This window comes from Microbacterium sp. Z11_20 (assembly GCF_057197605.1).
In genome coordinates this window covers 679,238-905,656 of the sequence record NZ_JBXVOQ010000001.1, presented here as the reverse complement: position 1 = coordinate 905,656, position 226,419 = coordinate 679,238, and the positions used below count along the sequence as shown (strand labels likewise).

The following is a 226,419-nucleotide window of genomic DNA, read 5'->3' as shown; positions in this document are numbered from 1 at the left end:
GTCGGGGTGGTCAATCCCGCGGCGCTGCCGTTGCCGACCACGTGGGACGGCCCGCCTTCGTCCGCGTGAGGGTCACCGCTCGTTCTGCCGCGGGATGACCACCTGGCGGTAGATGATCAGGATGCTCGCGGCCACGGGGATGGCCACGAGCGCTCCCAGAAGACCCAGCAGCGAGCCGCCGGCCAGGGCTGCGATCACGACGACGGCGCCGGGGATGGCCACCGCACGGTTCATGATGCGCGGCGCGATCACGTAGGCCTCGATCTGCATGTAGATGAGGTAGTAGATCGCGGCGATGAGGGCGGTCGTGGGGGAGCTCAGTCCGAGACAGGTCAGGACGATCAGCGTGGACCCGGTGAGCGTGCCCACGAGCGGGATGAGTGAGAAGAAGAACGCGATGACGGCCAGCACCGCCGGGAACGGCGCACCGATGATCGTCAGCAGGATCGCGCTGAGCACGCCGTTGATGACGCCGAGGCTTGCCTGACCGATCACGTAGTAGCCGACCGAGTCGGTGATCTGCTCGGCGAGATCGATGAATCGCGCCCGCTTGGACGCGGGGACGAGCTGGTAGACGGCGGCCTTCAGCGACGGCGTGGATGCGGTGAAGTAGATCGTCAGGATGAGCACGATGAACGCTCCGCCCAACCCGACGACCACGGCCCCGCCGACGGCGAAGATGCCGCTGCCGATGTTGGTGGAGATCTCGCCGAAGTCCAGCGACCCCCACCAGTCCTCGATATATCCCCAGACGACGTCGATGTCGAGCGCGGGGAAGACGGACTGGGCCCATTCCCGCGCGGCGGGCAGGGCGTCCTCCCAGTCGATGGTCCGCGTCGTCTCCTCGATCCGTTCCACCAGCTGGGCGATCTGGTCCACGATCACCGGAACGATCGTGAGGATGATGCCGGCGAAGATCCCCAGCACACCGAGGATCGTGATCAGCACAGCGGCCCAACGGCGGAGCTTGCGTCGCTCGAGCCACGAGATCACCGGATCCAGGCCGAGGGAGAGGAACAGCGCCGTCCCCACATAGAGCAGGATCGTCGACAGCGTCTGGACGCTGCTGATCAGCAGAAGACCGACGCCGACGCCGAGCGTCGCGACCAGTGCGACGCGGAACGGGTTGTGGATCTTCACGGCTCTCCTGTCCGGGGGCGGCCGACAGCCGCAATCTCTTCCGTCAGAATACGCATGCCGCGCCTCCGATCACGGGAGGGACTCCCTCCTGGGCAACTTTCAGGTCGTTCCCGCTAGTCTGAAATGTCGTATGCGTGGCCCGACCCGACGGGCCGCCATCGGGAAGGTTTGGATTTCGTGCGTTTCGTGTGGGCTGTCGTGGCGTTCATCCTTGCCGCGCTCATGATCGGCGCGGGCATCGCCTCGCGCACGGTCTTCGAGGCTCCGGAGGCGGGGAGTGCCACTCTCCCCACCGCCGGGGATGAGGCATACACCCTGGTGGATGGGGCGGTGCTCAACATCCTCCCCGGGTCGCAGACGCTGACGGCGGAGGGTGACGGCACCGTCTTCGCCGCGTACGGCCGCACCGCTGATGTGCAGGCGTGGCTGTCGGATGTGCCGTACAACCACGTCACGGTCGGCACCGACGGCGAGTTGGACAGTGAGGTCGTCGAGCCGGAGGCGGTCGACCCTGCGGCGACGGCCGCTCCCACCGACGCCGACGCCGATGTCGCTGCCGCCGATGCCACTGCCGCCGAGCCGGCGGATGCCGCCACCGAAGCGACGGAAACACGCACGCCCGTGGGTTCAGACCTCTGGCTCGACGAATTCCAGCAGGAGCGACGGCTCTCCACGCCCTTGCAGCTCCCCGAGACCATGAGCGTCCTCCTCGCCTCGGACGGCACCGCGCCGGCCCCCTCCCAGGTCACGCTGACGTGGCCGGTCGAGCGGAGCACGCCCTGGGCGGGTCCGCTCATCGTGGGCGGCAGCGTCGTGCTGGTGATCGGCGTCATCCTCTACCTCCTCGGCATCCGTCATGCGCGGCGTTCCCGCGGGCCGCGTCGCAAGGGCCTCCCCATGCCCGTCACGGAGCCGATCGACGTGGCCGTGGAGGGCGCCGACAAGGGTGTGATCAGCGCCGGACGACGGCGCGCCCTGCCGGGACGTCGCTCGTTCACGGTGATCCCCGCGGTGGCGGTGTGGGCGCTGCTGTTCGCCGGCTGCTCCGCCGATGCGTGGCCCGACCTCGCCCCCTCGCCCACCCCGTCACCGACGGCATCGGTGATCGTCCCGGAGGGCCAGCAGTCGCCCGCGGTGACCGAGACGCAGGCCGAGCGCATCCTCACGCGGATCTCCAGCACCGTCGCCGAGGCGGATGCCGCGGTGGACCCGGAGCTCGCCGCCGCGCGGCTGGAGGGTCCGGCCCTCACCGAGCGGCAGACCAACTACACCCTGCGCGGCCAGCTGCCTGAGCAGACGGCGCTGGCGCCGATTCCGGACAGCCCCGTCGAGATCGTTCTGCCGCAGGCCTTCGACGGGTGGCCGCGCTCGTTCATGACCGTGGTGGAAAACCCGGACGATTCGACGGTGGCCCCTACGATCATGGTCATGACACAGGCCGATCCGTGGTCGGACTACAAGGCGCGCTTCATCGCCAGCCTCGAGGCCGCGACAACGCTTCCCGAGCTGCCGGCGGAGTACGTCGGCACGGTCCTGGCGCCGCCGGACTCGCCCTTCCTGCGGCTGCGTCCCGACGAGATCGCCGGTGCCTACTCCGACATCATCAACAACGCCGAGAACAGCCCGTACTGGGGCGACTTCGACATGACCGGCGACCTGCTTCTGGCCAGCATCCGCCAGAACCAGCAGGAGCGTCTCGACCTGCTGAACCAGACCGGTGCGGAGACGTCGACACTGGAGTTCACCTCGGCCCCCGGGGTCACGGCGCCGCTCGCGCTCACGACCCAGGACGGAGGCGCCATTGTCGCCGTCGACGTCCACGAGAGCGACGAGGTCAAGCCGACCAACCCCGACGCGGTCATCCGGTTGCCGGAGAACCCCGCCGTCCGGGCGCTCACCGGTGTCGAGCAATCGGCCACCGGGTTCCGCACGACCTACAGCGACCAGCTGTTCTTCTACGTGCCGCTGGAGGGGACGAACGAACCGATCCGCCTCCTGGGCTACCGATCCAACATCCTGGAAGCGAAGGTGATCGAGTGAGTACTCCTCAGCCCGGCTCCGTCCTGCGTGGCGCCGTCGACCTGTCCACACTCCGAAACCGCCCGCAGGCGCCCGCCGCGCCCGCGACCACGGGTTCGGCCGCCCCCGCCCTCGGCGGGGGAACCGTGCCGTCGCTGGTCATGGACGTCACCGACGAGACCTTCGGGCAGGTGCTCGAGCTCTCCCGCACGGTCCCGGTGGTGGTCGACCTGTGGGCGGAGTGGTGCGGGCCGTGCAAGCAGCTCAGCCCCATCCTGGAGAAGGTCGTGACCGAGCTCGGCGGACGCCTCGTCCTGGCCAAGGTCGACGTCGATGCGAACCCGCAGCTGGCCCAGGGATTCCGCGCCCAGTCGATCCCGATGGTGGTCGCGCTCGTCGGCGGCCAGCCGGTGCCGCTGTTCACCGGCGCCGTCCCCGAGCAGCAGGTCCGCGAGGTGTTCGCGCAGCTCCTCCAGGTTGCGGCGCAGAACGGCGTGAGCGGCACGGTCACCGTCGCCGACACGGACGGCGCCGATGCTCCCGCCGATCCCGCTGAGGCGCCGCTTCCGCCGCTGCACGCAGAGGCGTTCGAGGCGATCGAGAGCGGCGACTACGCCCGCGCCATCGCCGCCTACGAGCAGGCGCTGGCGGAGAACCCCCGCGACGAGGATGCCCGGGCCGGGCTCGGCCAGGTACGGCTGCTCGACCGCATTCAGGGCGCCGACCTGCAGGCGGCCCGCGATGCGGCCGGCGCGGATCCCACAGATGTGGAGGCGCAGTTCGTCGTCGCCGACCTGGACCTCGCGGGCGGCCACGTCGAGGACGCGTTCGACCGCCTCCTCGACCTGTTCGCCGCCCTTTCGGGGGACGCGCGGCCCCCGGTGCGCGAACGGCTGCTCGACCTCTTCGGTCTCGTCGGAGACGCCGACCCGCGCGTCATCCGCGCCCGCAGCAGGCTCGCCTCGCTGCTCTTCTGACACGGGCCACCCGGCAACAACACCTCGGGCCGGCGAGAATCCCGCACTGCGCGGTGTTCTCGTCGGCCCGAGGTGGTCTCGCGAAGGCGATCAGCCCTTGCCGGTGGCAGGGAGGCGGGCGGCGTCTTTGCGGTGGTGCAGCCACAGCACGCCCAGTGGCGGGAGCGTCAGCACCGCACGGCCGTCCTCCTCGGCGCGGACCAGTCCGAGGTTTCCGATCCCCGAGCCGCCGTACTCGGAGGCGTCGGTGTTGAGGATCTCACGCCACACGCCCCCCTCGGTCAGCGTCAATTCGTATCCGGTGATGGGCTCGCCGGAGAAGTTGCACACCACTGCGACCGTGTTCCCGTGCCAGTCGCGCCGGGCGAAGGCGAGCACATTCGTGTTCCACGAGGGCCCACCCAGCCGGGTGAACGCCGCCCCGTCCGAGTCCCGCGACCACAGTGCCGCCTGCTCGACGTAGACGCGGTTCATCGCCCCGACGAAGTCGTGCAACTGCGCGTGCGACGGCTGCTCGAGCATCCACCAGTCCAGCCCGCGCCCCTCGGCCCACTCGGACATCTGTCCGAACTCCTGACCCATGAACAGCAGCTGCTTACCGGGGTGGCCCCACATGTACGCCAGGAACGCGCGCATGTTGGCGAGCTTCTGGGCGTGGTCGCCGGGCATCCGTCCGAACAGGCTCCCCTTGCCGTGCACGACCTCGTCGTGACTGATCGGCAGGACGAAGTTCTCGCTGAAGGCGTAGACGAACGAGAACGCCAGCTCGCCCTCGTGGTGCGCGCGGTAGAGCGGGTCGCGCGCCATGTACTGGAGCGAGTCGTTCATCCAGCCCATGTTCCACTTCAGCCCGAAGCCGAGACCGGCATGATCGGTGGATGCGGTGACACCGGGGAAGCTCGTGGACTCCTCGGCGATGATCGCGATACCGGGGTAGCGCTTGTACGCGGTGCCGTTGACCTCCTGCAGGAACCGGATCGCCTCGAGGTTCTCCCGCCCGCCGTACTGGTTCGGAGCCCACTCGCCGTCGTTGCGGGAGTAGTCCAGGTACAGCATCGAGGCGACGGCGTCCACGCGGAGGCCGTCGACATGGAACTCCTCCAGCCAGTACAGGGCGTTGGCCACGAGGAAGTTGCGCACCTCGTTGCGCCCGTAGTCGAAGATCAGCGTGCCCCAGTCCTTGTGCTCGCCGCGCCGCGGGTCGGGGTGCTCGTAGAGAGGTTCGCCGTCGAAGCGGGCCAGGGCGAAGGCATCCTTGGGGAAGTGCCCCGGAACCCAGTCCATGATCACGCCGATGCCCGCCTGGTGGAGGCGGTCGATGAGGTAGCGGAGGTCGTCCGCCTCGCCGAACCGACTCGTCGGCGCGTAGTAGCCGGTGACCTGATAGCCCCAGGAGCCCCCGAACGGATGCTCGGAGAGGGGGAGGAACTCCACGTGCGTGAAGGCCTGCGCCGTGACGTACTCGATGAGCGGATCGGCCGCGTCGCGGTACGACAGCCCCGGACGCCAGGAGCCGAGGTGGATCTCGTAGATCGACATCGGGGAGGACAGCGGTGTGGTGCGCGCACGCTTGGCCATCCACGCGTCGTCCTCCCACACGTAGGTGGAGTGCGCGACGACGGATGCGGTGGCCGGAGGCTTCTCGGCGTACCGGGCCATCGGGTCGGCCTTCTGGATCCATCCGCCGCGGCGGGTGAGGATCTCGAACTTGTACGTCTCGCCGGCGCCGATCCCCGGGACGAACAGCTCCCACACGCCGCTTCCGCCCATGGAGCGCATGGCGTGGCCGGTGCCGTCCCAGCCGTTCATGTCGCCGATCACGCGGACCGCCCGCGCATCGGGGGCCCACACGGTGAACGCCACACCACGGGAGCCGTCGATCGTGCGGACGTGCGCACCGAGCACGCGCCACAGCTCTTCGTGACGGCCCTCGCCGATGAGGTGCAGATCCATCTCACCGATCACGGGAAGGTGCCGGTACGGGTCGTCGACGGTGTACTCGGAGCCGTCTTCGTAGGTCGCCGTCACCGTGTAGGCGCGCGGGTGGCGGGGGAGGGCGGCCTCCCAGATGCCCGCGCGGAGGTGCTCGAAACGCACCTCGGTGCCGCCGGCGAGGTTCGCGACGACGGTGGTGGCCAGCGGCCGGCGGGTGCGGATCAGCCACGTCCCGTCGTCGGCGGTCTGGACGCCGAGAACGGCGTGCGGGTCGTGGTGGGTTCCGGCGGCGACGGCGTCCAGCAGGCCGGCATCGGGAGTGGTCACACCGGTCATCGGAGCTCCTTCACGTGCAGGATGTGCACCGGTTCGGTGAAGGCATCCAGGCGCACGTAGTTGTGATCGGTCCAGGTCCAGACGGCACCGGTGACGAGGTCCTCGACCTCGTACGGGGTGCCGGGCGCGATGCCCCAGACGGTGGTGTCGAGGTGGATCGTCGTGTGGCGCACGGAGTGCGGGTCGACGTTGGCGACGACGAGGATCGTGTCCGAGACCCCGGTCGGGGACAGCGCGGCATCCAGGTGCTTGGAGTAGACGAGGATGGCGTCGTCGTCGCTCCAGTGCACTGACAGGTTCCGCAGCTGCGCGAGCGCGGGATGCGCGCGGCGGGCGCTGTTGAGCATCCGGAGGTAGGGCGCGAGCGATTCGCCGCGCTCCTCGGCGCCCTCCCAATCGCGGAGCTTGTACTCGTACTTCTCGTTGTCGATGTTCTCCTCGGACCCCGGGCGGGCGACGTTCTCGTACAGTTCGTACCCGGCATAGACGCCGTATGTGGGGGCCGCGGTGGCGGCGAGGGCCGCGCGCACCTTGTAGGCGGCGTGGCCGCCGAACTGGAGGTACTCGGTGAGGATGTCGGGGGTGTTCACGAAGAGGTTCGGCCGGAGGAAATCGTCCGTCTCGGTGGCGAGGGAGGTGAAGAATTCCGCCAGCTCCTCCTTGGTGTTCCGCCACGTGAAGTAGGTGTAGCTCTGCTGGAAGCCGGCCATCCCCAGGCCCTGCAGGGGCGCCGGACGGGTGAACGCCTCCGCGAGGAAGACGACATCGGGATGCTCCGCATTGACCGTGGCGATCAGCCACTCCCAGAACTGCAAGGGCTTGGTGTGCGGGTTGTCCACCCGGAAGATCTCCACGCCCTGGGCGATCCAGTGGCGGACGATCCGGAGCACTTCGGCGCGGATCCCCTCGGGGTCGTTGTCGAAGTTGATCGGATAGATGTCCTGGTACTTCTTCGGGGGATTCTCCGCGTACGCGATCGAACCGTCGGGGAGGGTTGTGAACCACTCGGGGTGCGCCGTCACCCACGGATGATCGGGCGAGGCCTGCAGTGCCAGGTCGAGTGCGACCTCGAGGCCTTCGGCACGGGCCGCCCGGACGAACGCGCGGAAATCGGCGAGCGTCCCGAGGTCGGGGTGCACGGCGTCGTGACCGCCCGCGGACGATCCGATCGCCCACGGGGAACCCGGATCCTCCGGTCGCGGGTCGAGGGTGTTGTTGCGGCCCTTGCGGTTGGTCGTGCCGATCGGATGGATCGGCGGCAGGTAGAGCACGTCGAAACCCATCTGCGCGACGCCCGGTAGCCGACCGGCTGCCGTACCGAACGTCCCGGATTCGATCGTGCCGTCCTTCAGCGTGCGGGCGCCCTCGGAGCGGGGGAAGAATTCGTACCACGAGCCGACGCCGGCTCGCTGCCGCTCCACGAGCAGCTCCAGGTCGTCGCCGACCGACCCGAGGGTCGCCAGCGGTCGCTCGGCGAAGTACCCGGCGATCGTGGGGTCGCCGACGATGCCCAGGGCCGCCTCGTCGGTGATCGCCGGGTCGCGGAGGGCCGCTGCCGCGCTCTGGAGCGCGATGCGCTCCGCGCGCGGTCGGTTCCTGTCCGCGACGGCGCGATCGAACAGCAGCGCACCGGTCTCCCGCATGAGCGCGGGGTCGACGCCGGCGGCGATCTTCACTTCGGCGGCGTGCTGCCAGGTGGCGAAGTCATCCGAGAAGGTCTCGAACCGGAAGCGCCAGATGCCCTGCTCGAGGGGCACGATGAGCGTCGACCACTGGTCGAGGCCGTTGTCCAGCGCGGACACACGGTGCAGCGACTCATCGCCGGAGGGGGAGAAGAGCCGGACGTGGACGCCGATGAGATCGTGCCCCTCCCGGAACGCCGTGACGGTGAACGGCACCGCCTCCTCGACGTAGGCCGATGGCCGGTACCGGCCGCCGGGCACGGACGGCCGCGGGGCGACGATCGGGAGGCGCGGTGTCACGGTGAGCGAGGCGGTGGAGACCGCCGGGCGCTCCGGGATGGCACTGCCGCTGCGCCACGGACGGGGAATCGGGGATCGCGTCTGAGGAGCCACGTGTCGAACTTACCGCGGGCGTCGCGGCCGACCGGGAGCACCGCGGACGGTTGACAAGCGACCGGTGGTGCGATCAGTGGACGCGGAACAGGTGCATCGATGTGCCCGGCATGGTCACGACGTCGCCTGGTGCGTACGCGTTCGCGTCCGTATGCGGGCGTTCGTCCGCGCTGGACCAGAGCGAGACGAACCGCTCCGCGCCGGCGAGCTGCGGGAGGGTCACGTCCACAGGCGCCTCGATCCCGTGGACGGCGAGCAGGATGCGGTTGGGCGCCTCGTGCTCCGGGGTGGATGCGGCGACGTACTGCAGCGTCCGGTGAGCGGGGTTCGTCCATCGCTCGAGCGACATGGTCTCGCCGCTCTCGTCGAACCACTCCATGACAGAGGCCGAGGGGGTCCGCTCGCCCACACCGGCGAACCGTATCGGGCGCAGGGCCGGGTTGTCGCGGCGGAGCTGAAGGAGGCGCTGCGTGTGCGCGAAGAGATCGTCCTGCCAGGGCGCGTGCTGCCACGACAGCCAGGTCAGGGGCGAATCGTGGCAGTACGCGTTGTTGTTACCTCGCTGGGTGCGGCCGACCTCGTCCCCCGCGGTGAGCATCGGGATGCCGGCCGACAGCAGCAGCGTTCCGAGGAGATTGCGCATGGCCCTCCGGCGCGTGGCGAGGATCCGCTCGTCGTCGGTGCGCCCTTCGATCCCGTGGTTGAAGGATCGGTTCGTGTCCGCACCGTCGCGGCCCTGTTCCCCGTTGCCGAGGTTGTGCTTGACGTCGTAGGAGACCAGGTCGTGCAGCGTGAAGCCGTCATGGGCCGTGACGAAGTTGACGCCGGCGAGGGGACCGCGCTCGGTGCCGAACGTGGTGGAGGAACCGGCAAGGCGGGTGGCCAACCCGCCGATACCCGCGGGGGACGTGTCGGCGCGGCGGGCGTAGTCGACGTCGCTGAGCCAGAAGTTGCGGACGTCGTCGCGATAGCGGTCGTTCCACTCGTGCCATCCGGTGCCGAAGTTGCCCGTCTGCCAGCCGCCCAACCCGACGTCCCACGGCTCGGCGATCTTCTTCACTCCCGCCAGCGCCGGGTCATCGATGATGGCGCGCAGGAGCGGATGGTCGGGGGTGAACACGTGTCCGGCGTCGCGTCCGAGCGTGGCGGCGAGGTCGAAGCGGAACCCGTCGACCTGCACGTCGTTCGCCCAGTAGCGGAGCGAATCCAGCACCAGTCGTGCGGCGGCATCGGTCGCGGTGTTGACGGCGTTGCCGCATCCGGTGACATCCACATACGTGCCGTCGTCGGTCTGCCGGTAGTAGGAGCGGTTGTCCAGTCCCCGCAGGCTCGTCCGCGGACCGCCGACCCCCTCCTCCGAGGTGTGGTTGTACACCACGTCGAGGATGACTTCCAGACCCGCCTCGTGGAGGAGGCGCACCATCCCCTTGAATTCGCGGAGCACGGCTTCGGGTCCTCCGCGCTGGCTCTCGGACGTGGCATACGCGGAGTGGGGCGTGAAGAAGTTGAGGGTGTTGTACCCCCAGTAGTTGGCGAGCCCGAGGTGGAGCAGACGGGGCTCGGTCACGAACGCGTGGACGGGGAGCAGCTCGACGGTGGTGATCCCCAACCGGAGGAGATGGTCGATCATCGCGGGGTGCGCGAGCCCCGCGTACGTCCCGTGAAGGGCGGGCGGGACGCCCGGGTGCTTCTTGGTGAGGCCCTTCACGTGGCCTTCGTAGATGACGGTGCGATCCAGCGGCACGCCCGGTTTCGTCACGCCTCCCCAATCGAAGGACCCGTCGACCACGACGCCCCGGTGGTCGCCGTAGCCGCCGGTCACGATGCCGCGCGCGTAGGGATCCAGGAGGAGGGATTCGCGGTTGAACAGCTGGCCCGCGCCCACCGGGCCGTCGGCGCGCACCGCGTACCGGGCTCCCGGGCGGAGGAGCTCCGTCGTCACCGTCCACACGCCACCGCCGACGTCGGACAGCGGGAGGGCGGCCACCGCCCAGTCCAGGTCGGTGTCGTCGAAGATCACGAGTTCGATCGCGTCGGCATGGGCCGACCACACGCGCAGGGTTCCGCCGTCGGGACCCTGCCTGACCCCGAGGTCGTCCAAGGCGGCGCTCTCCACGCCCACCGGAGCGGGTCGTCGCGCAGGGGGGTCGAGCCGCTCCATGCGTTCTACAGTAGTTACGCCGTGGGTCGGGCGCGTTACGGCGGGAGGTGGCGATGTCGGTCTATCTGGACCATGCCGCGACGACGCCGCTTCGGGATGAGGCGCGCGACGCGTGGCTCGCGGCCGCATCCGTCGGCGGCAACGCGTCCTCGATCCACGGTGGCGGTCAGGCCGCCCGCCGCCTGCTCGAGGAGGCCCGCGAGCGCCTGGCGGCGGTGATCGGCAGCGACGCGGTGGAGGTGGTCTTCACCTCCGGCGGTACCGAATCGATCAACACGGCCGTCAAGGGCCTGTGGTGGGGACGCGGCGACCGCCCGGGCACCGTGGTCCTCCCCGACGGTGAGCACCACGCCACCCTGGACGCGATCGCGTGGCTGGTCGCACACGAGGGCGCGGTGCTCTCACGGGTCGCGCTGGATGCGGTGGGCCGGATCCGCCCCGACGCCTTCGGCGCCGCCGCACGGGATGCGGCCTTCGCCACTGCTCTGGTCGCCAACAACGAAGTCGGCACCGTGCAGGATGCCGCGGCGCTGGCCGCCGCATCCGCCGACGCGGGCGTGCCCCTGCACCTGGACGCCGTCTCGGCGTTCGGTCATGTGCCCATCGATTTCGCGGCGTGGCGGGGAGACGCCCCGGACGGTGCGGGGCTGGTGGCGCTGAGCTTGTCGGCGCACAAGGTCGGCGGACCGGTCGGTGTGGGGGCGCTCGTGGCGTCGCGTTCGGTGCGACTGGGTCCGCTCGTGCACGGCGGCGGCCAGCAGCGGGGCCTCCGCGCGGGAACCCAGGATGTGGCCGGAGCCGTTGCGTTCGCCGTGGCGGCCGAACTGGCGGAAGCGGAGCGGGAGGCGGAGGCCGCGCGTCTGTCGGCCCTGCGCGACACGCTCCTCCGGGGCATTCGGGAGCGCGTGCCCGGCGCCGAGGTGCTGGGAGATCCTGTGGACCGGTTGCCCGGCAACGCGCACGTGCTGTTTCCGGATGCGGCGGGGGAGACGCTGCTGTTCCTCCTGGATCAGGCCGGGATCGCCGTCTCGACGGGATCGGCGTGCCAGGCCGGCGTCGCCGAACCGTCGCACGTCGTGCTGGCCCTCGGACGCACCGACCGAGAGGCGCGCTCGGTGCTCCGCCTGACGCTGGGGCGCACCTCCACCGACGCCGATGTCGCGGCGTTCCTCGCGGCCCTTCCGGACGCGTACGCGCGCGCCGCATCGGCCGCCGCCCGCGCTCGCCGCTGATCCCTGGCCGCCGCCCGCGCTCGCCGCTGGCCCCTGGCCCCTGGCCGCTGACGCCCCGCCGGACACGTTCAAAATTCAGGAGACACGCCGAGGGGATGGGCCGGACGGGCCGGTACAGCGCCGAATCTCCTGAGTTTTGAACGGCAGCGGCCGAGATGATCCGGCCGCGGCCGGGCACGCCGGGAGCTGGCGGCGCACCCGGCGCCCGTACAGGGGTGCCGCTCGTAGACTGGGAGTCATGCGGATCCTGGCGGCGATGAGCGGTGGCGTCGACTCCGCCGTCGCGGCCGCGAGGGCCGTGGAGGCGGGACACGACGTCGTCGGCGTGCACCTGGCCCTCTCCCGCGCCGGGGGGACCCTTCGTGCCGGCAGCCGCGGATGCTGCACGATCGAGGACGCGATGGATGCGCGCCGCGCGGCCGATCGCCTCGGCATCCCGTTCTACGTGTGGGACTTCTCCGAGCGCTTCCGCGAAGACGTGATCGACGATTTCATCGCCGAGTACCGCGCGGGTCGCACACCCAACCCCTGCATGCGGTGCAACGAGCACATCAAGTTCGCGGCGCTCCTGGAGCGGGCGCTCGAGCTCGGTTTCGATGCGGTCTGTACCGGGCACTATGCCGCTCTGGTCGACGGGCCCGACGGCCGCGAGCTGCATCGGGCATCGGATGCGGCGAAGGACCAGTCCTACGTCCTCGGCGTCCTCACCGCCGAGCAGCTCGCGCACACCTACTTCCCCCTCGGGGACACGCCGTCCAAGGCCCTCGTGCGTGCCGAGGCCGAGGCGCGCGGCCTGACGGTCGCGCAGAAGCCCGACAGTCACGACATCTGCTTCATCCCCGACGGCGACACGCGGGGGTGGCTCGCCGAGAAGGTGGGCGCCGAACAGGGCGCCATCGTCGACCGCACCGGCGCGGTGGTCGGCTCTCACGAGGGCGCCGCCGCGTACACCGTGGGGCAGCGCCGCGGACTGCAGCTGGGCACGCCCGCTCCCGACGGCAAGCCCCGCTTCGTGCTCGAAGTGCGCCCGGTGAGCAACACGGTCGTCGTGGGGCCGAAGGAGGCCCTGGCCACCGCGGAGATCTCCGGCAGCCGGTACACGTGGGCGGGCCGCGCGCCCCGCGAAGGCGCCTTCGCGTGCCACGTGCAGATCCGGGCGCACGCCGATCCCGTGCCCGCACGGGCGGTGTGGGCCGACGGCACCCTGGCGGTGACGCCCGACGAGCCGTTCGATGGCGTGGCACCCGGGCAGACCGCGGTGCTGTATGACGGCACCCGCGTGATCGGTCAGTTCACGATCGACCGCACGGTTTCTGCGGTACCGGTTCCCGCCTGAGCCCGTGCCCCGCCGGCGCGGTTCCCCTGCCGCCCGCGTTCGTCCGCCCGGCGGTGCCGGCCCGCGCCATCCATGTCTCACCAATTGCAGTGTGCGGGCCCGATTCCGGCGAATAGTGAGACATGTGGTGCCGGAAGTGAGACATGTGGTGCCGGAAGTGAGACATGCGGTGCCGGAAGTGAGACATGTGGTGCCGGAAGTGAGACATGCGCAAGGGCGGGGTGGCGTCGGTGGCCCTCCCTAGACTGGCCGGGTGGCGAACGGTGACCAACTCCCCGACCTGACCCTCGACGAGGCGCGCGCGCAGGCGGCAGAGCTCACCACGCGCATCGTCGACGCGCGCGATGCCTACTACGGGCGTGACGCCGAGATCGTCGACGACGCCACTTATGACGAGTGGATGCGGCGGCTCGAGCAGATCGAGCGGCTCTATCCCGAACTCCAGGGGCAGGACAGCCCCACGCAGTCGGTGGGCGCCGCCGAGAGCACGATGTTCGCGCCGATCGAGCATGCCGAGCGGATGCTGAGCCTGGACAACGTCTTCAGCTCCGACGAACTGCGTGACTGGTGCGTCAAGACCGCGGCCTCCGCGGGCCGGCCGATCCGCTGGCTCACCGAGCTCAAGATCGACGGACTCGCGATCAGCCTGCGCTACGAGAACGGCGTCCTCACCTCCGCCGCCACCCGCGGGGACGGGCGCGTGGGCGAGGACGTCACCGGAAACGCGCTGCAGGTGGCAGGGATCCCGCAGCGCCTCTCCGGTACGGGCCATCCGCCGCTCGTGGAGGTGCGCGGGGAGGTGTTCATCCCGGTAGCGGCCTTCGACGAACTCAACGCTCTTCAGGCTCGCCTGCGTGAACGGGTCTTGGCGGACTCCCTCGCCCGCGGCGGCGACGAGGAGAAGGCGACCCGCAGCGCCGCTCGACGGTTCCCCGCCTTCGCGAACCCGCGCAATGCCGCCAGCGGCGGACTCCGGCAGCAGCTGGAGAAGAAAAGCGGACTGGAACTGGAGGCCGGGAGGGCTCGCCTGCAGTCGCTGCGGCTGTTCGTGCACGGCATCGGGGCGTGGCCGGCGCCCCCGGTGTCGTCGCAGAGCGAGGTGTACGGCCTGCTGGCGGAGTGGGGACTGCCGACGAGCCCCTATTTCCGCACCTCCGATGACATCGACGGCGTGCTGGAATTCGTCACCGAATACGGCGAGCACCGCCACGCCGTCGAGCATGAGATCGACGGCGTGGTGGTGAAGGTCGACGAGCTGGCGCTGCATGACGAGCTGGGCGCCACCAGTCGCGCGCCGCGCTGGGCGATCGCGTACAAGTACCCGCCGGAGCAGGTCAACACGAAGCTCCTGGACATCGTGGTGTCCGTGGGGCGCACCGGCCGCGCGACGCCGTTCGCCGTGATGGCCCCCGCCCGGGTCGCCGGCAGCGTCGTGCGCCAGGCCACGCTGCACAACCAGGACGTCGTCAAGGCCAAGGGAGTGCTCATCGGCGACACCGTGGTGCTGCGAAAAGCCGGTGATGTCATCCCGGAGGTGCTCGGCCCCGTCGTGGAACTGCGTGACGGCAGCGAACGCGCCTTCGTCATGCCCACCGAGTGCCCGGAATGCGGCTACCCGTTGAGCCCGGCGAAAGCGGGCGACATCGACCTGCGCTGCCCCAACACGCGGGCGTGCCCCGCTCAGGTGCGCGGACGGGTGGAGCACATCGGCTCGCGCGGCGCGCTCGACATCGAGGCGCTCGGCGAGGTGACCGCGGCCGCCCTGACCCAGCCGAGCGTGCCCGAGGAGCCCCCGCTGGAGACCGAGGCCGGGCTGTTCGACCTCACGCTCGACCAGCTCGTGCCGATCGAGGTGATCGTCCGCGACACCGAAACGGGCGAGCCGCGTGTGGATGAGAAGACCGGCGATCCCGTGCGGCGGGCGCCGTTCCGGCGCAATCCCAGTGCCGCGGAGAAGAAAACCGGCGCGACCGGACCGCAGCCGTCGGCGCAGGCGGTGACGCTCCTGGAGGAGCTGGAGAAGGCCAAGACCAAGGAGCTGTGGCGCTTCCTCGTGGCGCTGAACATCCGTCACGTCGGCCCGGTCGCTGCGCGCGCCCTCGCACAGTGGTTCGGGTCGGTCGATGCCATCCGCGCAGCCTCGCGGGACGAGCTCGCCGCCGTGGAGGGCGTGGGCGGCATCATCGCGGATGCGGTGACCGACTGGTTCGCGGTGGACTGGCACCGGGAGATCGTCGAGCGCTGGACTGCGGCGGGCGCGCAACTGACGACGCCCGGCCACCCCGGGCCCGGAGCGGCGGCCGAGGGCGGCGGGGTCCTCGACGGGGTCACGGTGGTCGCCACCGGCTCGCTCGAGGGGTATACGCGCGACGGCGCCCAGGAGGCGATCCTCCGCGCCGGCGGCAAGGCGGCATCCAGCGTCTCGAAGAAGACCGACTTCGTCGCCGCGGGACCGGGAGCGGGGTCGAAGCTCGGCAAGGCCGAGGAACTGGGCCTGCGCATCATCGACGCCGCTCAGTTCCACGTCCTCGTGACGGAAGGTCCCGCAGCGCTCGACGCGATCGCACCGGACGCGGGCTGACGGGCCGGACCCTTCGACGGCTCAGGGACCGGCCTCGGCGTTTCGGGGGACTGGCCTGGCCCTTCGACAGGCTCAGGGACCGGCCGGGGTGTAGCGGGGGAGGGAGTGGGTCGCTGAGCTTGTCGAAGCGTCCGACGTTGCCGCTCTAGAGGTCCGGCCGGGCCCGTCGACAGGCTCAGGGACCGGCCGGGAGCACGACGGGCCGGACGTGTCCGAGCGGCCGGCGTCAGCGACCGGAGGTGAGAGCGAGGAGCCTCTCCCGCACCTGGCGGCGCAGCACCTTGCCGATCATCGAACGCGGCAGTTCGTCCACGACGAAGATCCGCCGAGGCACCTTGTAGGCCGTGAGGATGCTGCGCGCGAACGTGCGGATGGCCTCCACGTCGATCTCGCCCTCGCCGTCGGCGACGACCGCGGCGACCACCTCTTCGCCGGAGTGGTCGCTGGGCAACCCGACGACGGCGACGTCCGCCACGTGGGGGTGCTGCCGCAGGGCCGACTCGACCTCGGTGGGGGCGACGTTGAATCCGCCCGTGATGATCAGCTCCTTGATGCGGTCGACGATGCGGACGAAACCCTCGTCGTCGATCGTGACGATGTCGCCGGTGCGGAACCACCCGTCGACGAAGACCTCCTCGCTCTCTTCGGGTTTGCCGTAGTAGCCGCTGAACACCTGCGGCCCGCGCACCAGGAGTTCGCCCCGTTCGCCCGGCGCGACGTCCACCCGCGGGTCCTCCGGGTCCACCACACGGCACTCGGTGCCCGGAATCGGGAGCCCGACGGTTCCCGGCTTGCGGTTGTCCGCGACGGGATTGGCCATGAGCACCGGCGAGCACTCGCTGAGGCCATACCCCTCGACGAGGTAGCCGCCCGACGCATCCTCGAACGGCACCACGAGCTCATGCGGGAGAGCCATGGCGCCCGAGATGGCGATCCCGGTGCCGGCGATCGGAATACCCTTCTCCCGCGATGCGGTCAGGAGGCGCTCGGCGATCGGAGGGACCAGCGGCAGGAACGTCGCCGGATGCTTCTTGGTCACGGCGAGCACGAGATCGGGATCGAAACGCGGGAACAGCACCAGTCGCGCGCCCATCGACATCGCGAACGTCAGGCACAGGGTCAGGCCGTACGCGTGGAACATGGGCAGCACCGCGTACACCACGCATCCCTCGCCGCGGCGGATCAACGGCACCCATGCCCGCACCTGGGCGGCATTGGCGAGCAGGTTGCGGTGGGTCAGTGCGGCGCCCTTGGGTGTGCCCGTGGTGCCGCTGGTGTACTGGATGATCGCGAGGTCGTCGGTCGCCGGCTGCGGGTAGCTCGCCGGGAGCGGCTCCGCGTGCAGCAGGTCTTCCCACGTCATGGTCCCGGAGACCTTGGCGTGGAGAGCAGCACGCGATTCGCGGGCCCGTGCGATGGGCAGACGCAGCGCGGCGCGCGTGCGAAACGGCATGGCACGCGTCACGTCGATGGACACGAGGGTGTCCACGCGCAGGTCGTCGGGGAACTGCTGAACAGTGCCGACCACCTTGCTCCACACGATCGCGTGCTTGGCACCGTGATCCTCGAACTGCTTGCGCAACTCACGAGGGGTGTAGAGCGGGTTGTGCTCCACGACCACGCCGCCCAGGCGCAGCACGGCGTAGAAGGCCACGATGTGCTGCGGGCAGTTGGGCAGCACGATGGCGACGGGGTCGCCCGCGCGCACGCCCCGAGCGCGCAGGCCTGCCGCGGCGCGGGCGATCTGGTCCTCGAGCTCGCGGTAGGAGCTGGTGCGCCCGAAGAACTCCAGGGCCGGGGCATCCGGGTAGTCGCGTGCGGATGCTGCCACGATGTCGCCGAGTGATCCGGAGACCGGGTCGAGGTCCGCGGGCACACCCTCCGCGTAGCTGCGAATCCAGGGCCGCGGCGGATCGTAGGTCATCGTCATCCAGCCACCCTATTTCGTCCGCGGGGAGCCCCCTCCGGGCGCGCGGGGGCGCCGAGCGTGCATCGGAGCGATCGCGGCCAGAACCTAGACTGGGAGCGTGTCTGAAATCACCCCCGATCTCGTGCGCCACCTCGGTGTGCTCGCCCGGATCCAGCTCAGCGACGAGGAGGTCGAGCGCCTCACCGGTCAGCTCGACGTGATCGTCGACAACATCGCGAAGGTGTCGGAGGTCGCCACCCCCGACGTCGTCGCGACCAGCCACCCGATCCCGCTGCAGAACGTGTTCCGCACCGACGTGCCGAGCGACGTGCTGAGCCTGGACGAGGTGCTGCAGAACGCCCCGGATGCGGCGGATAACCGCTTCCGCGTGACCGCGATCCTGGGGGAGGAGCAGTGACCGACGACCTCACGCGCCTGAGCGCGTCCGACCTCGCCGCGCGCCTGTCGGCCGGGGAGGTCTCCAGCGTGGAGGCCACACAGGCGCACCTCGACCGGATCGCCGCCGTCGACGGCGACCTGCACGCCTTCCTGCACGTCAACGCCCGAGCCCTCGACGTCGCCGCCGACATCGACCGCCGTCGCGCGGCCGGCGAGGAGCTCGGCCCGATCGCCGGCGTGCCGCTGGCCATCAAGGACGTGCTGGTCACGACCGACATGCCCTCCACGAGCGGCTCGAAGATCCTCGAGGGGTACCTCTCGCCGTACGATGCGACGGTCGTCGCGCGCTCTCGCGCGGCCGGCCTCGTGCCGCTGGGCAAGACGAACATGGACGAGTTCGCCATGGGGTCCTCCACCGAGCACTCCGCCTACGGCCCGACGCGCAACCCGTGGGACCGCGACCGGATCCCCGGCGGCTCCGGCGGCGGATCGGCGGCGGCGGTGGCCGCGTTCGAGGCGCCGCTGGCCCTCGGCTCCGACACGGGCGGCTCCATCCGCCAACCCGCGCACGTCACCGGAACGGTCGGGATGAAGCCGACCTACGGCGGCGTCAGCCGCTACGGCGCCATCGCGCTGGCCTCGAGCCTGGACCAGGTCGGGCCGGTCACGCGCACGGTGCTGGACGCGGGGCTCCTGCACGACGTCATCGCCGGACACGATCCGCACGATGCGACCTCGCTCACCGACTCGTGGCCGTCGTTCGCCGACGCCGCGCGCGACGGCGCCACCGGGCAGGTCCTGAAGGGACTGAAGGTCGGCGTCATCCGCGAACTCCCCGACAGCGGCTTCCAGGCGGGAGTGGCGTCGTCGTTCCGCGATGCGCTCGCGGCGATGGAGGCCCAGGGCGCCGAGATCATCGAGGTCAACGCGCCGCACTTCGAGTACGGCGTCGCCGCGTACTACCTGATCCTCCCGGCGGAGGCCTCCAGCAACCTGGCGAAGTTCGACTCGGTGCGGTTCGGGATGCGGGTCACCCCGCACGCCACTGCCACCGTGGAGGAGGTCATGGCCGCCACCCGCGACGCGGGCTTCGGCGACGAGGTCAAGCGCCGCATCATCCTGGGCACCTACGCGCTGTCGGCCGGATACTACGACGCGTACTACGGCAGCGCCCAGAAGGTGCGCACCCTCATCCAGGGCGACTTCGACGCCGCCTTCGCGCAGGTGGACGTCATCGCGACGCCCTCGGCCCCGACGACGGCCTTCCGCTTCGGCGAGAAGATCGATGACCCGCTGCAGATGTACCTCAACGACGTCACGACGATCCCGGCGAACCTCGCCGGCGTGCCGGGGATCTCGATCCCCTCCGGCCTGGCCGCGGAGGACGGGCTGCCCGTCGGCATCCAATTCCTCGCTCCGGCGCGGGAGGATGCCCGCCTGTACCGCGTGGGCGCCGCTCTGGAGACGCTGCTCGTGGAGGAGTGGGGCGGTCCGCTGCTGGACCGCGCACCTGCCCTTCTAACAGCTCAGGGACCGAACGGAGGGAGCCGCTGATGGCGAAAGACACGCTGATGGGCTTCGATGAGGCACTGGAGCGGTTCGAGCCCGTGCTCGGCTTCGAGGTGCACGTCGAATTGAACACGCGCACGAAGATGTTCTCCGGAGCGCCGAACCCCGCCCACTCCGACAACCACGACGCTGCTCCCAACACCCTCGTCGCACCGGTGGACATGGGGCTCCCCGGTGCGCTGCCGGTGGTCAACGAGCAGGCGGTGCGGTTCTCGATCTCGCTCGGGCTCGCGCTGGGGTGCTCGATCGCTCCCTCCAGCCGCTTCGCTCGGAAGAACTACTTCTATCCCGACCTCGGCAAGAACTACCAGATCTCGCAGTACGACGAACCCATCGCCTTCGAGGGCTCCGTCGAAGTGGAGCTGCCCGACGGCACCCTCGTGACCGTGCCGATCGAGCGCGCCCACATGGAGGAGGATGCCGGCAAGCTGACCCACGTCGGCGGCTCAACCGGTCGGATCCAGGGCGCGGAGTACTCCCTCGTGGACTACAACCGTGCCGGTGTGCCGCTCGTGGAGATCGTCACCAAGCCGATCTTCGGCGCCGAGCATCGCGCACCCGAGATCGCCAAGGCCTACGTGCAGACGATCCGCGACATCGTCCTGTCCCTCGGCATCTCCGAGGCCCGGCTGGAGAGGGGCAACCTGCGCTGCGACGCGAACGTCTCCCTGCGTCCGCGCGGCCAGGAGAAGCTCGGCACGCGCACGGAGACGAAGAACGTCAACTCGATGCGATCGGTCGAGCGCGCGGTGCGGTACGAGATCCAGCGCCAGGCGGCGATCCTCGCCGCCGGGGGCACGATCATCCAGGAGACCCGTCACTGGCACGAGGACACCGGCACCACGTCGCCCGGCCGGCCCAAGTCGGACGCCGATGACTACCGGTACTTCCCCGAGCCCGACCTGCTCCCCGTCGCTCCTTCCGAGGAGCTCATCGAAGAACTCCGCGCGGCCCTCCCCGAGCCGCCGGCCGCCCGCCGCCGCCGGTTGCAGGGCGAGTGGGGCTTCGCCGACATCGACTTCCAGGGTGTCGTCAACGCGGGCCTGCTCGCGGAGGTCGGTGCCACGGTGGCTGCCGGCGCGTCGCCCGCCGCGGCGCGCAAGTGGTGGATGAGTGAGATCAGCCGCATCGCGAACGCCCAGAACCGTGAGGCGACCGACCTCGTCTCGCCGGAGAACGTCGCCGCCCTCCAGAAGCTCGTGGACGCGGGCACGCTGACCGACAAGCTTGCCCGCCAGGTGCTCGAAGGCGTCATCGCCGGGGAGGGCACCCCGCAGGAGGTCGTGGATGCGCGCGGCCTGGCGGTCGTGTCCGACGACGGCGCGCTCCTGGCAGCCATCGACGAGGCCCTGGCAGCCCAGCCCGACGTGCTGGCGAAGATCCGCGACGGCAAGGTTCAGGCAGCCGGCGCCGTGATCGGCGCGGTCATGAAGGCCATGCGGGGCCAGGCCGACGCCGCGCGCGTGCGCGAACTCGTCCTCGAGCGCGCCGCGCAGTAGCCCGCGTCAGAAGAACGCCCGCTCAGGAGTAGCCGGAATCATCCGGCCCTGATCCGGGCGTTCTTCCTGCCCCGGTGCGTCGCCGAGTGTCGGCGGCGGCGGGGAGAATGGATGCATGGGACGCGGTGACGGCACGGGGCGGATCGTCTCCGCCGACGGCGCCGACGACACCGGCGCGGGCATTCTCCACGTCGACATGGACGCCTTCTACGCGTCGGTCGAGGTGCTCGATGACCCCTCCCTCCGCGGCAAGCCGATCATCGTCGGAGCACCGGAGGGGCGGGGCGTGGTCTCCAGCGCATCGTACGAAGCCCGTCGCTTCGGGGTGCGCTCGGCGATGCCGGTGTCGCAGGCGCTCCGGCTGTGTCCGACCGCCATTGTGGTCATGCCCCACTTCGACCGGTACACCGAGCTCTCCCGCCGCGTGATGGCGATCTTCCGCGACTTCACCCCGCTCGTGGAGCCCCTGTCGATCGACGAGGCGTTCCTCGACGTGCGCGGCGCGCGCCGACTGTGGGGGAGCCCGCGTCAGATCGCCCGGATGCTGCGTGAGCGAGTGCTCGACGAGACCGGCCTCACCTGCAGCGTGGGCGGGGCATCCACCAAGCACGTGGCGAAGATGGCCTCGACGATCAGCAAACCCGACGGCGTGCTCATCGTCGCCGCCGCCGACACCCTGAGCTTCCTCGCCGCCCGGCCGGTGCGCGCGCTGTGGGGGGTGGGACCGAAGGCTGCCGAAGCGCTCGAGGGCCGGGGTATCCGCACCGTCGCCGATGTGCTCGCCTCCCCGCGCCCGATGCTCGACCGCGCACTCGGTCCGGCGATGGGCGAGCGCGTGTGGCAGCTGGCTCAGGGCATCGACACCCGTGAGGTCCACACCGAGCACGTGGAGAAGAGCATCGGCCACGAGGAGACCTTCGCCGACGACATCTCCGACACCCGCGTGCTGCACGTGGAGCTGCGCCGGCTCGCCGATCGGGTGGGCACCCGACTGCGCCGCCAGGGGGTGGAGACGGCGACGGTGGCGATCAAGGTGCGCTTCTCCGACTTCACGACCCTGAGCCGATCCCGCACGCTCGCCGAGCCCACCGCGGTGGGGCAGCGCATCGGGGAAGCGGCCATCGAGCTGTTCGACGGCATCGCCCGGCCGCTTCCCGTGCGGCTGGTGGGCGTGCGCGGAGAGAAGCTGCGCTCCGCCGCGGGACCCCTCGGCCTGTGGGACGACGACGAGGAATGGCGTGCCGTGGAGGATGCGCTCGACGGAGCCGCCGCGCGCTTCGGGCGAGGCGCCGTGACCCGCGCGGCGCTCCTGGGCCCACGGCGCGACGGCGGCTCGTTACCGTCGCATCCGCTTCCCCCCTCAGGCGACTGACCCTGGGCAGGTGGAGCCGCGGACGGTACGGTGGAGCCATGCCCAACATCGCACTGGACCTCGGCTCGCAGGCTGCACAATTCGGCGTCACCGCCGCCTACGGAGAGCAGCAGGACGTCGACGGCGTGCGGCTCGTGCCCGTGGCTCTCACGTGGACCGGGTTCGGTGGCGGCGAGGATGAGGCCGGCAACGGCGGCGGTGGTGGCGGCGGGTACTCCGTCCCTGTGGGCGCGTACATCCGCCGCGGTGACGACCTGCGCTTCGAACCGAACGTCGTCGCGTTCCTCGCCGTCGCGATCCCCTTCGTGTGGGTCACCGGCCGCGCCCTGAGCCGTGTCATCCGAGCCCTCAAGAAGTAGGCCCGACCCGTTCGCCCAGGCCCTCACCGCCGCCGTCGACGCGGTGGTGGAGCAGGTTCGTGCCGTCGCGGCTGCCAACCCCGTGGTGCTCATCGACGGGCGCAGCGGAGCGGGCAAGACATCGTTCGCCCGGGCTCTGGTCGCCCGCTGGCCACAGCGGGGGAGGGTGCAGCTGGTCGCCCTCGACAGCCTGTACCCCGGGTGGGACGGACTTGCCGAGGGCGTCGAATACGCGCGCACCTCCGTGCTCGTCCCGCACGCCCGCGGAATGGTCGGTGTCTGGCAGCGCTGGGACTGGGACGGGTCCGAACGCGCCGAGGCCCACGCGGTGGACCCCTCGCTGCCCTTGATCGTGGAAGGTTCCGGGCTCCTGACCCCCCGCACCGCGCTCCTGGGCGACGTGCGGGTGTGGCTCGACGCCCCGGAGCACTCCCGCCGCTCCCGGGCACTGGGACGCGATGGCGACGGGTATCGGCCCTACTGGGGGCGGTGGGCTGCCCAAGAGGATGCGCACCTGGCCGCCGATGACCCGGTGGCGCAGGCGACGGTCACGGTCGCCCTGCCCTGAGGGCCTATCGCGCGGGGTGGCGCTACTGCACCGCGTGGTCGTGGACGGCCGATTCGAGCGTCGTGCCGTTCATCTCCACGTACAGGCGGTGCTCGGTGACCGACACCGTCAGGGCGTTCCGTCGTTCCAGCAGAGCCGCGGCGGCGTCGATGAAGCCGGGGTCGAAGCTGTGGAGGGTGATCGTGCCGGCATCGTGGATGCGCTTGCCGGCCCACGCAGCGGCCACCTTCGCGGGATCGCGGTGGGTGTAGACCTTCGTGCGGTCGGCGAGCTTGCTCCCGTAGTGCAGGCGCGCAGCATCCGGTGCTCCCACCTCGATCCAGGCGGTGAGGCGTCCGGTCGCGTCCCGGACCAGGACGGCCGGTTCGTCGGTGGTCGAAATCCCTTCGCTGAAGGCGATTCCGTCTTCGAACTCGAGGCAGTACGCCAGCACGCGCGTCAGGAGAAACGGGGCGGTCTCGGACGGATGGCGCGCCACCCGCAGCGCGACATCCTCGTAGATCCCGCGGTCGACGTCGGCCAGTTGTACGGCGAAGCTGTGGACTGTCGCACCGGTGGCCATAACCGTCGAGCCTACCGGCAGGAGGCTGCTCAGCCGTTGTCGACGGCGGCCACGAGCGCCTCCAGGCGCTGCCCGAGCCAGTCGTAGAGCACGCCGCGGGGGTCATCGCCCGGGTCGTCGTCCTCACTCTCGATCCCCAGCCGGGAGGCCATCACCAGCCGGACCGCCGCGAGCGTGCGCAGCCAGGCCTGCGTCTCGTCTCCGTCGAGCGTCACCGCGAGCACCCGCAGGGCCGTGCGTTCGTCCAGGTCGTCGACGGCGGGAACAGGTCCGTGCTGCGCCAGCGTGCCGAGCACCGTGCGAGCGTCGCGCGCACGGCGGTCGAGCAGGTCGCCCGTGGTGAGCCGCCGGAAGTCTCCCGACGCCTCCCGGTCGTCGGGGTAGGCGTCGGGTGTCAGCCGAGCCACGGCCGGGTCGGGGGATGCGGCGGCCTCGGGGTCGTCGACGAGTTGGAGGAACTGGCCGGTGATCGCCGCGAGGTGGGCCACCTCGATGACCGTCAGCTCGAGCACCAGCAGGCGCCCCCCGCTCATTCGGGTGCCTTCCGCACGGTGGCCCACAGGCCGTAGTCGTGCATTGCGGAGGTGTGCAGTTCCATCTGCTCCCGAGGTCCCTCGGACACCACGGCATGACCCTCGTGATGAACCGCCCGCATCAGCCGCGTCGCTTCGGCCACGGAGTACCCGAAATACTCACGGAAGACGTGGACCACGTAACTCATGAGATTGACGGGGTCGTTCCATACGACGGTCTGCCACGGACGGTCGGCCTCGGCCGCGCGGTCCAGCCGCACGTCTTCGTCGAGCAGCGTGCCGCTCATGCCCACCCCAGTTCGTGCAGTCTCTCGTCGTCGATGCCGTAGAAGTGAGCGATCTCGTGGACGAGCGTGGTGTGCACCTCGTCGCGCAGTTCCTCGAGGGTGTCGCACACGGCCAGGTGCGACTCGCGATAGAGGATGATGCGGTCGGGCAATTCCCCTGCGCTGCCGTACCGGTCGCGCTCGGTCAGCGACCAGCCGTCGTACAGGCCCAGGAGGTCGAGGGAGCCGTCCTCCGGGCGGTCCTCCACGACGAAGACGACGTTGTCGAGCCCCCCGACCATGTCGTCCGGCAGCAGATCGAGCTCGTCGACGACGAGCTGCTCGAACCGTTCGGCATCCATGGTTGCGGGATCGAACTCGGTCATCGCCCCTCGCGGGACGTATTGGGGTGAGTAACGGGGCTCGAACCCGCGACATCGGCCACCACAAGGCCGCGCTCTACCAACTGAGCTATACCCACCATGCGCTCCGCGGCTGCGGAACAACCAGAATATTCTCTCATACCGAGAAGGGGTACGCCGACACCGCTGCTGCCGCCGCGGCGCGCGCGCCGTCGCTCGTCGGTCCGGGTTCCGGAACGAAGACCGCGGAGCGGTAATACGCGAGTTCTCGGATCGACTCGTGGATGTCGGCGAGGGCGCGGTGGCCGCCGTTCTTGGCCGGTGCGTGGATGTAGGCACGCGGGAACCACCGGCGGGAGAGCTCCTTGACGCTGGAGACATCGACGTTGCGGTAGTGCAACCATCGATCCACGCGGGGCATGTACTTCGCGAGGAACATGCGGTCGGTGCCGATCGTGTTGCCGGCCAGCGGCGCCTTCCCCTCGAGGGGAACGAAGCGCTGGATGTACTCCAGCGCCTGGAACTCCGCATCCGCCAGGGAGACGCCAGAGGGGATCTCCTCCAGCAGGCCCGAGGACCGATGCATGTTCGTGACGAACTCGCTCATGTTCGCCAGCGCGGACTCGTCTGGCTTGATGACGATCTGGAACCCGGCGTCGAGCACCGTGAGTTCGAAGTCGGTCACCACGACGGCGATCTCGACGAGTTCGTCGACGGCGAGGTCGAGTCCCGTCATCTCGCAGTCGATCCACACGAGGCGGTCGTTCTCGGAAGCTCCCACCATGCCGACCATCCTAACGACGGTGGGCGAGCCGGGCCGTGCACGCGTCCCCCAGGCACGATTCGAACGTGCGACAAACGGATTAGAAGGCCGCTGCTCTATCCACTGAGCTACTGGGGGTCGGCTCCCAGGTTACCGATGCGCGGGCGCGGGTGCACTGGTGCCCCCTGCGGATGCGGCGTACGGTCAAAGCGCACCAGGAAGGAAGCGACGATGACGGAAACGACCACGCGCCGACTCTGGGTGGCCTACGGACCGGCCGGGGCGGTCGGCAAGATCCAGAAGGACGCCGCGGGCTACACGGTTCAGATGGCGGGAGCCGCGACGCCGCTGGGGACATATCCCTCGATGGACATCGCCAAGCGCGCGCTGCAGTCGCACCTCAAGCCCGGCGCCGAGCCGCCCGAGTACCGCGAGCACTGAGCCCCCCGCATTCGGCGTCGTCAGCGTCCCCCGACAGGCGGCGCGGCGACGAGCGCCACGCCCCGGCGATCCGCGGGAACGTCGAAGAGCGGCAGCGCGACGTGCACGAGAGGTCCGATGCACAGGGCGAACACGACGGTGCCGATGCCCACGGTGCCGCCGAGCCACCAGCCGAGCACCAGGACGGTGCCCTCGACGCTGAGCCGGCACAGCCAGATGGGTGCCCCGAGGCGCGCGTGCAGCCCCGTCATGAGGCCGTCGCGGGGGCCGGGCCCGAAGTGGGCGCCGAGGTACAGCCCCGACGCGACGGCCACCGACAGCACGCCCAGCCCCAGCATCGAGACTCGTGCGAGGACGCTTTCCGGTTGCCCCACGACGGCGAGGGTGGCCTGGATGCTGGTTCCCACGAGCGCGATGTTCGCGAGCGTGCCGACGCCGGGGCGCTGGCGGAGCGGGATCCACGCCAGGAGCACCGCGGCGCCGAGCAGGTTCGTCACCCAGCCCACCCCCATGCCGGTGCGCCGTGACAGCCCCTCGGCCAGCACCGTCCACGGGTCGACGCCGAGCCCGGCGGCGACGGTCAGTGCGCACCCGAACCCGTACAGCACCAGGCCGACGAGCAGTTGCAGGACGCGGCGTGGCATGCATCCATCTCAGCGGGGGATTGGTCCTTTCGCCAGAGTCCAATTCCGCTACCGTGGCCTCCATGGACTCTCGGATCTCCGCTCGCGCCCTCGCCGCGGCCCTCGGTGGGTGGCGCAGCAGTGAACCGGTCTACGAAGCCCTCGCCGACGCCGTCCGCCTCCTCTGCCTCGACAACCGGCTCGCCGCGCACACCGCCCTGCCGGCGGAGCGGGAGCTTGCCACGGCGCTGGGCGTCAGCCGCACGACGGTCGCCGCGGCCTACCGCAGCCTGCGCGACACCCGCCACATCCGGAGCCTCCGCGGTTCGGGCAGCGTGACGCTTCCCCTGGCGCGCCGCGATCCCGGAATCCGGCCGGGGGTCGACGACGCCATCGACCTGCAGCAGGCGTCCCCGCCGGCGTGGCCGGGCCTGGCCGGTGTCTTCGCCGAGGTCGCCGCCACCGCCACGACCCTCGTCGCCCGGCGCGGCTACGACATCGTCGGCCATCTCGCCCTGCGCGACGCGGTCGCCGAGCGTTATCGGGTGCGGGGCATCCCCACGCGGGTCGACGAGATCCTCATCACCGCCGGTGCGCAGAGCGCGATCCACCTGCTGGCCTCGGTGCTGCTGGGACGCGCCGACCGCGTGCTCATCGAGACACCGACCTATCCCCACGCCGCCGATGCCTTCCGCCGCGCCGGTGCGCGCCTGGTGGGGGTGCCGGTGACCACCGACGGGGGATGGGACCTCGACCGCGCGATGCAGGCGTTCGCGCGCACCCTTCCCGTCCTCGCGTATCTGATGCCGGCGTTTCAGAACCCCACCGGGCGGACGATGACGCCGGCCGAGGTCGAGACCTTCCGCGCTGCCGCCGAGCGGTCGGGCACCCTCGTGGTCATCGACGAGACCACCGCCGACCTCGCCATCGACGTCGACCGCTCCGATCCCTATGCGGGTGACGCGGGCGTGATCCGCATCGGATCCTTGGGCAAGACCGTGTGGGGTGGGCTGCGCGTGGGGTGGGTCAGGGCCCAGGCCGACACGATCCGACGTCTCGCAGCCGCACGTCCGATGCACGATCTGGGCACCCCCGATTTCGAGCAGGCGGTGGCGACGGCCGTCCTCCCGCGCATGGACGAGGTGATCGCGCAGCGGGCCGATCACCTCCGCGCCGGTCGCGATGCCCTGTCGGCGGCTCTGGCCGACCTCCTGCCGGAGTGGCGTGTGCCCCGTGTCGGCGGTGGGCTGGCGCTGTGGGTCGAGCTGGACGCGCCCCTCAGCTCGCCGCTGGTACTCGCGGCGCGCTCGCGCGGGCTCTATCTGTCGGCGGGCTCGCGCTTCGCCGTGGAGGGCGGACACGACCGCCACCTCCGCATCCCCTTCACCGGCCCCGCCGACGAACTGGTGCGGGCGGCGAGCATCCTGGCCGAGACCTGGCCCGATGTGCTGGCCGGTTCGCCGCTCAGCCGGGTCGAACACCTCGACGCCGTCGTGTAGCGCCCGCTCACCGCTGGTAACGCAGGCAGTCCAGGGCCTCGTCGGGGGTCCAGAACTCACCGAGACGGCGGAAGCTGCGCGACGCGGGGGAGAAGCGTTCGGCGGCATATCGCCACCCGCTCTCGGTCATGACGGAGTGGACGTGACCGACCACCCGGCCGGAGCGGTCGGTCACCCTCCATCGGCCGCGCGCGACGCGGCTCAGGCGCGCCCAGGAGGGCGCCTGCAGCTCGGGCGTGTCGGTCCAGATCATGCTTCCACGCTAAGCACCCCCTCCGACATCCACCGCGGTGCGGGTTGCGCGCGTAGCCTGGATGCGCGAGGTCGAGGAGGATGAATGGTCACGTTCGTGCTGGCAGGCGGGTGCTTCTGGTGCCTGGATGCGGCGTACCGCGCGCTTCGCGGCGTGACGGCGGTGGTCTCGGGCTACACCGGGGGAGTCACCGACGCCCCGACCTACGAGGAGGTGTGCTCCGGGCGCACCGGGCATGCCGAAGCGGTCGCGGTGACCTTCGACCCCGAGGAGATCTCGGCCGAGGTCATCCTGGACGCCTTCTTCACCATGCACGACCCGCGTCAGCTGAACCGTCAGGGCAACGACATCGGCACGCAGTACCGCAGCGCCATGTTCCCCGCGGATGACGAGCAGCGGGCGCTGTTCGAGGCGGCACGCGATCGGGCCACGTCGTGGTGGGACGGGGGCATCGTCACGACGATCGAGCCGCTCGGCGCGTTCTTCCCGGCCGAGGATGCCCACCAGGACTTCTTCGCCAAGAACCCCACGCAGGGGTACTGCCTCGCCGTGGCGCTCCCCAAGGTCAACAAGGTGCGTGCGCGCTTCGCGGACTATCTCGTCGACGTCTGATCCTCCTCCACAGCGACGCTCCGGGAGGCGGTGTCCCCAGGAGTGCGCTTCGCGCGGGTTCGCACGGCGGGATGCCGAGACGATGGTCGCAGCTCCGGTGTCCGACGGGCACGCGGTCACCGGAGCATCCGAAGAGAGGATGCGACATGACCGAAATCATCACCGTCACCGGCAACATCGCCACCGAGCCCGAGCAGCGGACCGTCTCGGAGGGGGTGCGCGTCACCTCGTTCCGCGTCGCGTCGCCCCATCGCCGGTACGACCGCGCGTCGGAGAAGTGGGTCGAGCAGTACACGAATTTCTTCACGGTGTCGGCTTTCCGCGGGCTGGGCGAGCATGCGTATGCGTCGCTGCACCGCGGCGACCGCGTCGTGGTCACCGGTCGGCTGCGGCTCCGCGACTGGGACAACGGCACGAGACGCGGCACCAGTGCAGAGATCGATGCGGACGCGATCGGGCACGACCTGTTGTGGGGGACCACGGCCTATCGGAAAACCGACGGCTCGGCGTCCGAAACCCCGTCGCAGGCCTCGGACCACCCCGGCGAGCGGGCCACCACGGGAGCCACGGACGAGAGCGGCTGGGCCATCCCCGCCGCGCCGCCGTCCCTCGTGGGGGCGGAGGCGGGGGCGTCCCGGCCGGGTGGGGGCGGGGACGACACTCCGTTCTGAAGCCCGCCTAGACTCGTGGCGTGGCCCGAACGCTCATGCACCGGCGTGTCTTCGCGCTCCTGTCAGCGGTGATCGCCGTCGGGGTCGTGAGCGGGTGCGCGCCCGAGCCGGCGCCCACGCCCACGGCGTCACCCGATCCGGTGGTTTCGGCGCCGGCGCCCACCCCGACGGGGCCCATGCTGGCCCCCGAGGGCACGGCCGCGGACAACCTGCCCTACTTCACGGACATCGTGCGCTCGGTGTGGTCGGGGCCCGAGCAGGTGGCCGGACGCGCGTACGTCGATGCGCTCACCGCCGCCGGCTTCGACAAGGCGGCCATGCAGGTGACCCCCGACCAGACGACGGTGGGCAATGCGGCCGAGAGCATCCAGTTCTCGGTGCGGTGGGGCGAGGAATGCCTCATCGGGCAGGTCGGGCCGGCCACCGGCGAACCGGTCACCGCGGTCATGCCGGGGTTGCAGTCCGGCGGGTGTCTCGTGGGTAACACCCGCCCGATCGACTGGTGACGCGACGGCCCCGGGCCGCCGGACCGTAGACTGGACAGGTTATGGCGGAATATATCTACTCGATGGTGCGCGCCCGTAAGGCCGTGGGCGACAAGCTGATCCTGGACGACGTCACGATGGCGTTCCTCCCCGGCGCGAAGATCGGCATGGTGGGCCCGAACGGGGCCGGCAAGTCGACGATCCTCAAGATCATGGCCGGGATGGACGTGCCGTCCAACGGGGAGGCGAAGCTCAGTCCGGGGTACTCCGTCGGAATCCTCATGCAGGAGCCCGTGCTCGACGAGTCCAAGACCGTGCTGGAGAACATCCAGGACGGCGTCGCGATCAAGCCCAAGCTCGACCGCTTCAACGAGATCTCCGGCCTCATGGCCGATCCCGACGCCGACTTCGACACGCTGCTGGCCGAGATGGGCACGCTCCAGGAGGAGATCGACGCCGCCGACGGCTGGGACCTCGACTCGCAGTTGGAGCAGGCGATGGACGCGCTGCGCACCCCTCCGGGCGATGCCGCCGTCGCCCCGCTCTCCGGTGGTGAGAAGCGTCGCGTCGCGCTGGCGAAGCTGCTGCTGCAGAAGCCGGACCTGCTGCTCCTGGACGAGCCGACCAACCACCTCGACGCCGAGAGCGTGCAGTGGCTCGAGCAGCACCTCCAGGCGTACAAGGGTGCGGTCATCGCCGTCACGCACGACCGGTACTTCCTCGACCACGTCGCCCAGTGGATCGCCGAGGTCGACCGCGGCCGCCTGATCGGGTACGAGGGCAACTACTCGACGTACCTGGAGAAGAAGGCCGAGCGCCTGGACGTCCAGGGGAAGAAGGACGCCAAGCTCGCGAAGCGCCTGAAGGACGAACTCGAATGGGTTCGCAGCAGCGCGAAGGGCCGGCAGACCAAGTCGAAAGCGCGCCTGGCGCGGTACGAGGAGATGGCCGCGGAGGCCGATCGCACGCGCAAGCTCGACTTCGAGGAGATCCAGATCCCCCCGGGGCCGCGCCTGGGCAGCGTCGTCATCGAGGCGAAGAACCTCAAGAAGGGTTTCGACGGCCGCTCGCTCATCGACGGCCTGAGCTTCAGCCTTCCGCCGAACGGGATCGTCGGCGTCATCGGTCCGAACGGTGTCGGCAAGACGACGCTGTTCAAGACGATCGTCGGCCTCGAGCCGCTCGACGGCGGCGACCTGAAGATCGGCGAGACGGTCAAGATCAGCTACGTCGACCAGACGCGATCGAACATCGACCCGAACAAGTCGCTGTGGGAGGTGGTCTCCGACGGCCTGGACATCATCACGGTCGGCAAGATCGAGATCCCCTCGCGGGCGTACGTGTCGAAGTTCGGCTTCAAGGGGCCCGACCAGCAGAAGAAGGCAGGGGTGCTCTCCGGTGGTGAGCGCAACCGGTTGAACCTCGCGCTCACCCTCAAGGAGGGCGGCAACCTGCTGCTCCTGGACGAGCCGACCAACGACCTGGACGTCGAGACGCTGTCGAGCCTGGAGAACGCGCTGCTGGAGTTCCCCGGATGCGCCGTAGTGATCACTCACGACCGGTGGTTCCTCGACCGGATCGCGACGCACATCCTGGCGTACGAGGGCACCGAGGACGCCCCCGACAAGTGGTACTGGTTCGAGGGCAACTTCGAGTCCTACGAGGCGAACAAGATCGAGCGCCTCGGACCGGATGCGGCCAACCCGCACCGCTCGACGTACCGCAAGCTCACGCGTGACTGACGGGCCGAGGCTTCACGTCCCCATCCACCTGCGGTGGGGCGACCTGGATGCGCTCGGGCACGTCAACAACACGTCGATGCTCAAGGTGCTCGAAGAAGCCCGGTTGCGCGCGTTCTGGCGGGGCGACGGCACCGATGCGCCGCTGCCCACCGCCGTGTTCGACATGGACGTCCTCGAAAACGGAGGACCGCGCGCGACGCTCATCGCCCGCCAGGAGATCGAGTACTACCGGCCCGTTCCGTACGGGCAGCGGCCGCTGGATGTGCAGCTGTGGATCGGCCGCATCGGCGGGTCGAGCGCCGACGTGTGCTTCGAGGTGTACAGCCCGCTGGGGGTGGATCCGCCGGTGCTCTATGCGCGGGCGACCGCCGTCGTCGTGATCGTGGACACCGCCACCGGTCGTCCGATCCGCTGGAGCGACGAGGAGCGCGCGGCCTGGACGCCGTTCCTGGGCGACCCGATCGACTACCGGCGCCGCGGTCAGTCCTGAGGGACCCGCACCATGATCTCCTGCGCCACGCTCGCCGCCAGCACGCCGTCGCGCGTATAGATCCGTCCGGTGGCAAGGCCCCGCCCGCCGCGCGCGCTGGGGGACTCCTGCACGTACAGGAGCCACTCATCCACTCGCGCGTCGCGGTGCCACCACATCGCGTGGTCGAGGCTCGCGACCTTCAGCCCGGGGCGGGACCACGCGACCCCGTGAGCGCGGAGGATCGGCTCCTGGATGGTGAGGTCGCTGAGGTAGCCGAGGGCGGCGCGGTGCAGGAGGCGGTCATCCGGGAGGCGCCGGCGCGCTCTCATCCACACGGCCTGCCGAGGGGCGGCATCACCGTCCACCTCGAAGTAGATCGGCGACGGGATGTGCCGCAGGTCGACCGGCCGCTGGGCGAACACGTGCTTCGTCATCGGATGCTGCGCCTCGGGCCCGAGGGCGGGATCGGGGAGGTCTTCCGGTGCCGGTACGTCCGGCATCGGCTCCTGGTGGTCCACGCCGGGATCGTCGTCCTGGAACGAGGCGATCATGGAGAAGATCGGCACCCCCGCCTGGAACGCCTGCGTGCGGCGGGTGGAGAAGGACCGGCCGTCGTGGATGCGATCGACGGAGAAGGTGATCGCGGAGTTCACGTCTCCGGGGCGGAGGAAGTAGCCGTGCATCGAGTGGATCATCCGGTCGGCCGGGAGCGTCCGTGCCGCGGCCACCACCGACTGCGAGAGCACCTGTCCGCCGTAGACCCGCCCATTGGGCATCGTGTGCGATGGTCCGGTGAAGATGTCCTCCGTGGTCCGGGCGCCGGCATCCTTCAGATCCAGCACGTGAAGCAGCGCTCCCACCGGATCGACCGCGTCCGACACTCGTCCTCCAGACTTGGGGTTTGCGCACCCGCCCTTGCTAGTTTAGGGCGGGTGTCCGCGCGCCTCGTCTTCCCCGATGCCCACGCGGCAGCCGACCTGCTGACGTTCGCGTCGCGGGCCGCTCCCCTCGGCGACGGTGCGGTGCGGCTGCGCGCGACCGGCGGGACGCTGGTGGTCACCTCCGCCCCGCTCGCGCCCCGCGGGCTGCTGGATGCCACCCCGACGGTGCTCGGGATGCGCGCGATGGCGGTCGATCCCGACCTCGTCTGCGATCTCATCGTGACCGCCGAGGCCCTCGCCCCGGCGCTGGACGACGCTGCCGCCATCGCCCTGCCCGAGACGGCGGTGTCCGCCGCCTGGGCGGGTGTCTCACCGCCCCGCAGCGGGTGGGAGCCTGCCGGCGAGCTGACGGCGTCGGTGCTGGCCGCCCGTGCGCAGTGGGGGATGGCGGCGGTCGCCGACCGTGTTCCCACCGATGCCGGGGAGGACGTCGTCCGCGCCGTCCGCGCTCAGGTGTGGGGCCCGCGCGACGAGGCTCTGTCGGACCTCCCGCTCGGCGTGGCGTTCGCGGCCTTCGCGCTGGGGTTCATCGCGGGGGAGGAGCAGGCCGTCCTCCGCACGGCCGGCCCCTGGACGCGGCTCACGCTGACCCGCGGGCATGTCCTCGTCCGCGGCCCCGTCCGCTCCGGACTGACAGCCGTGCGGCGTACCGGCCCCGCGTAACCCGCCCCAAGCCCGTCAGGCGTGAACGGCGCCGCAGGCGCGCGGCCGCGGGGCTACGCGACAGCAGCAGCGGCGGCGCGGCCGGCCGCACGGCCGGAGAAGAGGCACCCGCCGAGGAACGTGCCCTCGAGCGCCCGGTAGCCGTGCATTCCGCCGCCGCCGAAGCCGCTCGCCTCCCCGGCCGCGTACAGGCCGGGCACGGGTGAACCGCCCGCGGTGAGGACGCGCGCGGCCAGGTCCGTCTCCAAGCCGCCGAGCGACTTCCGCGTGAGGACGTGGAGCTTCACCGCGATGAGCGGCCCGGCGCCGGGGTCGAGGATGCGGTGGGGTGCCGCCGTGCGGATGATCCGGTCGCCGCGGAACGCCCGGGCCGACCTCAGCATCGCGATCTGCGCATCCTTCGTGAAGTCGTTCGCCATCTCGCGGTCGCGCGCCTCCAGCTCGGTCCGCACGCGTCCCGGGTCGAGGGTGTCACCGCCCGGGAGTTCCTGCATACCGGCGATGAGCGCATCCAGGTCGTCCCGCACGACGAAGTCCTCCCCGTGATCGAGGAATGCCTGCACCGGACCGCTCGCCCCCTTGCCGAGCCGCGAGCGCAGGAGCAGCCCGACGTCCTTCCCGGTGAGGTCGGGGTTCTGCTCGCTCCCGGAGAGGGTGAACTCCTTCTCCACGATGCGCGAGGACAGCACGAACCAGGAGTGGTCGTGTCCGGTGGCGCGCAGGTGCGCGAGCGTTCCGAGCGTGTCGAAGCCGGGGAACAGGGGCGAGGGCAGGCGCGACCCCGTGGCATCCAGCCACACCGACGACGGGCCGGGCAGGATGCGGATGCCGTGATCGGCCCACACCGGATCCCAGTTGCGGATTCCCTCCACGTAGTGCCACATGCGGTCGCCGTTGATCAGCCGTCCGCCGGCGGACGCGGCGATCGGGAGCATCGAGCCGTCGACGTAGGCGGGCACCCCGGCCACCATGGTGGCGGGCGGGGTGCCGAGCCTGGTCGGCCACTGCGCGCGCACCATGTCGTGATTGCCGCCGATTCCGCCGCTGGCGAGGATGGTCGCTCCCGCGGCGACCTGGAACGTGCCGATGACCTCACGAGAGGATGCCGCGCCACGGGGCGATCCGCTGGGGGCGAGGATGTCGCCGGCCACTCCCGTGACGATGCCGTCGGACGTGACCAGCTCGGTTACCCGATGACGGGGGAGGATCACCGCGCGGCCCTCGCGCTCTGCCTCCTCGACCGCGGCCTGGAACGGTGCCACGACCCCTGGCCCGGTGCCCCACGTGACATGGAAGCGCGGAACCGAGTTGCCCGGCCCCGTGGCGGTGTACCCGCCGCGCTCGGCCCACCCGACGATCGGGAAGAACCCGACGCCGAGCTCCTTCATCCACGCGCGCTTCTCACCGGCCGCGAACGCGAGGTAGGCCTCGGCCCACTCGCGCGGACGGGCGTCCTCGGGTCGGTCGAAACCCGCCGTTCCGAACCAGTCCTGACGGGCCAGCTCGATCGAGTCGCAGATCCCCATGCGGCGCTGCTCGGGCGAGTCGACGAAGAAGAGCCCGCCGAAGGACCACCACGCCTGCCCGCCCAGGTTCGTCCGGGGCTCCTGGTCGACGAGGGTGACGCGTTTGCCTGCCAGCAGTGCCTCACGGGCGGCGACGAGTCCGGCCAGGCCCCACCCGATGATCAGAACGTCGGTGTGGTGTGTTCGGCTGCTCAAGGCGACTCCCTCGTCGTCGTGCGGTCAGCGGCGGTCGTCCCCCGCCAGCGGAATCGCCGGTCGTCCGCCCTGCACAGCGGCGGCGTCGACCGAGTTCACCATCGCAGACGCCGCCCGGGAGAGGTAGTCCCACAGGGTGGCCTCGTGCAGCGGGGGAAGGGCCAGCTCGTCCACCGCGGTGCGCATGCAGCGGAGCCACCGGTCGCGCGCGTCCGCATCGACGGTGTACGGCATGTGCCGCATCCGCAGCCGCGGGTGCCCGCGTGCCTCGCTGTAGGTGGTCGGGCCGCCCCAGTACTGCATCAAGAACAGCGTCAACCGCTCCTGCGCCGGCGCGAGGTCTTCCTCGGGGTACATGGGTTTGAGCACATCGTCGCGGGCCACCTCGCGATAGAAGATCTCCACCAGGCGACGGAAGACCGGCTCCCCGCCGATCTCGTCGTAGAACGCGAGCGGCTCGCTCATCCGGCTGGCTCCTCGGGCTTGTCGGTCGACTTCTTCTTCGGCGACCGGTTGGCGGGCGGTGTCTTGGGACCGGGCGCGGAGGGAGAACCGACCGGAGCACCGTCTTCGGATGCCCCCGCCTCGCGCTTGCGGCGCGGTTTCCACACCGGACGCTCGGGCACGGGAACCGCGGTCGGCTTCGTCCGCGGCGGGTTCGCACCGCGCACCCGCTGCGCGCCCTCCAGCCCCGTGAGCACGATGGAGTTCAGCTGCGGAAGCTTCAGACCGAGCTCCTCCATCGCATGCTTGAGCCGCATCCGCAGTTCACGGGCGACGTCGTCCTTGGCGTTCGAGCGGGTCTTCAGGACGATGCGGATGACGAGAGCGTCGCCGCTGATCGACTCGAGGCCCCACACCTCGGGCTGCTCGATGACGCGGGTGCGCCACTTCGAGTCTTTGGTGAGCGACTGCCCGGCCTCGAGCATGGCGGCCTCCACCTGGGAGACGTCGGCATCGGCGGGGACGGTGAGGTCGATGATGACGCGCGACCACCCCTGCGACATGTTGCCGATGCGGGTGATCTCGCCGTTGCGGACGTACCAGAGCGTGCCGTTGACGTCGCGCACGTGCGTGATCCGCACGCTGACGTATTCGACCACGCCCGTGGCCAGCCCCAGGTCGACGACGTCGCCGATGCCGATCTGGTCTTCAGCGACGATGAAGATCCCGTTCAGGACATCCTTCACGATGTTCTGCGCGCCGAAGCCCAGGCCCGCGCCGATGGCGGCGGTGAGCAGCGTCAACGACGCCAGCACATCCGGGGCGATGATCCCGGCGATGAGCACGAGCGCCACGATGACGATCGCGACGTTGACGATGTTCTGCAGGATCGTTCCCAGCGTCCGCGTGCGCTGCACCAACCGGACCGCGGCGAGCGGCGAGCGGTCGAGGGCTTGGGTGTCGTCGACGTTCGCCCTGCCCTTCGCCCCGTTGACGATCCGGCTGACGACGCGGTGGATGACGAAGCGCAGTCCCCACGCGATCAGACCGCTCACGACGATCACGACGATCACGTTGAGGGCCCGGAAGCCGAGACGGACCGCCTCCTCACCGACTTCCGTCCACATGGCGGGATCGGTCATGTCCGGGAGCGAGGGCACGGCGAAGGAAACAGACATCTCAGCCATGCTAACGACGGATGCCTCGACGACGGCTGAGCGCCGAGGCATCCCATGCGCTACTCCGCGTCCCGGTCCTGCACCGACAGCGCACGCTCGACCCCGGCGAGGTTCTCGTGCACGAGGCGGCGGAGCGCTGGCGGTGCATCCGGGTGCTCGGACAGCCACGCCCGCGTCGCGTCACGCAGGGCCACATCGGCCAGCGGCGCAGGGTAGAGGCCCACGATGAGGTACTGCGCGATCTGGTACGAGCGCGACTCCCACACCGGCAGCAGCATGTCGAAGTAGGGCTTCACGAAATCCGCGAGCGCGTCCACCGTCGCGGGGTGTACGAAGCCGGCGGCAGCCGCGCGCACGATCGTGTTGGGCGCGTCGTCGGTGGTGACGAGGGATTCCCACGCCGCACGCTTGGCGTCGGCTCCCGGGAGGGCGGCCTTCGCCTGCGCGGCGAACTCCCCGCCCTTGGCGGTGTTGTCGGCGGCCAGGGCGACGTCGATGTCTCCGACATCCACCAGGCCGCCCGCGGCCAGGGAGACCAGGAGCTGCCACGACAGGTCGGTGTCGACCTCGAGCCCCGCGAGCACCGTCTCGCCGTCGCGGAGGGCGCGGACGCGACCCCACTGCTCGGCGGTGGATGCGGCGGAGGCGAACGCCGTGACGAACTGCAGCTGGCTGTCGCTTCCCGGCTCGGCTGCCTGTGCGAGTGACCACAGGCTGTCGGCGACCCGTTCGCGCGTGGCATCCCGTGTCTCGGGGCTGACGTAGGCGTTGGCGGCGAGCTGGAGCTGCGCGAGGGTCGTCCGAACCGTGGTCGATTCGGTCTCCGACCCGATGTTGCTCAGCACCAGGTCGACGTAGTCGCTGGCGGAGGCTTCCGCATCGCGGGTCTGGTCCCATGCCGCACCCCACACGAGGGAGCGGGAGAGCGGGTCGCTGATGTCCTTGAGGTGCGCGATCGCCGTGCGCAGCGACCGGTCGTCGAGGCGGATCTTGGCGTACGCGAGGTCGCGGTCGTTCAGGAGCACCAGATCCGGGCGCTTCTGACCCTTCAGCTCCGGCACGTCGGTGCGATCGCCGTCGACATCGAGCTCGAGGTAGTGCACCTGCTCGAGCGCGCCGTCGGTGAGGGCGTAGAACCCGACCCCCAGGCGGTGCGGGCGGATGGTCGGGTAATCGGCGGGCGCGGTCTGCACGATCGCGAACCGGGAGATCGTCCCGTCGGAGGCTTCGTCGATCAGCGGCGACAGCGTGTTCACGCCGGCGGTCTCGAGCCACTTCTTCGACCAGCCGCCCAGCTCGCGTCCGCTGGTGCGCTCGAGTTCGGTCAGCAGATCATCGAGCTCTGTGTTGGACCACTCGTGCGTGGCGAAGTAGGCCGCGACCCCGGCGAAGAACTGCTCGATCCCCACCCATGCGGCCAGCTGCTTGAGGACCGAGCCGCCCTTGGCGTAGGTGATGCCGTCGAAGTTGACCTGGACATCCTCGAGGTCGTTGATCTCGGCGACGACGGGGTGGGTCGACGGCAGCTGGTCCTGCCGGTACGCCCACGTCTTCTCCATGGCGTTGAAGGTCGTCCACGCCTCGGTCCACTCGGTGGCCTCGGCCGTGGCGATGGTCGACGCCCACTCGGCGAACGACTCGTTCAGCCACAGACCGTTCCACCACTTCATCGTCACGAGGTCGCCGAACCACATGTGCGCGAGCTCGTGCAGGATCGTGACCACGCGCCGCTCGCGGATCGCGTCGGTGACCTTGCTGCGGAAGACGTAGGACTCGGTGAAGGTCACCGCGCCGGCGTTCTCCATCGCCCCGGCGTTGAACTCCGGGACGAACAGCTGGTCGTACTTGGCGAACGGGTAGGGATAGTCGAACTTCTCCTCGTAGTACGCGAACCCCTGTCGCGTCTTCTCGAAGACGTAGTCGGCGTCGAGGTGCTGCCACAGGCTCTTGCGTGCGTACACGCCGAGGGGGATGACGCGGCCGGAGGCGCTCGTCAACTCGGAGAACGTGGATTCGTATGGTCCCGCGATCAGCGCCGTGATGTACGAGGAGATGCGCGGGGTGGGCTCGAACACCCAGGTGGCCGTGCCGTCGCCGTGGCGCTGGGGATCGGGGGTAGGGGAGTTCGAGACGACCGACCACGGCTCGGGTGCCGTGACGGTGAACTGGAACGTCGCCTTGAGGTCGGGCTGCTCGAACACCGCGTACATGCGGCGCGAATCGGGCACCTCGAACTGCGAGTACAGGTACAGCTCCCCGTCGACGGGGTCGACGAAGCGGTGGAGGCCCTCGCCGGTGTTGGTGTACAGGCACTCGGCTTCGATGACGAGCTCGTTCTCCGCCTGGAGGCCGCTGAGCGCGATGCGCGAGTCGGCGAACGCACTGGTCTCCACCGTCCGGCCGTTGAGGGTGATCCGGTGCACCTCGCGCGCGATGAGGTCGACGAAGGTGTCGGCACCCTCGGCGGCGCCGAATCGGATGACCGTTCGCGACCCGAACGTCTCGGCGCCGCGGGTCAGATCGAGGGCGACCTCGTACGAGTGCGTGTCGACGACGGCGCGGCGTTCCTGCGCTTCGAGGCGGGTGAGGTTCTCTCCAGGCACGTGCTAGCTCCCAGGGGTGTCAGGGCGGGATGTCGCGAACAGCGCTGCTGACGCCGGTGGCAACCGCCCCAGCCTAGCGTCGACGTGCGCGACCGACGAGGGCCCGGTGGACGGTGAGAGGATGGGAGGGTGTCCCACGAAGCCCCCCCACCGCCCCTTGAACCCGCCGAGGTTCCGTACGCCAGCCGTGCCGCGCGCAGTGGGCTGCCCTGGGTCGAGGAGCCCGTGGCGTATGACGCGATCCTTCTCGCCGGCTTCGGGGGACCGGAGGGGCAGGATGACGTCATCCCGTTCTTGCGCAATGTCACCCGTGGACGCGGTATCCCCGATGAACGGCTCGAGGAAGTGGCCCACCACTATCGCCACTTCGACGGTGTCAGCCCCATCAACGCGCAGAACCGTGCGCTGAAGGCCGCGCTGGAGGCCGAGATCGCCCGACGCGGCCTCGACCTGCCGGTGTACTGGGGCAACCGCAACTGGGGTCCGTATCTCGAGGAGGCGGTGCAGGATGCCTCGGCCGCCGGTGACACGACGCTCCTGGCCATCGCCACCAGCGCGTACAGCTCCTTCTCCAGCTGCCGGCAGTACCGCGAGGACTTCGCCCGCGTGCTCGAATCCACGGGCCTGGGCGAGACGGTCACGATCGACAAGGTGCGGCAGTTCTTCGACCACCCCGGCTTCGTCGCCACCTTCGTCGAGGGTGTGCGCACGGCGGTGGCGGGGTTCCTCGCCGAGGGAGTGGCCCCCGATGCCATCCGGGTGCTGTTCTCCACGCACTCCATCCCGCTCGCCGACGCCCAGCGTTCGGGGCCGCGGGACGTGGACTTTGGCGAGGGCGGCGCGTACGCCGCGCAGCATCGCGCGGTCGCGGAACTGGTGATGACAGAGGTCGCCGAGACGACCGCGGATGTCTCGTGGGAGCTCGTCTACCAATCACGCTCGGGCCCGCCGAGCCAGCCCTGGCTGGAGCCCGATGTCAACGACGTCATCGCCGGGCTTCCCCAGCAGGGCGTGAGCGCGGTGGCGATCGTGCCGCTCGGCTTCGTCAGCGACCACATGGAAGTGCTGTGGGATCTCGACACCGAGGCGATGGAGGCCGCTGCCGAGGCCGGCCTGCGTGCGGTCCGCACCCCGACGCCGGGGGTGGAACCGGCGTACGTGTCCGGGCTCGTCGACCTCATCCAGGAGCGGCTTCGCGGCACGCCCGCCGCCGACCGCCCGCACGCGACCTCTTTGGGGCCGTGGTTCGACGTCTGCCGGCCGGGATGCTGCGAGAACGTGCGGGCGGGGTTCAAGCCCGCTGCCGCCGGCGTCGCTCCTTAGGATGACTGGCATGCGCATCCACATCGCCACCGACCACGCGGGTCTGGATTTCTCCACGCACCTGCAGCACCACCTCGCATCGCAGGGGCACGAGATCATCGACCACGGGCCGGTCGAGTACGACGCCGTCGATGACTATCCGGCGTTCTGCATCCGGGCGGCGCAGGCGGTCGTCCGCGATCAGGAGGACGGTATCGAAACGCTGGGCGTCGTCTTCGGCGGATCGGGAAACGGCGAGCAGATCGCCGCGAACAAGGTGCGCGGAGTGCGCGCAGCCCTCGTGTGGAGCATCGCGACGGCGGAACTGGCCCGCGAGCACAACGACGCGAACGTGATCGCGATCGGCGCCCGTCAGCACACCTTCGACGAGGCCGCCACATTCATCGATCGCTTCATCGCCACGCCCTTCTCCAACGAAGAACGGCACATGCGGCGCATCGCACAGATCGCCGCGTTCGAGCTGGACGGGGCGCTCGCTCCCGACCCGCGCGCGACCGTCGGGGGCCCCGACGTGCTCGCGGATGGTGACAGCTTCGATCCTGAGGCAGGCTGATGGCCTGCCTCAGGATCTTCGACGCTCTGCTGGTTCGACCGGGTGCAGGCTGATGGCCTGCCTCAGGATCTTCGACGCTCTGCTGGTTCGACCGGGTGCAGGCTGATGCCCGAAGGGCATTCCGTCCACCGCATCGCTCGCCAGTTCGACCGCAATTTCGTCGGGCGCCCGGTGGCGGCATCCAGCCCCCAGGGGCGGTTCGCCGAGGGCGCGTCGCTGCTCGACGGACGCGTCGCCCTCGCCGCCCGTGCGGTGGGAAAGCAGATGTTCCTCGAGTTCGAGGGCGACCTGTGGCTGCGCGTGCACCTCGGCCTGTACGGCGCGTGGGACTTCGCCGGCGAGATCCTCGTCGACCCCACGATCGCATCGGCCAACGGCCGGATGGGCCAGACCAACCAGCGGGGCACCGACCTCGACGAGGCCTCCGTGGCGGATGCTGCGCCGATCCTCGACAGCGCCGGGGAGAACTCGCTGTCCTCCATCGGAGCCCCGCGCAAGGCGCGCGGCCGCATCCGCATGTCCGAGCAGACCACCGGCATGCAGGAGGAGACCGAGTGGCCGCCTCCCGTGGTCGGCCAGGTGCGTCTGCGATTGCTCACCGACGTGACGTGCGCCGACCTCCGCGGCCCCACGGCGTGCGCCCTGCAGACGCCCGACGAGGTCGCCGCGTCGATCGCCAAGCTCGGCCCGGATCCGCTGGTGGACGGCGCCGCCGCAGGTGAGGAGCGGTTCGTCTCCGCCGTCCGCCGCAAGGCGACCCCGATCGGGCTCCTGCTGATGGATCAGTCGGTGGTCAGCGGCATCGGCAACGTGTACCGGGCTGAACTGCTCTTCCGCGCCCGGCAGAACCCGCACATCCCCGGACGCGACGTGCCGGAGGAGGTCGTGCGGGGACTCTGGCGCGACTGGGTGCGGCTGCTGACGATCGGTGTGGAGACCGGTCAGATGATGACGATGGACGACCTCGACCCCGACGCGTACCGACGCGCCATGGCGAGCCGCGACGACCGGCACTGGGTCTATCACCGCGCCGGGCTGCCCTGCCGGATCTGCGGCACCGCGATCGTGGTCGAGGAGGCCGCGGGCCGAAACCTGTACTGGTGCCCGAGCTGCCAGGCCTGAACCTCGGCGAGAAACGATGTTCCGGATGAGACGCACCGCCGCGCGTCGTGTCTCATCCGGAATGTCGTTTCTCGGGGCGGGTGGGCGCTGACCGTGGGGCGGCGAGCGCGCAAATAGGCTGGGGGCATGCGGCAGAACCCGAGCTCCGTGATGACGGATGACCCCACCGTTGCCGGGCGTGTCGGCGCATGATCGGCGAGCAGATCGGCACGCTCCGTGGCGTGCGTGTGGCCGGCGCCGGACGCGAAATGCTCGTGGACGACGAACCGGTCGATGTCTTCCTCGCCGGCGGTCGCATCCGCGACATCGCGCCCACCGGCGCTCTGCCGTCGGTCGGTGCCGTCATCGAGGGGGAGGGCGGGTGGCTCGTTCCCGGACTGTGGGACCATCACGTCCACGTGCTCCAGGCCGCGATGGTGGCGGTGCGCGTGCCGCTGAGGGAGACCGGCTCGGCAGCCGAAGCGGCAGCGGTCATGGGGGCGGCGCCGCAGACGGGGGGTCGCCGCGTCGGCACGGGCTTCCGCGACGCGTTCTGGCCGGATGCCCCGACCCTGGAGGTGCTCGATGCGGCCACCGGCGACATCCCGACCTACCTGATCAACGCGGACGTGCACAGCGTGTGGCTGAACTCCGCCGCCCTCCGCCGTGAGGGTCTGCCGGCCGATGCCGCGGGCATGCTCCGCGAGGAGGACGCCTTCGAGATCTGCCGGCGATTGAACGCCGTGGATGCTGCGACCTCCGACCGCCACGTCGCCGCGATCGCCCAGGAAGCCGCCTCGCGCGGTGTCGTCGGGATCGTCGACCTGGACATGGCCTGGAACCACGCGGCGTGGGTACGTCGGGTCGCCGCGGGATTCGACCGCCTCCGGGTCTCGTACGGGATCTATCCCGAGCACCTCGACGCGGCCGTCGCGGAGGGACTGCGCACCGGCGACCCGGTGCCGGGGAGTACCTCCGGGCTGGTGCGCGTCGGGGGCCTGAAGGTGATCACGGACGGATCGCTCGGCACCCGCACAGCGGCGTGCTCCCACGCGTACCCGGACGGCGATCACGGCACCCTGACGGTGGGCGCGGAGGCGCTGCGGGAGCTGATGACCCGGGCGACCGGCGCCGGCCTCGCCTGCGCCGTCCACGCGATCGGCGATGTCGCCAACACCTCCGCGCTGGACGCGTTCGCACTCACCGGCGCGACCGGTTCGATCGAGCACGCGCAGCTCGTCGCGCGTGCGGACATCCCGCGGTTCGCGCGCCTGGGGGTCGCGGCGAGCGTGCAGCCCGAGCACGCCCTGGATGATCGCGATCTGACCGACACGCTGTGGGCGGATCAGACGGCCCAGCCCTACCCGCTGCGCTCGCTCGCCGACGCCGGTGCCAATCTGCGATTCGGGTCGGACGCGCCGGTATCGCCGCTGGACCCGTGGGCGGCGATCGCGGGGGCCGTCTTCCGCACGCGAGGTGGCCGCGACCCGTGGCAGCTGTACGAGGGGATCGACGTGGACACCGCGCTGGCCGCATCCACGGCGGGCGGTTCCACCCGCGGCGCGCGCGTGGAACCGGGCGGTCTCGCCGACCTCGCCCTGTGCGAGGGCGACCCGCGGACGGTGGACGAGTCGGGGATGCGGGCGATGCGCGTGCGGGCGACGCTCCTGGCCGGGCGCGTCACGCACAGCGCGTGAGACGACGAAGCCCCCGGTGCGACCGGGGGCTTCGTACGGAAGGCGTTACGCGGCGAGGTGCGCGAACAGGAACCAGCGGTCCTTGTCGAGGCCCCGCTTGATCTCGATCGCGACGTCCTGCGTCGACAGGTCGAACTCGTCCAGTCCGTCGATCGCCGCCTGCAGCTCGACCAGCACGGCATCGATGTCGGAGATGACGGCGCGGATGATGACGTCGGACGGGGCGAAGCCCGCCGGCACAGCGGTCTCCTTCGCCTTGGCCGCGACGGTCTGCAGCCGCGAGTCCACGGGAAGGCCGAGGGCGACGATGCGTTCGGCGGCGAGGTCGGCCCACTCCTGAGCGTGCGCGACGATCGTGTCGAGCAGCTCGTGCACGCCGACGAAGTTGGATCCGCGCACGTGCCAGTGCGCCTGCTTGCCGTTGACGACGAGGGCTTCGAGGCCGAGCACGACGGGGGAGAGGAACTGCGCGGTCGCGGCGGCCATCGTGGTGTCGGCGGTGGTGGCGGTCGGGGTCTCTACGTTGCTCATATGTCCTCCTCGGAGCCCCAGGGCGGGCCCACTGGCGTCAACGCTACTCAGCGCCCGACATTCCGCAAGCAAGCCAAGGCTCGGCTTACACCCGCGTGAACGCGCGGAAATCCCGGCACCGTGCGCCGGGTCGACTACCGTCGAGAGGTGCCCTCCGCCGATCCTGCTCCCGTGCCCCAGAATCTCGGCGAACCCGCCGAGGTGCGCCGCCGGTTGCCCGCCGACCGGTCGCCCGAGCACGCCGAACCGGCCCGCTTCCTGCCGCACGTGCAGGGGCTGCGCGCCATCGCGGTGCTGTTCGTGGTGCTCTACCACTTCTGGCCCGGGCGCCTCCCGGGCGGGTACGTGGGCGTGGACATCTTCTTCGTCATCTCCGGCTTCCTCATCACCGGCCACCTCATGCGCGAGCTCACCGCCACCGGCACGGTCCGGCTCGGTCAGTTCTGGGCGCGCCGGGCGCGGCGCCTGCTCCCGGCCTCGCTCCTCGTCCTCCTCTTCTGCGCGATCGCTGCGCTGTCGCCGTACCTGACGCCGACGTCCGCGCTCCCGAACGAGGTGCAGGAGATCCTCGCGTCGACGTTCTACGTGGAGAACTGGTTCCTCGCATTCACCTCGGCCGATTACCTCGGCCACGGGGGCGAACCCACCACCGTGCAGCACTACTGGTCGCTGTCGCTGGAGGAGCAGTTCTATGTGATGTGGCCGCTGCTGATGCTGCTGGCCGCATGGATGGCGGTGAAGTGGTTCCGCGGACGCACGGCCCGCACGGTGCTCGTCGTCCTCGGAGCGGTCTCCCTCGCCTCCTTCGTGTTCTGCGTCGTGTTCACCCTCACCGACCCGGCGCCGGCCTACTTCGTCACCTTCGGTCGGATGTGGCAGTTCGGTGTGGGCGCCATGCTCGCCCTCGTCCCGCTGCTGCGGGTGGAGCATCCGGTGATCAGCTTCGTTCTCGGCTGGGGCGGCATCCTCGTGCTGCTGTTCGTGGCGTTCCGCTTCGACGGTCAGACCCCGTTCCCCGGCTACGCCGCGGCGCTTCCCACCCTCGGGGCCGCCGCGATCATCGCCGCCTCCAACACCCGGCGCTGGTGGTACCCGACGCGCATCCTGTCGCTGCGGCCCGCGCAGTTCGTCGGCAACATCTCGTACTCGCTGTACCTGTGGCACTGGCCGCTGATCGTCATCGCCCCGTCGGTGCCGTTCTGGGGCCTGACGATCTATCATCGCGTCGCGCTGCTCGTGCTGTGTTTCGTGCTCGCCTGGCTGACCAAGAGGTTCGTGGAGGATCCGGCCCGGTCGTGGCGTGCGCTGACATCGCGCCCGGCGCGGGTGACGCTGTGGTCGTCGCTGGCCGCGATGGTGCTGGTGGGGGCCGTGGCGGGGACGGCGTGGGCGGTGAACGCGCCGGCGTACCGTGACGGCGTGCAGGCGCTCGAGCAACTGCGCGACGACCCGCCCGCCTGCTTCGGGGCCGCCGCGGTGCTGGAGCCGCAGTGCGCGGCGACCGACTGGGAGGACACGATCCTGCCCTCCACCGGCTTCGCGGGTGTGGACCGCCCCGCGGACGAGCAGTGCTTCGTGCAGCTGAACAACGCGGAGGCCGTGTCGTGCGAGTTCGGTTCGGACGCCCCGGATGCTCCCACCGTCGCGCTCGTCGGCGACAGCCACGCGTACCAGCTGCTGCCGACCTTCCAGCGCATCGCCGAGCGCGAGGGGTGGCGCCTGACGACGTTCTTCAAGGGTGCCTGCCCGTGGAACACCACGCCGCTGGCGACGCCCGGTGCGTTCGGGCAGGCCTGCACCCAGTGGCGGGACGAGGTCGGAGCCGAGTTGGAGCGCGCCGACGTGGACGCCGTCTTCACCGCGGCCCTCGCCACGACGCCGTACTCCTCTGCCGGGTACGACTCGTCGTACGAGGCGGCCGTGGCCGGCTACCGCGAGGCATGGGCCACCATGACCGATCGGGGCATCCCCGTGATCACCGTGGTGGACAACCCCGTGTGGGAGACCGACCCGAACAAGTGCCTGCGCACGCGGGACGCCGCCACGTGCGACGCCCCGCGCGCGGACGTCCTGGTGGCCGATGACCCGCTCCGTGCGGCGGCGGAGGGGGCCGACGGGGTCACGCTGCTGGACTTCACCGATGTCTACTGCACCGACGACTCGTGCTCACCGGTCGTGGGCGGCGCGAACGTGTACCGGGATCAGGACCACCTGACCGTGACGTTCGCCGACACCCTGGCTCCCTGGATCACGGGGGCCGTCGCGGGCGCGCTCGCGTCGCCTCGCTAGGCTCGCACCATGACGATCGCCGCCGACGCCACCGTTCTCGCCCTCCCCGGCGCCGCCCCCGCGGTGGACGCTTCCGCCTTCGTCGCCCCCGGCGCGCGCGTGATCGGCGACGTGACACTCGCCGGCGAGGCGAGCGTCTGGTACAACGCCGTGCTGCGGGCCGACAGCGCGCCGATCACCGTCGGCGCCGGGAGCAACCTGCAGGACAACGTGTCGGTACACGTGGATGCGGACTACCCGGTGCGCATCGGCGAGAACGTCTCCGTGGGACACAACGCCGTGGTGCACGGCTGCACGATCGGGGACGGTTCGCTCATCGGCATGGGAAGCGTCATCCTCTCCGGCGCCGTCATCGGAGCCGGCTGCCTCATCGCCGGCGGAGCGGTCGTGCTCGAGGGCGCGGTCATCCCCGACGGCTCCCTCGTGGCCGGTGTGCCCGCCAAAGTACGGCGTGAGCTGACGGCGCAGGAGCGTGCGCGCCTCCGGGCGAACGCCGACATCTACCGCGGCCATGTGCGCACCCATACCGCCGCGGTGGACGCCGCATCGAGCGCGCCGTAACCTCGCGCCATGCGCATCGATTCGCTGCAGCCCGGCGAGGTCTTCGTCTTCGGTTCGAACGCGTCCGGCGCCCACGGCGGGGGAGCGGCACGCTTCGCGTACGACCGCTTCGGTGCGATCTGGGGCCAGTCCGAAGGGCTGCAGGGTCAGTCGTACGGCATCGACACGATGTCGGGCCTGCGGGTCTTCGCGGAGCAGGCCGCGAGGTTCCTCGACGTCGCCCGGCAGCATCCGGAGTTGCGGTTCCTCGTGACGGAGGTCGGATGCGGCATCGCCGGCTACACGCCCGATCAGGTCGCGGGCTTCTTCGCCGGCGCACCGGAGAACGTCGTCCTGCCGGAGAGCTTCGTCGCCGTGCTCGAGCGGGATTGACGGAGGTCGGAGGTTCTGACCTTCGTCGGAGCATCAGCCGGAGATCCTCCGACCTTCGTCCGATCCTCCGACGGGAGCGGGGCGCGCCGGGGCAGCGCTAAGCGGGGCTCGCCTCACCCGCCGTGTAGGAGTACTCGACCGGGCCTGACAGAGGCCGGAGGTTCTGACCGTGGTCGGAGCATCAGCCGGAAATCCTCCGACCTTGGTGCGATCCTCCGACGTCATCCGCCGTGGCGGACTGGCCGATCGGCGTCAGCTGCGAGGGGGGACCTCGATGACGATGCGTCCGTCCCGGATCTCGCCGGGCCGCTCACCCTCGCCTGGCGAGGGGACGGGTGCCGGGAGCTGCTGCCGGCTCTGCCAGTCCAGCCGCGCATCGTGCGCGGAGGGGTGGAACAGCGCGAAGACGTCCATGCTCTGACGCTAAGGCGCGGGCGCTCGGCGGCACATCATCCGATGGGACGATACCGACCGCCACCGTAGGGGGATGCGGCGCGCCGTGTGGCGGCGCACGCGAGATGTGGAGGGGATGACGGGAATCGAACCCGCACCATCAGTTTGGAAGACTGAGGCTCTACCATTGAGCTACATCCCCGCAACGGCTCACGCCGCAGCATCCCGAGTCTAACGGAACGCGAGACCACCCTCCGACCCGCGACGCCTGCCGCGCACGGATGAATCGGATGCCGGGGTGGTGCGCAGCCGGAGGGCGCTGTCAAGCCCGGGGTGCACAGACCCGCCACGGCCGGATCGACTAGACTTCGGGGGGATGTTCGTCGTGCGCGCACGTGCGCACCGCCCGGGGCGTAGCTCAGCTTGGTAGAGCGCCCGCTTTGGGAGCGGGAGGCCGCAGGTTCAAATCCTGTCGCCCCGACGAGATACCCCACGACCCAGACCTATGACCGCCGCTTCTGCGCGCGGACCAGCACGAGGAGAACGAAAAGGCATGGTCAACAGCACCGTCGAGAAGCTCAGCCCGACGCGGGTGAAGCTGCACATCACGGTCTCACCCGACGAGCTCAAGCCCAGCATCGCGCACGCGTACGAGCACATCGCGCAGGACGTGCAGATCCCCGGCTTCCGCAAGGGAAAGGTGCCGGCTCCGATCATCGACCAGCGCATCGGTCGCGGCGCGGTCATGGAGCACGCCGTCAACGAGGGACTGGACAAGTTCTACCGCGAGGCCGTCGAGGCCCAGAACCTGCGGGTGATCGGCCGTCCCAACGCCGAGATCGTCGAGCTGCCGGAGCTGAAGGACTACTCCGGCGACCTCATCGTCGACGTCGAGGTGGACGTGCGCCCCGAGTTCGACCTGCCCGCCTACGAGGGCATCACGGTCACTGTGGATGCGGTGGAGGTGGACGAGGCCGCGATCGACGAGGAGCTCGACCGCCTGCGCGGCCGCTTCGGCACGCTGGTGACCGTCGACCGCCCCGCCGCTACCGGTGACTTCGTCGAACTGAACCTCGTCGCCACGATCGACGGCGCCGAGATCGACCGCGCCGAAGGCGTGTCGTACGAAGTCGGCTCCGGCGAGCTGCTCGAGGGCATCGACGAGGCCATCGAGTCGCTGACGGCCGGCGAGGAGACCACGTTCCGTTCGAAGCTCGTCGGTGGCGACCACGCCGGCGAAGAGGCCGAGGTCGCCCTCGTCGTCACCGCCGTGAAGGAGCGCGAGCTCCCCGAGGCCGACGACGACTTCGCGCAGGTAGCGAGCGAGTTCGACACGATCGCGGAACTCCGCGAGAGCCTCAAGGACCGCGTCGGCCAGCAGTCCACCTTCACGCAGGGTTCGGCCGCGCGCGACAAGCTCGTGGACGAGCTCCTCGCGCAGGTGGAGATCCCCGTGCCGCCGCAGCTGATCGAAGACGAGGTGCGCACCCACCTCGAGAACGAGAACCGGCTCGAAGACGACGTGCACCGCGCCGAGGTGGCCGAGGCCAGCGAGAAGCAGTTCCGCACGCAGATGCTGCTGGACAAGGTCGCCGAAGAGGCGAACGTGCAGGTCTCCCAGGACGAGATGACCCAGTACCTCATCCAGTCGGCCGCGCAGTACGGCATGGCGCCGCAGGAGTTCGTCGACGCGCTGCAGCAGGGCAACCAGCTGCCCGCGATCATGGGCGAGGTCGCGCGCAACAAGGCCCTCGCCGTGGCGCTCGGCCGGGTGAACGTCGTCGACACCAACGGCAACCCGGTGGACCTCAGCGGCTTCGTGGCCGTCGAGGAGACCGAGTCGGACCCCGAGGACGAGGTCGTCGAGGAGGCCCAGGAGATCGCGGATGCGGCCGCCGAGGCCGACGAGGTGATCGAGGCCGAGGAGAAGCCGGCCAAGAAGAAGCGCGCCCCGGCGAAGAAGAAGGCCGACGCCGCCGAGTAAGACCCTTTCCGGATGCCCCGGTCTCCGCGCACACGCGGGGCCGGGGCATCCGCCATTCACGGCGCTGGGGGCACGGCTGATCTGCCCACGGCGAACACGCGTACCGGGGTCAAATGGCGCCGGTAGATTCGAAGCCAGATCGAACGGAAACAGGAGCACACATGCCCGAACCCCTGGTCGCAACAAGCGTCTTCGACCGGCTGCTGAGAGACCGCATCATCTGGCTCGGCTCAGAGGTGCGCGACGACAACGCGAACGAGATCTGCGCCAAGATCCTTCTGCTGGCTGCCGAAGACTCCGAGAAGGACATCTACCTCTACATCAACTCGCCGGGCGGCTCCATCACCGCCGGCATGGCCATCTACGACACGATGCAGTTCGTCCCGAACGACATCGTGACCGTCGGCATCGGCATGGCCGCCTCGATGGGGCAGCTGCTGCTGACCAGCGGCACCAAGGGCAAGCGGTACATCACGCCGAACGCCCGCGTCCTGCTCCACCAGCCGCACGGCGGCTTCGGCGGCACCGCCAGCGACATCCAGACCCAGGCGCAGCTCATCCTCGACATGAAGAGGCGGCTCGCCGAGATCACCGCAGCTCAGACCGGCAAGCCGGTCGAGCAGATCAACGCCGACGGCGACCGTGACCGCTGGTTCAGCGCCCAGCAGGCGCTGGAGTACGGCTTCGTCGACCACATCCGTGAATCCGCGACCGACGTCATCGGTGGCGGCGGCACCGCCGACAGCGGACCGGCTGCCTGAGACCCGCGTCGAGAGAGTAAGGACATTCCCGATATGCAGACCCCCACTTTCGGCGGCGTGAACCCGCAGGCGCTGCAGTCGCCCGGCAGCCGGTACGTCCTCCCGCAGTTCGAGGAGCGTACGGCCTACGGCTACAAGCGTCAGGACCCGTACAACAAGCTGTTCGAGGACCGCGTCATCTTCCTGGGTGTCCAGGTGGACGATGCATCCGCGGACGACGTGATGGCGCAGCTCCTGGTTCTGGAGAGCCAGGACCCCGACCGCGACATCATCATGTACATCAACTCGCCGGGCGGATCCTTCACCGCGATGACCGCGATCTACGACACGATGCAGTACGTCTCGCCGCAGATCCAGACCGTCGTGCTCGGCCAGGCCGCTTCCGCGGCCGCGGTGCTGCTGGCTGCCGGCGCGCCGGGCAAGCGCCTGGCGCTTCCGAACGCCCGCATCCTGATCCACCAGCCTGCGATGGGCGAGGCCGGCCACGGCCAGGCCTCGGACATCGAGATCCAGGCGCAGGAGATCATGCGCATGCGCACCTGGCTGGAGGAGACGCTCGCGAAGCACTCCAACCGCACGCAGGAAGAGGTCAACAAGGACATCGACCGTGACAAGATCCTCTCCTCCGAGGAGGCCGTCACGTACGGACTGGTCGACCAGGTCCTCACGACCCGCAAGCGCACCCCGGCAGCCCTCACCCGCTGATCCGATCCGAAGCCCCCGTCGTACGTCGACGGGGGCTTCGGCGTTCCCGCGCACGGTGCGCTGATACGGGCCGTCCCAATACGCTCCGATGTCCGCTGCAGCGGTTAGGCTCGAACCACCCTGAACGACCGCCCTGTAGAGGAGAGCCGGATGGCACGCATCGGTGAGAGCGCCGACCTGTTCAAGTGCTCCTTCTGCGGAAAGAGCCAGAAGCAGGTCCAGCAGTTGATCGCCGGACCCGGCGTCTACATCTGCGACGAGTGCGTCGAGCTGTGCAACGAGATCATCGAGGAGCGGATGGCGGAGTCCTCCGCCGGTGTCGTCTCGGAGTTCGACCTTCCCAAGCCTCGCGAGATCTTCTCCTTCCTGGAGGAGTACGTGGTCGGGCAGGATGCCGCCAAGCGCGCCCTGTCAGTCGCGGTCTACAACCACTACAAGCGCATCCGTGCGCACGGCACCCTGCAGTCCGCGGAACAGCGCGCCGAGGACGTCGACATCGCCAAGAGCAACATCCTCCTGCTCGGCCCGACCGGGTGCGGCAAGACCTACCTGGCCCAGACGCTGGCCAAGCGCCTGAACGTCCCCTTCGCGGTCGCCGACGCGACGGCGCTCACCGAGGCAGGCTACGTCGGCGAGGACGTCGAGAACATCCTCCTCAAGCTCCTCCAGGCCGCGGATTTCGACACCAAGCGTGCCGAGACGGGCATCATCTACATCGACGAGGTCGACAAGATCGCCCGCAAGGCGGAGAACCCCTCCATCACCCGCGATGTCTCCGGCGAGGGCGTGCAGCAGGCGCTGCTGAAGATCCTCGAGGGTACGGTCGCCTCGGTGCCGCCCCAGGGTGGCCGCAAGCATCCTCATCAGGAGTTCATCCAGATCGACACGACGAACGTGCTGTTCATCGTGGCCGGCGCTTTCGCGGGCCTGGAGGACATCATCTCCTCGCGGGTCGGCAAGCACGGCGTCGGTTTCGGTGCGCCGCTCTACGACAAGGACGGCGACCAGAACCTCTTCGGAGAGGTGCTGCCGGAAGACCTGCACAAGTTCGGCCTCATCCCCGAGTTCATCGGGCGCCTTCCCGTCGTGGCGTCGGTCCACCCCCTCGACCAGGACGCGCTCATGGAGATCCTCACCGGTCCCAAGAACGCGCTGGTCAAGCAGTACCAGCGGATGTTCGAGATCGACGGCGTGCAGCTCGAATTCGAGCAGGATGCGCTCCGCGCCATCGCCGACCTCGCCGTCGGGCGCAAGACCGGAGCCCGCGGGCTCCGCGCGATCCTCGAAGACGTGCTCGGGCCGATCATGTTCGACATCCCCTCCGCCGACGACGTGGCGAAGGTGATCATCACGCAGGCCTCCGTCGAGGAAGGCGCGACCCCCACGCTCGTGTTGCACCAGAAGCGCAAGACCGCCTGACCTTCGCGCGCGATGTCGGCGGCCGCTCCTACCGTGTGAACACGCCTCTCCGGAGGCGCCTGCCCGCACGCTACGGTAGGCGCCGCCCGCGTCAGTCGGTCAGCCCGCGTCGTTCCAGGAGCGGCTCGATCTCCGCATCCCGCCCGCGGAAATCGCGGTACGCCTCGAGTGGGTCCTTGGAGCCACCGACGCCGAGCAGTCGCGCGCGGAAGCGATCGCCGTTCTCGCGGCGGAGACCGCCGTTCTCCCGGAACCACTCGACGGTGTCGGCATCGAGCACCTCGCTCCAGATGTACGAGTAGTACCCGGCGCTGTACCCTCCGGAGAACACGTGCTGGAAATACGAGGAGGCGTACCGCGGCGGAATGACCGGGTTGTCCAGGCCGATGTCGGCCAACGCCGCCTGCTCGAAGGTGCTCACATCGACGTCTGCGGACGCATCTCGCGCCGACAGTGCGTGCCACGCCTGGTCGATCCAGGACGCGGCGAGGTACTCGCTCGTCGCGAAGCCCTGATTGAACGCCTCCGACGCGTGCAGGCGGTCCACCACGTCGGCGGGCAGCGGCTCGCCCGAGTCCGCATGCCGGGCGTAGTTGGCGAGGATCTCCGGCTCGAAGATCCACATCTCGTTCACCTGACTGGGGAACTCGACGAAATCCCGGAATACGGCGGTTCCTCCGAAGTGCGGATACGTGACCCGGGCGAACAGCCCGTGCAGCGCGTGGCCGAACTCGTGGAAGAGGGTGGTCACCTCATCCAGGGTGAGGAGGGTCGGGGTTCCCGCCGCGGGCTTGGCGACGTTGAGGTTGTTGACGACGACCGGAGTCGTGCGCCGGAGGTCGGACTGCACGACGATGGAGTTCATCCACGCCCCGCCCCGCTTGGTCTCGCGTGTGTACAGGTCGAGGATGTACAACCCCAGCGACGAGCCGTCGGGCTCGAACACCTCGAACACACGGGCGTCCGGGTGGTACGCGGTCAGATCTGCCCGCTCGCGGAACCGGACGCCGTAGAGGCGCTCGGCCGCGAAGAAGACCCCGTCCGTGAGCACGCGTTCCGCCTCGAACCAGGGACGCAGCGCCGTGCGATCGAGGTCGTACTCCGCCGCGCGCACCTTCTCGGTGTAGAACGCCCAGTCGTGCGCCTCGAGGGTGAACGTACTCGGTTCGTGGTCGAGGAGCTCCTGCAGCTTCTGCTCCTCTCGCCGGGCGTTGCGGGCGGCGGGCACAGCGAGCCGGCGAAGCATCGCGTGGACGGCCTCGGGCGACCCTGCCGTCTGGTCGGCGGTGACGTAGGCGGCGTGGCTGGGGTATCCCAGCAGGTGCGCACGTTCCGCGCGCAGCCGTGCGATCTCGTGCAGCACGCCGCGGTTGTCGTTGGCATTGCCCCGGATGCCACGGGCGCGCGAGGCCTCGAGGAGCCGTCGGCGGCTCTCGCGGACGGTCAGGGCGGACAGATACGGGTGGCCGGTGAACAGCGTCAGCGTGACGACGTACTTTCCGGGAAGTCCGCGATCGGCACCGGCTTGCGCGGCCGCGGAGAGCTCCCCGTCCGACAGGCCATCGAGTTCTGCGGCGTCGTCGAACACGACGGCGAGGTCGTTGGTGTCGGCCAGGAGGTTCTTCTCGAACGTCGTCGTCAGCACCGACAGGCGCCGGTTGATGTCCATGAGCTGCGACTTCTCGTCATCGCTCAGGCCTGCGCCGGCACGTGACATCTCCCGGAATCGGCGCTGCACGAGGTACCGCTGCTCGTCGGTGAGGTCGAGGTCGCCGAGGCCGTCGTGAATGGTCTGGATGCGGGCGAACAGGTCCGCATCGAGCGCGATGGAGTCCTGGTGCGCGGACATCAGCGGGGCGAGCGTCTCTTCGATGTCCTGGATCTCCACGCTCGCGTCCGCGGACGACACGGTGTAGAACGTGCGGGCGACGCGGTCCAGCATCTCACCGCTGTCCTCCAGGGCGCGCAGGGTGTTCTCGAACGTGGGCGGCTCAGCCGCTCCGGCGATCGCGTCCACCGCGGAGCGTTGTGCGGCCATGGCCTCCTGGAACGCCGGCAGATAGTCGTCGGCCCGAATGGCGGCGTAATCGGGGAGTCCGTGGGGCAGGCCGCTGGCCGTGAGGAGGAGGTTGGTGCGATCCATCCCGCCAGCGTAGCCAGACCCGGCCGCGTTCCCGGTGGCGGGTGCGCGCCGAACGGGAATGTGCAAGGGCGATGCAGAGCTTGTCTTGCATGCGAGTGCGCGCACGCATTCCGCTGACGGTATCACCGGAGGATCCTGACATGACTGCTCTCGCTGGCGACGGCCTGGGGCGAGACTTCGGCAAGCTTTGGAGCGCAGCGGCCTTCAGCAATTTCGCGGACGGGGTGGGGCGCACCGCGGTGCCGTTGATCGCGACCACCCTCACGAGCGACCCGCTGATCATCTCCCTGTTCGGCGCCCTCGCCTTCCTGCCCTGGCTCGTGTTCGGCCTTCCCGCCGGCATGGTCGTCGACCGCTTCGATCGGCGGATGGTGATGGCCGCGGCGAATGGGCTGCGGGGCGCGGCCGCGCTGTGGCTGGCGGTTCTCGGAGCGACCGGCGACATGACGGTGGCCGCCCTGATGATCGGCACCCTTCTGTTCGGGGTCGGCGAGACGCTCTTCGACAACGCCACCAACGCCGTCGTCCCCAGCGTCGTTCGCCGCGATCAGCTCGAGCGCGCCAACGGGCGCATCCAGGCTGCGCAGGGCACGATCGACAATTTCGTGGCGACGCCCATGGCGGGAGTCCTGTACGCCGTCGCGCTCGCGCTGCCGCTGTGGTTCGGAGCGGCCGGATATCTCGTGCCGGTGGTCCTCGCCCTCTTCCTGCCGTTGACGGCCGCGCGACCGCTCCGCCAGGCCCCTTCGCTGCCCACGGCTGAATCGCCCTCGGTTGAACCGCCCTTGGTCCCGGGCGCGGTCCCTGCGCCCCCCGCGCGAGTCCCGACGCGCGACGCTCTCCGCTATCTCGCGCGGCACCGCTACCTCCGGGCCATGGTCGTGTTCGTCTCAGTCCTCGGTTCGGCGTTCAGCTTCGCGCAGGCGACGACGCTGCTGTACTTCCTCGACGAACAGGGGGTCGCCCCCGGGGCAATCGGGTTCGTCACGGCGGGCCTGGGAGTGGGCGCCATCCTCGGGTCGGTCCTCGCGGCATGGTTCGTGCGCCGCTTCGGCCGCGGCCCGGTCATGCTGGGCGCGAACCTCGTGGCCGTGGCGGGGATGACAGCGATCTGGCTGGCGCCAGGGGTGGTCGTCGCGGTCGTGTCCTTCGCCGTGTTCGCCTTCGCGGTGTCGCTCTGGAACGTCCCCTGGGCCGCCCTTCGACAGCAGATCGTGCCGCCGATGCTCTTCGGACGGGTGCTGGGGGTGATCCGAATGCTGACATGGGGACTCTTCCCCGTCGCCACCGTGCTCGGGGGCGTCGTGGCGCGCGTCGATCTGCGGCTGCCGTTCGTTGTCGCCGCCGCGTTGGTCCTCATCACGACGCTGGGCTCCGCCCGGCTCCTCATCCGCGGAACGCGGGAAGCCGGGGCCGAGGCCGGCGCCCCGGCGGTCGAGGACGACTAAGAGATGCCGGTGTCGTCGTCCTTGCGCACGACGACCTCGCCGTTCGGGTCGACCGTGACGATCACACCGGTGTCCAGTTCGGCGACGGGGCGGTGTTCCAGCCAGGTCAACGTCCAGCGCGGCGCGGGCTGGTGAGCGAGCTGGTCTGCCGGAAGCAGCCGCTCCACCGCCGCGATCTGTGCGTGCAGCGCCTCGGGCACGGCAGCGGGCGGAGTGTCGCCGAAGGTCCAACGGGTTCCGAGTTGCATCAGTTCTCCTGCGTGGCGAGTTGGATGTCGAGGACCGCCGTGGTGTCGGCATCCACGAACGTGAGGGAGGCGATGCGTCCGACGGCGCGGAGGTCGCCCTCCGCGAGACGCAACGCATCCGCGGACGGTCCCGCCAGGGTGATCGCATCCACCGGCGTCTTCTGCGAGACCTTGGCCTCGGTCTTGGCGCGGCGAATCCCGATCAACGCCTCGCCCACGGCGGCCAGCACCGCAGGGTCACCGGCCGTGCCCCCCGTCGTGGTCTGGTCGGGGGCGATTGGCTCCGGCCACGGGGCGGTGTGCACCGAACCGTCGTTGAACCACGACCAGGCTTCCTCCGCCGCGAAGGCCAGCACCGGGGCGAAGAGGCGGAGGAGCGTCGACAGCGCGAGACGGAGGGCCAGGGCCGCGGAGGCCTGGCCGACGTCGGTGCGGTCGTACGCACGCTCCTTGACCAGCTCGAGGTAGTCGTCGCAGAACGTCCAGAAGAACGACTCCGTCACCTCGAGGGCGCGGGCGTGGTCGTAGGCCTCCAGCGCCTTCGTCGCCTCGTGCACGACCCCGTCGAGGGTGGCCAGCATCGAGGCATCCAGCGCGTGGGTCACTTCCGCCCCCTCGGGGACAGGGAAGGACAGGACGAACTTGGCGGCGTTGAGCAGCTTGATGGCCAGACGTCGGCCGATCTTGATCTGCGTGGGATTCTGCGGATCGAACGCCGCATCGGTGCCGAGCCTGCTCGACGCCGCCCAGTAGCGGACCGCGTCGGAACCGTGCTGGACGAGGATGTCGGCCGGGGTGACCACGTTCCCCTTCGACTTCGACATCTTCTTGCGGTCGGGGTCGACGATGAAGCCGGAGATCGCCGCATCCGACCAGGGCGCCCGGCCGTCCTCCAGTGCGCTGCGCAGCAGGGTGGAGAAGAGCCACGTGCGGATGATGTCCTGGCCCTGCGGGCGAAGGTCGAACGGGGCGACGGTGTTCCACAGCTCCTCGTCCCGCTGCCATCCGCCGGCCAGCTGCGGCGTGAGGGACGACGTGGCCCACGTGTCGAAGATGTCGCGTTCGGCGTCGAACCCGCCCGGCACGCCGCGCTGGCCTTCGGTGTAGCCGGGGGGGACGTCGGTGGTGGGGTCGACCGGGAGTGCCGCGGCGTCGGGGGTCAGCACCCGGTCGTAGTCGCGGTCGCCGTTCTCGTCCAGGCCGTACCAGACCGGGATCGGAACCCCGAAGAAACGCTGGCGCGACACGAGCCAGTCGCCGGTGAGCCCGTTCGTCCAGTTCTCGTAGCGGACCCGCATGAAGTCGGGATGCCACGCGATCTCCTGGCCGAGCGCGATGAGACGCTCACGCAGTGCGGCATCGCGGGCGCCGTTGCGGAGGTACCACTGGCGCGTGGAGACGATCTCCAGCGGCCGGTCGCCCTTCTCGAAGAACTTCACCGCATGGGTGAAGGGCTTGGGGTCGCCGATCATGTCGCCGGATTCCTGCAGCAACTCCACGATGCGCTTCTTCGCACTGAACACGGTCTTGCCGGCCAGCTCCGCGTACGCGGCCTTCGCCGCATCCGTCTCGATCACATCGGGGGCATCGGCGAGGACCCGGCCATCGCGGCCGATGATCGTGCGGTTGGGGAGGTCGAGTTCGCGCCACCAGATGATGTCGGTGACGTCACCGAAGGTGCAGATCATCGCGATGCCCGAGCCCTTGTCGGGCTGGGCGAGCGGGTGGGCGAGCACGGGCACTTCCACGTCGAACAGGGGCGTGCGCACGGTCGATCCGAAGAGCGCCTGGTAGCGCTCGTCGTCGGGGTGCGCCACGAGTGCGACGCACGCCGGCAGAAGCTCGGGGCGCGTGGTCTCGATGAAGACGTCTCCGTCCGCGCCGTGGAAGGCGAGGCGGTGGTAGGCCGCGGGCTGATCGCGATCCTCGAGCTCGGCCTGGGCGATCGCGGAACGGAAATCGACATCCCAGAGGGTCGGAGCCAGTGCCTGGTAGGCCTCGCCGCGCTCCAGGTTACGCAGGAACGCCAGCTGGCTGCTGCGCATCGTCTCGTCGGAGATCGTGCGGTAGGTCTGGGTCCAGTCCACGCTCAGGCCGAGGGAGCGCCACAGCGCCTCGAAGGTCTTCTCGTCCTCGACCGTCAGGCGCTCGCACAGCTCGATGAAGTTGCGGCGGCTGATGGGCACCTGGTCGGCGGCCTTGCTCGACTTGTTGTCGCCTCCCTCGTAGGGCGGGGCGAAGCCCGCGTCGTACGGCAGGGACGGGTCGCAGCGCACCCCGTAATAGTTCTGCACGCGCCGCTCGGTGGGCAGGCCGTTGTCGTCCCACCCCATCGGGTAGAACACGGTCTTGCCACGCATGCGCTCGAAGCGCACCTTGACATCGGTGTGCGTGTAGCTGAAGACGTGGCCGATGTGGAGACTCCCGGAGGCCGTCGGCGGCGGGGTGTCGACCGAGAAGACGCCCCCACGACCGGCCTCCACGGCGCGGACCCTGTCGAACAGGTACGTGCCCTGCTGGGTCCACGCGGCATCCCACTTCTGCTCGAGACCCTCCAGGGCGGGCTTGTCGGGAATGTGCGCGTCGGTCACGGAAGGCTCCTCGATATGTGCGGCACCGTGTGAACGTGCCTGAGTGTGGGATCGCCTCGATTCTACCGTCCGCTCCGGACCCCCTCCGGCTCGCCCGGCCCCTGCGTCCCCGACTCGCGCCGGGGCCTGGGCGGGGTTTCGCGCCGGGGCCTGGGCCGCGGAAATCGAGGAGAACCCGAGGATCGAGGAGGCTTCGCCGCATCCGGATCCTCGATTCCCGTGATCCCCTCGGAACGCGCGTCAGCGGGCGAGGTGCAACCCTTGCGCGACCGCGCGCATGACCAGAGCCTGCACCTCGTGCCAGCGGTCGATGACCTGGATGTAGCCCACTCGGACGACGTGGTAGCCGAGGGTGGCCAGGAGTGCGTCGTGGGCGATGTCCTCTGCGCGCTGCTGGCCGACATGGTGCGCCCCGTCGATCTGCAGCACCAGCCGGTCGCCGATGAGGAAGTCCACTCGGTGCCCGGCGATCCAGGCCTGCGGCACGATCGGCAGATGGAGCCATCGGAGGCGCACCAGCACGAAGGTCTCCAGACCCGAGTCGCTGAACGGGGTCGCGACGTCGAGGATCTCGCGCGCTCGACCGGTAAAGGGGAGGCGGCGGAGCTGATGCAGATCGACCATCCCCGACTGGATCGCCGACTCCCAGGTCGCGAGCGCGCGTTCATACGGCTGGCAGGCGGCCACCAGCGCGAGCATGTTCTCCGCCGCATCGGTGAGGGAACCGGGTACACGCGGCACGATGGGTGTGGCCCAGTGCACGTGGGCGCCGCGGGCTCTCACGGCGCCGGCCGAGGCCGGTGCGGCGACGTGGTGCTCGTCTCCGTCGCGCAGCACCCACAGGCCGAGCCGGGCGGCGAGCGTGACGCACGTGAGGACGACACCGGCACGGGCCGCCGCGATGAGCACCGGATCGGCGTAGGGGAGGGCGACCCACCCGCCGCGGGGACGGATGAGCTGCCCGGAGGTGACGTGCTCGCGGATGCGGTACTCGCTCGCGCCCGCCCGACGCAGGTCCGTCGTGCGTACCACCCCGCCGCGCGCGACCACCCATCCGAGGACATCCATGCAGGGATCCTCGGCCGAAGAGTCGCAGAGCGTGCGCGGCTGAGGCGTGGCCGTGCACAACTCTCCGCGGAGGAGAGGTGGGGAGGGGGAGTGGTATCCGCGCATCATGGACTCGCCGGCCTCGAGTGCCCGCGGGAATCGAGGAGATCGCGGGAATTGAGGAGCGGATGCGGGTGGCCGCTCCTCGATTCGCGAGATCCCCTCGATACCCGCGGTCGCTCGATCTGAGATCTCTCGATTCGCGAGATCGCCTCGATCCGCGACATACCCGCGATGGCAGAGGGAATGCCGCCGGGGCCGCCCGCGTTGTTCGACTCCGTCCACCAATCCGATACGGTGGACCCGCCGTCCCTTCCTTCGTCTCGAGGTCTTTCATGCCCGCTCACCGACTGGGCAGGCTTGTTCCTGCCGCCGCTCTCACCCTCGTCGCCGCCATCGCGCTCAGCTCGTGCTCCGGCGGCGGCAGCGCCGACGACGACGGCGGCGGCGAGGTGGTGTGGGCGATCGAGGGCGCGAACCTGTCGGCCGGGCACATGGACCCGCAGACCAGCCAGCTCGATGTCTCCGCCATGATCCAGCGCTCCGTGCTGGACTCGCTGGTCTTCCAGGAGGCCGACGGGACCTTCTCGCCCTGGCTGGCCGAGGAGTGGGAGATCCAGGACGACGGCGCCGCCTACGTGTTCACCCTCCGGGACGACGTCACCTTCCACGATGGCGAGCCCTTCGATGCCGCAGCGGTGAAGGCGAACTTCGACCGCATCGCCGACCCGGAGACGGCCTCCGCGCAGGCGGCGAGCATGCTGGGCGGCGAGTTCTACGCCGGCACCGAGGTGATCGACGACCGCACGGTGCGTGTGAGCTTCACGCAGCCGTACGCGCCGTTCCTGCAGGCGGCGAGCACATCCCTGCTCGGGTTCTACTCACCGGCGGTCCTCGAGGACGCCGCCGACCAGCTCAGGGCCGGCGGCCCCGGCGTCACCGTGGGGACCGGTCCGTTCGAGCTGACCGAGTACACCCCCGACCAGGAGCTCGTCTACACCCGCAACGACGACTACGCGTGGGGGCCGGACGGCCAGGATGCTGCGCCGTTCGAGACCCTGCGGGTCGAGATCCTCCCCGAGGCCGCCGTGCGCGCGGGGGTGGTGGAAAGCGGCGAGGCCGACCTGGCCAGCAACATCCCGCCGAACCTCGCCGCCGAGCTCCCCGACACGCTCACCGTCGACGCCAACGAGTATCCCGGGCTGCCCTACTCGCTCTACCTCAACGAGGCGTACGGGGTCTTCGCCGACGAGCGCGTGCGGCAGGCGTTCTCCCGGGCCATCGACGTCGACACCGCCGTCACCGAGATCTTCTACGGTCAGTTCCCGCGCGCCTGGAGCGTGCTCGGCTCCACGACCCCGGGGTACGACGCGTCGCTCGAGGGGACCTGGGAGTTCGACCCCGAGCGGGCGAACCAGCTCCTGGACGAGGCGGGATGGACCGGGCGGGATGCCGACGGCTACCGGACGAGGGACGGACAGCGGCTCTCGGCTCGCTGGATCGCCTGGACGCCGGTGCCCGATGATCGCGTCGCGCTGGCCAACGCCATCCAGTCCGACCTCAGGGACGTCGGCTTCGAGGTCGTCCGCGAAGTGCTCGAGCCCGGCGCCTACAACGAGCAGTACGAGCCCAGGACCTTCGACCTGACGGACTGGGGCTTCTCCGGCGTGGATCCCGACCTGCTGCGCAGCCACCTCCACACCGACGGCTTCCAGAACGCGTCGCAGGTGAGCGACCCCGCCGTGGACGCGCTCCTAGAGGAGGGCGTGGCATCCACGGATCAGGATGCGCGCAACGCGGTCTATGCGCAATTGCAGCAGTGGAACGCCCAGCACGTCGCGATCGTGCCGCTGTACAGCCCGTCGCTCATCACGGCGGTGGGCGAGACGATCTCCGGCCTGACCTACGATCTCTACGGGCGCCCGCTGTTCTATGACGTGACCGTCGGCTGACGCCGGCGCGCGGTCCTTCCTCACCCGGGCGCGGAGAGCAGATGGACGACGGCAACCGCAGCCGCGTGGTGCTGGCGCGCCTGGGGAGCGCGGTCATCTCGGTGGTCGTGGTGCTCTGGGGGGCGGCGACCCTCGCCTTCCTGGCGTTCCGGGTCATCCCCGGCGACCCGGTCTCCGTGATGCTCGGGCCCCAGGCGCAGGTTAGCGACGCGGTCAGGCAGGGTATTCGCGAGGAACTGGGCCTGGACCGCCCGCCGATCGAGCAGTACCTCGGCTACCTCGCCGGACTGCTGCGCGGCGACCTCGGAGAGTCGTACCAGCTGCGGATGCCGGTGACCGAGGTGATCGGGCGGCAATTGGGCCCGACCCTCCAGCTGACGGCGACCGCGCTCGTCGTGGCGGCGATCGTGGCCTTCGCCGTCGTGCTCGTCGCCCGCAACCCGATCGCCCGGGGCATCGTCGCGACGGTGGAGCTGATCATCCTGTCGTCGCCGGTGTTCTGGATCGGGCTGCTGCTGCTGAGCGTGTTCGCGTTCGGCCTGGGGTGGTTCCCCGTGTCCGGATCGCGGAATCCGGCGACCATCGTGCTCCCCGCCGTGACGCTCGCGCTGCCGGTGGCGGCACTGCTGGGTCAGGTCCTCCGCGACGGGATCGAGTCGGCGGAGCGGCAGCCGTTCGCCACCACGGTGCGGGCGCGCGGGGCCGGCCCCACCTGGCTGACCGTCCGCCATTCGCTCCGCCATGGCTCGACGGGCGCCGTCACCCTCGCGGCCTACTTCGTCGGGTCGCTGCTGGGGGGCGCGGTGCTGGTGGAGACGGTCTTTGCCCGACCGGGCCTCGGCCGCGTGACGCTCGCGGCCATCTCCGACCGCGACCTCCCCGTGATCACGGGCATCATCCTCCTGAGCGCGGTCGTCTTCGTCGTGGTCACCCTGATCGTCGAACTGGTCTACCCGCTCCTGGATCCGCGGCTGCGCGACGCGCGCACCGATGCGGCTCGCACCCGGAGGGTGTCATGACCGGCGGTCGGCGCGTGCTGGTCGGTGTCGCCGTCGCGGTGCTCACGCTGGTGGGCCTCGTCGCCCTCGCCCCTCAGCTGTTCGCGACGCATGATCCGCTGCAGACCGAGGTGACGCAGGCACTCCTCCCGCCGAGCGGCGACCATCTGTTCGGCACCGATCAGAGCGGGCGCGACGTGTACTCGCGCGTCGTGTACGGCGCGTCGCGCTCGGTGGGGATCGGACTGCTGGCCACGGCGTTCGCCTTGGCCGTGGGGCTGGTGGTGGGCTCCCTCTCCGGCGTCGCGCCGCGGCTCGTGGATGCGGTGGCGATGCGAGCGACCGACGTGCTGCTGGCGTTCCCCGAGTTCCTCATCGCCCTGGTGGTCGTTGCGATCCTCGGGCCGGGCCCCGCCAATGTCGCCGTCGCCGTCACCATCGCCGCGGTCCCGGTGTACGTGCGACTCGCGCGCGCCCAGACCCGGAGCCTGGGCACCGCGGAACACGTGGAGGCCGCCCGCATCCTCGGGGTGCCGGCGCCTGCCGCCTTCCTCCGCCACGTGGTACCGGGCGTGTTCGGGGCGCTGAGCGTCCTGGCGACGATCGGCATCGGCTCCAGCATCCTGGCCGCGGCGGGGCTGAGCTTCCTCGGTCTCGGGCCCACCGAGCCCACGCCGGAGTGGGGCCTGATGCTCTCCGGCGGGCGCAACGTGCTCGGCCAGGCGTGGTGGGTGGCGGTGTTCCCTGGTGCGGCGATCACCGTCACCGTGGTGGCGGCGACGGTGCTCGGCCGCGCCGTGCGGGCGCGCAGCGAGGGACGTCCGGCATGAGCGGTCTGCAGGTGCGGGGGCTCCGGGTAGCGTTCGGCGCGACGACCGTCGTGGATGGCGTCGACTTCGCCGTCGCGGCGGGGGAGTGCCTGGCGATCGTCGGTGAATCCGGCGCGGGCAAGTCGCTCACGGCGCGCGCACTCCTCGGCTTGGCTCCGGACGGCGCCGCCGTGACCGCGGACGAACTCGTGGTGGACGGCACCGACACCCGAGGATTCGACGACGCGCACTGGCGAAGGCTCCGCGGGGCGCGGATCGCTCTGGTGTCGCAGGACGCGCTGGTGTCGCTGGACCCGCTCCGGCGCATCGGGGCCGAGATCGAGGAGCCCCTGCGGCTGCATGAGCGAGGGATGCGCCGCGCCGCGCGCCGCGCGCGGACCCTCGCCCTCCTCGCCGACGTCGCCATGCCCGACCCGCAGCGCCGCGTGCGCCAGTACCCGCATGAGCTGTCCGGCGGCCAGCGCCAGCGGGCGCTCATCGCCTCCGCTCTCGCGGCGCAACCCGCCATCCTCGTCGCCGACGAGCCGACCACCGCGCTCGACGTCACGGTGCAGGCACGCGTCCTGGATCTGCTGCGCGGAATCGCCGACACGGGGGTGGCGGTCGTGCTCATCAGCCACGACCTCGCCGCCGTCCGCCGGGTCGCCGATCGGATCGCGGTCATGCGCGACGGCCGGTTCGTGGAGACCGGTCCGGCCGCAGCGGTGCTGGGGGAGCCCCAGCATCCCTACACTCAGGCGCTCGTGGCGGCCGCCCGCCACGACCCGCGCCCGGCATCGGCCCCCGCGGGCGCGCCGGTGCTGACGGTTCGGGGCGTATCCAAGGCGTTCGACCGTCCGGCCGTGAGCGACGTCTCCTTCGACCTGCACGCGGGGGAGACCCTCGCCGTGGTGGGGGAGTCGGGGTCGGGCAAGACCACCCTCGCCCGACTCGTGGTGGGTGCATCCCGCCCCGACGCCGGCGAGGTGCGCATCGGTGGTATGTCCTGGGGGAGCGGGCACGATCGTGCGCTCCGCCGTCGCGTGCAATTCGTCCACCAGAACCCCCTCGGCGCCTTCGACCCGCGGTGGACGGTCGGCAGGTCGCTGCGCGAAGCCCTCTCCGCCGGCGGGATGCCACGGCGCGAGCGCGCGGCCGCCGTCGCAGGCCTGCTGCGCGAGGTCGACCTCGATCCCGCGCTCGCCTCTCGCAGACCCGTGCAGCTTTCCGGCGGACAGCGGCAGCGGGCTGCGATCGCACGCGCGCTCGCGCCACGCCCCGACATCCTGGTGCTGGATGAGCCGGTGTCGGCCCTCGACCCGACCGTGCGCGAGCTGGTGCTCGCGCTGCTGCAGCGGCTGCAGGCCGAGCGGGGACTCAGCATGATGTTCATCTCCCATGACCTGGACGTCGTGGCATCCATTGCCGACCAGGTTCTGGTCCTGCAGGACGGTGTTGTGGTCGAGGCCGGCGCCACCGGGTCGGTCTTCGCCGATCCGCGGCATCCCTTCACCCGCGAGCTGCTGGCGGCGCGGTAGCCCCGGGCGGGTAGACTCGTGGGCAAGAGCACCGATCCGGCCATCACCGGGGAGCTCTCGGAAGAACGGGGCACGAGCCCTCAGTAGAACCGAGCGGGTCAGGCCCGTCACAGCCGCAGTGAGAGTGGATTTCTCCGCCCCGCCGCAGGGGTGGAGGAGTCACGCGGGGTGGTACCGCGGCCCGGAACGGTCGTCCTCGCAGGGAGAACACGACCTGCTGGAGAGACATGACCTACCCGAAATCCGCGTTCGGACCCGCCGCCGACGCTTCGCCGAGCTCAGGGCAGGCGGGCGCCGCGCCTGTCGTGCCGAGCCCGCGGTTCCCTGCGATCGAGGACGACACGCTCGCGTTCTGGGCCGCGGACGACACCTTCCGCGCATCCATCGCGCAGCGAGAGGGCGCCGAGGAGTGGGTGTTCTACGACGGGCCTCCCTTCGCGAACGGCCTCCCGCACTACGGCCACCTCCTGACCGGTTACGCGAAAGACCTCTTCCCCCGCTTCCAGACGATGCGCGGCAAGAAGGTCGACCGCGTGTTCGGGTGGGACACGCACGGCCTTCCCGCTGAGCTCGAGGCGATGAAGCAGCTCGGGATCACCGAGAAGGACGACATCGAGCGCATGGGGGTGGCCACCTTCAACGCGAAGGCACGCTCGTCGGTGCTGCAGTACACGCGCGACTGGGAGGAGTACGTCACGCGCCAGGCGCGCTGGGTCGACTTCGAGCGCGGCTACAAGACTCTCGACCCCACGTACATGGAGTCGGTGCTGTGGGCGTTCAAGAGCCTCCACGACAAGGGTCTGGCCTACGAGGGCTACCGCGTGCTGCCGTACTGCTGGCGGGATGAGACGCCGCTGTCCAGCCACGAACTCCGCATGGATGACGACGTCTACACCTCGCGCCAGGATCCGTCGGTCACGGTGACCTTCCCCCTCGTCGGGGCGAAGGCGGAGGTGCTGGGCCTCACCGGCGTCCGCGCCCTGGCATGGACCACCACGCCGTGGACGCTGCCGACCAACCTCGCGTTGGCCGTGGGCCCCGGCATCCGTTATGTCGTCGTCCCCGGCGGCCCGGACGGCGCCGCCGACGTTCACCGCCCTTCGACAGGCTCAGCGACCGAGCAGGCCGACGACGCGATCGAGACGTCGGCGCACCGGTACCTGCTCGCCGAGGAGCTTCTGCCCGGCTACGCCAAAGATCTCGGGTACGCCTCCGCCGAGGATGCGGCAGCCGCCGTGCAGCAGACGGTCCTCGGCTCGGAGCTGGAGGGCGTCGCGTACGACCGCCTCTTCGACTACTACGCCGACGCCGACACGTGGGGCACGGGCGACGCGTGGCGCGTGCTGGTCGACGACTACGTCACGACCACCGACGGCACCGGCATCGTCCACCAGGCCCCCGCCTACGGCGAGGACGACAAGCGCCTGGCCGACGCCGCGGGCATCCCCACGATCCTGTCCCTGGACGACGGCGGACGGTTCCTCCCCGCCGTCGGCGATGTCGCCGGGATGCTGTGGATGGACGCGAACACGCCGCTCATCCGCCTCCTCCGCCAGAGCGGACGCCTGGTCCGCGAGGCCAGCTACGAGCACGCGTATCCGCACTGCTGGCGGTGCCGCAACCCGCTCATCTACAAGGCGGTGTCGAGCTGGTTCGTGCGCGTCACCGACATCAAGGACCGCATGATCGAGAACAACGCTCAGATCACGTGGGTTCCCGACAACGTCAAGGACGGTCAGTTCGGCAAGTGGCTCGAGGGAGCGCGGGACTGGTCGATCAGCCGCAACCGGTACTGGGGCTCGCCGATCCCCGTGTGGAAGAGCGACGACCCCGAGTACCCGCGGGTGGATGTCTACGGTTCGCTCGCCGACATCGAAGCCGACTTCGGTCGTCTGCCCCGCAACGCCGAGGGCGAGGTCGACCTGCACCGCCCGTTCATCGACGAGCTGACGCGCCCGAACCCGGATGACCCCACCGGGCGCAGCACGATGCGCCGCATCGAGGACGTGCTGGACGTGTGGTTCGACTCCGGGTCGATGCCGTTCGCCCAGGTGCACTATCCCTTCGAGAACCACGAGTGGTTCGAACAGCACGCACCGGCCGACTTCATCGTCGAGTACATCGGGCAGACGCGCGGCTGGTTCTACGTCATGCACGTGCTGTCGACCGCGCTGTTCGACCGGGCGGCGTTCAAGGCGGTGTCCGCGCACGGCATCGTGCTCGGCAACGACGGACAGAAGATGTCCAAGTCGCTGCGCAACTACCCCGACGTCCGCGAGGTGTTCGACCGCGACGGCTCCGACGCGATGCGGTGGTTCCTCATGTCGAGCTCGGTGCTCCGCGGCGGAAACCTCGTCGTCACGGAGGAGGGGATCCGCTCCGGCGTGCGGGAGTTCCTGCTGCCGCTGTGGAACGCGTGGTACTTCTTCGCGACCTACGCCAACGCAGCGACCGCCGACGGCTCTTCGACGGGCTCAGGGACCGGGGGGTACGAGGCCGAATGGCGCACCGACTCCACCGACGTCCTCGACCGCTACATCCTCGCGCTGACCGGAGAGCTCGTCCGTGGCGTGGCGGCCGATCTGGAGGGGCTCGACTCGACGACCGCGAGCGAACGGCTGCGGGACTTCGGCGAGGTGCTGACCAACTGGTACATCCGCCGCTCGCGCGACAGATTCTGGCTCGGTGTCCGCGAGGACGACCCGACCTCCCGGGAGGCGTTCGACACGCTGTACACCGTCCTGGAGACCCTCACGAGAGTCGCGGCGCCGCTCCTGCCGCTCGTGACCGAGCGGATCTGGCAGGGCCTCACCGGCGGACGGAGCGTCCACCTGACGGACTGGCCGGACGCCGACGCCTTCGGGGCAGCCGAAGACATCCGCGCGGCGATGGATGCCGTCCGTGATGTCTCCAGCGCGGCCAACGCACTGCGGAAGAAGGAGGGCAAGCGGGTCCGGCTCCCGCTCCCGCGTCTGACGGTGGTCATCGAGAACGCGCACGCCCTCGCCCAGTTCGAGAACATCCTCGCCGACGAGCTCAACGTCAAACGCGTCGACCTCGTCGAACTGCAAGCCGCCACCGCCGCCGAGTACGGCATCACCCACCGGCTGACGGTGAACGCGCGTGCCGCGGGACCGCGTCTGGGAAAGCAGGTGCAGCAGGCCATCCAGGCCGCCCGATCGGGCGACTGGACCGAAGCCGACGGGGTGGTCAGCGCAGGCGGCATCGCACTGGAGCCGGGCGAGTACGACCTGGTGGTCCAGACCACCGGCCGGCCGGAGGGTGAAGCGCTTGCCGTGCTGCCCACGGGTGGGTTCGTGCTGCTGGACACCACCACGAACGAGGCGCTCGAGGCCGAAGGGCTGGCCCGCGACGTGATCCGCGCGGTGCAGGACACCCGCAAGGCCGCCGGATTCGACGTCAGCGACCGCATCCGCCTCGTCCTGACCTTCGACGACCCGGCCGACGCGGCTGCCGTCACGACCGCCTTCGACGTGGCCGACATCGCCGGGGAGACTCTGGCCCGGGAGGCCTGCGTGGTCGCCGACGGCGCCACCGTCCTCGCCCGGGGAACACTGCGCTCCACCCCCGACGTTGAAGCGGAGCACACCGGTCGGTTCGACGCCCGCGCTTACGCCAACGCAGGAGCGTTCCGCGTCGGGGTCACCCGGCTGGCGACGGAGGACAACGAATGAACGATCGCTCACGTGCCGACGCGGTGTACGCCGCCCTCCTCCAGCGGCAGGGGGAGCAGTGGGTGCAGCCGCGCGTGGAGCGCACTCGACGCGTGCTGGAACTGCTGGATGACCCGCAGCGGACGTACCGGGTCATCCATGTCACCGGCACCAACGGGAAGACCTCGACGAGCCGCATCATCGAGAGCCTCGTGCGCGCGCTGGGTCTGCGCACCGGGCTGTTCACGAGCCCCCACCTGGAGCGGTTCACCGAACGGATCATGATCGACGGCGAACCCGTCGCCGATGCCGCGGTCGCCGACGCGTGGGAGGAGATCACGCCGTTCGTCGACCTCGTCGACGCCGAGCTCGCCGCCGCCGGTGACGCGCCGCTGACGTTCTTCGAGCTGCTCACGGTGCTGGCGTTCGTCGTCGCCGCGGACGCGCCCGTGGACGTGCTCGTCCTGGAAGTGGGCATGGGCGGGTCGTGGGACTCGACCAACACCGCCGACGGGGACGTCGCCGTCTTCACACCGGTCGACCTCGACCACACCGATCGGCTGGGCGGAACGCTCGCGGAGATCGCGCGGGTGAAGTCGGGGATCATCAAGGACGGCGCCGCCGTGGTGTCGGCCCGGCAGGACCCGGCGGTCGTCGCGGTGCTGCGTGAGGCGGCCGCGGCACGCGGCGCCACGCTCGCTTTCGAGGGGGAGGAGTTCGCCCTCGCCGAGCACCGGCTCGCCGTCGGCGGCCAGCAGATCTCGGTGCGCGGTCTCGCCGGCACCTATGCCGAGCAGTACCTGCCGCTGTACGGCGCACACCAGGCGGCGAACGCGGCTCTGGCCATCGCCGCGGTCGAGTCGCTCATCGGGGGCGCGACACAGCCGCTGACCGACGAGGTGGTGGGCGACGGACTCGGGCAGGTCACGTCTCCGGGTCGCCTGCAGCTGGTGGGGGCGCATCCCACCGTGGTCGTGGACGCCGCGCACAACCCGCACGGCGCCCGCGCACTCGTCACCGCCCTGCAGGAATCGTTCGATGTGGACGAGTGGGGCGTCGTGCTGGGTGTCCTCAGGGACAAGGATGCGGTGGGCATCATGGCGGCGCTGGCGCCGATCGCCGCCCACGTCTTCGCCACCGCACCGGATTCGGAGCGGGCGAGCGATCCCGACGCGATCGCGGATCTGGCCGAGGCGGCGGGGCTCGCGGTCACGGTGCACCCCGGCCTGGAAGACGCCGCGGACGCCGCACGGGAGTGGGCGGCGTCATCCGATCGCCGCGCGGTCGTGGTCGCCGGCTCCGTCGTGCTGGCCGGCGAGACCGTGCGGGTGTCGGAGATCGAGGGCTGGAAGGACGGGTGGCAGGCGTGACGCCCCGCGAGAGGCGCCCCAGGGGGGCGGCAGAATCCCTGGGTTCGGTCGTCCTCGGGTTCGAGTCGATCGTGGTGTTCCTCGGCGGTCTCGTCGTGTACGGCCTCCGGGCGCTGCCGCCGGGACTCGAACCGTGGTGGGGCGTGGTGGGTGGCACCGTGCTGGCGCTGCTCATGATCCTCACCGCGGGGATGCTGAGGCACCGCTGGGCGATCGCGCTGGGCTGGGTGCTGCAGCTCCTCCTCGCCCTCGGCGCGATCCTGCTTCCGGCGCTGGTGCTGGTCGCGCTCGTTTTCGGTGCCCTGTGGGCGTATGCGACGATCAAGGGGGCTGCGCTGGACCGACGCAACGCCGCCGCTGCCGCGCAGCGGGAAACCTCGAACGGAGAATGAACATGGCGACCGAAGAGACTCTCGTCCTGGTGAAGCCCGACGGGGTGGCCCGTGGCCTGACCGGTGCGATCCTCGCCCGGATCGAGGCGAAGGGCTACGCCCTGGTCGACATCCGTCTGGTGGAGCCGGACCGCGCGCGGCTCGAGCGGCACTACGCCGAGCACGAGGGCAAGCCGTTCTACGAGCCGCTGCTGGAGTTCATGATGTCCGGCCCCGCCGTCGCCATCCGCCTCGCCGGCAATCGCGTCATCGAGGGCTTCCGCTCGTTGGCCGGCACCACCGACCCGACCACGGCTGCGCCCGGCACGATTCGCGGTGACTACGGTCGCGACTGGGGCCTGGCGGTCGCGCAGAACCTCGTCCACGGCAGCGACAGCCCGGAGTCCGCCGCTCGTGAGCTGGGGCTCTGGTTCCCCTGACCCCCAGGCGGCCGCTGGCGTGACTACAGCGACTGGATGACGTGCAGCTGCAGCTCGGCGATGACGGCGATGACGGCGTAGCTGAGCACCGCCAGCAGCGGCATCCACCCCATGAGGGTGCCGGCCGCGCGGCGTACGCCGGCGGGGGCGGGGACGATCCCGGTGCGCAGCACATGCAGGAGCACCGCGTAGAACGACGGGATCGTGACGACCCACGTCACCATGCACCACGGGCACAGCGTCCCCAGCGCGAAGATGCTCTGCCAGATCAGCCAGACCACGAACACGAAAGCCCCCGCCATCCCGAGGGTGAACAGCCACCAGAACCAGGGGGCGAAGCGTGCACCGGCCAGGATCGCCACGCCGACCAGGACGGGCGCCACCCATCCGGTCAGGCCCAGGATCGGGTTGGGGAATCCGAAGATGCTTCCCTGCCACGAGTCGAGGTTCGCCCGGCACTGGATGAGGACGCTGAAGTCGCACGATGCCGCCGCTCCCGGGTTCGCCAGCAGGTGCAGGCGCTCCATGGTGAGCGAGAACGCCGCCCACCAGCCGACCGCCCCGGCCAGGATCAGCCAGACGGCCAACGCGGTCGGGCGCGCGGGGGAGTGCGTGGTGCTCATGCGTCGGATTATGGCATCGCAGGCTGGACGAATTGTCGCCGCCCATCGGGGGAAAATGCGGCCGGCTCGGAGCGGTGACTGCAGGAGGCGGCAGGAAGTGCGATAATGGAGGATGATGCACCGCGGCCGCGCCGCAACCGCATCACGACAGACTTCGGGCGATGGACGCCCTTCGCAGTACGAGCTTCGAGCCGACTGCAGACCGCGAGAGTTGGTGGCACCGCCGGGTGCGGCGCCGCATGAGTTCCGGGCGACGCGCGGCGTCGCCCACAGGGAGTTAGCCAGAGATGGCCGATGCAACAGAAAACCAGCCGGAAGCCTCGGACGAGACCGTCGACGCTCCGAACCTCACCGACCTGTCGCTTGCGGAGGCGGAAGCCGCCGCGGTGATCGAAGCAGTCGCTGCCGTCGAGGGGGATCCGGGCGCCCCCGCGGCGCTCGGCCTGCCGGACGGGGATGACGCGGATGCCGCGCCCTCCGAGAGTGCGCCGCCCCCGGCGTTCGAGGAGTTCGCGCCCGCCGAGCCCGACGCGGCCGGATCCTCTGACGAGCCGCCCGCGGCGGCCGAGCCCGCCGCCCCTACGGGGCCGCCCACCGCGGTGTCGCTGGGTCTCCTGCCGGAGACCTTCGTGTCGACGGTGAGCACCGCGCTGCACTTCTACGCCCCCGAGGTCCCCGTGCTGCCGCCGTCCCTTCCGGTGGAAGAGGAGGTCAGCCTTCCCGCGAACGCGCGTCGGCGCAACCGCCGCCGCGGAGCGGGTGCGGACGAGCCGGGCGAGCAGGAGCAGCCGCCGGCACCGCGTCAGCGCACCGTCGAGTACATCACCGAGCCGCAGCGCATCAAGGGCTCCACGCGGCTGGAAGCCAAGAAGCAGCGCCGCCGCGACGGCCGCGAAGCCGGTCGTCGGCGACCCGTGGTGACCGAGGCCGAATTCCTCGCGCGCCGGGAATCCGTCGATCGCGTCATGGTGGTCCGCTCCAAGCACGGCCGCGTGCAGATCGCCGTCCTCGAGGACAACGTGCTCGTGGAGCACTACGTCGCGCGCAACCAGGACGCCTCGCTCATCGGCAACGTGTACCTCGGCCGCGTCCAGAACGTTCTGCCCAGCATGGAGGCGGCGTTCGTCGACATCGGCCGGGGCCGTAACGCGGTCCTCTACTCGGGCGAGGTCGATTGGGATGCGGCGGAGACCGGAAACCAGCCGCGCCGTATCGAACTGGCCCTCAAGTCCGGCGACCGCGTCCTCGTGCAGGTGACCAAGGACCCGGTCGGGCACAAGGGCGCCCGGCTCACGAGCCAGATCTCCCTTCCCGGTCGCTACCTCGTGTACGTACCCGGTGGCGCGATGAACGGGATCTCCCGCAAGCTCCCCGACACCGAGCGGGCGCGCTTGAAGAAGATCCTCAAGGAGGTGCTCCCCGAGTCCTCCGGCGTGATCGTGCGAACGGCGGCCGAGGGCGCCACCGAGGAGCAGCTGACGCGCGACGTGCAGCGGCTCACCGCGCAGTGGGAGCACGTCTCGAAGCAGGTCGAGTCGATCCAGGCGCCCGCTCTCCTGCACTCCGAGCCCGACCTCCTGGTCAAGATCGTCCGTGACGTCTTCAACGAGGACTTCACCAAGATGCTCATCCAGGGAGAGGACGCCCAGCAGACGATCACGTCGTACCTGGCCGGCGTTGCCCCCGACCTTCTCGAGCGTGTCGAGTCCTACGACGCCGACGGCGATCCGTTCGACGAGTTCCGCGTCACCGAGCAGATCGAGAAGGCCCTCGACCGCAAGGTGTGGCTCCCCTCGGGCGGTTCCCTCGTGATCGACCGCACGGAGGCGATGACGGTGGTCGACGTCAACACGGGGAAGTTCGTCGGCTCCGGCGGAAACCTCGAGGAGACGGTCACCAAGAACAACCTCGAAGCCGCGGAGGAGATCGTCCGGCAGCTCCGTCTGCGAGACATCGGCGGCATCATCGTGGTCGACTTCATCGACATGGTCCTGGAGTCCAACCGCGATCTGGTGCTGCGTCGCCTCGTGGAGTGCTTGAGCCGCGACCGCACCAAGCACCAGGTCGCCGAGGTCACGTCCCTCGGCCTGGTGCAGATGACGCGGAAAAAGCTCGGCCTGGGGCTGCTCGAGACCTTCAGCGAGCCGTGCGAGGTGTGTGCAGGACGCGGTGTCGTCGTGCACCACGACCCGGTCGTGAAGCACCGCTCCGGTGGCGCTGCCGCGTCGAGCGGGTCGTCCAACCGGCGCGGACGCACCAACGGCAACGGCAACGGGAGTGGCAACGGCGGCTCCACCGGCACGCACGTCATCACCGAGGGCGTGAAGTCGGCCCTCGCGCAGATCGCCGCATCCACGATCCAGGCGGTCGTCGGCGGTGCCCCGGAAGCGCCGGCCGAACCGGCCGTGGCAGAGGAGGCGCCCGACGATCAGATCGTCGAGGCCCCCGCGCGCAAGGCGCGCAAGAAGCGGCCGGACTCCGCGGCGAAGACGCAGCGCACGGAGAAGGACCTGCTGCTGGACTCCGTCCTGCAGGCCCTCCCCGAGCCGAAGGCACCGGGTCAGGGGCGCTCGCGTCGACGGGTCACCACGGCGGCTCTGAGCGGCACCCCCGTCCAGGCGGCCCAGGTCGACGAGTCCTGAGCGGTCAGCGGTTCCGGCGCCGATCGCGCGCCGGAACCCGCAGGCCCGACGCGAGGAGCCTGCGGACCAATTCGTGCCCGTCGACGGACTGGGCGCCCCCCGCGACGAGCCGCTGGTGCTGGTCCTCGGGGACGTCGTAGTGGTCGAGGTCGAACCCGCGGCGGGGGATGCCGTGCTGCCGCGCGAACGCGTGGAGCTCGTCCAGATCCGTGTCGCTGACCAGGTGCGCCCACAGCCGCCCATGCGCCGGCCACATCGGCTCGTCGATCAGGATCACCACGCCAGCGATCCTATTCGGAGGCCCTCGACACGCGGCGAAGCCCGCCGCTTTGCCACTCGTCCGGGCATCAGCTAAACTCGACCCTTGGTGCGTTGTGTTCGCCTCCTTCGTGGCGGCGATTTCGCGGTTCGTGGACAAGCCGGTAAACGGTGAGACGAAAAACCGCACCGAGTCTTCCGTCATCAGACAACTTGGAGCAGTGCGCTCCCGAATGAAACAGGTGTGAAGTGGTTTACGCAGTTGTGCGCGCCGGCGGCCGGCAGGAGAAGGTAGAGGTCGGCACGGTTGTCGTTCTCGACCGCCTCGCCGCGTCGGTGGGCGACAAGGTGCAGCTTCCCGCGGTGCTCCTCGTCGACGGCGACGCTGTCACGACCGACGCCGACAAGCTCGCGAAGGTGACCGTTACCGCCGAGGTCCTCGGTGAGGAGCGCGGTCCGAAGATCGTGATCCAGAAGTTCAAGAACAAGACCGGCTACAAGAAGCGCCAGGGGCACCGTCAGGACCTCACGCGCGTCAAGATCACCGGCATCAAGTAAGCCAGGGAGACGTAGAGATGGCACACAAGAAGGGCGCAAGCTCCACTCGGAACGGTCGCGACTCCAACGCCCAGCGACTGGGCGTCAAGCGCTTCGGTGGCCAGGTCGTCGGTGCAGGCGAGATCATCGTCCGCCAGCGCGGCACTCACTTCCACCCCGGCGCCAACGTGGGCCGCGGTGGCGACGACACGCTGTTCGCTCTGTCGGCCGGCGCTGTCGAGTTCGGCCGCAAGGGCGGCCGCAAGGTCGTCAACATCGTCGTCGCGGCGGAGTGACCCGGAGCATAGACACGGTTTCCCGAGGGGGTGGGCGTACGCCCACCCCCTCGCTCCGTTGCCCGCCCCCATCGCTTCGCCCCGCATCCGCCTCTCACGCACGAAGGGAACCCACATGGTCACGTTCATCGACCAGGTGACGCTGCACCTGCGCGCGGGCAAGGGCGGCAACGGTTGCGTCTCGGTCAAGCGCGAGAAGTTCAAGCCGCTCGCCGGCCCCGACGGCGGTAACGGCGGGCACGGCGGAGACGTCGTTCTGGTCGCCGACCCGCAGGTCACGACGCTGCTGTCCTACCATCACTCGCCGCATCGCTCCGCGGGCAACGGCGGCTTCGGGATGGGGGATCACCGCTCGGGTGCGCTCGGCGAGTCGCTGGAGCTTCCCGTGCCCGTCGGCACGGTCGTGAAGACGGCGGACGGCGAGACGCTCGTGGACATGATCACGCCGGGCATGCGGTTCGTCGCCGCCCCCGGTGGACAGGGCGGGCTCGGCAACGCCGCGCTGGCCTCCACCAAACGGAAGGCTCCCGGATTCGCTCTCCTCGGCACACCCGGGTGGGAGGGCGACCTCGTCCTCGAGCTCAAGACGGTGGCCGACGTCGCGTTGGTCGGATTCCCCTCCGCGGGCAAGTCGAGCCTCGTCGCCGCCGTCTCGGCGGCGCGGCCCAAGATCGCCGAGTACCCGTTCACCACGCTGCATCCCAACCTCGGCGTCATCCAGGCCGGTGACGTGCGGTTCACGATGGCCGACGTCCCCGGGCTGATCGAAGGCGCAAGCGAGGGGCGCGGGCTCGGACTGGAGTTCCTTCGCCATGTCGAGCGTTGCACCGCCCTCGTGCACGTGCTGGACTGCGCCACCCTCGAGCCCGGTCGCGACCCGCTCACCGACCTCGACGTCATCCTCACCGAACTGGCCGCCTACCCGGTTCCCGAGGGACAGATCCCGCTCCTCGAGCGACCGCAGCTGATCGCCCTGAACAAGGTGGATGTTCCGGAGGCGAAAGACCTCGCGGCCCTCGTCCGTCCCGATTTGGAAGCGCGCGGGTTCCGCGTGTTCGAGATCTCCACCGTGTCGCGCGCGGGTCTGCGCGAACTCACCTTCGCCCTCGGCGAGCTCATCGAGCAGCACCGGGCAGAGCTGGCTGCGGCGGAACCCGCCGAGCGCATCGTCATCCGCCCCCAGGGCTCCGACCGTGACTTCACCGTGCGCGTCGAGGGTGGCACCTACGGACCGGTGTACCGCATCCTGGGCGCGAAGCCCCTGCGGTGGGTGCAGCAGACCGACTTCCAGAACGACGAGGCCGTCGGTTACCTCGCCGATCGTCTCGAGCGCCTCGGCGTCGAAGACGAACTGTTGCGCGTAGGCGCGACGCCCGGCGCCACCGTCGTCATCGGCGAAGGCGACGGGGTCGTCTTCGACTGGCAGCCCTCGCTCTCGTCGGCGGCCGAGCTCATGACCGCACCGCGCGGCACCGACCCTCGTCTGGATGAGAGCACCCGCCGCAACACGGCGCAGCGCCGCGCGCGCTACCACGAGCGGATGGACGCCAAGGCCGATGCGCGCGCCGAACTCGAGGCCGAGCGGCTGACGGGACGGGACGGACAGGGCGCATGACCGCGCTCACGCGCACCGATGTGCCCGGCGCGAACCGGGTCGTGGTGAAGGTCGGGTCCTCCTCGATCAGCGGCGACAACGCCCACCGCATCGACACGCTCGTGGAAGCTCTCGCGTCAGCGCACGCCCGGGGCACCGAGATCGTCCTGGTGTCGTCGGGGGCCATCGCCACGGCGCTGCCGTTCCTCGAACTCGCCGGTCGCCCGAGCGACCTCGCGACCCAGCAGGCGGCGGCGGCGGTCGGCCAGAACGTCCTGATGTGGCGCTACCAGACCTCGCTCGACCGCTTCGGGCTGCTCGCCGGCCAGGTGCTGCTGACGGCCGGAGATCTGGAGAACCGCACGCCCCGCTCGAACGCCCGCCGGGCCATGGAACGGCTGCTGGGGCTGCGCGTCCTCCCGATCGTCAACGAGAACGACACCGTGGCCACGCACGAGATCCGCTTCGGCGACAACGACCGTCTCGCGGCGCTGGTCGCCGAGCTCCTCGGTGCGGACGCCCTCATCCTGCTGAGTGACATCGAATGCCTGTACACGCGTCCGCCGGGGGAGCCGGGGTCACGCCCCATCCACACCGTCGAATTCGGCGACGATCTGCAGGGGTACCAGTTCGGGAGTGTCGTGGTGAACAGCGTCGGCACCGGGGGAGCGGCGACGAAAGTGTCGGCGGCCCGTCTGGCGGCGTCCTCCGGAGTCGGGGTGCTCGTCACCAGCGCCGACCTGGTGGGAGACGCTCTGGACGGTCGCGACATCGGCACCTGGTTCGCTCCCGACCCGCAGGCTGGCACCCCCGCGCCCACGGGCCCCGTCGGAACGGTCGCCACGCCCCGTCGGTAGACTGTGCGGATGACCATCGTCGCGACATCGGCCCGCGAGCGGATGCTGCTCGCCAAGGACGCGGCGCGCTTCATCGGCCTCCTCGACGGCGACCGCAAGCAGGCGATGCTCCGCGCCATCGCGGCGCGCCTGGAGGCGGATGCCGCACTGATCGTGGCCGCCAACGCGGAAGACCTCCAGCGTGGGCGTGACAGCTCGATCGGCGACGCTCTGCTGGACCGGCTGCGTCTGGACGAGCCGCGGGTGGCCGCCCTCGCCGCTGCGGTGCGGGACATCGCCGACCTTCCCGACCCGGTGGGCCGCGTGCTGGACGAACGCACCCTGCCCAACGGCCTGCGCCTGCAGAAGGTCACCGTTCCCTTCGGCGTGGTCGGCACGATCTACGAGGCACGCCCGAACGTGACCGTCGACATCGCCGCGCTCGCCCTGCGCTCGGGGAACGCCGTGGTGCTGCGCGGCGGCAGTGCCGCCGAGCAGACCAACGCCGCTCTCGTCCGCAGCATGAGGGCAGCCCTCCTGGAGTCGGGCGTCGATGCCGAAGCCGTACAGACGGTCGACGAGTTCGGACGCGAGGGTGCGCGCGCGCTGATGCAGGCGCGGGGCATCGTCGACGTCCTCATCCCCCGCGGCAGCGCACGGCTCATCGAGACGGTGGTCACGCAGTCGCAGGTGCCGGTCATCGAGACCGGCGCGGGCGTCGTCCACATCGTTCTCGACGCCAGCGCCCGGGCGGACTGGGCCCGCGACATCATCGTGAACGCCAAGGTGCAGCGTCCCAGTGTGTGCAACGCCGTGGAGACCGTGCTCGTGCACCGCGACGCGGCCGACCGCGTGCTGCCGGACGTTCTCAGCGCCCTGGAGGACGCCGGCGTCACCGTGCACGGCGATGACGCCGTGGTGCGCCTTCATCCCAGCGCCGTGCCCGCGACGGAGGAGGACTGGGCCGCCGAGTACCTGAGCCTCGACGTCGCCATCCGCGTGGTCGACGACCTCGACGATGCCCTCGCTCACATCCGCCGGTACTCGACCCACCACACCGAGTCGATCGTCACGGACGATGCCGGCAGCGCCGAGCGATTCCTCGCCGAGGTGGACTCGGCCGTCGTCATGGTGAACGCCTCGACCCGATTCACCGACGGCGGAGAGTTCGGCTTCGGTGCCGAGGTGGGCATCTCGACGCAGAAGCTCCACGCGCGCGGGCCCATGGGACTGGCCGAACTGACCAGCTCGAAGTGGCTGGCGCGCGGCGAAGGGCAGATCCGCGCATGAGCGCACTAAAATGGCAGGGCGCGTCGCGCTCGACCCGAACGGAGACCCGATGACCACCGCCACGTTGATCGCCATCGCTGCTGCGGAGGCGGAGCACCATGGGAACGTCGCCCTGGAGACGTTCTGGTATGGCGCGGTGGCGCTGGCCGTCTTCGCGTTCCTGGGGATCGTGACGCTGTCGTATCGCAACGTGGCCAACCGCCACGCCCCCAAGGCGGAGGCCTACGCGCGCACCCACCCCGCCCCCACCCGCGAAGGACACGGCCACTAGGCCCACTGAATGTCGGGTGAACGCGCTCCGCGGATCGGGGTCATGGGTGGGACGTTCGATCCCATTCATCACGGTCACCTCGTCGCAGCCAGCGAGGTCGCCCAGAGCTTCGGGCTCGATGAGGTGATCTTCGTGCCGACGGGGATGCCGTGGCACAAGCAGGAGGTCACGGAGACCGAACATCGGTATCTGATGACGGTCATCGCGACGGCTGCCAATCCGCAGTTCACCGTGAGCCGAGTCGATATCGACCGGGTCGGGATCACCTACACGATCGACACGCTGCGTGATCTCAAGGCCCAGCGGCCCGGCGCCGAGCTGTTCTTCATCTCCGGTGCCGACGCCGTGGCGCAGATTCTCAGTTGGAGGGACCATGATGAGTTGTGGGACCTCGCGCATTTCGTCGCGGTGTCACGGCCCGGCCACGTTCTGAGCACGGAAGGGCTGCCCACCAAAGACGTCAGCCAGCTCGAGATCCCTGCACTGGCGATCTCGTCGACCGACTGCCGGGACCGGGTGCGCCGCGGACACCCCGTGTGGTACCTCGTCCCCGACGGGGTCGTCCAGTACATCGCAAAGCACCACCTCTATCGGAGCAATGCATGACCACATCAGACCAGCCCGAGACGTCTCCGCTGACCCGCCGTCGCATCCGCGAGATCCGGGCGACCGGCGCCCATCCGATCATCCGGCCCTCCGTCGAGGAGGAGCCGGCGGACGCCGACATCGAGACGCCGACCCCCGAACCCACCGCCCCCGCGCCCACTCCACTTCCACGCGCTGCCGAGCCGGCTGCGGTGTCTCCCGCTCCTGTGCCCGATGCGTCGGTCGACCTGGGGATGGTCGCGCTCACGCGCCGTCAGGCGCGCGCTCAGGAGCGTATCCGCACTGCATCCGTCCCCGTGATCCACGCCGACGCCGTACCGTCCGCCTCGGCGTCCGCGGTGCCCTCCGCCACTGAGGTGCCCGTTGCCGCGGATGTGGAGGAACTGCTGGCTTCCCCGTCGCAAGACCGCGACGACGTGCCCGTGACGCCGGAGAACAGCGCCGAGCACTCCGCCGACGTGGAACTGCTCGAGGCGGAGCTGCAGGACGCGGAGCCGCACGACGCGGAGACGCACGACGCGGAGCCGCACGACGCGGAGCCGCGCGAGGCGGAGCCGCGCGAGGCGGAGCCGGTGGAGGACGCGCCGCAGGACTCCCAGGCCGGGCCGCTCGAGGGCCTGGTCGCGCCGGCCGCCGACCGCGCACCCGTCGCCCCGCCCCTCGTGCACCCCGAGCTGGGCTCCGACCTCCTCGCCGGCCAGGTACCCGCGGTCTCCATTCCGCCGTCTTTCGACCAACTCATCGCCCGGGGCAGCTCGGGGACGGGGTCGGTGGCGACCCCGAACGCCCTGATCCTGTCGCAGACCCCGACCGCGGCACCGATGTCGCCCATCTCCTCGACCGGCGAGGTGCTCATCACCGGGTCGTTCGACCTGCCCGCAGGACTCGGGTCGGTCGGCCACGCGCACGGCACGACCGACGGCAAAGACCTCGACGCGGCGCTGATCGACGGCGAGCTGCCGCCGGCATCGTCGCCCACCCCGATCGCGGCGAGTGCCGCGATCAGTACCGCCCGCCACTCCGGCGAGGAGATCATCCGCCCCCCGGCGCCCGAGAAGGGCAACAAGCTCATGCTGGCGCTCGTGATCACCGCCGGCGTCCTCGCCCTTGCCCTTGTCGGCGTTCTCATCTTCGCCGTGACGACCGGAGTCTTCTGATGGCCGCCACCGATATCTCCCGCGTGATGCTCGACGTCGCCGCGCATGCCGCCGATGCAAAGGGCGGCGAGGATCTCGTCGCGCTGGATGTGTCGGAACCACTTCCGCTCGTCGACATCTTCCTCATCGCCACCGGACGCAACGAACGCAATGTCGCCGCGATCGCCGACGAGATCGAGGCGAAGCTCCTCGAAGCGGGGCACAAGCGCCTGCGCCGTGAGGGACGCGCCGAGTCCCGCTGGATCCTGCTGGACTTCGGCGATCTCGTCGTGCACGTCTTCCACGAGCAGGAGCGCGTCTACTACGGGCTCGAGCGACTCTGGAAGGACTGCCCGCCGGTCCCGATCGACCTGCCCACGCACGCCGAGTAGCGCGCGTCGGCCGGAGTCACTGCAGGCAGAACTCGTTGCCCTCGGGGTCGCGCAGCTGCCAGTACCGCTCGGGCCACGGACCCCAGTCCTGCTCGACGAGGCGCACCACCTCGGCCCCCAGCGCGACGAGTCGATCCTTCTCGGCGTCCAGTACGTCGGGGGCGATCGGATGATGTCCATCCGGCCGGTCGGCGGTGACGTCGATGTGGAGACGGTTGCGCTGCGTCTTGGGCCCGTCCGCGTGATGGAAGAACATGCGGGGGCCGTTGCCCGTGGGGTCTTCCGCCAGACCGCGGTGGGAAAGATCCTCTTCGGTCAGGCCGTTGGTGAGCAGCGTGTCCCGCAGGTCACCGTCGAACTCGACAGGGGGGTACCCGAACACGCCCGACCAGAAGCGCGCGAGCGCGGGCGGGTCATCGGCGTAGATCACAATGTTTCCGAGCGACGGCATGACGGTTCCCTTCGTTGCGAGCACGATATCCGCCGCCTCCGACACCCGCCCCAGTTCGAGGGTGTGCGGGGAATGTAGTAGTCTTGCGTGGTTGCCTCATGAGGCAGCATCCGGGCCTGTGGCGCAGCTGGTAGCGCACCTGCATGGCATGCAGGGGGTCAGGGGTTCGAGTCCCCTCAGGTCCACCGAAGTCTCTTGTGAGGCAGAACGTCCTCGCTCCCGGTCTGGGAAGCGAGGACGTTTTTCTTCCTCTGGAGACGTCTCCGCACCTCGCCATTCGGCGCACGGTGTCCGTGGGTCTTTCGGCCTTAGTGACGTGGTCTTCAGCGCCGTACGGTGGCCGCACAACGTGAGACCGACGAGCTCACACCGGAGGGCCACATGTGCACAGGAGCGAACTACACCACTCGGGATCACTACTTCGGGCGCAATCTCGATCTGGAGTTCTCCTACAACGAGACGGTCACCGTGACGCCGCGGAACTTCCCCTTCGAATTCCGTAAAGCGGCCGCACTCCCGACCCACCACGCGATCATCGGGATGGCCACCATCGCGGACGGGTACCCGCTGTACTACGACGCGACGAACGAGAAGGGCCTGAGCATGGCCGGGCTGAACTTCCCGGACAACGCCGACTACAAACCCGAGGCGCAGGACAAGACCAACATCACCCCGTTCGAGTTCATCCCGTGGATCCTCGGGCAGTTCGAGACCGTCGACGAGGTGAAGACGGCTCTGGCCGGGCTGAGCCTCGTGGAGATCAATTTCAGCGAGACCTTCCCGCTGTCGCCCCTGCACTGGATCATCTCCGACCGCAATCGGTCCCTCACGGTGGAAAGCGTCAAGGAGGGCCTGAAGGTGTACGACAACCCCATCGGCGTCCTCACCAACAACCCCACGTTCGACATCCAGTCGTTCAACCTCAACAACTTCATGCACCTGTCCAAGAACCCGCCGGAGGCGCACTTCTCCGACGAACTGGAGTTCGATGTCTACAGCCGGGGAATGGGAGCGATCGGCCTGCCCGGCGACCTGTCGTCGTCGTCGCGTTTCGTCAAGGCCGCCTTCACGAAGCTGAATTCGGTCTCGGGGGATTCCGAGTCGGAATCGATCAGCCAGTTCTTCCAGATCCTGGGATCCGTCGCCCAGCAGCGAGGATGCGTCGAGGTGTCGCCCGGCAAATTCGAGATCACCATCTACTCCTCGTGCTGCAACACCGACCAGGGGATCTACTACTACACGACGTACGAGAACAGCCAGGTCACCGGCGTCGACATGCACCAGGAAGACCTCGACGGCAGCACGCTCGCCGATTACCCCCTCGTCAAGGGCCAGCAGATCCGCATGGCGAACTGACGGCCGGGCTCAGGCACCTGCGGGCTGACTTCGCCGCCGCGACCCGATGACGAACGCGAGCGCGAGGATCGCCGCCCCCAATGCGGCAAGCGGGATGGCAAGACGTCCGATCCCGAGCGCCGCGGCACCGACGATGGGTGCGAGCGCGATACCGAGATACATCGCCGTCGAGTACCAGGAGAGGGTGACCCCCGCCTCGGCGGGATTGGCGACCACCAGGAGATCCTGGATGCCGACCTGGGGACTCATCGCGACGACTCCCCAGATCGCGTAGATGAGGATCGCCCCGGGGAGGAAGGTGGTCGAGGTCTCGAGCACCACGTACACCACCGCCATCCCGAGAAGACCGATGATTGTGGCCCGTCGTCCGCCGATCCGGTCGACCATGCGTCCCCCGAGCCACGTGCCGAGGAGACTGGCGAGGCCGAAGGCGAGCAACGCGGCGGCCAGCAGGCTGTGCGAGGGTCCGAGAACCGGTGCCAGCACCTCCGCACTGAAGACGTACAGGACGTTGAACGAGAGCGTGACGCACACCATGGCCAGGAGCACGAGGAGGATACGGCGGTCGGCGAGCACAGCCAAGCGGGCGCGCAGCGTCGCCCCCACCGCATCCGGGATACGCGTCAGGGTGAGCCCGATCACGACGGCGAGGACGACGGCGAGCCCCGCAATGATTCCCAGTGCGGTGCGCCATCCGACGGCGCTGGCGAGAGCCGCCCCGAGAGGCGACCCGAACGCGATCGCGCCCGAGAACCCGAACGTCACGATGGCGATCGCCGCGCCGCGGTGGCGGGGGTCGACGAGCGCGGGGGCGGCCGCCGTCGCCGGCGGAACGAGCGCGGCCCCGCCCAGCGCCGCGACGATGCGCCCCGCGATGAAGATCTCGACGGTGCCCGCGACGGCCGTGATCGTGATGCCGATCGCCACGAGGGCCATCCCACCTGTGAGCAGTGCGCGTCGCGGCACACGCGCGAGGAAGGTCGCGACGATCGGTGCCGCAACGGCCACGACGGCGGCGTACCAGGTGATCGCGGTCGACACCACGGCCGTCGTCGCGCCGAAGGAGCGCGCGAGGTCGGGCAGGACGCCGGCGATCACGAAGGCGTTGGTGCCGACGGCGAACATCGCTCCCGCGAGAACCCAGAGCCGCACGAGGACCGACACAGGGATTCGCGACCCCGGGTACGATTGTTCGATGGGTGTCATACGGACAGCTTAGGGAAGAGTTCGACATCTATGAAACGATCGGAGTGACGAAATGCCGGAGTACCCCGTACCGGACATGACAGACGTCAGCATGGAGGGCGTGCTGAAGGCGCTCGGTGACCCGACCCGGCTCGCCATCGTCCGAATGCTGGCCGACGGCGACCCGCGCCCGAAGTCCGAGGTATGGGAAGCGTTCGCGACCTCGAAAGCCACCTGCGCGCACCACTTCAAGACCCTGCGCGAAGCCGGCCTCGTCGCCTACGAGGTACATGGCCGCACGCACGACATCCGGCTGCGCAAGCGCGAGCTCGAGCAGCGGTTCCCCGGGTTGGTCGACGCGGTGACAGATGCGGTGGGGGCCGACCGAGTCGGCTGGTCCGCGTGATCCGAGTCCTCCTCGCACCGTTCGCAGCGGCCGCGGTGCTGCTGGCCGCTGCCGGGCCGGGCGGGAATCCCGCGACCGATGACCTATCGCCCACCCCGGCGACCGGCGGAGAGGTACGCGTCGTCGCCGCGCCGCTCGACGACTCGGCGGCCGACGCGCGGGCCGCCGCCCGCGTTGCGACGATGACGCTGCGCGAGAAGGCCGCGAGCGTCGTGATGGGCCACGTTCCGACCACCGATCCCGCCACGGCGGCCGCCTATCGCGGCGACAACGGGCTCGGCGCTTTCATCCTGATGGGTGCGAACGTCCCCGAGAACGAGGACGAGCTGCGCGCCCTGACCGCCGCCCTCACCCCCGAGCCGGCCTTCCCGACGCTGATCGCGATCGACCAGGAGGGCGGCGACGTGTCACGGCTCCCATGGGATGGCTTCCCCGCCGCTCGCACACTGAAGGATGTCTCGCCCGACGCCGCGCGCGACGCGTTCGCCGCCCGCGCAGCACTCGTGGATCGTGCCGGCATCTCGGTGAACTTCGGCATCGTGGCCGACGTGACCCCCGACCGCTCGATGTTCATCTTCCGCCGGGCGTTGGGGGCCGACCCCGCCGGCTCTGCCGAGCGAGTCGTCGCGGCCCTGACCGGCGAGGGGAGCCAGGCCGCGTCGACGCTGAAGCACTTCCCGGGCCACGGGGCCGCCCCGGGGGACTCGCACGCCGGGATTCCGGAAACGGACGAGACGCTCCAAGAGTGGCGCGCGAGCGATGCGGTGCCGTTCGCTGCGGGGATCGACGCGGGCGCCCCGCTGCTGATGTACGGACACCTCCGGTACACGGCCGTGGACTCCGTGCCGGCATCCCTGTCGCCCGAGTGGCACCGGATCGCCCGCGAGGAGCTGGGCTTCACGGGCGTCTCCGTCACGGACGACCTCGGGATGCTGCAGGCCTCGGGGGAACCCGGATTCGCCGATCCGGTTGCCAACGCCGTGGCGGCCCTGGCCGCCGGCAACGACCTCGTGCTGTCTGTGATGTTCACCACTGCGGACTCCGCGTCGCAGATCGTCGACGGAATCGTCGCGGCGGTGGAATCCGGGACGCTCCCCGCGGGCCGGCTGGACGAGGCGGCGACCCGCGTGGCGGCCCTCCGCCTCGAGCGTGCCGATGCGGGCGGGGGCTTCGTGCCCTGCCCGGCGTGCGACCCCGCGGGCTGATCAGCCCACGACCGCGAGGAGGCGTTCCCGCAGACCCGCCGCCCGTGCGGCGAAGCCGCGCTGCTGCCGCACGTACTCGGCCTTGCCATCGGGGGTCTCGATGGCGACCGGCGTGTACCCCCACGCGGTCAGATCGTAGGGGGAGGCGCGCATGTCCAGTTGCCGGATCTCGCGCGCGAGGGTGAAGCAGTCCAGAAGGAGCTCCCCGGGCACGAGGGGGCCGAGCTTGACCGCCCATCGGTACACATCCATCCCGGCGTGCAGGCACGCCGGCTGCTCGAACGATGCCTGGTGATCCCGGGAGAGCGCGTCGCGGTTGCGCGGCACGGCGTCCGGTGTGAAGAAGCGGAAGGCGTCGAAGTGCGTGCAGCGCAGGTCGTGCGACTCCACGACCTCGTCCGTACCGGCGGCACCCAGGCGCAGGGGAGCGGGATGGCGCACCTCGCTCGTGCGGTAGAGCATCGCCCACTCGTGGAGTCCGAAGCATCCGTACACCGGCGCCCGTCCCGCAGTCGAGCGCAGGAGGCCTTGGATGCCGCGAAGGAGCGATGCCCGCTCGGTGCGGAGGAGCTCGGCGTCGACCACTGCGCTGCCCGGTTCGTCCCCGGCCCGGTACCAGCGCCACGTGGTGCGCTCGGTGGCATCGCGCAGCTGGACGCCCGCCCCCGGGTGCCAGCGGCGCAGGAGCGCCGGCCGGTACGAGTAGTACGTGAAGAGGAAGTCATCGACCGGATGCGTCTCACCCCGGGCGGCCCGTTCGCGGCGACCGGCCGTCAACGCGTCGGCGCGCTCGGCATGCGCGCGTGCGCGCTCGTGCCACTCCTCGGCGTGGAGGACGGGGGGAGGAGCGAGGTCGACGGACACGTTCCGAGGATAGGCGAGGGTCACTCGTCGACGGGTTCGATGAGCTCCGGGCCGTTGTTGCGGACGTTGCCCACAGCCTTCGATACGACATGGTCTTCCAGTGCGTCGGCGACGGCGGGAGCCGCGTCGATCGCCGCATCCAGCACGTCACGGACGTTGTCGGTGGACGGGTCGAGCCACGCGTCGGCGTGATCGGGGTCCATGAACAGCGGCATGCGGTCGTGGATCGAGCCGAGGCGGCCGATCGAATCCCGTGTGAGGATCGTGAAGCTCAGCATCCATCGGTCGGGGTCGTCGTCGGGCAGGGCCGGGTTCTTCCACCACTCGTACAAGCCCGCGAAGAACATCGGAGAGCCCTCGGCGGGATGAATGAAGTGCGGCACCTTGCCCGACTCGGTGGCCTTCCACTCGTAGTAGCCGGACGCCGGGATCACGGCGCGACGCTTCTCCAGTGCCCGACGGAACATCGGCTTGTCCTCGAGTTCTTCGCTCCGGGCGTTGAATGCCCGCGCGCCGACCTTCGGGTCTTTCGCCCATCCGGGCACCAGCCCCCATCGCGCGGGCTCCAGGCGGCGGGTGGGTGGCTCGGTCTTGGCGGAATCCAGCACGATCGCCGCGGTGTCCGTCGGGGCGATGTTGTAGGAGGGTGCGGGCAGGTTCTCGGCCTCGACATCCACCCGGAGCACCCCGACGAGCTCGGAACCGACGTTGGCCACGACGAATCGACCGCACATGCCTCCACCGTACGCGGTGGCGCGACCTCAGGCGTGCGGGTCGCTCGAGATGATTCCCACGTCTTCGAGGCGCTCGAGGAGTCCGGCCCCGTCCGATTCGGTCACCCACGGGACGTTCGCCGCCGAGTGGTCGTCGACGACGGTCCGGCCACCGGCGAGGACGGCTTCGGCGGGGGAGAGGCGGCGGATGGCGACGGCGGCGACCGAGCCGGAGTTCTCGCTGGCGAACTTCGTATAGATCTCGTCGTCGTGCTGTCCGTCATCGCCCACCAGCAGCCAGCGGATCTGCGGGAACTCGGCCGCGAGGCGCTGCAGATTCGAGGCCTTGTGGTCGCGGCCGCTCCGGAACCAGCGGTCGTGCGTGGGGCCCCAGTCGGTGAGGAGGATCGACCCCGGCGGGAACAGGTGCCGGCGGAGGAAGCGGATGAGGGTGGGCGCCACGTTCCACGCTCCGGTGGAGAGGTAGAGCATCGGCGCGCCGGGGTTGTCCCGCGTCAGCCGTTCCAGCAGCACCGCCATCCCGGGCACGGGCTGGCGCGCGTGCTCGTCGACGACGAAGGAGTTCCAGGCCGCGAGCAGCGGTCGCGGGAGGGCGGTCACCATGACGGTGTCGTCGACGTCGGAGACCACGCCGAAGCGCACGTCGGAGGCCACGATGAACACGCGCGTCTCGGCGGGTTCGCTGCCCTCCACCGACATCGTCAGCGTCTGCCAGCCCGGGTCAAGACGTGCCGGCACGACGGTGTCGATGACGCCGCCCCGGTCGGCGACAACCTCGTGCGTGGTGCCCTGCACCGTGATGCGCACCTGCGCGTAACCGACGGGAACGGAGACGAAACTGCGCCAGCCCCGCACGCTCGCGTACTCCCCGGTGGCGTCTTTGCGCATCGGCGGGGCGATCAGCACGCGACCGAGCACGCGCACCCAGTCCTCGCCTCCGTAGCCGGGGAAACCGGCGACCTGCGGGCGCAGCCCTCGCCCCCGCGAGCGCCGTTCACGCCAGGCGTGCAGGCGGCGCTCCAGTCGGGCGAGCCAGAGGACCTTGGTGCGTTGCGGTTCGGCGGAGGACATTCCGTTCAGTGTTCCACGTCTTCGGGCTCGGATGCGTCCAGGTGGCGCCGCTCGACCTTCTCGATGAGCTTCTTGCCGACGAATACCAGCACGAGGAAGACGACGATGACGCCGACGAAGATGTAGCCCGCGAAGTGGATCCGGTCGGCCAGTTCGCGGTACGTGCCCGCGGCCAGCGCGGCCACGGTGATGTAGAGCGTGGCCCACACGACGCACGCCGGGGCGGTCCACGCGAGGAAGCGCCGATAGCTGTACCCGCTCATGCCCACCGTGAGCGGCACGAGGGAGTGCAGTACCGGGAGGAAGCGGGACAGGAAGATCGCCGGCCCCCCGCGCCGCCGTAGGTAGCGCTCCGAGCGCTGCCAGTTTCGCTCACCGATGCGCCTGCCCAACCGGGACGTACGGATGCGCGGCCCCAGGAACCGACCGAGGCCGAACCCGATGCTCTCCCCGACGAGCGCGCCGACCACCACCGAGATGCCGAGGGCGACAGCCTCCCACGGGGACGAGATCGCGGTGCCGGCGACGATGACGACCGTGTCACCCGGGACGATGAGCCCGACCAGCACGCTGGTTTCGAGGAGGATCGCCAGCCCTGCCACGAGCGTGCGGAGAACCGGATCGACGCCCTGAACCGCATTCAGCAGGTCCGTGAGGATCTCGTTCACGGGACAGAGCCTAGAGGCGCCCGCCCCCTCTAGCCTGGGAGCGTGCCGCCGTCTTCCGTCGCCGTCGTGCTGCCGCGGTGGGGGGACCCCGCGGCGGTGTTCGGGCTGCTCGCCGCTTCCCACCCGCACGTGTTCTGGCTCGACGCCGGACCGGAGGCGCAGGAGGGCTGGAGCTGGGTCGGGTTCGGTGTCCCCGAGGCCGATCCCGCCCGGGTGCGTGCCGTGGAGACGACGCAGCATGCCGAGCGCTCCGAAGCCGGCCCATTCCGTGGCGGGTGGGTCGGCTGGCTCGGTTACGAGCCCGGCGCGGCATCGGCGGGCGCGCCGGTGCACGCGGCGGACGAACCGGTACCCGCCGAACTGTGGCTCCGCGTGGACGAGGTCGTCGCGTTCGACCACGCGGCCCGGCGCACGTGGGTGATCGCGCCACCGGACCGGGCGGACGCTCTCGCGGCGCGGGTGGGCGCCGCGGTCGATGTCTCCTCGGCACCGGCCTCGGGACCGGAGAGGCGAACGGCGACGGCGCGGCACACCGCCCCGCAGTACGCCGAGCTCATCGACACGTGCCGTGACAGCATCCGCGAGGGAGACGCGTATCAGCTGTGCCTCACGACACGGTTCACCGTCACCGGCGCCGTCGACCCGCTCACTGGAGAGGGGCGTCTGCGCATGGCTGCCCCCTCCCATCAAGGGGGGCTCGTGCGTTCCGGCGCCGTGGCACTGGCCAGTCCCACCCCCGAGCGGTTCCTCGAGATCTCCGGCGGCACTGTCCGCACGCATCCGATCAAGGGCACCCGTCCGCGCGACGCCGATCCGGGGGTGGACCGCCGGCTCGTGGCGGAACTCCGGAACGACCCGAAGGAGCGCGCCGAGAACGTCATGATCGTCGACCTGATGCGCAACGATCTCTCACGGGTGTGCCGGCCGGGGAGCGTGGTCGTGGAGCGGTTGCTGGAGGTGGAGTCCTACCCGGCCGTCCACCAGCTGGTCAGTTCGATCGCGGGAACCCTGGAGCCCGGCACCACGGTCGGTGCCGTGCTGGATGCGACGTTCCCCGCCGGGAGCATGACCGGGGCGCCCAAGCTGTCGGCGATGACGATCCTGCATTCGCTGGAGGGCGCCCCCCGCGGGGTGTTCGCGGGATGCTTCGGGTGGGTGGGCGACGACGGAGCCGCCGATCTGGCAATGGTGATCCGCAGCGTCGTCACGCACCCCGGTGGTGCGTACGTCGGTGCGGGAGGCGGAATCACCTGGGGATCACGAGTGGATGCGGAAGTGGCCGAGGTCGCCCTCAAAGCCCGCGCACCGCTGGCCGCTCTGGGTGCGGAGCTGCCCCCCGACTGGGCGCGGCAGGGGTCCGGTAATCTGGGAGTGGCGCTCGCGAGGCGCCTTCCGACGCTCCAGATTGGCTCCTCCGTGTCCCAGACCACCACGCCTTCCACCGCCGCCGACAGCGGTGGATTCGATCCGCACGCGATCCAGCGGAAGTGGCAGGATCTCTGGGCCGAACGCGACCCGTTCCGCGCAGGGGGAGAGGACGATTCACGCCCACGCAAGTACGTGCTGGCGATGTTCCCGTACCCGTCGGGCGACCTCCACATGGGCCACGCCGAGAACTACCTGTACTCCGATATCGTCGCGCGGTTCTGGCGGCACCGCGGGTACAACGTCCTGAACCCCATCGGGTGGGACTCGTTCGGTCTGCCGGCCGAGAACGCCGCCATCCAGCGCGGCGCCGACCCGGTGAAGTGGACCTACGCCAACATCGCGCAGCAGAAGCAGAGCCTCCACGACTACGGGGTCTCCTTCGACTGGAGCCGCGTGCTGCACACCAGCGACCCGGAGTACTACCGCTGGAACCAGTGGCTGTTCCTCAAGCTCTACGAGCGAGGCCTGGCCTACCGAAAGGAGAGCCCGGTCAACTGGTGCCCCTTCGACCAGACGGTGCTCGCCAACGAGCAGGTCGTGGACGGACGCTGCGAGCGATGCGGCAACGAGGTCATCAAGAAGAAGCTCACGCAGTGGTACCTGAAGATCACCGACTACGCCGACCGGCTGCTGGATGACCTGAACCAGCTCGAGGGGTTCTGGCCGCAGAAGGTCATCCAGATGCAGCGCAACTGGATCGGCCGTTCCATCGGTGCCGACATCGAGTTCGAGATCGAGGGGCGCCCCGGCACGGTCTCGGTGTTCTCCACCCGCCCCGACACGCTCTACGGCGCGACCTTTTTCGTCGTGGCTCCCGACTCCGACCTCGCCGCCGAGCTGGTGGCGGATGCCTCGCCCGAGGCGCGGATGCGCTTCCAGGACTACCTGGACGGCGTCCGCAAGATCACCGACATCGACCGGCAGTCCAGCGACCGGCCCAAGACCGGTGTCTTCCTCGAGCGCTACGCGATCAACCCCGTCAACGGCGAGCGGCTGCCGATCTGGGCGGCGGACTACGTCCTCGCCGACTACGGGCACGGAGCGGTCATGGCCGTTCCCGCGCACGATCAGCGCGACCTCGACTTCGCCCGGGCCTTCGATCTGCCGGTGCGGGTCGTCGTCGACACCACGGCGCCGGTGACCGGCGCGATCCCGGTGATCGAGGTGGACGAGGACGGCGTGCCGATCGACCCGCTGCAGGGTCAGTTGGACGAGCTGGATCCGCGGCGGACGGGTGTGGCACTCACCGGCGAGGGGCGGATGATCAATTCCGGTCCGCTGGACGGGCTGTCCAAGCGCACCGCGATCGCCCGGGTCATCGACATCCTCCAGGCCAGCGGCCGCGGCCGTGCGGCCAAGACCTACCGCCTGCGCGACTGGCTCATCTCGCGCCAACGCTTCTGGGGCACGCCCATCCCGATGGTGCACGGCGAGGATGGCCGCATCATGCCGGTGCCCGAGGATCAACTGCCCGTTCGCCTGCCGGACGTCGAGGGCCTCGATCTGACGCCGAAGGGCACCTCGCCCCTGGGCGCGGCCACGGGCTGGGTCGAGACCGTCGACCCGGAGACCGGTGCACCCGCGCGACGCGACCCCGACACGATGGACACCTTCGTGGATTCGTCGTGGTACTACATGCGTTTCCTGTCACCGGGAGATGAGACCCAGCCGTTCTCCAGCCGCGAGGCCGACAAGTGGGGACCGGTCGACTTCTACATCGGCGGCGTCGAGCACGCGATCCTGCACCTGCTGTACGCGCGGTTCATCACCAAGGCCATGTTCGACATGGGCATGGTGGAGTTCACGGAGCCCTTCTCGAACCTCATCAACCAGGGCATGGTGATCCTGGGCGGGACCAAGATGTCCAAGAGCAAGGGCAACCTCGTGCTCTTCCAGGAGGAGCTCGACACCCACGGCGCCGACGCGCTGCGGGTCGCCCTGGCCTTTGCCGGCCCGGTGGAGGATGACAAGGACTGGGACGACGTGTCCACGACGGGGGCTGCGAAGTTCCTCGCCCGGGCGATGCGCGTCGCGAACGACGTCGACAGCAGCCCCGACGTCGTGTGGGCCGAGGGTGACGCATCCCTGCGCCGCGTGACGCATCGCCTCCTCGCCGACGCCCCCGGGCTGGTCGAGCAGACCAAGTTCAACGTCGTCGTCGCGCGCCTGATGGAGCTGGTCAACGCCACCCGCAAGGCGATCGACTCCGGGGCCGGTGCAAGCGATCCGGCGGTGCGGGAAGCGGCGGAGGTGACGGCCATGGTGCTCGACCTCTTCGCGCCCCACACGGCGGAGGAGATGTGGGCCGTGCTCGGCTACGAGCCGTTCGTCGGACTCGTGCCGTGGCGGTCGGCTGACCCCACCCTCCTCGTCGAGGAGACCGTCACCGCGATCGTGCAGGTGGACGGCAAGGTACGCGCCACCCTCGAGGTTCCGGCCCGGATCGATGCCGCAGCCCTGGAGGAGCTCGCTCGCTCCGACGTCAAGGTTCAGCGGGCTCTCGGCGACCGGGATGTCGTCCGGGCGGTCGTGAGGCCGCCGAAGGTCGTGAGCTTCTCCACGAAGTAGCCTCCTCCCCACCCGTCGTGCGGGAAGGCCCATCCACGGGACGCCGGAACGGGCCGCGGCCGCGGGGCCGCGCCGCCTAGCGTGGCGCGGGTGGCTTCGGAATCCGAGGGAACCCGCGCCCGCCGCCGGATCGGGGCGGGCGCGGTCGTCGTGCTCGTTCTCGGTGCGTTCGCCCTCACGGTGGCCATCGGCATCCTTCGTGGATCGCCCGGCGCCGCCGAGACCGTGACCTCCGCGCCGGCGCCTTCCCCGGCTACCGCGCCGCCGACGAAGGTCTACGTGCACGTGGCCGGGGCGGTCGCGGCGCCGGGCCTGTACGCGCTGCCCTCCGACGCGCGGGCGGTGGATGCCGTGGCCGCCGCGGGCGGTTTCGCGGCCGACGCGGACCGGGGCGCCGTGAACCTCGCCCGCACCGTGGCGGACGGGGAGCAGATCGTCGTGCCCGTCGTGGGAGCTGCCCCGCCATCGTCCGGGGCAGGGAGCAGCGGCCAACCGTCGGGCGAGGGCGTCGTGGATCTCAACTCCGCGGATGCAGCGGCGTTGGAGGAGTTGCCCGGCATCGGGCCGGCACTGGCCGAGCGCATCCTGGCCTGGCGGGAGGAGAACGGGCGCTTCGCGAGCATCGAGGATCTGCTCGCGGTGCCGGGCATCGGTGAGAAGCTCCTGGCCGGGATGCGCGATCAGGTGCGCGTGTGAACGCGTCGCGACGCGGGCTTCGACTGGTTCCCGTGGCGGCGACGGCGTGGGCGGCGGCCGCGGTCGCCGTTCTGCTGCCCGATTCGGCCGGTGCGGCCGCCGTGGCCTGCTGGTTCCTCGCCGTGGTCGCCGTCGCCGTCGCGGTGGTGCTTCGGCGCCCGCGGAGGTGGTTGGCCGTCGTGGCGGTCTGTTTCGCCGTCGCCGGGGGAGCGTGCGCGCACGTGGCCGGGGTGCAGCCCGCGCGTGAGGCGACGGGTGTCGTGGCGGGGCCCGGGGGTCGGTTCGTCGAGGTGGAGGCCACCGTGACCGGCCGCCTGGACCCCGGGCCCTCGGGCGACGTCTGGTTCGACGCCACGGCCCACCTCCTCCGTTCCGGCGCGCGAAGTGTCGCCGGCCATCTGCCCGTCCGCATCGGCGTCGCCGCCGACGACCGCGACGCCGCCACGCGCGGCGTGGATCTGGGCGCCCGCATCCGCGTGTCCGGTGCAGCGCTGACTCCCGACCCCGGAGACCGGGAGGTCGTGGTCGTCCGGGTCTCCTCGGGTATCGACGTCATCAGTGCCCCGACGGGTGTCTGGGAGCTGCTGTGGCGCCTGCGATCGGAGTTCGCGGCATCCGCTGCTCGCCTTCCCGGTCCGGGAGCCGCACTCATCCCCGGGCTCGCGGTGGGCGACACCGCGGCGGTGGGGACGGCGCTGGATGACGCGATGACCGACGCCTCGCTGTCACACCTCACCGCCGTCTCGGGCGCCAACTGTGCCATCGTCGTCGGGCTCGCGTTCGGGTGCGCGGCTCTCTGCGGTGCGCGGCGGGGAGTCCGCGTGGCGGTGGGGATGGGTGCTCTGACACTGTTCGTCCTCCTGGTCACCCCCGAGCCGAGCGTCGTGCGCGCCGCTGCGATGGCGTCGATCGCGATGCTGGCGCTGGCGCTCGGCCGCGCAGGTTCGGGAATCGCCGTTCTCAGCATCGCCGTCGCGGTCCTCCTGCTCCTGGATCCGTGGCTGGCGCTGGCGTGGGGGTTCGCGCTGTCGGTGGCGGCGACGGCGTCGCTGCTCGTCCTCGCCGGTCCGCTCGCGATGGCGCTGGGGCGAAGGATCCCACGTCCGCTGGCGCTGGCCGTCGCGGTGCCGCTGGCTGCGCAACTGGCCTGCGCCCCGCTCCTGATCCTCCTCGACCCGCACGTGCCGGTCCTCGGCGTGGTCGCCAACATGCTGGCAGGACCTGCCGCTCCGATGGCGACGGTGGTGGGGCTCTTCGCCTGCCTGGCTGCACCCTTTCCTGTCCTGCAGGAGGGCCTCGTCGCTCTCGCGTGGATCCCGGCGTCGTGGATCGCCGGCGTGGCCGAGACGATGGCGGGCATTCCCGCGCAGAGAGCACCGTGGCTGGAGGGACCCCTCGGGGTCGCGACGCTCGCGGTGCTGTGTGCCGCGGTCACCGCCGTCATCCTCATTCCGCGCGACGACGTCCGCCGGTGGCTCGTGCTCCGATCCGCCGGATTCCTCGTGGTCGCCGTCGCAGGCGGGCTCGCTGCGGGCCAGGCGGCGCTGGTGAGCGTCGCGGCGCCGTGGACGGTGCCGGTGGGCTGGCAGGTCGCGATGTGCGACGTCGGTCAGGGCGATGCCGTCCTGATGCGCTCGGCCGGCGCGGTCGCGCTCGTCGACACCGGACCCGACCCGGAGCCGTTGCAGACCTGCCTGGAGCGATTCGCCGTATCGCGCGTCGACCTGCTGATCCTGACGCACTTCGATGCCGATCACTCCGGGGGAGTCGAGGCACTGCTCGGACGGGTGGAAACCGTCTGGCACGGGCCGCCGGATGCCGACGGCGCGCGGACGCTGGCGGCACTGGAGGAGAGCGGAGCGTCGCGACGGCAGGTGTCCGCCGGTGACCACGGGTCGTTCGGCGACGCGGAAGTGCGCGTGCTCTGGCCCGCCGCATCCGTTCGTGAGCCCGGCAACGACGCGAGCGTCGCCATGGATGTGGGCGGCGGGGGCCTGCCACGCAGTCTCCTCCTGGGAGACCTGTCGGAAGAGCCCCAGACGCGGATGCGCGGCGCGGCTCCGTTGAGCGGGTATGACATCGTGAAGGTCGCCCACCACGGGAGCGCCGACCAGGACCCGGCGCTGTACGACGCCGCCGGTGCGCACGTCGCCCTCATCCCCGTCGGACGGGGCAACGACTACGGCCACCCCCGCGAGACGCTGCTGGACATCCTTCGGGCGGAGGGCACGCGCATCGCGCGATCGGACACCGACGGAGCGGTCGCGGTGTGGCGGGAGGGGGAGGCGCTGCGACTGTGGCGCGAGCGCAGCGTCTCACCCGCTGGTTAGGCTGGAGACATGGCCCCGACACCCCGCCGCAGCGCGCCGGCGAAGACGCGCTCGGCGATTCCGCAGGTGTCGTGGCGTGATCCGCAGCCGGCACCGATCGTGCTCGTTTCGGGCCCGGAGGAAGTGTGCGCGGAGCGCGCGATCGCCGGTATCCGCGAGTACTTGAGGGCGGAGGACCCGAGCCTCGAAGTCAGCGATGTGCGCGCCGACGATTACGTCGCGGGAACACTTCTGGGAGTCAGCTCCCCGTCCCTGTTCGGTGAGCCGCGCCTGGTTCGCATCTCGGGCGTCGAACGCTGCTCCGACGTGTTCCTCGCCGAGGCCATCTCCTACCTCTCCCAGGTGCAGGAGGGGGCGACGGTCGTGCTGCGGCACACCGGTGCCAGCGTCCGCGGTAAGAAGCTCCTGGACGCCGTCCGCGCGGGTCAGGGTGGTGGCATCGAGATCGCGTGCCCGGCGATCAAGCGCGACTCCGACCGGTACGACTTCGCGGCGGGGGAGTTCTCCGCCGCACGCAAGCGGATCGCTCCCACGGCGCTGCGCGCGCTCGTCTCCGCGTTCGCGGATGATCTGACCGAGCTGGGCTCGGCCTGCCAGCAGCTCATCTCCGACGTTCCGGGCGACATCGACGACCGCATCGTCGAGCGCTACTACGGCGGCCGGGTGGAGACCTCGGCGTTCACCGTCGCCGACTTCGCCATCGCCGGGCGCTACGGCGATGCGCTGCTGGCCTTGCGCCATGCGCTCGCCTCCGGCGCCGATCCGGTGCCGCTCGTGGCCGCGGTGGCGATGAAGCTGCGGACGATGGCACGCGTCGCCGGCAACCGAGAGCCGTCCGGGGCTCTCGCTGCCCGGCTGGGGATGAAGGACTGGCAGGTGGACCGGGCGCGGCGCGACCTCGTCGGATGGTCGCAGGTGACGCTGGGGATGGCGATTCAGGCCACCGCCCGTGCCGATGCCGAGGTGAAGGGCGCCTCGCGCGACCCGATCTTCGCGCTCGAGCGGATGATCACCGTCATCGCGACCCGCGCCCCGTTCGCCGCCTGACAAGCGAGCCGGGGTACGCCGAAGGCCCGCCCCGCGAACGGGACGGGCCTTCGAAACGGTCTTAGAGAGCCGCGACCTGCTTGGCGATGGCCGACTTGCGGTTCGCCGCCTGGTTCTCGTGGATGACGCCCTTGCTCACAGCCTTGTCGAGCCGCTTGGTCGCCGTTGCGAGTGCCTTCTCCGCGGCGGCCTTGTCGCCAGCGGCGATGGCCTCGCGGGTGCGGCGCACCTCGGTTTTCAGCTGGCTCTTGACAGCCTTGTTGCGCGCACGGGCCTTTTCGTTGGTCTTGTTGCGCTTGATCTGCGACTTGATATTCGCCACGGTCGACGTCTTTCGTTCGGAGTGATCTGGTCAATGCCACGTGACAGTAGAGGGGTGCCACGCGGCGGTCGTGAGGGGTGGGACCCACACGCAAGCCAATCACCGAGTCTATCAGTCTTGCTCTATGGTCGTGATCGCCAGGTTGAGGAGGGCGTTGAACACCTCCGGACGCATGGCCGAAACCAGGTGCGTCGTGCGGGGGACGACGACGAGTTCGGCCTGAGGCGCGACCTTGCGGAAGAGCCGCTCGTTGATCCGCAACTGGTCGTACTGGCCGTTGACGAACCACAGCGGTACGCGGATGCGCTGGAGCGCTGCGAGCAGGTCGAGCACGGACAAGCTGGCCATGGCGCTGTCCTGGGCGTCGAACGCGTAACCGCCCGCGCCGAAGTCGCCGGCGGTCTCGGCGGGAAGGGTCTTCTGCAGCATGTACTGCGTGATCCGCAGCCCTCGGCCGGGGAGGGCGTCGAAGCCGCGGGCCAGCGCCCGGTAGGTGGCCAGACCGATGCCGCGGGGGATGGCGGTGCAGGATGCCGCGATGAAGCCGTCGATCGGAGGCGTGTCCTGGGCCCCGGCGTACTCGATGCAGAGGAGTCCGCCCATCGAATGCCCCACCAGCAGGACGGGGCCATCCGTGGCGGCGGCGCGGACGGCGGCGTCGATCGTCTCGAACGCCCCGTCGAGGGTGAACGTCTCGGCCATCCTCGAGCCGTGACCGGGGAGGTCCACGGCTGTCGCAGGAGTACCGCGCTCTTCGAGGTAGGCGACCTGCGCGCGCCACATGGTCGCCGATGTCCGGATCCCGTGCACGAACACCACGTGGACCGACATGCCTCCACGATACGACGCGGCCCCGGCCTCTCCGCACGGGAGACCGGGGCCGCCTTGCACGCGTCAGCGCGACGCGGCGGTCCGGCGCCGGAGGACGAACGCCAGGCCGCCGGCCACCAGCAGGAACCCGCCCGCCAGGGCGACACCCCACGGCAGTTCCGCACCGGTGACCGCGAGGGCGCCGGATCGGAGGACGGTGACGCCGACCTGGATGGGGTCGAGTCCGGCTGTCGTGATGACCAGGCGGTGCGCGCCGAGGTCGAAGTCGGCGGGGATCGCGATCGAGAACGACGTGACGCCGGAGGCGTCGGCCGCGGGGATGCCGGTGACGACGATCGGGTCGCTGAACAGGGTCGCGGCGATCTGCTGCCCGGGGTCGAGGTCGCTGACGGTGACCCGCAGCACGCCGCCCTGTTCGACGCGACCGCCGTTGCTGAGCGTGACATCGGCCCAGTCGCGGCCGGTCTGCTGGCCCCCCGCCGGCGGGGTGCCGCCGGGGTCGACGGGCGTCGGCGGCGTCCCCGGGTTCTGACCCGGGTTGCCGACGGGGGACACGATCGCGCGACCGAGGGGCGCCGGGTCGACCACGTCGAACGCTTCGAAGTACGCCAGCGTCGCGTCGAGGTCGACCTGACCGGTGTCGGTGCGGTCGGTGCCCTCGGCGAAGGTGGTGAATCCGTCGCCGCCGTTGGCGAGGAACGAGTTCGTCACGACCGTGAAGGTATCTGTCGGAGCGATCGCCTCACCCTGATAGCTCATCGAGACCACCCGCCCGCTCCGCGGTGCGGCCTGCCCGGGAGGCGGGGCATCCTCGACGTACTCGTAGCTGAACCCGTCCGAGACCCCCAGGTGCAGCTTGGGCCGGTCGCCGGTCGCCTTCCACTGCTGCTGCAGGATCTCCTGGATCTGCGCGCCGGTGAGGGTGACCGTCACCAGGGTGTTGGCGAAGGGTTGTACGAGGGCCGCTTCCTTGTAGGTGACGATGCCGTCCTCGCCGCGGAGCAGGTCCGCTCGCAGGCCGCCCGGATTCATCAACGCGATCTGGGCCGGGGTGCCCGCGAACTGCGGGTTGTCACTGGTGGCCCACAGGTACACGTCGGCGACCCAGTTCCCCATCGACGACTCCACCCCGCGGTCATCACCGGGCTTGGCGCCGCCGCGGAGGATGTCGCCACTGATCTCCCCGACCGGCACGGCCCCGCGCACGTCGGCTTCGGCGACGTACGCGTCAACCGTCGCCTGGATGTCCGCGTCGGCGGGGTACCGGCCCTTCAACGGGAACGTGCTCCCATCGATGGAGACCATTTCGTCGCGGACCCGGTCGTAGGCGATGTCGAGCTTGCCCATCGCCTTGCCGTACTCGGCCGCTTGAATCACCGGACGAGTCTGACCGTCGGTGCCATCGACGGGCACGTCGCACGCGTAGGTCTGGTGCGTGTGCGCCGACACGATCGCGTCGATCTCCGCCGACGCGCCGGTCGCCAGCGCCCCGAACCCGGCCTGATCGGCGGCGAGGGCCGCGCAGTCGCCGGAGGTCGCGGCGCCGGAGTGGGTCAACAGCACGATGACGTCCACATCATCCCGCGCTGCCAGTGCGGCGGCGACCCGGTTGGCCGCTTCCAGTTGGTCCCCGAACTCGATGGTCGCGACCCCGGCGGGGTCGACCATCGTCGCCGTGTCCGGTGTCACCGTCCCGATGAACGCGACGCCCACACCGTCCTGCTCCTTGATCACGTACTCGGGAAGCACCGGGTCGGTGGTGCCCTTCGCGTACACGTTCGCGCCCAGTCCGTAGGCCTCACCGAGTGCACGCTGCCCGGCGGTGACATTCGCCGGGTCGGTGTTCCCGCCGAACCGCGGGAGCACACGGTTCACGAGGTCATCGAACCCCCGGTCGAACTCGTGATTACCCACCGCGCTCACGTCCAGCCCCGATGCCACCAGGGTGTCGATCGTGGGGTTGTCGTCCTGAATCAGCGACGTGAACGTCGATGCCCCGATGTTGTCACCGGACGACACGAACAAGGTGTTCGGATTCTCCGCCTCGTGCGCCTTCACGGCCCCGGCGATCACCGCAGCACCCGCCTCGTCACCGGACGGGTTCGCCTCCAGGCGACCATGGAAGTCGTTGATCGTCAGGATGTCGATCTCGACCGGTGCTTCCTGGGCGGCGAGGCCGACCGTGACCGGGTCGTGGTCCGATGAGCGGTGCGGGCCGGGCTCGTGGAAGAGGCTGCCGTGGTTGTTGTAGCGGCTGTACTCCAGCGCGACCGACTCGCCCGAGTTGATGTTCCAGATGTCGGCGCCGGTGGCGCGTGCGAGCGCCGCGTCGTTCAGCAGAACGTGGTCGAGTGAGCCCGAGAGTCCCTGGAACGAGTAGCTCGACTCGCCGAGGTCGAAGGCAGCCTCCGCGTCGGTGTAGCCCCCCGCGTAGAGCACCTGCAGCGGGTCCTCCTGGCCGTAGGAGTTGAAGTCTCCCGCCAGCACGACGGAGGCGGTGTCGCCCTGGATGTCGGTGACCCAGTCTCGCAGCGCGGTCGCCTGCGCCACGCGGGAAGCGTTCGATGCCCCCTGTCCATCACCGCTGTCCTCGTCGCCGGGGAGCGGTCCGGCCGATCCCTTGGACTTGAAGTGGTTCACGACGAACAGGAACGGGTCGCCTCCGGCGAGGGGCTCGAAGACCTGACCGATCGGCTCGCGCGCGTTGCCGAACGCCTCGTCGCTCTCGCTCAGGGTGCCCAGGGCGCGCGACGGTCCGACGGGTTCGACGAGCGCCGGCTGGTAGATGATCGCGTTGGTGATGAGGTCCTGCTCCGTGACGGGCGGCAGCTCCTCCGAGGATCGGACGTAGTCCCACGTGCCTGCTCCGGCCGCGTCGTTCAGCGCGTCCACCAGCGATGCCGTGGCCTCGTCGGGCGTCTCACCGAGCGCCGCGGAGTTCTCGATCTCCATCAGCCCGACGACGGAGGCGTCGAGGGTCGTGATGGCCGAGACGATCTTGTCCTGCTGACGCTCCAAGTCCGCCGCATCCCACGCGCCGCGCTGCAGGCATCCCTCGTCCACGTTGTTGCCGTTGCCGGTGCGGTCTATGAATGGTTCGCACGACGGGTCACTGTCGCCGAGCGTCGTGAAGTAGTTCAGGACGTTGAAGGATGCGACGCTCACAGCGCCGCCCACGCGGGCGGGGGCCGCCGTACGGGGATTCGAGAATTCCACACCGTCGCCGTCGCCCGAGCCGTCGCCGACCAGCGCGCGCGGGGGGTTGAGCTTCCACGCGCCATTGCGCCAGTCGACGATGACGGGTTCGGCGAAGCGCGCCGCACCGCCGACGACCACCGGCTCCGTCAGAGACACGTAGGGCGGGGTCAGCCCGCTGTTCGCGGCGCTCAGGAAGTTGGTCGACGCACCGTCGTCGAGAGCCACCGCGCGCGCAGCATTGTCGGCTGCGATCGCCGCCGCCTCGTCGCTGCCCGGGGTCGCGGCATCCGTCGGCTGGCGCAGCGGTTCGTCGCCCGCTGCGAGTCCGACTTCGCCGTACTGGTTGGTCGTGAAGGTGTTCGTGACGGTGAAGGCGCCCAGCGGCTGCACGAGCATCGACTCGAGCGCCTCCCGCTGGGCGTCATCGGTGGGCCACCCCACCGTGGCGGGCACAGGGCCGCCGGCGCCGGCGATGACCTGCGCGTTGCCGGGCCCGACGGTCAGCTCCGTCAGGCCGTTGAATTCGCTGACCACTCCGGTCACGCGGACGGTCTGCCCGAGCGCGACCTCCGAGACCGCCTGCGGCGCGAACACGAACACCGCGGTGGACGCGGTGTGCGTGGCGAGATCCAGCGCGCCGCCGGTGCCGGGGGTCTGGATCACGTAGCCGTTGAAACCGCCCGTGGGGTAGTGCGCCGTCACAACACCCTCGGTCGTCACGGTCTGACCCCCGAGCGGACTCGACGGTCCTGTGCCCTGGATGCCGGCGATCGTCACGACCGCCGGGTCCGTCGGCGTGGGCTCAGGTGCGGGTTCGGTGGGTGTGGGGTCCGGGGTCGGCTCGGGGCTGGGTGCGGCGGCCCCCTGCGAGTTCCGCGGGGTGGGGGTGCCCGCGGTGAAGTCCGCCGCGTTGACGGCGGTGTTGGTGTGCGCCGCATCCCGCGAGACGCTCGTCGTGTTCGTCGTCCCCGGCGCGGGGGTGCCCGCCGCGGGAGTGGCGTTCGATCCCCACGCGACGTAGTCGACGACGTTCGCCGCATCCGGGCCGCTGACCGCCGTGGTGTCGGACGCGAGGGCCACCTTGCCCGCGGTGCCCCCGAGCGCCAGCGACCCGGTGGCGTCCGGGGTGGGCAGGGGAGTGGTTCCGCCATCGCCCGCAGCGAGTTGAACGAGGAAGTGGCCGCCTGCGGCGATGGTGCCCGTCAGCGGGAACTGCTGGGAGAACGCGCCCGTGGCGGAGGCGTACTGCAGCGTCCAGCCCGTCAGCGCGGCCGGTGCGTCGCTGACGTTGACCAGCTCGACGAAGTCGTGGGTCAGGGTGGCGCCGTTGTTGCCGCCACCGCCGTACACCTCGTTGATGACGACCGGGGCATCCGGGCTCACTGCGGCCGAGGCGGGGACGCCGAGACCGACCGCGCCGAGCGACAGCGCGCCGACGAGCGTGGCCGAGAGCAGGGAGCGGATCGTCCCCCTCCGGTGGGAGTCACGCAGAACCGGGACCGAGGGATGCGTCGTCACAGACTCTTCTCCGAGATTCTGAGCGCACGCGAGCATCGCGATGCGCCCGGGGTGGGCACCGTGGGGAGGTCGGGGGGACCTGCCTCCGATCATAGGGACGGCCGCGGACACCGGGTTTCCGGGGTGTGAACAGTCCGTTCCCGGCATCGAAAGGATGCTCGTCGGCGGGTTGCCCGCGCCTGGGTTCGGAGATGGGCGGCGCCCCCTACGATGGCGGCATGCCGCACGTCTCCGCGCACATCGACGATATGCCGGGGTCGGGCGTACGCCGGATTCTGGAGATCGCGCTGCGGCGGCCTGGGACGATCATCCTGTCCGTCGGCGAGCCCGGGGAGGCCGTCGCGGAGCGGATCCGCGCGGCCGGCGCGCAGGCGTGGACGGATGGTGCGACCCGCTACACGCCCAACGGCGGCATCCGGCCGCTCCGCGAGGCGATCGTCGCGAAGCTCGCACGCGAGAACGGCCTGGATGTCGACGTCGAGCAGGTCTGGGTCACGGTCGGTGGAACGCAGGCGCTGCACCAGGCGATGACGCTCGTCCTCGCGGCCGGGGACGAGGTTCTCCTTCCCGATCCGGGTTACACCACCTTCACGATGAGCGCCCACATGCTGCAGGCGCGACCCGTACCCTACCGGTTGGAAGCCGCGCGGGGCTTCGCCCCCGACCCCGACGCGCTCAAGCGGCTGGTCACGCCCCGCACCCGGGCGATCGTGATCAATTCGCCCTCGAACCCGCTCGGGGTGACCTACGCGCCTGAGCTCATCGCCGACCTCGTCGCGTTCGCCAGCCGGCACGACCTGTGGCTCATCAGCGACGAGGTGTACGAGCGATTCACGTGGGGATCACCGCACGCCAGCGCGGCGACCTTCGACACCGACGGGCGCGTGCTCACGGTGTTCTCGACGTCGAAGACCTACGCCATGACCGGCGCGAGGGTCGGATGGCTTGTCACTCCGCCCGAGATGACCGAGGTGATGCTGCGCGTGCAGGAGGCGGCGATCAGCTGCGTCAACACCGCCGCGCAGTACGCGGCGCTGGCGGCGCTCTCCGGGCCGCAGGACGGCGTCGAGGAGGCCGGCGCGCACTACGCGGAAAACCTCCGAGCCGCCACAGCCGTGCTCGACGAGCGCGGATTCACGTATCTCGAGCCCAGCGGCGCCTTCTACCTCTGGATCGACATGTCCCACGCGACCGAGGGGAACGTCGCTGCGTGGTGCGAACGATTCCTCGACGAGCGTGGCGTCGCCGTCGCGCCGGGGTCGGCCTTCGGAGCATCCGGGGAGGGCTGGATCCGCGTGTGCGTCGCGAGCGACCGCGAGGAGCTCGTCGAGGGCGTCCGGCGTCTGCCCATGCCTGCCGCCGCGCGCCCGTAGAATCAAGGGGACATGTCACCCCTCGCCCTGCAGCCTCTCGCGCCGTCCGCGACCCCGCCCGAGCTGATCCGCAACTTCTGCATCATCGCCCACATCGACCACGGCAAGTCGACGCTGGCCGATCGGATGCTGGGGATCACCGGCATCGTCGCCGACCGCGACATGCGCGCGCAGTACCTCGACCGCATGGACATCGAGCGCGAGCGGGGCATCACGATCAAGAGCCAGGCGGTGCGCATGCCGTGGGCCCTCAGCCGGGGTGATGGCACGACCGAGACCTACGCGCTCAACATGATCGACACGCCCGGACACGTCGACTTCACCTACGAGGTGAGCCGGTCGCTCGCCGCCTGCGAGGGCGCTGTCCTGCTGGTGGATGCGGCGCAGGGGATCGAGGCGCAGACGCTCGCGAACCTCTACCTCGCGCTCGAGAACGACCTGCACATCATCCCGGTGCTCAACAAGATCGACCTGCCCGCCGCCGACCCCGACAAGTTCGCTGCCGAGCTCGCCGGCCTCATCGGCGGCGACCCCGATGACGTGCTGCGGGTCAGCGGGAAGACGGGGCAGGGTGTCGAGGAATTGCTCGACCGCATCGTCGCCGACATCCCGGCGCCCCAGGGCAAGCCCGAGGGCCCCGCCCGCGCGATGATCTTCGATTCGGTGTACGACGCCTACCGCGGCGTCGTCACCTACGTGCGCATGGTCGACGGCAAGCTCGGGCCGCGCGAACGCATCCAGATGATGTCGTCCAAGGCCACGCACGAGCTGCTGGAGATCGGCGTATCGAGCCCCGAACCCGTCCCCACCCAGGGACTGGGCGTGGGGGAGGTGGGCTACCTCATCACGGGTGTGAAGGACGTGCGCCAGTCCAAGGTCGGTGACACGATCACCACGCACCGCAAGCCCGCCACCGATGCACTCCCCGGCTACACCGACCCGAAGCCGATGGTGTTCTCGGGCATCTACCCGATCGACGGCAGCGACTACGCCGAGCTCCGCGAGGCGCTGGACAAGCTCAAGCTCTCCGACGCATCCCTGCAGTACGAGCCCGAGACCTCCGTCGCCCTCGGGTTCGGGTTCCGTGCCGGATTCCTCGGCCTGCTGCACCTGGAGATCATCACGGAGCGCCTCTCGCGCGAGTTCGGCCTGGACCTCATCACGACCGCCCCATCGGTGACGTACGAGGTGACGACGGATACCGGCGAGACCGTGACGGTGACCAACCCGAGCGAGTACCCGGATGGCCGCGTGGCCTCGGTGTCCGAGCCGGTCGTGAAGGTCGGCATCCTGCTGCCCAAGGACTACGTCGGGACCGTCATGGAGCTCTGCCAGGGACGACGCGGAACGCTGCTGGGCATGGATTACCTCAGCGAGGACCGCGTCGAGCTGCGGTACACCATGCCGCTCGGGGAGATCGTGTTCGACTTCTTCGATCATCTGAAGAGTCGCACCCAGGGCTACGCGAGCCTCGACTACGAACCCGCCGGATCTCAGGAGGCCGACCTGGTCAAGGTCGACATCCTGCTCCAGGGCGAGAAGGTGGATGCGTTCAGCTCGATCGTGCACCGGGAGAAGGCCTACGCGTACGGCACGCTGATGACCGAGCGGCTGCGCAAGCTCATTCCGCGCCAGCAGTTCGAGGTGCCCATCCAGGCCGCCATCGGCGCGCGCATCATCGCCCGTGAGAACATCCGCGCGATCCGCAAGGACGTGCTCGCCAAGTGCTACGGCGGTGACATCACGCGCAAGCGCAAGCTCCTCGAGAAGCAGAAAGAGGGCAAGAAGCGCATGAAGATGGTCGGCCGGGTCGAGGTCCCCCAGGAGGCGTTCATCGCGGCGCTCTCCGGCGACGTCGACGGCAAGTAGCCGTTCCCCCTCCTCCGCACCCGAATCCCCGAGAATCCACCCGCGCGGCGAGAATCCCGCAGCCGGCCGGATTCTCGCCGGGCCACCGGATTCGTGCGGAGGCGATGGCGGCGGCGCGGCGGCTCGGGCGCAACGCACGGAAAGCCGAAGTACCCTGGACTCATGCGCCGTGGGACCTTTCGAGACGAGACGGTCGACTACGCCGCCGTGGGGGGCACGCAGGCGTCCGATCTGATGCAGTACCCGCCGGAGCGGTCGATTCCGGCCGAGGAGAGCTGGCGGATCGGGAGTGGCCAGGAGCGCTTCGCCGGGGCCAGCGAGGCGCTGCTGTCGTGGTCGGCGCAGCGTGAGGGCGGCCTCACGCTCACCGACGTGCGCCCCGCTCAGGGACCGATGTACACCGGCGTGGGGTATGACGCCGAGGGGAACCCGGTCGCTCCGAGCCGGCTCGAGACCGACCAGCACTTCGACGCCGACGGCACCCCGTTCGTCGCCCCCGGGACCACCGTGCGCCTGCGCGGTCGCGTGAACCGGATGAGCGCGGAAGGCGAGCTGCGCGTCATCTCCGTGATCGAGGAGCCACGACGGGTGGGGTTCACCCTCGGAACCGTCGGCGAATCCGTGGTCAGCGGGGAGGAGTTCTTCCTCCTGGAGTGGCGCGACAACGACGAGGTCTGGTTCACCGTCCGCGCCTTCGACGCCCCCGCCGCGCTCGTGTACCGCCTCTACCCGCGTCTCGTCCGCCACCGCCGGCGTGAGCTCTTCCAGCGATACCTGCGCGCCATCTCCCCGCTGTACGCGACGTCCCGCTGATGGGCGCTGCCCTTCCCCTCGGCGATCCCGCTCCCCTCGACGGGGCACTGCCCGCGGACATCCGTACCGATCCGGCCGTCGACTTCGGCGTGTATCTGCACGTGCCGTTCTGTCGTGTGCGCTGCGGCTACTGCGACTTCAACACCTACACCGCGTCCGAACTGCGCGGGGCGCGGCAGGACCAGTACGCCGACACGCTCGTGCGGGAGATCGACCAGTCCGTGGGCGTCCTCGCCGCGACGGGCCCGCTGCGGCCGGCCTCGACGATCTTCTTCGGCGGCGGCACACCGACGCTCCTGCCGCCCGGTGACCTGGCGCGGATGCTGGGGGGAGTGCGCCGGGCCTTCGGGGTGGCCGACGGAGCCGAAGTGACCGTCGAGGCCAATCCCGACACCGTGACGGATGCGGTCGCGAACGAGCTGGCATCGGCCGGGGTGACCCGGATGTCGATCGGCATGCAATCGACCCGCCCGCACGTCCTCGCGGCCCTCGATCGCACGCACAACCCGGCCAATGTCCGCACCGCGGTCGCCGCGGCCCGAGCCGCCGGGCTCGACGTCAGCGTCGATCTCATCTACGGCACCCCGGGCGAGTCGCTCGAGGACTGGCGGCTCTCGCTCGAGGAGGCGATCTCCCTCGAACCCGATCATCTCTCCGCGTACGCACTCATCGTCGAGGACGGCACGCGGCTCGCGCGGCAGATCCGGCGCGGCGAACTCGCCCAGCCCGACGACGATCTGCAAGCCGACATGTACGAGCTGGCCGACGATCTGCTCGGTGCCGCCGGACTCGAGTGGTACGAGGTCTCCAACTGGGCGCGCACCCCGCAGCACCGCTCCCGGCACAACCTCGCCTACTGGCGCGGCACCGACTGGTGGGGTTATGGCCCCGGTGCGCACAGCCATGTCGGCGGGATGCGGTGGTGGAATGTGCGCCACCCCGCCGCCTACGCGGCGCGGCTCTCGCAGGGGGCATCGCCCGCGGCCGGGCGCGAGCGTCCCGATGCCGAAGCGCAGCGGCTCGAGGCCGTGCTGCTGCGCTCGCGCATCCGCGAGGGGATCCCCGTCGCGGAGTTGCTCGCAGAGGGCCGGCACGCCGTCGCCGGGCTCGTGGCGGACGGCCTCGTCGAGGGCACCGACGCCGTGCGCGGGCGCGTCGTGCTGACCAGGCGGGGCCGGCTCCTCGCCGACGCCGTCGTCCACACGCTCACCCAGTGAGCCTCAGGCTGAGATCCGGCCTCATCCGCTAGAATTGGCACTCAACGACAACGAGTGCCAACGGTCGCGGGGGAGGGGTGCCATGGTCACGGAACGCGGGCTCCAGGTGCTGCGAGCCATCGTGCAGGACTACGTCGATACGCATGAGCCGGTAGGCAGCAAGGCGATCGTCGATCGCCACGCCTTCGGGGTGTCTGCGGCCACCATCCGCAACGACATGGCGCTGCTGGAAGACGAAGACCTCATCGCCGCGCCGCACACATCGTCCGGACGCGTGCCCACCGACAAGGGGTACCGCGTCTTCGTCGACCACCTGGCGGACCTGCGGCCCCTCTCCCAGGCCCAGCGCGCGGCGATCGCGTCGTTCCTCGGCGACTCCGGAGATCTCGACGATCTGCTCGGGCGCACGGTGCGCGCCCTCACCCGGCTGACCGGGCAGGTGGCGATGGTGCAGTATCCGTCGTTTGCCACCGCGAATGTGACGCACGTCGAACTGGTGGGTCTCGGCGGTGGGCGGATGCTCGTGGTCGTCGTCACCGACACCGGACGTGTCACCCAGCGCATCGCCTTCTCCCGGGAAGAGCCGAGCGACGCCGATCTCGTGCAGCTGCGCGCTCGGATCGGAGCCCTGCTGGTCGGCCGATCGGTACGCGACGGCGCCGAACGACTGGGCGGGCTCCTCAGCGAAGCGCCGCCGACCGGTGGCGGCCTGGACGCGATGGCGTACCCGATCCTGCGTGTCCTCGCCGAAGAGCTCGAGGAATTCCGTCAGGACCGTCTGGTCATGGCCGGGGCGGCGACGCTGGCGCGCCGCGAATCCGACTTCCGTGGCAGCATCTACCCGCTCCTGGAGGCGATCGAGGAGCAGGTGACGCTGCTGCGCCTCATGAGTGAGATGGTCGCCGACGATCAAGGCCTGTCGGCGAGCATCGGGCGCGAGAACGAGCCGTTCGGGCTGCCCGAGGCATCCGTGCTCATCGGCCACTACGACGCGCCGGCCAGCGGCGCCCGCGTGGGCCTGCTCGGCCCCACGCGGATGGACTACCCCTCAAACCTCGCGGCGGTTCGCGCCGTCGCGCACTATCTGACCCGGATGCTCGAAGAGGACGAGAACGGCCGCTGAGGCGCATCCGGTCTTCGAACGGTCCCGCTGTACGCGGGCAGGAAGGCGATTGTGGCTGACCATTACGAGGTCCTCGGCGTCGCGCGCGACGCGTCTGCGGACGACATCAAGCGCGCCTACCGGCGGCTTGCGCGCGAACTCCACCCCGACGTCAACCCCGGCGAGGGTGCGGCCGAACGATTCAAACTCGTCACACACGCGTACGACGTGCTGAGCGATCCGGACCAGCGTCGCCGCTACGACATGGGCGGCGACTCGAACCCGTTCGGGGGTGCCGGGGGCGCGGCGGGGTTCGGCGGGTTCAGCGACATCTTCGAGACGTTCTTCGGCGGCGCCGGCGGCGGAGGCCGGGGCGGGCGTCCCCGGTCTCGCCGTGAGCGCGGTCAGGACGCCCTGGTGCGCGTCACGCTCGAGCTCGGCGATGTCGTGTTCGGAGTGCACCGCGACCTCGACGTCGACACGGCCGTGCTGTGCGAGACCTGCCAGGGGTCGTGCTGTCAGCCCGGTACGTCGGAGGTGACGTGCGACATCTGCCACGGAACCGGAAACGTGCAGCGCACCGTGCGGAGCCTCCTCGGCAACGTCGTCACCTCTCAGCCCTGTGCCACATGCCAGGGCTACGGGACGACCATCCCTTACCCGTGCGCCACCTGCCAGGGGCAGGGACGCGTGCGCGCACGCCGAACCGTGTCCGTCGACATCCCCGCGGGCGTCGAGACCGGCTTGCGCCTGCAGATGCCCGGGTCGGGCGAGGTCGGCCCCGCGGGAGGCCCGAACGGAGATCTCTACCTGGAGATCAACGTCGCCCCGCACGAGGTGTTCAGCCGAGAGGGCGACGACCTTCTGGCGACCCTGGAGGTGTCGATGCCCGACGCGATCCTGGGCACGGAAACCACGATCGAGGCGCTGGACGGCGAGGTCGAACTCGAGGTGCGCCCCGGTGTGCAGTCCGGCGACGTGCTCACGATCAAGGGCCGTGGCGTCACCCCGCTGCGGGGAACGCAGCGCGGCGACCTGCGCGTGGGCGTGCACGTGGTCACACCCACCCGTCTGGACGCGAAGGAACGGGCCCTGATCGAGGAGTTCGCGCGCCGCACCAAGTCGCCGTCTCCGCATCTGGCCGAATTCCACCAGGGACTGTTCTCGAAGCTGCGCGACCGCTTCCGGAACGGCTGAGCCGTGGCGCTGCACTTCCTGGCCGAGGATGCCTCCGACGCGCAGCCCGGCGACGACGTGGTGCTCAGCGGCACCGAAGCGCATCACGCCGCGAACGTGCGGCGTCTGCGGGCGGGCGAGACGGTGACCGTCGGCGACGGGCGCGGCACGTGGCTCGAGGGCGCGGCCGCGGCGGTGTCGGCGCGGGAGGTCGTCGTGCGCGTGGCGACCCGGACCGAAGTCGCGGCGCCTTCACCGACCCTCACCCTCGTCCAGGCCCTCGCCAAGGGCGACCGGGACGAGCTGGCGGTGCAGGCGGCGACCGAGCTCGGCGTCGACCGCATCATCCCGTGGCAGGCCGAGCGCAGCATCTCGCGGTGGGACGGCAAGGTCGACAAGGCTCTCACCCGGTGGCGGACGATCGTGCGCGAGGCCGCCAAACAGGCCCATCGCGCGTGGCTTCCCGAGGTGGCTGACCCTGTCGACACGGCCGCACTGACCCGGATGACCGGGTCGATGCGGATGCTGGTGCTCGAACCCTCCGCATCCCGTGCGCTGACCGGCCTCGACCTGCGTGCCGGACAGCGTGATATCGCCGTGGTCGTCGGCCCGGAAGGCGGCGTCTCCCCGGCGGAGCTCAGTGCCCTCTCGACCGCCGGAGCGGAGCCGGTGCGGCTGGGGGCGACGATCCTGCGCACGTCGACGGCAGGCGCGGCCGCCCTGTCGGTGGCGAACGTCGCCCTGGGACGCTGGTGATCGCCCGCCTGGGCGTGGTGCCCCGTCGATAGACTGGATGAATGACCGAACCGTCGATCTTCACGCGCATCCTCCAGGGCGAACTCTCCACGGAGATCATCGCGGAGACGGAGAACGCGTTCGCGATCCGCGACATCGCCCCGCAGGCACCCGTGCACCTGCTCGTGATCCCCAAGACCGCCCAGTACCGCAACGTCGTGGAGCTGGCCGCCGGCGACCCCCAGCTGCTGGCCGAACTCGTGGGTCTTGCCAGCTCCGTGGCAGCGGAGAACGGCGGGGGTGACTTCCGGCTCGTGTTCAACACCGGTCCGGGCGCCGGGCAGACCGTCTTCCACGTCCACGCCCACGTGCTCGCGGGCGATCTCGATGAAAAGAGCCTCGGTGGCCGATGATTCCGGCATGATCGTCGACCGCGTGTACGCGGATGGCGTGGCGATGGTACAACTCCTGGGCCCCCAGGATCGGCTCCTCCGCGTCGTGGAGAAGGAACACCCCGACGTGGATGTGCTCGTCCGCGGCAACGAGATCACCCTGACCGGCCTCGCCGACGCCGTCGCCCGTGCGCGCGCTCTCGTGGATGAGCTGCTTGCCATGGCCAAGGCCGGGCAAGGTCTCGACCCCTCCGACGTGTCCAGCTCCAGCCGCATCCTGCGCTCCGCGGAGGACGCCGGCGGCGGCACGCGGCCGTCGGAGGTGCTGGGGGAGGCGATCCTGTCGTCGCGCGGCAAGGTGATCCGGCCGAAGACGATGGGCCAGAAGGCGTACGTCGACGCCATCGAAGAGAACACGATCGTCTTCGGCATCGGCCCCGCCGGAACCGGGAAGACCTACCTCGCCATGGCCAAGGCCGTGCAGGCCCTCCAGCGCAAGGAGGTCAGCCGCATCATCCTGACCCGTCCCGCCGTCGAGGCAGGGGAGCGACTGGGGTTCCTTCCGGGAACCCTGACGGACAAGATCGACCCGTACCTGCGCCCGCTGTATGACGCGCTCAACGAGATGATGGACCCCGAGATCGTCCCCAAGCTCATGGCGAGCGGGACGATCGAAGTGGCGCCCCTGGCCTACATGCGCGGTCGCACGCTGAACGATTCGTTCGTCGTGCTGGATGAGGCGCAGAACACCACCCCCGAGCAGATGAAGATGTTCCTCACCCGTTTGGGGTTCGGCACTCGCATGGTGGTCACCGGCGACATCACCCAGGTCGATCTCCCGCAGGGGTCGTCGGGCCTGCGTCTGGTCACCCGCATCCTGTCGCACGTCGACGACATCTTCTTCTCCTATCTCACCAGCGACGACGTGGTCCGCCACACCCTGGTGGGCCGCATCGTCGATGCCTACAGCGAGTACGACGAGAAGCGCCTCGTGACGCGTCGGGAGCGCGAGGAGGCGACGGAGTTCGCCAACCGCGCCGAGCGGCGCACGGGTCGCGCGCCGGCTCCGCGCGACCACCTGCCCAGGCGAGGACGCTCATGACGATCGAGATCAACAACGAATCGGGGATGACCGTCGACGAGCAGGTGCTGCTGCGTCTGATGGAGTACAACCTCGAGGAACTGCATGTGAGCCCCGACGCCGACGTGGCGATCGTGCTCGTGGACGAGGGAGCGATGGAGGCCCTCCACGTGCAGTGGATGGATGAGCCCGGTCCCACCGACGTCTTGAGCTTCCCGATGGACGAGCTTCGCCCCGGCACCGAGGATTCGCCGACCCCGGCCGGGCTCCTCGGCGACATCGTGCTGTGCCCGCAGGTGGCCGAGGGTCAGGCCGTGACGGCGAAGCACTCCACCCAGGACGAACTCATCCTGCTGACCACCCACGGCCTCCTGCATCTCCTCGGATTCGACCACGCCGAGCCGGAGGACGAGCGGGAGATGTTCTCGCTGCAGAAGGATCTGATCATCGGCTTCCAGTCGGCCGAGCGTCGCCGCCGCACATGACCGAAGCGCTTCTTCTTCTCGCCGCCCTCCTGCTGGTCGCCTTCGGCGGGCTCATGGTGGCCGTCGAAGCCGCCCTGGGCGTGACGTCCCGCTCCGACCTGGCCGATCTGGCCGATCTGGCCGCCGGAGGGCGCAGCGCGCTGTCTCTTCGACGCATCGCCGCCGATCCCGATGCCCACGCCAACGCGGTCTCCTTCATCCGGGTACTGGCGGAGACGACGGCTGCGGTGCTGGTGACCGCCGCCTTCGTCGTGCTGATCGACAACATCTGGTGGGCGGCCCTCGCGGCCGCGGTCATCATGACCGGGGTCTCGTTCGTCGCGGTGGGGGCGAGCCCCCGCGCGGTAGGTCGCCAGCACGCCCGCGCGCTGCTGCGCGCCACCGCCCCTGTCATCCGCGCCCTGCGGATCCTGCTGGGCCCCCTCGCGTACGCACTGGTCGCGTTGGGCAGCCGGGTGACGCCCGGCGTCGCACCCGGGTCGTCGTTCGCGTCGGAGGAGCAGCTGCTCAGCATCATCGACGAGGCGGCGGAGAACGAGCTGATCGAGGAGGACGACCGCGAGCTCATCCACTCGGTGTTCGACTTCACCGACCGGTACGTGCGCGAGGTGATGGTGCCGCGCACCGACATGGTCTCGGTGGACGCGGCCGCCACGACCCGGCAGGCGCTGTCGCTCTTCCTGGAGAAGGGCATCTCGCGCATCCCCCTGATCGACGACGAGGCCGACGATATCGTCGGGATGCTGTACCTGAAAGACCTCGTGCAGTTCGGCTTCCGCGATGAGCAGGGATGGCGCGACGCTCCGATCCGCCGCATCGCGCGACCGGCCGTGTTCGTGCCCGAATCCATGCGCGCCGAGACCCTTCTGCAGCAGATGAGACGCGACGCCGTCCACGTGTGCCTCGTCATCGACGAGTACGGCGGGGTGTCGGGGCTCGTCACGTTGGAAGACCTCATCGAAGAGCTCGTCGGCGATATCTCCGACGAATACGACGCGCGATCGTCCGAGATCGCCGAACTCGAGCCGGGGCGCTTCCGCGTCAGCGCACGCCTCGGGCTCGATGAGGTCGGCGACCTGTTCGGCCTCGAGCTCGACGACGAAGAGGTGGATTCCATCGGCGGACTCCTGGGTAAGGCGCTCGGCCGCATCCCGCAGCCCGGCGCCACCGCCGAGTACGACGGACTCGTGATGACGGGCGGCGCCTCGCGCGGACGCGGACGGGGGATCGCGACGGTCTTCGTCGAGCGCGCCGAGGAGCCGGAGATCGCCGATGAGGTGCCCGGACGACCGCGCACCGGAGAGATCCGCGTGCCACGGAAGGAAGAGCGCGATGAGTGAACCCCGATCCGGATTCGTCACGTTCGTGGGGCGGCCGAACGTGGGGAAATCCACGTTGACCAACGCCCTGGTCGGGGAGAAGGTCGCGATCACCAGCGACAAGCCGCAGACGACCCGCCGCGCCATCCGCGGCATCGTCAACCGGCCCGGCGGGCAGCTCGTGATCGTGGACACCCCGGGAATCCACCGCCCGCGCACGCTTCTCGGTCAGCGACTGAATGACCTCGTGGAACAGGTGCTGGGCGATGTGGACGTCATCGCGTTCTGCGTCCCCGCCACCGAGAAGGTCGGCCCCGGCGACCGCCGGATCGCGGAATCGCTCAGCAACTATCCGCGCGCGAGGAAAGTCGCCATCGTCACCAAGACCGACGCCGCCTCGCGGGAGCAGATCACCGAGCGTCTGCTGGAGGTCGACGCGTTGCGGGAGGACTGGCACGCGGTCATCCCGCTGTCGGCCCTCACCAACGATCAACTCGACGTGCTGGCCGACGAGCTGCTCCCGCTGATGCCGGAGGGTCCCGCGCTCTACGAGGAAGGCGTCGTCACCGACGAGTCGCTGGAGGACCGCATCGCCGAGATCATCCGCGAGGCCGCTCTCGAGGGAGTGCGCGACGAGCTTCCGCACTCGATCGCGGTCACGATCGAGGACATCTCCCAGCGCGACACCGGCTCGATGACCGACGTCTTCGCCAACGTCGTCGTCGAGCGCGACAGCCAGAAGTCGATCATCATCGGGCACAAGGGCTCACGGCTACGCGACGTGGGCGCTCGGGCGCGGGCGCAGATCGAGCCTCTCGTGGGCACGAGGGTCTTCCTTCAGCTCCACGTGCGCGTGGCCAAGGAGTGGCAACGGGATCCGAAGCAGCTCGGCCGCCTGGGCTTCTAGCGCTCCAGCACCCGGGCGTAAGCCGAGACTCTGCTGTGCATGCTTCCTACCCGACTGTCCGTATGCGTACGATTTGGGACACACCGTCATCCGCCCTCCGACTCCGACGGCAGGCCGCTCGTCCGCCATGCCGACACGACGACTGTAAGGAACGACTATGGCAGCACAATCCCCCACCCCTATCCCCCTCGCCCCCCTCGCGGAAGCGATCGACGGCCGGCTCCTTGTGCCGGGCGACGCCGACTTCGAACAGGCCGCAGCCATCTGGAGCGCACATCCGGCGGTCAGACCGGCCGCGATCGCGATCGTCGCGAGCGCGACCGATGTGCAGCGCGTCCTCCAACTCACACCGGACGACGTCCCCCTCAGCGTTCGCGGACGGGGCCACGACTGGGCCGGACGGGCCATCGCCGACGGCGGGCTCGTCATCGATCTGTCGGCGCTGCGCGAGGTAACCGTAGACCCGCAGGCGCGGACAGCCCGGGTGCAGGGCGGTGCCACGCTGGGGGACGTCGTGGATGCCGCGGCTGCCCACGGCCTCGCTGTCGCTGTCGGACCCGTCAGCGAGGTGGGCTTCGCGGGTCTCGCGTTGGGCGGCGGCTACGGTCCGTATCTCGGGATCGCGGGCCTCGCAGCGGACAACATCCTCGCCGCCCAGGTCGTACTGGCCGACGGGCGTGTGGTGACAGCATCCGAGACCGCGGATGCCGACCTGCTCTGGGCGCTCCGTGGCGGCGGTGGGAACTTCGGCGTCGTCACCGAGCTGGAGGTGAGCCTGTTCGAGCTTCCTTCCGTGCTCGCCGGAATCGTCATGTTCCCCGCGGACCAACTGGAGCCGGTGCTCACCGGGCTGAACTCCCTGCTGCCCGAGATGCCCGACGAACTGGGGGTGCGGCCGACGATCGGGAGCGGCCCGGACGGCAGCTCTGCCTTGCTGCTGTCGCTGCTCTGGGCCGGCGACGCCGACCGCGGGCAGGACTGGGTCGAGAGGATCTCGGCTCTGGGAACCCCGGCGCTCGTCCAGGTCGACTCGACCACCCCGGCCCAAGCGGCGCACGCGCTGGACGGACTCTTCCCCGCGGGGCTGCATTACACCCTCCGAACCGTCTCTCTGCCGGGCTTCACACCGGAGATCTCCGCCGTGCTGGCCGACGCCGAGCGTCGCCGCACGTCGCCGTACAGCGCCGTCAACATCCATCACTTCCATGGAGCGGCGACCCGCATGCCGGCGGAGTCATCGGCGTGGGGGCTGCGTGAACCGCATTTCATGGCCGAGCTCATCGCCACCACGGGGGAGCGGGAGGGGCACGACGAGCAGGTCGCCTGGGTCGATGAGCTTCTCGAGCGACTTTCTCCGTACGCTCTCGATGCGGGCTACCCCAACCTTCTGGGCGACGAGGAGTCGGACCGGGCAGCGGCGAACTTCGGCGGCAACCTCGATCGGTTGCGGAGCGTGAAAGAGCGCGTGGATCCCGGCGGGCGTTTCATCGGCATCCCCACCGGTCTCCCACGCTGAGGCCCGACGCCCTGCGCCCGCGAGCAGCTCGATACCCGCCATCGAGGCGGCAGCCGAGCCGCTCGCGGGCGCACTCGCTCGCGCACCCCTGCTAGCATTCCGGTATGCGCTTCGGTGGGCTCCTTCTTCTTAGCCGCCGCGACGAGGCCTCGTTCTAAGGGCCTTCCTCGTCGCGGAGCTTCTCGTCGGCCCGACTCCTCGACAACCGGAAGCGACCCTCTCATGAAGAACACCCAGAAGCCGTCGGGGATGCCGACGCACAAGTACCGTCCGTTCCACGAGCAGATCCGCGTCGAACTGCCCGATCGCACGTGGCCGGATGCCCGGATCACGACTGCGCCCCGCTGGTGTGCGGTGGACCTGCGTGACGGAAACCAGGCGCTCATCGACCCGATGACCCCCGAGCGCAAACGCGTCATGTTCGAGCTGCTCGTTCGGCTGGGGTACAAGGAGATCGAGGTCGGCTTCCCCAGTGCGAGCCAACTCGACTTCGACTTCGTCCGGCAGCTGATCGAGGAAGACCTGATCCCCGACGACGTCACCATCCAGGTGTTGACGCAGGCGCGTGAGCACCTGATCGCCCGCACGTACGAGTCGCTCGCCGGCGCCCAGCGCGCCATCGTGCACCTGTACAACTCAACGAGCGTCGTCCAGCGCGAGGTCGTGTTCCGCACCGACAAGCAGGGCATCATCGACATCGCGCTCGAGGGGGCGCGCCTGTGCCGGCAGTACGAGAAGACCGTCCCCGAGGCCGAGATCTTCTACGAGTACTCGCCGGAGAGTTACACCGGCACCGAGCTCGAGTTCGCCGTCGACATCTGCAACCAGGTGCTCGAGGTCTTCGAGCCCACCCCGGAGCGCAAGGTCATCATCAACCTGCCGGCGACGGTGGAGATGGCCACGCCCAACGTGTACGCCGACTCCATCGAGTGGATGTCGCGGAACCTGAACCACCGCGAGAACGTCATCCTGTCGCTGCATCCGCACAACGACCGCGGCACGGCCGTGGCCGCGGCCGAGCTGGGCTACATGGCCGGCGCCGACCGGATCGAGGGCTGCCTGTTCGGCAACGGGGAGCGCACCGGCAACGTCGATCTCGTCGCGCTCGGCGTGAACCTGCTGACGCAGGGCGTGGATCCGCAGATCGACTTCAGCGACATCGACCAGATCAAGCGCACCGTCGAGTACTGCAACCAGCTGCCCGTGCCCGAGCGCAGCCCGTGGGCAGGCGATCTGGTCTTCACCGCGTTCAGCGGGTCGCACCAGGACGCCATCAAGAAGGGTTTCGAGGCGATGGAGGCCCGCGCGCAGGCGGCCGGCGTCAGCATCGACGAGATCGAGTGGGCGGTGCCGTACCTGCCGGTCGACCCGAAGGACCTCGGCAGGTCGTACGAAGCCGTCATCCGCGTCAACTCGCAGTCGGGCAAGGGTGGCGTGGCGTACCTGCTGAAGAGCGATCACGCGCTGGATCTGCCGCGGCGACTGCAGATCGAGTTCTCCGGCGTCATCCAGGCCAAGACCGACGCGGACGGCGGTGAGGTCACGAGCGCGCAGATCTGGGACGTCTTCACGGACGAGTACCTCCCCACCTCCGTCGCGGACAACCGGTGGGGCCGGTTCGAGCTGGTCGGAACGCGAACCTCGAGCGATCTGAGCGGTGACGTCGAACTCAACATCCGCCTGCGCGACGGCGACGAGGTCGAGGAGGCCACCGGCCACGGCAACGGACCGATCGCGGCCTTCCTGGGCATCCTGCGCGAGCGAGGCTTGGACATCTCGCTCTACGACTATGTCGAGCACACCCTCAGCGCGGGCGGCGACGCTCAGGCGGCGGCGTACGTCGAACTCCAGGTCGACGACCAGCGCCTGTGGGGGGTCGGCATCGACGGCGACATCTCGACGGCGTCGCTCAAGGCCGTCGTCTCCGCCGTGAACCGCGCCATCCGCGCGCGCAGCGACTCGCCGACGCTCGCCGCCGTCTGACTCGTCGCGCCGCACCTCCGCGCGGGGCGACGGCGCGAGACAGGGGATTTCCGGCGAGACGCCCCGCGCCGCGGTCCGTCTGGGCCGGAATGTCGTTTCTCGGCGCGGCGGGGGCGGCGGGCGTGCGTGCGGGCGGGGTTACTCGGGGGAGTCGCCGGGGCGGACGACGGGGATCGCGGAGGTCTCCACGGCGACCTTGCGCCGATGCAGCATCCGCTGTTCGGGGAGCGAGACGTCGAAGATCACGGCGAGGATCCGGATAACGGTGGTCACCACGACCCCCACGATCGCGGCGACGGGAAGAGGAGCGCCCACCTCAACGGCTATGACCAGGATGGCGCAGCCCGCCCCCGCCGCGACGGCGTAGAGGGAACCGACGTGCATGATCGCCACGGGCAGGCCCATCAGCATGTCGCGGAGCACCCCGCCGCCCACCGCGGAGCAGACGCCGACGAACACGGCCGGCACTGGGGGAAGGCCGAGTGCCAAAGCCTTGCTGGTGCCGAAGGCACCGAACAGACCGATGACGAGAGCGTCCAAGGCCACGATGACCTTGTTCAGCCGTGCGAAGATCCCCGCCAGCAGCATCCCGACCAGGGCAGCGCCCGCTGCCGTGAGGAGGTACCAGTTGCTCTGGAGCGTCGTGGGAACCGTCCCCAACAGGAGGTCGCGGATGAGGCCGCCCCCCATCCCCATCACGATGCCGATGATCGCGACCCCCAGCAGATCCAGCCGGGTGCGCCCCCGGAAGCCTGAGGCGAAGAGGGCGCCCTGAACGCCGCCGAGCCCCACGGCGGTGAGGTCGGCCCACAACGGGATGACGAGCATCTGGGAGTCCACGGTCCCATTCTGGCCGCGCGCGCCGACGACGGGGGAGCAACCCACGGCGGATAATGGGGGAGTGCCCACCTATCGCGACGAGGTCGTGGTCCTGCGTACCCACAAGCTGGGGGAAGCGGACCGCATCGTCACGATGCTCGGGCGGCGGCACGGAAAGATCCGGGCGGTCGCCAAGGGCGTTCGCCGCACCTCGTCCCGATTCGGCTCGCGGCTGGAACCGTTCATGGTCGCCGATGTGCTGCTGTACGAGGGCCGCTCGCTCGACATCGTGCAGCAGGCCGAGTCGCTCGGCGCGTACGGCGCCGACATCGTCACTCAGTACGACCGCTACACCACGGCGAACGCCATGGTGGAGACGGCGGACCGCCTGAACGAAGCCGAGGCCACGCCGCAGCAGTACCTGCTGCTGGTGGGCGGGCTGCGTGCCCTCGCGCGCGGCGAGCACGCGTCGCGCAGCGTGCTTGATTCCTACATGCTGCGCGCCATGGCGCTGTCGGGGTGGGCGCCCGGCCTGGATGAGTGCGCCCGGTGCGGCACGGCCGGCGAGCACGAGTCTTTCGTGGCGCAACTCGGCGGCATGGTGTGCGCGAACTGCGCGCCCGTGGGCTCCGCGCGCATCGCGCCTCCCACCGCCTCCCTCCTGCGGGCGCTGCTGCGCGGCGACTGGACGCAGGTCGATGACGCCGCCCCGGCCGCCACCTCGGCCGCATCCGGGCTCGTCGCGGCCTACGCGCAGTGGCACCTGGAACGCGGCATCCGCTCGCTCGCCCACGTGGAAACGGGACGATGACTCCCAAGCCCTACACGCATCGCGACGCGGTGCCGTTCCGGCCCCTCGACTGGACGGGGGAGTATCCGCCCGCGTTCGGCAAGGGTGCGGTTCCGGAGCACGTCGCCATCGTCATGGACGGCAACGGCCGGTGGGCCAATCGGCGCGGGCTCTCCCGTGTGGAAGGACACCGTGCCGGCGAGGCGTCCCTGCTCGACGTCGTCGCCGGGGCGATCCAGGCGGGGGTCAAGCACCTCTCGGTGTATGCCTTCTCCACGGAGAACTGGTCGCGGTCACCCGACGAGGTGCGGTTCCTGATGGGGTTCAACCGCGACGTGCTCCACCGCCGCCGCGATCAGCTCAATGAGTGGGGCGTACGGGTGCGCTGGGCCGGGCGCAAGCCGCGCCTGTGGGGCTCGGTCATCAAGGAGCTCCAGTTCGCCGAGCAGCTCACGGCGGGCAACGACGTGCTCACCCTGACCATGTGCGTGAACTACGGGGGCCGCATCGAGCTGGTCGATGCCATGCGCCGGATGGGCGAGGAGATCGCGGCGGGGCGGCTGAAGCCGTCGGCTATCAGCGAGAAGCTCGTGCGCCGTCACCTGTACCAGCCCGACATGCCCGACGTCGATCTCTTCGTCCGCTCCAGCGGTGAGCAGCGCGCGTCGAACTTCCTGCTGTGGGAGTCGGCCTATGCGGAGTACGTCTTCCTCGACACCCTGTGGCCCGATTTCCGGCGGACCCACCTCTGGGAGGCGATCGGTCTCTACCTCGACCGCGATCGCCGGTTCGGCGGCGCCGTGGATGCTCCGGGCACCTGACATCGCGCCCCCGCCCGCGCGCGATGCGTCTCGCATGCGCCGGGCGGAATGTGATCGGCCGGGGCGTGGTTGCACCCCGTGTGAGTGAACCCATCAAGATCGACGTGTGGAGCGACATCGCCTGCCCGTGGTGCTACATCGGCAAGCGCAATCTGGAGACGGGTCTGGCGGCGACCTCGGGCGACGATGATGCGCCGCAGGTGGAGGTGGAGTTCCACTCCTTCGAACTGTCCCCGGACACACCGCTCGATTTCGAGGGCAGCGAGGTCGATTACCTGGCCGAGCACAAGGGCATGTCCCGCGTGCAGGCCCAGCAGATGATGGAGCGGGTGACCGGCGTCGCCGCCGAGGCGGGCCTCGGGTACCGGTTCGACCTGCTCCACCACACGAACACGGTGAAGGCGCACGAGTTGCTGCACTTCGCGAAGGCACAGGGCCGCCAGCTCGAACTGGCCGAACGCCTCATGTCGGCCTACTTCATCGAAGGGCGCCACCTCGGACGCGACGACGAGCTCGTCTCGCTCGCCGCCGACGTCGGGCTGGATGCGGGCGACGCTCGCGCGGCGCTGGCCGCGCACCACTACCTCCCCGACGTCCGGGCAGACCAGGACCAGGCCGCCGCCTACGGGATCACCGGCGTGCCGTTCTTCGTCATCGACGGCCAGTACGGCGTGAGCGGGGCGCAGCCGGCCGCGGCATTCACGGACATCGTGCGGAAGCTGTGGGCGGAGCGCACAGCCCTCGCGGCGGAGCCGGCGGGCGAGCCCGCACCGGTCGCCGCGGGCCGGGGATGACTCAGCGGGGGAGCGCGCCCTCGATGACGGAGACGATGGTGGGATCATCCGGGGTGACGTTGGGTCGGAACCGGTGGACATCACCCGAAGGCGTCACGACGAACTTCTCGAAGTTCCACAGGATCGGTCCGCGCTTTCCCTCCTGATCCTTGGCGCTCTTGAGCGCCTTGTACAGGGGAGCCGCGCGCGATCCGTTCACTCGGATCTTGTCGAGGATCGGAAAGGTGACGCCCCAGGTCGTCGAGCAGTACTCCAGGATCTCTTCCATGGAGCCCGGCTCCTGACCCATGAACTGGTTGCAGGGGAAGCCCAGCACCGTCAGACCCCGGTCGCCGTAGGTCCGCTGCAGCTCCTCGAGCTTCTCGTACTGCGGCGCGAGGCCACACCGGGACGCGACGTTGACGAGCAGCACGACTCCGTCGCCGTAATCGTCGAGGGTGGCCGTGCCCCCGTCGGCGGTGGTGAACGGGATGCCTCGCACGTCTGTGGACGTCGTCGTCATCTCCTCAGGTTATGCCCTCCTCGGGGCATGGCACCCCGTTCGTCTGGGAGAATATGGACGTGACTACCGCCCTCGCCCCGACGCGCCCGCTGCGCATCGGCCCCCTCGAGCTCGACGCTCCGGTCGTGCTGGCGCCGATGGCCGGAATCACCAACACCGCATTCCGGCGCCTGTGCCGCGAGTACGGCGCCGGACTCTACGTCAGCGAGATGATCACCACCCGCGCGCTGGTGGAGCGCAACGCCACGACGCTCCGGCTGATCCGCCACCACGAATCCGAGACGCCGCGCTCGATCCAGCTGTACGGCGTCGACCCCGCGACGGTGGAGGCGGCCGTCCGCATCCTCGTGGAGGAAGACCGGGCCGACCACATCGACCTGAACTTCGGATGTCCGGTGCCCAAGGTCACCCGCAAGGGAGGGGGCGCGGCGCTCCCGTGGAAGACCGACCTGTTCCGCGACATCGTCACCCGTGCGGTGCGCGCCGGTGGCGACATCCCGGTCACGGTGAAGATGCGCAAGGGCATCGACGACGACCACCTGACGTTCTTGGAAGCCGGACGCATCGCGGAGGACGCGGGGGTCGCCGCGGTCGCCCTGCACGCGCGGACGGCGTCGCAGTTCTACTCCGGCACTGCCGATTGGGCGGCGATCACCGCGCTCAAGGAGGCGGTCACGAGCATCCCCGTTCTCGGAAACGGTGACATCTGGTCGGCGGAGGACGCCGTCCGCATGATGACCGAGACCGGATGCGACGGAGTGGTCGTGGGGCGCGGATGCCTCGGCCGGCCGTGGCTCTTCGGCGACCTCGCCCGGGCGCTGGCCGGCCCGTCGGCCACCGCGGGGACGGCTGCCGGCGCGCCGGTGGACGCGACCCTCGGTTTCGTCGCCCAGGCCTTCCGCCGGCACGCCGAACTCCTCGTGGAGTTCTTCGAGGACGAATCCCGTGGCTGCCGCGACATCCGCAAGCACGTCGCGTGGTACCTGAAGGGCTATCCCGTCGGCGGGGAGCTGCGCGCGCGCCTGGCCACGGTGTCCACCCTCGCCGAGATCGACGAGTTGCTCGCGCAGCTCGACGCGGATGCCCCCTACCCGGGGGCCGCGGCGGAGGGTCAGCGGGGACGCGCGGGAAGCCCCAAGCGGGCGGCTCTTCCCGACGGCTGGCTGCAGTCGCGAGAACTCGGCGACGCGGCCTCCCGTGACCTCGCCGAGGCGGAGCTCGATTCCAGTGGCGGGTGAAGTCGGGGTCGTCGGCGGCTCCGCTCGACCAGCCGGCTACGACGACGCCGACGCCGCGCGCGTCTCGTACGAGGAGCATCGCTCGCAGCGCGACGACTTCGCCCGCGATCGGGCGCGCGTGCTGCACTCGGCGGCCCTGCGGCGCCTCGCCGCGAAGACGCAGGTGCTGAGCCCCGCGAGCCCCGCCGATTTCGCGCGCAATCGCCTCACCCACTCTCTCGAAGTGGCTCAGGTCGGGCGCGAGCTCGCCACTGCGTTGCAACTCTCGCCCGACGTGGTCGACACCGCGTGCCTGAGCCACGACCTCGGTCACCCGCCGTTCGGCCACAACGGCGAGCGGGCGCTGAACGAGTGGGCCGAAGACATCGGCGGCTTCGAGGGCAACGCGCAGACCCTGCGCATCCTCACCCGGCTGGAGCCGAAGGCGGTCGACGCCGACGGGCGCAGCCACGGTCTCAATCTCACGCGTGCGAGTCTCGACGCGGCCTGCAAATACCCGTGGACGGCCGACCACCCCGTGCCCGATCCGGGGGGACGGTTAAAGTTCGGGGTGTATCCGGAGGACGAGGAGGTCTTCCGCTGGATGCGCGAGGGCGCTCCGGGGCGCGTGCGATGCGTGGAGGCGGAGGTCATGGATCTCTCCGACGACATCGCGTACTCGGTGCACGACTTCGAAGACGCGATCGTCAACCGTTACCTGGACCCGGCCCGCCTCGCCGACAACGGCGAGCACCGGGCGCTCCTCACGGCGATCCAGACGTGGGTCGGGTACGACTTCGCGCGCGACGAGCTGGAGGATGCGCTGTACCGGCTCATGCGCCTGCCGGAGTGGATCGGGAGCTTCGACGGCACCCGCCCCGCGTTGGCACGCCTGAAGAACCTCACGAGCGATCTCATCGGACGTTTCGCGCGCGCGGCGACCACCGCCACGCGCGAGGCCTACCCGTACGACACGCTCACGCGCTACCGTGCGCACGTGGTGGTGCCGCGCGTGATCGAGGCCGAGATGGCCGTGCTCAAGGGCATCATCGGCGCCACCGTCGTCTCGATCGAGGGGCGCCGATCCCTGTACAAGGAGCAGCGGCGCGTGCTGAAGCGTCTGGCGACAGCCCTGTGGGACCAGCCGGATGCGCTGGACGCGTTGCACGCGGCGGATTTCGCCGCGGCCGACGACGAGAGCGCGCGCAAGCGTGTCGTCGTCGACCAGGTCGCCAGTCTGACCGACCAACTCGCCCTCGCGTGGCACAGCCGCCTCGTGGGCGAGGTGGACGCGGCGTCCATCGGCATCTGGGCGCCCGGATTCTCCGCGGCACCGGAGGTGGGGCCCTGATGGCCGGCCGCATCCGTCAGAGCGACATCGACGAGGTCAAAGCCCGCACGAACATCGGCGACGTCGTGGGAGAGCGGGTCGCGCTCAAGCAGGCCGGCGTCGGCTCCCTGAAGGGCCTCTGCCCGTTCCACGACGAGCGCAGCCCGAGTTTCCATGTTCGCCCGCAGGTGGGCTACTACCACTGCTTCGGATGCGGCGAATCCGGGGACGTCTACTCGTTCCTGCGCGCGATGGACCATGTCTCCTTCACCGAGGCGGTCGAGCGGCTGGCCGCGCGAGTGGGCTACACACTGCACTACGAGGACGGCGGTGCCGCGCCGGAGACGAGCGGCCGTTCGCGGCTCTACGCCGCCAACGCCGCCGCCGCCGAGTTCTACCGTGCCCGCCTGTCCGATCCCGACGCCGAGGCGGGCCGCCGGTTCCTGGGCGAACGGGGCTTCGACTCCGGAGCCGCCGCGCACTTCGGGGTCGGCTACGCGCCCAAGGGGTGGTCGGCGCTCACCGACCACCTGCTGGCCCAGAAGTTCACCCGGGAGGAGATCACACAGGCAGGACTGGTCTCCCAGGGGCAGCGCGGGGTCTACGACCGCTTCCGCGGGCGGCTCGTGTGGCCGATCAGGGACGTCACCGGCCAGGTCATCGGATTCGGCGCGCGCAAGCTCTACGACGACGACAACGGACCGAAGTACCTCAACACGCCCGAGACGCCCATCTACCGCAAGGCGCAGGTGCTGTACGGGCTGGACGTGGCCAAACGAGAGATCTCGCGGGAGCGCCGCGTCGTCGTGGTCGAGGGGTACACCGACGTCATGGCGTGCCATCTCGCGGGGGTCACCACCGCCGTGGCCACGTGCGGTACGGCCTTCGGCACCGATCACATCACGGTTCTGCGACGCGTCATGGGCGACGACTCCTCCTCGGGAGAGGTCGTGTTCACCTTCGACCCGGATGCAGCCGGTCAGAAGGCGGCGCTCCGCGCGTTCGGCGACGAGAAGCGCTTCGCCGCGCAGACCTACGTCGCCGTCGCGCCCGGAGGCCTGGACCCGTGCGACCTGCGCCTGGAACGCGGCGACGGGGCGGTGCGCGGGCTCCTGGATGCCAAGGTGCCCATGTACGAGTTCGTGATCGACTCCCGCCTGGCCGGCTTCGACCTGGCCACGGTCGAGGGACGGGCGGGGGCGCTGCGGGCCTCCGCTCCCATCGTCGCCGAGATCCGCGACCCGTCGCTGCGGCCCGGTTACACCCGTGTCCTGGCGCGCCGCCTGGGGCTGGACCTGCCCGAGGTGTCTTCGGCTGTCGAGCGTGCGGCCCGTGGTGCGGCCCGGGCCGCAGCATCCGAGCAGGCGACCACCGAGCGCGGCGCGGCGGCCACGGACGCACCGCCCGTCGAGGTGCGCGTGTCGATCGCGACCCTCTCGCGCGATCGCGACACCGCGCTGGAACGCGATTCGCTCATGGCCTTCCTGCAGTATGGGCATCGGGTGGACCCCGACATGCTCGCGCGAGCCCTCGCGGTGACGTTCCGCTCGCCCGCCCTGGAGGCGGTCCGGGCTGCCATCGCCGGTGCCATGGGCGCCGCACGCCCCGGGTGGGCCGCAGATGTCGTCGGGTCGGTGCGAGAACCCTTCCGCACGCTGGCCGCCGAGCTCCTCACGGCCGACTTCCCCGCCCGAGACGAGGAGCACGCCGTCGCATCGGCCAACGACCTCGCGCGGAGGCTGATCGCCCGATCGCTCGAGCGGCAGAAGACCGAGCTTCTCGGGGCGATCCAGCGGGTGTCCGCCGACTCCGAGGAGGGCCGCGGACTGCGCATCCGGCTGCGCGAGATCGACCGCGAGCGGCAGCGCCTCGTGGAGGCGCAGTAGCGCGGCGGGCGCCCGGCACGGCAGGATGAGGGGATGCGTCGCCTGACCGAAGCGGACACCGCCGTCCGCGCCGACGACCTCTCCGTCGCTCGGGCTGGCGTCCGCATCGTGGAGGGCGTCTCGATCGTCCTGCCCCGACGCGGGGTTCTCGCGGTGATGGGTCCGACCGGTGCGGGCAAATCCACGCTCGCATCGTTCCTCGCCGGACGCACCGATGACGGGATCACCGCCGTCGGCGGGTCTGCCCGGGTCGAGGGGATCGACGCCCGCAGGCCCGGCCGCGCGCGCCGGCAGCTGACGTACGTGGTGGGTCATATGCCGCAGCGCGCGGGTGCGGATCTGCCCTCGCGGCTGACGGTGTCCGAGGTGATCGGCGAGCCGATCACCAGTCGCGATCGTCACGTCAACGCGCGTGCGCTGGCGGTGCGGGTGGCCACGCTCCTGGATGAGATGCAACTGCCCCTCGGCGCGGCGGCGAAGTACCCGTACGAACTGTCGGCCGGGATGCGTCAACGCGTCGCGCTCGCTCGCGCCCTCGTCACGGACCCGCGCTTGCTGGTGGCCGACGACCCCTATGCGAACCTCGACCTCGAGGTGCGGATGGCCGCGCGCGACGCGATCCTTCGCCGCCGGGACGGGTACGGGATGTCGACTCTGATCGTGACGAACGACGCCGAGGCCACGCGGGAACTGGGGGCGGATGTGCTGGTGCTCCGCGGCGGACATCCCGTCGCGTACGGCCGCGGGGCCGACGCACTGCTGTGGACGCCCGACGCAGCCGATCCGCGGCGCGCGGTGCCGCGCTGAGTGCGGAACACCTTCGATGCTTTGCTAGGATGGTGGGGTTGCGCGCGCAGCGCGGAACATATTCCTCGGTAGCTCAATTGGCAGAGCAATCGGCTGTTAACCGATAGGTTCTTGGTTCGAGTCCAAGCCGGGGAGCGAGAGTACCGCGTCATCTAACGTGGCTCTCACTTAAGGCCCGGGCTTCCACCCCGGGCCTTTCCTCTTGCCCCGTCGCCTCCCTGCGCCGCGGCCGCGATCGATCGGGATAACCCCTCGTGTGTCCCTCTCAGTGCCGGGCTGGTTGCCCGGTACCCTGAGAACCGGCGGAAGGGGTGCGGCGCATGGGGGAACGCAAGGTGCGAACGAAGGGCATTCGGGTGCCGCGGCACGGGCACGCGTTCGTCGCCGTCACCGCGCGTGACGCGAACGGGTTCGTGCATCACTTCGACGAGATCGAGGCGCCGCTGGGCGCCCTCCACGAGGCCATCGCCATCTTGCAGTTGCAATCCACGGCCATGGAGGCTGCGCACCGCGACGCACACACCGCCTGACGCGAGGAGCGTTCAGGCGGCGCCGATGTCACGCTGCGCGCAGCGGGAGGATCTCCCCGGCTCGGGGCGACTCGTCGGCCGGATGCTCGACGAGCGCGATGACCCGGTTCGCCATGAACCGGGCAGACCGCACGGGCGTACCCCCACGGGTCACTTCCGACACCTCCACGAGGCCGCGACCGTGGGTCACGTCCAGCCGCCGCCCCGCCCGGCTCGCCTCAATCTCGTACGTGCGCGCCACGCCGCCTCCGGCATCCACGACGATTTCTACTCGATCACCTTTCATGCGATCTCCTCTCGCGCTGTAAAACACGCCAGGTCAGCCCGGTATTCCGTCGCTTAGCGAAGGAGGGAGCCCTCGTGCTGCAGAAGGTCGGCGACGCCGTCGTAGACCGCGACAGCACCGGCGGCGAGCAGTTCGTCCCGGCCGGTGCCGCCGGTGAGGACGCCGATGCACCGGACGCCCGCGCGGCCGGCGGCCTCCACATCCCATACGGCGTCGCCGATCATCACGGCGTTCTCCGCTGACGTTCCTGCCCGTTCCAGCGCTACCTGCAGGATGTCGGGCGCCGGCTTGGCTGTCTCGGCGTCTTCGGCCGAGGTGACCACGTCGAGGGTGTCACCCATGTCCAGCACCCGCAGCAGCGGCTTCAACTCTTCCTCGGGCGCCGAGGTGGCAAGCACCACGGTGTGGCCACGCTCGGCGAGTTCTCTCAGCACCTCCCGTGCGCCCTCGAACGGGCGCAGCCGGTCGGACATGCCGGCGTAGATGCGCGCGTGCGCCTCCTTCGCGCGGGGGCCGACGCTTTCGGCCTGGTCGCCCAGGAGCTCGTCGAGGAGTATGGACGAATCCATGCCGATGCCGCGGTGGATCCGCCAGGTATCCACGGGATGCCCCGCTTCCGTGAACGCGCGCGACCAGGCGTCTACGTGGAGGTAGTTGGAGTCGACGAGAGTCCCGTCGATGTCGAACAGGACGGTCTGGGGCATCGGCGTATCGGACATGCCGACAGCTAACCGCGCCGGTGCCGGCCGAGCGACGGGGTGGCGCACGCAGGCGGGATGTGACATGCACCTGGGTGGCGACCACCTCTGCCCTAGGCGTCGAGGTCGTCGACTCCGGGTAGCCACGACTGTCCGGGGCGCCCCCAGCCCCGTTTGCGGGCGATCTTCTGGGTGGTCTTCCAGTCGCTGTCGTCGAGGCGGTCGATGTACAGCACGCCGTCCAGGTGGTCGAACTCATGCTGCATGATGCGTGCCCGCCAGCCGGACACCTCGATGCGGACGGGCTGGCCGTCCAGGTCGGTGCCGGTCACGAGCACCTCCTCGGAGCGCCGCAGCGGGAACCGTTCGCCCGGGAACGACAGGCAACCCTCGGCCTCGTCTTCGGGATCGGGCGAACCCGGCTCCATCGGCCGCATCCACAACTCCGGATTGATCACCACGCCGCGCCAGGGCGCGCCGTCGTCGTCGCGATAGCTGTAGACGTAGAGACGCAGCGCGACGCCCACCTGCGGCGCGGCAAGCCCGACGCCGGGGGCAACATCCATGGTCTCGAACATGTCGGCGACCAGTTGGCGGACCTCGTCGGTGATCTCGTCGACGCGGACGGCGGGAGCGTGGAGGACGGGGTCGCCCATGATGCGAATCGGAAGAACGGCCACGCCTTGAGCCTACCGACGGGCTCGGCCGGTTAGTGTCGAACCATGATCGGCGTGGACGTATCGCTGGGCGGTGTCACCGACGAACTCGTCGGCATTTTCGGCAATCCCCGGATCCTGCTCGGGATCCCGCTGGCGCTGCTGGGTGCGGTTTTCATGTCGTTCGGCGCGCAGTACCAGTACCGTGGCGTGGCCAAGGTGGAGCGTCTGTCCGGCCAGGCCGGCACGTCCGGTCTCAACGGCTCGCAGCTGCTCGGACTTCTGCGGCGACCGTCATGGGTGGTCGGCACGGTTATGCTCGCGCTGGCGATCATCTGCCAGCTCGCTGCGCTCTCGCTGGCACCCTTGATCCTCGTCCAGCCGCTGGGCGCCGTGGCCCTCGTCGTGACCACTCTGCTGAATTCGCGGCTGTCGGGCCACAGGCCGACCCGGCAGTCGATCATCGCGATCGTCGCCTGCATCGGTGGCATCTTCACCTTCGTCGTGATCGCGGCATTCTTCGCCACGGAGCATGCGGTCACGGTCCGCGAGTTGTTGATCATCCTCGCCATCCTCGCCGTCGTTCTGGTCGCGTTCGCGGTGTTGTGGGTGTGGCTGCGCAAGCGCATGCAGGCGCTGTTCTACATCACGGCCGCGGGTGTGATCTACGGCTTCGTCGCGACCCTCGCAAAGGTTGTGATCAGCCGCATCCAGAGCGGCGACTTCGAGTGGTTGACTCTGCTGTGCGTCATCGCGATGCTGGCCGCCGTGGGAATCGGCGCGTACTTCGTGCAGACGGCGTACTCGGTCGGCCCGCCCGACCTCGTCATCGCCGGCCTCACCGTGATCGATCCGCTCGTCGCGGTCCTGATCGGTCTGCTGGTGCTCGGGGAGGCGTCGAGCGCGCCGCTGTGGGCCCTCATCGGATTCGCGATCGCCGGGGCGGTGGCGGTCTGGGGCGTCATTCAGCTGACCCGGCACCACCCCCAGATCGTGAGCGCCTCGCAGGAGCTTCCCATTCCCCGTGGTGGCGGCGGCAAAGACCGACAGGGCTGATCCCGCCCATCGGTGCGCAGCCGGGCGGGTGTCGCCGGGCCCGGGCCGGTAGGCTCTAGGGCCAGGGGGCGGTGGCCAAGCTGGTGAAGGCAGCGGGCTCATAACCCGACGATCGTGGGTTCAAGTCCCACCCGCCCTACAAAAGGTGCCCGGTTTCCGCGTCAGAACCGTCCCCGGCAGTTGCAGGCAATCGCGCACCCATGGACCGCGCATGTCATCGGCATGACACGAACACGTGGTTCCCGACCCTCGGTCCTGGGTGGCCCGCGGTCGCGAAGGATGCCGGGTTCGGGCGCGGGCCGCATTCTGTACTGGCCGATATAGAATTCCCCACGGACGGATCCACCGTTCTTCGTGTCGAAGGAGAAGACCGTGGGAAAACTCACTGGACAGACCGCATTGGTGACGGGCGGAACTGCGGGCATCGGACTCGCCACCGCGAAGCGATTCGTCGCTGAGGGCGCGAGCGTCATCATCACGGGGCGGCGCCCCGCCGAGCTGGAGCAAGTCGTGCGCGACCTCGGCCCCGCGGCGACGGGCGTCCAGACAGACGTCGCTGACCTCGAGCAGGTTGCTCGACTGTTCACCGCGCTCGCTCGTGACGGGCGGGAGATCGACGTGTTGTACGCGGGCGCCGGCGGGGGCGCGTTCGCAGCCCTGGGCGGCATAACCGCGGAACACTATTCGGATACGTTCGACAGCAATGTCCGCGGCACTCTCTTCACGGTGCAGGAGGCGCTTCCACTCCTCAAGGACGGCGCCCGCGTCATTCTCCTGGGATCCTCGGTGACGTTCGGGGGCACGCCGGCATTCGGCGTGTACGCGGCGTCCAAGGCGGCGGTTCGCTCGTTCGGCCGAACATGGGCGGCGGAACTGAAGGATCGCAAGATCAGAGTGAACACCCTCATCCCGGGCCCGACCAATACCCCGGGCCTTCGTGGGTTGGCTTCCAGTGAAGAGGAGGCGCCCGCGCTCCTGGAGTTCATCGCCGGTTCGGTGCCGATGGGCCGTCTCGCCGAGCCGGAGGAGATCGCGAATGCGGCGCTCTTCCTTGCGACGGATGAAAGCAGCTTCATGACGGGCGGAGAGCTCATCGTGGACGGGGGCGAGGTCCATATCTAACCCATGCAGAGTGCCCGGCCTCCCGGTGGGGAGGCCGGGCACTCTGTGGGCCTCGGTGATCGTTCCTGCGTTTTATCCTGGACAGTATGAAAAACTCGGGCGAGGCGATCACATGGTGATGCGGGGGAGACCCCGGGAGTTCGACATGGACCACGCACTCGACCGAGCCATCGAAGTTTTTTGGCGGCACGGCTACGAGGGAACGACGTTGGATGATCTCACCAACGCCATGGGCATCACTCGGCCCAGCCTTTACGCGGCGTTCGGCAATAAGGAGAGCACCTTCAAGCGGGCGGTCTCGCGCTATGCAGAGGTCGACATGGCGTACGTCGGCGAGGCGCTTGCGGAGCGGACGGCGAGGGCGGTTGCGGAGCACTATCTGCGAAGCAACGTGGCTGCCATCACCACGCCGGGGCGGCCTGCCGGATGCCTGTCGATCCAGGGTGGGCTGTCGGGGAGACCGGAGGACGAGCCCATCGTGGCGTTTCTGAGCGACAGTCGTCGCGCAGGCGAGACAAGACTGGCCGAACGATTCGAACGAGCGATCGCCGAAGGAGATCTCTCCGAGGCCGAAGACCCCGCCGAACTGGCCAAATACCTGTCAACGGCATCAGCAGGGTTGGCGGTCCAGGCGGCCGGTGGCGCCTCCCGGGGGCAGCTCGCAGCGGTCGCAGAGCGCATGCTCCGTGCCTTTCCTGCATGACCCCTGCCGCCTTGCGCCCCCAGCCGGGTCTGCTACCGGGGCGCCGATGGGCAGCCCGACGCCACCTCCCTCAGCGCGGAGGCGAAGGCGCTCACCGCGGGGGTTCGTTCCGTCTCGGTCACGACGAGCGTCGTCCGATCCATCTCCATTCCAGGATCGTTGACGCGTAGCCGCTTCACGCCTTGCGGCACGCTCTCCGCCACGAATCCCGGAAGGAGCGAGATGCCGAGTCCTGCGGCAACGAACCCTAACCGGGTCTGCCAGCTTCGAACCTGGTGAGCGATCCGCGGGTCGGGGAGAGTGGGCCAGGCGCCGAACTGCGGCTCGTTCTCGCTGCCGGCGCCGACGATCCAGAGTTCGTCCGCGATGTCATCGATGTCGACCTCGTCCCGTGCGGCGAGCGGGTGCGCCGAGCCGACCGCGATGCCCATTCCCCCCAGTGGACCGATGGCCTCGGTCCGCAATCCGGTCAAATCGTATGCGGGCAGTCCATCGCCGACGGCCACCACCGCCACCTCGATCCGGCCCGCGCGCAGCCGTCGGAGTTGAACGGGGCTGCCCGATTCCCACAGCGCCACGGTCAGGGCCGGGTGCGTCCGTTGAGCGACGGCGATCGCGCGGGGGAGGAGAACGGCCGCAGCGGTCGGGTAGGCGCCGACGACGAGTCTGCCGGCGATGCGGTCGCGGAGGCCGGCTACCTCGAGCTCGGCCGCGGACACCTCGGCCAGGACGCGACGAGCATGACGGACCAGGGCTTCACCGACCGGGGTCAGCCGCACGCCGCGGGGCCGGCGTTCGAAGAGGGGCGCTGCGACGGCGTCCTCGGCCGCGCTGATCTGCCTTGACACCGCCGATTGCGTGTAACCGAGAGCCTCCGCCGCCGCGGTGAAAGACCCGCGCTGCGCGACCTCGACGAGCACGCGCAGGCCGGTCAGCGTCAGGTCGGACACGGGGGAACTCTAGTACCGGTCGCTGCTCGTCGAGGAGATGGAGAGCACAGTGGGTGCCCCAGCGGCTGCTGGCGGTCCGGCGGGGCACCCACTGTCGTCTCAGGGAGCCGGCCGGAACTCCGCGTCAGCGGCGTACGCAGCGTCCCGCCGCGCCTCGAGGGTCGCCAGGCGCGCCCGCACGGTGGAGGTCACTGCCTCGTACGCGTCGGAGTTGATGAGCAGGCGAAGCGGCGGGTCCTCCGAAAGCGCGGCCTCGATGGTGGCGTGGGCCACGCCCGACTGGCTGGCCGGCATGGTTTCGACCGGAATGGGCGGCACGTCGGCGGGGCCGCCGACGTACGGCTGGCTGACCGGAACCCTTTGCGCGGTGTCGTAGAAGGAGGTCCGGACCATTCCGGGCTCGACGAGAATCGTCTTGATCCCGAAGGGGGCGACCTCCGCCGCCACCGCCTCCAGGAATCCCTCCACCCCCCACTTCGTCGCGTGATAGATCGACAGCCCCGGGAAGGTGATGTGTCCGCCCATGCTCGACATCTGCACGAAGACGCCGCCGCCCTGGTCCCTCAGGTGCGGGACCGCTCGCTGGACGAGGTGGATCGAAGCGGTGAGATTGGTGGCGATCGCCCGCTCCACGTCGTCGTCGCTGAGGTCCTCCGCGACACCGTACAGACCGTAGCCGGCATTCGACACGACCACATCGATGCGCTCGTGGTCCGCGAAGGCGTTGCCGACCACCTCCTCCATCTGCGCTGTGTCGGTGACATCGAGGGCCTGTCTCCAGAGGCGGTCTCCATACGCGAGCGCGAGGTCGTCCAGTTGTTCGGGTCGGCGCAGCGTGGCGGCGACGCGGTCGCCGCGGGCGAGGATCTGCTCCGCGAGCTCCCGTCCGATTCCGCGCGAGGCGCCGGTGATGAACCAGGTCTTCATGGTGTGACTCCTTCGAACGTGAGTGCGGCCGTCGGGTCAGGCCCCGGTCGCAGCGTTGACAGCGCGGGTGGCCGCGTCCGGCGAGACGCGGAGGGCCTGGTACACGTCCTCCGTCGTGTCGGCGTGCAGCTCGAGCTCGTCACGGGCCAGTGCCGTGAAGAGCTCGGCGACCGCGTCTGCGGCAGACACTTTCGCGTCCGAGTTCACTCCCGCGGAGAAGGGCGTGTCGACCAACGGGGCCATGAACTCGAAGACCTTGACGTGCGACCCGTTCTGCTCCAGTTGCAGCCGCACCGACTGGGTCAGCGAGTGGAGGGCCGCTTTGGTCGCGCTGTACGTCGGGTTGGTGATGTCCGGCGCGAACGCCACTGCTGACGTCGTGACGATGAGCGCGGGGTCCGGCTGTCTGTCCAGCAGCGGGACGAGTTCGCCGATCAAGCGGACAGCGGAAAGGTAGTTCGTCCGCATCTCGATTTCCGCATGCTCGACCATCTCCTGCACGTCATGGAACAGGCGATAGGTGTGGGTGACCGCGGCATTGAGCAGAACGGTGTCGAGATCGGAATGCTCGGTCGTGAGGAACGTGACGAGGTCGGCAAGCGCGGCGGCATCGGAGATGTCGGAGGCGAACGGGACGGCCCCGGGCAGCTTCTCCGCCTCACGCTGCAGGCGTTCGGCGTTGCGGGCCACCATCACGACGGCCGCACCCTCCCGGCTGAACCGCCGTGCGGCCTCCAGGCCCATCCCGGTCCCCGCGCCGGTGACGAGGACCTTCTTCCGATTCGTCTTCACGCTTCGTTCCCGTCCTTCTCGATGTCGGCTGCGAACAGCGGCCAGAGGGTGATGGTGGCGAGTGGCTCTTCGAGCAGCGGACGGGACTCCTCGACACTGCCGTTGTCGACCGCGACCTGCTGATGACGCCGCGCATCCTCGACGGTCGCCCAGGTTTCGATGGCGTACAGCGTCGAGCGGTCGGAGTCGTCGGCGTACACGTCGTAGGTGATGACGCCCGGTTCTTCGGTCACAGCGCGGGCGGCGGTCTTCAGGCGCTGTGTCATCGCCTCTGCCGCCTCGGCGTCTCTCATCGCGAACCGCGTCAATAACACGACGGGCCCGCTCGCCCCCCGTGTCGATGGCCGGATGTGGGTCCGGGCATCGTTCTGGTCACGCGAACGGTCCATGCGAATCTCCAGCTCGTTCGGGTCCGTGGAGGGGCGCCTCCAATCTGGCTCTCCTCGGAATCCCGCACAAGCGAGGGTTTCGCACGCCAGACATGCGCAGACCGCATACCTCAGCGGGCGCCCGGCAGCGTCACCGGGCGGTGCGTCGCCGGCCGCAGGCGGGGCTCACGTCCGCGCCGGGGTGGCGATCCCGATACTTCGCCGCTGAACTCCTGACCGCTGCGACAGCGGTCAGGGCATGGCATTGCCGATGTAGGAATACTTGACGAAGACCTCCGACGCGAGGCCGGCTTCCTCGAGGACGCCTTGCACGGCGCCCAGCATGTAGCGGGAATCCCACCCCATGTAGAGGTAGTGGTTCTCATCGAGCGCGTCCCACTGGCCGTTCCAGGACTGCGCCGCGTAGACCGGGCCGCCCCGTCGAGCGCTGAAGGCGATCACGGACTCCCGCGAGTCCGCCCACAGGCGCTTGAAGACCCGGTTGAAGAGGTACTTGACGTCGTAGACCTCCCAGTGCTCACCCCGGTACTCGACGTAGTCCCACTCGCGCTGCCATCCTCGCGGCCAGCCACGACGGCGCTTGGCATCCAGGATCGGCGTCAGGTCGTCGTCGTCGATGGCGACCACCGGGGGCTTGGCCCAAATGTCGAGGAACCGCTCGCTGAGAGCGGCGGAACGGGCCGAGATCGCGGCGGTGTTCCACGCATCGACATCGGCGAGCTCCCGGGCCAGGACCACGGAACTGCGCGGGTACACCGCATCCCGTTTCTCGGGGAAGGAGCGGTCGGCAGCCCTTTCGGCGAGCCCTTCCTCCAGGAGCGTGAGGTTACCCAGAGTCTTGGCGAGCGCGCGATGACTGTTCTGCTCGTCGTCGCTGTACTCCGACCAGGCACGTGTCCCGTCGCCGGTCCAGGCGTCGCCCGGGGCGAGCGGGAAGATGTACTCGAGTTCGAGGTCGGCGGGGTTGTCGACGTCGGCGAGACGGCTGAGCACGTAGGCCGGATGCGGCAGATCGCTGTACTTCAGCCCGACCCGCACGCGCTCGTCCGACGGAGTGATCCGCGAGATCGCTCGCTCGAGGGCGTCGTTGCCGGCCGCGCGGGCACGGCACAGGCGCGCGACCAGCCGCTCGTTGCTGAGACCGGACACCGTGCGGCGAAGGAGCAGCGCCTGCACGTACAGGATGGTGCGGAGGAGCTCGGCCTTCGGCAGCGACCCGGCGGTGAAGTCGCCATAGGCCTGCATGACCAGGGGGTACATCCCCCGTCCGAAGACGTTCAGATACTCCAGCTCGCGCGAGATCTCCGCATCCGAAGCGTGCGCAGGCTCCAGAAGCACCCGGTAGATCTCCGAGTACGCCTTCCACTCCGCCGCCGCCACGAGCAACTGCTCGCGCTCCAGCCGGGGGAACTCGGCGCGGAAGGCGTCGTAGACGCCGCGTTCGCCGACGCTGCTGACTTCGCGTCCCGTGCGCATGACGAGGTAGTGACGCCAGAACGCGGCGATGGACTGGCCCGTGTTCTGCTCGATGGGCAACCAGTACTCGTCTTCGATCTCGATCTGCTCGGCGTGCGTGAGACCCATCAGGACGTAGTTATGGATGAGCTCGTGGTCGCGCAGCGGCTCCCCGGTCGAGTTCAAGCTCTCGAAGATCTGCTGCGCGTTGGCGCCGGCACCGAGGGTGATCGCAACGTGCTCGAGCTTCTGCAGCCCTCGCCAGATGCGGGGGGCCTCCTCGAGGCTCACCTGGCTGCGGAAGAACGAGTAGTTGTCGTCGAAGCGAGAGTCGCGGTCGGCGCCGTCGCCATGCCGGTCGAGGACGACCGCTTCGAACAGGGCAGCCCACGCACGGTGCGGGCGGAGCTTGGTGCGCGCGGGGCCGGCGGCGCGCACCAGCACGCGCTCCAGCTGCGCGGCGAGGTCGGCGTCGCTGGCTCGTACGGTGTGGTGCAGGGCCGCGACGAGGAGCATCAACGTCGTGATCCGCTGCTGGCCGTCGATGAGGACGAGCTCGGGGGCGCCGTCCGCGCCGTCGGTGTTGGCTGCGGAGAGGATCGAGCCGATGAAGTGCATCGTGCGGTCGTCGGCATCGGCGACGGCACGGATGTCGGCAAGGAGCTGTTCGCACCCGCCGATGTCCCAGCGGTACTGGCGCTGATACACCGGCACGACGATGTTCGTCTCGGGGGAGGAGAGCCAGCCCACCGTGTTGACCGCTTTGGCATCGACGTTCGTGGCGCTGACCATCATCCCGTTCCGACCTCCACCCGCGAGAAAGCCCGCGTGCTCTCCGAGGTCGGCGCACGAAAGCCCCCGAGAGTCTAACCGAGGCCGCCTGGGCGTTCGGGGCGCCGGGCCCTTCCCCGGCTCGCCTCCCCGGGAAGGATCGGGTGCCGCAGGTAGGCTTGCCTTACCAGGGCCTGGAAAAACGTACTGGCCCCCTACGGAAGGCATGACTCACCTCATGGGTTACATCAAGTCCGCCGCTCTCGAAGAGACCGGCTACGTCGTCCTCGACCGCTACAACCAGGAACTCGACCCCAAGGAGTGGCTGGACCTCGAGTACGTCGATTGGAAGTCGTCCGGTGACACCCGTTTCGCCCCGCTCGCGTCGAAAGACGGCGAGATCGAGTGCGGCGGGTTCTGGAGCGGAAAGACGCCCCGCACCGACAAGGACGGCATCTGGATTCCTTCTCAGGTCGAGAAGGCCCCGAACCTCGTTCGCCGGGCGCTGGAGCCGGGCGCCAACGTCGGCCGCTGCCGCATCATCGAGCTGCAGCCGAACACGTACGCCGACTGCCTGTACAACCTCCATCAGGATGACAACAACCGCCTGAACCCGGACGGCACGGGGTGGGTCGTGCGCGGCTTCTTCAACCTGACCGACGACAAGGACAGCTACTTCGTCTTGCGCGACAACCGCACCGACCCGAGCGTGGAATATCGGATCGCGCTTCCGGCCGGCGCGCAGCTCATCGTCGACACGCAGCGTCTGTGGCACGCCGCCACGCACCCCGGTGACGAGCCGCGCTACTGCCTCATCACCTCGTGGGAGTCGGGTCCGGAGCTCGACGCCTACATCGAGAAGCACAACGGCCGCCCCCGCGTGCCCAACTACGAGGTCTCCCAGGATCTCCTGGATGCAGGCCAGGCCGAGCAGACCCGCCGCCTCGCTGCCCGCGCCGCGGCCCTCGCCGCGCGTGGTCAGGTCGAGCAGACGGTCATGAGCGAGGCCTGAGCCTCGCCCGACAGATGAGAGGGGCGCTCCGGTCGGACCGGGGCGCCCCTCTCTCGTCTGCGGCGACCGCTGACGCGTCACCGGGTGAGGTGGGATGCTGCGGAGGCCGCTGCGATGATCGCCGCCATGTCGATCGGCTCCGTCGTGGGCAGCACCGCGCTGCCGGGAAACAGGGGGTCCTCGCCGGCCATGGGTAGCCGTGTGGCTCGGTACTGGTTCATGGCGATCTTTCGCGGGTCCCCGGGTGCCCGGGGACAACGGTTATGAGGTGCTCTTGCCGATGGTGATGCTCCGGGGGGATGCACCACCGGTGAGGGGGACGGTGACCTTCAGGACGCCCTTGTCGAAGTTCGCGGCGATCCCGTCCTCGTCCGCCTGCTCCGGAAGGAGGATGCTGCGGTAGAAGCTCGTGCTGCTCTCCCGGACGACGTACTTCTTGTCCTTGTCCTCCTCCTTCTCACGCCGCTCCGCTTGGATCACCAGGGCGCCCTGATCGACCGTGACGTTGATGTCCTTCTCCTCGAAGTTGGGGAGGTACGCATCCACGACCAGTGTCTTGTCACCCTCGGTGTAGACGTCGGTGGTGGGCAGCGTCGCGCGCGGGGAGGGCGACAGGTCATTGAAAAGCCCTCTGCGGAGGGCGTCGAGGCCCATGAAGGGGTCGAACTTCGTCACACTGCGAGCCATCGTCTCAGTCCTTTCACCGTGTGCAGAACGTGGTGAGCCCTGCCGCGCCACCGGTAGGTGGGCGCACCGCCACACTCCGCCTGAAGCCGTTCGGCGGGTAGTGTCTTTGGTCCTCCCACGGGCCACACCTCGACGCCGGGGCCGGGCGCACCCTCGCGATCGACCTGAGCCGGGCGCCCTTGCGGGCCGATAGCAGGCGCCTGAGGATGAGCACCATGGCGCACCCCCCGCACCCGCCCCTCCTGGCGGGCATACCCGACCCCGCCCGAACGAGCTGCGCGGCACCTGCGCCCGCGACGGCCTGGTAGGTGAACGCCGGAAGGACCAAGGCCCCTGGCTCCCGCGTCGTCCGTCGCAGACAGTGGTGCTGTGCTCCGCGTGCGCGGATGCGGACGATGCGAGTCGGGAGTGCGGGTGCGGTGGGAAGGCGACGGCGAAGCGCGGCACGACGCCGCGCAGTCGTGCGCGCAGCCGCCGACCACCGACATCTACACGGGGAGCGACGAGTCTCTCGTGATCGAGATCCACCTGCCCCATTTCCGGGAGCGGGAGATCACCGTGCGGGTCCACCACGGCGGAGTCGTGGTCGAGGCGGAGGAGCGGGAAGGCGAGCATCGGCACCGTCGCTACGTGACGCGGGAGTCGGCGGGGGAGTTGTATCACGCGATCTCCCTTCCCGACCACTTCGATCTCCGAGCGCTGGATGCCGTCTTCGCCGACGGCATCCTGCGGATCCGAGTGCCACTGGCCGGCGGCGCGGCGGCTCGTGACATCGCGGTCGGCTACAACGGCGACGCACCCCCGGCGTCCAGCCCGGTCCCTCAGCTGCCAGGACCTTTTGCTCTGGCCGAACCCGGCGAACGCGGCGGAAGGTGGGTCCACGGAAAGGACGCATGATGGACCCCAGCTACTCACTGCTCGTCGCCTGCTTCGACGACGAAGCGTCGGCGCAGGGTGATTTCGCGGAGATGAAGTCAGCCGACGACCTCAACGTGGTCGCCGCGGTGGTGCTCACGAGCGACCCGGGGGGCCGGGTCGAAGTGACAGAGCACGGAGGGAGGCTCGCTGTGTACGGCACTGCGCCTACGGCTGTCGCCGGCCTGGTGGTGGGCCTGTTCGCCCCGGGGCTCCTGCCCTCGGCGGGCGTCGGCGTACCCCTCGACGCGGACGCGGGCGCGGTCGACGAGAGCCACGAGGAGAAGCAGTTCGGGATGGACGCCGCGGAGTGGCTGCCGGCGGGGTCGTCCGCGATCGTCGCCGTCGTCGACGACGTCTACCTGCACCGCTCCGACGCGGGATTGCAGGGCGCGAGCAAGACCGCCAGCACGGCCATCGAAAAGGGCGCCTACGAGCGGGTGGTGGACGCGGTCCACAGCGGCGACGAGATGATCGTCGAGGCGATCCCAGTCACCTGCTGACCGCGCACATCGGCGCGGAGTGTGGAACGTGGCCGTCTCCGACGGCTTCGGCGCGCGTCCTTGTGATTCCGGCACCGGACGGCGATAATGGCGGCAGCACAACTGAAAACGCCGGTATCCCGGTCAGGTCGTAGGGGAAGACGTACCTGACGAAGGAGAGACGATGGCGAGCACGTTTTCGCGCGGGGTGATTCTGATTCACTCTGCGCCGCGCGCGTTGTGCCCACACCTCGAGTGGGCGGTGGGCCGCAGCCTGGGCCGCGCCGTGAACTTCGAGTGGACGGATCAGCCGGTACTCACCGGCGCCCGTCGGACGGAGTTCTACTGGGAGGGCCCGGTGGGAACCGGCGCCGCTCTGGCGACGTCGATCCGCGGGTGGGAGCACCTGCGGTTCGAAGTAACAGAGGACCCGACCCCGCGCAGCGACGGCGGACGCTGGATGCACACGCCCGGGCTCGGCATCCACTACGCCCAGACCGACTCCGCGGGAAACGTGGTGATCGGGGAGGACCGCCTCCGGTACGCGATGGAGGTGGCTGCCGGCGACCCCATGGAACTCCGCCACGAACTGGAGGTCGCCCTCGGCGCGGCGTGGGACGAGGAGCTCGAGCCGTTCCGCCACGCCAGCGACGACGCATCCGTGGTCTGGTTGCACAAAGTGGGGTGACCCGCAGGCTTCGGGCCGAGCGACGCGTGGGTACCGGACGCCGGTGAGTCTTCCCGGCGGCCGGGACATCGTGTCCTCGCCCGATATCACGAAGACCCCGCGCCCGAAGGCGCGGGGTCTTCGTGGTGAGGCGGGGTGTCAGACGCTCGCGAACGCCACCACGGCGTTGTGCCCGCCGAAACCGAAGGAGTTGCTGATGGCGAGGTGGTCTCCGCCGCCCAGTTCAACCGGTGTGCCGGTGATGGCGAAGGGCACGTCCGGATCCTGCTCGGTGAGGTTGATCGTCGGCGGTGCCACCCGGTCGCGCAGAGCGAGCACCGTGAAGATCGCCTCCAGCGCGCCGGTTCCGCCGAGCAGGTGACCCGTCGACGCCTTGGTCGCGGAAAGCGGGATGTCATCGACGCGAGACCCGAACACCAAGCGCAGCGCCTGGTACTCGTTCGGGTCACCCACCGGGGTGGAAGTGGCGTGCGCGTTGATGTGCGTGACGTCGTCCGGCGATGCATCCGCCATCTCGAGGGCCAGACGCACGGCCCGGGCTGCGCCATGGCCTTCCGGGTCGTTCGCAGTGATGTGGTAGGAATCGGCGGTGACGCCGCCGCCGACCAGCACGCCGTAGATCTGTGCGCCGCGTGCCCGGGCGTGCTCTTCCGTCTCGAGGACCAGCGCGGCGGCTCCCTCGGCCATCACGAAACCGTCGCGATCGATGCTGCCGGGACGCGATGCGGTCTCGGGCGAATCGTTGCGGCGCGACAGCGCCTGCATCGAGGAGAACGCGGCCAGGGTGATCGGGTGGATCGCCGACTCCGTCCCACCGGCGATCACGATGTCGGCATGGCCGGCGCGGAGATGCTCGAGGGCGTTGACGATCGACTCGGTACTGGAGGCGCACGCGCTGGCGACCGTGCGTGCATACGCGCGCGCGCCGAAGTGCAGGGAGAGGTTGCCGGCAGCGGCGTTGGGCATGAGCATGGGCACCGTCATCGGCATGACGCGGCGCGGGCCCTTCTCGCGCAGCGTGTCCCAGGCATCCAGCAGGGTCCAGACGCCGCCGATGCCGGTGGCGAAGTCCACACCGAGGCGCTCGGGGTCCACCTCGGGGCTCCCCGCGTCGGCCCAGGCCTCCATTGCGGCCACCAGAGCCAGCTGCGACGCGGGGTCCAGTCGCTTGGCGACGGGGCGTTCGAGCACACTGTCGGGGCGCACCATCGCCTCTGCCGCGAAGGTGACCGGGAGCTGGTACTCATCGACCCAGTCGTGCTCGAGGGTGTGCGCGCCGGATTCCCCGGCGAGCAGCGCGGACCAGCTCTCCGGTGCGGTCCCGCCGATGGGGGTGGACGCGCCGATGCCGGTGACGACGATGCGGGAGGTGCTCATATGAAGGATCCTCAGGGGGGAGCCGGTGGGGGCGAGCCCCCACCGGAGGAAACGGTTACGCCTGGTTCGACGTGATGTAGGTCACCGCGTCGCCGACGGTCTTGAGGTTCTTGACCTCGTCGTCGGGAATGGTCACACCGAACTTCTCCTCGGCGTTCACGACGATCGTCATCATCGAGATCGAATCGATGTCGAGGTCATCCGTGAAGGACTTCTCCAGCGCGACCTCGTCGGCCGAGATTCCGGTCTCGTCCGTGATCAGTTCGGCGAGTCCGGCGAGGACCTCGTCGTTGGTGAATGCCATGGGTTTCTCCTGTTCGTTCTTCGGGTTCGCGAGCCCCGCAGGGCCCTGTTCAGTCTAGGGTCCGGGTCGCGGGGGCTACGGGAGGACGACGACCTGCGCGCCGAAGACGAGTCCGGCTCCGAAGCCGATCTGCAGCACCAGGCCGCCGCTGACTTCGGGGTGCTCCTCGAGGAGGCGGTGCGTGGCCAGCGGGATCGACGCCGCGGACGTATTGCCCGTCGTGGCGATGTCGCGGCCGATGACGACCGTGTCGGGAAGGCCGAGCTGCTTGGCGAACTCGTCGATGATGCGCATGTTGGCCTGGTGGGGCACGAACGCCGCGAGATCGGAGGCCTCGACGCCGGCGGCCTCCAGCGCCTGGCGCGCCACCTTGACCATCTCCCAGACGGCCCACCGGAACACCGTGGGTCCCTCCTGGCGCAGGGTGGGCCAGGGGGCGAGGCCGTCGCGGAACTCGATGAGGGTGTGGTTCATGCCCACCGCGTCCGACTTCGACCCGTCGGAGCCCCAGACCGTGGGGCCAATCCCGGGCGTGTCGCTGGGGCCGATCACGACGGCGCCCGCCCCGTCGCCGAGGAGGAAGGAGATGCTGCGGTCGGTGGGGTCCACGATGTCGCTGAGCTTCTCGGCGCCGACCACGACCGCGTGGCGGATGATGCCCCCGCGGATGAGGGCGTCGGCTTGGGCGACGGCGTAGGCGAATCCCGCACAGGCGGCGTTGACGTCGTATGCGGCGGCGGGGGTGGCCCCGATCCGGTCTGCGACGATGGCCGACACCGACGGCGTCTGCTTGGGGTTGCTGACCGTGGCCACGATGACGGCGTCGATCTCGGACGCGGGGACCCCGGACCGCTCGATGGCCTCCGCCGCCGCATCGGCGGCGAGATCGATCGCCGAGGTGGTCGCCTCGGCGCGCACGCGCGTGATGATCCCCGTGCGCTGCTGAATCCACTCGTCGCTGGAGTCGATCGGCCCGACGAGGTCGTCGTTGGGCACGACCCGCTCGCCGCGGGCGGCACCGTAGGAGTAGATCCGGGTGTGCGCCGGACCCTGGGGCTGCGTGAGGACGGCGGTCATGCTGCCTCTCCCTTCAGCAGCGCAACGGCTGCAGCGATGTCGTCGGGTGTCTTCACCGCGACGGTGGGTGTGCCACGGAGGCCGCGCTTCGCGAGCCCCGTGAGGGCACCGGCGGGCGCGAGTTCGATGATGCCGGTGACGCCGTGCGCGCCGAACGACTCCATGCACAGGTCCCAGCGCACCGGGGAGGCCACCTGGGCGACGAGGAGGTCCAGGGCGGTACGGCCGTCCGAGACGACCGAGCCGTCGGCGTTCGTCCACAGGGTCGTGTCCGGGTGGGCGGGGGACAGGCCGTTCGCGGCGGAGCGCAGGGCCGCCACGGCGGGCTCCATGTAGCGGGTGTGGAAGGCGCCGGCCACCCGCAGGGGGATGACGCGGCTGCCCGCGACCGGCGTGTCGGCGAGTTCGGCCAATGCCGGCAGGCTCCCCGCCGCGACGATCTGTCCGCCGCCGTTGTGATTGGCCGGGGTGAGGTCGAGGTTCTGGAGGCGGGCGGTGACCTCGTCCGCGTCTCCGCCGACGATCGCGCTCATGCCGGTCTGTTCGAGAGCGGCAGCGTCCGCCATCGCCCGCCCGCGGAGGGCGACCAGGCGCATCCCCTCATCGTCCGAGAGCACCCCCGACGCCACGAGTGCGGCGATCTCGCCCACGGAGTGACCGGCGACGCCATCAGGGCGAGTGCCGGCGGACGCGGTCACGGTCGCCCACGACACCAGGCTCGCGGCGACGATGAGGGGCTGAGCGATCTTCGTGTCGCGGATCTGGTCGGCGTCCCACTGCGTACCGGCGGCCACGAGGTCGATTCCGGCCGCGTCCGAGTAGCGCTCGAGACGGTCGCGCGTCCCGTCCACCTCGAGCCAGGGAGCAAGGAAGCCGGGAGTCTGCGAACCCTGTCCGGGGAAGACGGCGATGATCATCGTTCCATCCTGTCAAGGATCGGAGGGCGACCTTCGGAGATCGCCGGACAAGAATGGGCAGAACCTTTGTGCCTAACCCACATCAGTGCGCCGCCCGACGCAGGGTGGTGGGGCGGCGACGGGTGGCGTCGGTGCCGATGGCGCCCAGGATGAGCGCGGTCTGGAGGATGAGTGCCTCGCGAGGACCGGTCGCATCCCACCCGATCACCTCCGACACCCGCTTGAGGCGGTAGCGGACGGTGTTGGGGTGGACGAACAGTTCGCGCGCGGTCGCTTCCAGCGACCGGCCGTTGTCCAGGTAGCTCCACAGCGTCGAGACCAGGTCGGTGCTGTGGGTCTGGAGCGGTCGGTAGATCCGCTCGACCAGGGTTTGCTTGGCCAGGGGATCGCCCGCCAGCGCACGCTCGGGAAGCAGGTCGTCGGCATCGACGGGCCGGGGGGCGCCGCGCCAGGCGCGCGCCACCGCGAACCCGGCGAGGGCCGCACGGGCGCTCTGGCCGGCGTCGACGAGGGCGGGAACGGTCGGCCCCAGCACGAGGTGGCCTTCACCGAAGCCGGGTTCCAGTCGTCGGGCGATCTCGGGGAACGGCAGCTCCGGCGCAGCGTCCTCGGTACGGGCGGCCTGGGCTCGGCCGACGACCAGGACCAGGCGGATCCCCTGCACGCCGATGAGGACGTCCACGCCGAGCTTGCGTGCCGTGCGGCGCAACTGATCCACGTCCAGCTGTGGGGGAGTGGTACCCACGAGGACGGCGACCTCGCCATGGCCGTGCCAGCCGAGGGCGGCGATGCGGCTGGGGAGCTCCTCGTCGGCCTCGCCGGTGAGGATCGAGTCGACGACGAGCGCCTCCAGGCGCGCATCCCATAGGCCGCGTGCTTCGGCTGCGCGCGCGTAGACGTCGGCGGCGGCGAAGGCGACTTCGCGGGAGTACAGCAGGATCGCGTCGCGGACATTGCCGCTTCGCCCCTTGACGCGTTCCTCGGTCACCTCGACCGTCGCCCGGATCAGCTGCAGCGTCTGCTGCAGGCTGACGCTGCGCAGCAGCTCACGAGGCGCCGCGGCGAAGATGTCGGCGGCGATCCAGGGAGTGGACGTCGGGTCGTCGTACCACTGGATGAACGACGTGATCCCTGCCTGTGCCACCAGGCCCACCGCGGAGCGGCGGGCCGGTGGCATCTCGGCGTACCAGGGGAGCGACTCCTGCAGCCGGTTGATCGTCGCTGTAGCGAGATCGCCCGAAATACGACGCAACCACGCGAGCGTCTCGGCCTTGTCCGCCGGGGTGGCGCTGCGCGCGTCCATCCCGAGGTCAGCTCTCCCCGCCGGCGTTCCCACTCGTGCCGGCCGTCACATCGTGCAGACGGTACTTCTCGATGGCCTGCGCCGACAGCCCTGCGTCAACGGCCCCTTCGGCCGCCAGCGCCTGGAGCGTCTTGACCACGATGGAGGGGCCGTCGATGTTGAAGAACCGACGGGCCGCCGGACGGGTGTCGGAGAATCCGAAACCGTCTGCGCCGAGGGTGTGGAAGTTGTGCTGCACCCAGGGGCGGATCTGCTCCTGCACCGCGTGCTCGAAGTCGCTCACGGCGACGACCGGGCCGGGGGCTCCCGCGAGCTTGTCCGTGATGTACGCCGTCTTCGGCGCATCCTCGGGGCGGAGGAAGTTGTGCTCGTCGGCGGCCAGACCGTCGCGGCGCAGTTCACCCCACGAGGTGACCGACCACACGTCCGCTCCGACGCCCCAGTCCTCCCTGAGGAGCTTCTGCGCCTCGAGCGCCCACGGCACACCCACACCAGACGCGAGGATCTGTGCGCGCGCGCCGTCGCCCTCGCCGGCGGAGATGCGGTGGATGCCGCGGACGATCCCGTCGACATCCACACCCTCGGGCTCTACCGGCTGCACGATCGGCTCGTTGTACACCGTCAGGTAGTACATGACGTTCGGATCCGGGTGGTTGCCGCCATACATCCGCTCGATACCGGAGCGGACGATGTGGGCGATCTCGTACCCGTAGGCGGGGTCGTAGGTGACCACGGCGGGGTTGGTGGATGCCAGCAGCGGCGAGTGGCCGTCGGCGTGCTGCAGCCCCTCGCCGGTCAGCGTCGTGCGCCCGGCGGTGGCCCCGATCAGGAAGCCGCGCGCCATCTGGTCGCCGGCGGCCCACAGGGCATCACCGGTGCGCTGGAACCCGAACATGGAGTAGAAGACGTAGACCGGGATGAGCGGCTCGCCGTGCGTCGCGTACGACGTGCCGGTCCCGGTGAAGGCGGCGAGGGCGCCCGCCTCGTTGATCCCCACGTGGATGATCTGGCCCTGCGGACTCTCCTTGTACGCCAGGAGCAGCTCGCGGTCGACGGAGGTGTAGTGCTGACCGTTGGGGTTGTAGATCTTCGCGGTCGGGAAGTAGGCGTCCATCCCGAAGGTGCGCGCTTCGTCGGGGATGATCGGCACGATGCGGTGGCCGAAGTCCTTCGCTCGCAGCAGGTCCTTGAGTAGACGCACGAAGGCCATGGTGGTGGCCACTTCCTGCGTGCCCGACCCCTTCTTCGGCAGCGCATACGCGTCGTCCCCGGGGAGGGTCAGCCCGACGTGGTGCGAGCGACGCTCGGGGAGGAAGCCGCCGAGTGACCGGCGCCGCTCCAGGAGATACTGGATCGTCTCGTCCTGCGCACCCGGGTTGTAGTACGGCGGAAGGTAGGGGTTCTCCTCGAGCTTGGCGTCGCTGATGGGGATGTGCATCGCGTCGCGGAAGAGCTTGAGGTCATCGAGGGTCATCTTCTTCATCTGGTGGGTCGCGTTGCGGCCCTCGAAATGCGGACCCAGACCGTAGCCCTTGATGGTCTTGGCGATGATGACGGTGGGCTGGCCCTTGTGCTCGACGGCGGCCTTGAAAGCCGCGTACACCTTCCGGTAGTCGTGGCCGCCGCGCTTGAGGTTCCAGATCTGCTCGTCGGTGTAGTCCTTGACGAGAGCGGCGGCGCGCTCGTCGCGGCCGAAGAAGTTCTCGCGGACGTACGCGCCGCTTTCGGCCTTGTAGGTCTGGTAGTCGCCGTCGGGCGTCACGTTCATGAGGTTCAGCAGTGCGCCGTCGGTGTCACGCTTGAGCAGGTCGTCCCACTCGCGGCCCCACACGACCTTGATGACGTTCCAGCCGGCACCCCGGAAGAAGCTCTCCAGCTCCTGGATGATCTTGCCGTTACCGCGCACCGGGCCGTCCAGGCGCTGCAGGTTCGCATTGACGATGAAAGTGAGGTTGTCCAGGCCCTCGTTGGCGGCGACCTGCAGCTGGCCGCGGCTTTCCACCTCATCCATCTCGCCGTCGCCGAGGAACGCCCAGACGTGCGAGTCACCGGCATCCTTGATGCCGCGGTTGGTGAGGTACTTGTTGGTCATCGCCTGGTAGATGGCGTTGATGGGGCCGAGCCCCATCGACACGGTCGGGAACTGCCAGAACTCCGACATCAGGCGCGGATGCGGGTAGGAGGGGATGCCGTTGGGCGCCGCGGACTTCTCCTGGCGGAATCCGTCGAGCTGGGCTTCGCTGAGACGGCCCTCGAGGAATGCCCGTGCGTAGGTGCCGGGGGAGGCGTGGCCCTGGATGAAGATCTGGTCGCCGCCGGAGGGGTGATCGTGCCCGCGGAAGAAGTGGTTGAAGCCCACTTCGTAGAGGGCGGCGGATGACGCGTAGGTCGAGATGTGGCCGCCGACTCCGATTCCCGGCCGCTGTGCACGGTGGACGGTGATCGCGGCGTTCCAACGGACCCACGCACGGTAGCGGCGTTCGACCTCCTCGTCCCCGGGGAACTCGGGCTCGTTCTCGGGCGCGATGGTGTTGATGTAGTCGGTGGTGGGGACCATCGGCACGCCGAGGTGAAGGTCTTTGGAGGCCTTCAGCAGGCTCAGCATGATCTCGCGACCACGGCCGTGTCCCTTGGCCTTGACCAGCTGCTGGAGCGACTCCTGCCACTCCGCGGTCTCATCGGGGTCGCTGTCGAGCGCATCCTGCGAGTACGGATCCTGATCGTGAACAGTCACGGGAAGGCCTTTCTACGGCTGGCAGATCATGCCAGGGAATCGCCAAGGGTGCGCGCAAGGCGTTGTCCGCGGTGTACAACGCACCTCTCCCAGCCTAGCGAGTCGGGAGAGATCCGGACGGCATGGACCGACACGCGCACCGCTGACGGATCGCGCCGTGTCGCCCCTTTACCTGGCGGGTGGAGACCGGTAACGTCTGACGTGAGACGGAACCGAGTTCTGCCTCACGGAACATAAGATCCGCGATTGACGAAGGTGTCCCCCGTGAACGAGAACGCAGTGGTCCTCGACGCCGACCGGCTGGCCGCCTGGGCCCGCGCGCTCCTGGAGTCGCTCGGTGCGCCGGCAGACACGGCGGACCCCGTCGCGGGCTCGCTGGTCGAAGCCGACCTACGCGGTCACGATTCTCATGGAGTCCGTCGCCTCGCCCCGTACGCGCGCCTCATCCGGGAGGGCAAACTCGACCCCGCGGCCACTCCCGTGGTGCTCGAGTCTTCGGCACCTGCCGCCGCGCGCATCGACGGGGCGAACGCGTTCGGGCAGGTGACCGCCCGCCTCGGAGCGGACGAGGCCGCCGACCGCGCTGCCCGTTACGGCATCGCGACCGCTGTGCTCAGCCGCTGCCAGCACGTGGGGCGGCTGGGGGAGTACGTCGAGCGGATGGCGGCGCGAGGTCTGGTCGGATTCGCACTCGCCAATGCAGACCCGACCGTCGCCGCGTGGGGTGGTCGCACCCGCCTGCTGGGCACCAATCCGCTCGCATGGGCCGTCCCGGGCGCGGGCGGTACCGCGCCCGTGGTCGTCGACTTCGCCACGTCGGCGACGGCCGAGGGGAAGCTCGCCGTCTCGGTGGCCAACAGTGCGCCGATCGCCGAGGGGCTCATCGTCGACTCCGAAGGCCGGAGCACCACCGACCCCCGGGATTTCTACGCGGGGGGCGCCCTCCTTCCGTTCGGCGGCCACAAGGGGTACGGACTGGGCCTCATCGCCGACATCGTCGCCGGGCTGCTGAGCGGGACGGGCAGCGGCAGTTCCGCGGGTTACGACGGAACGTTCGGCACCGTCCTGATCGCCCTGGATGTGGCGGCGTTCGTCGACGTGGACACCTTCTCCGCCGAGGTGGAACAGCTCCGCGAGCGCGTCCACGGGTCGGAACCCGCCGAAGGATCCTCCGGCATCCTGATGCCCGGCGAGCCCGAATGGAACACCCGCAGGCAGCGCCTCGCCTCCGGAATAACCATTGCCCCCGGCACGGTCGACGCGCTCGATCAACTCGCCGGCGAGCAGAACGTCTCCCCCCTGTCCACCCTCAACGAGGAGAACCGAGCATGAGCTCTTCACCCAGCGGCAATGCTGCCGCGACCGCGCCACGGACCACACCGACCAGCCCACGCGACCTGCGCCGTGTGGTCTTCGGATCCGTGGTCGGAACCGCACTGGAGTGGTACGACTTCTTCATCTACGGCACCGCGTCCGCGCTGGTGTTCGCGCCGCTGTTCTTCCCCGACAGCGACCCTGCGATCGGGGCGATCCTCGCTTTCGCCACCTTCGGCGTCGGGTTCGTCTTCCGCCCTCTCGGCGGCATCCTCTTCGGGCACATCGGCGACCGGATCGGGCGCCGCGCCACCCTGGTCATCACCACCCTCGTGATGGGGGTGTCCACCGGCGTCATCGGATTGCTTCCCACCTACGAGTCGGTCGGCCTGCTGGCCCCGCTCTTCCTCGTGATCCTCCGGGTCGCTCAGGGTCTGGGTGCCGGCGCGGAGTTCGGCGGAGCATCCACTCTGCTCGCCGAACACGCGCCGCACGCGAGGCGCGGGTTCTTCACGTCGTTCGCGCAGACCGGCGTGCAGATCGGGCTCCTGCTCGGCACCGTCGTCTTCCTGATCGTCGGCACGATGCCCGACGACGTGCTGCTGTCGTGGGGGTGGCGCATCCCGTTCCTGTTCAGCTTCGCGCTCATCGGCGTCGCCCTGTACGTGCGCCTGCGGGTGGAGGAGTCCCCGATCTTCCTCGAGATGCGCAAGACGCAGAAGATGGTCAAGCTGCCCGTCCTGGATGCGGTGCGCCAGTACCCGAAGAACATGCTCATCGGCATCGGCGCACACATCGCCGACACCGCCCTGGTCTACCTCTGCGCGACCTTCGTCGTGAGCTACGTCACCGGCACCCTGGGGCTCCCGCGGTCGACGGCCCTGACGGGCGTGATCATCTTCTCGGTGGTCGTGATCGCGTTGCAGCCGGTCTACGGCGCGCTCTCCGACCGCATCGGCCGAAAGCCCCTGAACCTCTTCAGCGTCATCTTCACGGCGGCTTTCGCCTTCCCGTTCTGGCTTCTCATCGAGACCGGCGAGCCCATCCTGATCTGGCTCGCGCTTCTGCTGGCCACGTCTCTCGGGCTTGCACCGATGATCGCGGTGCAGCCGGCGTTCTACGCCGAGCTGTTCGGCGCTCGGGTGCGCTACTCCGGGTTCGCGACGTCGCGGGAGATCGGTGCCGCCCTCGCCGGGTTCACGCCGCTTGTGGCCGCCGGGCTCCAGGCGCAACTCGGAGGGGAGCCGTGGCTGATCGCGGGGCTGTTCGTCTTCCTCTCCCTGGTCTCGCTCGTGGCGTTCGCCGCTGCGAAAGAGGGCAAGGACGTCGACATCGAGGACCTCGGACCGGGCGACCCCCAGCCGCGATGACGCCGTCACGGACGCAGGTGCACCTGGGCGCGGGTGCGTTCGCCCGCGCCCACACCTGGGTGGGCACCGCGCGTGCCGGGCAGGCGGGCGACCCCGACAGCTGGGGGGTGGTGGCCGTCGCGCAGCGATCCGAGGAAGTGATCGGATCGCTGCGCGACAACCACTGGGCGTACACGGTGGTGGAGGCCGATGCCGAGGGCGCCAGGGCGGAGCGGGTGGAGGTCGTGACCGGCGGCATCGTCGCCCGGCGTGAGCCGGAGGCGCTTCTCGCCGCCCTCGCCGACCGCCGCACGGAGGTCGTCACGATCACCGCCACCGAAGCGGGGTACCCGCGGACGCCCGACGGGGCACTCGACCGGAACGTCATCGCCGACGACCTGGACGATGGGGGCACGCGGAGCCTTATCGGGCAGGTCGTGGCCACCGCGCGCGAACGCGAGCGCACGGGAGCCGGAGCCGTCAGCTTCGTCGTGTGCGACAACATCCTCAACGGCGGCGAGGTGCTCCGCTCCCTCGCCGTGGAGTTCGCCGAGGCGCGCGGCGAGGCTCGCGCGGCCCAGTGGCTCGCGGAGAGCGCGGCGTTCCCCAACGCCGTCGTCGACCGGATCGTCCCCGCACCGACGGACGAGACCGTGCGTGAGGCGCAGCGCGCCACCGGTGCGGACGACGGGGGGCTGGTGGCCACGGAGCCCTTCTTCCGCTGGATCCTTCAGGACGACTTCGCCGCGGGCCGCCCGCGGTGGGAGCGCGCGGGCGCGCTGTTCGTGGACGACGTCGCGCCGTGGCAGGCGGTCAAGCTGAACCTGGTGAATGCGCCGCACTCTCTCCTGGCCTACCTGGGCCTCCTCGTCGGCCACACCACCACGCACGCCGCCGTCGACGATTCGGTGCTCCGCCGAGGGCTGGAGTCCGCTTTCGCGGACGACCTCATTCCCGCCATCCCCGAGAGTCCCGGCATCTCGCCCGCCGCCGAATCGGAATCATCGGTACGGCGCTTCGCCAACCCGCGCATCGACCACCGTCTCGACCAGATCGCCGCCGGGGGTGCCCATAAGCTCGCCCAACGTCTGGCCGCTCCGCTGGAATACGCCTCCGAGCACGGGCGCGGCGGCCAGTGGCTCGCCCTCTGCCTCGCCGCTTGGGCGGAGTGCGCCGCGCGCGGACTCGTGCGGGAGCCCGGCCTGCTCAGGCCCGGTACTCCGTTGGACCAGGCGCGGACGATCGTGGAAGCAGCGGGTCTGGACAACGCCGCCCCGGCCGCATTCATCGCCGCGGTGGCGGACAGACGGGACACACTCACACGGTGGGGGGCGCATGCCGCCGTGACCGAACTGCTCGACCAAGGAGAATCATGACCGAGAACTCCGACCGCGTCGCGGTCATCACCGGCGGCGGGACGGGCATCGGCGCAGCGATCGCCGAGGGTCTTCACGCGGCGGGCTTCACGCGGCTCGTCATCACCTACAACGGCTCCGCCGACGCTGCTCAGCAGACGGTGAGCCGGCTCCAGGAGGCGGGGGCGCAGATCATCGCGGTACGCACCGACGTGCGTGACGACGCGCAGGTGCGGGAGTTGGCGAAGCGCTGCGAGGAGGAGTTCGGCCGCTGCGACGTGCTCGTCAACAACGCCGGCACGACGCGGTGGATCCCGATGGATGACCTCGACGCGCTCGACGAGGACACCTGGAGCGAACTGCTCAGCGTCAATGTCATCGCCGCCTTCCGCACCGCCCGTGCGTTCGCCGGTCTGCTGAGGGCCAGTGACGGCGTCATCATCAACATCGCCTCGATCTCCGCCTATCGCGGCATCGGGTCATCCATCCCCTACGGGGTCAGCAAGGCGGCGCTCCTCCAGCTGACGCGCACCCTGGCCGCCACCCTCGGTCCGGAGATCCGCGTGAATTCGGTATCGCCCGGCACCGTGTCGACGCGGTGGCAGCTCGATCACCATGGCGACGCCTTCGCCGAAATAGCCGCGCGCGAGCGCGCCGTCGCGCCTCTCGCGCGGACGCTCGGCCCGGAGGACGTGGCCGAGGCGGTCGTGGGTCTCGTCGGCGCACGAGGGGTGACCGGGGTCGATGTCATCGTCGACGGGGGCAAGCACGTAACGTACTGACACCGTTCTAGAGTGTCGGGGGAGGCAGTAGTGGACGATGGGCAGCGCGGCAACGCGACCTCGAAGGTGCTCGCCGTCCTCGAAGCCCTAGGCGATCACCGCCGATTCGCGGACCTGGTGAACGCCACCGGGTTGCCGAAATCGAGCGTGCACCGCATCCTGCAGGATCTGGTGCGATCGGGATTCTGCACCATCGACGACGCCGGCGGCTACCTGCCCGGCCCGAAACTGATGGGTCTGGCTGGGCGGGTGTTCGGTCGCCTGGACACCTTCTCCAGCGCCGATCCGGCTCTGGAGCGCCTGCGGGCTCGAACCGGGGCCACCGTCCATCTCGCGGTGCTCGCCGGCGACGAGGCTATTTACGTGCGCAAGCTCGAAGCCAGCAAGCCCTATCGGATGGCGTCGCGTATCGGAATGTCGATTCCGCTCCACTGCACCGCCATCGGCAAAGCGCTCCTGGCCGGCCTCCCGCGTCCGGACGTGCGAGAGATCGTGACCCGTACCGGGCAGGCCAAGCGCACCCCGAACACGCGCACCACGCTGGACGCGCTCGCCACGGATCTCGATGTCTCCGCGGGTCGCGGGTGGGCCCTCGACGACGAGGAGAACGAGATGGGGGTGGTGTGCGTCGGTGCTGCCGTGCGAGACGCGACGGGCCGCGTCGTCGCCGCCGTGAGCGTTTCCCAGCTGGTCAGCGACCTCGAGGAGATGCCGCCCGAGCTGGCCGGCCCGCTGGTCGCCCAAACGGCGCGGGAAGTATCCGAGAGCATCGGCTGGTCCTGAGCCCTGCGCTCACGACGCCGAGCGTGCCGCGGTCGCCGCGTGCTCCTGCGTCTCGGCCAGGGTCGGCAGGTGCCCGGTTCCGCCCTGCCCGCGCAGTGAGAGCGCCGCAGCGGCGCCCGCGAGCGTGATGACGTCCTCGTCGAGGGGGCCGCGTGACAGGCACGCCGCGAGCGTCCCGGCGAAGACGTCCCCGGCGCCTGTCGCGTCGACGATGACCGGAGCGGCCGAGGGCGGGACCCGGCGCACGCGCGTTCCATCGTGATAGAGCACGCCCGCCGCCCCCTGGGTGACGCAGACGTTGGCTGCTCCCAGTTCGAGGGCTCGCTCGGCGGCGGTGAGGGGATCATCGGTGTCCAGGAGGGCGCCGCTGTCGGTGGGGCAGGACGGGAGGACGAGATGACAGTGGGGTGCGATCGCCCGGAACGCCTCGCGTGCGGCGTCGACGCTCGTCAGGCGACGGCGGAAGTTGGGGTCGTAGATGACCCGGCCCCCGGCCTCCGAGACCTCCCGCACGGCGCGGAGCACCGTCGCCGCTGCCGACTCGGAGATCGCCATCGTGATGCCGCTGACCAGGAGCACCTTCACCTCGGACAGCACCAGCCGATCCAGGTCGCCCGGCGACAGCCGGGATGCCGCGGACCCGGCCCGCAGGTAGACGAAGTCGCGAGTGCCCTGCGGGTCTGCTCCGACGAGATAGGCCCCGGTGTGCTCCGAGGCCGCCATGACATGCCGGGTGTCGATGCCGAGGGCGCCCATGTACCGCCGGAGGCGACCGCTCACCTCGTCCTCGCCGAGGCGCGTGAGGACGGCGGTGTGCGCACCCGCGGCAGCCGCGGCGGCGGCAGAGTTGAGGGCATCACCCGAGAACGACAGCGAGAAGGTGTCTGCGGTGTCCAGTGGCGACGATGCGGACAGCTCCACCAGCGGCTCTCCGACGACGAGCACCTCGATGGCTCCGCTCATCGGTTCACGAGCCCCGATACCGCGTTCGGGTCGTCGGCGAGCCGGCGGATGAGAGCGGACCCCACTCCGACGGCCACTGCCCCTGCCGCGAGCCACTCGTCCACCTCGTCCATCTCGATGCCGCCGGTCGGAACGATCCGCGACCCGGGGACCACGGCGAGCACGCTGCGCAGGTACTCCGGTCCGCCCACGTGTGCGGGGAAGAGCTTGGCGATTCCGCCCTCCAGCGCCGTGGCCAGTTCGGTCGGGGTGAATCCGCCCTCGATGAAGGGGATGCCCCGCCCGGCCGCGATGGCGCGGACGTCGGGGGCCAGACGGGGTGAGACGAGGAAGTCCGCCCCGGAGTCGAGCGCGGCCTCAGCGGTCTCCGCATCCACGACCGTGCCCAGGCCCAGGAGGATGTCCAGCGAGCGGAGTTCCTCCAGGGCGCTTCGCCACTCCGGGGTGGTGGCGGTGAGCTCGATGGTTCGAAGGCCGGCATCGGCCAGCAGTCGCGCATGGGCGACCGCTTGGGCGGCGTCTGCGGTCCTGAGCACGGGGAGCAACGGCGTCGTCGCCCACGCGGCCTCCAGCGCTCCGAACACGTTGGTTCCGTCAGGCGGGATGTCGTATCGTTCCACGAAACCAGCCTAGGACGCTTCGCGCGGCATGTCGACGGGGTGCCCATAGACTCGAAGGGCGGGCCTTTAGCTCAGCTGGTAGAGCGCCACGTTTACACCGTGGATGTCGTCGGTTCGATCCCGGCAGGGCCCACACCGCGATTTCCCGTCTTCTTCAGAGACCCTGACCGAGCGACCACAGCCGATCGGTCCGGCCCGAGATCGCCTCCGAGAACGCCGTCGCCTGAGCGTCGGTCAACGATGCGACGTAGTCGAGGATCCCTCGCGCCTGCGACAGACGGTGCACCTCGTCGCTGGGCAGGCGCGTGTCCTCGTCGGTCTGTGCGCGTTCATACCCGTGGCGGGCGAGCTCGATGAGTTCGCGCAGACGCCGAGGCGCCCGGTCGCGATCGCGCTCGTCCTCCAGCCACTCGACGAGTGCATGGACCGAACGGGTGAGCACGCGGCCGAGCCCCCGCTGGTAGATCGTCAGGTCGGGTCTGCTCAGGACGAAGTGCTTGTGCACGAACTTCAAGACCTCGACGTGATGCCAGGCCGTCGGCGACAACCGCACGGGGCCCGACCGCGCGTCCTCGGCCGTGGTCGCCACCACCGAGACTTCGAGGGCTCGGATCCAGCGGTCGGTGAATGTCGCAAGCTGGCGTTCGGCCGTCAGCGAGCCGTCGAACGGGCGAGCGAGGAGCTCTTCGACGAGCTCCCTGTGGACCGTCGCGACCGCGTCGTGGAAGGCATCGTCCTCCGCGATCCACGCGTCGTCGCGTCGCATCTTGCGTCGGACGCGCTCCAGGGCCGCCCCGTGGGCGGTGTCGCCACGGAGGTCTGCGGCATCAGCCCGTCGCCACTGGTCGGGCGCGGCCAACCAGCCATCGAACTCCGCCGCGATCGGTGCATGGTTCAGGATGCCCGCGCGATAGAAGTCGTCGACGTCGTGCACGGAGTAGGCGATGTCATCGGCGATATCCATAACCGCGCCTTCGACGGACTGGCGGAGCGGTGGGATCGCGAGGTGGGATCGGGCCTGCTCGAGGTCGGCCCCGTCGATGTCGTACGCCGAGTACTTGAAGATGCTCACGCCTCCGTCGGAGCGAGCTCTCATCCCGCGGGGGAGGCCGTGCTCTGCGCGTTGAGCGAGACGGACGGAGGGCGTCCAGGGATACTTCGCGGTGGCGGCCCGCACCGCCGCCGTGAGGTTGAGGCCCTGCGGAACGTGTTCGGTGACGTCGAGAGCCGTCAGGATGCGGTAGGTCTGGGCGTTGCCTTCGAAGCCGTCGCGAAGCCCGAGGTCCTCCCGGGCAACACGGTTGAGCACCGACTCGCCCAGATGACCGAACGGCGGGTGCCCGAGATCGTGCGCGTGGGCAGCGCACTCCACGACGGTGACGTCGCAGATATCGTTCCCGCCCGTTCGGCGGGAACGGTCGTTGAGTTGCAACGCCACGGCACGGGCGATCGCACTCACCTTCAAGGTGTGCGTCAGGCGGTTGTGGACCGGTGCACCGGAGATCGACGGAGACACCACCTGCGTGACCGCGGACAGCCGGGAGAAATAGGGGGAGAACTGGATGCGCTGAAGATCCAGCGCGAACGGATCGCCGAGATTCCGGTCCTGCTCGGGGTGCACACGCCCCGTGGTGTCGTCGTCGGCGGTCATGGCCGGAAGTGTAGCCAGTCGCCTTGTGAAGGGAGGGGCGAGGCCGCGGCTCTCGGCGTGTCACGGGGCGGAGGTAGGTTGGTCGAGTGAACGCCGACCCTGCCGACCAGCGCCGATTGCTCGATCTCGCCGACCTCGATGTGCGCATCCGCCGCGCCGATGCGGCCCGGACCAATCCGCCGCAGGCCGCGCGCGTGCAGGCGCTGCTGGCCCAGCGCATGACGCACACGCAGGAGCTGAGCCGCCTCGCCGGCACCCGCGACGATCTCCGCGCCGAGCTGGCTCGGATCGAAGCGGATGTCGCCGTCGTGGATGCGCGGGCCGAACGCGACGCGCAACGGCTGGCAACGAGCGCCAACGCCAAGGAGGCGCAGGGCCTGGAGAACGAGCTCGCCTCGCTCGCTCGCCGGAAGAGCGATCTCGAGGACGCGGAGCTGTCGGTGATGGAACGCCTCGAAGCGGCGGACAGCGCCGTCGCCGCGGCGGAGAAGCTGATCACCGAGGTCAACGACGAGGGCGGCCGGCTGAGCGCCGAAGCCAAAGCCGCCGTCGCCGACGCGACGCGCGACTTCGACACCGCCCAGCGCGATCGGGCCGCCATCGCCGGCGCTGTCCCGGCCGACCTGCTCGCGCTGTACGACCGCATCGCGACCCGGGGAACCGCCGCGGCGCTCCTTCGCCGCGGCACCTGCGAGTCGTGCCGGATGGTGCTCTCGGGCACCGATCTCAGCGCGGTGCGCCAGGCCGCGGCCACTGCTGTGGTGACCTGTCCTGAGTGCGGGGCGATCCTCGTGCGCACGGAGGAATCGGGTCTGTGACGACCCTCGTGGTCGAAGCCGACGGCGGCTCGCGCGGCAATCCGGGAGTGGCCGCAGGCGGTGCGGTCGTGATCGATGCCGAGGGCCGTGTCGTCTCCGAGCTCGGCGTCTACGTCGGCATCGCCAGCAACAACGTCGCCGAGTACAACGGGCTGCTCGCCGGCCTTGCTGCCGCCTATGACCGCGACCCGGACGCCACCGTGCACGTGCGGATGGATTCCAAGCTCGTCGTGGAGCAGATGACGGGGCGCTGGAAGGTGAAGCATCCCGCCATGCAGCAGCTGGTGCAGAAGGCGCACGCGATCGTGGCCGGCCGCCCCGTGACCTACGAATGGGTTCCGCGGCTCTCCAACGCCCGCGCCGACAAGGCGGCCAACGAGGCCATGGACCGCCGGGAGAGCTTCCGCCGCGACGTCGAGCCCGGTGGACAGGCCTGAGCCCGCCTGGATCGTCCTCGCTCGCGCGGGCGACCGCATCGTCGCTGTCGAGCTGGCCGACAGTGGCGCGGAACAGCGGCGCAGCGAGGTCGACCAGGCCGGGCTGAGCAGCTGGGTGGCGGCTCGGGAGCGAGCGGACGCACCGCGATGGGTGTGGCACGACACCCCGGCGTGGTACGACTCCCTCCTGGCGGCCGGGGTGCGGGTGGCCCGCGCACACGACCTGCGACTGACACACGCGATCCTGCGTGACGCCGCGGCGGTCACCGACGACGCCGACCTGCGCGCGGCGCGGGCATGGGATGCGCCGGTGGCCGAGCACCGCTCGGATGACGCCGCCCTCTTCGACATCGGTGAGCGCGCGGACGGTGTGCCCGGCGACCTCACCTCGGTGCTGGCGGAGTTCGCTCGCCAGCAGCACGCTCTGGCGCGTGCTCACACCCCCGGGCCTCTCCGCCTGCTGATCGCGGCGGAGTCCGCCGGCGCGCTGCTGGCGTGCGAGCTGCGCGCAGCCGGTCTTCCGTGGGACCCGGCGGAGCACGACGCGATTCTGCGGCGGATGCTGGGGGAGCGGACGGGCGGAGGGCTTCCCGAGCAGCTGCAGCGGCACGCGGACGATGTTCGGGCCGCGCTCGGAGACAGGGCGACGAGCCTCGACTCCCAGCCCAAGCTCCTGCGGGCTCTTCACCGTGCCGGCATCCTGGTGGAATCCACCAGCCGGTGGGAACTCCAGCGGCACGAGCATCCCGCCATCGCACCGCTGATCGAGTACAAGAAGCTGATGCGGTTGTACACCGCGAACGGATGGGCGTGGCTGGCGGAGTGGGTGCACGACGGGCGCTTCCGACCGGTCTACGTGCCGGCAGGAGTAGTGACCGGCCGGTGGGCGTCGTCCGGCGGGGGCGCCCTGCAGATCCCGCGCCAGCTGCGCGCGGCCGTCCGCGCCGATCCGGGGTGGTGCCTGGTCATCGCCGACGTCGCGCAGCTGGAACCGCGGATTCTCGCTGCGATGGCCCGTGACACCGCTCTGGCGGAGGCGGCGCGCGGCCGGGATCTGTACGAGGGGATCGTGGCTCGTGGTGCGCTCGCCTCGCGTGCGGAAGCGAAGGTCGCGCTGCTCGGTGCCATGTACGGCGCCACCAGCGGCGACAGCGGACGCCTCGTGCCGCGCCTGCGCACAGCGTTCCCGCGTGCCATGCGGTTGGTGGATGACGCCGCCCGCATCGGTGAGGACGGCGGGTCGGTCTCCACCTGGCTCGGCCGCACGTCGCCGTCGCCGTCGGGGGGATGGGCGCAGGCGCAGTCGCAGGCGACCGGTGCCGAGGCGAGCGAGGCCGACCAGGCGCAGGCCCGGCGGTCGGCGCGCGACCGAGGGAGGTTCACGCGCAACTTCGTCGTGCAGGGCACGGCCGCGGAGTGGGCCCTCGCGTGGCTCGCCGACCTGCGCGGCAGGCTGGCGGCGCTTCCCGAGGTGCCGGAGGAGGACGGGGCGCCTCGATCAGGTCCGGGATTCGCCCGTCGCCCGCATCTGGCCTTCTACCTGCACGACGAGATCATCGTGCACACCCCCCTCGGATACGCCGATGAGGTCGCCACGTGCGTGACCGAGGCCGCCGCATCCGCGGGCCGTCTGCTGTTCGGTGACTTTCCGGTGGACTTCCCGTTGGACCTGCGCATCGCCGACAGCGCCGCGAAGGACTGAGCGTCGCACAGCGCACCCCGCTATAGTCGGCGGTGCGAATGGGTCGGCTGGACGGTCGCGTAGCGGGGTTTCCCGCGCCGAGGAACGTCCGGGCTCCACAGGGCAGGGCGGTGGGTAACACCCACCCGGAGCAATCCGCGAGACAGTGCCACAGAAAACAGACCGCCGCACCGGTCCCTCAGTTCATCGAAGGGTCGGCCGCGGTAAGGGTGAAACGGTGGTGTAAGAGACCACCGGGGCCGTGGTGACACGGCTCGCAAGGTAAACCTCGCCCGGAGCAAGGTCAGACAGAGGATGTTGACGCGGCTCGCCGAGTCCTCGGGTAGACCGCTGGAGCGGCACGGCAACGTGTCGCCGAGAGAGATGACCGTCCACGGAGCTTCGGCTCCCGGACAGAACCCGGCGTACAGGCCGGCCCATTCGCTTAGTTCGGTGAGGTCCGCACCTCGCCCCGGTCCGCCCCAACCGAGCCCGCGGGTACATGATCGACTCTGGCTTCGGAGTACCTGGGCCCAGTACCGTCGTCCACATGCACGCCGCCGCCAAGGTCGCCGCCGGAGTCACGGTGCTCGTCGTCGGCGGCCTCATCGCCCTCGCCGCGCCGACCGTATCGGCCGTCTACGCCGAGGCGTCGTCCTGGGCGATCTTCCAGCCGACGGAGGAGCCGAGCGAGGAACTGGCGACCGCGGGGGAGGACCTGACCGGCAAGACCATGACTGATGAGCTGGGCGACGGCTATGTGTACGTCGGGAACGGCACCGCGATCCCGAAGGGCAGTCCTGCCGGGTGCGAGGACCCGGAATGGCTCCACGTCGGCGGGATGAGCGCGAGCCTGAGCGGGGACCTGGTGGACCGAGGAGCACGCGACCTCGCCGCGGGCACCGCGGGCCTGGACGACGGCGGCCGGATCGTGACCTACACCGTCGCGCCCGGCGACGCGCTGTACGCCATCGGTGAGCGGTTCTGCATCGCGAACGCGCTGGCCATCGCGATGCAACCACACTCGAATGATCCAGCCGGGTGAGGTGCTGCTGCTTCACCCGGACAGCTCGATCCCGTGGGTGCCATACTTCAGCCCGGACAACGCGCCCGCCGGATACCAGCAGATTCCCTACCAGCTCGCCGTGGAGGCGATGAGCGCTGCAGCCGCTGCAGGCGACATCGACGCCATGCGCACGATCTTCGCCGACGGTCTGTCGGGCCTGTTCCCGAACCCGGCCCATGCCGACGTGATCGCGCAGGCGCTCGACGCGGGAGACCTGAACGTGCTGCGCCAGATGTTCGCGTAGCTCTCCAGAGACCACCGAAGGTCGCGGGCCTGCCGAATTCGGAAGACGGGCCCTCGCCGAGGCCGGCGCTAGTTCGTCATCCCGGACCGGATCCAGTTCTGCATGCACCAGATGACGTTGTACAGGTTCAGCGGTGCACGGTCATAGGTGTCCCACCGCTGGCCCACCCGAGCCGTCCAGGCCGGGATGCGTCCGCAGCAGACGCGGTGCCCAAACAGGCGGAACAAAAGGTCGCAGAGCATGCCACGCACAGGGGTGTCCCCTTCGTCGTCGCCGCCCCCGGATGGGGCTAGCGTTGCCTGCTCATACCTCGATCGTAGAGCGGCCAACGCCGTGTGCGCCTCCTCGCCGTGAAGATCGCCTCCGCTACGCGCCGACCGCCGGCAGCGCCTCGGGCACCGCCAGTCCGAGAGCTGCGGCACCGATGATGCCGGCGTTGTTGCGATGCACCGCCGGGATGATGGGGGCCTTCAGCTTCAGCAGGTGCAAGAACTCGTCCGCGTGCTTGGAGACCCCGCCACCGACGATGATCAGGTCGGGGCTGAAGAGGAACTCGACGTAGTCGTAGTACCACTGCAGACGAGCAGCCCATTTCTCCCACGACAGGCCCTCGCGCTCCATCGCGGAGTAGGCGGCATACCCCTCGGCGTCGCGCTTGTGGTTCGCGCGCTGGAGGTGTCCGAGTTCGCTGTTCGGGATGAGCACGCCGTCGTAGATCATGGCGGAGCCGATCCCCGTGCCCAGCGTCGTGAGGATCACCAGGCCGTCGACATCCTTCGCCGCACCGAAGCGGACTTCCGCGATGCCGGCGACGTCGGCGTCGTTGGCGAAGTGGATGTCGCGGCCGAGCCCGTCCTCGAAGAACTTCTCGGCCTCGAAGCCGATCCACTTCTCCGACACGTTCGCCGCCGACAGGGTCCGCCCGTTCTTCACGATCGCCGGGAATGCGACCCCGAGCGCGAGCGAATCGTCGTCGGCGACCCCCAGCCGGTCGAGCACCTCGGTGACGGCGGCCAGGACGTCTGTCGGCTCGGCACCGGCGGGCGTCGGCACCTTTATGCGGTCGCTGACCAGCTCACCGGCCTCGAGGTCCACCACCCCCGCCTTGATGCCGGTTCCGCCGATGTCCACTCCGACCGCGCGCGACGCCTTGGATGCCATGCGTCCAGCCTATCCAGCGTCGCGGCGCGCATCAGTAGGATCGAATGTGGCACCGGCCGATCCGGGGCGCACGCGAACGCAGGGAGTCACGGTGAGCGGCGACAGCGAAAAGTACTGGTACAACCTCACGACCGGTTCGGTCGAGCGCGGGTTCGCGTCTCCGGCGGTTGACCGTGCGGGCCCGTTCGACACGGCCGAGGAGGCCGCGCGAGCGCCCGAGCTGTTCAAGGAACGGGCGCGCGCGTGGAGCGAGGACGAGGCGCGAGACGACACTTGGGGCGCCGAAGGCTCCCGGAACTAGTCCGGGAACGAAGGGGAGACATGGACAAGCAGCGGGACTTCGTACTGCGCACGATCGAGGAGCGCGGCGTGAAGTTCGTGCGCCTGTGGTTCACAGACGTCATCGGCACACTCAAATCCGTCGCCATCGCGCCGGCCGAGGTGGAGGGCGCCTTCGCCGAGGGGCTCGGATTCGACGGATCGGCGATCGAGGGGCTGACCCGGTCGTACGAGTCGGACCTGCTCGCCCACCCCGACCCCACGACCTTCCAGATCCTGCCGTGGCGGGGAGAGATCGACCCCACCGCGCGCATGTTCTGCGACATCACGACGCCCGACGGCGCACCGGCGGTCGCCGACCCGCGGCATGTGCTGAAGCGGACGCTGGCCAAAGCGGCCGACGCCGGGTTCACGTTCTACACCCACCCCGAGATCGAGTTCTACCTGCTGAAGTCCTCCACCGTCGGACCCGACGGCCGGCCCGAGCCGGTGGACTCCGCCGGCTACTTCGACAACGTCCCCGGCGGTACCGCGCACGACTTCCGTCGGCGTTCGGTGCGGATGCTGGAGGACCTCGGCATCTCCGTGGAGTACAGCCACCACGAGGGCGGTCCGGGACAGAACGAGATCGACCTGCGGTACGCCGACGCGCTGACCACCGCCGACAACATCATGACCTTCCGCACGGTGATCAAAGAGGTCGCCATCGAGCAGGGCGTGTACGCGACGTTCATGCCGAAGCCCCTCAGCGGTCAGCCCGGCAGCGGCATGCACACGCATATGTCGCTGTTCGAGGGCGACCTGAATGCCTTCTATCAGGAGGGTGCGCAGTACCAGCTGTCCAAGGTCGGCCGTCACTTCATCGCCGGTCTGCTGCGTCACGCCAACGAGATCTCGGCGGTGACGAATCAATTCGTCAACTCCTACAAGCGGCTGTGGGGCGGCGACGAGGCGCCGAGCTTCATCTGCTGGGGCCACAACAACCGCTCGGCCCTCGTGCGCGTTCCGCTGTACAAGCCGAACAAGGGCCAGTCCTCACGCGTGGAGTATCGGGCGCTGGACTCGGCGGCCAATCCCTACCTCGCCTACGCGCTCATGCTCTCGGCCGGGCTCAAGGGCATCGAAGAGGAGTACGAACTCCCCGCCGAGGCCGAAGACAACGTCTGGTCGCTCTCCGACGCCGAACGCCGTGCTCTGGGGTACGCGCCGCTTCCGCAGAGCCTGGATGACGCGCTGGGGTACATGGAGGAGTCCGAGCTGGTCGCCGAGACGCTCGGCGAGCAGGTCTTCAACTACGTGCTGCTCAACAAGCGCCGCGAATGGCAGGAGTACCGCTCGCAGGTGACGCCGTTCGAGCTTCGCAGCAACCTCGAGATGCTCTGACGCAGGGGCCGGCGATGACGTCGGGGGAACGCACCGGTGCGCTCACAGCGCTCGCCCGCCGCGGATTCACCCGGTTGGGTGAGGCCGACGAGTTCCTCGCGGAACTCTCGGACGCGGTCGGTCGGAGCCGCGACGAGCTCGCCGACATGGCGTCGCTGGGTGCCGACCCCGACGGCGCACTGAGTGCCGTCGTGCGCATCGCCCGGCGCGACGCGGATGCCGTGCGCGCGCTCGCGTCGGACGCACAGGGGTGGCCGGCGCTCTGGCGACTGGTGGGCGCATCCACGGGTTTCGCGGACTTCTACCAGCGGCATCCCGACGAGCTCGCGCATCTGCGGGGGGCAGGCGATCACCTGCCGGATGAGGGCGAGCTTCGCGACGGGATGCTGGCGGCCGTCGGCGCCGCGGAGGGTTTCGCCGCATCGGGAGCCGACGAGTCGTGGGTGGCGCTTCGGGTGGCCTACCGCCGCGCGCTGGCGCGGATCGCGGCGTTCGACCTCTCGCAGCCCGATCCCGCCGACGTCGTCGACGAGGTGGCCGCGCGACTGGCCGATGCCGCCGGCGCCGCCCTGGAAGCCTCGCTCGCCGTCGCACGGGCGCGCGTGGCGGGGGCCGGCGGCTCCCCGGCGCTTTTCCCCCGCGCGCAGGTGGCGGCCACGCGGCTGGCGATCGTGGCAATGGGGAAGGCCGGAGCACGGGAGCTGAACTACGTCAGCGACGTGGACGTGATCTTCGTCGGGGGAACCTCGGATGAGGCGACCGTCGCCGAACCGCGGGCGATCGACATCGCCACCCGCCTCGCGGTGCAGACGATGCGCGGCATCTCCGGTCCGGAGATCGAACCCCCGCTGTGGGAGGTCGACCCGAACCTCCGGCCCGAGGGGAAGCAGGGTGCGCTCGTCCGATCCCTCGCCTCGCACCTGACCTACTACGACCGGTGGGCGAAGAGCTGGGAGTTCCAGGCCCTCCTGAAGGCGCGCCCCATCGCCGGTGACACCGCCCTCGGCGACGAGTACGTCGGGGCCGTGCAACCCAAGGTCTGGACCAGTGCCGCCCGCGAGAACTTCGTCGACAGCGTGCAGCGGATGCGCGAACGCGTCACCGACAACATCCCCGCCGACGAGGTCCCCCGTCAGGTGAAGCTCGGTCCGGGCGGAATCCGTGACGTCGAATTCACCGTGCAGCTCCTGCAGCTGGTGCACGGGCTCACCGACGACCGCATCCGGCAGCGCGGCACGCTCCAGGCCCTCGATGCGCTGGTCGCCGAGGGCTACATCGGACGCGCGGAGGCGGGGGCGTTCGCGACGGATTACCGGCTGCTCCGGGTGATCGAGCACCGTCTTCAGCTGCGCGGCCTGCGCCGAACCCACCTCATGCCGTCGCGCCCGGACGAGCTGCGGGTGCTCGCGCGGGCCACGCGCATCGCCGATAGCGGCGCCGGCGTGCAGGAGCGCTGGGAGGCGATCAAGCGCGAGGTCCGCGACATCCACGTGCGGCTCTTCTACCGGCCGCTGTTGAGTGCGGTCGCGGGACTGGGCGAGGAGGAACGCACGCTCTCGCCGGAGCAGGCGCACGACCGCCTGGCGGCCATCGGGTTCCGCGATCCGGCCGGGGCGCTGCGTCACATCGCCGCCCTCACGACCGGGCTGAGCAGGAAGGCGACGATCCAGCGCCACCTCATGCCGATCATGATCCGGTGGTTCGCCGAGGGCGTCGATCCCGACTACGGGCTCCTCGCCTTCCGGCGCATCAGTGAGCGCCTGGGCGACACGCCCTGGTTCCTGCGGATGCTGCGGGATTCCGCGGGTGCGGCGGAACGGCTCACCCGCCTCCTTTCGGGGTCGCGGTACGTCGGCGAGCTCATGGAGTGGATCCCCGAGTCGGCCGCGTGGCTCGACGACGACGCGCTCCTCCGCCCGCGTAGCGGTATCGCCCTCCAGGAGGAGGCCCGGGCCATCCAGACCCGGCACACCTCGATCGAGGACGCGATGCGCTCGGTGCGCACCCTGCGCCGGCGGGAGATGCTCCGAACGGCCATGGCGGCCGTGCTCGGCGTGCTGACCATCGACGAGTTGGCCGGTGCCCTCACCACGATCACGGAGGCGACCATTCAGGCGACCCTCCGTGCCGTGTGGCGCGAGGTCGTGCCGCCCGAGGACGAGGCACTGGATTTCGCGGTGATCGGCATGGGCCGCTTCGGCGGCCGCGAGCTCGGGTTCGGCTCCGACGCCGACGTGATGTACGTGTACCGGGCCAACGGCGTCGACCCGCAGCGCGCCCACGAGTTGTCGCTCCAGCTGGTGGCGGGGCTGCGCAGATACTCCGAGGATCATCGCCTGCCGCTGGATCTGGATGCGGGACTCCGCCCGGAAGGACGCAACGGTCCGATGGCGCGCTCGCTGGAGGCCTACGCCGAGTACTACCGGCGCTGGTCCCTGTCGTGGGAGGCGCAGGCGCTCCTGCGCGCCCGGGGTGTGGCCGGGAGCGTCACGCTGATCGCGGAGTTCACCGCCCTCGCCGATGAGGTGCGCTACCCCGCGCAGGTCGACCCCCATGGCCTCCGTGAGATCAAGCGCATCAAAGCACGCGTGGAGAACGAGCGCCTCCCGCAGGGCGCCGACCCGGCGCGGCACTTGAAGCTCGGACCGGGCTCGCTCAGCGACGTGGAGTGGCTCGTGCAGATCCTGCAGCTGCAGCACGCTCACGCGGTGCCGGCCATGCGCACCACGTCCACGCTCGACGCTCTGGAGGCGGCCCGCCAGGCCGGGCTGGTGGGCGACCCCGAGGCGGCGCGGCTGGTGGCCGCGTGGCGCCTGGCGAGCCGCCTGCGCTCTGCCGCGACGCTGCTGTCGTGGCAGACGAGCGACGTGCTCCCCGTCGATCGCGCCAAGCTCGACGGTATCGGGCGGATCCTGGAGTATCCGCCCCGCTCGGCCACGCAGATCGAGGAGGACTACCTCGCCACCACCCGCCGCGCGCGACGGGTCTTCGAGAAGCTGTTCTATGGCTGACGCGCACGAACGCCGAGCGGTCATCGCCGGCGCCAGCGGTTTCGTGGGTCAGGCGCTCAGCCGGTCGCTCACCGCTCGCGGCTACCGGGTCCAGACGATCGGTCGCCGCGGCGACGCCGTGTGGGGGGAGCAGGAGCGACTGGCCGCGCTGGTCGACGGTGCGGACATCCTCATCAACCTCGCCGGTAGATCGGTGAATTGCCGCTATACCGACGCGAAGCGCTACGAGATCCTCCGGTCGCGGGTGCAGACGACCCGCGACCTCCGTGAAGCGGTGGGCGCTGCCATGCGACCGCCGCGGGTATGGCTGAACGCGTCCACCGCGACGATCTACCGGCACGCCCTCGACCGGCCGAACACCGAGCGCGGGGGAGAGGTGGGCACCGGATTCTCCGTGGATGTCGCCACCGCGTGGGAGCGGGAGTTCTTCGCGGGACAGCTGCCGGAGACCCGGCGCGTCGCGCTGCGGATGGCGATCGTGCTCGGCGATGGGCCGGCCACGCGGACGCTGCTACGGCTCGCCCGCACCGGACTGGGCGGCCCGCAACGGGACGGATGGTGGTTCCCGCACAGGCGGTATCGCGGCATCGGCCTCTCCCGCAGCGGTGACGGGCAGCCACCGAACCGCCGCACCCGCGGCCGCCAGATGTTCAGCTGGATCCACCTCGACGACGTGCTCGCCGCCGTGCATTTTCCTGGTGCAGCACGACGAGATCTCCGGGCCGGTGAACCTCGCAAGCCCGCATCCGGTCGACAACCGTGCGCTGATGCGGACGCTCCGTCGTGCCGTGGGAATGCCCGTCGGCCTTCCCGCCTACCGGTGGATGCTGGAGCCGGCGATGTGGGCGCTGCGGACCGAGCCCGAACTCGTGCTCAAGAGCCGCTGGGTGCTGCCCCAGAGGCTCACGGACGCCGGTTTCACCTTCCAGCATCCGTTCCTCGACGACGCGGTCGCGGATGTGGTGAGGCGCTGAGCCTCACGCAGCGCGGTCGAGGGCTGCCGGAATGAGCGACGACCATGCCTCGGGTGCCTCCGCGGCGGGCGCGGCGGGGAGCGTCCCCGTGCCGTCCGGGTGGGGGATGGCGGCGAGCAGGTCGCGTGTGTACGGGTGTACGGGGTCGGACCAGACCAGCGGCGTCGGACCGGACTCCACGATGCGGCCCCGGTACATCACCGCGACACGGTCGGCCATGAGCCGCACCACCGACAGGTCGTGCGAGATGAACAGCATCCCCGCGCCCGACCCCAGGCAGAGGGTGCGCATCATCCCGGCCACCGATGCCTGCGCCGAGGCGTCGAGGGCGGAGATGGGCTCGTCCGCGACGATGAGGTCTGGCCGGGCCGCCAGGGCACGGGCGATCGCCACGCGCTGACGCTGCCCGCCGGAGAGCTGGTGCGGATAGCGGGTTGCGAAGGATGCTGTCAGGCCCACCGCCTCGAGCCACTCCTCCGGGCGGGGGGAGGACACGCCGCGGATGCGCGCCGCCCGGGCGCCGTCGGCGATCTGCTGCGCGACGCGCGTGCGCGGGTTCAGCGACGAGTTGGGGTCTTGGAAGACCATCTGGATGGCCGTCAGAGCGCTGGGTCGCGTACGCAAGCCGAGCGGCGGCACCGAGGCGCCGCGGTACGACACGGTGCCTGCGCGGGGGCGCTCCATGCCTACGACGGCTCTCGCGGTCGACGACTTGCCGCAGCCGCTCTCGCCGACCAGCGCCAGAACCTCGCCGGCGGCGATGCACAACGACACACCATCCACCGCGCGCACGGCGGCGCGGCCGCCGTACTCGACGACCAGGTTGTCGACGTCCAGGATCGGTCCCGTCATCGGTCGTCCTCTCCCGTGATCCGGATGTCCACGAGCGGCTCCTGCGCGTCGGGCATGGCAGCCAGCAGCTCGCGCGTGTAGTGGTGCCGAGGCGCGGTGAACACCTGCGCCCGCGTTCCCCATTCGACGATGCGCCCGTGGCGCATGACGGCGACATCATCGGCGACGGCGCTCATGACGCCGAGGTCGTGGGTGACCAGCAGCACGGCGAGATCCCGCTCGGTGGCGAGGTCGCGCAGCAGGTGGAGGACCCCCGCCTGCACGGTCACGTCCAGCGCGGTCGTGGGCTCGTCGGCGAGCAGCACCTCGGGGTCGCACGCCAGCGCGATGGCGATCGCGACACGCTGGCGCTGACCGCCGGAGAACTGGTGGGGGAATTTCTTCAGCGCCGCATCCGGCTCCGGGACCCGGACGCGATCGAGCAGTTCGGCGGCCCGTGTCCGGGCCTGGGCGCGGGAGAGCCCGAGGTGGGTGCGCATGACGTCGGTCAGCTGGGCACCCACGGTCAGCTGGGGGTGCAGGCTCGCCGACGGGTCCTGGAACACCATCCCGATCCGCCGGCCGCGCACGGAGCGGTACCGCCGCCGCGGCATGCCGACGAGCTCCTCGTCTCCGAGCCGGATCGAGCCCGATGCCGTGCCGGCGGCGGGGAGCAATCCGAGCACGGCCAGCGCGGTCATGCTCTTGCCCGACCCCGATTCGCCAGCCAGGCCCTGGATCGCGCCCGGGCGCAGCGTGAGGTCGATGCCGCGCACCACCTCGGTGCGTGCGCCGCGTGGGCCGAGCTCGACCCGCAGATCGCTGATCGTCAGGGCGTTCACCGCACCGCCTCCTTCGCATCGGAGGGGGCGGTGCCCACAGCATCCGGCGTCGCGCTCTCGGCGGCGCGCTCCCGGGCCGCGAGGGGGTCGAGGGCGTCCCGCAGCGAGTCGCCGATGAAGTTGAACGCCATCACGACCGTGAGGATCGCCAGGCCCGGGAAGAGTCCCAGCCACCAGGCGTCGATGTGCTGCATGGCGGCGGAGATCATCGCGCCCCACTCCGGGGTGGGCGGCTGCGCCCCCAGCCCCAGGAACGACAGCCCGGAGAGCAGAAGGATCGCCGTTCCGATGTCGAGGGCGGCCAGCACGAGCACCGGGCCGCCGATGTTGGGCAGGATGTCCACGCGGAGCGACCGCAGCGGCGAGTAACCCAGTAGGCGACCGGCGACGACGTAGTTCTGGTTCCGCAGGCTCAGCACGAGCGAACGCGTGATGCGGGCGTACTGCGGCCACGCGACGATGATGCCGGCGATCACCGCGTTCATGATCGACGGGCCGAGGGCCGCGGCGATCACCATCGCGAGGATCACGGTCGGGAACGCCATCACCATGTCGGTGACCCGCATGAGCACCTCGTCCACCCAGCCGCCGACGTATCCGGCGACTGCGCCGAGGACCGTGCCGATGAGCATCGCGCACACGACGAGCACAAGCGCGAGGGGGATCGTGGTCTGAGCCCCGGCGATGAGGCGCGAGAACACGTCGCGGCCGTTCGCGTCGGTTCCCATGATGGCCTCGCCGTTGGGGGCGGTCAGGCGCGGCAGTTCCTGCGCGAGCGGGTCGTAGGGCGAGATCCACGGCGCGAGCAGCGCCACGATGATCCACCCGGCGGCGATGACGACGCCGATCACCGCCAACGGGGTGCGCCACGCCGCGGGGAGGCGTCGTCGACGCCTGGGCGCGACGCTCACCGGAAGCAACAGGTTCATGACAGCCTCACCCGGGGGTCCAGCGCGCCGTACAGGATGTCGATCACGAGGTTGATGACGAGATAGATCACGCCGATGACCAGGCCGACGCCGGTGACGGCGAGCAGGTCCAGGCCCTTGGCGGCGTTGTACGCATACGTGCCCAGCCCGGGCCACGCGAACACGGCTTCGACGAGCACGGTGCCCGACAGCAGCGTGCCGAACGCGATCCCCACCATCGTGAGGATGGGGAGTGCCGCCCCGCGCAGCACGTAGCCGAACACGACGCGGGTGCCGGTCAGTCCCTTGGCTCGGGCTGCGCGCGCGTAATCGGCGTCGAGGACTTCGAGGACCGATGTGCGGATGAAGCGGGTCAGCAGCGCGATCGTGAAGAGGCTCAGTACGAGCACCGGGAGTGCCAGATGACTGACGGCGTCGAAGAACCCGACGGAATCCCCATTGAGGAGGAAGTCGATCGTGTAGAAGCCCGTGACGCCGGGTGGGGGAGTGATGGTGGGCGACAGTCGGCCCGAGCCGCGCACCCAGCCCAGTTCGAGGAAGAAGAAGTTGTACGCGAGGATCGCCATCCAGAAGGTCGGGATGCTCAGTCCCACGAGCGAGACCACGCGCACCACCTGGTCTGTCGCCTTGCCGCGGCGGTACGCGGCGAGTGTGCCGAGGACGATGGCCACGCCGAGGCTCAGGATGATCGCGTAGAACGCGACCTCACCCGTGGCTGGGACGGCCTTGGCCAGGTCGGCGGCGACGGGGCGGCCCGTGCTGATCGAGGTGCCCAGATCGCCCTGCAGGAGGTTGCCGAGATACAGCCCGAAGCGCTCAGGCACCGACTTATCGAGCCCGTACTTGGCCTCGTATGCCGCGACCGTGGCCGGGTTGGATGAAGCGCCCTCACCCAGCGCGGCACGTACCGGATCGCCCGGCACCATCACGGTGAGCAGGAACGTGACCAGCACGACGCCGAGCAGGAGGATGACGGAGGTGCCCGCTCGCCGCACCAGGAACCGGGCCAGCGAATGCCGGCCTGCTCCGATGCGACGAGCGGGCGAGGTGGACGACGTCACGTCACTGTGCGGGGGCGAGCGTCGTGAGGTCGAGCGTCCAGGTCGGGTTGTACGTCAGGCCGGTGACGGAGTCGTCGCTGGCGATGTTGTTACCCGGGACGATCAGCGGCACGAACGGGCCCGCCTCCTGCATGGCGGCGGCGAACGAGCTGAAGGCCTGCTCGCGCTCGTCGACGGAGGTGGCGTTGCGGGCCGTTGTCACGAGCTCCGCGATCTCAGCGGCTGCCTCAGCATCCCATCCGGCGCGGAGGCCCACCTTCTCGCCAGGGCCGAACGGCAGGAACGAGGAGGAGTCGGCGTAGTCGGGGCCCCAGTACCACATCGAGAACGCGCCCGTGCCGTTGACGTACGGGTCGATCTCGGTGGCGAAGGGAGCGGGGGCGAGTTCGACGGTGATGCCGACAGCCTTCAGCTGCTCCTGCACCCGCTCGGCGACCGGGGTGAACTCCACGCCACCGACGGGGTTGTCGTTCGGGAACTGCAGCGTCACCGTCTCGCCGGCGTAGCCGGACTCTGCCAGAGCGGCCTGCGCCTGTTCCAGATCCTGGGTGACGCCGTCCTCCACCGCACCGGCGAACATCGGCGGGATGACGCCGGTTGCCTGCGCGGCGCCGGCGCCGGCGAGCTCGAGGATCTTGTCGTAGTCGAGCGCGTAGCGCACCGCCTCAGCGAACTCGGGGCTGGCTGTGGCCGGAGCGACCTCGGGGTTCTGATTGATCAGGAGGAAGATCGTCTCAGCCGACGGCACCGAGTCGACCACGAAACCGTCGTCGAGACCCTCGACCTGGTCGCCGCTGAGGTCCACGGCGACGTTCGAGTCCCCGCCCTTCAGGTTGATCAGCTGGGTGGCGCTCTCGGTCACGTTGCGCACGACGATCTTGTCGTACTCGGCTGAGGCGGGGCCGTTGTACTCGGGGTTCTCCACCAGGACGACCTGGGTCGTCAGGTCGAGCGACTCCAGAAGGTACGGGCCCGACCCCGCCGACGCGCCGTCCAGGAACGACTGAGCCGCGTCGCTGGGGTCCGTCGTGCCGCCGTTGGCCTCGACCTCTTCGGCGTTGAGGATGGACAGCGACGGGTTGGTCACGATCGCCGGAAGCTGCAGCGAGGGCTCCTCTGTCGTGAGCACGACGGTGGTGTCATCGACCTTCTCGACCGTGATGCCGGCCATGAGGAAGTTCGCCTTCGAATCGGTCATGCCCGCGACGCGGTTCAGGGAGAACACCACGTCGTCCGCGGTCACCGGGGAACCGTCCGAGAAGACGCGGTCCTCATCCAGCGTGAAGGTGAACTCCGTCGCCTCCTCGTTCTGCTCCATCGTCGCCAGAGACGGCTGCGGAGTGGTGTCGTCGCCCGTGAGCGTCAGCAGCGTGTCATACACCGCGTGCAGCACCATGTTGCCCGTGGGCACGTAGTTGCGGCCCGGGTCGCCGGTCTCGAGCGAGAAGGCGGTGTCGACGACGAGCGTGGCGGATGCGTCGTCGCCCGCGGAGCCGTTGTCGGCCGAGTTCCCGCCGGAGCAGCCGGCGAGGGCGAGAGCGGCTACCGCGATGAGCGCTGCGGCGGCACGGGGGTGGGGTCGGGCCACGGTGGGTCCTCCTGGGTCGGGTGCTGGACATCTCGAGACTGTCCAGGAGCTTTTCGGGCACTGTATCCGACAATACCCGCCCCCCTTCCACGTTCCGTTGACCAGCGGGAAGCGTGCGGGCATTATGTCCAATATGAGCGAACCGCGCACGGATCCGGCTGGACGATCAGCCGTGCAGATCGACAAAATCGGCTATGACATCCTCAGCGAGCTGCGACGTGACGGTCGTGTTTCGATTGCCGCACTGGCGGCATCCGTGGGAATTTCGCGCGCCAGCGCCTACAGCCGGGTCGAGGCCCTCACGCGGGCCGGGGTGATCACCGGGTACGCGGCCCGCGTCGATCCCGCGAGGGCCGGCCTCGGGGTGTGCGCGCTGGTGTTCTGCTCGGTGCATCCGCAGAGCTGGGAGGAGTTCTTCGCTGCCGTCCGCGGGCTGCCGGAGGTGGAGTCGGCCAAGATCACCACCGGCGAGCACGACATCATGCTCCTCGTGCGCAGCGTCGACGTCGAAGGCATCCATTCGCTCGTGGTGGGTGGTATCGGCTCGCTGCCGCAGGTGGCCCGGGTGGAGACCGTCCTGATCCTCAACGAGGTGTTCGAGCGACCGTACGTGCTGCCCACCGACATCCCCGCGCGCGAGCAGGTGCTCCCCGAGCGCGGGTTGATGCGCTTCGTTGCGACGAGCACCGACCGGCCCGCCGGCTGAACGCTCAGAGTTGGATGCAGATGCTCTCGTGGGCGACGTCGCCCACCGCGAAGCTCTCGACGAGTCGCATCCGGCCGTCGTCGTCGAGCTCGATGCGGCTGTCCGCGCTGCCACGGACCACGGAGCCATCGGCTACCAGTGCATGGGCGAAGGAGATTCCGACGATGTCGCCCTCGACACCGCCGACGAAGCGCCCCTCGGTGACGGTGTCGCCGGTGTATTCGCCCCAGACGAGCCGGCCGTCCTGGTGGTAGGTGAAGGTGGTGGGGGACTGGGGGTCGACGACGCTGGCGGTGGAGGACACCATTGCGAAGCGGAGTCCGTCGAGGTCGATCACGGAGGTAGACACCCCACGAGTATCGCCCGAGCCGGGCGATCGCTGTCAAACCGAAGGACCGAGCCCGCACGGGAGGACGCCATCCCGGCGAGCGATGGTCCGGGGCGGTCCGCTACCCGTGAATCCTGCCCAGGATGTCGTCGACCACTGCTGCGAGGGGTCGCGTCGCATCGATAGCGACACCTCCCTGCGGAGTGTCTGGTCCCGTCCGGTGCAGCTGTTCGATCAACGCGCGCTCCGCCGATCCGGCTCGGCCTCCCCATTCGTCCTCGGGGCGCTCGTCCAGTCGTCGGCCCAGTGTTTCGGTGTCGACGGTCAGTACGAAGACGTCGTCGAAGAGCTTGAGAAAACCAAAGTTCCGTGATCCGCCGCAGAAGAAAGTCACGGGCCGGCTCCGGTCATTGATGAGGGATTCGACCTGATCTACTCGCCAGACGTGGTGATCGTGTGCCGCGACGCCCGTCACGTCGTCCCGTGGCTCGCCTGTATCGGGGTCTCCCTGGTAAGCGAGCTCGCGATCGCCGTTGATGGCGTGATAGCCGCGCCGACGCAACTCGTGGCAGACGGCCGTCTTCCCCGTTCCGGAGACACCCTCGATCAGGTAGTTCTTCTGCCCCATGCGGCGAACATATCTAATCCTCGTGCGCCGAGCGCGCGAAAGAGCCCCCCGAGTGCGTCTCGGAGGTCTCTTTTCGTCAGCCGCTGCGGGCGGACTGCCCGACTTCGGCGCCGCGAGCACCGAGCTGTGGCTCCCCGTGGAGCGGGCCTGATGACGCCTCACGCGACGCGAGTACCCGGTCGCACCTTTCCGTGATCGTTCACCTCGACGACACGGTCACGTTACGCGTGGACGGGAGCGTGGGGGCGTTCGATCCCCCACCCCCCAAGGAGAACAACAATGCGTACTCGCACGCTCACGCTGGCCACCGCGGCCGGCATCGTCGGGCTGTCGCTCGTCGCCACCCCGGCCCTCGCCGCCCAGCCGGAGAAGGTCTCGGTCATCACCACGGCTCACCGCGGTGCCATGGCCTACGCGCCGGAGAACACGCTCGCCGCGTTCGAGGTCGGGATCCGGCAGGCGGCAACCTGGATCGAGTCGGATGTGCAGCTCAGCAAGGACGGCGTGGCCGTTCTGATGCACGACACCACCTTGAGCCGCACCACGAACGTCGAGGAGGTCTTCCCCGACCGCGCGCCGTGGAACGTCGTGGACTTCACACTGGAGGAGATCAAGCAGCTCGATGCCGGGTCTTGGTTCGGCGAGGAGTTCTCCGGCGAGCCGGTCCCCACGCTCGCGGAGATGGTGAAGCAGGTGCGGTCGAGCCGCTCGGGCATCATCATGGAGCTCAAGGCACCCGAGCGGTACCCGGGTGTCGAGCAGGTGGTCGCCGACGTCTTCGACTCGTTCCCCGGCTACCTCACATCCGCCGTCGCGAGCGAGCGTCTCGCGGTGCAGAGCTTCAACTGGGAGTCGATGGCGACCTTCACCGAGCTGCTGCCTGAGGTGCCGGTGGGCCTCCTGGGCACGGTGCCCGTCGCCGACCTCGCCACATTCGGCCAGTGGGCTGACCAGGTCAACCCCAATTACGGTGCCGTGACGGCCGACTACGTCGACGCGGTGCACGAGGCCGGCATGGTCATCAACCCCTACACGGTCAATGAGGCCGCCGACATGGCGCGCCTGCTCGACTACGGCGTCGACGGGATCATTACCAACCGTCCCGACGTGCTGGAAGACCTGCTCGCCCAGCGCAACCGCGAGAAGCGCTAACGATCCTCCGCTTGCGGGCAGCACCGCACATTGTCGCGGATGTTCTCGGAAGCCGAAACTCCTCCGAACTCCCGTGCCGGCGACGGGAGTTCGGAGGAGTGGAGGCCGTCGGAGTCGTTACACCCCGAAGTACAGCTCGTACTCGAACGGGTGCGGACGCTGCGCGATCGGCTGGATCTCGTTCTCGATCTTGTACTCGATCCAGGTCTCGATGAGCTCCTCGGTGAAGACGCCACCGGCGAGAAGGAACTCGTGGTCGGCGCGGAGGGCCTCGAGCGAGTCCAGCAGCGAGTTCGGAACCTGGGGGATGCCCTTGGCCTCCTCGGCCGGCAGCTCGTACAGGTCCTTGTCCACCGGCTCGTGGGGCTCGATGCGGTTGTTGATGCCGTCGATGCCCGCCATCAGCTGCGCCGCGAAGGCGAGGTACGGGTTGCCCGAGGCATCCGGAGCGCGGAACTCGATGCGCTTGGCCTTGGGGTTGGAGCCCGTGATCGGGATCCGGATGGCCGCCGAGCGGTTGCCCGCCGAGTACACCAGGTTCACCGGCGCCTCGAAGCCCTTCACCAGACGGTGGTAGCTGTTCAGCGTCGGGTTTGTGAAGGCCAGGATGGCGGGGGCGTGGGCGAGGATGCCGCCGATGTACCAGCGCGCGAGATCCGAGAGGCCGGCGTAGCCAGTCTCGTCGTAGAACAGCGGCGTGCCGTCGTTCCACAGCGACTGGTGGGTGTGCATGCCCGAACCGTTGTCACCGAACAGCGGCTTGGGCATGAAGGTTGCGACCTTGCCCCACTCGAGCGCCGTGTTCTTCACGATGTACTTGAACTTCAAGATGTCGTCGGCGGCGTGCACCATCGTGTCGAAGCGGTAGTTGATCTCCGCCTGACCGCCCGTGCCCACCTCGTGGTGCGCGCGCTCGAGGATGAGACCGGCATCGATGAGCTTGAGGCTGATGTCGTCGCGCAGGTCGGCCTGCTTGTCGACGGGGGAGACGGGGAAGTAGCCGCCCTTGTAGGGCGTCTTGTTGGCCAGGTTGCCGCCTTCTTCGGCGCGGCCGGTGTTCCACGCGCCTTCCTCGGAGTCCACCGCGTAGAAGCTCGTGTTCTGCTTCACCTCGTAGCGGACGTCGTCGAAGATGTAGAACTCCGCCTCCGGGGCGAAGTAGGCGGTGTCGGCGATGCCGGTGGAGGCGAGGTACTTCTCAGCCTTCTTGGCGACCTGACGCGGGTCCTTCGAGTAGATCTCGCCGTTGCGCGGGTTGTAGATGTCGAAGACCATGATGAGCGTCTTGGCCTCGCGGAACGGGTCGAGGTAGGCCGTGGTCACATCCGGGATGAGCTGCATGTCGGACTCGTGGATGTTCGCGAACCCGCGGATCGAGGAGCCGTCGAACAGCTGCCCGACGGTGAAGAAGTCTTCGTCGACGGTGGAGGCGGGGATGTTGAAGTGCTGCTGCACGCCCGGGAGATCCGTGAACCGGATGTCGAGGAATTTGACGTCCTCGTCCTGGATGAACTTCAGCACCTCGGATGAATCTTTGAACATGTGAAGACTCCAGAGGTAGGGCATCGGGATACGCCAAGCCTGCCAGGGCTGACCCGTCGAACCTACCCAGAGGGCATTGCCCGGCAGTGTCTCCTATGTTTCCGGCATGTTACGCGTGCGTCATTAGGCTGAGGAAATGCCCGAGGAATTTCCCGCCGACTCCTATCCCGGTGAGCGATTGGGGCTTCCCGCGCAGGGGAGCGGCAGCCTTGCGACGCTCGGCAGACGAGTGGGCGCCCTCATCGTCGACTGGGCGTGCGCGGTCGTCATCTCGATCGCGTTCTTCGCTTACGACCCCCTCGCCACGACGGCGATCTTCGTGATCGTGCAGATCCTGTTCATCCCCACGATCGGCGGCAGCCCCGGCCACCGCCTCTTCGGGATGCGGGTGCAGCGCGTCACCGGCGGATGGCCGGGGCTGTGGCGGCCGATCGTGCGATCGGTTCTGCTGGCCGCCGTCATCCCCGCGGTGATCTGGGATGCCGACAACCGCGGTCTTCACGACAAGGCAGCCGGCACCGTGCTGGTGCGGGCCTGACCCGTCAGCAGGCTCAGCAGACGCCTGTGCCCGGGCGGCGGTATGCGTGGATCAGCGGGGACGCGGCGCGCGCACCTTCGTCGGGTCCACGCCCTTGGGGATCGGGAGTGACGTCACCGACTGCGACACCGAGTCGATGCGCTTCATGACGGCGGCCATTGTCGCACGGTCGATCTTCTTGGGCAGCGACTTGATCGTCGCGGCAAGCTTTCCGATGGGGACCTCGCCCTCACCGTGCCCGACATACAAGACGGTCACCGGAACCCCCGACGCGACGCGCTGCACCTTCGAGCGCTCGTCGTTCACGAGTCGAGTGAGACGGCCGCGGGCGCCTTCGCCGATGATGACGACACCGCCGCGGCCCACCGCACGATAGACCGCCTCCTGCGTCCGGGGGTTCACGCCGACCGGCATGTCCGAGGCGCTCCAGCTGCGGCCGAGACCGGTCGACAGGACGTGGCCGGCCGCGCCGGGCATGCCGTCGATCTTCTTGTACATGGCCTTGGTCGACAGGCGCGTCATGGTGATCATCGCGCCCAGGATGCCGGCCATCAGGCCGGTGACGGCCCACAGGATGACGCTCCACACGGCCACCGGCTGGATCAGGAAACCGATCAGGATGCCCAGCCCGATGCCGGCCAGCACGATGCCGATCAAGGCGAAAGGAAGCCAGCGGTAGGCCTCGCGCGTGAACCGGAAGAGGGTACGAAGCTGCGAGAAGAAGCCGGGGCGCTTCTCGGGGGCGGAACTGCGGGCGGCCATGCCTCGATTCTAGCTTCCGCGTCCGCATCATCCGTCCTGCACAACCGATCTTCGCGCGGCGTTGTCCCCGGTTCCGCCGTGCAGCAGCACACGAACCCATCCGTACGACGATGGTGGACGTGTGCGATCACCCGCCATCCCGTCCGCCTACACGGCGTATCCCGGCATCCGCGCGGTCGGGCCGCCCGAGGCCCCGTTCGAGGGAACCCTGGCCCGGTCGCCCGACGGCGGGACGGTTCTCCTCGTCGACCGCACCCTGCTGAGTGACTGGCCGGCCTGGCGCACGCCGCCCGGCACCCACGTGCTCGCGCCGCAGGAGGTGGTGCGCCGGCCCGACGGGCACGACATCGTCCTTCCCGCGGTCGCCGATCGGCTCGATCGGCTGATCGCCCGCCGCCGGAGCGCGGGAGCGCCCCTCTCGGACGGTGAAGCGCTCACGGTGGGCGTCAGCGTGCTGCGCGGGCTGGTCTCCGCACTGTCGGAGGAGCTGGAGAGCGTCACCGCGTCGTGGTGGGTCACCGCCGAAGGGATGCCGGTTCTCGTCTGCGGCCCCGGAGACACCGACGCCACGCGGGCCTCGGTAGACATCGTGGAGATGCTCGTGCATGACGTACACGGCGCCACCCTGCGCGACGCGCTGGCCGAGGTGCACGGCGCACTGACGGAGTCGAGGGTCCTGCCACGCCATGCCGAGCGCTACGAGGACGCCCTGTTCGCCGCCGCCGACCCGGAACCGCTCATGACGGAGGTGATCGGCCCGGTTCGGGCGCGAAGGGAGGTGCCGCCGGAGGAGGCAGGCGCCCCCGAGAGCGAAGAACCGCGCCGCACCTGGTGGAGCGGTCTCGCCTTCGCCGCCGACGCGGGACTGAGCGATGCGGTCTCCGACGTCCTGCACCGACTACGGGTGCGCGGCAAGCGCCCGGGTCGCGGCAGGCTCCGCCCGGTCCTCTGGGCGGGCGGCTTGGCGACCGTTGTCCTGGTGGTGGGGCTGAGCTGGCCCGACGCCTCGGGCTCGACAGCGGCCATCGGTGCGGAGGCCGCCCCGGCATCTGCCGCGCCGTCGCCCGTGCCGGAGACGCCCGCCCCGGGCGCATCGATCCCGCCGGAGGCCGGTCCGGTCGACGCATCCGAGGCGCTGCGGCTCCTGCTGGAGACGCGCGAATCGTGCGCGGACGCGCAGTGCCGCGCCACCTCCCAGGAGGATGCCGACAAGGAGCTCCCCGGCGGCGCCATCGATGCGCCGGAGCGCTCGATCGCGCTGCTGGACGACTTCGGCGGGATCGCGGTGCTGCGGGTGGATGCCCCGCAAGCACCCTCGCAGCTCGTGACCGTTGTCACGACCCCCGAGGGGTGGCGGATCCGCGACGCCTTCGATGTCGCGGATCCGCCTGCCTGATCAGATGCCGAGGTTGCCCTCGAACTGGGCAGCCTCGAGGCGGGACTTGACGGCGGAGAGGAACCGCGCCGCGTCCGCCCCGTCGACCACGCGGTGGTCGTAGGACAGCGCCAGGTACACGTACGACCGCACGGAGATCGCGTCCTTGCCGTCGACGCTCACGATGCCGGGTCGCTTCACGACGATTCCCGTACCGAGGATCGCCGACTGGGGCAGGAACACCAGGGGAGTGTCGAACAAGGCGCCGCGCGACCCGGTGTTGGTGACGGTGAAGGTGCCTCCGGCAAGCTCATCCGGCTTCAGCTTGTTGTTACGGGTGCGTGCGGCGAGGTCGGCGATTTCATGTGCGACCTGCGCGAGATTCTTCGTGCCTGCATCGCGCACCACAGGGGTCAGCAGTCCACGCTCGGTGTCCACTGCGATGGAGATGTTCTCCGTCGGCGGGTACACGATGCTCTCGCCGTCCACCGTGGAGTTGATGACGGGGTACGCCGGCAGCGCCTCGGCGGCGGCCAGCACGAAGAAGGGGAGGAACGACAGCTTGTCGCCCGTCTTCTCCTGGAACTCCGCCTTGACCCGGTCGCGGTACGACGCCAGCTTCGTGACATCCACCTCGACCACCGTCGTGAGCTGAGCGGTCGCCTGCATCGATGCGACGGCGCGCTCGGCGAGCACCTTCCGCAGGCGAGACATCGGTTGCGTCGTACCGCGCAACGGCGACACCTCGAGAGCGGCCGGCGCGGGGGCAGCCGGCGCGGCAGCGGGTTCCTGAGCGGGCGCCTGCGCGGCAGCCTCGGCGGCCTTCAGCACGTCTTCCTTGCGGATGCGGCCACCCACGCCGGTACCGGTCACTGTCGACAGGTCGACACCCTGCTGCTGCGCGAGGCGACGCACGAGCGGCGTGACGTAGGTGATCTCATCGTTGGATGCGGCGAGGGGCTCCGATGACGTCGCCGGGGGCTCGGGAGCCGGAGTCGATGCGGGGGGCGTCGGTGCGGGCTTCTCCGGCTCGGCGGGCGCCTCGGCCGGGGCGGCTTCGGCGGGGGCTGCGTCGGGCTGCGGTTGCGCGGGTGCCTGGTCGGCCTCAGCCGGCTTGTCGACCGACGGCGCCTCCGGTGCGGTCTCCGCGGCGGGAGCCGGTGCGGATCCACTGCCGATGCGGGCGAGTGCCGCGCCCACCGCCACGGTCTCGTCCTCGGCGACGAGCACTTCCTGCAGGACACCGGCCACCGGCGACGGGATCTCGGTGTCGACCTTGTCGGTGGAGATCTCCAGGAGCGGTTCGTCCAGGGCGACCTCGTCGCCGACCTGCTTCAGCCAGCGGGTAACGGTGCCTTCGGTGACGCTCTCACCCAGCTCGGGGAGCACGACCTCGCGGCTCTCGCCGCCACTCTGCGCGGGCTGCTCGGCTGCCGGCGCGGGCTGCTCCGCTGCAGGCTGCTCGGCTGCCGGGGCGGGCTGCTCGGCGGCAGGTGCGGGCGCCGCAGCCGCGGGGGCTGCGGCCTCGGCGGGTGCGGCTTCTGTGGCCGGTGCGTCGTCGCTCGACGCGACGGCGCCATCGCCGATCTTCGCGAGCACGGCGCCGACCTCGACGGTTTCGTCCTCCTGGACGAGGATCTCTTCGATCACTCCGCTGACGGGCGACGGGATCTCGGTGTCGACCTTGTCGGTCGAGATCTCCAGCAGGCCCTCGTCCTCCTGGATCGTGTCACCGACCTTCTTGAGCCAGCGGGTGACCGTTCCCTCGGTGACGCTCTCACCGAGCGCGGGGAGGACGACGGAAGTGCTCATGAGTTTGTCTCCTTCAGAAGCGGATTCGTATCTAGCTTAGTGACGCGCCGCGCGCCTCAGAGCGTGTGCAGCGGCGAGCCCGCCAGAGCGAGGAATGCTTCCCCGAGCGCTTCGCTCTGTGTGGGGTGCGCGTGGATGTACGGAGCCACGTCTTCGGGGTGCGCTTCCCAGCCCACCACGAGCTGCGCTTCGGTGATGAGCTCGCCCACGCGATCGCCGACGAGGTGCACTCCGACGACCGGTCCATCCTTGAGCCGGATGACCTTGGCGACGCCCGACGTGCCGAGGATTTCGCTCCGGGCGTTGCCGGCGAGGTTGTATTCGGTCACCACGACCGCGTCCGCGCCGTGCTGCTCCGCGGCCTGCACCTGCGTCCACCCCACGGACGCCACCTCGGGGTGGGAGTAGGTCACCCTCGGGATGTGGTGTTCGGGCACGCGCACGGGCGCTCGCCCGGCGATCTCCTCGGCGACGAAGATTCCCTGCTGGAAGCTGCGGTGCGCCAACTGCAGTCCCGCAACGACATCGCCGACGGCCCACACATGGGCGGCATCGGTGCGCAGGCGCTCGTCGGTGCGCACGAAGCCGCGCTCCAGCACGACACCGCCTTCCTCCAAGCCCAGTCCCGCGCTGGCGGGCCCACGGCCGACCGCGACGAGGAGGTAATCGGCATCCAGGGCCGTGCCGTCTTCCAGCTGCACCGTCACCGACTCCGACGTCTGGGATGCGGAGGAGAACCGTGTGCCCAGGCGGAAGTCGATGCCGCGCTTCCGGTAAGCCCGCTCGAGCATCTTGCTGGAGGTGGCGTCCTCCGCGGGGACCAGGTGATCGAGGGCCTCGATGATCGTCACTTCGGCTCCGAACGAGCGCCAGACACTCGCGAACTCGACACCGATCACGCCCCCGCCGAGCACCAGGACCCGGCCCGGGATCTCGTCCAGCTCGAGGGCCTGCTCGCTGGTGATCACGCGACCACCGATGTCGAGGCCGGGAAGGGTCCTGCTATACGAGCCGGTCGCGATGACGACGTCCGTTCCGCGGTACACGTCTTCCCCGACGCGGACGGCGGGCCCCTCTTCCAGACGCCCCTCGCCGGAGACGACGGTGATGCCGCGCGCGGAGAGGAGCCCCTCGAGTCCGCGATGCTTCTTACTCACGATGCCTTCGCGATACGCCCGCACGGCGAGGGGGTCGATCCCGTCCAGGCTCGCGCGCACGCCCACCGCGGCGGCATCGCGCGCGGTGTCGGCCACCTCGGCCGAGTGCAGGAGCGCCTTCGTCGGGATGCACCCACGGTGCAGGCAGGTGCCCCCCACCTTGTCCTTCTCCACGATCACCACGGAAGATCCGAGCTCGGCCGCCCGAAGGGCTGCGGCGTAGCCTCCGCTCCCGCCACCGAGGATCACCAGGTCGGCGGTGTGCACGGTCATGCCGTGGCCTCCACGGTGAGCAGTTCGATCAACGCGCGAACCGTCGCGCCCGTCACGCCCTTGTCGGTGAATCCGTGCGGGGCACCCTTGTTCATACCGACCCCGGCGATGTCCAGGTGCACCCACGGGATGCGCGGGGCATCATCGGCATCCGAGGTGCGCCCGACGAAATGCCGCAGGAACAGGCCCGCGAACAGCGAGCCACCGGCGGGGTCGCCCATCTTGGCGTTCTGAAGGTCGGCGATGGGGGAGTCCAGGTCGTCGACCATGTGGTCAGGGAGGGGGAGCGGCCAGGCCGGCTCATCCACGCGGGCTGCGGCCTCGAGGTACCGCGCCACCGCTTCCTCGTCGCCCATCACGCCGGCATGGCGCGTTCCCAGCGCCACCGTGATCGCCCCGGTCAGGGTGGCGACGTCGACGAGAAGGTCGGGGCGTTCGCGGCTGGCCGCGGCCAATCCGTCCGCCAGCACCACCCGCCCCTCCGCGTCCGTATTGAGCACCTCGACCGTCGTGCCGTCGAGCGTCCGCACCACGTCGCCCGGACGCGTCGCCCGGCCCGACGGCATGTTGTCCGCGATGCACATCCACGCGGTCACGCGGACGGGGAGGCGCAGCATGGCGGCCGCACGGACCACCGCGAGCACGGTCGCGGCGCCGCACATGTCGTACTTCATCCCGACCATGGAGGCGGCGGGCTTGAGCGAGAGCCCGCCCGTGTCGAAGGTGATGCCCTTGCCGACGAGGGCCACGGTGCGCTCGGCACCCTCGGGGGAGTAGTCGAGCTTCACCAGGCGCGGCGGCCGGTCCGATCCCTGGCCGACGGCGAGGATGCCGCCATATCCGCCTTCGCGGAGGGCGTCCTCATCCAGGACGGTCACGGTCACGGGCAGGTCGGCGACCGATTCGGCTGCCCGCTCGGCCAGGTCTGCCGGTCCGAGCCATTCCGCCGGAGTGGTGACCAGATCCTTCACGAGCGCGACGGCGTCGGCAATGGCGGTCACCGCCTCGAGGTCGGCGGTCTCCGGGTCGCTGGAGACCGAGACCACGACCTCTGCGGCTCGCGAGGGGGGAGCCGTGCTCTTGTAACCGGCGAAGCGGTAGCCCCCCAGGGCTGCGCCCTCGGCAAGCGCCCGCCACGCCGCATCCGGCGTGGACGGCGCGCCGAGCGCCACGCGAGCGAACCCGGTGAGCTGGCGGATGCCGGTGCCCGCAGCAGCCCGTAGCGCGGCGGGCTGCGGGTCGGAGCCCGCTCCGGCGACGGCCACCGGGGTGGCCGCATCGGGAACGGCGACGCGCTGGAACGAACCGGAGGTGCCGGTGAATCCCACCGCGGCAAGGGTCTCGCGGAGCCCCGGCCAGCCCGGAATCTCGACACCCTCCTCCAGTGACGGCAGGACGAGGAGGACGGCGTCGGCGGGAATCTCGTGCAGGGGTGCGCTGCTGTGAGACACAGAGGGGAACGGCATGCGTCCCATCCTAGGTTCGCGTGTTCGCTGTGAGCGGGACCGGTCCCGGCGCCTCCTGGGGCGATGCGCTCGTAGAGTTGACGTATGCCCTTCCCCGCGTCGCTGTTCGACCGCGCCGTCTCGGCGCCGCCGGTGCCGTCCGGGCTCCCCCTGGTCATCGCACTCACCGGCTTCACCGATGCCGGCTCTGCCGTCTCGCGGCTGATCGATTACTTCCGCGACGATCTGCAGCCCACCCCCTTGTTCGTCTTCTCGAACGACGTGCTGCTGGACTACCGTGCCCGGCGTCCGATCATCTCCTTCGATCAGGACCACCTGACCGGTTACCGTCCTCCGCGTCTGGAGCTGTCGCTCGCGCACGATGCCCTGGGGCAGCCGTTCGTGCTGCTCGCCGGGTACGAGCCCGACTTCGCCTGGGACGCCTTCGCCGAGGCGATCCTCGAACTCAGCGGTGCTTTGCAGGTGTCGTCGGTGACGTGGGTTCACGCCATCCCGATGCCCGTTCCGCACACGCGTCCGATCGGCACGACCGTCAGCGGTACCCGCGGCGACCTCGTCGAAGCCCACTCGGTATGGCGCCCGCACACGCGCGTGCCGGCCACCGTGGGGCACCTCCTGGAGTACCGGTTCGCAGAGGCCGGCGCGAAGGTCGCGGGGTTCGTTCTCCTGATTCCGCACTACCTCGGCGACACGGAGTATCCGGCCGCTGCTCTCGCCGGCATGGACAGCATCACAGTGGCGACCGGGCTGGTCTTCGACGGGGACACGGTCCGCGAGGAGAACCGCGAGTACCTCGAGAAGGTGCAGGAACAGGTCGCCGGCAGCGACGAGCTCACCCGCATGCTCGAGGGACTCGAGGAGCGCTACGACTCCTACATGGCCGGTTCCACGCACGCGACCCCCATCATCCACACGGGGGATCTGCCGAGCGCTGATGAGCTGGCAGCCGAACTCGAGCGGTTCCTCGCGAGCCGTCCCGGCGGGGACGAGGACAAGCGCGGCGGCCCCAGCCTCGGCTGACCCGGGAATACCGGCCCGGGCCCTCGCGTTCTCTCTGGTGTATTCTCTGCGCGCGTCAGGCCGCTGGAGAAGGTATGAGACAATAGAGGACCTGACCCGTTGTCGGTCGTCGGAGGAAGCACCAGCTTCTCGCCGCCGACTTGACAAGGGTCTTACTAGTGTCCGAGAACGACCGGTGGCCGTGGAACGCGTTCCCCCGGTGAAAGGCGAAACGTGGCAGGCACGAACACCAAGACCCGCTCCCGCAGCGGCGAGGACACCGAAGTCGAGACGGTCGAGGCGACCGCCCCGGTAGCGTCGAAGAAGACGCCCGCGAAGAAGGCTGCACCCAAAGGCAAGGCCAAGGCCTCCCCGGCCAAGGCCGCCAAGGGTACGTCCAGCAATGACGACACCGACGAAGAGGTGGACGAGGTCGAGCTGGACGTCGTGATCGAAGACACCGACGAGGTGTCGACCGACGACGTCGTCGACGCCGACGAGGAGACCCCGGATGCTGCCCCCGCAGCGAAGGTCGCGCCCGAGGCCGCCGACGACGAGGACGACGAGGACGCCACCAAGCCCGCGTTCAGCGAGCCCCTCCCCACCGGCGCGATCGTCATCTCCTCGACCGACGAAGACGACGTACCGGTCTACTCCGCCCAGATCACCGGCGCGACGGCCGACCCCGTCAAGGACTACCTGAAGCAGATCGGCAAGGTGCCGCTGCTGAACGCGGCCGAAGAGGTCGAGTTGGCGATGCGGATCGAAGCCGGTCTGTTCGCCGAGGAGAAGCTCTCGCACATGTCGGCGGCGGAGAAGACCAACCAGCTCGGGCTCGACCTCCAGTGGGTCGCCCGCGATGGTCAGCGCGCGAAGTCGCACCTTCTCGGTGCGAACCTCCGACTCGTGGTCTCGCTCGCCAAGCGCTACACCGGTCGCGGCATGCAGTTCCTGGATCTCATCCAGGAGGGCAACCTGGGCCTCATCCGCGCGGTCGAGAAGTTCGACTACACGAAGGGCTTCAAGTTCTCCACGTACGCCACGTGGTGGATCCGTCAGGCGATCACGCGCGCCATGGCCGACCAGGCCCGCACCATCCGCATCCCGGTGCACATGGTCGAGGTCATCAACAAGCTCGCTCGGGTTCAGCGGCAGATGCTGCAGGACCTGGGTCGCGAGCCCACGCCCGAAGAGCTCAGCCGCGAACTCGATATGACCCCTGAGAAGGTCATCGAGGTGCAGAAGTACGGTCGCGAGCCGATCTCCCTGCACACGCCCCTGGGCGAGGACGGCGACAGCGAGTTCGGCGACCTCATCGAAGACACCGAGGCGGTCGTCCCCGCGGACGCCGTCGGGTTCACGATGCTGCAGCGCCAGCTGGAGTCGCTTCTGGACTCGCTCTCCGAGCGCGAGGCGGGCGTCATCCGCATGCGCTTCGGTCTCGGCGACGGCCAGCCCAAGACGCTGGACCAGATCGGCGACACGTTCGGCGTGACCCGCGAGCGGATCCGGCAGATCGAGTCCAAGACGATGGCGAAGCTGCGTCACCCGAGCCGTTCGCAGTCGCTCCGCGACTACCTCGAGTGAGCGGTCCGGCTCATGACCGCTGAGGCCAATGCCGGCAAGGCGTTGACGGTCACCGTCGACGGAGCGACGTACGCCCGCATCCCGATCCGTACGCGGGTCGTGATGCCGGGCGACGAGCTCGACCCGTTCATCCGCGAGTACGCGACCGACGTCGTCCAGCCGGGTGACATCTTCTTCGTGACGGAGAAGATCGTCGCCATCACGCAGGGCCGGTCGTATCTCGTGGAAGACATCCACCCGCGCCGACTCGCGCTGTTCCTGTCGCGCTTCGTGGTGCGGACGCCCTACGGCATCGGCCTGGGCATGCCCGAGACGATGGAGATGGCGCTGCGCGAGTGCGGGGTTCCCCGCATCCTGTTCGCGGCTGCCGTCTCGGCCGTGACGAAGGCATTCGGCCGGAAGGGCGACTTCTACCGGATCGCCGGCGACAAGGCCCGCGCCATCGACGGTCCCACCAGCGGCACGATCCCGCCGTACAACAAGGCGGTCGTGCTCGGTCCGGATAAGCCGCGCGAGGTCGCCCAACATCTTAAGTCGCTGCTCGGCGGGGTGGCGGAGGTCGCCGTGGTCGACATCAACGACCTGGGTGGGAACATCCTCGGTTCGACGCTGGACAAGGCGGGCGAACGCCGCCTCGTGGCGATCCTCAAGGACAACCCGCTCGGCCAGGGACACGAGTCGACGCCTCTCGGCGTCGTCCGCGCGCTCTGACGCTGTGACGCTGGGTTCCCAGCGGCGCTGAGCCGCCCCAACGAGGAAGGGCACGTATGAGTCTTGGTCGCGCCAGCGCGACGATCGCAGCGGGGACGCTCACGTCCCGGGTCACCGGGCTGCTGCGCACGATCGTGCTCGTGGTCGCGATCAACTCGTTCGGGCAGGCACCGGACGCCTTCGCGATCGCGAATCAACTGCCCAACAGCATCTACATGGTGATCTCGGCGGGCGTCCTGACCGGCGTGATCGTGCCCCAGGTGGTGCGGATCAGCGCTCAGCGCGACGGAGGGCACGACTTCCTCGCCAAGCTGCTCACCCTCGGCGCACTCATCATGGGCGTCGTGACCGTAGCGGCGACGGCCTGCGCTCCACTGCTGATCGACCTGTACTCGAACTTCCAGTCGCCGCAGCAGTATGCCCTGGCCACCCAGTTCGCGTACTGGTGCATCCCGCAGCTCTTCTTCTACGGGATGTTCGCGCTGCTCGGCGAGATCCTGAACGCTCGCAAGATCTTCGCGCCGTACGCCTGGGCGCCGATCGTCAACAACTTCGTCTCGATCGCCGGCTTCGTGGTCTTCATCATGCTGTTCGGGCAGAACCGCAACACGCTCGACGGTTGGAACAGCTCGATGGTGATGACCCTCGCGGGTACGGCGACCCTGGGCGTCATCGCACAGCTGGTGGTGCTGGTGTTCTTCTGGCGCAAGGCCGGCATCCCGCTGCGGCTGGATTTCCGCTGGCGCGGCATGGGTCTCAGCCACATGGGCAAGCTCGCGACGTGGACCTTCCTGACCACTCTCATCGGCCAGGCGGTCGGAATCGTGCAGTCGCTCACGGTGACGACGGCCTCGACCGCCGCGGGAGACAACGCTTCGGCGGCGGCCTCCCAGTACGCCTGGCTCGTGTACATGCTGCCGTACTCGATGATCATCCTCGCCATCGGGACGCCTTACTTCACGCGCATCAGCGAGCACTCCGCCGCCGGTCGGCACACCGAGCTGCGCGCCGACGTCGGGCAGTCGATTCGGGTCCTGGGCCTGTTCACCGTCATCGCCGTCGCCGCGGTGTCGGCCGCAGCGGTGCCAGCGTCGCGCGTGTTCACGCACAGCCCCGAGGAAGCGGGCGCGATGGCGCCCGTGCTGATCGCCTACCTCGTGAGCCTGATCCCCATGGGCGTGCTGTTCATCATCCAGCGCACGTTCTACGCCTACGGTGACGCGCGCACCCCGTTCGTGTTCACGATGGTGCAGGGAGCACTCGTCCTGACCGGGACCCTCGCCGTCGCCGCGACCGTTTCGGTCGGCTATCTGGCTGCCGCCGTCGCGCTCGTGCAGTCGCTGGTGGGCATCGTCCAGACGATCATCGCGATCGTGCTGCTCCGACGCAAGCTCGGACCACTCGGCCTCGGCGCCACGTGGTGGGGACTCGCGCGGTTCATTGTCGCGGCGATACCTGCCGGTGCCGCAGGGTGGGGCGTCTTCGTGCTCAGCGGGGGAGTGGGCGGCTGGATGCTCGAGGGCATGCTCCAGGGAGCGCTGGGAGCCGCCCTCATCGGAGTGGTCAGCGTCCTGGTGTATGTCGGCCTCCTGGCGCTGCTGCGCGCGCCGGAGCTGAAGGTCGCCGTCGACACCATCCGCCGCCGTCGCGCCTGATCGTGACCAGGACGGCGGGGCTGGCCCGAACCGGGCCGCTCAGCGCCGGTTGTCGACGATCTCGGCGCCGATGGCGTCGCGGTAGCGGTGCAGCAATCCCGTGCGGATGCCGGAGGCCGAAGGCTTCATCTGGAACACACTGGAGTTGTGGTTGGCCTCGATGAGCGCCGGCCCGTCGGGTGTGATCGCGATGTCCCAGCCGACGTAAGGCACGGTCGGCAGGCGAGCCGCTGCCGCGGCGATCATGCTCACGACCTCGGGGTAGAACGGCACCCGCACGCCCCTGATCGCGGCGCCGGAGATCGGATGCCTGTGGTAGATGTTCGATTGCTTGTCGACGCCGGGATACAGTGCGACACCGTCATCGTCGAGCATCGTGAACATCCCGCCTGAGGCGAAGTTATCGATCACGGCGCCGTTGCCGATCCGCAGCACAGAGGCGATCACGTGCAGCTCGCCGTGCGGGTCGCGGTAGGTGATCATGCGGACGGTGTTGACGCTGTCCGGATAGACGGCGTTGAGGTCATCGTGCTGCGTCAGGACCTGTTCGAGCAGCGTCTGGTCCTTCTCGACCCGCTCCGCTCGCCACGCGGCGACATCGGCGATGTCGGCGGTGTCGAAGATCGCTATCCCGGCACCGCCCTCGCCCGCAGCCGGTTTGGCGATCACGCGCTGGTGACGGCCGAGGAACGCCGAGAGTTCGTCCTCGGTCGCGACCTTCGCATCGATCCATTCACGACCGACCAGATCGGCGAAATCGGTCAGGAACCGAGCCTTGTCCCCCAGGATGACCTTCGAGTCCGGGCCGTTGAGGGTCTTGTTCAGACGGAAGGCCTTCGGGTGCGTCATCCAGGTCGCCCGCTCGCGCGCGTTCAGGATGCGGATGTCCCACACGACGTAGTCGCGGAATCCCATCTCGTAGCGGACGGAGCACCACAGCATGTCGGCGATGATCACCGGGAGAGGGGCCTTCGAAACGCGCTTCACCTGACGGGCGAGTTCGATCAGCTGCGTGGGATCCAGTCGCCGTGCCCGGTCGAAAAGATACCGAACGCGTAGGCGCTTCTGGTCCACCCCGCCAGGCTAGCACGCGGCTCCCCCGGGGCCGGGACGGGGCGAGCGACTACCATGGGACGCCGGACCGTCCACCTCGAAAGGGTCGTTTTGTCTCAAGACGTCGCGCTCAGAGCGCGCCTGAAGTATGTCCTGAAGCGGCTGAGATCGTTCGACATCAGGCGGGTGTGGTCCTTCGCGTCACAGATCGCGAAGGAGCAGGGCACGTGGGCGCCGCGCACCTTCGTCGACATGCTCGTGTGGGCCGCCTTCCACGACACCGCCTACATCGACTACTACGAGGCGGACTTCGCGCTGCTCAGCAGGGCTGAGCGCAAGACCTTCATGACCTCGCTGATCCAGCACCACCTCGCGCAGGCGCTGAACGATCGCACCGATGCGCTGCAGTTCGAGAACAAGCTCACGTTCAACCGCCGTTTCGCCGACTATCTCGGTCGCGACTGGCTGGACCTCGACGAGGTGGATGCCGACGGCCTTCGCGCCTTCGCGGAGAAGAACCCCGTGTTCATCGCGAAGACGCCCGTCGGTCGCGAGGGCAAGGGCGTCTTCCGCTACGACGCGGCCGAGGTCGAGGACTGGAATGCGTTCCGCGACGAACTGCGCGCCAAGGGCCAGCGGCTCATCGAGCAGCGCATCGTGCAGCATCCCTATCTCGCCGAGTACTGCGAGGGCACGGTCAACACCACCCGCGTCACCACGTTCTTCGACGGCGAGAAGGTGCATGTCCTGATGGCTGCGCAGAAGTTCGGCCGCGGCGCTGTGAGCGACCAGTTCACCTGGGGCGGCTTCTTCACGATGATCGACGAGAACGGTCGTTCCTTCGGCCCCGGCCACACCGGCAAGCACAAGTCCCGGTACGAGACGCACCCGGATTCGGGCAAGTCCATCGTGGATTTCGAGGTGCCGATGTGGGATGAGGTCGTGGATCTCGTCACGCGAGCGGCCCGAGAGATCCCGACCGTGCCGTACATCGGGTGGGATGTCGCCGTCACCCCGGACGGGCCGGTGCTCATCGAAGGGAACTGGACGCCCGGGCTGTACGAGACCCGGGTGAGCGCCACCGGCATCCGCACCGGCAGTCGCGCCCGGCACCGCCCGGTGATCGAGGCCAGCCGGAAGTGACGGCGTCCGGCAGCCTCCCGCGCGCGGTGATCTCGCGCAGCGCGCTGCGCGCGTCGGCGCGTGCGGCGGTGGATGCCGGCGGCACGGTCGCCGACCTGCGTGCCGACGCCTTCGGACACGGCGTGCGCGAGGCGGCCCACGTCATCCAGTCGGCCGGCGTCTCACGGGTCGTCGTGGATGAGGTGTCGCTCGCGCCCCTGCGGGGCGCCGGCATCGACGCCGTGAGCGATGGGGTGCCCGACATCGATAGCAACCTGCTGTACGGCCTGCCAGGTTCAGGACACGTGCCGGCGATGGTCCTGACCGGTCGGATGCTCTCGCGGAAGCTGCTGCGCGCAGGGGAGGCGGTGTCCTACGGGTACACGCACAGGGCCGAGCGCGACACCACGATCGCGCTGGTGACGGGCGGATACGCACAGGGGATCGTGCGGGCGCTCGGCAACAGCGCATCTGTCGGCATCGGCGCGGCGCTGCGGCCGATCGTCGGGCGCGTCGCCATGGACGTGTGCGTGATCGACCTGCAGACGCACGACGCTCCGGAGGGCCCGGATGTCGTGTATTTCGGAGCAGGACCGGCGGTGGACGGACTCTCCGCGTGGGCACGGGCTACCGGTCTACGGATGACCGAACTGGTCGCCGTCGCCGGCGCGAAGGCGGTGCGCGAATGGACCCACTGACGGTCCCCGTCCTGGAGCTCTCCGCGTCACAGCTGATCCGGAACGTGTCGCTGGTCAGCACGCACATCGCACCGTCCGCCCTGATGCTGGCCATGAAGGACGACGCCTACGGACACGGCGTCGAATGGGTGCTGGATGCTCTGGCCGACCACGGGGCACTGACCCGTTTCGGCAGCTACGACGTCGAAACGGGGGAGCGCATCCGGGCTCGCAGGCCGCACGGCCGCGTGTTCGCGTGGGCGACCTCGACGGACGAGGAGGTCGCGCGGGGGTTGGATGCCGGCCTCGAGTTCGGCATCGGCGGTGACGACTACCTGCGACGCGTGGTCTCGATCGCGCGGGCCAGCGGCCGTACGGCGGTCGCCCACCTGAAGATCGACACCGGTCTGCACCGCAACGGCGTCCGCCCGGAGGACTGGCCGGCGTTCGTGGCCGAGGCCGCCCGCGCGCAGGATTCCGGCGCCCTCCGAGTGGTCGGCATCTGGAGCCACCTGGCGGAGGCCAGCGACGGCGAGGACGACGCGGCGGCGGCCGAGTTCCGCCATGCGCTCAGCGTGTTGCGTCGGGCAGGCATCGACCCGGAAGACATCCATCTGACCGCATCCGCGGCGTCGTGGTGGCGTCCGGAGCTGCGCGGCACCGTCTGCCGCATCGGCGCGTTCTGCTACGGCATCCGCTCGGCCGATGGTCCTCAGATCCCCGGCATCCGTCCCGTGGCCGCCCTCCGAGCACGCGTGATCGGCGTGCGCGGCAACCGCGTCGACGTCGCCATCGGCGCCCTGCACGGTCTGCCGTCGACGCTCACGGGTGCGTCTATCGGCACCCCCCAGGGGGCCCGCGAGGTGCTCCACATCGGCGACCACCGCACGACGGTCGCGTCATGGGCCGATGCGGCCGTCGGCGACATGGTCACCGTCTTCGGTCGTGGCGAGCAGGGCGAATCCGATGCGACGGCCCTCGCCGTACGGATCGACACGGTCGGCGAGGAGATCGTCACACGACTGACCCCGTCGGTGAGACGGGTCGCAACCGCCTGAAAAAGGCGGAGTCGCGACCCGTCTTATGAGCGGATCGCGACTCGAAACGCCTCGGTCGTCGTCAGACCGACTCGCTGAGGCGAGCGGTCTCGTCGTGCCACGAGGTGGCGATGCTGCGCAGCTTCTCCTCGTACTTGCGTCCGTGGTGCGCGCAGAACAGCAGCTCGCTGCCATTCACCTCTGCGGCGATGTACGCCTGTGCCCCGCACGAGTCACACCGATCAGCGGCGGTGAGACGGTATTCGAGGACGGCGCCGTTGTCGGTCGGTGTCGAAAGCGTATTCATCTCGGTACCCTCCTCCGGTGCTCGCGGTGCTTCGCTCACCTCATACAACCACGGGGCTCCACCCAGGATGCCCGCATGCCCCCGCATTTCGCTCAGCGCGTACGGCGGCCCTCCGGTGCCGTGTGTCTGCAGTCCCACGCCTCCGCGCGCGGTTATCGTGGGAAATTGTGATCGCCGAGTACTCTGCCCACCACCTTCAGGTGCTTGAAGGGCTCGAAGCGGTCCGCAAGCGCCCCGGAATGTACATCGGTTCGACCGACTCCCGTGGTCTCATGCACTGCCTGTGGGAGATCATCGACAACTCCGTCGACGAGGCGCTGGGCGGACACGGCAGCCGCATCGACATCGTGCTGCACACCGACGGCAGCGTGGAGGTGCGCGACCGCGCCCGCGGGATCCCCGTCGACATCGAACCGCGCACCGGGCTCTCCGGCGTCGAGGTGGTCTTCACGAAGCTGCACGCCGGGGGCAAGTTCGGCGGCGGCTCGTACGCCGCATCCGGCGGTCTCCACGGTGTCGGAGCATCCGTCGTGAATGCCCTGTCGGAGCGCCTCGACGTCGAGGTCGACCGCGGCGGCAAGACCTACGCGATGTCGTTCCATCGCGGTGAGCCGGGAATCTTCGCCGGGCCGTCGCCGGATTCGCCGTTCACCCCGTTCGACAACAGCAGCGAACTGCGCGTCGTGGGGAAGGCCCCCAAGGGGGTCACCGGAACGCGCATCCGCTACTGGGCCGACCGGCAGATCTTCACCAAGGACGCCGCCTTCGGGCTCGACGAGCTCGAGCAGCGCGTGCGCCAGACGGCGTTCCTGGTTCCGGGGCTGGAGCTGGTCGTCCGCGACGAACGCACCGCAGAGCCGGTCGACACGACCTATCGCTACGACGGCGGGATCTCCGAGTTCGCCGAATACCTCGCCCCCGACTCCGGCCTCACCGACACGTGGCGCCTGACCGGCTCCGGCACGTTCACGGAGACGGTGCCCGTGCTCCAGCCGACCGGTGCCATGGTGCCCACCGAGGTGGAACGCACCTGCGAGGTCGACGTGGCCCTGCGGTGGGGCACGGGCTACGACACGGTGATGCGCTCGTTCGTCAACATCATCGCGACTCCCAAGGGCGGCACGCACCAGCAGGGCTTCGAGCAGGGGCTCATGAAGACCCTCCGCACCCAGGTCGAACAGAACGCCCGTCGCCTGAAGGTGGGCAACGACAAGCTGGACAAGGACGACATCCTCGCCGGCCTCACCGCCGTGCTGAACGTCCGCCTTCCCGAACCGCAGTTCGAGGGGCAGACGAAGGAGATCCTCGGCACACCCGCGGTGCGCCAGATCGTCTCGTCGGTCGTCACGAAAGAGCTCGCCGCCCGGTTCGCCTCGACCAAGCGCGACGACAAGGCGCAGACGGCCCTCCTCCTGGACAAGGTCGTCTCCGAGATGAAGTCGCGCATCTCGGCGCGCACCCACAAGGAGACGCAGCGCCGCAAGAACGCGCTGGAGTCGTCGTCGCTTCCGGCGAAGCTCGTCGATTGCCGCTCGAACGACGTCTCCGACTCCGAGCTGTTCATCGTCGAGGGAGACTCCGCCCTGGGCACCGCCAAGCTCGCGCGCAACAGCGAATACCAGGCGCTGCTGCCCATCCGCGGCAAGATTCTGAACGTGCAGAAGGCCTCGGTCAGCGACATGCTGTCCAACGCCGAGTGCGCCTCGATCATCCAGGTGATCGGTGCCGGATCCGGACGCTCCTTCGATCTCGACGCCGCGCGCTACGGCAAGATCATCCTGATGAGCGACGCCGATGTCGACGGCGCGCACATCCGGACGCTGCTGCTGACGCTGTTCTTCCGGTACATGCGACCGCTCGTGGAAGCCGGGCGCGTCTTCGCCGCGGTTCCGCCGCTGCATCGCGTGGTGGTCATGAACCCCGGCACGAAGCCGAACGAGACGATCTACACGTACAGCGAGCAGGAGCTGCACGCCCTGCTCACCAAGCTCACCAAGGCGGGCAAGCGCTGGCAAGAGCCGGTGCAGCGCTACAAGGGGCTGGGGGAGATGGATGCCGACCAGCTGGCGACCACCACGATGGACCGCGCCGGCCGCTCGCTCCGCCGGGTGCGCGTCGAGCACGCCGAAGTGGCCGCGAGCGTGTTCGAGCTGCTGATGGGCAACGACGTGGCGCCGCGGCGCGAGTTCATCGTCGAGGCCAGCGACCGGCTCGCGCGCGAGCGCATCGACGCCTGACCCGCGCGGCCCTTCGACACGCTCAGGCACCGCCCTGCGTCACCCGCGCGCCGTGGCCCGGGCGGACCCTTCGACACGCTCAGGGACCGCCCTGTGCGACGTGCTGCCGCTCGGTCGCTGAGCTCGTAGAAGCGTCCGAGCCCCCGCACGCGGTCGCCCGCCGGGGGTTCCTCGAGAATCCACTTGCCCGACGAGGATGCCGCAGGCCGCCGGATTCTCGCCGCGCAGTTGGATTCTCGCGGTTCAGGCGGTCGAGGCGGTCGACGCGTCAGCGGACCGTCGTGCCGACGGCGCCGATCACGCCGTCAACGGGTGACCCGGAGGCGTCGCGCTTCGCCCCGGAGGGCGGCAGCTGGCGCACGGCACCGTCGGGCCCGACCGCACGCGGGTCGGAACCGACCCACGCGACAGTGAGCACGTCTTCGCCGCGGAGGAACCGGTGGGCTCGCACGCCGCCCGTGCCGCGCCCCTTGGCCGGGTACTCGGTGAACGCCGAAACCTTCGCGCTGCCCGCGTCGGTGCCGGGGATCGCGGCGCTGGAACCGGCGACGGTGATGACGACGGCATCGAACGCGGATGCCCCGACGACGGAGAAGCCGATCGCCTCGACCCCGTCGGTCAGGCGCATCCCGGCCATGCCGCCCGCCGCACGCCCCTGGGGACGAACGGACGAGGCGTCGAACCGCAGCAGCTGGGCGTCGGCGGCGACGAAGACGAGCTCTGCGCCGTCGGTTGCCGGCGCCGCTCCGATCACCCGGTCGCCCTCGCGGAGGGCGATGACCGACACGTCGTGCTTGTTCGCCGGCAACTCGGTCGCCGCGACGCGCTTGACCACGCCCTGGGCCGTGCCCAGCGCGATCGGGGGATCGGCCACCAGGGGCACGACGGCGACGACGTGCTCTCCGCCGGAGAGCCCGAGGTACTGGTCGGCTCGCGTGCCGGCGGCCAGCTGCACGGCGTTGCCGGGAACGGAGGGCAGGTCGACGGGGGAGAACCGGATGAGGCGCCCCGCGCTGGTGACGGCCCCGACGTCGCCGCGGGTCGTCGTGTCGACGGCCGAGCGGATCGCGTCGTGCTTGGACCGCCGGGCGGGCGTGACGATGCCCTCGTTCGGCGCGTCGGGGGAGCGTTCGGCGCGCACCATCCGGCCTGTCGCCGACAGGAAGAGCCGGCAGGGGGCGTCCGCGATCTGCAGATCGGCGGCGGCCGCCGACCCCCGCGAGGAGCGCGGAGTGACCGGGCCGCCGTTGAGGAGCAGGGTGCGGCGGGGCGTGCCGAGCGCGTCCGAGGTGGCTTCCAGCTCTCGCGCGACCTGAGCGCGCAGCAGTGCGGGATCGCCGAGCAGCTCGACGAGCGCGGCGATCTCGGCCTTGAGGGAGTCGCGCTCAGCCTCCAGCTCGATGCGCGAGAACTTCGTCAGACGTCGAAGACGCAGCTCCAGGATGTACTCGGCCTGCAGCTGGCTCAGGTCGAAGACGTCCATCAGCCGCCCACGCGCCTGCTCGCCGTCATCCGAGGCGCGGATGACCTGGATGACCTCGTCGATGTCGAGGATCGCGATGAGCAGGCCCTCGACGAGGTGCAGCCGCTCGCGGCGACGAGCGAGCCGGTATTCGCTCCGGCGGGTGACGACCCGGATGCGGTGGTCCAGGTACACCCGCAGCAGCTCCCGCAGCCCGAGCGTCTGCGGCTGACCGTCGACGAGTGCGACGTTGTTGATGCCGAAGGAGTCCTCCATCGGCGTGAGTCGGTAGAGCTGCTCGAGCACCGCGCTCGGATCGAACCCGGTCTTGATGCCGATCACCAGGCGCAGCCCATGGTTGCGATCGGTGAGGTCGGTGACGTCCGCGATCCCGGTGAGCTTCTTGCTCGTGACGGCGTCCTTGATCTTCTCGATCACCCGCTCGGGGCCGACGAGGTAGGGCAGCTCGGTCACGACGAGTCCGGTGCGGCGGGGTCCGAGAGGCTCGACCGACACCTTCGCCCGGGTGCGGAAGGATCCGCGCCCGTTGGCGTACGCGTCGCGGATGCCGTCCAGTCCGACGATGATGCCGCCGGAGGGGAGGTCGGGCCCGGGGACGAACTCCATGAGCTCTTCGAGCGTGGCCTCCGGGTTCTGCAGAAGGTGCACGGCGGCAGCGACCACCTCGATGAGGTTGTGGGGTGCCATGTTCGTGGCCATACCGACGGCGATGCCGGAGGCGCCGTTGACGAGCAGATTCGGGAAGGCCGCCGGCAGCACCTCGGGCTGCTGGAACTGTCCGTCGTAGTTCGGGATGAAGTCGACGACGTCCTCGTCGAGGTCTGCGGTCAGAGCCAGCGCGGGAGGCGCCAGGCGTGCCTCGGTGTAGCGCGGCGCGGCGGGGCCGTCATCGAGCGAGCCGAAGTTGCCGTGCCCGTCCACGAGCGGCACCCGGAGCGAGAAGGACTGGGCGAGGCGGACCAGCGCGTCGTAGATGGGCGCGTCACCGTGCGGGTGAAGCTTTCCCATGACCTCGCCGACGACGCGGGCGCTCTTGACGTGGCCGCGGTCGGGTCGCAGCCCCATCTCCGCCATCTGGTACAGGATGCGGCGCTGCACGGGTTTGAGGCCGTCTCGGGCGTCGGGAAGCGCCCGCGAGTAGATCACCGAGTACGCGTACTCGAGGAACGACCCCTGCATCTCGGCGGAGAGGTCGACGTCTTCGATGCGTTCTTCGACGGCAGGGGAGGGGCGGGAAGAGGGCATGTCCGTTGGGCCTCGGGTCGGCGGTGTCGGTCGCGGCGGTTGCGCCTGGACGCAGGGCCGCTCGCCTGTGCGAGACTGACCCGGATGTCCCTCAGCCTACCGGCGTACCCGCCACGCGCCCGGAGCCTCACCGGCGTGCTGACCGATGTGGTGGCCGCCCTGGAAGGCGGCTCCGACACGCTGCCGCCGGCGCGAAGCGCCATCGTCTTCGTACTCGACGGGCTCGGCGCGCACAACCTGGCTGCCCGGCGCGGGCACGCCCGGTTCCTGTCTTCGCTCGCCTCGCGGTCCGCGGTCGCCCGCACCGTCTTCCCCTCCACGACGGCGGCGGCTCTCACGAGCCTGCTCACCGGGACCGATCCGGGGCAGCACGGGATCGTCGGGTACAAGGTGCGCATCCCGGGCACCGATGCCGCCCCGAACCAGCTCCGCGGGTGGGAGACCGACGGACTCGACCCGCTGACGTGGCAGCGGTCCCGCCCGATTCTCGAGCGCGAGGCCGCAGGGGGACGCCGCACCTTCGTCGTCTCGCGGCCCGAGTATCGGGGGACGGGGTTCACCGAAGCGACGCTGCGGGGAGCGGAGATCCTCGGGATCGAGGATCTCGTCGAGCGGGTGGAAGCCGCCGCGCGGCTGACGGCGGAGCATCCCGGCGCCCTGGTCTACCTCTACGCCCCCGACCTCGACAGCGTCGGCCACCGACACGGCTGGGAGTCCGATCAGTGGTCATCCGCGCTGGAACGGGTGGATGCCGCCGTCCAACGTTTGGCCGACGTTCTCCACCCCGCCACCGGGGCGCTCGTCACGGCCGATCACGGCATGGTCGACGTCCCGGCGCACCGGCGACTGCTGTTCGGGGCCGATTCACCCCTCTGGGACGGGGTCGCCGTCGTCGGGGGCGAGCCGAGGATGCTGCACCTCTACGCCGACCCCGGCCGGGAAGCCGACGTCCACGCGGCCTGGCAGGCCGCCGAGTCGGGCCGGGCGTGGGTGTTCTCGCGCGAGGAGGCCGTGGCGGCGGGTGTGTTCGGCGCTGTCGACCCGGCGGTGCGCGAACGCATCGGCGACGTGCTGGTCGCCGCGCGCGCGGGAGTGGCCTACTACGACGATCGAGAGGTCGAGAAGGGAGCCCAGCGCATGGTGGGCCAGCACGGCTCGCTCACGATCGAGGAGCGCATCGTGCCGCTCCTGCGGCTGGGCGCCTTCGCCTGACGCGTCAGTTCTCGTCGCCGCGGGCGCCGAAGACGATCTCGTCCCACGACGGCATCGACGTGCGCCCCTTGCGGCGGCCGCCTCCGCCTTCGGACGGGGCGGATCCCGACGGTGCGGAATCCGGCTGAGAGCCTGGTTCGTCGTACCCGGGCTCGAGCGCATCGAACAGCGCGACCGGCGCGGTGGGGCGTCGTGATTCCGCTTCGGAGTCGGTGCCGGGCAGCGGCTCGCGCTGGCCGCGCCGCCGGCGCAGCGCCTCGAGCAGGTCGGCCGTCTCCGTCGAGGTCACCGGCGCCTCCGGCGCACGCTTGGCCCCGTCGGCGACCGACCCCGCGAACGGCGAGTCGGGCAACGGTTCGGTGTCGTTTTCCATCCGGCGCGGGCCGAAGGCGCCGCTGTCGAAGCGCGTGTCGTCCTTGGCGAGCGGAACGTCCAGAGCCCGCAGGCGCGGGATGAGCCCGTCCGGGAGTGAGCCCTGCCGCGACAGCTGGATCGCGTCGGCGTTCTGCGGCGACAGCGTGCTCCGGCGCGGGTCGAAGCCCCAGCGGGCATCGTGGTCGATGGAGTTGGCGGTGAACTCGAGCTTGACGATCCAGCCGGTCGATTCCTTCCAGCTGGTCCAGCGCTCACCGGTTGCGTGCGCCTCGGCGAGCTTGGCGCGCACCGCGGCTCCGAAGGTCACGTGCTCGTGCTCCAGCTCACCGCCGAGAAGCACCGGCACGGCGAGGGCCTGCCCCGCGATGTGCTCGCGCTCTGCCAGGACGGGCCGCTCGAACTTCACCACGTCCTCGAGGCGGGCGCCCATGAGCGCGGCCACCTCCTGCGCCGACATTCCGGCTCGGATATGGGCCTGCACTTCGCGCGGGCTCGGCCGAGGGCCCCGTTCTTCTGCGGTCCGTTCGCGACGCGCGCGGCGCATTTCGCCGCGCAGCACCTCATCGACGGCGAGCGTGAACCGCTCGCCGGAGTCCGTCGCCAGGACCAGGAGGTTCTCCTCGGTGCCGATGACTTTGAGCTGTTCCATGCGAAACACCCCTTCGATCTGCGGTCAGCGCCCATGCTGACACAGGCGCCGCCCGCCACCGGGAATATCGCGGGCGCGCCGCGCGTTTCGCCCATATCCCGAACCACCCCGGTGCCCCCGCCCCCGCGTATTTGCTAATCGCCGGTGGGTCATGCAAACTGTGGCCGCCCGATCGGGCGAAGGCACCCCCTGATTTATCCGAAAGAAGAGACGTTCACGCATGGCCACCGATTACGACGCACCCCGCAAGACCGAGGACGACAGCGAGTCGATCGAGGCCCTGAAGGAGCGCGTGCCGGACAAGACGTCGGGTGCGATCGACGTTGAAGACGCCGACAACCCTTCAGGCTTCGAACTTCCGGGTGCGGATCTTTCCGACCTCGAACTCGATGTCGTCGTCCTCCCCCCGCAGGAGGACGAATTCACCTGTTCCAACTGCTTCCTCGTGAAGCACCGCTCGCAGCTCGACCACGAGGCCGGCTCCGGCCCTATCTGCGTGGAGTGCGCGGCCTGACCTGAGCGCGGCGGATCGCCGCCGCCAGCCGATCCGGCGTGCGCGTGGAGATCACCCACGCCGGAGTGGGGTCGTCGGGGTCGGTCACGGGTACCGTGACGACCCCGTCGATCCCGCCTCGCAGCAGCATCCAGGACCGTCCGTCCAGTCGCGCCCCACGCGCCTGACGGGCGTCCTCGCCCGTCACCGCCACGGGCTCTCCGAGAAACTCCGCATCGATGTGCGCCCGTCCCGCGTGCAGGACCCCGTCCCGGATCTCCACCACGGGTGACAGGGCGATGAGAGCAGCCACGACGCCGACGCCGACCACCGCGCCGGCGATCAGGGCGAGCGTCTGGTCTATGGGCGCGAGAACGAGAGCCGCCATCGGACCGCACACGGCGGCGGCCACCAACGCCCACAGGGATGGGCTCAGCCGCTCGCGATAGGTGATTGGGTCGCGGATGCTGCACCTTCCCATCTGCATTACCCTCGTGGGGTGACCGATACCGTCGACGTGCCCATTATCGCCGCCGCGGCTCCCGTGTTCGCGCACCCCGGCGATGCCGGAGCGGATCTGATGGCTGCCGAGGCCGTTCGCCTCGAGCCGGGAGAGCGCGCCCTGGTGGCCACGGGTGTGCGCATCGCGCTCCCCGACGGTCACGTCGCCTTCGTCGTTCCGCGAAGCGGCTTGGCCGCCAAGCACGGGATCACCATCGTCAACGCCCCCGGCACCGTCGACGCGGGGTACCGCGGCGAGATCAAGGTCGCGCTGCTGAACACCGACGCCCGCGAGGCCTTCGAGGTCGCGGTGGGAGATCGCATCGCGCAGCTCATCGTGATGCCCGTGCCCCCCGTCCGCTTCCTCCCCGTCGACACCCTTCCCGACAGCGCTCGGGGCGAGGGCGGATTCGGGTCGACGGGTTATTCGAACCAGCAAGGGAGCCGGGCATGACCGATCTGCCCCCGCAGACACCTGCCGCCAAGGAGTCGCCCAACGACCGCGCGGTCACCGGCCCCTTCGACGAGTCCGAGGCCAACCCCGTCCGCCCCTACATCGACCTGGGGGGCATCAAGGTGCTTCCGCGGGAGGGTCTGAACCTCCGCCTGGAGGTCGAGGAGCAGACCAAGCGCATCGTGGCCGTCGGACTCGACTACGCCGATTCCACGCTGCAGGTGCAGCCGTTCGCGGCACCGCGCACCACCGGCCTGTGGACCGAGACACGCGAGCAGATCCGTCAGCAGGTACGTCAGCAGGGTGGCCGCGTCGAGGAACGAGAAGGTCCCCTCGGCCCGGAGCTCCTCGCCGAGGTGCCCGTGGTCGCCGGGGCGGAGGGCGCCAGCAAGCGCCTCGCCCGCTTCGTCGGTGTGGACGGACCGCGCTGGTTCCTCCGCGGCGTCATCGGGGGAGCAGCTACCGGCGATACGGATGCGGCGGCCAAGGTCGAAGACCTCTTCCGCTCGATCGTCGTGGTGCGCGGCACGGCGCCCATGCCCCCTCGCGATCTCATTCCGCTCAAAATGCCCGCGACACCGGGCAGCGCGTGAGCGATCCCGACGCCCCGCGGGCTACGCCGCCGGACGCCGCGCGCACCTCGGGCACGCCGGAGGTGCCGCCGCCCGCCTCCGAGGCACTGGGAGCGGCGCTGGGCGCCGCAGCCCGCCGCGCGGGGCTCGACCCTGCGGCAGGCTCCTCCACCGGTGCGGCCGTATGGACCGCGATGGGCGGCTGGCGCGGCATCCTCGAATCGGTCCTGCCGAGCCTCGCGTTCGTGATCCTGTTCACGCTCACCTACGACCAGGCCACCGAGCAGGGGAACCTCTGGGTGAGCCTGGGCGTATCCGTCGGCATCGCGGTGGTGTTCACCGTGCTGCGTCTGGTGCAGCGATCCCCGGCCAGCGCCGCCATCGGCGGGCTTCTGGCGACCGCCGCGGCGGCCGCGCTCACCCTGCTCACCGGTCGCGGCCAGGACAACTTCGTCTTCGGATTCTTCACGAACGGCGCCTACGGGGCCGCGTTCCTCATCTCCGCCCTCGTCGGGTGGCCGCTGATCGGCCTGGCCGCCGGTTTCCTCATGAACGAGGGGACGCAGTGGCGGCGCAACGCCCGCAAGCGTCGCGTGTTCTTCTGGCTCTCCATCGCATGGGCGGCGCTGTTCGCCGCGCGCCTGGTGGTGCAGCTGCCCCTGTACTTCGCCGAGAACGTCACGGCGCTCGGAACCCTCAAGATCCTGATGGGCCTGCCGCTGTTCGCGCCGCTCCTGGCCGTCACATGGCTCGCCGTGCGCGCGCTCTACCCGTCGCGCGAGACCTGATACATTTATCTTGACATCGAGATAAATTCTCGCGTCTTCCCGGTTAGGGCAACCTTCCTAGCCGCCGCCGGATACGGCGGGGAAGATGAGAGAGCGGGCCCGGCCCGTATTCGCCGACGAAGGAGACGATCGTGTCCACGGTTGACAGCTTCGGTGCCAAGAGCACCCTGACGGTCGGCAGCACCGACTACGAGATCTACCGGATCGACACCGTCGCCGGGTACGAGAAGCTCCCCTTCAGCCTCAAGGTCCTCCTGGAGAACCTGCTGCGCACGGAGGATGGCGCCAACGTCACGAGCGGACAGATCCAGGCCCTCGGATCGTGGGATGCTGCGGCCGAACCCGACACCGAGATCCAGTTCACTCCCGCCCGCGTGGTCATGCAGGACTTCACCGGCGTCCCGTGCATCGTCGACCTCGCCACCATGCGCGAGGCCGTGGCCGCGCTCGGGGGAGACCCGTCGCGGATCAATCCGCTCTCGCCCGCCGAGATGGTCATCGACCACTCGGTGATCGCCGATCTGTTCGGGTCGGAGAACGCCCTCGAGCGCAACGTCGAGATCGAGTACGAGCGCAACGGCGAGCGGTACCAGTTCCTCCGCTGGGGGCAGGGCGCCTTCGACGACTTCAAGGTCGTCCCCCCGGGGACCGGCATCGTGCACCAGGTGAACATCGAGCACCTCGCGAAGGTCGTGTACGACCGCACCGTCGACGGCGTGCTCCGCGCCTACCCCGACACGTGCGTGGGCACCGACTCGCACACCACCATGGTCAACGGCCTGGGCGTCCTCGGGTGGGGCGTGGGCGGCATCGAGGCCGAGGCGGCCATGCTCGGCCAGCCCGTGTCGATGCTCATCCCGAAGGTCGTGGGATTCAAGCTCTCCGGCTCGATCCCGATGGCCGTCACCGCGACCGATGTCGTGCTGACGATCACCGACATGCTGCGCAAGCACGGCGTCGTGGGCAAGTTCGTGGAGTTCTACGGTGAGGGCGTGGCCTCCGTGCCACTGGCCAACCGCGCCACCATCGGCAACATGAGCCCCGAGTTCGGCTCGACCGCCGCGATCTTCCCGATCGACGACGTCACCCTCGACTACCTGCGTCTGACCGGACGCAGCGACGAGCAGGTGGCACTGGTCGAGGCCTACGCCAAGGAGCAGCACCTGTGGCACGACCCGGCGACCGAGCCCGTGTTCAGCGAGTACATGGAGCTCGACCTCTCCACGGTCGTCCCCTCCATCGCCGGGCCGAAGCGCCCGCAGGACCGCATCGAGCTGTCGCGCTCCAAGGAGCAGTTCGAGCACGACCTCCTCGACTACGCCGACCCGAGCGCGCACACCGCGGTGGATGCGGCGGTGGAGGCCACGTTCCCTGCCTCCGACCCGCTCGGCTTCACGCCCCAGGACGAGACGAGCCAGGGCGAGCCGCCCACCGAGGTCACCCACCAGCACGAGCACGCAGCAGCATCGCTGGACCACGCCCCCTCGGCGGTGTCGAAGCCGACCCCCGTCACCCTCGAGGGTGGCGAGTCCTTCATGCTCGACCACGGCGCCGTGACGATCGCGGCCATCACGTCGTGCACCAACACGTCCAATCCGTCGGTCATGCTCGCGGCGGGCCTGCTCGCCCGCAACGCGGTGAAGAAGGGCCTCAAGGCCAAGCCGTGGGTCAAGACCACGCTCGCGCCGGGATCGAAGGTCGTCACCGACTACTACGAGAAGGCCGGCCTCACCAAGGACCTCGAAGACCTCGGTTTCTACACCGTCGGCTACGGCTGCACGACGTGCATCGGAAACTCGGGGCCGCTCATCGAAGAGGTCTCCGCGGCCATCAACGACAACGATCTCGCCGTCACCGCGGTGCTCTCCGGTAACCGGAACTTCGAGGGCCGCATCAACCCCGACGTGAAGATGAACTACCTGGCCTCGCCGCCCCTGGTCATCGCCTACTCGCTCGCCGGGTCGATGAACTTCGACTTCGAGACCGATCCGCTGGGCACCGACTCCGACGGCAACGACGTGTTCCTCAAGGACATCTGGCCGGATGCTGCCGAGGTGCAGGCGACGATCGACTCGTCCATCAACGAGGAGATGTTCACGCGTCAGTACGCGACCGTCTTCGATGGCGACGAGCGCTGGCAGAACCTTCCCACCCCGACCGGCGACGTGTTCGAGTGGGACGAATCGTCCACCTACGTGCGGAAGCCCCCGTACTTCGACGGCATGACCATGGAGCTCACTCCGGTGCGCGACATCACCGGTGCCCGGGTCATGGCCGCTCTCGGCGACTCCGTCACCACCGACCACATCAGCCCGGCCGGCAACATCAAGGTCGACAGCCCCGCGGGGCGCTACCTCGCCGAGCACGGCGTCGAGCGCAAGGACTTCAACTCCTACGGATCGCGCCGTGGCAACCACGAGGTGATGATCCGCGGCACGTTCGCGAACATCCGCCTCAAGAACGAGCTGGTGCGCGCCGTCAACGACGGGGCGATCGTCGAGGGCGGTTACACCCGCGACTTCACGCAGCCGGGCGGACCGCAGTCGTTCATCTACGACGCGTGCCAGAACTACGCCGCACAGGACACCCCGCTGGTGGTCTTCGGTGGCAAGGAGTACGGCTCCGGTTCATCCCGTGACTGGGCCGCCAAGGGCACGAGCCTCCTCGGCGTGAAGGCCGTGATCACGGAGAGCTTCGAGCGCATCCACCGGTCGAACCTCATCGGCATGGGCGTCGTTCCGCTGCAGTTCCCGGCGGGGGAGAGCTGGTCATCGCTCGGGCTGGACGGCACGGAGATCGTCTCCATCCACGGCCTCGAGCAGCTCAACGACGGCGTCACGCCCAAGACCGTGCGCGTCACCGCCGAGCCGAGCGAGTTCTCGGCGGAGGGCAAGCAGACCGTCGAGTTCGACGCGATCGTCCGCATCGACACGCCCGGTGAAGCGGACTACTACCGCAACGGCGGCATCCTGCAGTACGTGCTGCGCTCTCTGGTCTGAGACCGATAAGCACCAGCGGCCCGCGGGGACACACCCCCGCGGGCCGCTACTGTGTGCGGCACCCACACGCGGCGAGCCGATTGCGCGCGTGCAGACACCGTCCAGTACCGCCCGGCTAAACTCGACAGCACGGCGCCCAGGCGCCCCGACCGGCCGAAGAGGGGTCTCATGGAGCTGCTGCCGACAATTCGGACTCCGCGCGACATCGACGCGCTGAGCCTTACCCAGCTGCAGCAGCTCGCCGCCGAGATCCGTGCGTTCCTGGTGGAGAACGTCTCCCGCACCGGCGGCCACCTGGGTCCGAATCTCGGTGTCGTGGAGCTGACCATCGCCCTGCACCGCATCTTCGATTCCCCGGCCGACCCGATCATCTTCGACACGGGCCACCAGTCCTACGTCCACAAGCTGCTCACGGGCCGGCAGGACTTCTCCAGTCTCCGCTCGCGCGGAGGCCTCGCCGGCTACCCGCAGCGGTCGGAGAGCCCGCACGACGTCGTGGAGTCCTCCCACGCGTCGAGCTCCCTCAGCTGGGCCGACGGCATCTCCCGCGCATTCAGCCGCACCGGTCGGCGCGACCGGCACGTCGTCGCCGTCGTCGGCGATGGCGCGCTGACGGGGGGAATGACGTGGGAGGCGCTCAACAACATCAGCGACGACAACGATCGCAACCTCGTCATCGTCGTCAACGACAACGGCCGCTCGTACGCGCCGACCATCGGCGGGATGGCGCGCTATCTGAACCGCGTGCGCACCAACGACGCGTACCGCACGCTGCACCGCGGATCGGATTCGCTGTTCCGGCGCCTGGGTCCTGCGGCGCGTGCGCTGTACCGCGGGGTGCGCGGTGGCACGCACGGGTTCCTCTCGCGCTTCGTCAACAACGCCGCGCTGTATTCGAACCTCGACATCAAGTATCTGGGCCCGGTCGACGGCCACGACCTCAAGGTGCTGATGGAGACGCTCGAGCTGGCCAAGTCCTACGGCGCTCCCGTCATCGTCCACACGATCACGGAGAAGGGCCGCGGCTACGCGCCGGCGCTCAGTGACGAGGCCGACCAGTTCCATGCGGTGGGACGCATCGACCCGGTGACGGGGGAGCCGCTGTCCCTCAGCGGCGGAGACGACTGGACCGACGTGTTCGCGCGGGAGCTCACCGAGATCGGCGCCGAGCGCGAGGACGTCATCGCGATGACTGCGGCGATGCTGCGCCCCACGGGTTTGCAGTTGTTCGCGGAGCGGTTCCCTGAGCGGGTGTACGACGTGGGCATCGCCGAGCAGCACGCCGTCGCGTCGGCCGCGGGACTGGCCTTCGGCGGACTGCACCCCGTCGTGGCGATGTACGCCACCTTCATGAACCGCGCTGTCGATCAGATGCTGATGGATGTGGGACTCCACGGTGCCGGGGTGACCTTCGCGCTCGACCGCGCCGGAGTGACAGGACCCGATGGCCCCAGTCACCACGGCATCTGGGACCTGGCGATGCTGCAGCTCGTGCCGCACATCCGCATCGCCGCGCCCCGCGACGCGGCGCGCCTCCGCGAGGAGCTGCGCGAGGCGGTGGGTGTGGATGACGCGCCGACCGTGGTGCGCTACCCGAAAGGCAAAGCCGCCCCCGACCTTCCCGCGATCGAACGGCTGCCGGACGGCGTCGACGTCCTGGTCCGGCCTGAGGCGGAGGACGTCCTCCTCATCGGGATCGGGCCGATGGCGCATGTCGCGGTCGACGTCGCCGACCGGCTGCGGGCACAGGGCATCGGGGCCACGGTGGTCGACCCGCGCTGGGTGATCCCGGTCCAGCCGTCGATCGTCGCGCTGGCCGGCCGTCACCGCCTCGTCATCACGATCGAAGACGGCATCCGTGTCGGCGGCGTCGGCACTCGCATCCGCCAGGTGCTGCGCGAGGCCGGCATCGACACCGCCGTGGACGAGCTCGGTGTGCCGGATGAGTACATCCCGCATGCCTCTCGCGACGAGATCCTCGAGGACGCGGGCCTGACACCGGCGAAGATCGCGCAGGATGTGGTGTCGCAGGTGCTCGGCACCCGCATCCCCGTCGCCCGCCCGACGGAGCAGCAGCCGGCCTGGCTCGTGGACGTCGCCGCCCGTCGCGACGACCAGGATCGCTGACTGCCGCCCGAACCCGCACGAGCGCGAAGAGGGCGGCCCCACGGGGGAGCCGCCCTCTTCTGCCTGCTGCCGTCAGGCGCCGATGCCGCGGATGGGCGGGTGGTGGAACGTGTCGCCGAACGCCCGCTCCGATGCGCCCTCCCGGTCGAGGTACGGCGAGGCCCCGCCGTCGATGAACGGCCAGCCGGCGCCCAGGATGAGGCACAGGTCGATGTCTTCGACCGCGGGCACCACGCCCTCGTCGAGCATGATCTTGATCTCCTCCGCCAACCCCTCCTGCACACGGCGCAGGATGACGTCGGCCGAGGCGGGGGATGAGCCGACCGCCGGCTTGAGAAGCTTCTCTGCGGCCCTGGTCCAGCCGGTCACGCGGCCGCCCTTGTCCTTCTCCACCACTGTGGGCAGCTCGGCCAGGGTGTGGAAATTCTCGTTCGCGTAGAACCGGTCAGGGAAGGCGCGCACCATCGTGTCCTGCACATGGGCGGCGACCTTCCAGCCGACCAGGTCGATGAGCTGGAACGGCCCCATCGGCAGACCCAGCGGAGCGAACGCCTTCTCCACGTCCACGATGGGGGTGCCCTCATACAGGGCACGCGCCGCTTCGCCCATGACCTTGGCCAGCAGGCGGTTCACGACGAAACCGGGTGAGTCGGCGGTGAGCACGGCGTTCTTACCGAGGTTCTTGGCAACGACGAACGCCGTCGACAGTGCGGCATCCGACGTGCTCGGGGTCCGCACGATCTCGATCAGGGGCATGACGGCGACCGGGTTGAAGAAGTGGAAGCCGACCAGGCGCTCGGGGTGGGCGAGGTTCGCACCGATCGCCTCGACCGACAGTGAGGACGTGTTCGTCGCGAGGATCGCGTCGTCGGCCACCAGGGATTCGATCTCGGCGAAGACCTGCTGCTTGACGCCGACCTCCTCGAACACCGCCTCGATGACGAAATCACAGTCGGCGTACTCGCTCTTGTCGGTCGTTCCACGCACGAGCGCCCGCAGGCGGTTCGCACCGTCGGAGTCGAGTCGTCCCTTCGCCTCGAGCTTGCCGATCTCCTCGTGGATGTGGGCCACGCCCTTGTCCACCCGCGCCTGGTCGAGGTCGGTGATGAGCACGGGGACCTGCAGCTTGCGCACGAACAGCAGCGCGAACTGACTGGCCATGAGACCCGCGCCGATGATCCCGACCTTCGTCACCTTCTTCGCCAGGGCCTTGTCCGGGGCGCCCACGGGTCGCTTCGCGCGCTTCTGCACGAGGTCGAAGGCGTACATGGATGCGGCGAACTGGTCGCCCACGATGAGGTCTGCCAGCGCCTCGTCCTCGCGCGCGAAACCGTCCGCCTTCGTGCCGCTGCGAGCCTTGTCGAGCAGATCCAGTGCGACGTAGGGCGATCGCGGGACGGTGCCGATGCGACTTTCGAGCATGCCGCGCGCCATCTTGATCGCGATGGGCCACTTGGTGAGACGCTCGATCCTGCCGGGCTCGTTCTTGCGCGTGACCTTGATCGCGCCGGTCAGTACGCCGTCGGCGAAGCGCAGAGAATCCTCGAGGTAGTTCGAGGCGGGGAAGATGGCGTCCATGATCCCCAGGTCGAACGCCTGCTTCGGCTTGAGCGTCCGGTTCTGCTTGAGCGGGTTGGAGATGACCACCTCGAGGGCATTCTCGATGCCGATGAGGTTCGGCAGGAGGTACGCCCCGCCCCAGCCGGGGATGATGCCCAGGAAGACCTCCGGCAGCGCGATCGCGGCGGCCGAGGCATCCACGGTGCGGTACGTGGAGTTCAGCGCGATCTCGAGGCCGCCGCCGAGAGCGAGGCCGTTCACGAACGCGAACGAGGGAACGCCCAGCTCGGAGAGCGAGCCGAGCACCTGGTGTCCGCGCTGTGCGATGAGCCGCGCGACATCCTTCGACGGCAGGTTGGCCACCTCGGAGAGGTCGGCTCCCGCTGCCAGGATGTACTGCTTCCCGGTGATGGCGACCGCGTCGATCTCGCCGGCAGAGGCGCGTGCCTTCAGCTGGGCGAGCGTGGCGCCGAGCTCAGCCAGCGTCGCCGGACCGAGCGTGTTGGGGCGCGTGTGGTCACGACCGTTGTCGAGGGTGATCAGGGCGAGCACCCTGCCCGAGGCGAGCCGGATGTCGCGCACACGCGAGCGCGTGACGACCTCATCGGCGGACAGGGACTCCAGGACGGTGAAATCGATGTCGTCGTAGCTGGTCATTCGCGCTTACTTCCGCTTCTTTCCGTTGAAGTAGGGGTTCTCCCAGATGACGGAGCCGCCCTGGCCGAGGCCGACGCACATGGCCGTCAGGCCGTAGCGGACGTCCGGGCGCTCCCGGAACTGGGCGGCGAGCTGGATCATGAGACGCACGCCGGACGCCGCGAGGGGGTGTCCGACGGCGATCGCGCCGCCCCACGGGTTCACGCGCGGGTCGTCGTCGGCGATGCCGAAGTGGTCCAGCAGGGAGAGCACCTGGATCGCGAACGCCTCGTTCAGCTCGAACAGCCCGATGTCATCGATCGTGAGGCCGGCCTTGCGCAACGCCTTCTCGGTGGAGGGGATCGGACCGATCCCCATGATCTCCGGCTGCACGCCGGCGAAACCGAACGAGACCATGCGCATCTTGGGCTTCAGCCCGAGTTCCTTGACGGCGTCTCCGCCGGCCAGGAGGGAGATGGTCGCACCGTCGGTCAGCGGCGACGAGGTACCCGCCGTCACGCGCCCGTGCGGACGGAACGGCGTCTTGAGCGTCGCAAGGCCCTCCATCGTCGTCTCGGGACGGCGGCCCTCGTCCTCGGTGGCCAGGCCCCACGCGCCCTCGGCATCCTTGACGGCGACGGAGACGAGGTCGGGCTGGATCTTGCCGGCCTCGTACGCCGCCTGCAGCTTGTGCTGGCTCAGCATCCCGTAGCGGTCGGCGCGCTCCTTCGTCAGGTGCGGGAAGCGGTCGTGGATGCGCTCAGCCGTGACACCCATGTTCAGCGCGCCGGGGTCGACGAGCTTCTCCGCGACGAACCGCGGGTTCGGGTCGGAGTTGGCCCCGATCGGATGACGGCCCATGTGCTCGACACCGCCGGCCAGAGCCACGTCGTACTGACCGAAGCCGATCGAGGCTCCCATCGTGGACACCGCGGTCATCGCGCCCGCGCACATCCGGTCGATGGCCAGGCCCGGCACGGTCATCGGCAGCCCCGCGAGGATCGCTGCCGTCCGTCCCAGGGTCAGACCCTGGTCACCGGTCTGCGATGTCGCAGCGATGGCCACGTCGTCGATGCGGTCCTTCGGAACGGCGTCGTTGCGCTCCATCAGCCCGATGATCGCCTTGACGATGAGGTCATCGGCGCGGGTGTTCCAGTACATGCCTTTTTCGCCGGCGCGTCCGAACGGGGTGCGCATGCCATCGACGAAGAAGACGTCCGAGATCTCGGCCACTCTGCCTCCAAAAGTAGGGATGCCGCCAGCCTAGGAGGGGCCCTGCGGCGCCCCGAATCGGTTGGATCGAACCTACGAAGCGTCCGCCGCGGCCTCATCCGGCTCGTTGACGGAATCAACAAAGGCATCGGCGATTAGCTGTGCGGTCTGCTCAATCTGCCAGGGCCGGGCCCCGAGCTCCCGCAGGGCGAGGCCGATCTCCTCAGCGGTGAGTTCCCGCGGGGGAGCCCACGCGAGGCGCCGCAACGACTCCGGGGTCAACAGGTTCTCCGTCGGCATGCCCAGCTCTTCCGCGCGCGCCTCCACCACCGGACGCACCGCCCGCAGGCGCGCGTCGGCTTCCGGGTTGCGATCGGCCCACGCGCGCGGTGGCGGAAGGGAGTCCGAGGGCACGCGGTCGGGCGGGAGCTCGGTCGCGGCACGCCCCTCCACGATGGCGTTCCACCACCGGTCGATCTGCGAGCGACTGGCCCGACCGTTGAACTCCTTGATGCTCGCGAGTTCCTGCTTGGACTGCGGATCGCCGAGTACGGCGGCCACGAGCGACCGATCCGGGACGAGGCGCCCAGGCGCGACATCCTGGTCGCGCGCGAAGTCCTCGCGCGCCTGCCACAGAGATCGGGCGACGGCGAGAGCGCGACGCCCGCGCACGGCGTGCAGCCCGCTGAGACGCCGCCAGGGGTCCTCCCGAGGCGGCTTGGGCGTGCGCTCGCGCACCGCTGCGAACTCCTGGGCGGCGTACTCGGTTTTGCCCTGCTCGGCGAGCTGGGCCACGAGCGCATCGCGCACGTCGACGAGGTGCGCCACGTCCAGCGCCGCGTACTCGAGCCACGACTGCGGCAGCGGACGGGTCGACCAGTCGGCGGCGGAGTGCGCCTTGGCGAGGGAGATGCCGAGAGTCGACTCCACGACGGCGCCGAGGCCGACGCGCTCGTGTCCGAGCAGGCGTGCGGCCAGCTCGGTGTCGAAGATCTCGCTGGGGTCAAGGCCCCGCTCGCGGAGTGACGGCAGGTCCTGGCTCGCGGCGTGGAAGACCCATTCCGCATCACCGATCGCCTCCTGCAGAGGCGAGAAGTCCTCGATCTCGGACGGGTCGAACAGATAGATCCCGGCCCCCCGGCGGAAGACCTGGATGAGGTAGGCGCGTTGCGAGTAGCGGAAGCCCGAAGCCCGCTCGACGTCGACGGCCACGGGCCCGGTTCCGTTACGAAGCGCGGCGACAGCCGCCGAGAACCCATCCGCGTCGGCGATCACGGCATATTCAGTCACCTACAGACCTCCGCGCGCCGAACACGGCGATTCCCTCTGAGCCCGGCGGTAGACCGGCCAGCATGCATACGAGCTCCGCCCATGCTTGCACGTGCGGCCCGAACGAACCCTGAGGGGTCCAGGACGCACGCAATTCGATCTGCGCGCCGTCGCCCTGGGCCGCGAGCGACCCGAAGCCCTTCGACAGCGTCTTGGTCGCCGTCCCCGACGCCGAGTGGTACACCGCACCGCGAGATGCCAGTGCGTCGGTCAGCCATGACCACGCGACATCCGCCAGCAGCGGGTCGGTGCCGATCTCCGTCTCCAGGGGCGCCTGCGCGAAGCACACGATGCGCCAGGCGCCTTCCCACGGCTCGGGCTCGTCGGGGTCGTGGAGGAGGATGAAGCGTCCCGTGCCGTACGGCGAGTCGGTGACTCCGTCCTCCGGGCGAACGTCACCGGCCAGCGCGAGGGCGTCGGGTGCGAGGCCTGCGGGTGCGGGGATCTCCCGGACGGCGAAGTCGGAGCGGAACGCGAGGGATCGCAGTTCTTCGGCTGCGTGCGCGAACGCCGACGAAGACCCGTCGGGAGGAAGGTCGGTCACGGCGACAGACTAGAGTGAGGCCTCGATGAACGCCTCCAGGCGCGCCGCGAGCCCCGGCGCCTCACCCCGGTACGCGGGCGTCCTCCGCACCTCGATCGCGCTGGCGGCGCTGTCGCTCGGCGTTGTGGCCACCGCGATCGGGGCGATCTCGCTGCGGGTCGCCCGCCGAGTGGTCACCCCGGCGACACGCGTGCCCGATACCCGCATCGTCGACTTGGACACGGCCGCGCAGACCATCACGCTCGAGCGCAGCCCCGACACCGAGTTGCCCGGCCGCTACGGGCTGTTCACGACCGGCACGCTGCCCTACGTCAAGCTCGGTTCGGTGCTCTCCGAAGACGAGCGCACCGTCAAACGCAAGCTGCTGACGCACGTGAGCACCGGGGCTCGCCTGTCTCCGGATGCGTCGTTCAGCGGCTGGTACTTCGATCGTCCGGAAGACCTGCAGCTGCCGTTTCGGAGTGAACTGATCGGCGCCTCGGTCGGGCCGTGCCCCGCGTGGATCTTCCCGGCGGCCGAGGAATCGGACCTGTGGGTCATCCAGGTGCACGGCCGCGGCACGACGCGCGCCGAGGGCCTGCGCGCCGTGGCGCTCTTCCACTCGCTCGGCTACACCTCGATGCTGGTGTCCTATCGCAACGACGGAGACGCTCCGCGCAGCCGGACCGGGACCTACACCCTGGGCGCCACCGAGTGGCGCGACGTGGATGCGGCGATCGGGTACGCGCGCCGTGCCGGCGCGCGCCGCGTGGTGGTGATGGGCTGGTCCATGGGCGGGGCCATCGCGCTCCAGGTGGAACTGAACTCGCCCCACCAGGACGTCATCGTCGGACTGATTCTGGAGTCGCCGGTGGTCGACTGGCGCGTCGTGCTCGGGTATCAGGCCCGACAGCTGCGCCTCCCGGCTCCCGTGACCGGACTCGCGCTGAGCGCGCTGGGGTCGGAATGGGCAGCTCCTGTCGCCCGCACCGGGACGGCGATTCCGTTCGACCGTCTCGACGGCGTCGCACGCGCGGCCGAGCTGCACCACCCGATCCTCCTGCTGCACAGCGATGACGACGGGTTCGTGCCCTCCGACGCATCCCACCTGCTGGCCGCCGCGCGACCCGATCTCGTGGAGATGCACACCTTCTCCGTCGCGCGGCACACCAAGCTGTGGAACTACGACCAGGAACGGTGGTCCACCGCGATCACGGAGTGGTTGCGCCGCCAGGGGCTGACGTCCGAGGGCGCAGACGCAGATAGCTGAACGCCGCCTCGTCGACAAGCATCCCGACCACGTCGGTGTCCAGCCGAGCCGCGACGGGCAGGAAGGGCGTGCCGGGCGCCTCCAGCACGGGAGCGACGGTAACGCAGTATTCGTCGATCGCGCCGGCGGCGGCGAAGCGTTCGGCCAGTGACGGCCCGCCCTCGCAGACGACCCGTTCCATTCCGCGGGCCGCCAACGCCTCGACGATCGCCTGCGGGTGCAGGTCGCCGGCATCGCCGGGGACAGGCACAACCACGGCCTCGGAGACATCTGCTCGCGCGCGCACCTCATCCGCTCGGCCGGCGGGGCACACGAGAAGCACCCGGTCGGCGGCGCCCGTGAGGCGGTGACCGGCCAGATCGCCGCTCGACGTCACGATCGCCAGCCGGGCGAGGCGAGGAACCTGGTATCCCTCGGCTCGCACGGTGGCCGCCCCCACGACCACGACGTCCGCATGCGCACGGATGATTCCGAGCAGCGCCCGGTCGGTCGGGCTGGTGAGGGTGTTGCTCGTGCCGTCCGCGCCGGCTGCGGCGCCGGTGAGGGAGGTGATCATGTTCAGACGCACGTAGCGGGAATCGTCCCGCGCGTACACCGACTCGAGCCAGGCGCGGCCGTCGGCGTCGGAGATATCGTGGTCGCCCGAGGCGGAGGGGACGACCTCCCTCACCCGCATGTCAGGCCGCGCGCTTGGCGCGCACCTGGCGCTTGGCGCGCAGCAGCATTCCGGTCATCCCCGCGATGCGGAGCGGGCTGACCGCACGGGTGAGCCCGATGCTCCGGGGGAAGTCGTCCGGAATCGCGAGCACCTCGTCCGCGCTGAGCCCGCTCATGCCCTGCACGAGGATGCTGGCGAATCCGCGGGTGGTCGGCGCCTCGGCGGGCGCGGTGGCGTGCATCGCCACGCGATCGTCGGCGTCCACGTCCACCACGATGTACACGGGCGACTGGCACTCCACGACCCGTTCGCACATCTCCGGGTGCCCGTCGTACTGCGCGGGGACGGACGGCAGCTCCTGCGAATACTCGAGCAGCAGCTGAAGCCGGTCCGGCTCGTCGAGTTCGAGGAACTCGTCACGGATGGCGGCCAGCGGTGCGGGAAGGGCGGTTTCGGACATCCCCGCTATCATCCCACGCTCCGCATGGTGGCGGACGGGATCGCCGTCACGCCACGGCCTCGCCGACGGTCACGGCGCCTGCCGCAGCGCCCCCGGCTCGCTCCCGGTGGCGATGGGCACGCGCACAGCGCTGCCCCATTCGGTCCACGAGCCGTCGTAGTTGCGCACGTTCTCGAACCCGAGGAGGTGCCGGAGCACGAACCACGTGTGGCTGGAGCGCTCACCGATGCGGCAGTACGCCACGATCGAGTCGCTGTCCGTCAGCCCTGCGCCTTCGCGGTAGATCGTGTCGAGTTCTGCGCGCGGCTTGAATCCGCCGTCCGCGGCCACGGCCTTGGCCCACGGCACGTTCTGCGCGGTCGGGATGTGACCGGCCCGCAGAGCGCCCTCTTCGGGGTACGCCGGCGCCGTAGTCCGCTCGCCGGAGTACTCCTCGGGGCTGCGGACATCGACCAGCGGCTGGCCAAGGTGGGCGAGCACGTCCTCCTTGTACGCCCGCAGCAGCGCGTCGTTGCGCTCGACCACCGGGTAGTCGGTGGGGGCGGGGGCGGGCGCGTCGGTGGTGATCGGGCGTCCTTCGGCGATCCACTTGTCGCGTCCGCCGTCCAGGAGCCGCACGTCCTCGTGACCGAACAGCGAGAAGACCCACAGCGCGTAGGCGGCCCACCAGTTGTTCTTGTCTCCGTAGATGACGACGGTGTCGTCGCGGGAGATGCCCTTGCGGCTCATGAGTTCGGCGAAGCCCGCGCCGTCGATGTAGTCGCGCACGACGGGGTCGTTCAGTTCGGTGTGCCAGTCGACCTTGACCGCACCCGGGATGTGGCCGATCTCGTAGAGGAGGACGTCTTCGTCGGATTCCACCACCGCCAGGCCGGGCTCGCCCAGGTGCGCCTCGAGCCATTCGCCGGTGACCAGCCGCCCGGGCGCGGCGTACTCGGCGAACTTCTCGGACGTGGTGTCGAACTCGACGGTCATGGTGGCTCCTCGGGCGGGACGGTGGGTGGTTCGGCGTAGGCTGGACACGCCTCCTTCGACTCTAGATCCGCTCCGGGGGGCGCGCTCCACGTTCTTAAGACGGCGACACAGGACGGCGAATGACCTCGACAGGCACCTCCACCGCGACCGGGATCGTCCATCTGGCGGATCGGACTCCCGAAGTGACCGGCTCGGACATGGTCGCAGCGCTGGTCCCCCCGCCCCAGTTCGACGAGGCGACGTTCGACTCGTACCGCGCTGACGACGCCTACCCGTCGCAGCGGGAGGCGAAGGAGACGTTGATGGCGTTCTCCGGCGCGGGAGCGCCCGCGGCCCGCGGCGGATTCTTCCGCCGCGCCAAGAAGGCGCCGGAGACGAAGCCCGGGGTGTACCTGGACGGCGGGTTCGGCGTCGGCAAGACGCACCTGCTGGCGTCGATCTACCACGCCCTGCCGGCTCGCCGGAAGTACTTCGGCTCGTTCATCGAGTACACGGCCTTGGTGGGGGCGCTGGGTTACCAGAACACCGTCGAACTGTTCCGCGGCGCCGACCTCCTCTGCATCGACGAGTTCGAGTTGGACGACCCGGGCGACACCATGGTGATGACGCGGATGCTGGGGGAGCTGGTCTCCTCGGGGACCCGTCTGGCCGCGACATCCAACACCCCACCCAACGCGCTCGGGGAGGGACGGTTCGCCGCGCAGGACTTCCTGCGCGAAATCCACGCGATGGCGTCCAGTTTCGACACGATGCGCATCGACGGCACCGACTACCGCCAGCGCGCGATCGACGGCACGGCCGTCGTGCGCACCCCCGACGAGTACGCGGCCGAGCTCGACGCGGCCAGCGCGACCGGTGTCGCGTCCGACGACGAGTTCGGCGCTCTGGTCTCCCACCTCGCGCGCGTGCATCCCTCGCGGTTCATCCGTCTCCTCGACGACGTCACCCTGATCGGGATCCGCGACGTCACCGTGCTGGAGGACCAATCGGCCGCGCTCCGCCTCGTCGCGTTCATCGATCGCGCCTACGACGCGCAGATCCCGCTCCGGGCCACCGGCGTCCCGCTGAACGCGGTTTTCGGTGCTGAGATGCTCGCGGGCGGCTACCGCAAGAAGTACCTTCGCGCGATCTCGCGTCTGGTCGCCCTGACCCACGCGTGAGTCCGGCCGGTCAAGGATCCGAGTGATCCTCGGGGTGCGCCGAAACACGATGTTTACCCGCACGCGCTGCCCGTAACACGCCGGAAACAGCGCACGGAAGGCGGTGGTAACCCGCGGTGGGGACACTGGGGGCACCCGACGCGACACCTGCGTCCCTGCAGAGAGGTTCTCTCCAAGATGGATCAAGGCAACACAGCATTCATCCTGATAGCGGCAGCACTCGTCCTGTTGATGACGCCAGGACTCGCGTTCTTCTACGGCGGCCTGGTCAAGGCCAAGAGCGTCATCAGCATGATGATGATGAGCTTCGGGGCGATGGGCCTCATCGGCGTGATCTGGGTCCTCTACGGCTACGCCATCGCCTTCCCCGGAGCTGAGGGGATCATCGCACCCTGGTCGATCGATTGGTCGGCTCTCGGCCTGTCGAGCCTGCTGGAGACTCCGGAGGACGCGGCCTACCCGCCGCTGGCCTTCGTCGCCTTCCAGGCCACCTTCGCCATCATCACCGTCGCACTCGTCTCGGGCGCCATCGCCGACCGCGCCAAGTTCGGGGCGTGGATGGTCTTCGCCGCGCTGTGGGCCACGATCGTCTACTTCCCCGTCGCCAGCTGGGTGTTCAACTTCGGCCTGGGTGACGACGGCTCCTTCGCGTACGGCGGCTGGATCACCTACGGGATGCAGGAGTGGTTCGGCGTCGGCGCGATCGACTTCGCCGGTGGCACGGCCGTTCACATCAACGCCGGTGCCGCAGCCCTCGCCCTCGCGCTGGTGCTCGGCAAGCGCGTCGGCTTCCAGAAGGGCGTGCACGTCCCGCACAACCCGCCGTTCGTCCTCCTCGGTGCCGGCCTGCTCTGGTTCGGATGGTTCGGCTTCAACGCCGGCTCCGAGCTCGCCGCCGACGGCACCGCCGCGCTCGCCTTCGTCAACACGATCGCCGCTCCCGCTGCGGCACTGCTGGCCTGGCTCCTGGTCGAGAAGCTCAAGGATGGCAAGCCGACGTCGGTGGGCGCCGCATCCGGTGCCGTCGCGGGCCTCGTCGCCATCACGCCGGCCTGCGCGTCGCTGACGCCGTTCTGGGCGATCGTGCTGGGCCTGATCGCCGGCGCCGCGTGCGCCCTCGCGGTGGAGCTGAAGTACCGGTGGGGCTTCGATGACTCGCTGGACGTGGTGGGCATCCACCTCGTCGGTGGTCTGATCGGAACCCTCTACCTGGGCTTCTTCGCCAACGGCACCGGCCTGGTCTACAGCGGCGAGTTCACGCAGCTGCTCGTGCAGGCCATCGCTGCCATCGCGGTTCTCGTCTACTCCTTCGTCCTGGCCTACATCATCGGCTTCGCTATCGAGAAGACCATGGGCTTCCGCGTGAAGAACGAGGACGAGGTCGCCGGCATCGACACCATCGTCCACGGTGAAGCGGGATACGTTCTGGCCGACAGCCGGGACTGACCCACACCGTCCGAAGGGGCGTCGCGGAGTGATCCGCGGCGCCCCTTCGCCGTGCCTGCGCGCTCGCTAGGGTGTGCGTGTGCCGTCTCGACTCGTCTCCGCGCTCTCCCGTCTCCTCCGCCCTTCGACGCGGCGCGCCGTGGGCCCGAAGCCGGCTTCAGGTGGCGACCCCGGAGGGTCGGGCACGACCGCCACAGTGGAGCTGGTGCCACCAGGCGTGCAAGGCCTGGTCATCGCCTACGCCCCTGATGCGGACGGTGCGCCGGACGCGGGCGAGATCGTGTGGACCTGGGTTCCCTACGAGGAGCGCGACGGTCGCGGCAAGGATCGCCCCGTGCTCGTCATCGGACGGCAGAGCCCCGACCGCGTCTACGCCGTTCGCCTCACGAGCACCGCGCATGACGGCTCCGCCGACTACGTGGCGCTCGGCCCGGGGGAGTGGGACGCCCGGCACCGGCCCTCCTGGGTGGACATCAGCCAGCTCTACAGCGTGCACGAGCACGGCATGCGTCGCGAAGCCTCCGCCCTCGACGCCGCCCGCTTCGCGCGCGTGGCGGCGGGTCTGCGTCGTCGGTACGGCTGGCGCACCGGCGCCTGAGCGCGTTCCGCAAGGTATCCGCGATGCTTCCTGAAGTAACCCTGAAGACGCCCAAATGGGCGCCAGCTGACCGCTAGCGTTGCAAATGCGTTCGGGCCACTGGGGAGTGGCGAGAACGGCAAAGACGGACTGCCGAATGCACGCAATCGGATTCGAACCGCCTGGGGGTTGCGGGAGAAGCTGAGCGAGTGCGGCAGACCGAGCTGTGACCGGGGCGACCCGGGAACAACCAAAGCCCCCGGCCGACATCCGCAAGGATGCCAGCCGGGGGCTTCACTACGTATGCCGGGGCCGGATGTGGTCGCCGCATGAGCGCTGCCGTCGCCGAGCCGTCCACTCACCGCCGCCGCCGCGTCAGCCGGACGCTCATCCTGTCGCTGGGGATCTTCATCATCCCGTTCGCGCTCGTGCTCGCATGCAACAGCTGGGGGCCCCTCACCGAGGACACAGCGGTTCGAATGGCGTTCGCCGCTGTCGCCGGCCGGACCATCGCAATCCTCGCCGCCGCCGCCGCACTCGGCGTCACACTCTGGGAGAGGCGATGGCGGCAAGTCCCGCTGTTTGCGTTCGTCGCTGTCCTGGTGGCCTTCTACCCGCTCGGCGGTATGGCCTCTGACGGCGAGCTTCTGCTGACCCGCCTCGAACTGGTTGCGGAGGTCGACCGACTCAACCAGTGAGCCTGATAGCCGGCGGTTCTGGCGGCGACGCGCGGGTTCAACCTGCGGATACTCGGTGGTGGGCGATACCGGACTCGAACCGATGACCTCTTCCGTGTGAAGGAAGCGCGCTACCAACTGCGCCAATCGCCCGTCGGCCCCGCAGGGCCGTGGTCGATATTACCGGATGCCGCGTCCGCCGCTGACCGCGTGGCCCGGCGACACGCTCGGGGCGTGCTGGTTTGAAGGAGGGGTCGGGATGGGATAAAGTCATTCGAGTGCCCGGGGAAACCTGGATACGCGGATGTAGCGCAGTTGGTAGCGCACAACCTTGCCAAGGTTGGGGTCGCGAGTTCGAGTCTCGTCATCCGCTCGAGTGGATCGCCACCCGGGGAAACCCGAAAGCCGATCACGACACGTGGGTCGAACCACACACGGTGGCGTGGCCGAGCGGCTAGGCACCGGCCTGCAAAGCCGTTTACACGGGTTCGAATCCCGTCGCCACCTCCACTCACATAACCGAATAGCCTTTTAGGGCGCGATTGGCGCAGCGGTAGCGCGCTTCCCTGACACGGAAGAGGTCACTGGTTCGATCCCAGTATCGCGCACAACAAAACCCCCGGATTTCCGGGGGTTTTCTGCGTTGTCGGCGTGCGTCCGCCCCCCCGGTTCGGGGCAGCGCTGGTGAAGATCACACGCTCCTTATCGCGCGCGGCGCGTGGTTGGGCTACCTTCAGGTTCAGGCCGCCACCGCGAACAACCTGTCGCGAGAGGGCCCTCCACGTCATGGTGGCTCATCGCTCCCGGGAGCGATGAGCCACACCCAGTGCTAGCCGTATGCAGCCTTCGACCGACCACTGAAACAGGAATCGAAATGGGTGAACTTCTGACAAGTGAGGCGGGTGTCTACCTGGCGTCTCTCGTCTTCGGCATCGGTCTGGGCCTCCTCATCAAGGCGGAGTCCCGCCGGGCGTGGGTGGGCTTCGTTC

The 226,419-nt window shown here is 69.8% G+C and carries 204 protein-coding genes, 12 tRNA genes, 1 other RNA gene and 2 pseudogenes (2 of these 219 only partly in view); 135 read left to right on the top strand and 84 right to left on the bottom strand.

What is annotated here, in order from left to right; translation table 11 throughout:
• Positions 1–69, top strand: partial view of an alpha/beta hydrolase gene (locus AC2DFQ_RS04355; RefSeq protein WP_484533046.1) — the 3' portion only. Its footprint begins 657 nt before the window's first position; 69 of the gene's 726 nt are visible here — the last part of the coding sequence; its start codon lies off the left edge, out of view; it ends in the stop codon at positions 67–69.
• 3 nt (positions 70–72) lie between these two features.
• Here the strand turns inward: AC2DFQ_RS04355 and AC2DFQ_RS04350 are convergent, their stop codons facing one another.
• A complete protein-coding gene (locus tag AC2DFQ_RS04350) occupies positions 73–1,140 on the bottom strand; it encodes an AI-2E family transporter (protein ID WP_484509059.1) in 1,068 nt (355 codons plus the stop codon).
• A 177-nt stretch (positions 1,141–1,317) separates the two neighbouring features.
• Here AC2DFQ_RS04350 and AC2DFQ_RS04345 point away from each other — a divergent pair, with 177 nt between their 5' ends.
• Both AC2DFQ_RS04345 and AC2DFQ_RS04340 read left to right on the top strand, forming a co-directional pair.
• Positions 1,318–3,180, top strand: a complete 1,863-nt coding sequence (locus AC2DFQ_RS04345) for a DUF8094 domain-containing protein (RefSeq protein ID WP_484533045.1) — start codon at positions 1,318–1,320, stop codon at positions 3,178–3,180.
• A complete protein-coding gene (locus AC2DFQ_RS04340; protein ID WP_484533044.1) occupies positions 3,177–4,136 on the top strand; it encodes a tetratricopeptide repeat protein in 960 nt (319 codons plus the stop codon). Before AC2DFQ_RS04345 ends, AC2DFQ_RS04340 begins: the two co-directional genes overlap by 4 nt.
• Before the next feature lie 90 nt (positions 4,137–4,226).
• On the opposite strand, the gene glgB is transcribed toward AC2DFQ_RS04340, so the two are convergent.
• The 3 genes from glgB to glgX all read right to left on the bottom strand — a co-directional run bounded on the left by glgB (position 4,227) and on the right by glgX (position 10,643).
• The gene (gene glgB, locus AC2DFQ_RS04335; RefSeq protein ID WP_484509062.1) at positions 4,227–6,407 is read right to left on the bottom strand and encodes a 1,4-alpha-glucan branching protein GlgB; all 2,181 of its coding nucleotides are present in this window, start codon (positions 6,405–6,407) and stop codon (positions 4,227–4,229) included.
• The gene (locus AC2DFQ_RS04330) at positions 6,404–8,482 is read right to left on the bottom strand and encodes a maltotransferase domain-containing protein (protein ID WP_484533043.1); all 2,079 of its coding nucleotides are present in this window, start codon (positions 8,480–8,482) and stop codon (positions 6,404–6,406) included. The genes glgB and AC2DFQ_RS04330 overlap by 4 nt, the downstream gene beginning before the upstream one ends.
• A 73-nt stretch (positions 8,483–8,555) precedes the next feature.
• Complete coding sequence (gene glgX / locus AC2DFQ_RS04325; RefSeq protein ID WP_484533042.1) at positions 8,556–10,643, bottom strand: glycogen debranching protein GlgX; 2,088 nt, start codon at positions 10,641–10,643, stop codon at positions 8,556–8,558.
• 53 nt (positions 10,644–10,696) lie between these two features.
• Between glgX and AC2DFQ_RS04320 the strand changes: the two genes are divergently transcribed.
• From AC2DFQ_RS04320 to ligA, 3 genes are all read left to right on the top strand, one after another.
• Positions 10,697–11,875, top strand: a complete 1,179-nt coding sequence (locus tag AC2DFQ_RS04320) for a cysteine desulfurase family protein (RefSeq protein WP_484533041.1) — start codon at positions 10,697–10,699, stop codon at positions 11,873–11,875.
• Positions 11,876–12,113: 238 nt separating this feature from the next.
• On the top strand, positions 12,114–13,211 hold the full coding sequence (gene mnmA, locus AC2DFQ_RS04315; protein WP_484509066.1) for a tRNA 2-thiouridine(34) synthase MnmA: 1,098 nt from the start codon (positions 12,114–12,116) through the stop codon (positions 13,209–13,211).
• A gap of 253 nt (positions 13,212–13,464) precedes the next feature.
• Positions 13,465–15,792: an NAD-dependent DNA ligase LigA gene (gene ligA, locus AC2DFQ_RS04310; protein ID WP_484533040.1), complete on the top strand. Its 2,328-nt coding sequence runs from the start codon at positions 13,465–13,467 to the stop codon at positions 15,790–15,792.
• A gap of 226 nt (positions 15,793–16,018) precedes the next feature.
• Here the strand turns inward: ligA and AC2DFQ_RS04305 are convergent, their stop codons facing one another.
• Complete coding sequence (locus AC2DFQ_RS04305; protein WP_484533131.1) at positions 16,019–17,716, bottom strand: long-chain-fatty-acid--CoA ligase; 1,698 nt, start codon at positions 17,714–17,716, stop codon at positions 16,019–16,021.
• Positions 17,717–17,819: 103 nt separating this feature from the next.
• On the opposite strand from AC2DFQ_RS04305, the gene gatC reads away from it, so the two are divergent.
• The 6 genes from gatC (at position 17,820) to AC2DFQ_RS04275 (ending at position 23,467) form a co-directional block, all read left to right on the top strand.
• Entirely contained in the window at positions 17,820–18,119 is a 300-nt protein-coding gene (gene gatC, locus AC2DFQ_RS04300) for an Asp-tRNA(Asn)/Glu-tRNA(Gln) amidotransferase subunit GatC (RefSeq protein ID WP_484509068.1), read from the top strand.
• Positions 18,116–19,654, top strand: coding sequence for an Asp-tRNA(Asn)/Glu-tRNA(Gln) amidotransferase subunit GatA (gene gatA / locus AC2DFQ_RS04295; protein ID WP_484533039.1), 1,539 nt, complete (start codon positions 18,116–18,118; stop codon positions 19,652–19,654). Before gatC ends, gatA begins: the two co-directional genes overlap by 4 nt.
• Positions 19,654–21,168: an Asp-tRNA(Asn)/Glu-tRNA(Gln) amidotransferase subunit GatB gene (gene gatB, locus AC2DFQ_RS04290; RefSeq protein ID WP_484533038.1), complete on the top strand. Its 1,515-nt coding sequence runs from the start codon at positions 19,654–19,656 to the stop codon at positions 21,166–21,168. The genes gatA and gatB overlap by 1 nt, the downstream gene beginning before the upstream one ends.
• A gap of 115 nt (positions 21,169–21,283) precedes the next feature.
• A complete protein-coding gene (dinB, locus tag AC2DFQ_RS04285) occupies positions 21,284–22,540 on the top strand; it encodes a DNA polymerase IV (RefSeq protein ID WP_484533037.1) in 1,257 nt (418 codons plus the stop codon).
• Between the two features lie 38 nt (positions 22,541–22,578).
• Complete coding sequence (locus AC2DFQ_RS04280; RefSeq protein ID WP_484509072.1) at positions 22,579–22,899, top strand: hypothetical protein; 321 nt, start codon at positions 22,579–22,581, stop codon at positions 22,897–22,899.
• Positions 22,874–23,467: a sigma 54-interacting transcriptional regulator gene (locus tag AC2DFQ_RS04275; RefSeq protein ID WP_484533036.1), complete on the top strand. Its 594-nt coding sequence runs from the start codon at positions 22,874–22,876 to the stop codon at positions 23,465–23,467. Before AC2DFQ_RS04280 ends, AC2DFQ_RS04275 begins: the two co-directional genes overlap by 26 nt.
• Before the next feature lie 22 nt (positions 23,468–23,489).
• On the opposite strand, the gene AC2DFQ_RS04270 is transcribed toward AC2DFQ_RS04275, so the two are convergent.
• The 7 genes from AC2DFQ_RS04270 to AC2DFQ_RS04240 form a co-directional block, all read right to left on the bottom strand.
• Entirely contained in the window at positions 23,490–24,029 is a 540-nt protein-coding gene (locus tag AC2DFQ_RS04270) for a YaeQ family protein (RefSeq protein WP_484533035.1), read from the bottom strand.
• Positions 24,030–24,058: 29 nt separating this feature from the next.
• Positions 24,059–24,562: a DUF2017 family protein gene (locus AC2DFQ_RS04265; protein WP_484533034.1), complete on the bottom strand. Its 504-nt coding sequence runs from the start codon at positions 24,560–24,562 to the stop codon at positions 24,059–24,061.
• Positions 24,559–24,849, bottom strand: coding sequence for an ATP-dependent Clp protease adapter ClpS (gene clpS / locus AC2DFQ_RS04260; RefSeq protein WP_484509076.1), 291 nt, complete (start codon positions 24,847–24,849; stop codon positions 24,559–24,561). Before clpS ends, AC2DFQ_RS04265 begins: the two co-directional genes overlap by 4 nt.
• The gene (locus AC2DFQ_RS04255) at positions 24,846–25,214 is read right to left on the bottom strand and encodes a metallopeptidase family protein (protein WP_484509077.1); all 369 of its coding nucleotides are present in this window, start codon (positions 25,212–25,214) and stop codon (positions 24,846–24,848) included. Before AC2DFQ_RS04255 ends, clpS begins: the two co-directional genes overlap by 4 nt.
• Positions 25,215–25,233: 19 nt before the next feature.
• Positions 25,234–25,309: transfer RNA gene (locus tag AC2DFQ_RS04250), tRNA-His, on the bottom strand.
• 38 nt (positions 25,310–25,347) lie between these two features.
• Entirely contained in the window at positions 25,348–25,974 is a 627-nt protein-coding gene (orn, locus tag AC2DFQ_RS04245) for an oligoribonuclease (RefSeq protein ID WP_484509078.1), read from the bottom strand.
• A 44-nt stretch (positions 25,975–26,018) separates the two neighbouring features.
• A tRNA-Arg gene (locus AC2DFQ_RS04240) sits at positions 26,019–26,091 on the bottom strand.
• A gap of 93 nt (positions 26,092–26,184) precedes the next feature.
• On the opposite strand from AC2DFQ_RS04240, the gene AC2DFQ_RS04235 reads away from it, so the two are divergent.
• Positions 26,185–26,394: a methyltransferase gene (locus tag AC2DFQ_RS04235; protein ID WP_484509079.1), complete on the top strand. Its 210-nt coding sequence runs from the start codon at positions 26,185–26,187 to the stop codon at positions 26,392–26,394.
• Between the two features lie 20 nt (positions 26,395–26,414).
• Here AC2DFQ_RS04235 and yczE read toward each other — a convergent pair whose 3' ends face one another.
• A complete protein-coding gene (gene yczE / locus AC2DFQ_RS04230; RefSeq protein ID WP_484533033.1) occupies positions 26,415–27,038 on the bottom strand; it encodes a membrane protein YczE in 624 nt (207 codons plus the stop codon).
• A gap of 62 nt (positions 27,039–27,100) precedes the next feature.
• Between yczE and yczR the strand changes: the two genes are divergently transcribed.
• A complete protein-coding gene (gene yczR, locus AC2DFQ_RS04225) occupies positions 27,101–28,516 on the top strand; it encodes a MocR-like transcription factor YczR (RefSeq protein WP_484533032.1) in 1,416 nt (471 codons plus the stop codon).
• A 7-nt stretch (positions 28,517–28,523) separates the two neighbouring features.
• On the opposite strand, the gene AC2DFQ_RS04220 is transcribed toward yczR, so the two are convergent.
• Complete coding sequence (locus tag AC2DFQ_RS04220) at positions 28,524–28,769, bottom strand: hypothetical protein (RefSeq protein WP_484509082.1); 246 nt, start codon at positions 28,767–28,769, stop codon at positions 28,524–28,526.
• Positions 28,770–28,853: 84 nt separating this feature from the next.
• On the opposite strand from AC2DFQ_RS04220, the gene msrA reads away from it, so the two are divergent.
• The 5 genes from msrA to AC2DFQ_RS04195 all read left to right on the top strand — a co-directional run bounded on the left by msrA (position 28,854) and on the right by AC2DFQ_RS04195 (position 32,769).
• Positions 28,854–29,381, top strand: a complete 528-nt coding sequence (gene msrA, locus AC2DFQ_RS04215) for a peptide-methionine (S)-S-oxide reductase MsrA (protein WP_484509083.1) — start codon at positions 28,854–28,856, stop codon at positions 29,379–29,381.
• A gap of 146 nt (positions 29,382–29,527) precedes the next feature.
• A complete protein-coding gene (gene ssb / locus AC2DFQ_RS04210; RefSeq protein ID WP_484509084.1) occupies positions 29,528–30,052 on the top strand; it encodes a single-stranded DNA-binding protein in 525 nt (174 codons plus the stop codon).
• 20 nt (positions 30,053–30,072) lie between these two features.
• Positions 30,073–30,558 carry a DUF6993 domain-containing protein gene (locus tag AC2DFQ_RS04205; RefSeq protein ID WP_484533031.1) on the top strand — a complete coding sequence of 162 codons (486 nt, stop codon included), beginning with the start codon at positions 30,073–30,075 and terminating at the stop codon, positions 30,556–30,558.
• Between the two features lie 41 nt (positions 30,559–30,599).
• Positions 30,600–32,279 carry an energy-dependent translational throttle protein EttA gene (gene ettA, locus AC2DFQ_RS04200; RefSeq protein ID WP_484509086.1) on the top strand — a complete coding sequence of 560 codons (1,680 nt, stop codon included), beginning with the start codon at positions 30,600–30,602 and terminating at the stop codon, positions 32,277–32,279.
• Entirely contained in the window at positions 32,230–32,769 is a 540-nt protein-coding gene (locus tag AC2DFQ_RS04195) for an acyl-CoA thioesterase (protein ID WP_484533030.1), read from the top strand. The genes ettA and AC2DFQ_RS04195 overlap by 50 nt, the downstream gene beginning before the upstream one ends.
• Here the strand turns inward: AC2DFQ_RS04195 and AC2DFQ_RS04190 are convergent.
• Positions 32,760–33,632 carry an acyl-CoA thioesterase gene (locus AC2DFQ_RS04190; RefSeq protein ID WP_484533029.1) on the bottom strand — a complete coding sequence of 291 codons (873 nt, stop codon included), beginning with the start codon at positions 33,630–33,632 and terminating at the stop codon, positions 32,760–32,762. The two genes, AC2DFQ_RS04195 and AC2DFQ_RS04190, sit on opposite strands and share 10 nt — an antisense overlap.
• A gap of 51 nt (positions 33,633–33,683) precedes the next feature.
• Here AC2DFQ_RS04190 and AC2DFQ_RS04185 point away from each other — a divergent pair, with 51 nt between their 5' ends.
• Positions 33,684–34,355 carry a DUF8185 domain-containing protein gene (locus AC2DFQ_RS04185; protein WP_484509089.1) on the top strand — a complete coding sequence of 224 codons (672 nt, stop codon included), beginning with the start codon at positions 33,684–33,686 and terminating at the stop codon, positions 34,353–34,355.
• A 53-nt stretch (positions 34,356–34,408) separates the two neighbouring features.
• On the opposite strand, the gene AC2DFQ_RS04180 is transcribed toward AC2DFQ_RS04185, so the two are convergent.
• Genes AC2DFQ_RS04180 through pepN form a run of 4 tightly spaced genes read right to left on the bottom strand, consistent with a single transcriptional unit; the run spans position 34,409 to position 40,301 of the window.
• Positions 34,409–36,076: an FAD-binding dehydrogenase gene (locus tag AC2DFQ_RS04180; RefSeq protein ID WP_484533028.1), complete on the bottom strand. Its 1,668-nt coding sequence runs from the start codon at positions 36,074–36,076 to the stop codon at positions 34,409–34,411.
• Positions 36,077–36,100: 24 nt separating this feature from the next.
• A complete protein-coding gene (locus AC2DFQ_RS04175; protein ID WP_484509091.1) occupies positions 36,101–36,541 on the bottom strand; it encodes a globin in 441 nt (146 codons plus the stop codon).
• On the bottom strand, positions 36,538–37,698 hold the full coding sequence (locus AC2DFQ_RS04170) for a mechanosensitive ion channel family protein (RefSeq protein WP_484509092.1): 1,161 nt from the start codon (positions 37,696–37,698) through the stop codon (positions 36,538–36,540). The genes AC2DFQ_RS04175 and AC2DFQ_RS04170 overlap by 4 nt, the downstream gene beginning before the upstream one ends.
• 59 nt (positions 37,699–37,757) lie before the next feature.
• Positions 37,758–40,301 (bottom strand): aminopeptidase N, encoded by a 2,544-nt coding sequence (pepN, locus tag AC2DFQ_RS04165; RefSeq protein ID WP_484533027.1) that lies wholly within the window; start codon positions 40,299–40,301, stop codon positions 37,758–37,760.
• A 129-nt stretch (positions 40,302–40,430) separates the two neighbouring features.
• Between pepN and AC2DFQ_RS04160 the strand changes: the two genes are divergently transcribed.
• The 4 genes from AC2DFQ_RS04160 to AC2DFQ_RS04145 all read left to right on the top strand — a co-directional run bounded on the left by AC2DFQ_RS04160 (position 40,431) and on the right by AC2DFQ_RS04145 (position 44,975).
• Complete coding sequence (locus AC2DFQ_RS04160; protein WP_484533026.1) at positions 40,431–41,624, top strand: ferrochelatase; 1,194 nt, start codon at positions 40,431–40,433, stop codon at positions 41,622–41,624.
• Between the two features lie 10 nt (positions 41,625–41,634).
• Positions 41,635–42,177, top strand: coding sequence for a ribose-5-phosphate isomerase (locus tag AC2DFQ_RS04155; protein ID WP_484509095.1), 543 nt, complete (start codon positions 41,635–41,637; stop codon positions 42,175–42,177).
• Between the two features lie 105 nt (positions 42,178–42,282).
• Positions 42,283–43,299, top strand: coding sequence for an Fpg/Nei family DNA glycosylase (locus AC2DFQ_RS04150; protein ID WP_484509096.1), 1,017 nt, complete (start codon positions 42,283–42,285; stop codon positions 43,297–43,299).
• A 188-nt stretch (positions 43,300–43,487) separates the two neighbouring features.
• On the top strand, positions 43,488–44,975 hold the full coding sequence (locus tag AC2DFQ_RS04145; protein WP_484533025.1) for an amidohydrolase: 1,488 nt from the start codon (positions 43,488–43,490) through the stop codon (positions 44,973–44,975).
• Positions 44,976–45,020: 45 nt separating this feature from the next.
• Here the strand turns inward: AC2DFQ_RS04145 and AC2DFQ_RS04140 are convergent, their stop codons facing one another.
• Positions 45,021–45,506: a Dps family protein gene (locus tag AC2DFQ_RS04140; protein ID WP_484509098.1), complete on the bottom strand. Its 486-nt coding sequence runs from the start codon at positions 45,504–45,506 to the stop codon at positions 45,021–45,023.
• 171 nt (positions 45,507–45,677) lie between these two features.
• Between AC2DFQ_RS04140 and AC2DFQ_RS04135 the strand changes: the two genes are divergently transcribed.
• Genes AC2DFQ_RS04135 through AC2DFQ_RS04125 form a run of 3 tightly spaced genes read left to right on the top strand, consistent with a single transcriptional unit; the run spans position 45,678 to position 48,728 of the window.
• On the top strand, positions 45,678–47,795 hold the full coding sequence (locus tag AC2DFQ_RS04135; RefSeq protein ID WP_484533024.1) for an acyltransferase family protein: 2,118 nt from the start codon (positions 45,678–45,680) through the stop codon (positions 47,793–47,795).
• Between the two features lie 9 nt (positions 47,796–47,804).
• Complete coding sequence (locus AC2DFQ_RS04130) at positions 47,805–48,356, top strand: gamma carbonic anhydrase family protein (protein WP_484533023.1); 552 nt, start codon at positions 47,805–47,807, stop codon at positions 48,354–48,356.
• 9 nt (positions 48,357–48,365) lie between these two features.
• Positions 48,366–48,728: an A1S_2505 family phage non-structural protein gene (locus AC2DFQ_RS04125; protein WP_484533022.1), complete on the top strand. Its 363-nt coding sequence runs from the start codon at positions 48,366–48,368 to the stop codon at positions 48,726–48,728.
• Between the two features lie 252 nt (positions 48,729–48,980).
• Here AC2DFQ_RS04125 and AC2DFQ_RS04120 read toward each other — a convergent pair whose 3' ends face one another.
• Together AC2DFQ_RS04120 and AC2DFQ_RS04115 are read right to left on the bottom strand one after the other, a co-directional pair.
• Positions 48,981–49,142, bottom strand: coding sequence for a hypothetical protein (locus AC2DFQ_RS04120; protein WP_484533021.1), 162 nt, complete (start codon positions 49,140–49,142; stop codon positions 48,981–48,983).
• 107 nt (positions 49,143–49,249) lie between these two features.
• A tRNA-Gly gene (locus AC2DFQ_RS04115) sits at positions 49,250–49,323 on the bottom strand.
• 205 nt (positions 49,324–49,528) lie between these two features.
• On the opposite strand from AC2DFQ_RS04115, the gene AC2DFQ_RS04110 reads away from it, so the two are divergent.
• The 5 genes from AC2DFQ_RS04110 (at position 49,529) to clpX (ending at position 53,990) form a co-directional block, all read left to right on the top strand.
• A tRNA-Pro gene (locus AC2DFQ_RS04110) sits at positions 49,529–49,602 on the top strand.
• Between the two features lie 72 nt (positions 49,603–49,674).
• Entirely contained in the window at positions 49,675–51,105 is a 1,431-nt protein-coding gene (gene tig, locus AC2DFQ_RS04105) for a trigger factor (protein WP_484509103.1), read from the top strand.
• Positions 51,106–51,218: 113 nt separating this feature from the next.
• Positions 51,219–51,866 carry an ATP-dependent Clp protease proteolytic subunit gene (locus AC2DFQ_RS04100; RefSeq protein WP_484509104.1) on the top strand — a complete coding sequence of 216 codons (648 nt, stop codon included), beginning with the start codon at positions 51,219–51,221 and terminating at the stop codon, positions 51,864–51,866.
• Positions 51,867–51,899: 33 nt separating this feature from the next.
• On the top strand, positions 51,900–52,571 hold the full coding sequence (locus AC2DFQ_RS04095) for an ATP-dependent Clp protease proteolytic subunit (protein WP_484509105.1): 672 nt from the start codon (positions 51,900–51,902) through the stop codon (positions 52,569–52,571).
• Between the two features lie 150 nt (positions 52,572–52,721).
• On the top strand, positions 52,722–53,990 hold the full coding sequence (gene clpX / locus AC2DFQ_RS04090; RefSeq protein WP_484509106.1) for an ATP-dependent Clp protease ATP-binding subunit ClpX: 1,269 nt from the start codon (positions 52,722–52,724) through the stop codon (positions 53,988–53,990).
• 91 nt (positions 53,991–54,081) lie between these two features.
• Here the strand turns inward: clpX and AC2DFQ_RS04085 are convergent, their stop codons facing one another.
• Positions 54,082–56,133: a M3 family metallopeptidase gene (locus AC2DFQ_RS04085; protein WP_484533020.1), complete on the bottom strand. Its 2,052-nt coding sequence runs from the start codon at positions 56,131–56,133 to the stop codon at positions 54,082–54,084.
• A gap of 140 nt (positions 56,134–56,273) precedes the next feature.
• Here AC2DFQ_RS04085 and AC2DFQ_RS04080 point away from each other — a divergent pair, with 140 nt between their 5' ends.
• A complete protein-coding gene (locus tag AC2DFQ_RS04080; protein WP_484533019.1) occupies positions 56,274–57,581 on the top strand; it encodes an MFS transporter in 1,308 nt (435 codons plus the stop codon).
• Here AC2DFQ_RS04080 and AC2DFQ_RS04075 read toward each other — a convergent pair.
• From AC2DFQ_RS04075 to AC2DFQ_RS04065, 3 genes are all read right to left on the bottom strand, one after another.
• Positions 57,578–57,829: a hypothetical protein gene (locus AC2DFQ_RS04075; RefSeq protein ID WP_484509109.1), complete on the bottom strand. Its 252-nt coding sequence runs from the start codon at positions 57,827–57,829 to the stop codon at positions 57,578–57,580. The two genes, AC2DFQ_RS04080 and AC2DFQ_RS04075, sit on opposite strands and share 4 nt — an antisense overlap.
• The gene (valS, locus tag AC2DFQ_RS04070) at positions 57,829–60,420 is read right to left on the bottom strand and encodes a valine--tRNA ligase (protein ID WP_484533018.1); all 2,592 of its coding nucleotides are present in this window, start codon (positions 60,418–60,420) and stop codon (positions 57,829–57,831) included. The genes AC2DFQ_RS04075 and valS overlap by 1 nt, the downstream gene beginning before the upstream one ends.
• 240 nt (positions 60,421–60,660) lie before the next feature.
• On the bottom strand, positions 60,661–61,488 hold the full coding sequence (locus tag AC2DFQ_RS04065; RefSeq protein ID WP_484533017.1) for a DUF559 domain-containing protein: 828 nt from the start codon (positions 61,486–61,488) through the stop codon (positions 60,661–60,663).
• Positions 61,489–61,862: 374 nt separating this feature from the next.
• Here AC2DFQ_RS04065 and AC2DFQ_RS04060 point away from each other — a divergent pair, with 374 nt between their 5' ends.
• The 8 genes from AC2DFQ_RS04060 (at position 61,863) to ndk (ending at position 72,679) form a co-directional block, all read left to right on the top strand.
• Positions 61,863–63,479: an ABC transporter substrate-binding protein gene (locus AC2DFQ_RS04060; protein WP_484533016.1), complete on the top strand. Its 1,617-nt coding sequence runs from the start codon at positions 61,863–61,865 to the stop codon at positions 63,477–63,479.
• A 41-nt stretch (positions 63,480–63,520) separates the two neighbouring features.
• Complete coding sequence (locus tag AC2DFQ_RS04055; RefSeq protein WP_484533015.1) at positions 63,521–64,498, top strand: ABC transporter permease; 978 nt, start codon at positions 63,521–63,523, stop codon at positions 64,496–64,498.
• A complete protein-coding gene (locus AC2DFQ_RS04050; RefSeq protein WP_484533014.1) occupies positions 64,495–65,307 on the top strand; it encodes an ABC transporter permease in 813 nt (270 codons plus the stop codon). Before AC2DFQ_RS04055 ends, AC2DFQ_RS04050 begins: the two co-directional genes overlap by 4 nt.
• On the top strand, positions 65,304–66,824 hold the full coding sequence (locus tag AC2DFQ_RS04045) for a dipeptide ABC transporter ATP-binding protein (RefSeq protein ID WP_484533013.1): 1,521 nt from the start codon (positions 65,304–65,306) through the stop codon (positions 66,822–66,824). Before AC2DFQ_RS04050 ends, AC2DFQ_RS04045 begins: the two co-directional genes overlap by 4 nt.
• Positions 66,825–67,051: 227 nt before the next feature.
• Positions 67,052–70,519: an isoleucine--tRNA ligase gene (gene ileS, locus AC2DFQ_RS04040; protein ID WP_484533012.1), complete on the top strand. Its 3,468-nt coding sequence runs from the start codon at positions 67,052–67,054 to the stop codon at positions 70,517–70,519.
• A complete protein-coding gene (locus AC2DFQ_RS04035; protein WP_484533011.1) occupies positions 70,516–71,868 on the top strand; it encodes a bifunctional folylpolyglutamate synthase/dihydrofolate synthase in 1,353 nt (450 codons plus the stop codon). Before ileS ends, AC2DFQ_RS04035 begins: the two co-directional genes overlap by 4 nt.
• Positions 71,856–72,260 carry a DUF4233 domain-containing protein gene (locus AC2DFQ_RS04030; protein WP_484509118.1) on the top strand — a complete coding sequence of 135 codons (405 nt, stop codon included), beginning with the start codon at positions 71,856–71,858 and terminating at the stop codon, positions 72,258–72,260. The genes AC2DFQ_RS04035 and AC2DFQ_RS04030 overlap by 13 nt, the downstream gene beginning before the upstream one ends.
• A 2-nt stretch (positions 72,261–72,262) precedes the next feature.
• Positions 72,263–72,679 carry a nucleoside-diphosphate kinase gene (gene ndk, locus AC2DFQ_RS04025; RefSeq protein ID WP_484533010.1) on the top strand — a complete coding sequence of 139 codons (417 nt, stop codon included), beginning with the start codon at positions 72,263–72,265 and terminating at the stop codon, positions 72,677–72,679.
• A 23-nt stretch (positions 72,680–72,702) separates the two neighbouring features.
• Here the strand turns inward: ndk and AC2DFQ_RS04020 are convergent, their stop codons facing one another.
• The gene (locus tag AC2DFQ_RS04020) at positions 72,703–73,302 is read right to left on the bottom strand and encodes a vitamin K epoxide reductase family protein (RefSeq protein WP_484533009.1); all 600 of its coding nucleotides are present in this window, start codon (positions 73,300–73,302) and stop codon (positions 72,703–72,705) included.
• 287 nt (positions 73,303–73,589) lie between these two features.
• On the opposite strand from AC2DFQ_RS04020, the gene AC2DFQ_RS04015 reads away from it, so the two are divergent.
• Complete coding sequence (locus tag AC2DFQ_RS04015) at positions 73,590–75,944, top strand: Rne/Rng family ribonuclease (RefSeq protein ID WP_484533008.1); 2,355 nt, start codon at positions 73,590–73,592, stop codon at positions 75,942–75,944.
• 4 nt (positions 75,945–75,948) lie between these two features.
• On the opposite strand, the gene AC2DFQ_RS04010 is transcribed toward AC2DFQ_RS04015, so the two are convergent.
• Entirely contained in the window at positions 75,949–76,224 is a 276-nt protein-coding gene (locus AC2DFQ_RS04010; RefSeq protein ID WP_484533007.1) for a DUF4031 domain-containing protein, read from the bottom strand.
• A 227-nt stretch (positions 76,225–76,451) separates the two neighbouring features.
• Here AC2DFQ_RS04010 and rplU point away from each other — a divergent pair, with 227 nt between their 5' ends.
• From rplU to rsfS, 9 genes are all read left to right on the top strand, one after another.
• Complete coding sequence (rplU, locus tag AC2DFQ_RS04005; RefSeq protein WP_484509123.1) at positions 76,452–76,760, top strand: 50S ribosomal protein L21; 309 nt, start codon at positions 76,452–76,454, stop codon at positions 76,758–76,760.
• Between the two features lie 17 nt (positions 76,761–76,777).
• Entirely contained in the window at positions 76,778–77,035 is a 258-nt protein-coding gene (gene rpmA, locus AC2DFQ_RS04000) for a 50S ribosomal protein L27 (RefSeq protein ID WP_484509124.1), read from the top strand.
• A gap of 115 nt (positions 77,036–77,150) precedes the next feature.
• Positions 77,151–78,650, top strand: a complete 1,500-nt coding sequence (obgE, locus tag AC2DFQ_RS03995; protein ID WP_484509125.1) for a GTPase ObgE — start codon at positions 77,151–77,153, stop codon at positions 78,648–78,650.
• Positions 78,647–79,486 (top strand): glutamate 5-kinase, encoded by an 840-nt coding sequence (proB, locus tag AC2DFQ_RS03990; protein WP_484509126.1) that lies wholly within the window; start codon positions 78,647–78,649, stop codon positions 79,484–79,486. The genes obgE and proB overlap by 4 nt, the downstream gene beginning before the upstream one ends.
• Positions 79,487–79,495: 9 nt before the next feature.
• Positions 79,496–80,755: a glutamate-5-semialdehyde dehydrogenase gene (locus tag AC2DFQ_RS03985; RefSeq protein ID WP_484533006.1), complete on the top strand. Its 1,260-nt coding sequence runs from the start codon at positions 79,496–79,498 to the stop codon at positions 80,753–80,755.
• A 49-nt stretch (positions 80,756–80,804) separates the two neighbouring features.
• Positions 80,805–81,026: a hypothetical protein gene (locus AC2DFQ_RS03980; protein ID WP_484533005.1), complete on the top strand. Its 222-nt coding sequence runs from the start codon at positions 80,805–80,807 to the stop codon at positions 81,024–81,026.
• A gap of 9 nt (positions 81,027–81,035) precedes the next feature.
• Positions 81,036–81,632, top strand: coding sequence for a nicotinate-nucleotide adenylyltransferase (gene nadD / locus AC2DFQ_RS03975; protein WP_484509129.1), 597 nt, complete (start codon positions 81,036–81,038; stop codon positions 81,630–81,632).
• Positions 81,629–82,789, top strand: coding sequence for a hypothetical protein (locus AC2DFQ_RS03970; RefSeq protein WP_484533004.1), 1,161 nt, complete (start codon positions 81,629–81,631; stop codon positions 82,787–82,789). Before nadD ends, AC2DFQ_RS03970 begins: the two co-directional genes overlap by 4 nt.
• The gene (gene rsfS / locus AC2DFQ_RS03965) at positions 82,789–83,160 is read left to right on the top strand and encodes a ribosome silencing factor (RefSeq protein WP_484509131.1); all 372 of its coding nucleotides are present in this window, start codon (positions 82,789–82,791) and stop codon (positions 83,158–83,160) included. The genes AC2DFQ_RS03970 and rsfS overlap by 1 nt, the downstream gene beginning before the upstream one ends.
• A gap of 16 nt (positions 83,161–83,176) precedes the next feature.
• Here rsfS and AC2DFQ_RS03960 read toward each other — a convergent pair whose 3' ends face one another.
• Positions 83,177–83,611, bottom strand: coding sequence for a VOC family protein (locus AC2DFQ_RS03960; RefSeq protein ID WP_484533003.1), 435 nt, complete (start codon positions 83,609–83,611; stop codon positions 83,177–83,179).
• Between the two features lie 112 nt (positions 83,612–83,723).
• Here AC2DFQ_RS03960 and AC2DFQ_RS03955 point away from each other — a divergent pair.
• A tRNA-Ala gene (locus AC2DFQ_RS03955) sits at positions 83,724–83,796 on the top strand.
• A 151-nt stretch (positions 83,797–83,947) separates the two neighbouring features.
• Complete coding sequence (gene bsh / locus AC2DFQ_RS03950) at positions 83,948–84,967, top strand: choloylglycine hydrolase (protein ID WP_484533002.1); 1,020 nt, start codon at positions 83,948–83,950, stop codon at positions 84,965–84,967.
• 9 nt (positions 84,968–84,976) lie between these two features.
• Here the strand turns inward: bsh and AC2DFQ_RS03945 are convergent, their stop codons facing one another.
• Entirely contained in the window at positions 84,977–86,173 is a 1,197-nt protein-coding gene (locus AC2DFQ_RS03945; protein WP_484533001.1) for an MFS transporter, read from the bottom strand.
• Positions 86,174–86,249: 76 nt separating this feature from the next.
• On the opposite strand from AC2DFQ_RS03945, the gene AC2DFQ_RS03940 reads away from it, so the two are divergent.
• Positions 86,250–86,558 (top strand): ArsR/SmtB family transcription factor, encoded by a 309-nt coding sequence (locus tag AC2DFQ_RS03940; protein WP_484509142.1) that lies wholly within the window; start codon positions 86,250–86,252, stop codon positions 86,556–86,558.
• Positions 86,555–87,763, top strand: coding sequence for a glycoside hydrolase family 3 N-terminal domain-containing protein (locus AC2DFQ_RS03935; RefSeq protein ID WP_484533000.1), 1,209 nt, complete (start codon positions 86,555–86,557; stop codon positions 87,761–87,763). Before AC2DFQ_RS03940 ends, AC2DFQ_RS03935 begins: the two co-directional genes overlap by 4 nt.
• Here the strand turns inward: AC2DFQ_RS03935 and AC2DFQ_RS03930 are convergent, their stop codons facing one another.
• From AC2DFQ_RS03930 to AC2DFQ_RS03915, 4 genes are read right to left on the bottom strand one after another with little or no spacing between them, the layout of a single operon-like run.
• On the bottom strand, positions 87,764–88,627 hold the full coding sequence (locus AC2DFQ_RS03930; RefSeq protein ID WP_484509144.1) for a 3-methyladenine DNA glycosylase: 864 nt from the start codon (positions 88,625–88,627) through the stop codon (positions 87,764–87,766).
• Positions 88,628–88,647: 20 nt separating this feature from the next.
• Complete coding sequence (locus tag AC2DFQ_RS03925) at positions 88,648–89,361, bottom strand: SOS response-associated peptidase (RefSeq protein WP_484532999.1); 714 nt, start codon at positions 89,359–89,361, stop codon at positions 88,648–88,650.
• A gap of 27 nt (positions 89,362–89,388) precedes the next feature.
• A complete protein-coding gene (locus AC2DFQ_RS03920; RefSeq protein ID WP_484509146.1) occupies positions 89,389–90,432 on the bottom strand; it encodes an App1 family protein phosphatidate phosphatase in 1,044 nt (347 codons plus the stop codon).
• Between the two features lie 5 nt (positions 90,433–90,437).
• Complete coding sequence (locus tag AC2DFQ_RS03915) at positions 90,438–91,100, bottom strand: DedA family protein (RefSeq protein WP_484532998.1); 663 nt, start codon at positions 91,098–91,100, stop codon at positions 90,438–90,440.
• Between the two features lie 42 nt (positions 91,101–91,142).
• On the opposite strand from AC2DFQ_RS03915, the pseudogene AC2DFQ_RS03910 reads away from it, so the two are divergent.
• The 5 genes and pseudogenes from AC2DFQ_RS03910 to holA form a co-directional block, all read left to right on the top strand.
• Positions 91,143–92,384 (top strand): annotated as a pseudogene (locus tag AC2DFQ_RS03910) (anthranilate synthase component I family protein); the annotation flags it as partial.
• A gap of 132 nt (positions 92,385–92,516) precedes the next feature.
• Positions 92,517–95,096: a leucine--tRNA ligase gene (gene leuS, locus AC2DFQ_RS03905; RefSeq protein WP_484509989.1), complete on the top strand. Its 2,580-nt coding sequence runs from the start codon at positions 92,517–92,519 to the stop codon at positions 95,094–95,096.
• A gap of 90 nt (positions 95,097–95,186) precedes the next feature.
• Complete coding sequence (locus tag AC2DFQ_RS03900) at positions 95,187–95,792, top strand: ComEA family DNA-binding protein (protein ID WP_484532997.1); 606 nt, start codon at positions 95,187–95,189, stop codon at positions 95,790–95,792.
• A gap of 32 nt (positions 95,793–95,824) precedes the next feature.
• Positions 95,825–98,122, top strand: a complete 2,298-nt coding sequence (locus tag AC2DFQ_RS03895) for a ComEC/Rec2 family competence protein (RefSeq protein ID WP_484532996.1) — start codon at positions 95,825–95,827, stop codon at positions 98,120–98,122.
• Positions 98,123–98,131: 9 nt separating this feature from the next.
• Positions 98,132–99,169, top strand: a complete 1,038-nt coding sequence (holA, locus tag AC2DFQ_RS03890) for a DNA polymerase III subunit delta (RefSeq protein WP_484509150.1) — start codon at positions 98,132–98,134, stop codon at positions 99,167–99,169.
• 61 nt (positions 99,170–99,230) lie between these two features.
• Here the strand turns inward: holA and rpsT are convergent, their stop codons facing one another.
• The 3 genes from rpsT to AC2DFQ_RS03875 all read right to left on the bottom strand — a co-directional run bounded on the left by rpsT (position 99,231) and on the right by AC2DFQ_RS03875 (position 105,038).
• Complete coding sequence (gene rpsT, locus AC2DFQ_RS03885) at positions 99,231–99,491, bottom strand: 30S ribosomal protein S20 (protein ID WP_484509151.1); 261 nt, start codon at positions 99,489–99,491, stop codon at positions 99,231–99,233.
• Positions 99,492–99,602: 111 nt separating this feature from the next.
• Positions 99,603–100,322, bottom strand: a complete 720-nt coding sequence (locus AC2DFQ_RS03880) for an alpha/beta fold hydrolase (protein ID WP_484532995.1) — start codon at positions 100,320–100,322, stop codon at positions 99,603–99,605.
• A 63-nt stretch (positions 100,323–100,385) separates the two neighbouring features.
• Complete coding sequence (locus AC2DFQ_RS03875; RefSeq protein WP_484532994.1) at positions 100,386–105,038, bottom strand: ExeM/NucH family extracellular endonuclease; 4,653 nt, start codon at positions 105,036–105,038, stop codon at positions 100,386–100,388.
• A gap of 218 nt (positions 105,039–105,256) precedes the next feature.
• Here AC2DFQ_RS03875 and AC2DFQ_RS03870 point away from each other — a divergent pair, with 218 nt between their 5' ends.
• The 14 genes from AC2DFQ_RS03870 (at position 105,257) to leuA (ending at position 121,006) form a co-directional block, all read left to right on the top strand.
• On the top strand, positions 105,257–106,411 hold the full coding sequence (locus AC2DFQ_RS03870) for a pyridoxal phosphate-dependent aminotransferase (RefSeq protein ID WP_484532993.1): 1,155 nt from the start codon (positions 105,257–105,259) through the stop codon (positions 106,409–106,411).
• Positions 106,412–106,423: 12 nt separating this feature from the next.
• Entirely contained in the window at positions 106,424–108,280 is a 1,857-nt protein-coding gene (gene lepA / locus AC2DFQ_RS03865; protein ID WP_484509155.1) for a translation elongation factor 4, read from the top strand.
• 162 nt (positions 108,281–108,442) lie between these two features.
• Positions 108,443–109,093 carry a DUF1990 domain-containing protein gene (locus AC2DFQ_RS03860; RefSeq protein WP_484509156.1) on the top strand — a complete coding sequence of 217 codons (651 nt, stop codon included), beginning with the start codon at positions 108,443–108,445 and terminating at the stop codon, positions 109,091–109,093.
• Positions 109,093–110,310, top strand: a complete 1,218-nt coding sequence (gene hemW / locus AC2DFQ_RS03855) for a radical SAM family heme chaperone HemW (RefSeq protein ID WP_484532992.1) — start codon at positions 109,093–109,095, stop codon at positions 110,308–110,310. Before AC2DFQ_RS03860 ends, hemW begins: the two co-directional genes overlap by 1 nt.
• Positions 110,311–110,392: 82 nt before the next feature.
• Positions 110,393–111,433 (top strand): heat-inducible transcriptional repressor HrcA, encoded by a 1,041-nt coding sequence (hrcA, locus tag AC2DFQ_RS03850; protein WP_484509158.1) that lies wholly within the window; start codon positions 110,393–110,395, stop codon positions 111,431–111,433.
• 51 nt (positions 111,434–111,484) lie between these two features.
• Positions 111,485–112,609 carry a molecular chaperone DnaJ gene (gene dnaJ / locus AC2DFQ_RS03845; RefSeq protein ID WP_484532991.1) on the top strand — a complete coding sequence of 375 codons (1,125 nt, stop codon included), beginning with the start codon at positions 111,485–111,487 and terminating at the stop codon, positions 112,607–112,609.
• Positions 112,610–112,612: 3 nt separating this feature from the next.
• Complete coding sequence (locus AC2DFQ_RS03840; RefSeq protein ID WP_484532990.1) at positions 112,613–113,344, top strand: 16S rRNA (uracil(1498)-N(3))-methyltransferase; 732 nt, start codon at positions 112,613–112,615, stop codon at positions 113,342–113,344.
• A gap of 41 nt (positions 113,345–113,385) precedes the next feature.
• Entirely contained in the window at positions 113,386–113,736 is a 351-nt protein-coding gene (locus AC2DFQ_RS03835; RefSeq protein WP_484509161.1) for an HIT domain-containing protein, read from the top strand.
• Entirely contained in the window at positions 113,711–114,817 is a 1,107-nt protein-coding gene (locus AC2DFQ_RS03830) for a PhoH family protein (protein WP_484532989.1), read from the top strand. Before AC2DFQ_RS03835 ends, AC2DFQ_RS03830 begins: the two co-directional genes overlap by 26 nt.
• Positions 114,814–115,281 (top strand): rRNA maturation RNase YbeY, encoded by a 468-nt coding sequence (ybeY, locus tag AC2DFQ_RS03825; RefSeq protein ID WP_484532988.1) that lies wholly within the window; start codon positions 114,814–114,816, stop codon positions 115,279–115,281. Before AC2DFQ_RS03830 ends, ybeY begins: the two co-directional genes overlap by 4 nt.
• On the top strand, positions 115,278–116,621 hold the full coding sequence (locus tag AC2DFQ_RS03820; protein ID WP_484532987.1) for a hemolysin family protein: 1,344 nt from the start codon (positions 115,278–115,280) through the stop codon (positions 116,619–116,621). Before ybeY ends, AC2DFQ_RS03820 begins: the two co-directional genes overlap by 4 nt.
• Entirely contained in the window at positions 116,614–117,507 is an 894-nt protein-coding gene (gene era / locus AC2DFQ_RS03815) for a GTPase Era (protein WP_484532986.1), read from the top strand. The genes AC2DFQ_RS03820 and era overlap by 8 nt, the downstream gene beginning before the upstream one ends.
• A gap of 157 nt (positions 117,508–117,664) precedes the next feature.
• On the top strand, positions 117,665–119,023 hold the full coding sequence (locus tag AC2DFQ_RS03810) for an FAD-binding oxidoreductase (protein ID WP_484509166.1): 1,359 nt from the start codon (positions 117,665–117,667) through the stop codon (positions 119,021–119,023).
• A 222-nt stretch (positions 119,024–119,245) separates the two neighbouring features.
• Positions 119,246–121,006 (top strand): 2-isopropylmalate synthase, encoded by a 1,761-nt coding sequence (gene leuA, locus AC2DFQ_RS03805; protein WP_484509167.1) that lies wholly within the window; start codon positions 119,246–119,248, stop codon positions 121,004–121,006.
• A gap of 138 nt (positions 121,007–121,144) precedes the next feature.
• On the opposite strand, the gene AC2DFQ_RS03800 is transcribed toward leuA, so the two are convergent.
• A complete protein-coding gene (locus tag AC2DFQ_RS03800; RefSeq protein ID WP_484533130.1) occupies positions 121,145–121,834 on the bottom strand; it encodes a trimeric intracellular cation channel family protein in 690 nt (229 codons plus the stop codon).
• Between the two features lie 73 nt (positions 121,835–121,907).
• Here AC2DFQ_RS03800 and recO point away from each other — a divergent pair, with 73 nt between their 5' ends.
• The 3 genes from recO to AC2DFQ_RS03785 all read left to right on the top strand — a co-directional run bounded on the left by recO (position 121,908) and on the right by AC2DFQ_RS03785 (position 124,230).
• Positions 121,908–122,636, top strand: coding sequence for a DNA repair protein RecO (gene recO, locus AC2DFQ_RS03795; RefSeq protein ID WP_484509168.1), 729 nt, complete (start codon positions 121,908–121,910; stop codon positions 122,634–122,636).
• Positions 122,633–123,436: an isoprenyl transferase gene (locus AC2DFQ_RS03790; protein ID WP_484509169.1), complete on the top strand. Its 804-nt coding sequence runs from the start codon at positions 122,633–122,635 to the stop codon at positions 123,434–123,436. Before recO ends, AC2DFQ_RS03790 begins: the two co-directional genes overlap by 4 nt.
• An 80-nt stretch (positions 123,437–123,516) precedes the next feature.
• Positions 123,517–124,230, top strand: a complete 714-nt coding sequence (locus AC2DFQ_RS03785; RefSeq protein WP_484532985.1) for a DsbA family oxidoreductase — start codon at positions 123,517–123,519, stop codon at positions 124,228–124,230.
• Position 124,231: 1 nt separating this feature from the next.
• Here the strand turns inward: AC2DFQ_RS03785 and AC2DFQ_RS03780 are convergent, their stop codons facing one another.
• Positions 124,232–124,732: a glutathione peroxidase gene (locus tag AC2DFQ_RS03780; protein ID WP_484509171.1), complete on the bottom strand. Its 501-nt coding sequence runs from the start codon at positions 124,730–124,732 to the stop codon at positions 124,232–124,234.
• 53 nt (positions 124,733–124,785) lie between these two features.
• Between AC2DFQ_RS03780 and dusB the strand changes: the two genes are divergently transcribed.
• The 6 genes from dusB (at position 124,786) to AC2DFQ_RS03750 (ending at position 130,502) form a co-directional block, all read left to right on the top strand.
• On the top strand, positions 124,786–125,970 hold the full coding sequence (gene dusB, locus AC2DFQ_RS03775) for a tRNA dihydrouridine synthase DusB (RefSeq protein ID WP_484509172.1): 1,185 nt from the start codon (positions 124,786–124,788) through the stop codon (positions 125,968–125,970).
• A complete protein-coding gene (locus AC2DFQ_RS03770) occupies positions 125,960–127,300 on the top strand; it encodes a deoxyguanosinetriphosphate triphosphohydrolase (RefSeq protein WP_484509173.1) in 1,341 nt (446 codons plus the stop codon). The genes dusB and AC2DFQ_RS03770 overlap by 11 nt, the downstream gene beginning before the upstream one ends.
• Positions 127,300–129,165 carry a DNA primase gene (dnaG, locus tag AC2DFQ_RS03765; protein ID WP_484532984.1) on the top strand — a complete coding sequence of 622 codons (1,866 nt, stop codon included), beginning with the start codon at positions 127,300–127,302 and terminating at the stop codon, positions 129,163–129,165. The genes AC2DFQ_RS03770 and dnaG overlap by 1 nt, the downstream gene beginning before the upstream one ends.
• Before the next feature lie 33 nt (positions 129,166–129,198).
• Positions 129,199–129,972, top strand: coding sequence for an ATP-binding cassette domain-containing protein (locus AC2DFQ_RS03760; protein ID WP_484509175.1), 774 nt, complete (start codon positions 129,199–129,201; stop codon positions 129,970–129,972).
• 62 nt (positions 129,973–130,034) lie between these two features.
• A tRNA-Asn gene (locus AC2DFQ_RS03755) sits at positions 130,035–130,107 on the top strand.
• Positions 130,108–130,292: 185 nt separating this feature from the next.
• Positions 130,293–130,502: a hypothetical protein gene (locus AC2DFQ_RS03750; protein ID WP_484509176.1), complete on the top strand. Its 210-nt coding sequence runs from the start codon at positions 130,293–130,295 to the stop codon at positions 130,500–130,502.
• Between the two features lie 28 nt (positions 130,503–130,530).
• On the opposite strand, the gene AC2DFQ_RS03745 is transcribed toward AC2DFQ_RS03750, so the two are convergent.
• From AC2DFQ_RS03745 to def, 3 genes are all read right to left on the bottom strand, one after another.
• Positions 130,531–130,788 (bottom strand): hypothetical protein, encoded by a 258-nt coding sequence (locus AC2DFQ_RS03745; protein WP_484532983.1) that lies wholly within the window; start codon positions 130,786–130,788, stop codon positions 130,531–130,533.
• A 53-nt stretch (positions 130,789–130,841) separates the two neighbouring features.
• The gene (locus tag AC2DFQ_RS03740) at positions 130,842–131,492 is read right to left on the bottom strand and encodes an HAD family hydrolase (RefSeq protein WP_484532982.1); all 651 of its coding nucleotides are present in this window, start codon (positions 131,490–131,492) and stop codon (positions 130,842–130,844) included.
• Positions 131,493–131,599: 107 nt separating this feature from the next.
• Positions 131,600–132,166: a peptide deformylase gene (def, locus tag AC2DFQ_RS03735; protein ID WP_484532981.1), complete on the bottom strand. Its 567-nt coding sequence runs from the start codon at positions 132,164–132,166 to the stop codon at positions 131,600–131,602.
• 42 nt (positions 132,167–132,208) lie between these two features.
• On the opposite strand from def, the gene AC2DFQ_RS03730 reads away from it, so the two are divergent.
• The 4 genes from AC2DFQ_RS03730 to AC2DFQ_RS03715 all read left to right on the top strand — a co-directional run bounded on the left by AC2DFQ_RS03730 (position 132,209) and on the right by AC2DFQ_RS03715 (position 135,023).
• Positions 132,209–133,198, top strand: a complete 990-nt coding sequence (locus tag AC2DFQ_RS03730; RefSeq protein WP_484532980.1) for a DMT family transporter — start codon at positions 132,209–132,211, stop codon at positions 133,196–133,198.
• A 65-nt stretch (positions 133,199–133,263) separates the two neighbouring features.
• Positions 133,264–133,337 (top strand) — tRNA-Ile (locus AC2DFQ_RS03725).
• Positions 133,338–133,570: 233 nt separating this feature from the next.
• Positions 133,571–134,320, top strand: coding sequence for an SDR family NAD(P)-dependent oxidoreductase (locus tag AC2DFQ_RS03720; protein ID WP_484509181.1), 750 nt, complete (start codon positions 133,571–133,573; stop codon positions 134,318–134,320).
• 145 nt (positions 134,321–134,465) lie between these two features.
• Positions 134,466–135,023 (top strand): TetR/AcrR family transcriptional regulator, encoded by a 558-nt coding sequence (locus tag AC2DFQ_RS03715; RefSeq protein ID WP_484532979.1) that lies wholly within the window; start codon positions 134,466–134,468, stop codon positions 135,021–135,023.
• Between the two features lie 32 nt (positions 135,024–135,055).
• On the opposite strand, the gene AC2DFQ_RS03710 is transcribed toward AC2DFQ_RS03715, so the two are convergent.
• The 5 genes from AC2DFQ_RS03710 to AC2DFQ_RS03690 all read right to left on the bottom strand — a co-directional run bounded on the left by AC2DFQ_RS03710 (position 135,056) and on the right by AC2DFQ_RS03690 (position 140,328).
• The gene (locus AC2DFQ_RS03710) at positions 135,056–135,973 is read right to left on the bottom strand and encodes a LysR family transcriptional regulator (RefSeq protein WP_484532978.1); all 918 of its coding nucleotides are present in this window, start codon (positions 135,971–135,973) and stop codon (positions 135,056–135,058) included.
• Positions 135,974–136,072: 99 nt separating this feature from the next.
• A complete protein-coding gene (locus AC2DFQ_RS03705) occupies positions 136,073–136,900 on the bottom strand; it encodes an SDR family oxidoreductase (protein WP_484532977.1) in 828 nt (275 codons plus the stop codon).
• Between the two features lie 36 nt (positions 136,901–136,936).
• Entirely contained in the window at positions 136,937–137,692 is a 756-nt protein-coding gene (locus tag AC2DFQ_RS03700; protein WP_484532976.1) for an SDR family oxidoreductase, read from the bottom strand.
• Complete coding sequence (locus AC2DFQ_RS03695; RefSeq protein WP_484532975.1) at positions 137,689–137,985, bottom strand: putative quinol monooxygenase; 297 nt, start codon at positions 137,983–137,985, stop codon at positions 137,689–137,691. Before AC2DFQ_RS03695 ends, AC2DFQ_RS03700 begins: the two co-directional genes overlap by 4 nt.
• A 327-nt stretch (positions 137,986–138,312) precedes the next feature.
• A complete protein-coding gene (locus tag AC2DFQ_RS03690) occupies positions 138,313–140,328 on the bottom strand; it encodes a DUF262 domain-containing protein (protein ID WP_484532974.1) in 2,016 nt (671 codons plus the stop codon).
• A gap of 217 nt (positions 140,329–140,545) precedes the next feature.
• Here AC2DFQ_RS03690 and AC2DFQ_RS03685 point away from each other — a divergent pair, with 217 nt between their 5' ends.
• A complete protein-coding gene (locus tag AC2DFQ_RS03685; RefSeq protein ID WP_484509188.1) occupies positions 140,546–141,319 on the top strand; it encodes a hypothetical protein in 774 nt (257 codons plus the stop codon).
• Positions 141,320–141,396: 77 nt separating this feature from the next.
• On the opposite strand, the gene AC2DFQ_RS03680 is transcribed toward AC2DFQ_RS03685, so the two are convergent.
• Together AC2DFQ_RS03680 and AC2DFQ_RS03675 are read right to left on the bottom strand one after the other, a co-directional pair.
• The gene (locus AC2DFQ_RS03680) at positions 141,397–141,540 is read right to left on the bottom strand and encodes a hypothetical protein (RefSeq protein WP_484509189.1); all 144 of its coding nucleotides are present in this window, start codon (positions 141,538–141,540) and stop codon (positions 141,397–141,399) included.
• 40 nt (positions 141,541–141,580) lie between these two features.
• Positions 141,581–142,006, bottom strand: coding sequence for an Hsp20/alpha crystallin family protein (locus AC2DFQ_RS03675; RefSeq protein ID WP_484509190.1), 426 nt, complete (start codon positions 142,004–142,006; stop codon positions 141,581–141,583).
• Between the two features lie 369 nt (positions 142,007–142,375).
• On the opposite strand from AC2DFQ_RS03675, the gene AC2DFQ_RS03670 reads away from it, so the two are divergent.
• The 3 genes from AC2DFQ_RS03670 to AC2DFQ_RS03660 all read left to right on the top strand — a co-directional run bounded on the left by AC2DFQ_RS03670 (position 142,376) and on the right by AC2DFQ_RS03660 (position 144,091).
• A complete protein-coding gene (locus AC2DFQ_RS03670; protein ID WP_484532973.1) occupies positions 142,376–142,903 on the top strand; it encodes an Hsp20/alpha crystallin family protein in 528 nt (175 codons plus the stop codon).
• Positions 142,900–143,424, top strand: coding sequence for a DUF1269 domain-containing protein (locus tag AC2DFQ_RS03665; RefSeq protein WP_484509191.1), 525 nt, complete (start codon positions 142,900–142,902; stop codon positions 143,422–143,424). The genes AC2DFQ_RS03670 and AC2DFQ_RS03665 overlap by 4 nt, the downstream gene beginning before the upstream one ends.
• 163 nt (positions 143,425–143,587) lie before the next feature.
• The gene (locus tag AC2DFQ_RS03660; protein ID WP_484509192.1) at positions 143,588–144,091 is read left to right on the top strand and encodes a DUF3145 domain-containing protein; all 504 of its coding nucleotides are present in this window, start codon (positions 143,588–143,590) and stop codon (positions 144,089–144,091) included.
• A 138-nt stretch (positions 144,092–144,229) separates the two neighbouring features.
• Here AC2DFQ_RS03660 and AC2DFQ_RS03655 read toward each other — a convergent pair whose 3' ends face one another.
• The 6 genes from AC2DFQ_RS03655 to aceE all read right to left on the bottom strand — a co-directional run bounded on the left by AC2DFQ_RS03655 (position 144,230) and on the right by aceE (position 151,803).
• Complete coding sequence (locus tag AC2DFQ_RS03655) at positions 144,230–145,468, bottom strand: beta-ketoacyl-[acyl-carrier-protein] synthase family protein (protein ID WP_484532972.1); 1,239 nt, start codon at positions 145,466–145,468, stop codon at positions 144,230–144,232.
• 55 nt (positions 145,469–145,523) lie between these two features.
• Positions 145,524–145,772 carry an acyl carrier protein gene (locus tag AC2DFQ_RS03650; protein WP_124293295.1) on the bottom strand — a complete coding sequence of 83 codons (249 nt, stop codon included), beginning with the start codon at positions 145,770–145,772 and terminating at the stop codon, positions 145,524–145,526.
• 75 nt (positions 145,773–145,847) lie between these two features.
• Positions 145,848–146,849 (bottom strand): beta-ketoacyl-ACP synthase III, encoded by a 1,002-nt coding sequence (locus tag AC2DFQ_RS03645; protein WP_484509194.1) that lies wholly within the window; start codon positions 146,847–146,849, stop codon positions 145,848–145,850.
• Positions 146,846–147,766, bottom strand: a complete 921-nt coding sequence (locus AC2DFQ_RS03640) for an ACP S-malonyltransferase (protein WP_484509195.1) — start codon at positions 147,764–147,766, stop codon at positions 146,846–146,848. Before AC2DFQ_RS03640 ends, AC2DFQ_RS03645 begins: the two co-directional genes overlap by 4 nt.
• An 82-nt stretch (positions 147,767–147,848) precedes the next feature.
• Positions 147,849–149,069, bottom strand: a complete 1,221-nt coding sequence (locus tag AC2DFQ_RS03635) for a PucR family transcriptional regulator (RefSeq protein ID WP_484532971.1) — start codon at positions 149,067–149,069, stop codon at positions 147,849–147,851.
• Between the two features lie 7 nt (positions 149,070–149,076).
• Positions 149,077–151,803: a pyruvate dehydrogenase (acetyl-transferring), homodimeric type gene (aceE, locus tag AC2DFQ_RS03630; RefSeq protein ID WP_484509197.1), complete on the bottom strand. Its 2,727-nt coding sequence runs from the start codon at positions 151,801–151,803 to the stop codon at positions 149,077–149,079.
• Positions 151,804–152,067: 264 nt separating this feature from the next.
• On the opposite strand from aceE, the gene AC2DFQ_RS03625 reads away from it, so the two are divergent.
• The 5 genes from AC2DFQ_RS03625 to AC2DFQ_RS03605 are packed head-to-tail and all read left to right on the top strand — an operon-like array spanning position 152,068 to position 157,386.
• Complete coding sequence (locus AC2DFQ_RS03625; protein ID WP_484532970.1) at positions 152,068–153,135, top strand: Ldh family oxidoreductase; 1,068 nt, start codon at positions 152,068–152,070, stop codon at positions 153,133–153,135.
• Complete coding sequence (locus AC2DFQ_RS03620) at positions 153,132–154,487, top strand: MFS transporter (protein ID WP_484509199.1); 1,356 nt, start codon at positions 153,132–153,134, stop codon at positions 154,485–154,487. Before AC2DFQ_RS03625 ends, AC2DFQ_RS03620 begins: the two co-directional genes overlap by 4 nt.
• A complete protein-coding gene (locus AC2DFQ_RS03615; protein WP_484532969.1) occupies positions 154,484–155,842 on the top strand; it encodes a mannitol dehydrogenase family protein in 1,359 nt (452 codons plus the stop codon). Before AC2DFQ_RS03620 ends, AC2DFQ_RS03615 begins: the two co-directional genes overlap by 4 nt.
• The gene (locus AC2DFQ_RS03610) at positions 155,839–156,603 is read left to right on the top strand and encodes an SDR family NAD(P)-dependent oxidoreductase (protein WP_484509201.1); all 765 of its coding nucleotides are present in this window, start codon (positions 155,839–155,841) and stop codon (positions 156,601–156,603) included. The genes AC2DFQ_RS03615 and AC2DFQ_RS03610 overlap by 4 nt, the downstream gene beginning before the upstream one ends.
• A 30-nt stretch (positions 156,604–156,633) precedes the next feature.
• Positions 156,634–157,386, top strand: coding sequence for an IclR family transcriptional regulator (locus AC2DFQ_RS03605; protein WP_484509202.1), 753 nt, complete (start codon positions 156,634–156,636; stop codon positions 157,384–157,386).
• 9 nt (positions 157,387–157,395) lie between these two features.
• On the opposite strand, the gene AC2DFQ_RS03600 is transcribed toward AC2DFQ_RS03605, so the two are convergent.
• Together AC2DFQ_RS03600 and AC2DFQ_RS03595 are read right to left on the bottom strand one after the other, a co-directional pair.
• Positions 157,396–158,349: a sugar kinase gene (locus AC2DFQ_RS03600; protein WP_484532968.1), complete on the bottom strand. Its 954-nt coding sequence runs from the start codon at positions 158,347–158,349 to the stop codon at positions 157,396–157,398.
• Positions 158,346–158,969, bottom strand: coding sequence for a bifunctional 4-hydroxy-2-oxoglutarate aldolase/2-dehydro-3-deoxy-phosphogluconate aldolase (locus AC2DFQ_RS03595; RefSeq protein WP_484532967.1), 624 nt, complete (start codon positions 158,967–158,969; stop codon positions 158,346–158,348). The genes AC2DFQ_RS03600 and AC2DFQ_RS03595 overlap by 4 nt, the downstream gene beginning before the upstream one ends.
• 60 nt (positions 158,970–159,029) lie before the next feature.
• Here AC2DFQ_RS03595 and AC2DFQ_RS03590 point away from each other — a divergent pair.
• A tRNA-Val gene (locus tag AC2DFQ_RS03590) sits at positions 159,030–159,102 on the top strand.
• A 21-nt stretch (positions 159,103–159,123) separates the two neighbouring features.
• Here AC2DFQ_RS03590 and AC2DFQ_RS03585 read toward each other — a convergent pair.
• Positions 159,124–160,620: a deoxyguanosinetriphosphate triphosphohydrolase family protein gene (locus AC2DFQ_RS03585; RefSeq protein WP_484532966.1), complete on the bottom strand. Its 1,497-nt coding sequence runs from the start codon at positions 160,618–160,620 to the stop codon at positions 159,124–159,126.
• Positions 160,621–160,706: 86 nt separating this feature from the next.
• Between AC2DFQ_RS03585 and AC2DFQ_RS03580 the strand changes: the two genes are divergently transcribed.
• The 6 genes from AC2DFQ_RS03580 (at position 160,707) to AC2DFQ_RS03555 (ending at position 164,866) form a co-directional block, all read left to right on the top strand.
• Positions 160,707–161,438 (top strand): zinc ribbon domain-containing protein, encoded by a 732-nt coding sequence (locus AC2DFQ_RS03580; RefSeq protein WP_484532965.1) that lies wholly within the window; start codon positions 160,707–160,709, stop codon positions 161,436–161,438.
• Positions 161,435–161,875: a reverse transcriptase-like protein gene (locus AC2DFQ_RS03575; protein ID WP_484509207.1), complete on the top strand. Its 441-nt coding sequence runs from the start codon at positions 161,435–161,437 to the stop codon at positions 161,873–161,875. Before AC2DFQ_RS03580 ends, AC2DFQ_RS03575 begins: the two co-directional genes overlap by 4 nt.
• A complete protein-coding gene (locus AC2DFQ_RS03570; protein WP_484532964.1) occupies positions 161,862–163,577 on the top strand; it encodes a bifunctional 3'-5' exonuclease/DNA polymerase in 1,716 nt (571 codons plus the stop codon). Before AC2DFQ_RS03575 ends, AC2DFQ_RS03570 begins: the two co-directional genes overlap by 14 nt.
• Positions 163,578–163,616: 39 nt before the next feature.
• Positions 163,617–164,000, top strand: an RNA gene (gene rnpB, locus AC2DFQ_RS03565) — RNase P RNA component class A.
• Positions 164,001–164,106: 106 nt separating this feature from the next.
• A complete protein-coding gene (locus tag AC2DFQ_RS03560; RefSeq protein WP_484532963.1) occupies positions 164,107–164,601 on the top strand; it encodes a hypothetical protein in 495 nt (164 codons plus the stop codon).
• Positions 164,585–164,866, top strand: a complete 282-nt coding sequence (locus AC2DFQ_RS03555) for a hypothetical protein (RefSeq protein ID WP_484532962.1) — start codon at positions 164,585–164,587, stop codon at positions 164,864–164,866. Before AC2DFQ_RS03560 ends, AC2DFQ_RS03555 begins: the two co-directional genes overlap by 17 nt.
• A 366-nt stretch (positions 164,867–165,232) precedes the next feature.
• On the opposite strand, the gene ppgK is transcribed toward AC2DFQ_RS03555, so the two are convergent.
• A complete protein-coding gene (ppgK, locus tag AC2DFQ_RS03550) occupies positions 165,233–166,027 on the bottom strand; it encodes a polyphosphate--glucose phosphotransferase (RefSeq protein ID WP_484532961.1) in 795 nt (264 codons plus the stop codon).
• A gap of 46 nt (positions 166,028–166,073) precedes the next feature.
• On the opposite strand from ppgK, the gene AC2DFQ_RS03545 reads away from it, so the two are divergent.
• The 4 genes and pseudogenes from AC2DFQ_RS03545 (at position 166,074) to AC2DFQ_RS03530 (ending at position 171,674) form a co-directional block, all read left to right on the top strand.
• Entirely contained in the window at positions 166,074–166,328 is a 255-nt protein-coding gene (locus AC2DFQ_RS03545) for an SPOR domain-containing protein (protein ID WP_484509211.1), read from the top strand.
• Between the two features lie 20 nt (positions 166,329–166,348).
• The gene (glnA, locus tag AC2DFQ_RS03540) at positions 166,349–167,689 is read left to right on the top strand and encodes a type I glutamate--ammonia ligase (protein WP_484509212.1); all 1,341 of its coding nucleotides are present in this window, start codon (positions 166,349–166,351) and stop codon (positions 167,687–167,689) included.
• Between the two features lie 14 nt (positions 167,690–167,703).
• Positions 167,704–170,700, top strand: a complete 2,997-nt coding sequence (locus AC2DFQ_RS03535; RefSeq protein WP_484532960.1) for a bifunctional [glutamine synthetase] adenylyltransferase/[glutamine synthetase]-adenylyl-L-tyrosine phosphorylase — start codon at positions 167,704–167,706, stop codon at positions 170,698–170,700.
• Positions 170,693–171,674, top strand: a pseudogene (locus AC2DFQ_RS03530) (epimerase). The gene AC2DFQ_RS03535 and the pseudogene AC2DFQ_RS03530 overlap by 8 nt, the downstream one beginning before the upstream one ends.
• Positions 171,675–171,677: 3 nt before the next feature.
• Here AC2DFQ_RS03530 and AC2DFQ_RS03525 read toward each other — a convergent pair.
• The 5 genes from AC2DFQ_RS03525 to AC2DFQ_RS03505 are packed head-to-tail and all read right to left on the bottom strand — an operon-like array spanning position 171,678 to position 176,925.
• On the bottom strand, positions 171,678–172,526 hold the full coding sequence (locus AC2DFQ_RS03525; RefSeq protein WP_484532959.1) for an ABC transporter ATP-binding protein: 849 nt from the start codon (positions 172,524–172,526) through the stop codon (positions 171,678–171,680).
• Positions 172,523–173,347 carry an ABC transporter ATP-binding protein gene (locus AC2DFQ_RS03520; RefSeq protein ID WP_484532958.1) on the bottom strand — a complete coding sequence of 275 codons (825 nt, stop codon included), beginning with the start codon at positions 173,345–173,347 and terminating at the stop codon, positions 172,523–172,525. Before AC2DFQ_RS03520 ends, AC2DFQ_RS03525 begins: the two co-directional genes overlap by 4 nt.
• Positions 173,344–174,276: an ABC transporter permease gene (locus AC2DFQ_RS03515; protein ID WP_484532957.1), complete on the bottom strand. Its 933-nt coding sequence runs from the start codon at positions 174,274–174,276 to the stop codon at positions 173,344–173,346. The genes AC2DFQ_RS03520 and AC2DFQ_RS03515 overlap by 4 nt, the downstream gene beginning before the upstream one ends.
• Positions 174,273–175,337, bottom strand: a complete 1,065-nt coding sequence (locus tag AC2DFQ_RS03510; RefSeq protein WP_484532956.1) for an ABC transporter permease — start codon at positions 175,335–175,337, stop codon at positions 174,273–174,275. The genes AC2DFQ_RS03515 and AC2DFQ_RS03510 overlap by 4 nt, the downstream gene beginning before the upstream one ends.
• A 1-nt stretch (position 175,338) precedes the next feature.
• Entirely contained in the window at positions 175,339–176,925 is a 1,587-nt protein-coding gene (locus tag AC2DFQ_RS03505; protein WP_484532955.1) for an ABC transporter substrate-binding protein, read from the bottom strand.
• Between the two features lie 172 nt (positions 176,926–177,097).
• Here AC2DFQ_RS03505 and AC2DFQ_RS03500 point away from each other — a divergent pair, with 172 nt between their 5' ends.
• The gene (locus AC2DFQ_RS03500; protein ID WP_484509222.1) at positions 177,098–177,631 is read left to right on the top strand and encodes an Lrp/AsnC family transcriptional regulator; all 534 of its coding nucleotides are present in this window, start codon (positions 177,098–177,100) and stop codon (positions 177,629–177,631) included.
• Between the two features lie 4 nt (positions 177,632–177,635).
• Here the strand turns inward: AC2DFQ_RS03500 and AC2DFQ_RS03495 are convergent, their stop codons facing one another.
• Complete coding sequence (locus AC2DFQ_RS03495) at positions 177,636–177,980, bottom strand: avidin-fold protein (protein WP_484532954.1); 345 nt, start codon at positions 177,978–177,980, stop codon at positions 177,636–177,638.
• 100 nt (positions 177,981–178,080) lie between these two features.
• Positions 178,081–178,587, bottom strand: a complete 507-nt coding sequence (locus AC2DFQ_RS03490) for an AAA family ATPase (RefSeq protein WP_484532953.1) — start codon at positions 178,585–178,587, stop codon at positions 178,081–178,083.
• Positions 178,588–178,866: 279 nt separating this feature from the next.
• Between AC2DFQ_RS03490 and AC2DFQ_RS03485 the strand changes: the two genes are divergently transcribed.
• Positions 178,867–179,739, top strand: coding sequence for a glycerophosphodiester phosphodiesterase (locus AC2DFQ_RS03485; protein ID WP_484532952.1), 873 nt, complete (start codon positions 178,867–178,869; stop codon positions 179,737–179,739).
• Positions 179,740–179,856: 117 nt separating this feature from the next.
• Here the strand turns inward: AC2DFQ_RS03485 and glnA (AC2DFQ_RS03480) are convergent, their stop codons facing one another.
• The gene (glnA, locus tag AC2DFQ_RS03480; protein WP_484509226.1) at positions 179,857–181,281 is read right to left on the bottom strand and encodes a type I glutamate--ammonia ligase; all 1,425 of its coding nucleotides are present in this window, start codon (positions 181,279–181,281) and stop codon (positions 179,857–179,859) included.
• Between the two features lie 136 nt (positions 181,282–181,417).
• Between glnA (AC2DFQ_RS03480) and AC2DFQ_RS03475 the strand changes: the two genes are divergently transcribed.
• Positions 181,418–181,819 (top strand): RDD family protein, encoded by a 402-nt coding sequence (locus AC2DFQ_RS03475; RefSeq protein ID WP_484532951.1) that lies wholly within the window; start codon positions 181,418–181,420, stop codon positions 181,817–181,819.
• 51 nt (positions 181,820–181,870) lie between these two features.
• On the opposite strand, the gene AC2DFQ_RS03470 is transcribed toward AC2DFQ_RS03475, so the two are convergent.
• Entirely contained in the window at positions 181,871–182,581 is a 711-nt protein-coding gene (locus AC2DFQ_RS03470; RefSeq protein ID WP_484509228.1) for a DUF4191 domain-containing protein, read from the bottom strand.
• Between the two features lie 121 nt (positions 182,582–182,702).
• Between AC2DFQ_RS03470 and AC2DFQ_RS03465 the strand changes: the two genes are divergently transcribed.
• Positions 182,703–183,977 (top strand): hypothetical protein, encoded by a 1,275-nt coding sequence (locus tag AC2DFQ_RS03465; protein WP_484532950.1) that lies wholly within the window; start codon positions 182,703–182,705, stop codon positions 183,975–183,977.
• Here AC2DFQ_RS03465 and sucB read toward each other — a convergent pair whose 3' ends face one another.
• The 3 genes from sucB to AC2DFQ_RS03450 are packed head-to-tail and all read right to left on the bottom strand — an operon-like array spanning position 183,978 to position 188,664.
• The gene (gene sucB, locus AC2DFQ_RS03460; RefSeq protein WP_484532949.1) at positions 183,978–185,768 is read right to left on the bottom strand and encodes a 2-oxoglutarate dehydrogenase, E2 component, dihydrolipoamide succinyltransferase; all 1,791 of its coding nucleotides are present in this window, start codon (positions 185,766–185,768) and stop codon (positions 183,978–183,980) included.
• Between the two features lie 56 nt (positions 185,769–185,824).
• Entirely contained in the window at positions 185,825–187,198 is a 1,374-nt protein-coding gene (gene lpdA / locus AC2DFQ_RS03455; protein WP_484532948.1) for a dihydrolipoyl dehydrogenase, read from the bottom strand.
• Positions 187,195–188,664 carry a leucyl aminopeptidase gene (locus AC2DFQ_RS03450; RefSeq protein WP_484532947.1) on the bottom strand — a complete coding sequence of 490 codons (1,470 nt, stop codon included), beginning with the start codon at positions 188,662–188,664 and terminating at the stop codon, positions 187,195–187,197. The genes lpdA and AC2DFQ_RS03450 overlap by 4 nt, the downstream gene beginning before the upstream one ends.
• An 84-nt stretch (positions 188,665–188,748) precedes the next feature.
• Here AC2DFQ_RS03450 and AC2DFQ_RS03445 point away from each other — a divergent pair, with 84 nt between their 5' ends.
• From AC2DFQ_RS03445 to murJ, 4 genes are all read left to right on the top strand, one after another.
• Positions 188,749–189,684, top strand: coding sequence for a proteasome assembly chaperone family protein (locus tag AC2DFQ_RS03445; protein WP_484509233.1), 936 nt, complete (start codon positions 188,749–188,751; stop codon positions 189,682–189,684).
• 213 nt (positions 189,685–189,897) lie between these two features.
• Positions 189,898–191,250, top strand: a complete 1,353-nt coding sequence (locus AC2DFQ_RS03440) for an RNA polymerase sigma factor (protein WP_484509234.1) — start codon at positions 189,898–189,900, stop codon at positions 191,248–191,250.
• 12 nt (positions 191,251–191,262) lie between these two features.
• The gene (locus tag AC2DFQ_RS03435) at positions 191,263–191,961 is read left to right on the top strand and encodes a coenzyme F420-0:L-glutamate ligase (protein WP_484509235.1); all 699 of its coding nucleotides are present in this window, start codon (positions 191,263–191,265) and stop codon (positions 191,959–191,961) included.
• Between the two features lie 56 nt (positions 191,962–192,017).
• Complete coding sequence (murJ, locus tag AC2DFQ_RS03430; RefSeq protein WP_484509236.1) at positions 192,018–193,616, top strand: murein biosynthesis integral membrane protein MurJ; 1,599 nt, start codon at positions 192,018–192,020, stop codon at positions 193,614–193,616.
• Positions 193,617–193,655: 39 nt separating this feature from the next.
• Here murJ and AC2DFQ_RS03425 read toward each other — a convergent pair whose 3' ends face one another.
• On the bottom strand, positions 193,656–194,690 hold the full coding sequence (locus tag AC2DFQ_RS03425; RefSeq protein ID WP_484509237.1) for a sugar-transfer associated ATP-grasp domain-containing protein: 1,035 nt from the start codon (positions 194,688–194,690) through the stop codon (positions 193,656–193,658).
• 90 nt (positions 194,691–194,780) lie between these two features.
• Here AC2DFQ_RS03425 and AC2DFQ_RS03420 point away from each other — a divergent pair, with 90 nt between their 5' ends.
• Genes AC2DFQ_RS03420 through AC2DFQ_RS03410 form a run of 3 tightly spaced genes read left to right on the top strand, consistent with a single transcriptional unit; the run spans position 194,781 to position 197,526 of the window.
• Entirely contained in the window at positions 194,781–195,812 is a 1,032-nt protein-coding gene (locus AC2DFQ_RS03420; RefSeq protein WP_484532946.1) for a sugar-transfer associated ATP-grasp domain-containing protein, read from the top strand.
• A 26-nt stretch (positions 195,813–195,838) separates the two neighbouring features.
• Complete coding sequence (locus tag AC2DFQ_RS03415; protein ID WP_484509239.1) at positions 195,839–196,489, top strand: alanine racemase; 651 nt, start codon at positions 195,839–195,841, stop codon at positions 196,487–196,489.
• A complete protein-coding gene (locus AC2DFQ_RS03410; RefSeq protein WP_484532945.1) occupies positions 196,477–197,526 on the top strand; it encodes an alanine racemase in 1,050 nt (349 codons plus the stop codon). The genes AC2DFQ_RS03415 and AC2DFQ_RS03410 overlap by 13 nt, the downstream gene beginning before the upstream one ends.
• Positions 197,527–197,587: 61 nt before the next feature.
• On the opposite strand, the gene AC2DFQ_RS03405 is transcribed toward AC2DFQ_RS03410, so the two are convergent.
• Positions 197,588–197,812, bottom strand: coding sequence for a DUF7455 domain-containing protein (locus AC2DFQ_RS03405; protein ID WP_484509241.1), 225 nt, complete (start codon positions 197,810–197,812; stop codon positions 197,588–197,590).
• 167 nt (positions 197,813–197,979) lie between these two features.
• On the opposite strand from AC2DFQ_RS03405, the gene AC2DFQ_RS03400 reads away from it, so the two are divergent.
• Positions 197,980–200,049 (top strand): DNA gyrase/topoisomerase IV subunit B, encoded by a 2,070-nt coding sequence (locus AC2DFQ_RS03400; protein ID WP_484509242.1) that lies wholly within the window; start codon positions 197,980–197,982, stop codon positions 200,047–200,049.
• Between the two features lie 268 nt (positions 200,050–200,317).
• On the opposite strand, the gene AC2DFQ_RS03395 is transcribed toward AC2DFQ_RS03400, so the two are convergent.
• Entirely contained in the window at positions 200,318–202,777 is a 2,460-nt protein-coding gene (locus AC2DFQ_RS03395) for a DNA gyrase/topoisomerase IV subunit A (RefSeq protein WP_484532944.1), read from the bottom strand.
• Between the two features lie 84 nt (positions 202,778–202,861).
• Between AC2DFQ_RS03395 and AC2DFQ_RS03390 the strand changes: the two genes are divergently transcribed.
• Positions 202,862–203,989 (top strand): alkaline phosphatase family protein, encoded by a 1,128-nt coding sequence (locus tag AC2DFQ_RS03390; RefSeq protein ID WP_484532943.1) that lies wholly within the window; start codon positions 202,862–202,864, stop codon positions 203,987–203,989.
• A 4-nt stretch (positions 203,990–203,993) separates the two neighbouring features.
• Here AC2DFQ_RS03390 and sepH read toward each other — a convergent pair whose 3' ends face one another.
• Positions 203,994–205,013: a septation protein SepH gene (sepH, locus tag AC2DFQ_RS03385; protein ID WP_484532942.1), complete on the bottom strand. Its 1,020-nt coding sequence runs from the start codon at positions 205,011–205,013 to the stop codon at positions 203,994–203,996.
• Positions 205,014–205,233: 220 nt separating this feature from the next.
• Between sepH and AC2DFQ_RS03380 the strand changes: the two genes are divergently transcribed.
• Positions 205,234–205,527 (top strand): DUF4193 domain-containing protein, encoded by a 294-nt coding sequence (locus AC2DFQ_RS03380; RefSeq protein ID WP_484509246.1) that lies wholly within the window; start codon positions 205,234–205,236, stop codon positions 205,525–205,527.
• On the opposite strand, the gene AC2DFQ_RS03375 is transcribed toward AC2DFQ_RS03380, so the two are convergent.
• Entirely contained in the window at positions 205,502–205,993 is a 492-nt protein-coding gene (locus tag AC2DFQ_RS03375; RefSeq protein WP_484532941.1) for a DUF3093 domain-containing protein, read from the bottom strand. The two genes, AC2DFQ_RS03380 and AC2DFQ_RS03375, sit on opposite strands and share 26 nt — an antisense overlap.
• Before the next feature lie 12 nt (positions 205,994–206,005).
• Here AC2DFQ_RS03375 and dut point away from each other — a divergent pair, with 12 nt between their 5' ends.
• The 5 genes from dut (at position 206,006) to dxs (ending at position 212,947) form a co-directional block, all read left to right on the top strand.
• The gene (dut, locus tag AC2DFQ_RS03370; protein ID WP_484532940.1) at positions 206,006–206,461 is read left to right on the top strand and encodes a dUTP diphosphatase; all 456 of its coding nucleotides are present in this window, start codon (positions 206,006–206,008) and stop codon (positions 206,459–206,461) included.
• Complete coding sequence (locus AC2DFQ_RS03365; RefSeq protein ID WP_484509249.1) at positions 206,458–207,054, top strand: DUF3710 domain-containing protein; 597 nt, start codon at positions 206,458–206,460, stop codon at positions 207,052–207,054. Before dut ends, AC2DFQ_RS03365 begins: the two co-directional genes overlap by 4 nt.
• Entirely contained in the window at positions 207,051–207,821 is a 771-nt protein-coding gene (locus AC2DFQ_RS03360) for a DUF3159 domain-containing protein (RefSeq protein WP_484532939.1), read from the top strand. Before AC2DFQ_RS03365 ends, AC2DFQ_RS03360 begins: the two co-directional genes overlap by 4 nt.
• Before the next feature lie 131 nt (positions 207,822–207,952).
• A complete protein-coding gene (locus tag AC2DFQ_RS03355; protein ID WP_484509251.1) occupies positions 207,953–210,820 on the top strand; it encodes an aconitate hydratase in 2,868 nt (955 codons plus the stop codon).
• Between the two features lie 168 nt (positions 210,821–210,988).
• A complete protein-coding gene (gene dxs, locus AC2DFQ_RS03350; RefSeq protein WP_484532938.1) occupies positions 210,989–212,947 on the top strand; it encodes a 1-deoxy-D-xylulose-5-phosphate synthase in 1,959 nt (652 codons plus the stop codon).
• 72 nt (positions 212,948–213,019) lie between these two features.
• On the opposite strand, the gene AC2DFQ_RS03345 is transcribed toward dxs, so the two are convergent.
• From AC2DFQ_RS03345 to AC2DFQ_RS03330, 4 genes are all read right to left on the bottom strand, one after another.
• Positions 213,020–215,164 (bottom strand): 3-hydroxyacyl-CoA dehydrogenase NAD-binding domain-containing protein, encoded by a 2,145-nt coding sequence (locus AC2DFQ_RS03345; protein WP_484532937.1) that lies wholly within the window; start codon positions 215,162–215,164, stop codon positions 213,020–213,022.
• Between the two features lie 6 nt (positions 215,165–215,170).
• Positions 215,171–216,376 (bottom strand): thiolase family protein, encoded by a 1,206-nt coding sequence (locus AC2DFQ_RS03340; protein ID WP_484532936.1) that lies wholly within the window; start codon positions 216,374–216,376, stop codon positions 215,171–215,173.
• Between the two features lie 72 nt (positions 216,377–216,448).
• Positions 216,449–217,645, bottom strand: coding sequence for a ribonuclease D (locus tag AC2DFQ_RS03335; protein WP_484532935.1), 1,197 nt, complete (start codon positions 217,643–217,645; stop codon positions 216,449–216,451).
• Positions 217,638–218,228 carry a DUF3000 domain-containing protein gene (locus AC2DFQ_RS03330; RefSeq protein ID WP_484509256.1) on the bottom strand — a complete coding sequence of 197 codons (591 nt, stop codon included), beginning with the start codon at positions 218,226–218,228 and terminating at the stop codon, positions 217,638–217,640. The genes AC2DFQ_RS03335 and AC2DFQ_RS03330 overlap by 8 nt, the downstream gene beginning before the upstream one ends.
• Positions 218,229–218,253: 25 nt before the next feature.
• Here AC2DFQ_RS03330 and AC2DFQ_RS03325 point away from each other — a divergent pair, with 25 nt between their 5' ends.
• Positions 218,254–219,477 carry an alpha/beta hydrolase family protein gene (locus AC2DFQ_RS03325; RefSeq protein ID WP_484532934.1) on the top strand — a complete coding sequence of 408 codons (1,224 nt, stop codon included), beginning with the start codon at positions 218,254–218,256 and terminating at the stop codon, positions 219,475–219,477.
• On the opposite strand, the gene AC2DFQ_RS03320 is transcribed toward AC2DFQ_RS03325, so the two are convergent.
• The 3 genes from AC2DFQ_RS03320 to AC2DFQ_RS03310 form a co-directional block, all read right to left on the bottom strand.
• Complete coding sequence (locus AC2DFQ_RS03320; protein ID WP_484532933.1) at positions 219,419–220,147, bottom strand: dihydrofolate reductase family protein; 729 nt, start codon at positions 220,145–220,147, stop codon at positions 219,419–219,421. The two genes, AC2DFQ_RS03325 and AC2DFQ_RS03320, sit on opposite strands and share 59 nt — an antisense overlap.
• Before the next feature lie 7 nt (positions 220,148–220,154).
• Positions 220,155–220,595, bottom strand: a complete 441-nt coding sequence (locus tag AC2DFQ_RS03315) for a SufE family protein (protein WP_484532932.1) — start codon at positions 220,593–220,595, stop codon at positions 220,155–220,157.
• A 69-nt stretch (positions 220,596–220,664) separates the two neighbouring features.
• On the bottom strand, positions 220,665–221,570 hold the full coding sequence (locus tag AC2DFQ_RS03310) for a sulfurtransferase (RefSeq protein WP_484532931.1): 906 nt from the start codon (positions 221,568–221,570) through the stop codon (positions 220,665–220,667).
• A gap of 119 nt (positions 221,571–221,689) precedes the next feature.
• On the opposite strand from AC2DFQ_RS03310, the gene zapE reads away from it, so the two are divergent.
• From zapE to AC2DFQ_RS03290, 4 genes are all read left to right on the top strand, one after another.
• On the top strand, positions 221,690–222,730 hold the full coding sequence (zapE, locus tag AC2DFQ_RS03305; protein ID WP_484532930.1) for a cell division protein ZapE: 1,041 nt from the start codon (positions 221,690–221,692) through the stop codon (positions 222,728–222,730).
• 177 nt (positions 222,731–222,907) lie between these two features.
• Positions 222,908–224,176: an ammonium transporter gene (locus AC2DFQ_RS03300; protein ID WP_484509262.1), complete on the top strand. Its 1,269-nt coding sequence runs from the start codon at positions 222,908–222,910 to the stop codon at positions 224,174–224,176.
• A 79-nt stretch (positions 224,177–224,255) separates the two neighbouring features.
• Positions 224,256–224,774 carry a type II toxin-antitoxin system PemK/MazF family toxin gene (locus AC2DFQ_RS03295; RefSeq protein ID WP_484532929.1) on the top strand — a complete coding sequence of 173 codons (519 nt, stop codon included), beginning with the start codon at positions 224,256–224,258 and terminating at the stop codon, positions 224,772–224,774.
• A gap of 308 nt (positions 224,775–225,082) precedes the next feature.
• On the top strand, positions 225,083–225,451 hold the full coding sequence (locus AC2DFQ_RS03290; RefSeq protein WP_484532928.1) for a hypothetical protein: 369 nt from the start codon (positions 225,083–225,085) through the stop codon (positions 225,449–225,451).
• Between the two features lie 56 nt (positions 225,452–225,507).
• On the opposite strand, the gene AC2DFQ_RS03285 is transcribed toward AC2DFQ_RS03290, so the two are convergent.
• Positions 225,508–225,583 (bottom strand) — tRNA-Val (locus tag AC2DFQ_RS03285).
• A gap of 147 nt (positions 225,584–225,730) precedes the next feature.
• Between AC2DFQ_RS03285 and AC2DFQ_RS03280 the strand changes: the two genes are divergently transcribed.
• The 4 genes from AC2DFQ_RS03280 to AC2DFQ_RS03265 all read left to right on the top strand — a co-directional run.
• Positions 225,731–225,803, top strand: a tRNA-Gly gene (locus AC2DFQ_RS03280).
• A 63-nt stretch (positions 225,804–225,866) separates the two neighbouring features.
• Positions 225,867–225,940, top strand: a tRNA-Cys gene (locus tag AC2DFQ_RS03275).
• Between the two features lie 26 nt (positions 225,941–225,966).
• Positions 225,967–226,038, top strand: a tRNA-Val gene (locus tag AC2DFQ_RS03270).
• A gap of 266 nt (positions 226,039–226,304) precedes the next feature.
• Positions 226,305–226,419: the start of a hypothetical protein gene (locus AC2DFQ_RS03265; protein WP_484532927.1), read on the top strand. The gene runs 278 nt beyond the window's last position; 115 of the gene's 393 nt are visible here — the first part of the coding sequence; its start codon is at positions 226,305–226,307; its stop codon lies off the right edge, out of view.

Bases quoted from the DNA above. Each gene is read 5' to 3' on its own strand.
- AC2DFQ_RS03410 (WP_484532945.1), top strand. From the start codon at position 196,477: ATGGACCCACTGACGGTCCCCGTCCTGGAGCTCTCCGCGTCACAGCTG.
- AC2DFQ_RS03315 (WP_484532932.1), bottom strand. From the start codon at position 220,595: ATGTCCGAAACCGCCCTTCCCGCACCGCTGGCCGCCATCCGTGACGAG.
- AC2DFQ_RS04095 (WP_484509105.1), top strand. From the start codon at position 51,900: ATGCAGACCCCCACTTTCGGCGGCGTGAACCCGCAGGCGCTGCAGTCG.
- AC2DFQ_RS04015 (WP_484533008.1), top strand. From the start codon at position 73,590: ATGGCCGATGCAACAGAAAACCAGCCGGAAGCCTCGGACGAGACCGTC.
- AC2DFQ_RS03740 (WP_484532982.1), bottom strand. From the start codon at position 131,492: ATGCCCCAGACCGTCCTGTTCGACATCGACGGGACTCTCGTCGACTCC.
- AC2DFQ_RS03345 (WP_484532937.1), bottom strand. From the start codon at position 215,164: ATGACCAGCTACGACGACATCGATTTCACCGTCCTGGAGTCCCTGTCC.
- AC2DFQ_RS04060 (WP_484533016.1), top strand. From the start codon at position 61,863: ATGCCCGCTCACCGACTGGGCAGGCTTGTTCCTGCCGCCGCTCTCACC.
- hrcA (WP_484509158.1), top strand. From the start codon at position 110,393: ATGGTCACGGAACGCGGGCTCCAGGTGCTGCGAGCCATCGTGCAGGAC.
- nadD (WP_484509129.1), top strand. From the start codon at position 81,036: ATGTCGGGTGAACGCGCTCCGCGGATCGGGGTCATGGGTGGGACGTTC.
- holA (WP_484509150.1), top strand. From the start codon at position 98,132: ATGGCCCCGACACCCCGCCGCAGCGCGCCGGCGAAGACGCGCTCGGCG.
- AC2DFQ_RS03555 (WP_484532962.1), top strand. From the start codon at position 164,585: ATGATCCAGCCGGGTGAGGTGCTGCTGCTTCACCCGGACAGCTCGATC.
- AC2DFQ_RS03920 (WP_484509146.1), bottom strand. From the start codon at position 90,432: ATGTCCTCCGCCGAACCGCAACGCACCAAGGTCCTCTGGCTCGCCCGA.
- AC2DFQ_RS03475 (WP_484532951.1), top strand. From the start codon at position 181,418: ATGCCCGAGGAATTTCCCGCCGACTCCTATCCCGGTGAGCGATTGGGG.
- sucB (WP_484532949.1), bottom strand. From the start codon at position 185,768: ATGAGCACTTCCGTCGTCCTCCCCGCGCTCGGTGAGAGCGTCACCGAG.
- AC2DFQ_RS03705 (WP_484532977.1), bottom strand. From the start codon at position 136,900: ATGAAGACCTGGTTCATCACCGGCGCCTCGCGCGGAATCGGACGGGAG.
- dinB (WP_484533037.1), top strand. From the start codon at position 21,284: ATGGGACGCGGTGACGGCACGGGGCGGATCGTCTCCGCCGACGGCGCC.
- AC2DFQ_RS04120 (WP_484533021.1), bottom strand. From the start codon at position 49,142: ATGGACGTCTTCGCGCTGTTCCACCCCTCCGCGCACGATGCGCGGCTG.
- rpmA (WP_484509124.1), top strand. From the start codon at position 76,778: ATGGCACACAAGAAGGGCGCAAGCTCCACTCGGAACGGTCGCGACTCC.
- AC2DFQ_RS03380 (WP_484509246.1), top strand. From the start codon at position 205,234: ATGGCCACCGATTACGACGCACCCCGCAAGACCGAGGACGACAGCGAG.
- AC2DFQ_RS03715 (WP_484532979.1), top strand. From the start codon at position 134,466: ATGGACCACGCACTCGACCGAGCCATCGAAGTTTTTTGGCGGCACGGC.
- glgB (WP_484509062.1), bottom strand. From the start codon at position 6,407: ATGACCGGTGTGACCACTCCCGATGCCGGCCTGCTGGACGCCGTCGCC.
- AC2DFQ_RS03300 (WP_484509262.1), top strand. From the start codon at position 222,908: ATGGATCAAGGCAACACAGCATTCATCCTGATAGCGGCAGCACTCGTC.
- tig (WP_484509103.1), top strand. From the start codon at position 49,675: ATGGTCAACAGCACCGTCGAGAAGCTCAGCCCGACGCGGGTGAAGCTG.
- AC2DFQ_RS03675 (WP_484509190.1), bottom strand. From the start codon at position 142,006: ATGGCTCGCAGTGTGACGAAGTTCGACCCCTTCATGGGCCTCGACGCC.
- AC2DFQ_RS03560 (WP_484532963.1), top strand. From the start codon at position 164,107: ATGCACGCCGCCGCCAAGGTCGCCGCCGGAGTCACGGTGCTCGTCGTC.
- AC2DFQ_RS04130 (WP_484533023.1), top strand. From the start codon at position 47,805: ATGACGATCGCCGCCGACGCCACCGTTCTCGCCCTCCCCGGCGCCGCC.
- AC2DFQ_RS03690 (WP_484532974.1), bottom strand. From the start codon at position 140,328: ATGGTCAGCGCCACGAACGTCGATGCCAAAGCGGTCAACACGGTGGGC.
- AC2DFQ_RS04020 (WP_484533009.1), bottom strand. From the start codon at position 73,302: ATGAGCACCACGCACTCCCCCGCGCGCCCGACCGCGTTGGCCGTCTGG.
- AC2DFQ_RS04035 (WP_484533011.1), top strand. From the start codon at position 70,516: ATGAACGATCGCTCACGTGCCGACGCGGTGTACGCCGCCCTCCTCCAG.
- AC2DFQ_RS03970 (WP_484533004.1), top strand. From the start codon at position 81,629: ATGACCACATCAGACCAGCCCGAGACGTCTCCGCTGACCCGCCGTCGC.
- gatB (WP_484533038.1), top strand. From the start codon at position 19,654: ATGGCGAAAGACACGCTGATGGGCTTCGATGAGGCACTGGAGCGGTTC.
- AC2DFQ_RS04175 (WP_484509091.1), bottom strand. From the start codon at position 36,541: ATGAGCGAGCCGCTCGCGTTCTACGACGAGATCGGCGGGGAGCCGGTC.
- AC2DFQ_RS03325 (WP_484532934.1), top strand. From the start codon at position 218,254: ATGAACGCCTCCAGGCGCGCCGCGAGCCCCGGCGCCTCACCCCGGTAC.
- sepH (WP_484532942.1), bottom strand. From the start codon at position 205,013: ATGGAACAGCTCAAAGTCATCGGCACCGAGGAGAACCTCCTGGTCCTG.
- leuA (WP_484509167.1), top strand. From the start codon at position 119,246: ATGAAGAACACCCAGAAGCCGTCGGGGATGCCGACGCACAAGTACCGT.
- AC2DFQ_RS03515 (WP_484532957.1), bottom strand. From the start codon at position 174,276: ATGAACCTGTTGCTTCCGGTGAGCGTCGCGCCCAGGCGTCGACGACGC.
- AC2DFQ_RS04100 (WP_484509104.1), top strand. From the start codon at position 51,219: ATGGCGCCGGTAGATTCGAAGCCAGATCGAACGGAAACAGGAGCACAC.
- lpdA (WP_484532948.1), bottom strand. From the start codon at position 187,198: ATGACCGTGCACACCGCCGACCTGGTGATCCTCGGTGGCGGGAGCGGA.
- yczE (WP_484533033.1), bottom strand. From the start codon at position 27,038: ATGCCACGCCGCGTCCTGCAACTGCTCGTCGGCCTGGTGCTGTACGGG.
- AC2DFQ_RS03375 (WP_484532941.1), bottom strand. From the start codon at position 205,993: ATGCAGATGGGAAGGTGCAGCATCCGCGACCCAATCACCTATCGCGAG.
- AC2DFQ_RS03470 (WP_484509228.1), bottom strand. From the start codon at position 182,581: ATGGCCGCCCGCAGTTCCGCCCCCGAGAAGCGCCCCGGCTTCTTCTCG.
- dusB (WP_484509172.1), top strand. From the start codon at position 124,786: ATGGACGTGACTACCGCCCTCGCCCCGACGCGCCCGCTGCGCATCGGC.
- AC2DFQ_RS04150 (WP_484509096.1), top strand. From the start codon at position 42,283: ATGCCCGAAGGGCATTCCGTCCACCGCATCGCTCGCCAGTTCGACCGC.
- AC2DFQ_RS03600 (WP_484532968.1), bottom strand. From the start codon at position 158,349: ATGAGCGGAGCCATCGAGGTGCTCGTCGTCGGAGAGCCGCTGGTGGAG.
- glnA (WP_484509212.1), top strand. From the start codon at position 166,349: ATGGACAAGCAGCGGGACTTCGTACTGCGCACGATCGAGGAGCGCGGC.
- AC2DFQ_RS04050 (WP_484533014.1), top strand. From the start codon at position 64,495: ATGACCGGCGGTCGGCGCGTGCTGGTCGGTGTCGCCGTCGCGGTGCTC.
- hemW (WP_484532992.1), top strand. From the start codon at position 109,093: ATGGGCGCTGCCCTTCCCCTCGGCGATCCCGCTCCCCTCGACGGGGCA.
- rsfS (WP_484509131.1), top strand. From the start codon at position 82,789: ATGGCCGCCACCGATATCTCCCGCGTGATGCTCGACGTCGCCGCGCAT.
- AC2DFQ_RS04270 (WP_484533035.1), bottom strand. From the start codon at position 24,029: ATGGCCACCGGTGCGACAGTCCACAGCTTCGCCGTACAACTGGCCGAC.
- ettA (WP_484509086.1), top strand. From the start codon at position 30,600: ATGGCGGAATATATCTACTCGATGGTGCGCGCCCGTAAGGCCGTGGGC.
- AC2DFQ_RS03485 (WP_484532952.1), top strand. From the start codon at position 178,867: ATGCGTACTCGCACGCTCACGCTGGCCACCGCGGCCGGCATCGTCGGG.
- dnaG (WP_484532984.1), top strand. From the start codon at position 127,300: ATGGCCGGCCGCATCCGTCAGAGCGACATCGACGAGGTCAAAGCCCGC.
- AC2DFQ_RS03680 (WP_484509189.1), bottom strand. From the start codon at position 141,540: ATGAACCAGTACCGAGCCACACGGCTACCCATGGCCGGCGAGGACCCC.
- murJ (WP_484509236.1), top strand. From the start codon at position 192,018: ATGAGTCTTGGTCGCGCCAGCGCGACGATCGCAGCGGGGACGCTCACG.
- AC2DFQ_RS03390 (WP_484532943.1), top strand. From the start codon at position 202,862: ATGTCCCTCAGCCTACCGGCGTACCCGCCACGCGCCCGGAGCCTCACC.
- AC2DFQ_RS03745 (WP_484532983.1), bottom strand. From the start codon at position 130,788: ATGAAAGGTGATCGAGTAGAAATCGTCGTGGATGCCGGAGGCGGCGTG.
- AC2DFQ_RS03830 (WP_484532989.1), top strand. From the start codon at position 113,711: ATGAAAAGAGCCTCGGTGGCCGATGATTCCGGCATGATCGTCGACCGC.
- AC2DFQ_RS03635 (WP_484532971.1), bottom strand. From the start codon at position 149,069: ATGGACGCGCGCAGCGCCACCCCGGCGGACAAGGCCGAGACGCTCGCG.
- AC2DFQ_RS03695 (WP_484532975.1), bottom strand. From the start codon at position 137,985: ATGAGAGACGCCGAGGCGGCAGAGGCGATGACACAGCGCCTGAAGACC.
- dxs (WP_484532938.1), top strand. From the start codon at position 210,989: ATGGAGCTGCTGCCGACAATTCGGACTCCGCGCGACATCGACGCGCTG.
- AC2DFQ_RS03860 (WP_484509156.1), top strand. From the start codon at position 108,443: ATGCGCCGTGGGACCTTTCGAGACGAGACGGTCGACTACGCCGCCGTG.
- AC2DFQ_RS03490 (WP_484532953.1), bottom strand. From the start codon at position 178,587: ATGGGGCAGAAGAACTACCTGATCGAGGGTGTCTCCGGAACGGGGAAG.
- glgX (WP_484533042.1), bottom strand. From the start codon at position 10,643: ATGGAGCGGCTCGACCCCCCTGCGCGACGACCCGCTCCGGTGGGCGTG.
- obgE (WP_484509125.1), top strand. From the start codon at position 77,151: ATGGTCACGTTCATCGACCAGGTGACGCTGCACCTGCGCGCGGGCAAG.
- AC2DFQ_RS03655 (WP_484532972.1), bottom strand. From the start codon at position 145,468: ATGAGCACCTCCCGCATCGTCGTCACCGGCATCGGCGCGTCCACCCCC.
- AC2DFQ_RS03790 (WP_484509169.1), top strand. From the start codon at position 122,633: ATGACTCCCAAGCCCTACACGCATCGCGACGCGGTGCCGTTCCGGCCC.
- AC2DFQ_RS03405 (WP_484509241.1), bottom strand. From the start codon at position 197,812: ATGAATACGCTTTCGACACCGACCGACAACGGCGCCGTCCTCGAATAC.
- AC2DFQ_RS03395 (WP_484532944.1), bottom strand. From the start codon at position 202,777: ATGCCCTCTTCCCGCCCCTCCCCTGCCGTCGAAGAACGCATCGAAGAC.
- AC2DFQ_RS03960 (WP_484533003.1), bottom strand. From the start codon at position 83,611: ATGCCGTCGCTCGGAAACATTGTGATCTACGCCGATGACCCGCCCGCG.
- AC2DFQ_RS03760 (WP_484509175.1), top strand. From the start codon at position 129,199: ATGCGTCGCCTGACCGAAGCGGACACCGCCGTCCGCGCCGACGACCTC.
- ndk (WP_484533010.1), top strand. From the start codon at position 72,263: ATGGCGACCGAAGAGACTCTCGTCCTGGTGAAGCCCGACGGGGTGGCC.
- AC2DFQ_RS04065 (WP_484533017.1), bottom strand. From the start codon at position 61,488: ATGGATGTCCTCGGATGGGTGGTCGCGCGCGGCGGGGTGGTACGCACG.
- AC2DFQ_RS03810 (WP_484509166.1), top strand. From the start codon at position 117,665: ATGGCAGCACAATCCCCCACCCCTATCCCCCTCGCCCCCCTCGCGGAA.
- AC2DFQ_RS04145 (WP_484533025.1), top strand. From the start codon at position 43,488: ATGATCGGCGAGCAGATCGGCACGCTCCGTGGCGTGCGTGTGGCCGGC.
- AC2DFQ_RS04170 (WP_484509092.1), bottom strand. From the start codon at position 37,698: ATGTCTGTTTCCTTCGCCGTGCCCTCGCTCCCGGACATGACCGATCCC.
- AC2DFQ_RS03945 (WP_484533001.1), bottom strand. From the start codon at position 86,173: ATGACACCCATCGAACAATCGTACCCGGGGTCGCGAATCCCTGTGTCG.
- AC2DFQ_RS04075 (WP_484509109.1), bottom strand. From the start codon at position 57,829: ATGCAACTCGGAACCCGTTGGACCTTCGGCGACACTCCGCCCGCTGCC.
- proB (WP_484509126.1), top strand. From the start codon at position 78,647: ATGACCGCGCTCACGCGCACCGATGTGCCCGGCGCGAACCGGGTCGTG.
- AC2DFQ_RS03685 (WP_484509188.1), top strand. From the start codon at position 140,546: ATGGGTTACATCAAGTCCGCCGCTCTCGAAGAGACCGGCTACGTCGTC.
- AC2DFQ_RS04085 (WP_484533020.1), bottom strand. From the start codon at position 56,133: ATGGATCGCACCAACCTCCTCCTCACGGCCAGCGGCCTGCCCCACGGA.
- AC2DFQ_RS03980 (WP_484533005.1), top strand. From the start codon at position 80,805: ATGACCACCGCCACGTTGATCGCCATCGCTGCTGCGGAGGCGGAGCAC.
- AC2DFQ_RS03445 (WP_484509233.1), top strand. From the start codon at position 188,749: ATGCCCTTCCCCGCGTCGCTGTTCGACCGCGCCGTCTCGGCGCCGCCG.
- AC2DFQ_RS04220 (WP_484509082.1), bottom strand. From the start codon at position 28,769: ATGATCTGGACCGACACGCCCGAGCTGCAGGCGCCCTCCTGGGCGCGC.
- AC2DFQ_RS03620 (WP_484509199.1), top strand. From the start codon at position 153,132: ATGAGCTCTTCACCCAGCGGCAATGCTGCCGCGACCGCGCCACGGACC.
- ppgK (WP_484532961.1), bottom strand. From the start codon at position 166,027: ATGGCATCCAAGGCGTCGCGCGCGGTCGGAGTGGACATCGGCGGAACC.
- AC2DFQ_RS03610 (WP_484509201.1), top strand. From the start codon at position 155,839: ATGACCGAGAACTCCGACCGCGTCGCGGTCATCACCGGCGGCGGGACG.
- AC2DFQ_RS04155 (WP_484509095.1), top strand. From the start codon at position 41,635: ATGCGCATCCACATCGCCACCGACCACGCGGGTCTGGATTTCTCCACG.
- AC2DFQ_RS03780 (WP_484509171.1), bottom strand. From the start codon at position 124,732: ATGACGACGACGTCCACAGACGTGCGAGGCATCCCGTTCACCACCGCC.
- AC2DFQ_RS03450 (WP_484532947.1), bottom strand. From the start codon at position 188,664: ATGCCGTTCCCCTCTGTGTCTCACAGCAGCGCACCCCTGCACGAGATT.
- AC2DFQ_RS04045 (WP_484533013.1), top strand. From the start codon at position 65,304: ATGAGCGGTCTGCAGGTGCGGGGGCTCCGGGTAGCGTTCGGCGCGACG.
- zapE (WP_484532930.1), top strand. From the start codon at position 221,690: ATGACCTCGACAGGCACCTCCACCGCGACCGGGATCGTCCATCTGGCG.
- AC2DFQ_RS03365 (WP_484509249.1), top strand. From the start codon at position 206,458: ATGACCGATCTGCCCCCGCAGACACCTGCCGCCAAGGAGTCGCCCAAC.
- AC2DFQ_RS03925 (WP_484532999.1), bottom strand. From the start codon at position 89,361: ATGTGCGGTCGATTCGTCGTGGCCAACGTCGGTTCCGAGCTCGTCGGG.
- AC2DFQ_RS03290 (WP_484532928.1), top strand. From the start codon at position 225,083: ATGAGCGCTGCCGTCGCCGAGCCGTCCACTCACCGCCGCCGCCGCGTC.
- AC2DFQ_RS03940 (WP_484509142.1), top strand. From the start codon at position 86,250: ATGACAGACGTCAGCATGGAGGGCGTGCTGAAGGCGCTCGGTGACCCG.
- AC2DFQ_RS04305 (WP_484533131.1), bottom strand. From the start codon at position 17,716: ATGACCTACGATCCGCCGCGGCCCTGGATTCGCAGCTACGCGGAGGGT.
- ileS (WP_484533012.1), top strand. From the start codon at position 67,052: ATGACCTACCCGAAATCCGCGTTCGGACCCGCCGCCGACGCTTCGCCG.
- AC2DFQ_RS03750 (WP_484509176.1), top strand. From the start codon at position 130,293: ATGGGGGAACGCAAGGTGCGAACGAAGGGCATTCGGGTGCCGCGGCAC.
- AC2DFQ_RS03800 (WP_484533130.1), bottom strand. From the start codon at position 121,834: ATGCTCGTCATCCCGTTGTGGGCCGACCTCACCGCCGTGGGGCTCGGC.
- AC2DFQ_RS03650 (WP_124293295.1), bottom strand. From the start codon at position 145,772: ATGGCATTCACCAACGACGAGGTCCTCGCCGGACTCGCCGAACTGATC.
- ssb (WP_484509084.1), top strand. From the start codon at position 29,528: ATGACCGAAATCATCACCGTCACCGGCAACATCGCCACCGAGCCCGAG.
- AC2DFQ_RS04280 (WP_484509072.1), top strand. From the start codon at position 22,579: ATGCCCAACATCGCACTGGACCTCGGCTCGCAGGCTGCACAATTCGGC.
- AC2DFQ_RS04235 (WP_484509079.1), top strand. From the start codon at position 26,185: ATGACGGAAACGACCACGCGCCGACTCTGGGTGGCCTACGGACCGGCC.
- mnmA (WP_484509066.1), top strand. From the start codon at position 12,114: ATGCGGATCCTGGCGGCGATGAGCGGTGGCGTCGACTCCGCCGTCGCG.
- clpS (WP_484509076.1), bottom strand. From the start codon at position 24,849: ATGAGCGGCACGCTGCTCGACGAAGACGTGCGGCTGGACCGCGCGGCC.
- AC2DFQ_RS03985 (WP_484533006.1), top strand. From the start codon at position 79,496: ATGACCATCGTCGCGACATCGGCCCGCGAGCGGATGCTGCTCGCCAAG.
- AC2DFQ_RS04140 (WP_484509098.1), bottom strand. From the start codon at position 45,506: ATGAGCAACGTAGAGACCCCGACCGCCACCACCGCCGACACCACGATG.
- AC2DFQ_RS04320 (WP_484533041.1), top strand. From the start codon at position 10,697: ATGTCGGTCTATCTGGACCATGCCGCGACGACGCCGCTTCGGGATGAG.
- AC2DFQ_RS03435 (WP_484509235.1), top strand. From the start codon at position 191,263: ATGACCGCTGAGGCCAATGCCGGCAAGGCGTTGACGGTCACCGTCGAC.
- AC2DFQ_RS04080 (WP_484533019.1), top strand. From the start codon at position 56,274: ATGACTGCTCTCGCTGGCGACGGCCTGGGGCGAGACTTCGGCAAGCTT.
- AC2DFQ_RS03665 (WP_484509191.1), top strand. From the start codon at position 142,900: ATGATGGACCCCAGCTACTCACTGCTCGTCGCCTGCTTCGACGACGAA.
- glnA (WP_484509226.1), bottom strand. From the start codon at position 181,281: ATGTTCAAAGATTCATCCGAGGTGCTGAAGTTCATCCAGGACGAGGAC.
- AC2DFQ_RS03880 (WP_484532995.1), bottom strand. From the start codon at position 100,322: ATGTCGGTCCACGTGGTGTTCGTGCACGGGATCCGGACATCGGCGACC.
- AC2DFQ_RS03310 (WP_484532931.1), bottom strand. From the start codon at position 221,570: ATGACCGTCGAGTTCGACACCACGTCCGAGAAGTTCGCCGAGTACGCC.
- AC2DFQ_RS03645 (WP_484509194.1), bottom strand. From the start codon at position 146,849: ATGACCGCCGTCCTCACGCAGCCCCAGGGTCCGGCGCACACCCGGATC.
- AC2DFQ_RS04195 (WP_484533030.1), top strand. From the start codon at position 32,230: ATGCGGCCAACCCGCACCGCTCGACGTACCGCAAGCTCACGCGTGACT.
- AC2DFQ_RS03870 (WP_484532993.1), top strand. From the start codon at position 105,257: ATGCCGCACGTCTCCGCGCACATCGACGATATGCCGGGGTCGGGCGTA.
- orn (WP_484509078.1), bottom strand. From the start codon at position 25,974: ATGGTGGGAGCTTCCGAGAACGACCGCCTCGTGTGGATCGACTGCGAG.
- msrA (WP_484509083.1), top strand. From the start codon at position 28,854: ATGGTCACGTTCGTGCTGGCAGGCGGGTGCTTCTGGTGCCTGGATGCG.
- AC2DFQ_RS03660 (WP_484509192.1), top strand. From the start codon at position 143,588: ATGGCGAGCACGTTTTCGCGCGGGGTGATTCTGATTCACTCTGCGCCG.
- lepA (WP_484509155.1), top strand. From the start codon at position 106,424: ATGTCACCCCTCGCCCTGCAGCCTCTCGCGCCGTCCGCGACCCCGCCC.
- AC2DFQ_RS04255 (WP_484509077.1), bottom strand. From the start codon at position 25,214: ATGACCGAGTTCGATCCCGCAACCATGGATGCCGAACGGTTCGAGCAG.
- AC2DFQ_RS03640 (WP_484509195.1), bottom strand. From the start codon at position 147,766: ATGATCATCGCCGTCTTCCCCGGACAGGGTTCGCAGACTCCCGGCTTC.
- AC2DFQ_RS03585 (WP_484532966.1), bottom strand. From the start codon at position 160,620: ATGACCGCCGACGACGACACCACGGGGCGTGTGCACCCCGAGCAGGAC.
- AC2DFQ_RS03835 (WP_484509161.1), top strand. From the start codon at position 113,386: ATGACCGAACCGTCGATCTTCACGCGCATCCTCCAGGGCGAACTCTCC.
- AC2DFQ_RS03730 (WP_484532980.1), top strand. From the start codon at position 132,209: ATGATCGGCGTGGACGTATCGCTGGGCGGTGTCACCGACGAACTCGTC.
- ybeY (WP_484532988.1), top strand. From the start codon at position 114,814: ATGACGATCGAGATCAACAACGAATCGGGGATGACCGTCGACGAGCAG.
- era (WP_484532986.1), top strand. From the start codon at position 116,614: ATGAGTGAACCCCGATCCGGATTCGTCACGTTCGTGGGGCGGCCGAAC.
- AC2DFQ_RS04125 (WP_484533022.1), top strand. From the start codon at position 48,366: ATGCGCATCGATTCGCTGCAGCCCGGCGAGGTCTTCGTCTTCGGTTCG.
- AC2DFQ_RS03525 (WP_484532959.1), bottom strand. From the start codon at position 172,526: ATGACGGGACCGATCCTGGACGTCGACAACCTGGTCGTCGAGTACGGC.
- AC2DFQ_RS03820 (WP_484532987.1), top strand. From the start codon at position 115,278: ATGACCGAAGCGCTTCTTCTTCTCGCCGCCCTCCTGCTGGTCGCCTTC.
- AC2DFQ_RS04055 (WP_484533015.1), top strand. From the start codon at position 63,521: ATGGACGACGGCAACCGCAGCCGCGTGGTGCTGGCGCGCCTGGGGAGC.
- yczR (WP_484533032.1), top strand. From the start codon at position 27,101: ATGGACTCTCGGATCTCCGCTCGCGCCCTCGCCGCGGCCCTCGGTGGG.
- AC2DFQ_RS03615 (WP_484532969.1), top strand. From the start codon at position 154,484: ATGACGCCGTCACGGACGCAGGTGCACCTGGGCGCGGGTGCGTTCGCC.
- AC2DFQ_RS04265 (WP_484533034.1), bottom strand. From the start codon at position 24,562: ATGAGCGGGGGGCGCCTGCTGGTGCTCGAGCTGACGGTCATCGAGGTG.
- clpX (WP_484509106.1), top strand. From the start codon at position 52,722: ATGGCACGCATCGGTGAGAGCGCCGACCTGTTCAAGTGCTCCTTCTGC.
- AC2DFQ_RS03535 (WP_484532960.1), top strand. From the start codon at position 167,704: ATGACGTCGGGGGAACGCACCGGTGCGCTCACAGCGCTCGCCCGCCGC.